This window comes from Gardnerella sp. DNF01157 (genome assembly GCF_049244225.1).
GTDB lineage: Bacteria > Actinomycetota > Actinomycetes > Actinomycetales > Bifidobacteriaceae > Bifidobacterium > Bifidobacterium leopoldii.
The window spans coordinates 57,672-288,357 of sequence record NZ_CP058388.1; the positions used below are offsets into that span (position 1 = coordinate 57,672).

A 230,686-nucleotide genomic window follows, 5' to 3' on the forward strand; every position below is an offset into this window, starting at 1 on the left:
TTAGGGCAACGTCGTTAGAAACTTTGCGATATATGGTTATAGGTAGCAAAGATGTGACATTATTGCCGCGTCTTGCAACTGTACCTCCAATTGTGCAACCAATTGGTTTGACGTTGCGTGAGTTTAAGAATCCTAAACCTTATCGATCGTTATATTTGAATTGGCGTGCAGCTTCTCCAGTAGACAAAATTATGGAAGAATTGTGCAAAATAATTAGTTCAGCATGTTCTGATTTGCATAAAAAATAAGTAGGATATTCTGTTTAAAAATGAAAATAGGCACTTCTGTTTGCTAAGTTAGCTACAGAAGTGCCGTATTCTTCTTCTCTTACTTTTCTTTTATTCTCACTTTATTTTGAGAGTTACTGCCTCGTTTTATTTGCCTCGTTTTATTTGTTGCTAAATTAATGATTTATAATTCAATGCCAAGATAGCGTGCTACTTGATTCACATCCTTATCTCCACGGCCGGAAACTGTTACTAAAACAATGTCATCCTTACTCATCTTTGGAACCATCTTCATAGCTTGTGCTATTGCGTGTGAGCTTTCCAAAGCTGGGATGATTCCTTCAACTCTAGAAAGTGCGCGGAAAGCTTGAACTGCTTCATCATCAGTGATCGCGTAGTATTCTGCGCGACCAGAATCCTTTAAATATGAATGTTCTGGGCCGACTCCAGGATAATCTAATCCTGCAGAAATAGAGTAGGCTGGAAGCTCGTTACCGTCATCATCCATAAGAACATAAGTTTTCATGCCGTCCGTAATGCCAATTTTTCCATTCGTCATAGTAGCAGCATTTTGAGGAGTATCAGCACCTTTACCTGCGCCTTCAGCACCAATCAATCGTACAGACGGATCATCAATATATGCTGCAAAAGAACCAATTGCATTAGAACCGCCACCAATGCAAGCAATTACAGCATTCGGTAATCTGCCTTCTTTTTCTAGGATCTGCCTTCTTGACTCTTTGCTAATAACGCTTTGAAAATCGCGAACCATTTGTGGATAAGGGTAAGGTCCCACTGCGGAACCAACGATGTAGAAGGTATCATCCAAGTGCTGTGCATAATCCATAAATGCTGCAGTTACAGCATCTTTTAAAGTTTTTGTGCCCTCTTGAACAGCATGAACTTTTGCACCGAGCAAAGTCATTCTAAAAACGTTAAGTTTTTGGCGTTCGCAATCAAGTGCGCCCATAAAAATTTCGCATTCCATGCCGAATCGTGCTGCTGCAGCAGCAGTGGCAACGCCATGCTGACCGGCTCCGGTTTCAGCGATAATGCGCTTTTTACCCATGCGCTGAGCGAGTAAAATTTGTCCGAGAACATTATTCATTTTGTGAGCGCCGAGATGGTTTAAATCTTCGCGCTTTAAATATACTTTTGCGCCGCCTAAATATTTTGTGAAAGATTCAGCATAGTATAAAGGTGTTTCGCGACCGTCGTAATCTTTTAATAATCCCGCCAATTCATTGCGGAACTCTGGATCGTCTTTGTATTGTAAGTAAGCTGCTGCTACTGCGTCGAGTGCTGGACGAATCATATCTGGTACGTACTGTCCGCCAAATTCACCGTAATACATGTTTTGTTCAACTGCGTTTACCATAATTTTGCCCTTCTTGTGAGTGCCGAGGAAATCGGCATTAGGTTTGTTATTTGTTGTGTTGATTATTTTGTAATTTTGAAGGGCGTGTGCTCAGATAATAAAAAAGCTGGATGGCAGCTTATATGCCATTCAGCTCAAATAATGTTGATGATGAATCCGGCATAGCCCCGTTGATTTGTTTAAAATCAGCAAGCCCACACCGATATGTGAACTCGCTTTTAACTACGCCAGCTGCGCCAGAAACGAGTATTCATGTTCATCAACCTCCAATCTTGTTGCACAAGTTTAGCCGTAGCTGTGACAATGTCAACCTTTTAGTGTTAATTCGGCGTTTCGTGCGGAAAAAATTTAACCCCGGCGTCTATGCGCCGGGGAAATAAAGGAGAGAAGAAAAGAATAATTTTTTAGGTGCTTTGCACCTGTCTTTTTGTCGACAATATTATATAACCACACTATTCTGAGCAGAACAGTAACGCTAACTGATAATTACCTGAGAATTATCTACTTTTCTTCTAAATCTTGCTATTTTAGGAATTAATTTTCTAAAAACGGAATCATTTTTCTAAAAATACTATTCGCTTAAATCAGCACGATAGAAATGTTCATACGAACGTGACGGAGTTGGACCGCGCTGACCTTGATAGTGTGATCCGTTAACAGCTGAACCGTATGGGTTTTCACATGGTGAGCTTAACTGGAAGAAGCACATTTGACCAATCTTCATGCCAGGCCAAAGTTTAACTGGCAAAGTGCTAACGTTTGAAAGCTCCAAAGTAATATGACCTTCGAAACCTGGATCAATGAAGCCAGCTGTGGAATGTGTCAAAATGCCAAGACGACCAAGCGAGCTTTTGCCTTCCAAACGTGCAGCAATAGTAGCGTCAAGTTTTACATACTCCCACGTAGCGCCGAGTGCGAACTCTCCAGGATGAAGAATCCATGGCTCGTCAGGAGCTACCTCGAACTGTTCTGTAAGTTCTCCCTGATTTTCTGCAGGATCAACATACGTGTAAGCATGATTGTTAAATAATCGGAAGAAACGGTCGAGGCGCACGTCAATTGACGCTGGCTGTACCATTTCCGGGGTCCACGGGGTCAAATCAATGTGACCCTCATCATGAGCTTTGAGAATGTCGCGATCAGACAACAGCATGACGTCAAATCTCCTTGCAATAAAGCTTATACATCAGCAACTTCATTGTTCGCACGAAATATTTATTGCTATTTTGCGCGAAAAATACAATACGCACAATTGTAGCGCGTGCCGCGGTCTGTGAGTATGATGCAAGCTATTTCCTGAAAACAAATAAATATTCATGAGCAATCAGCAAAAAATTTTATAGAAAATAAAAACACAAAACGCGGCACAGAGACGTAGGTTATGTAAGAAAACTACGTACTGTACCGCGTATTTATAAATCAGCTGGTATTTTTTAGCTAATTGCTTGCTTTTTAAGCAACTGCAGTTAAGGATTTAGCCGCTTTACGCTTAGCAAGAAAACGCAAGAAGCACTTTCTAAGTTCGGAAGCAATTAACACGACCATTGAAAGACCGAGGCACTCGAACCATTCCGTTACGCTCAAAGGAACAGTGCCAAATGGCTCGTTCAAGAACGGTATGTAAATTACAGCCAACTGAAGCACAACAGAAATTGCTATAGCACCCCAAAGCCAACGATTCGCAAATAAGCCTACAAATACGCTTTGTGAGTCTGAACGAGATGCTAACGCATTCAGCATTTGCGCAAACACAAGAATCGTGAAGCCCATTGTACGAGCGTGAGTAAGCTGAGCAGCGTGATCCATAATTCCAACAGAACGGTCCGTAAAGAATCCGCCTGCCAAATGCATATCCATGCCAATTAACGTAATAGCAGCCATGATTATGCCGATAAATACAATATCTCCCCACATTCGTCGGTCAATAACACTATCGGTAAGCTTTCGAGGCTTTCGATCCATTACGTCGTCAGTTTGCGGATCAACGCCCATCGCGAGTGCAGGAGCTGCATCCGTAAGCAAGTTAATCCACAAAAGCTGAGTTGCAAGCAAAGGCAAAGTAACTCCAACAGAGTTTGGCTGCGTAATTCCAAGCGCGCCAGCAAAAACTACGCCGCCGAAAACCGTACAAACTTCGCCAACGTTAGAACTGAGCAAGTATCGCAAGAATTTACGAATATTGTCGAAAATTCCGCGACCTTCGCGCACTGCTGCAACAATTGTAGAGAAGTTATCGTCAGCCAAAATCATCTTGGCAGACTCTTTAGTTACTTCTGTACCCGTAATGCCCATTGCTACGCCAATATCGGCAGATTTTACTGCAGGAGCATCGTTCACGCCATCGCCTGTCATCGCAACAATATTCCCTTGACGTTGAAGCGAAGAAACGATAGCTAACTTGTGCTCAGGAGCTACTCGCGCATACACGCTAGTTTTACTGATTGCTTCATCAAAAGCAATGTTGTCGTCGTCGCGTGAGAGCAACTCGTCAAGTTCGTCGCCTGTAAGCGCATGCTCATCTTTTCCAATAATTCCAAGATCTCGAGCAATACGCGTAGCCGTAAGAGGATGATCGCCTGTAATCATAACAGTGCGGATTCCAGCGCGATGAGCTTGAGCTACACTATCTCGAACTTCAATTCGCGGAGGATCAATAATTCCAACCATGCCGTTCCAAATCAAATCAGATTCTAGTACGTCACTTTGTTCTGCGACGTCCGCGATTTGACCTGCAGCGTTAGAAACCATGCCATCAACTTTTGAAAGACTATCGACTCCAAGCGGCCTATAAGCCATTCCAAGCGTGCGGTAGGCTTCTCCGGAAAGACGCTCAACAGTTGCTAAAATATCTTCGCGATCGCCGTCAGTAAGCGGACGCACGGCACCAGCTACTGCAATACGCGTGCAATAAGAAAGCAGCACGTCCGGAGCGCCCTTAGCACAAACAATCAGATTTCCAGAATCCGAACCATCTTTAACGACAACAGACATACGTTTGCGTTCAGAAGTAAAAGGTACTTCCGCAACTCGAGTCAAATGAGCGTAACGTTTGTCTGCCTTTGTTTTACGCGCTGCTACTACTAGCGAAACTTCTGTAGGGTCTCCCACAGGCTGCCAACTTTTAGTAGTTTCGTCATAGTGTAAATCGCCGTCGTTAGCTAAACATCCGGAGCCTAACGCGCCTAATACTTCTGTAGCAAGATTTTGCGGCACTGCTAAGTCAGCATCTACAGAACCAATTAATATCATACGACCTTCAGGCTTGTAACCGCTTCCTGTAAGCTGAACTTCGCCGCTAGGTGTTATTACGCGCTCAACAGTCATCTCGTTTCGAGTTAAAGTACCTGTTTTATCGGAGCAAATAACAGAAGCAGAACCAAGTGTTTCCACGGATGAAAGCTTTTTTACAACAGCATGATGCTTCACCATTCGTTGCACGCCAAGCGCAAGAACTACTGTCAAAATCGCAGCTAAACCTTCTGGAACAGCAGCAACAGCTAGGGAAACAGAAAGCAGCAGAGAATCAATAATATCTTGAATACTGTGGAAGCCTTCAATCAGCCACATGGAAGCAAGAACAACAGCCGCAATAATGCACACCGCAATTCCAAGAACTTTAGAAACGTGTACCATTTCTTTCTCGAGAGGTGTTGCTTCGTCATCTGATTTTGAAAGCATATCCGCGATTTTGCCAACTTGTGTGCGCATGCCTGTAGAGGTGACTACAGCGCGACCGGTTCCTTGCGTAACAGCAGTTCCGTTGAAAACCATATTTGTACGATCGCCTAAAGCTTTTGCAGACGAAAGTGTGTTTGGGCGTTTGCTTACTGCTACAGATTCGCCTGTAAGGCTTGCTTCTGCTACGCGTAAGGAGGCTGCTGCTATAAGTCGACCGTCTGCAGACACGGCATCGCCTTCGCCAAGCACTAAAATATCGCCTGGCACAACTTCTGCAGTATTAATGCGCACCACGCTACCATCGCGCAAAACTGAAGTTTGCGGAGCGCTCATTCTAGCTAAAGCTTCGACTGCTTCTTCTGCCCGCGACTCTTGAATGTAGCCAAGAACTGCATTTGCAATCAAAATAATGATAATTACGATTGAATCAAACGGCAGAATCTCTCCACCGCTGTTTCCTTTATGTTGTGCGCGCTCAACAAACCACGCGATTGCAGAAATAATAGTTGCTGCAATAAGCAAGTAAACGAGCGGATCTTTAAATTGATCAAGGAATCGTTTCCATGCTGGAATTTTAGGAGCAGCAGCAAGCGCATTCGGACCGAATTGATCAAGTCTTTTTGCGGCTTCCTCAGAGCTTAAACCGCATGAAATATCTACGTTAAGCGATTTAGCTACTTGTTGAACATCACACAATGATGGATCTTTGCTATTAGCTGAAGCGTCAGCCGTTTTATTGGATTGATCAAGAGCGTGATCAACCATATCTTCCCCCTTGGGAGTGCCGCGGAGTAGTCAATAATCGCAATGCTAACGCTATTTTTAGCGCTTCGTATTGTAACTATTGCGCGGTTGTGGAATATTGCAATAGTTTGCAACAATTAAGTACCGTTCTATTATGCCATACAACGCGCCGAGCTTAGAATCAGCAAATTTTGCCGACTCCAGAAAGCCATTAATAGCAATGCCTCGGGGGCATGTGAGAATAGGAGTATGACTACGAAAAAAGGACCGACCAAGGGATCGGGTGGAAAACATCGCAATGCTTTACGCGGAAAAGGGCCTACTCCGAAGGCTGAAGATCGCGTGTATCACAAAGCTTATTTTGCTAAGAAGGCTGCTATTAAGCGCACGTTTGCGGATCCTCGTTTGGCTGCGCGTCGTCGCGTGGATAAGCTTGGTAGCGATTCAGACGAGTTGGTAATTGGTCGCAATGCTGCTTTAGAGGCTTTAAGAGTTGGAGTTCCAAGCACGCAATTGTATGTAGCTAATCGCATTGAGCACGACGATCGCACGCGCGAGATCGTGAAGTTAGCAGGCATGCAAGGTTTGCGTTTGCTTGAAGCAGATCGCCTTGAGATGGATCGTATTGCACATAGCACGAATCATCAGGGCATTATTTTGAAAGTTCAGCCTTACCAGTATCACTCTTTGCAAGAGTTAGTTGAACGCGCTGAAAAGAAGGCGCGCGCAATGGAAGCTGCTGATTCAGATTCTGCTCGCATTAATGCTCGACCATTGTTTATTGCTTTGGACGGCGTTACAGATCCTCAAAATTTGGGTGCTGTTATTCGTTCTGCAGCGGCTTTTGGTGCTAATGGCGTAATTTTGCCTGAGCGCAGAAGTGCTTCCGTAACTGCTGCCGCTTGGAAGGTTTCTGCCGGTGCTGCAGCTCATCTGCCGGTTGCTCGAGTTGTGAATTTAAATAAGGCAATTCAAAGTTTGCGTGAGCGCGGATGGTATGCAATTGGTCTTGATGGCGGAGGCGATAAGCTTGTTGGAGAAACTGGTTTTGAAACTGACCCGTTAGTTGTTGTGCTCGGTTCTGAAGGCAAGGGTATGAGTCGCCTTACACGAGAAGCGTGCGATGCTATTGCTGGAATCCCAATTTCTAGCGCGGTTGAATCTCTTAACGCTTCTGTTGCAGCAGGCATTAGTTTGTACGCTGTTGCTAATGCTCGTCGTTTGGCTGCGAAAACAGAACAACTATGAGCGAAAATACTACTGTGAATACAAATGCAGTTATTACAGATGCAACTGCAACTACGGATACGACTAAAACTTTAAATATTCCAAATAAACTATGGTTCGTAAAACATGCGCGCGCGATTATTTTTATTGCGTACATGGCTGTTGTTGTAGTAGTGATGTGCTTCCATGAGCCTTGGTTCGATGAAGCTCAAAGTTGGCTTATTGCACGCGATTCTTCGTTTGCTGATTTGTTAACTCTTCGCCCACATTATGAAGGCCATCCACCGCTTTGGACTTTGCTTCTTTCAATCCCTGCAAAAACAGGAGTGCCATACGAGATAGGTCTTAAAGGAGTGCAGCTTTTATGTACTGCGCTTTTGGGTGGCTGGCTTATTTTCCGCGCGCCTTTTAGTAAATTGGCTGTATTTTTGCTTCCATTTACGTATTTTTTGTGCTTCCAATATGGCGTTACCTCGCGTCCATATGCTCTTCTTTGCGCGGCTTTGTTTATGGTTGCACATTATTGGAAACAATCTGATTCTAAACCTTCTGATACTTGGAAACTCGCTTTAAGTCTTGTACTTTTATGTGCAATCAGCGCGTACGGTATTGCTTTATCGGCAGGTTTTGCTTTAGCTTGGATTTGGCGAGCTGCAAAATCTGCAGGAATTAAAAAAGCTTTTGCTGAAATATTCTCTAACATTAACAGATTAGTAAGCTGGATAATTCTTGCTTTAGTTGGAATTGCAAGCATTATTTGCATTTGGCCTGCTGCTAATGCTTTTGCATCACGTGAAACATTCGACGGAAATTCTCCTCTTACGCAATTCTTGTCGTTTATTTTCGTTATGCCATCAGAAAGTATGTTTACCCAATTTGCTGGCGATGTCTCTTTACGCAGACTTACACTAAGCGTACCGTCCGCGATTATTTGCGTTATTATTTCGATTTTAATATGGGCTTTCGCCGTAAGAATTACTTATCGAAGGGGCATGCTTGTTTCTTTGATACTCCCTTACTTGACTTTTGCAGTAGTTGCTACGCAGTATTTCACTTTGCATCACGCAGGAATCGTTTTTGCATTCTTCGTAGCTCAACTTTGGATGTGCATTGCGCGTAAGTCACTGGAATCTAAAGATATGCCGACGATTATTTTTAGATTATTCAAAGTTGTAAATAAAAATACAAATAAAGCTGAAAATAGCAACAGTAGATCTGCAAGTAAATCTGTTGGAAACAAAGTTATTGCTGGCATTATTACTGTTGTTTTATTGTCCCCAAGCTTGATTTGGAACGCGTATTCTTGCGTTAACGATATTCGATTCGACTATTCAGGTTCGCGCGCACTTGCGCAATTTATTAAGCAAAATCATGCTGAAAACATGCGATTCGTAACGTCTTGGCTGCATCAAGACGAAAAAACCGATAAACAAGGTAATGTTATTGTTCCTGAATTTGAAGATATTCATCAATATTCGTGGCAGCTTATTACAGCAAATCCTTATTTCTCAAAGAATCTTATTGATTGCAGTTATAAGAATAGCTCGTTTATTACAAATGAGCAGCCATCTCAAGAACAGGCATCAAATGAAGTGGATGCTTGCAAAGCAAAGAAAGAACCTAAATTCTTTGTCACAGAATCAGATAAGCCTTGGTATTATTTTGTGTATTTAAACTACAATATTGACCATTATACTGAGCGTACTATTGCTAAAACAAAATCATCTTGGAAAGCAGGGGCCTCAGAAGGAAGAATTATTGTATACGAGCGTAAAAAATAATTAGCGCATTTATATAAATACATTTAAATATATTTAATTACATTATGAAAATGCCCCTGCGTAAGTTAAGTAACTTATTTAGGGGCATTTTTATTACAATGCTTTACTTTTTAATAGTAAAACATGCGGTTTTATTTACCAGAAACCGAATGGATCAAATATTCCACCATCGTCACCATCGTCATCTCCACGTTGTTGTAAATCGTCATCGTCGTCATCGTCCGACTTACTGCCGCGTTTTTTACTAGGCTTCTTTTGGTTTTTCTTTAATTTCTTTTCTTGCTTATTTGTGCCATTAACAGCAGCTTCTTCTTGGTTGAATGTAACTTGCAACTTAAGTGTGTTGCCGTTACGAACTATTGTGAGCGTAGCTTTTTGATTGAACGCTGTTGCTCTCACATACCCGAGGAGTGCGTAATTATTGGATACAGGCTTATCGTCAAAGGCAACAATAGTGTCATTGGCTTTGAGTCCGGCTTTTTCAGCAGGGCTTCCTTGATTGACAGAAACAATTTGAGCTCCTCCGCGAGTAATTCCTTCGGACTCAACTGCTGTGCTTTTAATCATGATTCCCAGTGCTACGTGTTTTACAGAACCGTTTTTAATAATTTCTGTAACTACTCGCTTCACCAAATTTGCTGGAATTGCAAAGCCGATGCCGATTGATCCTGTAGTTTCCCCTTGAGCTGATGTTGCTGCAATAGAAGAATTAATACCTATGACTTTTCCGGCAGCGTTAAAAGTTGGGCCGCCCGAATTTCCTGGATTAATAGCTGCATCAATTTGTACTGCATTAGTTACAATTTCAGAGCGGCTTTGGTCGTCCATAACTGATACTGGACGATTCAAAGCCGAAACAATGCCTGTGGTAGCTGTATCGTCATATCCAAGCGGATTTCCGATTGCCATAACTGGTTCACCAACGGAAAGTAGATTAGAATCTGCAAATTGGACTGTCTTTAAATTATTTGGTGAATTGTCTAATTTAAGTACTGCCAAATCAGTAGTTTTATCTGCTCCGACTAATGTAGCTGAATAAATTTGACCATTAGAAAGGGTTACTTGAATTTCTTTTGCATCAGAAATTACGTGATTGTTTGTTACAACATAACCTTTTGAATCAATGATTACTCCAGAACCCTTCCCCATGCCTTTCTCTAAACGAGTTTGTATAGAAACAACGGCTCCGGAAACATTTTTTGCAACTCCTTGCCAATCTGGAGATTGACCACCTTTAACTACTGCGGTCCCAGGGCCAGAAGAATGAGAGCCGATGTTTGCGAAAGAGCCGCTTTGTGGAATTGAAATAAGACCTTGCGAGACTACAAATAGGACTACAACTACGCAAACTATTGCAGAAATTGCGGAGGATAAAATGGCGACAAAAGCAGTTGACGAAGAGCTTTTTGTTTTTCTTTTGTTACCTTTTTTGTTTGTGTCGTTTGTATTTGCTGCATTTGTGCTAATAATGCTTGTTTTTGCTATATTTTCATTTTCTTCGTTACTTGCATTATTGTTAAAATTCTGCTGCGCTGGTGTTTGATTGCCAACTTCATTATTTGGGTAAGAATTATTGTCTGTGCCGTAATTATACGGATTTCCGAAGCCGTTAAAATTATTATTTCCGTAGTAATTTTGTGATCCAATGTATTGCGTAGGAGCATTGTTGATATTTGTATTATCCGCATCGTTATTTTGGTTTACGGCGTAATTGTTAGCTGGATACTGTGTAGTGTTTGTACCAACTTCATTTTCGTTATTTGTTGGGCCGTAAGCTCCGAATTCAGGAGCTGGGCTATATGTTTGTGCTGGTTGCGTTGTTTGCGTTGGTTGTGCTGGTTGCGTCGGCTGTTCCTGCTGCTCGTAATATCCATTATTTGCAGTTTCATTGGATTCCTGCTGATTTGCACCATACATATCGTCAGCCATTCATCCTCCTTACAAAAGACTCTTAACACACCATAATAAACCATGCCATTATCTATGTAAGAGATAGTATGTTTTTTTATAATTTTTTAAATAATTTGCCTTGTAAATTTCATAAATTTTGCAAATTAATTTGGATATTGCCACATAAAAATATAAATTGTGCGTGTTTTTTATTTATACTCGTCATGCCTTCTAATAAAGTAAATGCTATGACAAGTCTTCTTGAACATCCACGCGGAGCTGAGCCGGGGAAACCTGGTGACCGCAAAGAATTTTCGTTTACAACTAAAACGCGACTTTCCAATACTGCTGAAGGTAAAGGTCGTGACGGCGCTCGCTATGGGCGCACCGGCGTAATTCACACGCCTCATGGGGATATCCAGACCCCAGCATTTGTACCTGTTGCAACGCAAGCTGCAATGAAGGCAGTGTTGCCAGAAAGCATTAAGGATTTGGGTGCTCAGTGCATGCTTTCAAATGCTTTTCATTTGTACGAACGTCCTGGCGCGGATGTTCTTGACGAAGCTGGCGGATTGGGAAAGTTTATGAACTGGGATAAGCCAACCTTTACGGATTCTGGCGGTTTTCAGGTTCTTTCTTTAGGTGCTGGTTTTAAGAAGACTCTTGCAATGGACGTTACCGGCATGAAGTCGGATGATGTTATTGCAGCTGGTAAGGAGCGCATGGCTTTTGTTGACGAGGATGGCGTAACTTTTAAGTCTCCTCTTAACGGAGCCAAGCACCGTTTTAGTGCTGAAATTTCTATGGGAATCCAGCATAAGCTGGGTGCGGATATTATGTTTGCTTTCGATGAGCTTACTACTTTGATGAATACGCGTCGCTACCAGGAGGAATCGGTGGAGCGTACGTTCCGCTGGGCTAAGCGTTGTGTTGCTGAACATCAGCGTTTAACGCAGGAGCGCGTTGGCAAGCCTTATCAAGCGTTATACGGCGTTGTGCAGGGCGCGAATTATGAGGATTTGCGTAGGCATGCAGCTGAAGAAATTGCTTCTTTAGATTTTGATGGAGTTGGAATCGGCGGCGCTATTGAGAAGCGGATTATTGGTGATACTTGCGCATGGATTTGCGATGCTATGCCGGAAAATCGACCTCGTCACGTGCTTGGTATTGCCGCAGTTGACGATATTTTTGCGTGTGTTGAAAATGGTGGAGATACTTTCGACTGTGTTGCTCCTGCTCGCTGCGGAAGGAACGGCGCAATTTTTACTCGACATGGTCGCTACAACGTAAAACGTGCTGAGTTTAAGCATGATCAGCGTCCGCTTGAAGAAGGCTGCGATTGCTACACTTGTACGCATTATTCCAGAATGTATGTGGATCATTTGCTGCGCGCTAGTGAAATGAACGGATTTACGCTTGCAACTATTCACAACGAGCGTTTCTTTGTGAAGCTGCTCGACGATATTCGAGCTTCTATTGACGGCGGATATTTTGAAGAGTTTCGCGATGAAACTCTTGCTCATTATTACGAAAAAGGTGCAAAAGGCTGAGAGTAGTTTTGAGCGCAAAATGCTAGGCTAAATATTGCGAATTTATGTTAAATATGATAGCCTTGCACTTTGTATGCGAACGTGGCGGAATGGTAGACGCGCTGTCTTCAGGTGGCAGTGAGCGTATGCTCGTGCGGGTTCAAGTCCCGCCGTTCGCACTCGTCAAAAAGGCTGGAATTGCAAGGGTTTTGCCTCTTACGATTCTGGCCTTTTGTGCAAGTATAGTGCAAATATAAAGCAACTATATTGCAACTGCAGTGCAAAAAGTGCGAATGTTGTACAAACTTCTCGAGTATTGTACAAACTTCTATTTATTACAAGCGACGGTGATGTAATGAACGCTAACGATGAACTAAATACCAATAATGCAAATAACAATTCTTACGAATCTCATATCGGTCGTGAATCGCATGTTGTGCCTGGTTATTTTGGTGAGCCTTTAAAAGTTACAAATGCACAGTATTCGCAAGGGGATGCTTCAGCTCATCCAACGCATCCGCTGCTTCTGCTTCTTCACGGTTGGGGCTCTAATGAGGAAGATTTATTGGATTTGTTGCGAGTAGTGGCACCATATAATGATGCAATTGCTTTACGCGCTCCGCTTAAGCTGGCAGAAGGTGCTTACAGTTGGTTCCACGATGCTGTGCCGCAGCGAGAAGATTTAGATTACGACATGTATGCTGCTGCTGTCTCAATCGACGAGTGGGTGCGTGAAAATATTCCAGCAAATCGCGACATTGTGCCATTTGGTTTTTCGCAAGGAGCTGCGCTCGCAGTGCATGTTTTGCGTTTGAATCCTGCGCGTTACCGTGCAGCCGTTTCGCTTTCCGGATTCATAGCTCCTAATGTTCCTGCTTCTGCATCTGAAATTGCTTTAAAAGATGACGATTTAGCTGAGCGTAATACTCCTGTATTTTTCGGCTATGGATTAGAGGATGGCGTGATTCCTCCTTACGAATTCTCGGCTGCTGCAGCGTGGCTTGAGGAGCACACTTGGCTTGAAGAACGTCGTTATCGCGGGTTGGATCACGCTGTTGATATGAACGAAATTGGCGATATTCGCAAGTGGTTCGTAACTCACGATATTTCTTCTGGGCTTATGTAAATTTACTTAGATTTATGTAAATTTATTCGATTTTGTTTTTTCTTAATCTGTAAATTAATCTGTAAAGTGATTTCACGAATATGCGCGATGAGATAGTATTTGCAATGAATCAAGCCTTGAATTTGGCTCGAGAGTCTGCTTCTGCAGGCGAAGTTCCAGTTGGAGCAGTTGTGCTTGATGGTGGCGGTAATATTATTGGCAAAGGCGCAAATATGCGGGAACAGAGTGCTGATCCTTTGGCTCATGCTGAAGTGCTTGCTATGAAAGATGCTGCTATCTCGCGTAAATCTTGGAATCTATCTGACTGTACTCTGGTAGTAACTCTTGAACCTTGCCCTATGTGTGCTGGGGCTGTGCTGCAAACGCGTCTTAAACGCGTGATTTTCGGGGCGTGGGATGCCAAACTTGGTGCGTGTGGGTCTGTGTGGGATATTTTACGAGATCCTCATGTTGGCTCACGCCCGGAAGTCATTGGTTCAGTATGCGAATCTGAGTGTGCTAGGCTCTTGCGAAACTTTTTTGCGCATCAACGTTAGATAAGTGTTGCATTATTTTTTAATGTTGCATTTAATTCAAGATAGCGCAGTGCATGAAAAGTAATTTTTAGCGTGTTCCCCTTGTGTTCATTCTAACAAAATGTTATAGTTGCGGTAACGTTACCGCATGAGGTAAGTTGAAGAAACCGACAATTGTGGGAACGTTATCTCAATTTGCGGATTCTATTCAGCGCTGATGAAGCTGCTCGTTGAGAATAAGATTGCACAGAGGCTCTTATGCATGGTTGCATAGTGCTGTTTTTCTCCGACGAGAGGAGTATATGGAAAAACGTAGTATAAAACATGGAGTACAAGCTAAAATCAAAACATATCGATAACAGTGCAAAATTGTTAACACTGGTTGAGCATAAGAGATGAGCTGGAGGTGTCATGTCGTACATTACGATTCGCGATGTTGCGCAACGTGCTGGTATATCAGTATCAACTGTTTCTCGCGCATTGAATAATACGGGTCGTATATCGGCAAACACTAAGGCGAAAGTTGAGCGTGCAGTTGCGGAACTAGGTTATATACCAGATTCTCGCGCTCAGGCGATGCGGTCATCTCGTACTAAGACAGTGGGGTTACTTGTGCCAGATATACGCAATGCGTATTTTGCTGAGCTTGCGTATACTGTGCAAGACTCGTTGTTTGATGCCGGCTATTGTGCGTTTATTGGAACATCTTCTGAGAGTGCGGCTCGTCAAGATTCATTTATTACAAGTATTCTTTCTCAACGCATTGATGGTGCGATTATTGTGCCTCAAGGTGAGGAAACTGATGCTATGAGAATGTTGATGGAGCAGCATCTTCCACTTATGTTTATGGATCGACATGTGGAACCTCGGACTGGCGATTTGACGCATGTGCCAGTTGTGGATTCGGATCCAGAGCAAGGTATTCGTGACGCATTATTGGATGTTAAACAACATGGTTTTTGCTCAGTTGGCTACGTGTCGGGTCCAATTATCGCTTCACCGTCACTGCAAGAACGTGAACAAGTATTTCGTACAGTGGCTTCGGAGATATTTGGCGAAGAACATGTATTTGTAGAATCTACGGGATTTGAACAATCCTCATGTGCTAGCGTGTTGCATCGCATGATTAGCGTTGGTGTAAAAGCGCTTATTATCGGCTATTCGCCAGATGCGCTGCGAGTGATGGATGTAATGGCTCGTGAAGGATTAGTGATAGGCAGTGATATTTCACTTATCTCGTTTGATGATGTTGAAATATTCCGCTTAGCAACGCCGCGTATTTCTACTATTTCGCAACAAGTTCAGCGCATTGGTCGTACTAGTGCTGCACTTTTTTTGGATATGTTAGAACATAATGTTGATGTTCAATCGCAGCGAGTAGAAACTATGTATATTCCGCGTGAATCGTTAGGAAATGCGTAGCTGTAAGGCTGTTATTCTATAGCTTGACACTATTGTTATTGATTTTTGTACCGTGACTTTGTAAGCGTGTGCAGCAATCGCCTGAGCGTACCGTTGTTGTTACGTTTTTGCATGCACATTGCGGCATAATTCTCATCCAAAGTACAAGCGTAATGTAGCGTAATTTATTGCATTTTCGTGGCAGCAGTGGTGCTGTAGCGAAGAAAGAGGTAGGACATGACGGAACTATCGCTAGTAGGAGTATCGAAAATATTCGGTAATTCTACGGTAGTTGACAATGTGTCTGTAACAGTAAAACCAGGTGAAGTGCATGTTCTCCTTGGTGAAAATGGTGCGGGCAAGTCAACAGTTATTAAGATGATGAGTGGCATTTATCAGCCAGATAAAGGTCATATTGAGATCAATGGTGAAACAGTGCGAATTCCTAATGTGGATACTGCTCGCAAATTGGGCATTGCTGTGATTCACCAAGAGTTAAATTTGGTGCCAGAACTTTCTATTATGGAAAATTTGTTCCTTGGTATGCTTCCTACGAAAGCTGGTTTTGTTAGTCGGGCGACGATGCGTGCTCGTGCGGAATCTGCATTGCAAGTTATCGGTTTAGATGAAGATGTCAATAAGCCAATGGGACAACTTGGTGTAGCTCGTCAACAAATGGTAGAAATAGCCAAAGCACTTATGCAACATGCATCTATCCTTATTCTTGATGAACCAACAGCTGCTCTAACAAAACCAGAATGTGAACAGTTATTTAACATTATGGAAGATTTAAAATCCAAAAATGTTGGAATGGTGTTTATTTCTCATCATTTAGATGAAATTGCGCGTATTGGTGATGTTGTAACTGTACTTCGCGATGGCAAATACGTCGATACTGTTGATGCGCAAGTTCCTGAGAAGGAACTTGTAAAACTCATGGTAGGTCGTGATATTACAAATCAATTCCCTCATGGCAAACGTAGTCAAGGCAAAGAGCTGCTAAAAGTAGAAGGCTTAACGCGAAAAGGTACGTTAGAAAATGTATCCTTCAGCGTTCATGCTGGCGAAGTTGTGGGTCTTGCAGGTTTGGTAGGTGCTGGTCGTACCGAAGTTCTTCGTGCAATATTTGGTGCAGATAGTTATGATTCAGGTTCAATAACTGTTGATGGTAAATCTATTGCGAAAGCGAATATTGCAGGAAGCATCGCAGCTGGTCTTGGTTTAGTCCCAGAAGATCGTCGAGTACAAGGGTTGATTCTTGAAGCATCTGTTGCAGAAAATTTGGGAATTTCTACATTAGTTCCTACAGCACATGCAGGATTTGCGGATTTGAAAGGGCAGCGTACTCGCGAAGAAGAAACTGCAAAAAAATTGCGTATTCGTATGGCAAACATTGATCAACCCGCTGGTTCGCTATCTGGCGGTAATCAACAAAAAATCGTGTTCGGCAAATGGTCTATGGCGAACGTGAAAGTGCTATTGCTGGATGAGCCTACTCGTGGTGTTGATGTTGGTGCTCGTGTAGAAATTTACGAGTTGATTAACAGTATCGTAGAAAATGGAGGTGCTGTGCTGATGGCATCCTCAGATTTGCCTGAAGTGCTTGGCATGTCAGATCGCGTATTGGTGATGTCGAACGGCAGAATCAGCGGTGAATTAGCTGCAAGCGAGGCTACGCAGGAAAGTGTGATGGAGCTTGCAGTGACTCACCTTAATACATCTGGTATTTGAGCATACAGGAATGAGTAAAACCTTACTGCTTTCAATATGAAACTGATACATGAGCCATATTGAAATCTTAAAAATTAAAGTTACCAATCAAACGTAAAACTTGCATACAACAATTTATTGCACACAGTAGTGCAGTGAGTTATAGCAAAATTTGTTAAAGGAGTATAAATTATGGCTGCTACGAGTAGTGCAAAATCTGAGCATTTGGGATACGGTGCAGTTGATAAAGGATTTTTGCCTGCAGCGAAAAAGTTTGCGTCACGTAATGGCGCTCTTATCGGCTTGATTATCTTGTGTGCTGCGCTTTCGTGCGCCACGCCAGCATTTTTGACAAGTGTGAATATTCTCAATGTGGGTATTCAAGCTGCGACAGTTGCTATTTTGGCATTCGGTCAAACCTTTGTCATCGTGTCCGCTGGTATTGATTTGTCAGTAGGTGCGGTGGCTGCAATTTCTAGCATGTTGGTTGCGTATACAGGCGTTTCTATGGGGTTGCCGCCAGTGTTAACTGTTGTTGTAGGTATAGTAACCGGTGCGCTTTTTGGTCTTATTTCAGGTGTTGCGAACGCTTTTCTTAAGTTACCATCGTTTATTGCTACATTGGCAATGATGTCTGTTGCGCGTGGACTTACCCTTGTTGTTTCAGACGGTCGTCCTATTTCTACCTCTGGCATGGTGAATTTCTTTGGTGCCAACATATTAGGTATTCCAATGCCAATCGTGATGATGATTATCATGGGTGTTATTGCTGCAGTAATACTGAACTTCACCACTACTGGTCGTTCTATGTATGCTGTTGGTGGAAATATGGAGGCCTCTCGCCTTTCTGGTATCAATATTCATAAAACACAAATTATGGTGTTTATTTTTTCCGGTATTTTCGCTGCCATCGCTGGTTTAGTTATTGCCGGTCGTTTACATTCCGCTCAGCCTCAGGCCGCCACTGGCTATGAAATGGATGCTATTGCTTCTGTTGTTATCGGTGGTGCTTCGCTTTCAGGCGGTAAAGGTAAGATTTCTGGCACTTTCGTAGGAGCAATTTTGCTGGCTGTAATTCGTAATGGCTTGAATATTTTGAATGTTTCCTCCTTCTGGCAGCAAGTAGTTATTGGTTTGGTTATTGCCTTTGCTGTGAGCCTTGACACTTTGCGCCGCAAGGAAGATACGCACTGACAGCAAATTAATACTTTTATAAACTTGATCTTCTCGTAGGAAGGAGGTGAATCTTGCAAATGTTGATTCGTAAGTGGCGAGTAATCAATATTTTCAGCAAGAATTGAAACGATTTGGAATATTATAACTGAACTTTATAACTCAAAACTACGTAACAATAAGGTAAAGAGATGGTGAAACATCAGCCTTATGTCACTGCAACATTGTGGATTTATCGAACTAAAAACTTGCGGTAGCACAGGGCAATAATCAAAGGAGATATGATGAATTATCCAATTATGCGTCGAGGCGTAAAGATTGCTTGCGCGGTTGCAGCAGCATCTGCACTTATTGTCAGCATGAGTGCATGTGGTAGTACTAATGGTGGCGATAAAGTCGCATTGCTAGTTTCTACTTTGAATAATCCGTTCTTTGTGGATTTACGTGATGGTGCCCAAGCTGAAGCAAAGAAACTTGGTGTTGATTTGCAAGTTTCCGACGCTCAGAATGATTCTGCAAAGCAGCAGGATCAAGCGCAGAATGCTCAATCACAAGGTGCAAAAGCTGTTATTATTAACCCTGTAGATTCTGATGCTGCTGGTCCTGCAGTTGCCCCGTTGCTAAGCGCGAACTTGCCTGTGATTTCTGTTGACCGTTCTGTAACTGGTGAAAAAGTTACTTCGCATATTGCTTCCGATAACGTTGCTGGTGGTGCTCAGGCTGCTGACACGCTAGCTAATAGTATGGGCGAAAAGGGTGAAGTTTTGGTTTTGCAAGGTATTCCTGGAGCGGCTTCTACTCGCGACCGTGGCAAAGGATTCAAAGATCGTATTAAAAAATATTCAAATATTAAAGTTGTAGCAGAACAAACTGCTAACTTTGACCGTGCTGAAGCATTAAATGTGGCTACTAATTTGTTGCAATCGCACCCGAATGCAACCGGCATTTACGCCGAAAATGACGAGATGGCATTAGGTGCCATTCAAGCATTAGGAGCTAAAGCTGGTAAAGAAATTAAAGTAGTAGGTTTCGATGGCACTGCTGACGGTATGAAAGCTATTAAAGCCGGCACAATGGCTGGAACAATTGCTCAGCAGCCAAAGGAACTTGGTCGTTCTGCCGTTGCTGCTGCTGTAAAAGCTATTAAAGGGCAAAGTGTTCCAAAGACTGAGCCAATTACTGTGAAAACAGTGACAGTAAAGAATGTGGGTGATTTTGAGTAATACATATTTGCATAAAACTATGTAATTCTGTGTATAAACATTAAAGTTTATGTTGAGTAGTTTTATGGATTAATATAGCTAATGCAAAATTTATATGGCGCTGAGAGCATTCATGATGTTTTCGTGAAAATAATTGTAACAGTAAAATTTATTAATACCGTATGATTTAGCGTTCTCAACGCCATTGTTTTCTTAATAAGATTTTTATCATATATGTTCGTGGTGGCGCATTTGTTATAAAGGTGATGATCATTGTTGATGTCGCTTTCATGAGCCACGATATGGGGTGAATTATGTTAACTCATGGTATTTTGAACGCACAATTAGCAGCTGCTATTGCAAAATTGAGGCATAAGGATCAATTTGTTGTTTCTGACTGTGGCTTGCCTGTCCCAGCGGGCGTAGAAGTTATTGATTTAGCCTTGGTTTTTGGAATACCGCGATTTCCTGATGTGCTTGCATCAATAAAGGACGATCTTGTTCTTGAGTCTGGTATTATGGCGGAAGAAGCTTGTGATGATGTTCCAGAAACATGGGTCAAGGATTTGCTTGGTGTGCCATTGACTTATGTGCCTCATGATGGCGAACAAGGATTTAAGTCTCTTGTTTCGCAAGCTAAATTCGTGATTCGAACGGGTGAGACTACTCCGTATTCTAACGTGTTGCTGCGTTGTGGTGTTCCATTCTAAGCTTTGTTTTGCGCAATATTTAGGGAGAATTATGTGTAGTTATCATATGCTTGACTCGTTGGAGAGTTTAGAAAAGATTAAAGTCATTCAGCCTGTTAACGTGGCTTTGCAACGTGAGACATTGCCTGCGTTACGAAATATGAAGATGCCTACTGTAGCGATAGTTGGTTCTATGAATGCGGATTATACTATTGTTGCTAATCGTCTTCCTATGCCTGGTGAGACCATTAAAGGTGACGAAATACGAATACTGCCTGGAGGTAAGTCAGGTAATCAGGCAGTATCTGCTGCAAAGCTTGGTGCGCACGTATGTATGTTCGGTGCTGTAGGTAATGATGCTAATGCTGATTTTCTTACTGGTGCTTTGCGAGAATCTGGTGTTGATACGACGTATGTACGTCATGTACCCAATTGCAACAGTGGCGCAACAGTGATTACAGTGGATGCGCAAAGTGGCGAAAATACTATTGTTTATGCGCCTGGATCTAACTCGCAAGTTGATATTGATTATATTCAGTCGTCATCTGTGCAAGCTGCTATTACTAATGCAAAAGTATTAGGGCTTTGCTTGGAAAGTCCATTAGAATCGGTTACGATGTGCGCTCGCTTAGCACATGAGCATGGCGTAAAAGTTTTGCTTAATAATTCGCCTTTTTTGGATACATTACCGCGAGATCTTATACGATCTGCAGATATCTTACTGGTCAATGAGCATGAAATGGCACAGCTATTGCATATTTCAGAACCAGATAGTGGTGATTGGGATTCATTTGATTGGAAGCATACGCTTCATGCAATGCATGAGTTTGGCTTTAATGAGGCAATAGTAACACTTGGCTCACGTGGGTCTATGGTTTTGGATTATGCTGATAATTCGGTGCATCGAATTATGGCTCAGCATGTCAATGCCGTTGATACTACGGGTTGTGGCGATGCTTTTATGGGTACTGTGCTTGCGTGTTTGTCTGTGGATATGCGGTTGGTTGATGCGGCGTCACTCGCTTCTTATGTAGCTGCATATGCTGCTACTGGATTTGGCGCACAAGCTTCCTACGGTACAGTTGCTCAAATTCGTCAATTTTTTCACTTGTAAGTAGGTGATGCATGCATAAATTGTAAGTATATTCAGTTGACGTTCGCGCCTTGCCGATGTACAGAATTTTGACATTCTTCTAAAACTGTGTAATATGCTATAAAAACCAAAAAGCAGTTGGCTGATTTTAGTCACTACAATCAGCCTTACTGCTTTTTATTATATTCACAGCCGCTTCGACGAATTTCCATGTATGCACGAATTTCGCCTAAGCACATTTTTATCTAAAAGGAGGTGTCACTATGAGTGGCATGAAATATGCAATGATCGGTTCGGGAGCTATGGGATATCGCTATGGCGTTTTGTTGCAGGAAACGGCTGGCATTCATGTTGATTTCATTGATGCCTGGGATGAAAATGTGAATAAAGTTCGCGAGCAAGGCGGCGTAATGGTGAGCCGTGACCACGAAAACCGTCATTTAGTGCCGATTAATATGTATACGCCTGAAGATTATGACGGCGATCCAGACGTGTGGATCGTGTTTATGAAGCAAATGCAGCTTGCGGAAATGTTGGAGCGTTGTAAGCATTTGTTTAAAGAGCATCAGGTTGTGTTTGCTGCTATGAATGGTTGGGGTCATTTCGAAAAGTTGCAGCAATATTTCCCGGATGACCATATTTATGGTGGAACTGCAATGATTGCAACCGTTTTGAACGGTCCGGGCGACGTTGATTTTATTGGTAAAGTTGGCGTTGGTACCATGAACATGTGTGCGTTAAACGAGCAGGTGAGCGATGTTGAGCTTGCTATGCGAGACGACTTTAAAGCTGCAGGCTTGAATCCTACTATTACGGAAGATTTCAATGGTACGTGCATGGCGAAGGTAGTTTTCAATTCCGTAGTTAACACTTTGTGCACAATGTATCAGATTCAAATGGGCCAGTTTATTTCGTACCCTGGGGCTATGGATATGGCTCGACAGCTTATTAACGAAGCGTACGACGTGTGCGATCGTGCAGGAATTCGTATGGTTAATACGCGTCAGCAGGAGTTGGAGGCTATCGATTACGTAAGTCGTGTTGCAAATCCTTTGCACTATCCTTCTATGTACCAAGATATGAGTCGCGGACGAAAGACTGAAGTCGATTACATTAATGGTTACATAGCAAAGCTCGGTCGCGAAAATGATTACGTTTGCCGTACTCACGAATTCTTAACGCACGGAGTTCATTTGGCAGAACTCGCGTTCAAGCTTCATAATCAGCAATAATTTAGAGAGTATCCCTATAGCTCTTGCAATGAATGAGAAGGAGGAGCGGCTCGCGGTTTTTACTGCGGGCCGCTTTTTATGATCCGCGCGTAATATCTAATATGCTGATAAAATTTAGAGTCTAAAATCATAAATATTATTAAATAAATAAAATTATTTGTAATAAATAAAACTGTAATAAAAATACTTATTGACGTAAATTAATGGGGTTTATATGACTACTTTTGACAGAGCAAACTTGCCAGAATCCGTGCGCACAAACGGCGCTACGCCAAACCCTTGGTGGGCGAATGCAGTAGTGTATCAGATTTATCCGCGAAGCTTCCAGGATACGAACGGTGACGGCATTGGTGATTTGAAGGGAATCACTTCACGTCTCGACTATTTGGCTGATTTAGGTGTTGACGTGCTCTGGCTCAGCCCTGTTTACAAGTCTCCGCAAGACGATAACGGTTACGATATTTCCGATTATCAAGATATCGACCCGCTTTTTGGCACTTTGGAAGATATGGACGAACTTTTGGCTGGCGCGCACAAGCGTGGGCTTAAAGTTGTGATGGATTTAGTAGTAAATCACACTTCTGACGAGCATGCTTGGTTCCAGGCTTCAAGAGATGCTTCTAGTGATTACGCTGATTGGTATTGGTGGAGGCCTGCGCGTGAAGGTTGTGTGCCTGGTGAGCCGGGTGCGGAGCCGAATAAGTGGGGTTCGTATTTCGGCGGTTCCGCGTGGACTTACGATCCGAAGCGCGGAGAATACTTCCTTCACCAGTATTCTCCAAAGCAACCAGATTTGAATTGGGAAAATCCCGCGGTTCGCGCTGCCGTGTACAAGATGATGAATTGGTGGATGGATCGCGGAATTGACGGCTTCCGCATGGATGTGATTACGCAAATTTCCAAGCATGTTGATTCTGAAGGTCGTTTGCCTGGGGAAGTTGGCTGCCAGATTGAAGATTTTCCAGCTGGTGCTGACGGCTATTCTTCGCCGTTCCCGTTCTGCTCGGATGGTCCTCGTTTAGACGAATTCTTACGTGAGATGCGTGCAGAAGTTTTCGAAGGGCGCGAAGGTTTCTTAACTGTTGGTGAAGCTCCGGGAATTTCTCCGCACCGTAATACTTATATTACTGATCCTACTCACAGTGAACTCGACATGTTATTTCTGTTCAATCACGTGGATATCGATTGCGAAAACGGAACTAAGTGGAATCCTGTGCCGCTAAAGCTTACGGAATTAAAGCGCGTGATGGCAGAGCAACAGCAAGCGGTAGCGGATGCTGGTTGGGCGAGCTTGTTCTTTAATAATCACGATCAGCCGCGTGCGCTTTCTCGCTGGGGTAGTGAGGCTAGTGAGGAGATGCGTGTGCGCTCTGCTAAGGCGATTGCCATGCTTCTTCACATGCACCGCGGCACGCCTTACGTGTACCAAGGCGAGGAAATTGGCATGACTAACGCGCACTTTACGCGTCTCGAGCAGTATCGTGATTTGGAAGCCTTGAATATGTTTAAGCAGCGCGTAGAAGAAGCGCATATTCAGTCGGCTGAGTCGATGATGGATGCGCTCGCAAAGCGCGGTCGCGATAATTCTAGAACTCCAATGCAGTGGAATGCTTCTAAATACGCGGGTTTTATGCCTTTTAATGTTACGTCGCAAAATAACGCAGAGCCGTGGATTAGTGTGAATCCTAACTACGTAGACATTAATGCAGCTGAGCAGATGGAAGATTCAGATTCCGTTTACGCTTTCTATAAGTATTTAATTGCTTTGCGCCATTCGGAGCCGATTGTTTCTGCTGGCTCTTGGAATTTGGTCGATGCGGATGACGAGTGCGTGTACGCTTTCGTGCGCGAGCTTAAATCTGATTGCGAAAAGCAGGATGACTCTGCAGAGACTGCTGCGGAATCTGCTGCAAATTCTGCGAAATCTAATGCGGAATCTACAGAACGCATGCTCGTAATGATTAATATGACTGATTCAACCGTGCCTATACCTACGCAGAGCGCGCAATTATTGCAAAATCGCGCCTCTAACGCTTTTGTGGGGCGTGACGTAATGGTTACAACTTACGACGTGAATCACGCGCTTACATCGCTTAAAAACGGTACGCTTGCGCCTTGGGAAGGTATAGCTGTTACTTTGCAATAGTTTTAATAGCGTTACTTTGCAATAATCACTTTGCAATAGTTTCGTCTACTAATTTTGGCAGAGCTTTCGCAATATCTTCGCGAATAATACGCTCTGCCAAATAGTCGTATTGTGTAGAGCCCAAGTTCATTATCGTAATAGGCACTCCTGCACGCGCGGCTAGCGGTACGAGAGAAGCAGCTGGAAATACTTCTAGCGTGGAACCAATAACCCACAGCTCGTCCGCTTTAACTATTGCTTGCGCGCTTCGTTCCATTGCTCCTTCAGGAAGTGCCTCGCCAAAATATACAACGTCTGTTTTGATTAAACCGTTGCAAGGCATATTGCTACGGTATGGAAGAGCGCGTCTGCAATGCGGATCTGGATGCTCGTCTAAGTCGCGCATAATATCGGCTGTTTTATAGCTCGCGTGGCAGCTCATGCAGTGTGAGGTTCCAATGCTTCCGTGCAAATTCACTATAATATCTGGGCTATTGCCAGCTTTTTCGTGAAGTGCGTCAAAGTTTTGGGTGGCTATTAAATCTAGCATTCCAGCTTTCTCAAGTTTTACAAGTGCCTTGTGTGCTGTTCCTGGCTGAGCGTTCCAAACAGGTGACTCTTTTTGCCAGCGCCAAGAGTAAATGCGTTCTTCTTCGCTGCTTAAAAACGCGTCTATATCGTAAACACTCATTTGCTCTGGGTGCTTAGTCCATACGCCATCTGGTCCGCGAAAATCAGGAATGCCAGCACTTGTGGAGATTCCTGCTCCGGTTAGTACAACAATATGGCGTTTGCTGTTCGATTGCTTGTTGCTCATTCTTCTGATCCTTCTTTTTATTAATGTCTGTTAATATCCTATTCTTTTCTTCTTTTCTTTATGCGCTTTATGCTTTTTGTGTTTTTATGTGCTTTGTATTCTTTATAAAAGTTTATTTAATAAGTATCTATTTATATAGGTATTTCTTATTTCGTATGTATTCCATATATCGCACTCATATATTTTTTGTGTTATCTAATCGTATATCTCATCTTTTTCTGCTTTTATTGTGTATTTTTCGCGTTGATTCCGTATTAATTGCGTCTTTGTTGCTGTTTTTCTTAATGCGTGGGTGCGCGACACTCCCGATTTTGAGGTTTTTGGGGCTATTTTTGATTATTTTTTGTTGGTTTTGATTATTGTTCCTGGTTTTGTGTTGGTTTTTGGGTGCTTTTTTGCGTGGTTTTCGACACGCCGGTGTTTTGGCTTGTTTTCAATGGTTTTGGGGTGTTTGTTTTTGGTGGGTTTGCGTTTTAGCGTGGGTTGGTGTAAGTTTATCTCTTGCTGCTCAGCGCGGCTGGTTCTCCTCGGTTGAGGTTGATGGGCCGGCTGGTGTGGTGGTGGTTTGAGAACTCAAGAGCGTGTCTGTACTACTTATTAGTTAATTATTGCCAGTTCATTGCCTGCCTTGCAGATTGCAGGGTGCCTGAGAGATGGTTAAATGGTGGTGAGGTTTTTTGTTGGGATGTTCTTTCCTTAAAGAATGTCTCGTCTTTTTCTTTTTAATATTGGAGCCTTTTGTTGGCTCTTCATTGAAGTTTTTCGTGGAGGGTTCGATTCTGGCTCAGGATGAACGCTGGCGGCGTGCTTAACACATGCAAGTCGAACGGGATCTAGTCAGCTTGCTGACTGGTGAGAGTGGCGAACGGGTGAGTAATGCGTGACCAACCTGCCCCATGCTCCAGAATAGCTCTTGGAAACGGGTGGTAATGCTGGATGCTCCAACTTGACGCATGTCTTGTTGGGAAAGTGTTTAGTGGCATGGGATGGGGTCGCGTCCTATCAGCTTGTAGGCGGGGTAATGGCCCACCTAGGCTTCGACGGGTAGCCGGCCTGAGAGGGCGGACGGCCACATTGGGACTGAGATACGGCCCAGACTCCTACGGGAGGCAGCAGTGGGGAATATTGCGCAATGGGGGAAACCCTGACGCAGCGACGCCGCGTGCGGGATGAAGGCCTTCGGGTTGTAAACCGCTTTTGATTGGGAGCAAGCCTTTTGGGTGAGTGTACCTTTCGAATAAGCGCCGGCTAACTACGTGCCAGCAGCCGCGGTAATACGTAGGGCGCAAGCGTTATCCGGAATTATTGGGCGTAAAGAGCTTGTAGGCGGTTCGTCGCGTCTGGTGTGAAAGCCCATCGCTTAACGGTGGGTCTGCGCCGGGTACGGGCGGGCTAGAGTGCAGTAGGGGAGACTGGAATTCCCGGTGTAACGGTGGAATGTGTAGATATCGGGAAGAACACCAATGGCGAAGGCAGGTCTCTGGGCTGTTACTGACGCTGAGAAGCGAAAGCGTGGGGAGCGAACAGGATTAGATACCCTGGTAGTCCACGCCGTAAACGGTGGACGCTGGATGTGGGGCCCATTCCACGGGTTCCGTGTCGGAGCTAACGCGTTAAGCGTCCCGCCTGGGGAGTACGGCCGCAAGGCTAAAACTCAAAGAAATTGACGGGGGCCCGCACAAGCGGCGGAGCATGCGGATTAATTCGATGCAACGCGAAGAACCTTACCTGGGCTTGACATGTGCCTGTCGACTGCAGAGATGTGGTTTCCCTTCGGGGCAGGTTCACAGGTGGTGCATGGTCGTCGTCAGCTCGTGTCGTGAGATGTTGGGTTAAGTCCCGCAACGAGCGCAACCCTCGCCCTGTGTTGCCAGCGGGTTATGCCGGGAACTCACGGGGGACCGCCGGGGTTAACTCGGAGGAAGGTGGGGATGACGTCAGATCATCATGCCCCTTACGTCCAGGGCTTCACGCATGCTACAATGGCCGGTACAACGGGATGCGACATGGTGACATGGAGCGGATCCCTTAAAACCGGTCTCAGTTCGGATCGTAGTCTGCAACTCGACTACGTGAAGGCGGAGTCGCTAGTAATCGCGAATCAGCAACGTCGCGGTGAATGCGTTCCCGGGCCTTGTACACACCGCCCGTCAAGTCATGAAAGTGGGCAGCACCCGAAGCCGGTGGCCTAACCCTTTTGGGATGGAGCCGTCTAAGGTGAGGCTCGTGATTGGGACTAAGTCGTAACAAGGTAGCCGTACCGGAAGGTGCGGCTGGATCACCTCCTTTCTACGGAGTTTTTGTGCACGCTCGGTTGAGTGTGGTTACTGGTGTGGAAAACAGTGGTTAACGTTTATATGAGTTTGTTGGGCATGCTTTTGGGTTCCCGGATTGCCACCCCCCTTGTTTTGGGGTTGCGGTCCTTGACTCACAGGATTTCAGGTTGATGCTTTTTGAGTGTTGATGCTGGTTTTGTGGTGTTGTGGTGGTTTGAGAACTGGATAGTGGACGCGAGTAAAATGCGAGACTTTTTTGGTTTCGATTTTTTTGCTTTTATCAATTTCAACCGGCTCCTTTTGTTGGAGTCGCTTGATCGTTTTGTGATCGTTTAGTGTGATGATTTTTTGTCTAGAGAATTTTGCTGATGGGTTCTTACTTTAGTGTTTGTCACTGGTAAGGGCGTATGGTGGATGCCTTGGTAGACAGGACCGATGAAGGACGTGACGGGCTGCGATATGCCTCGGGGAGCTGCCGAGTGGGCTTTGATCCGAGGATTTCCGAATGGGGAGACCCGGCCACTGTTATGAGTGGTCACCACAGTTTTTGTGGGGGGTACGCAGGGAAGTGAAACATCTCAGTACCTGCAGGAAAGGATACTCCGTGAGTAGTGGCGAGCGAAAGCGGATCAGGCTAAACCGGGTGCGTGTGATAGCCGTCAGGTGTTGCGCATTCGGGGTCGTGGGATGGACTGTTCAGCCTCTGACGGGGTTGAGGAGAGTGATAAAATGTCGTGCTAGGTGAATGGGATTGAATTCCCAGCCGTAGAGGGTGATGGCCCCGTAGCTTGTCGTGCGATGTCTCTTTATGTTTATTCCCAAGTAGCGCGGGACTCGTGGAATCCCGCGTGAATCTGCCCAGACCGTTGGGTAAGCCTAAGTATTCCTGTCTGACCGATAGTGTACTAGTACCGTGAGGGAAAGGTGAAAAGCACCCCGGGAGGGGAGTGAAATAGTTCCTGAAACCGTGCGCTTACAATCCGTCGGAGCCTTCTTTGTGGGGTGACGGCGTGCCTATCGAAAAATGAGTCTGCGAGTCAGTGGTATGTGGCGAGGCTAACCCGGGTGGGGGAGCCGTAGCGAAAGCGAGTTTTAAAAGGCGTTTGAGTCGCATGTCCTGGACCCGAAGCGGGATGATCTAGCCCTGAGCAGGTTGAAGCGCGGGTAAGACCGTGTGGAGGACCGAACCCACCTAGGTTGAAAACTGGGGGGATGACTTGGGGTTAGGGGTGAAAGGCCAATCAAATTCCGTGATAGCTGGTTCTCTCCGAAATGCATTTAGGTGCAGCGTCGTGTTATTGCTTACAGGGGGTAGAGCTACTGGATGCTTGCGGGCCCATACCGGGTACCAATAGCAGCCAAACTCCGAATACCTGTTAGGTTTATCACGGCAGTGAGTCGGCGGGGGATAAGCTCCGTCGTCAAAAGGGAAACAGCCCTGATCGTCGTCTAAGGTCCCGAAGCGCGTGCTAAGTGGGAAAGGATGTGGAGTCGCATAGACAGCCAGGAGGTTGGCTCAGAAGCAGCCATCCTTGAAAGAGTGCGTAACAGCTCACTGGTCTAGTGGTTCCGCGCCGACAATGTAGCGGGGCTTAAGCACGCCACCGAAGACGCGGCTGCATGAATTTTGTTCATGCGGGGTAGGAGAGCGTCCTGTATGGGGTGAAGCGGCAGTGTGAACTTGTCGTGGACTTTACAGGAGTGAGAATGCAGACATGAGTAGCGAGAGACGGGTGTGAATCCCGTCCGCTGAATGACTAAGGGTTCCGGGGCCACGTTCGTCGTCCCCGGGTGAGTCGAGTCCTAAGGCGAGGCCGACAGGCGTAGTCGAATGGATGAACGGGTTGATATTCCCGTACCGGTGTTACACCGTTCGAACTGAATCTGAGAGTACTAACCTTCATTTTCTTGTTGATTGCCTTTCGGGGTTGTTGATGGGTTTGTGTTGGGACTGTATCGGTAGTAGGTTAGCGTGGGAGTGACGCGGGTAGGTAGCCGGCTGCGGAGGTGGTTTTCCGTGGCTAAGCGTGTGGGCTGTCTCCTAGGTAAATCCGGGGGATGTTAAGCTGAGGCGTGATGGGTAGGCTGTAAGGCTGATTCCGGTGATCCTGCTTGCCAAGAAAAGCTTCAACGTGAGGTGTGATTCCGCTCGTACCCTAAACCGACACTGGTGGTCTGGTAGAGTATACCGAAGCGATCGGGCGAATCCTGGCCAAGGAACTCGGCAAATTACTCCCGTGCCTTCGGCATAAGGGAGACCCCTGATGGTGATATGGTTTTACATTGTTGAGCTGTTGGGGGTGGCACAAGCTAGGGGGTAGCGACTGTTTACCAAAAACACAGGAGCGTGCGAAGGCGTAAGCCGCTGTATACGCTCTGACGCCTGCCCGGTGCCGGAAGGTTAAGAGGATCCGTTAGCTTCGGTGAAGCGGTGAATTTAAGCCCCGGTAAACGGCGGTGGTAACTATAACCATCCTAAGGTAGCGAAATTCCTTGTCGGGTAAGTTCCGACCTGCACGAATGGCGTAACGACTTCCCCACTGTCTCGGCCAGGAGCCCGGCGAAATTGCAGTACGAGTAAAGATGCTCGTTAAGCGCAGAAGGACGAAAAGACCCCGGGACCTTTACTATACCTTGGTATTGTCGTTAGGTGTGGATCGTGTAGCATAGGCGGGAGGCTGTGAAGCGTGGGCGCTAGCTTGCGTGGAGTCGACAGGTGAAATACCGCTCTTTCCATATCTGGCGTCTAACCTCGACGCGTTATCCGTGTCAGGGACAGTGCCTGGCGGGTAGTTTAACTGGGGCGGTTGCCTCCTAAAGAGTAACGGAGGCGCTCAATGGTCCGCTCAGCCCGGTTGGCAATCGGGTGTTGAGTGTAATCGCACAAGCGGGCTTGACTGTGAGACTGACGGGTCGAGCAGGGACGAAAGTCGGAGATAGTGATCCGGTGCCGGCGTACGGACGTGGCATCGCTCAACGGATAAAAGGTACCCCGGGGATAACAGGCTGATCATTCCCAAGAGTCCATATCGACGGGATGGTTTGGCACCTCGATGTCGGCTCGTCGCATCCTGGGGCTGGAGCAGGTCCCAAGGGTTCGGCTGTTCGCCGATTAAAGCGGCACGCGAGCTGGGTTCAGAACGTCGTGAGACAGTTTGGTCTCTATCCTCTGCGCTCGTTGGAATGTTGAGGAGACCTGCCCATAGTACGAGAGGACCTGGGTGGACGAACCTCTGGTATGCCGGTCGTCACGCCAGTGGCGCTGCCGGTTAGCTACGTTCGGAAGGGATAACCGCTGAAAGCATCTAAGCGGGAAGCCTGCTCCAAGATAAGCATTCCTTGCACTTTAGTGTGTGAGCCCCCATGTAGAACACGTGGTTGATAGGCTAGATGTGGAAGCCCTGTAAGGGGTGGAGCTGACTAGTACTAACGGGCGATGGTGACATTCTTCCTCACTTTTACTAGTGGGGAGGGTGAGTTCCTTATGAGTATTATTCTTCTAGCGTTAATGAGTACTGAATGTTTTGCTTAACGATCAGTTGGTAAAAGAGTTTTTACGCGCGTTCATGTCCGGTTCCCTAACCGCCACGTGTTGCCACTCAATGGTTTTGAGTGTATAATCTAGTTTTGCGGTGGTCATGGCTCAGGTGAGACGCCCGGTCCCATTCCGAACCCGGAAGCTAAGGCCTGACACGGCGAGGGTACTGCACTCGATAGGGTGTGGGAGACTAGCACGCTGCCGCATTATTTTTCTAGCGGGGAGTTTTTTACTCCCCGCTTTTTTCATATTCGCATACTGTTTTTTCGTTTTCGTATACTGTTATCTGTAATTCTTCAAACGTGGGCGCGACGACCTGTCTGAGCGCTGCGATTTAGCGCGCGAAGGCAATTCGGAGCGGAAACTCGCTTAAGTTGGAAGTCCAGTGGACTTCCAACGCGAGTTTCGTAGCGAGCACGTATAGTGCGAGTGTCGTCTCGCAAATGGAGCGTAGAGCGAGGGTTAACCCTCCAAACGTGAGAGAGTGTTCTCACAAATGGAGCGCAACACACACCGACACACTCCAAACACGAGGAAAAACTGCGGGCATTTGTGGTCAAAAATGCCGGAACTCTCGCGCTATAAGCACTCAAGCAGGTCGTCGCGCAAACACGAGAGAGAACACTGCGTGCGTATTCGGTGCGATATACTAAAAGCATGACTACACAAACTTTTGAAGCACTCGCAAAGTCGCGATTTTCTGCACGTGATTTTCTAAATAAACCTGTCGATTCTAAAATACTTGAAACTATTTTGCAAACAGCTGCACAATCACCGAGCTGGTCCAATACGCGTGGCTACATGCTCGCTATTGCTCAAGGAGAACGCAAGCAGCAGCTAATCGACGCATATGTGCAAAAATGCAAAGCAATGTTTCGTACTAAAGACGCTACCCTTAGCGAAGAAGAGCGCCTGATAGCGCAGAAAATGAGCCACCCGGATGGAGATTTTCCTGTAATGGCTCCGTATCCACAATCACTTAAAGAGCGTAGCGCTCGTTTAGGGTTGGCGTTGTATAAACATTTAAATATTGATCGCAAAGATTTTCCTGCTCGAAATGCTCACACTTTGCGCAACTTCCAGGCGTTCGGTGCGCCAGTTATGGGATTTGTGCTTGTTCGCCGCGATTTTCTGCCGTTTGCTGCGCTGGATGCTGGAATTATGCTACAAACGTTACTGTTGGCAGCTAAAGAGCAAGGCGTAGATTCATGCCCCCTTGGCGTTCTTGCTACATGGCGTTCACCGCTTGACGAAGTATTCGACATTCCTCCGGAGTATGCGCTGATTACTGGTTTTGCGTTAGGGTATGCGTCTGAAGCGCACGTAAATGCTTTCCGCGCGGAGCATCCGCCAATCGAGCTTGCGCAGGAAAAGTAACTTCGCACGAACCAACCTATCTTGCAAAATCCAAAGTACTTTGGAAAATATCAGATAGAAGTGCCGGAAATACCAGGATTATTTACTCAAGTGCGTAGGCTTGATCAGGTTGCAGCAATGGTAAAAGATGCTGCTGCAACTTTAAATGTTAAAGTCAATGGCGTGAAAGTAACTCCGAAACTTAGTGAGCAAGATGAGCTTATGCTTCAGCGCATGTTAGATGCAAAATCGGCAGCTATAAAAACTCAGCAAGAGGCATCTATGCTTATGTGTGAAACGGTTCGCATACTAAGGAATCAGGGATTGACGGTTCGTGATGTTGCAGAGCTTACGGGGGTTACTCCGCAGCGAATAAGTTCGCTTAAAGCTTAGTGATTCAAAGCAATGTGGTTGAGGCTATGCGCAAGTAAGTCGCTTAGTAACGCATAAACTCTATGCAAAACAAATAAATAACGGATAAATAAGTAAAGGTCAAGCCGTAGGATGCATGGATGCAACTTGACCTTTGAAAATTGTGATATGTTTTTAAGTTAAAATCGCAGTCTAATGCTTTTATTTATTCTTGGCAATTCCAAGAGCTTTTGAACTTTCATCCTTGTCAAGGCCTATAAATAGAAGCACAATTATGCCAATAATCAGCGGAACATAACCGTATCCAGATCCGTGGATTATGCCGAATATTTCCATAAGCCCATTTGCTATTACAGCTAGTGAAGATACGATAAAATATAGCTGCGCGCACCACGGTTTTTTAATGAGAAACATGGTTGCAAGACCAAATAATCCAGCGATAATTTGAGGCACCCCCCATAGATAATCATTACGCATTACAATCAGCGCAATTCCGCTAGCAAGAAATACACCATTGGCTATTGTCCAAAATACGGACGGAATTTGTGCTTTTGTATCTTCTAAATTACTCATATTCTTCTCCTTCTAATACAAGAAAATAATTGTGTATATAAAACTTTGACAATTTATAAATTAATGGCGTGCTAAAAGGTAAACAATATCTTGTATATGAAAACCTTTACAAATAATTACTAACTAAAACTGCTTAAGATTTATTAATCTTTTAAACTGAATCAGTAAAGCATACTATCTATACAGTTATGTTCATTTTTGAAAGGAATAACTGCATTACATTCCCAATACTTACCAAAGGCTCGAAAATAGAGTGAACCGCCTAAATGCTTTATGGTATCGCGATGAAGCAGAAGTCCTTTTTGAGATACTGAGCGAATTGCATCTTTACTTTTTCCGCCCAAAAATCGAACATTGAACTGTTTTATAACAATTTGTTTTTCGCGTATCGAAATTCTGATGTAATAAACTAAAGAAGCATATTTTCGCATGTTCAAATATAGTTCTTCGATTAATTCAATAACTTCACAGATGATTTCATTGCTAATGTCTTCAGGAATATCGTTACTAGATATATTGCATATGGATCTTCCTTTTAATCCACAAGATGTATTGATTGAGTCGTTCATTTGTAGTGTATCTTCAATGTGCTGGATGAACTCGCTTCGAGCATCTTGCTTAGCAGTATTTCCACGTAGAATGTCGATAATATTATGTCCTTCTTCAAAAGCCTGATCTGCCAAATCATTTATTGCCTCAATAGCACTTCGCTGTTTTTTAGAAATAGACTTGTCAAGTAATGCTATTTTACTTTGTAGTGCAATATCTGCAATCTTATTAGTTAATCTATCGTGCATTCGCACAGCCAGATGAAGATTATTAATTGTTTGCTTATCTTTTTCATAAAGAACCATTTTTTGGTGAGAAATGCGCAAAATAATACCAGTGCAAACGCAAAATATATTTATTAAAAGGTAAGCAATAAGATACTTGAAAGACAAAGTTGATAAGTATCGGTATGCAACGTAGTGTAATGCATCTATTACTAAGAATAAAGGTAGTGTAAATTGAATCGGATATAAATACGAAATAAAAACAAATGATATGATGAGCCCGAAAGTTACTGGTGGAAGATTCAGACTAGGAATAACAAGAATGCTGAGATGTACAAAAATATAGCACATGCTCATAAAATGCGGGAGCAAGCAAAGAAACAGATTTATAGCAGCAAGAATCATGTAAACTATAACAAGTTGTATTGTGCTATTGTCGCTATTCGAGTAAATATATGCATCCATTGCGCTTGACAAACATCCCAATAGTAAAAATGTTTTATTGTCAATAAGCTTTTCTCGTAAACGACGCATTAAGAAAATAATCATTGTGTATCATTTCCTAAATATTCATCATGCAGCCATGTAGTAATAAGTTGTGAACGATTTGTCACATTCAATTTTTTGAACACGCGACGAAGGATAGTTTCCACAGTACAAGTTTCAACAAATAAACGTTTGGCGATTTGCGCATTAGTCATGCCTTTACTGCACAACTTTATAATTTCAGTCTCATGATTCGTTAAAGCAAGGCGTCCATTTTTTGGCTTATTTTGCAAACGCTGAAATGCTGTCGTCGTGTCGTCAAAATGAAGATCTCCTATTATTTGTGGCTTGAACGTGCCATGGGCAATACTGCTAAGCATGGCGCAAATGGTTTCTGGGTGGTTCTTTCCAACAATGCCTTGCGCGCCTGCTGTTGATGCTTTTAAAGCATAATCGTTGATAGGGAATGAAGTTATAGCAATTATTATTGGGAGTGAGTATCTTCTTCGCAATTCGTATAATATTTTAATTCCCGAAACCCCAGACATATACATGTCAATTAGCAGCACGTCTGGGCATTGATTTTGACAAAACTGAATTGCTTGATCGACGCACGTGGACAACCAGCAAATATTGCAGGACGGAACAACCTGTTCAATATATGTTTTTAGGCCGTGTAGACAAAAACAATCATCATCAACAATGCCAACAGTAATATGCTTTGCTATCATATTGCTCCTTTAGAAAAGCATTATTTAAGTAATAATAGTACTTGAATTTGTATGATGAATATCTTGTCTAGGAAAACCTTTACAAAGCAGATTGTATAAAGGTAGTTACTGGAGCTTATGGGGGTTACTCCGCAGCGAATAAGTTCGCTTAAAGCTTAGTGATTTAATCACAATGTGGTTGGGGGCTATGCGCACGGAAGTCGCTCAGTAGTGTATAAACTCTATGCAAAACAAATCATTCTCTGGTATTACGCAAGCTCCAAGAATCATAAATAAAATCATCATTTAGTCTGATGCAAACTCTTTACGGCGATTATAGGCTATTAAGCAAAAGCTTAAATCTTCAATAAAGTGACAATTATAAAAGCGTCAATTGTAACATTATCAAGCACTTTATTTATTTTGGATCAGTTTGAGAGGCTTGTTTCGACGCATACTATGTGTCTACGAGTTTGGTGAGTAAGGAGATTTGTATTATGAGTAAATTTATGAAAGTACTCTTGCTTGCTGCTCTGCCAGTGTGTTTGCTTACTGCATGCTCTGGTAGAGCAGTTGATGATAGTCAACAGCAGGCATCACATGATTCAGTTCCGCTTGTTTCAGTCAAAAAACAGCCTTTAACACAAGTTGTGTCGGGTAAAGCAGCGATAGAACAATCGTCTACCTTTGTTATCACTGCTGTAAGTAGAGGGAATTTTTCTCCATCGGTAAAAGCAGGCAGTACTGTAAAAGCTGGGAGTGTTCTAGGCTACAATGCTGGTAACAAAATTATTGCTCCCGTAGACGCTAAAGTTGTGTCAGTAGCTGAATCATCTGCGGACGTGCCTAAATCTTTCTCACTATTCACTCTTAAATATGAAGGTTTTTCAATAAGCCTTAATGCAAAAGCTTTACTTCGTTCTGCGGATATTACAGATGTTAAAGGTCGTTTCCAAATTGAAGACGGTGTTGGACCAACCAATTGTTTGCAAATAGTACAAAGCGGTGGAACTTCTACCGATATTGCAGCCTCGGGTAGTAGCAAGAATGATAATGCTGATTCGACTCAAACAGATGAGTCGAGCGCGCAAAGTACACCTAGTGTATCGTCAAAAGTTTTAACGTGTTTAATAGATAAAAGCACAGAAGTAGAATCAGGCCAAAATGCGACGCTTGTTTTTAATGGCAAGCATAAACAATCGGTTCTAACGCTGCCCGTTAGTGCGGTTGCTGGAAGAGTTCAAAAAGGTTTAGTCTCATACAAAAAAGGCGATAATTGGGAGCGTAAAGAAGTTGGTCTTGGAATAAGTGACGGCGCTAATATTGAGATTACGTCTGGTTTGCATGAGGGTGATGTTGTAGCAGGTGTTTCTCCTGATCTCATTCCAGGAGTGCAATGATTATGGGAAACAATCCTGTTCCACTGGTTGAACTACAAGACGTGTCAGCGCGTGTAAAACTAGGCAATGGCGAATGGCTTACCACTGTCAACTCTGCGTCTATGCTACTTAATCAAGGTGAAACATACGCGGTAGTTGGCAGGTCTGGATCTGGCAAAACGAGTCTTATTTCTATTATTGGATTTTTGAATAAAAATTTTACTGGAAAATACTATTATTCTGGCAAGTCAATCCAAAAGTGTAGTGATACTACAGTATCGCATATGCGCGCTAGAAATATTGGTTTTGTTTTCCAAAACTATTCTCTCATTAAGCATTTAAGCATTAGAGAAAATGTTGAGTTGCCGCTTTTATACGCAGGGCTACAACAAAGCAAGCAGACAAGAAGAAAAACGATAGAAGAAGCATTATGTGCTGTTGGATTGCAAGATAAACTCAACGAATACCCTGGAAGTTTATCAGGCGGTGAACAGCAGAGAGTTGCGATAGCGCGTGCTCTCGTCACTAATCCCGAATTACTTATTTGTGACGAGCCAACTGGTGCACTCGATAGTAGTACGGGAGAAAAAGTGCTTCAAGTGTTGCATGATCGTGTTAAAGAATCTGGAACAACATTACTATTAGTCACTCATGATATGAAAGTGGCTCGTTCTTGCTCTCACATTTTTACTATGGAAGGCGGTGTTCTTTATGATCATGCTGCTTAAAGATTTGCGCCTGTCTCCTATGAGATCCTTCCTCACAGGTTTTTCAATGTTTATCGGCATCATTGCCGTTATTGCGTCAGTGCTTATCGGCACGGTTGGTAAGGACTATCTTATTGCAACTAATGAACAGCTAAATGGTCGTAGACCAACATACGAGATTACTTTTTCAGCACAAAATTTTGACGAATATTCAGTATTTAACAAATTCTTAAATCGCATTGAATCCGCAAACCGTAACGCTAACGTTATGCTACAACCAAACACTGGACTACTGTTTAGCGCTTCTATGCCAGCCTCGAAGAGTGTAAAAATAAGCAAAGAATATAAGACTGGCAATCTTCAATATGTTGACGCTGTTTACACTACGGCAGGATACAACAAAGTTTATAACTTACCTATTGTAAGTGGAAGATGGTTTAGTAATAGCGCTAAAAGCAACGCATTAGAAATGGTAGTAAACCAATCTGCTAGCAAAAGATACAAGATTGGTGAAGTAGCATTTATTACTTCTCGTAAAACAACACAAATGAGTCCTATAAGGATTGTTGGAGTTGTGAACGATGGCGTAGACTCAGCAAAAGTATACGTGAATATTCTAGGATTATTACGTTACGCTCCAACTCTTTGGGAATATTCTGGAAAAGAAGCTCAAGGCTCAATCTACTGGTTGAATAAAGAAAATCGTTCTCAAAAATCAATTAAATCTTATGTTTCAGACGCTCTTTACGACTGTTGTGGTGGACAAGTAAACGAAATTAGAAGACATGATAATAGTGATGATTACGAGAATGTTATAACAGTACTGCAATTAAGTTTTGCTATCGTAGCAGCATTATTGCTTTTTGTTTCCGCGTTAGGTTTAATCAATATTGGTTTAGCATCGTTGGAGCAGCGCACGCATGAACTGCTTATACGCAGAGCTTTGGGTGCTACTAGATGGTCGATTGCTTCACTCGTATTAGGCAGTGCGATTATTTTAGCGCTGATAGTTTCGATTGCTGCTGTCGCTGTTTCTTTTGGCCTTGTGTCTACAGCATCAAGTTTTTGGGATGTAGCAAGCCCAGTTAGTCCGCCAGTTTACCCATATGAAGCCGCTATTGGAGCTGTTATTGCGGCTTTTATTACAGCGCTTGCTGGAAGTGTGGTGCCGGCAATAAAAGCATCACGTTTACAACCAGCATTAGCATTGCGTTAATTTTCAAAAAATAAGAAAGAAGGAATAATGAATAATCATACTATTGGTAAAGCAACTCTTATTGTTGGTGTGCTTAGTACGCTTCTTATGTTTAATGCGTGTGGAGGAATAGGCAACAATGATGCGAGTGGTGTGGGTGGTGCGCGCTCGCAAAATAGTTCGCCTAGAGAGATTGTTGATTTTGCTCATATAGAGAAGGAATATCAGGAATCTGTGGCAAAGCTTAGTTGGCCTGAAAAATATAAAGCTCCTGCAAACTTGGTTGGAGAAGAAAAAGACGGCCAGTTCCAGAGTGGATATGGTGATACGCAAGCATCTAATTATTATCAGTGTGCTTGGGAACGGCAATGGTTAGATACGTATGCTAGTGATGAACAAGCGGCAAGTAAAGCTTTGCATGAGCTTGAAAAAGTGCCTAGCATGCCGTTTATGGGTCCAGACCGTTGTGATGATGCAACGCGAAACTTTTTCAAAGAGCATATGCGTAAAGCAAAACTGGGAGATCCGTCAGGATTCCAACAGGATGTGCAAGCTAATTGTCCTGTGATGTAATTGCATTTGTATAGCTTTATTGTGCTTTCTCACTAAATAGCTTGTTATATGCTTCTTTTTACCCATGTTGATGGTGTCCAATAATCTTTGGTAAGCATTGATGGGTATGTTTGTTTACGAGTTCGAATAATCCATAAGGCTATACCTGTTGAAACAAGTATTACGCCAGCTGCAATCATTATGAATAATGATGAATTTAGATTTCCCCATGCTAGTACGCTTGCATACCCTACGATAATGCCGCATTGCTCCATAATAGAAGTAAAAGTAGTAGTTGCGCCGAGAATGTGTGTTGGTATGCCGTCGAGAAGAGCTGTTTGCCCATAGACAATAGTGGCGTCAAAAATAATACCTGCAATGAAAGCAGAGCAAAGAAAAAGAGCAATCCAATTATTAAGTGCGAAAATAAGTAAAGGAATAGAAAGGAATCCAGGTAGTAAAATAGAGTATAAAATCTCATAATGCAGCACAATATATTTGCATAATAGCGAACCTACAATCATGCCAATGTTAAATATGCTGACTATTGATCCCCACGTGGATGCCGAATGAAAAAGTGTGAGACAATGGTGTGCTCCCATTAGTCTAAATGCAGCAAGCCATGATCCAGATTGTAATGCTGATACTACTCCTAAGACTATTAACCATGGTGTAGATTTCATATAGTGTAGAGAAGCTGCAAAACCAGCAGTTTTACTGCTTCCTGTCTTCGTATTGTTTGCGCTATTTTGTGCTTGCTGGTTTAGATTAACTAACAGTAGAGGTAGCGCCGCTAGTATCATCACAATAGCAATGCTCGTAAAGAAAATGAGCGGATTGCATATATCAACAAATATGCCAGTGATAGCAGGTGCAGCAAGCCTGCTGAGATTAATCCACATGCGCATGCTTGCTAAAAATTTGGTTTTTTCGCCAGCTGGCGCGCTATATGCCATTAATACTTTTTGATTAGGCGAAGAAAATGCAGTAAAGAACCCGAATATTATGCCGAGTAGTGTAACCGTAATAGCAATAAGATTATGCTGCGCTACTAAAGCGAAACCGTATCCAGTACACAGCAAGGCAAAGCAGAACGTTAGAGCTATAAACAATCTAGTTGGTGGATATTTATCTGCGATAATGCCGCCAAGCGGTGCTGCTATGCAGGTCATAAGCGCTACTGATACCGCGTTAAGCGCTGCATGAGATAAGTCGACATGTATTAAAAGATATAGGCTTACGCCAAATCTACAGCTTGTTATAAGAAAGGCATTAAGCGATAAAACGGCAATAATAAGAGTTGTGCGAATTCGTGCCGCAGCGTTCATTTCCTTCTCTTTTTTCTTTCTTCATGTTATGAATGTCTTTCATATTCTGAATAACATATGCCTCTTGATATACACCTTTTTCTGGACTGTGAGCGAAATGAGTGTTTTGTCGCAGTTTATAGGTGGGGTTTGCTGTTACTGGCGATAGTAGGAGAGGAAGTTGGAGAGTTTGCTCATTGCGTCTCGAAGCGTTTGCAAGCGCGGCAAGTAGACTACGCGGAAGTAGCCTGGAGTCTGCCAATTAAAGCCTTTTCCGTGCACAATCAGCAACTTTTGATCGCGTAGCAAATCAAGCGCAAACTGTTCGTCGTCGTGAATGTTATAGCGGTCTGGATCGAGTTTTACAAACATGTAGAAAGCGGCATCCGGTCGCTCGACGCTTACGCCATCCATCTCCTGAAGCGCGTTATAGCAGTATTCGCGCTGCTCATATACGCGTCCGCCTGGCTCCAAGTACTTTTCAACGCTTTGGTATCCGCCCAAAGCAGTCTGAATAATCGATTGCGCAGGAACGTTCGAGCACAATCGCATATTAGACAGCATGTTAAGTCCCATAATGTAGTCGCGAGCTTTGGATTTATCTCCCGAAAGGCTCATCCAACCAATGCGGAAGCCGGCAATCATATGCGATTTAGAAAGTCCGCTAAAAGTTACGCAGAACACGTCTGGAGCAAGAGAAGCAATCGAAATATGCTTCTTGCCGTCCATAACAAGACGGTCGTAAATCTCGTCCGCAAAAATAATCAAATTAAACTCGCGCGCAATCTTAACAATTTCTTCCAAAACTTCGCGACTATACAGCACTCCCGTAGGATTATTCGGGTTAATAATCACGATTGCTTTAGTGCGCGGCGTGATTTTAGAGCGAATGTCGTCAATATCTGGGTACCAATGCGACTTTTCGTCACACATGTAGTGCACAGGAGTGCCGCCAGCCAAGCTCGCGCACGCGGTCCACAGAGGATAGTCTGGGCTTGGAATAAGAATCTCGTCGCCGCAATCAAGCAACGCTTGCATAGAAAGGTTAATCAGCTCGGAAACGCCGTTGCCAGTGTAAATATCTTCCATTTGCACGCCTGGAATGCCCTTAAGCTGGTCGTATTGCATAATCGCCTTGCGCGCAGAGAAAAGTCCGCGGCTATCCGAGTAGCCTTCGCAGTCAATAAGCTGCTGCTGCATGTCGTAAATTACTTCGTCTGGAGCGCGGAAACCAAAAGGCGCAGGATTTCCAATGTTGAGCTTTAGAATGTGTGTTCCGTTTGCTTCCATGCGGTTTGCTTCTTCAACAACAGGGCCTCGAACGTCGTAAAGCACGTGCTCAAGTTTGGTGGATTTGTTGAATGTGCGATGCTTTAGAGTTTTGGAAAGTTCAGCTTCTGTAAGCTGCGGCTGTTGCTGCTGTTGTAATTGATTTAATTGTGATTCTTCTGCAGACTGGCAGTTTTGCTCGATTTTTGCACAAGAATGACCGCCTTTTACTCCGTCACCGCTGATTCCAAGAATTTCAGCTAGCATGTTACGCACGTCTTTGCGAGGCTCAGTTTTGCCGCTTAAATACTGGCTTAACTGGCTTTTGCCAAGCTTATGACCGTTTTTTGCTGCAAGCTCGATTACGTCAATCTGCTTGTACCCTTTGCGCTTCATAGCTTTCTTAAGCTCATCAGCAAAATTCTGTGCCATAATCTGTCTTTCTTGTAAAATCGGCATTTATAAATTGAACAAGTTTATAGCAAAGTTCAAAATATAAGTATTAAATTGAACTATTTGCTCAATATTAGTCGCAAAAATTATTTTGTATAGTAATTTTTCAAAAAATGACGAGAAATAGTAAAAAATAGTAGAAATATAGTAGAAAAATTGAACTAAATTATAATAAATTGAATTTATTTTGAACTTTTGTGAACGTGTTTTGTGGCTTAAGTTTAGGAATAATGCGTGATTTACGCCATTGCGTGCGTTTTGTATAAGCTCTGTTAAGCGGTTTGCTACCATAAAAGCTATGTATTTCTTTACTCCGAGGCGTTGCGAATCTACCCAAAAAATCATGTACAAGAATAAAGGGCAGGCTCTTATGGCGGCGGAGCAAAGTTTGCGAGAGCGTGGAACACAGTTATGGGTTTATGCTTGTGAATATTGTGGTTGCTGGCATTTGACGCATAAGAATCCGGTAGATCGCATGTATTCCGATATGCGCTCGCCATCCGCAAGCGCAAAGCCGAAATCTAGAAAGCGCGGGTACAAGCCAAGACGGCGTTAAGTTAAAACGGCACTAAATTAAAACGGTGCTAAATCTTACGCAACGTTAAAACCTTGCCTTGCAACCTGCTCAACATCTTCTGCTTCGTGTTTTTTGGCAATATCGTCTGCTGCTATAGCAAGAATTTGTGCGCTGAAAGCATCAACTGGTCTGCTAGCATTTCGCAAATCGTAATATTGATGCACGCGATTGTCGAAATCAGCAAGATTTTCTAATAATTCAGCATCGTCAGCAGGGTAGGTATTCTCAAAAATCTGCATGTCAGCGCTCATTCGCGGCTTTAATTCTGGGCTTTGCACAGGCTTACCAATTGCCAGGCCGAGCACGGGGTACGTGTATTTAGGCAAATTCAAAATATCAATAAGCTGAGTTCTACTGTTCAAAATTGAACCGAGAATTACGCAACCAAGCCCCAAAGATTCCGCGGCAGTTTCCATGGCATGAAGCGCCAAAATAACGTCATTTTGAGCCTGCGTAAAGCGGTAGCGAGTTTTAAGCATAAACTCGTCGCTACTGGTATCTACGCCATTTTTGTGCGCAATTGCAGCGTTTCTATGTTGATCAATAATAAAAACGTACAGTAGTGGAGCTGTAGCAATATATGTTTGGTTGCCAATTTCGGAAAGCTTTTGCTTAATTGAGCTATCCGTAATTTTAATCGCTGACCAGTCGTTCAAAAACTGGCTACAAGCAGCGCGCTGAGCTACAGCTTCAAGAGTGACAACTGTATCGTTGTCAATTGCTTCGTTGCAAAAAGCGCGAATGGAGCGGCGATTCAGTAAAGTATCGATAGTTTCGTTGTGGCGTAAATTTGGCACGTTATTTCTTATTCCTTTCAGCATTCTCGTTTCAAAATAAGGCCATTTAGTTTATGAAATTTAATAAATTAAAATCGTTTTTGTGAGCGCAATTGTCTTTTTCTTTGCCTTCGCGCAATATAAAACAAGGTTCCGTGGCTTGCTAAGCGACCAACAATCGTAGTAAGAATCGCAGAAAATACTGCAAATCCAAGAGACAGTAGCAGCGGCTCTTCTTGCTTAATACGCTGCTTTTGCGCAACTTTTTCTTTAGAAAGATTGTTAGAACGACTATTAGAGTTTAAATTGATTTTTCTAGTATCAACATGTTTTTTCCATATTAAGTGCGCAATCTGCCCTGCAATAAACGTTGCAAAAGAAGGAAGTGCAGATTTTAGTAATGAATCTCCTAAAGTATTTTGATTTCTCAATCGGCGCTCGCGAAGGGCCTCAATCTTACGATTTGCTGCATTAAGTCGTTGTACGGTAGCTTGAGCCGCACGATGGCTTCGTTGAGTTTTAGTATTAGCCGATGATAATTGCGTCATATTTTCTATGTTAGTGGTAACGAAATACCAATTTTGGCGGTACCATGGAACAGTGATCTTGATTTGCGGCAAAGTGGCTGCAAGTTAAGAAATGCTTACGTAAAGCAATCGTGCTGCTAGGCGTCCAGTGCGATGTGTGTACATGGCGCTGGTGAGGAATGTGAAGACTATGCAAAATAACGGCACTAAAGAATCCTCTCAGAAAGAATGCTCGAAGCAGGGTTGCTTGGTGTTACTTCGCCACGGCCAAACTGCTTGGAGTGTGTCCGGTCAACATACCGGACGCACGGATTTGCCTCTTACTGAAGTTGGTGTTGAGCAGGCAAAAGAGGCTGGCGCTAGATTGCAGTGTGTGTTCACAAAAGGTTTTGATAAGGATTGTGTGCTTGTAAGTCCACTTCGTCGTGCGCAGCAAACAGCTCAGTTTGCTGGTTTTGATTCGTATACAATTTGCGATAGTGCGCTGGAGTGGGATTATGGTGCTGCTGAGGGTCGCACGCGCGCTGATATTTCTAAACTAAGTGGAGTTGAGGCTTGGGATGTGTGGAAGCATGGTCCTAAAGTTCTTCCTTCTCACATGGTTAGTGACGCTAAAGAGGTGCTTCCTAGTGGAGAAGCAGTGGATGTGCACAGAACTTCTGGAGAAAGCTTGCAAGAGGTTTCAGATCGTACTCAAAAGATTATTGATATGGCAATGCCTAAATTGAAATTAGGTAAGGATGTGCTTATTGTTGCGCATGCTCATGTGTTGCGTATTCTTACTGCGCGCTGGCTTGGAGTAAGCCCAGATTTTGCACGACTTCTTCGTATGGATACCGCGCATTATTCTGTGTTGGGCGCGTACAAAGGCGATAATGTAATTGTGCATTGGAATTGCTGAAATACGGATTAGAATTTCAGATATTTTATTGTGATTTGCACAATTTTTATTGCAGATACATTTATATATTTGAGTCTTGTATTTGCTGCAGTAGTAGCTCACTACTGTGATGTAAATAGTATTCAATAGCAGTAATTAGTTAGTTTGGACGAGATTAGCAGTATATGGAAGGGACGATGTTGGCTCTGATCTGCTTACATACGCTCAAGCTACAAAAGACGGTATGACTTCTATTGGTGCTAATAAGGCATGGGCTATTCTCAGAACCGCGTTTGTGGACGGATGAGTTAAGGAATATAAGATTGCTCGTGGGCAGGGTTAGCTGCTAATTAAATAATTTGTTTTAAACTATGATCCTCAAGAGATTGCGCAATCGTTTGCTAAATTGTTGCGTAATCCCTTTAATTATTGCCAAAAACACGTGCTAATTTTATCGAATATATTAGAGTGTAGTGTTTTTATGACGACACGCGTTAATTTAGTTATGCTATCGTTTGCAATATTGCAGCAGTTGAGGCATAATAAATATTGTCGATAAGGACACCTAGAGGTGTGGCAGTCCAATGACGGGATTGTCGGCATAGGAGAAAGGTTCGATGATGAATCGTACAATTAAATCAACAATTGCACTGGTAGCTTGCTCGGCAATGGCTTTTGGCGCGCTTGCAGCTTGCGGATCCTCCTCAAGTGACAGCTCTGCTAAAGGTAAGGTTTACTTCTTGAACTTTAAGCCAGAAGCTGCAGATCAGTGGAAGGAAGTAGCTAAGGCATACACCAAGAAAACAGGTGTTGAGGTTAAGGTTCAAACTGCTGCTTCCGGAACTTATGAGCAGTCTTTGAAGAGCGAAATCAGTAAGGGTGATGAAGCTCCTACACTCTTCCAGATCAACGGTCCAGTTGGTTACGCAAGCTGGAAGGATTACACTGCTGATTTGAAGGATACTGAGCTTTATAGCCAACTTCAGAACAAGGATATTGCTTTGAAGGATGGAGATAAGGTTGTTGGTATTCCATATGCAATGGAAACCTACGGCTTGATTTACAACAAGGCTTTGCTCAAGAAGTACACCGAGCTTAAGGATGCTAAGGTAAAGTCTGCTGAAGAAATCAACTCCTTCGATAAGTTGAAGGCTGTTGCAGATGATATTCAAAAGCACAAGTCAGATCTTGGTGTTGAAGGCGCGTTCACTTCTGCTGGTTTTGATTCCAGCTCTGATTGGCGTTTTAAGACCCACCTTGCAAATCTTCCTTTGTACTATGAATTCAAGGAAGATCATGTTACCAAGCAGCCTGCAAAGGTAAAGGGTAGCTTCCTTGACGGTTATAAGAAGATTTTCGATCTTTACATTACTGATTCCACTACACCAGCAACAAAGATTGGTTCCAAGACTGGTGAAGATGCTAATGCTGAGTTCTCCCAGGGTAAAGCTGTGTTCTACCAGAATGGTACTTGGGCTTGGGGTGACCTCTCCAAGGCTGGTATGAAGGCTGAAGACCTTGGTATGCTTCCAATTTATATTGGCGCTAAGGGCGAAGAGAAGCAAGGTTTGGCAACTGGTTCTGAGAACTATTGGTGCATCAATGAGAAGACGTCTGACGCTAACAAGAAGGCAACTAAGGACTTCTTGAAGTGGCTGCTTACTTCCGATGCTGGTAAGGATGCTTTGTCCAAGAAGATGGGCTTCACCACTCCATTCAAGAGCTTCGCAGATATCAAGTCCGACAACCCATTGACTCAGGCAGCTGTTGAAGATGCTAAGTCTGGTAAGACTCCAGTAAGCTGGAACTTCACCGTAATGCCATCTGATAACTGGAAGAACGACCTCGGCTCTGCTTTGCTTGAGTACGCTCAGGGCACCGGCAAGTGGGATAAGGTTAAGACAGCATTCGTGGATGGTTGGGCTAAGGAATATTCTCAGGCTCATGAAGATGACGACTGATCCATTAATAAATAAATAGACGTTGCACCTGCTGACGTAAGCAAGCAAAGGTGACGTAAGCAAATCCGCTAGGATACTGGCACATCATAGTGCTAAGTCCTAGCGGATTTTGTTATTTCGATATTTTGTTATTTCGATATTTTCTAGAAAACTATAAAAGGTCTACTCTTTTAATAATGCAGCTGTGCTTGAACGCACAATAAGTTGCGCTGGAACAATGCGATACTGATCTTCAACTTTCTCTGCGTTTATAAGCGCAAGCGTGATATTTGCCGCAGTAGAAGCAATATCAACTGGATCCTGTCTAATAGTAGTTAAGCCAGTTTCATGCGCATAAAAACTATCGTCAAAACCAATAATTGACACATCTTTTGGAGTAGAATACCCGCTGCGGGCAAGCTGAAACATAAGTGGTATTGCAATCCCATCTTCTTGGCATGCAATTGCTGTTGGCATAATTGAACTTCCAAGAAGCATAGAAACTATGGCACTTATGCGATCAGAATTAGCAGGTGCCACAATTTCTGTAGGTGTGATTCCGCTATTTTGGCATTCATCAATAAAAGAATGGTAACGCTGCAATACGCTGAAATGTAGTGAAACGTCACGAGTTGTGCGCACATATGCAATATTGTGATGCCCTAAACCGATTAAGTGGCGTGCCATAAGTCTTGCACCTTGGTCATCGTCAATATTGATAGTCGCGTCAAAATCGCATTTTTGTGGATATAAGCAGTTTATGCCAACAATTGGCACGCCTGTTGATTTAAGTTGTGCGATTTCGTTGGTATTTACGTCAAAGGAACACACAACAACAGCGTCAGCATTACGTCTAGTTGGGAGCATTGTGAAAAATTCGCTACGCTCTTTGCTGCTGGAAATCTGAAAAATTGACAAATCGTATCCAGCTGTGTGGAATACTTGATTCAATCCTTGAATAATAGATGCAGAAAACCATAGGCGAATTTGATCGCTAATCAATAAAGCGATGCGCAAGGTTTTACCAGATTTTAGTGCTGCTGCAGATTTCGAAATAGAAAAATTCAATTGTTCGGCAATGGCCAATACTTTATTGCGAGTGGATGCAGATACTAAGTTTGGTCGTGTAAATGAGCGCGACACAGTAGAAACTGACACATGAGCTTTATTCGCTACATCTTGAATATTTGCCGACATGTGAACTCCTTTATTCGCGTATAACAAACGTGTAGCACAGCCTTGTGTTTAATTGTTTAGTGCGAACTTTTATAGTTCGAAACAAACAAACGTTTGCAGACATTTCTATTTTAGCAAATTTTGCTGGAATGCCAACGATAATAAGCAATTTTTTTAAAACTAAATTCTGATATTTGTTTGAAGTGACATATCGAAAATGACAACGTTTGACATAGCTAATTCATGTAGTAGAATGAAGTTATTGGTTCGGGACAGCGATGTCTACGTGGATATCGCGCTCAAGGAGGAGAAAGTGACGAGTCATGATTAGTATGAGCGGAAAAGCAATACGTAAATGGTGGTGGTTATTTGCGCTGCCAACGTTTGCTGCGTTTGTTGTTGGCTTCTTAGTGCCATTTATTATGGGTGTGTACTTGAGCTTTAGAAAATTCACTACTGTGACTGATGGTAAGTTTGTGGGTTTTCGTAACTACTATAGAGCTTTAAAAGATCCGCATCTTGTTTATTCGTTTTTGTTCACAACGCTTTTTGCAGTTATTACAACAATAATTATTAATGTTATTGCTTTTGCAATTGCGTACATGCTTACTAAGAAGTTCAAGGGCACGACGATATTCAGAGCCGTGTTCTTTATGCCAAATCTTATTGGCGGTATCGTTTTAAGCTATATTTGGCAGCTCTTGTTAAATGGTATACTCGGCTACTTCAATCGTACGATTACGTTCTCTGAAGTATTCGGTTTCTGGGGCCTTGTGATTGTTGTTTGCTGGCAGCAAATTGGCTATATGATGATTATTTATATCGCAGGAATGCAGGCTCTTCCAGGAGATGTTATGGAAGCAGCTGCTGTCGATGGTGCAAGCCCAAGGCAGACTTTATTCAAGATTACTATTCCATTGATGATGCCTTCTATTACTGTTTGCACATTCTTAACAATTACCAACGGCTTCAAGCTTTTCGATCAGAACTTCGCATTAACTAACGGTGGTCCGTCAAGGAAAACAGAGATGTTAGCTCTCAATATTTATAGAACTTTCACTACTCCAAGATGTGAAGGCGTTGGTCAGGCTCAGGCAGTCATGTTCTTCATTGTCGTGGCTGTTATTGCTATGGTTCAGAATATGCTCACTAGGTCAAAGGAGGTAGCGGCATGAACGAGAAAACAAAGCATCCTGCGTTATGGACTGTGCTGTTCACTCTTATAAGCTTGTTATGGATTTTCCCTATAGCTTTAGTGGTACTGAATTCTTTCAAGTCTAAGGTTGATATTGCAAGCAATCCTTTTACTTTTAGTTCAAAATCGTTTGTTGGAATGTCTAACTACGTATTAGGTTCAAATCGTACTGATTTTCCAATGAGTTTCCTCTGGACTATTGTTGTAACTGTTGGTTCTGTAATCCTCATTCTTCTGTGCACGTCAATGTGTGCATGGTGGATTGTTCGTGTGAACAATTGGGCAGCAAAACTTCTATACGTTTTGTTCCTGTTTAACATGATTGTGCCGTTCCAGATGGTTATGTACACCCTTGCTTACATTACGAACACTTTAAAGTTGAATACTCCATGGGGATTGTGGATTATTTACTTAGGCTTTGGTGCAGGACTTGCAGTGTTTATTTTCACTGGTGTGATTAAGGGTATTCCGCAAGAACTCGAAGAGTCTGCAATGATTGATGGTGCTTCTGTACCACGTATATTCTTCCAGATTATTGTGCCGATTATGCGACCTGCTATTATTTCGGTTTCAATCTTGCAGGCAATGTGGATTTGGAATGACTTCCTGCTTCCATTCTTGACGCTCGATCTCAACAAGTATAAGACGATTTCTATAGCTGTTCAGTATTTGAAGGGTGGTTATGGATCTGTTGAGATGGGTGCCATGATGGGTTGCTTGGTTATGGCAATTGTTCCAATCATAATCTTCTATCTCATCTGCCAGAAGTACATTATCAAAGGTGTTATGTCTGGTGCAGTAAAGGGATAAATTAATTCTCCTCCAAAATTCAAGTGGCAGTAAAAGCGGCGGTGTGCACATACTATTACGTTTGTGCACACCGTCATTATTTTTTTAATAGTTACGCTAGTTTGTAATTAGGTGGTAGAGTTCGTTGTTAAAGGTATCTATAGATAGTAGAGCATAGGAATTGCGTCATAAAACCAGGAGATAGTATAGAATGATTTTCTCGTTTGGAAGCCCAGATTCAAAGTTTGCGCAAAGCATGGAAACATTTGCTGATGCCGTGTGGCTTACAATATTGATGATTTTAACAAGCATTCCTTTAATTACTATCGGTGCTTCTCTTTGTGCCGGTCATGATGCTGCAAGACGTACAGAGCAAGGTGAAGGACATATTACTGCAGTTTATTTTCGCGCGTTTGCTAGCAATTTTTTGGAATCTACTATTATTTGGGCTGTAATGGGGCCAGTTTTGCTTGCTATTATTTGGCTATGGCTTTGCGTGTGGTCTACTCCACTTTTAATTATTAAATTTATTCTGAGCATATTGTGGGTTATTGTTGCCGAATGGGTGTTTGCATTACAAGCGCGTTTTAAAAATTCAATTGATAAAACAGTGGTTAATTCTCTTATTTTTGGTATTTCGTATTGGAAAGAAACTCTTATAATGACACTGCTAGATATAGTGTTTATTGTGTTAATATTTGCATCAATCGTATATTTGCCGCAGGGTTTGCCTTTGTTGGTATTCATTGGTTGGGGATCGCTTATTATGCTGCATACTCCGATTTTAGAGCGGGTATTTGCAAAGTATATTAAGCAAGAGTAGTTGACAGTTATATGAATAATTAAAAAATTGGGGTAATCGGCAAAAAATTAATGAGGCGAGCACTATTATAGATGCTCGCCTCACATAGGACATCATGTAAGAAATATTTTGATTTGCTACTATGCAAATCATATTCCTTACGAGGGGGAATAGAGTCAGTTCATCAGTAAACCAACTATTAGATTATACATGCTTCCGTGTATTTTCGCCGCGCATAACTGCCGTCATAGATAGCACTCGTGGTGACTTAAATACTTCATCGGTGTGAACTACACGACCATCAGCATCAGCAAGTGGAATACGCCAGTTTGGATACTCTGTACTAGTTCCAGGCTGATTCTGTGAACGCTTCTCGCCGACAGCGTCAACCAAAGCAACTTGCAAAAGCAAAGATGGGGAAGTGAGCATAATCGCATGCATAGCTTCCACAATCTCTTGTACATGGCCTTCAACATCCTCAGCAGCATCTTTGCTAATCCAGCCGTTCTCAAGAAGCATCTTCATCATTGCATCGCGTTCAGCTTGAGCAGCCTCCTGGAACGTTTCTACGGAGTCTGTAAGCAGATGAAGCTGCTCGCGAAGCTTGACATGCTCAAAGGCAAGATAACCAGCTGTAGGTGGCATATCGTGCGTAGTAACGGAAGCAAGAGCATACTCTCGATATGTAGACGGATTAGCGAAAATAATTTGCTTCTTTCCAGCCTTCTTAGTAGCAGCTTCAGCTTCGTCGTCGTGAGTGAACCATTCAACAACAGTGCCAAGCACGCCATGAGATGCAAGAACCTTAGAAACATACTTCGGAACAGTGCCCAAATCTTCGCCAATAACAACGCCGCCTGCGCGAGTTGCTTCAACAGTAAGAACTGCGAGCATTGCATCTACGTTGTAGTACACATATGCGCCGTTTCTAGCACCTTGTCCTTGTGGAATCCACCACAAGCGGAACAATCCAAGAACGTGATCAATACGAGCAGCTCCTGCGTGCAAGAACACGTTATGAACCATGTCTCGGTAAGCAATATAGCCAGTTTCATCCAAATAATTTGGATCGAATGGAGGTTGACCCCAATCCTGACCTTGCTGGTTGTAGAAATCAGGAGGAGCACCAACGCTTACGCCATTAGCAAATCGTTCCGGACTCCACCAAACGTCAGCACCGTAGCCGTGTACGCCAACTGCCATGTCTTGCATAAGACCAATTGCCATACCAGCAGCTTTAGCTTCAGCGTGAGCTGCAGCAACTTGCTCATCAGCAATCCACTGAAGCCAACGATGGAACTCAAACAAATCAGCGTGTTCGCGCTTAAGTCGCTCAATTTGCGGAGTGCCTTTGCCTGTAGTGTCAAACCACAAATTCTCGCCCCAAGGAGCACCCCAAACTTCAAACGCAACACACCAAGTTGCAAAAGCGTCAAGATCTTCACCAGAACGATGCTTAAACTCACTAAACTCGCGCTCGCGTTCGGTAGAACGAGGTTGCTTGAAAATAATACGCAACGCAGGAAGCTTGGCATCCCATGCAGCGTTGATATCTATAGGATTTGGATTATTGTTTTGAGGAGCAATAGACTCATGCAATTGCTCCACTTTGGCAAGATCCTCTCCGCTTAATTCAGCATATTCCGGAATATCTTGCGGACGAATATAAGTGACATTCAAGAACCTACGAGACTCAGGCAAGTACGGTGAAGGCTCAAGAGGTGTTACTGGAGCGCACGCATGAATTGGATTAATCAGCATAAAATCAGCCTTACCAATTTCTCCAGCATCCTTAAGTAGGCGACGCAAATCGCCGTAATCGCCAATTCCCCAAGAATCTTTTGAACGCACAGAATACATTTGCGTCATGAATCCCCAACGATGCTTTTGCTTAACGCTTTCAGGCAACGGAATACGCGCAGGTGCAGCAATCAATGTAACATCAGCGTGTTGAGCTGTCTCGCCATTCGTGTTGATTACTTTAGCATGCAAAGTGTGGTAGCCCATTGGCAAATCATCCGGAAGCTCAATGAACAAATCTCCATTGTCTTCGGATTGAATATCGCCTAACGAGCCTTCATAATCTGTTCCATCTTCGAGTGTAAGAGAAATATGAATTTGCTCTTTTTTGGCATCTCCTGCGTGAATTGGTACGCAAGTTTTTGCGCCATTAAACGAAACGACAGTTGGTGGCAATAATTCGCTAGAGCGTTTGCGCTGAACCTTCTCGTATGAAATTGCAATATTGTCTTGAGTGTCGGCAGGCATGCCTAATGCATCAAGTACTCCAACTAATGCTTCATCTGTAATTTCGGTGTAGCTTCCTTGCTGATCAATATAAAAAGTGGCAACGCCGCACGCCTTAGCAAGCTTAATAAGTGGACGTGCAAGACGTTCTGCGCTTTCTTCCATAGGCTTATCAGCATCAGCTTTGCCAGTAGCTGTTGTTGTCATGGTGCTCCTTCTACTTTATGATTTGGCACATTCCTAACATCGTCGTAAGCGTGCCAAATGTGCAACTATGGCGATAGTGCGTAAATCAATACATCTCTGGATTGAAATACACCCTGCCTATCAATTATATAAATACCTGACATCGTTTGCAAATTAGCGTTGCGACATATTTGCTAGTTTTTATAAGTAATTGCAACTAAACACAAGTGTTGTGATTACTCATGTTTAGTTGCAATCGTCTGATAGTTTATTATTTTTTTTACTTACTAAAACGCAATTACTTGTTGCTAAGCACAACAAAAGTTCTGATAGGCAAGTGTAGGGTAGCAGTGCTTTTTTCAGTTGTAATATTTACCTTGGTGTCAGGCTGTTTTCCAGTCCACTTAGCAAAATAATCACTTGAATTAAGTACGCAATGCCACTCTTGAGATTTTGCACTATGAATTGCAGGTAGTTGAATAGTTGCATCTTCATGATACATAGGATTTGCGCAAACAATTAGATTATTGCCAATGCGCGTAGCCAAAACAGTATGGTTAGACGTTTCAAGTTGTTTGCGTTTGCCGTCATACAATGAGCTATATTCAGCGCGAAGCTTTATAAGTGCACGATACCATTGAACAAGCGGATTGAAACGTTCAGTGCGCGCCCAGTCAAGCTGGTTCATTAGTACACCGCGATTATAAGAATTATCGCAACCGTGCTTAGTACGTCCAAACTCTTCTCCGCTTAGCATAAACGGCGTGCCTGCAGAGCACAAAACAATTCCAGCTGCAAACATATTAGCGTTCAAAATATCCGCAACTTGTTGTACATCTTGAGCGTCAAACTCAAAATCGCTAGCATTCTCGCGCATAGAGATACAAAGCTTATCCCACAAAGTCAAATCGTCGTGAGCAGAAGTATATTGAACAATCTGTCCAACTTCTTTACCTGCAGAAGGAGTATCACGCCATGCATTAATAGTTTGGCGAGCCGCATCTGAGCACCAGAACTCATTGCCATTAACATATCCACGGTCGCGATGGTTCATAACATTGCCTTTGAGGGAATCGCGAGACTCGTCGCTAAACCAGCCTATGCGCTCGTTAAGAGTGTCTCTGCCGTCTTTATCTCCCATCGGAACTTTCTCATCAACAGCAGGATCCGAAGCACCCCACGGTTCTCCATACATAACAATATCTTTACCGCCAGGAAGCTTGTCTAATGCAGTTCGTGCCTGATTTAAGGTTTCAGTATCAGTCAATCCCATAAGATCGAAACGGAAGCCATCAATGTGATAGCAGCGTGCCCAATGCAGCAAAGATTCAATAATAAACCTGCGGAACATAGGATGTTCAGAAGCCATTTCATTTCCACAGCCAGAGCCGTTAGCAAAAGATCCGTCAGAGTCTCGCCTGCAGAAATACCCAGGAGCCATGCATTCGAAAGCGTTTTCTGCGGACTTGTACATGTGATTATAAACAACATCCATAATTACGCGTTGACCATTAGCATGTAATGCCGCAATCATTGCCTTGCATTCGCGAATTCGCGCAGTGCCATCGTAAGGATTGCTAGAATAAGCACCTTCAGGAACGTTGTAAGCGTGAGGATCATAGCCCCAGTTGTATAGAGAATCTAATTCTTCTGCTGAAGCACCATTTTTGCGCGCATTGTCGATTGTGGATTCGTCAACTGTTGCAAAATCGTAAATAGGTTCGAGTTGCACATGAGTAATGCCAAGCTGCTTTAAATAATCCAAGCCAGTAGGGAAGTTGCATTCAGAAGAATCTGGATTTTGCAAAGATGTATGTTCATCAGTAAAAGCGAGATATTGGCCTCTATGCTCTGGCTTAAAGCCGCCATTAGGATTGCTGCTGAAATCTGCAACATGCGTTTCCCACACAACCATTGCATGGCGCACAAACTTAGGAGACTTATCTTTATGCCAATTGGCAGGAGACACTCGCTCATCGTCTATGACAAGGCTGCGCTCACCATTTACACCGCTTGCTACACCCCAAGGGTCACTAGTTCGATTTACTGTGCCATCTTGGAAAGTAACAAGATAATCGTAGTATATGCCGTCTAAACGCTTACGGAAATTAATCCGCCAAGCTCCGTCATGCAACGGTTTCAATTCGTGTGTTTGAATTGGCTCACTGTTGTTTCCAGTTTCAAAAAGTCTTAACGTCACATTCTGTGCAGTTGGTGCCCATACGGTAAATGTTGTAGATTTAGCATTTAAAGTAAATCCAAGAGGTCCTTCGTATACAGGCCATGTTGCCGAAGATGGAGTCGTCATATAGGGTATCCTTCTTCTTTCGCTATTTTGCGAATTGTCTAAATTTTCTAAATTATCTAATCGTATTAGTCATTATACAGTTTTTTAAATTTTATTATTTACTTATTGTTCTGTTATCAAGTTTTTTATGTTTTGCGGCACTATTTGGCTAAACACGGTAGGGTTTATGCGATAGCCATTATCGTATTAAGTCAAACGGCGAGTGTGTTAAGTTATTTTTTATTTTTATGTGTTCGTGTTGTCTAGCGAAAGAGAAGGCTGAAACGCTCGAAAGCGTCTCAGCCTTCAGTAAATTTATATCCTGTAAATTATCAGCCTTTAACGGAGCCAGACATGGACTCTTCGTAGAAGCGCTGCATAATAATGAACAGGATTACGATTGGTATGGAAATGCACACAGCACCTGCCGCGAATGCAGCGTACCAATCAGGTAGATACTTTTTGGTAAGCATCTCCATTAATCCGTAAGCAACTGTGTAGTTTTCCTTATTGTCTCTCACTACTGTCTTCACCATAACGAAGTCTAGCCATGGTCCCAAGAATCCAGTAATTGCTTGGAACACAATCATAGGCTTGCAGATTGGAACAATAATCTTCCAGAATACTTGCCACTTTGTGCATCCATCCAAGTATGCAGCTTCATCCAAAGACTTTGGAATAGTATCCATGTAGCCCTTCATAATGTAGAAGCCAGCACCGCTACCTGCAGAATAAACGATAATAAGTGCGATTAATACAATCGAACCTTTTGTTAAACCAAGAGCCTTCAAAATGAAGTAGATAGCAATAACAGCCATGATACCTGGGAACATACCAAGAATCAGAGCAAGATTCATGAATGTCTTACGTCCTTTGAAACGGAGACGAGACATGCAGAAGGACACTGCTAACACAAACACCAAAGAAATAATGCACACGAAAATTGACACGATCAAAGTGTTGAGGAACATTCGTGGGAAATTAATGTCATCGGTATCGGTAAATAACTTTATATAGTTATTTAGTGAGTATTCAGTTGGGAAGAAGGTTTTCTGATAGGAACCAGTGTTCTTGTTGAAGCTTTCTAACAAAACCCACAAGATTGGAATCAACCAAATAACTGACAACACCAGCAAGAACAGATGCGAGAAAGTATCTCCAATTACTCTTCTGACATGTTGATCTTTAAGGAAAGAAACACTACGAGTGCTCTTTACAACAGCTTCTTCGTTCTTAGTTGTAGTTTTATCACTCACCGGAATCCCTCCTCATTCTTGTAAGATCCAGAGTTGCGATACGTAATCAGTGCTACGACGGCAAGTACCATGAATGTCAAAATACCAATTACTGCACCTGCGTTGTAGTTTTGCTGGTCAACAGTCAACTTGTAGAGCCATGTGATAAGCAAGTCGGTGCCGCCTGCACTGTTGACTTTGCTACTTGCTGGGCCACCTTTTGTTAAGAGGTAAATAACGTTGAAGTTATTGATGTTGCCAGTAAAGGTAGTAATCAAATATGGAGTCATAACAAAGATGATGTATGGCATTGTGACGTTCATGAAACGTTGCCACCAACCTGCGCCATCGAGCTCTGCAGCTTCGTAAAGTTCTGCAGGAACGTTCTGCAAGATACCTGTAATCTGCATGATGGTGAATGGGATACCAACCCAAAGATTGATAAGAATTACCGTCACTCGAGCCCAAGTTACATCCGTAAGGAAAGGAAGCTCTTGATGTATCCAACCGTTTTGCTTAAAGACAATGTTAATAACACCGTTCTGGCTAAGCATATTGTTCATAATAAGCAATGAAACAAACTGTGGAACTGCAATTGTAAGTGAGAAGCAAGTTCGCCACAATCCCTTAAGACGAGTGGACTTTCTATTGATTATCATTGCAATGAACATGCCGAGGAAGAAGTTCAGGAAGGTTGCAAGGAATGCCCAAACAAGAGTCCAGATTAATACGTCAAAGAATACGTCAGCTTTAATTAAATCACTTTTTCCGGTTAAGAATTGAGAAAAAACGTCTAACCCAATCCAGCTGAATTTTTGTTGATGATTCTCATCATAGCTTGTGAAAGCCATAGAAATCATGAAGAACAATGGCAAAATTGTGAATAACACAATGCCAGCAGTTGGAAGAGTCATAAAACCGACGTGTGCTTTTTCGTCAAGAAGAGTCTTAGCATCATCAATGAAATTAAGTGGCTTCTTGCCGTCTGCCATTACAGATTGCGCTTTGTACGCGCTGCGAAGAGCGAGAGTTGCCAGATATACAAGCAATACAATCGCTAATATCGACATAACTCCATACAGTAAAATTTCTACAGAATTATCGCCCGCACTGTATCGCCAGAATCCGTTGACTTTAACTCTGCCCTGTTCTACTGTGCCAAGAGTGTTAATTTTTGGAAGATAATCCAATCCAATTGTAAATAAGAATCCGAATAAAGCTGCTTCACACGCTAAGAATATAACGCCTTTGATGTATTGCTTGCGGACAAAATTGCCAAAGCCAAATATAACAACAGAAATCCATGAAAGAATGTCCGCATGTTTTGCAGCCTCTTTCAGTGAATAAGGTGAAGGAGCAAAGCGTTCTGCAGTTGACGTCTTCTTCTGGCGTCTTTCTCGCTTTGTGGATGTCGTGCCAGTCATGACATGCCTTTCATGTAAACAAAATTATTTTGTAGAAGATAAACAATGCGCCCCACCCCTTGCCGGAGCGGGGGCTGGGGCGCATTGTTTTACTCAAAGTGCATAAAACACTGCTTATGCATCTATTTAGATTTGTTGGCTAGAGTAAGTTTTGTTTACTTACTTCTCTAGGCCCTTAGCAAATTCTGCAGTCTGCGCGGCAGCATTATCGCCAGTAATCTTACCGGTGGAGATAGAAGTGCCGAATGCTTGAACTGGATCCCAGAACTTACCCATTTCAGGAATTGCTGGCTGCAAGACAGAAGTCTTAGCAATGGTTTCCATCTGAGCAACAGCAGCTGGCTCTGCCTTTACGCTGTCAGCAAGGGACTTGTCAGAAGGAATTGCACCTTCCTTTTCGAAAGCAATCTGCTGGGACTTCTTGGAGCCCAAGAATGCAGCGAACTTAGCAGCCATCTCTGGAGACTTGGTGTTGGTATTGTAAGCAACAGCCTTAGAACCAGCGAAGGACTTCATCTGGTGCTCGCCAGACTCAGTCTTGAAGGTTGGAAGAGCAGCTGCAGCATAGTTATCCTTCAAGGCGTCCTTAACCTTGGCTGCATCCCAAGAACCGGAGAATATTGCATCAACGGAGCCGTCCTTCAAGCCAGCCAAGCCGCGACCATTTCCATCAAGTACGAAGTGCTTTTCGTTTCCAACGAGCTTTGTTGCAATGTACTTGGTAACTTCAGCAGCCTTATCACTGAGCTTCATGCCAGCTTTAGCATCGTTTCCACTTTCGCCGAAGAGAGTCATATTGCCATCGAGGTAGAAGCCTGGGAGATACCAAGCATTAGCAAGATCGAATGAAACCTTGCCTTTTTCAAGCATCTTGTCGAGGGACTTAACGTCATCAGCGGAGAACTTGGACTTGTTGTAGTACATGAACCAAGTGTTGCCGGTGTAAGGAACGCCGTAAAGCTTACCGTCCTGAGCGGTAACAGACTTGATCAAAGTATCTTCGTTCTGTTCCTTAACTTGCTTTGTGGCGTCATCGCTTAATTCGCCGATTGCTCCAGCCTTTACCAAGTCGCCGAGCTGATCGTTAGGGAAGAGGAACACATCAGCAGCAGCCTTAGCATCCTGCTTAACAGCCTTAGCAGCGTCTGGTGGCTCAACAACAGCGTTCTTGAAAGTAACGTTTGGATTTTCCTTCTTGAATTCTGCTTCAACAGTCTTAATCCAGCCGCCATCTTTCTGATCGTCAGCAGAACCCCAAACGGTGAGCTGAACAGGTGCTGAATCAGCAGCCTTCTTATCGCTATTGTTAGTGCTTGAACCGCAAGCTGCAAATCCAAACAAAGTAGCAACTGCAAGACCTGCACCCAGCATCTTCTTAATATTCGTCATCCTTGACCTCCTATATCATGCCAAAAACCGGCATATCATTTGGTGGCGTAGTAACGGACTCCGTTGTGGCGCAACATCGCGATTGCTGCGTAGAGCAGCGTCACAAGTCTCACAAATCCGTTCGTAAGCACTGTGTAGTATACACGGATATCGTGTCGTTTGCAAATGAGTGGCGGGTTAGTCTGTATATTTTGCCCTATAAATTTTTTCAAGTGGTTGTGTGTAAACTAAGTAGCACAACGCAAGAAGGGTGAAATAATGGCATTATACGATCATGCTCAGTGGCTTAAAGACGCGGTTTTTTACGAAATCTATCCGCAAAGTTTTTGTGATTCCAATGGCGATGGCATAGGCGATATTCAAGGAATTATCGAAAAGTTAGACTATGTAAAATCGCTTGGTTGCAACGCAATTTGGCTTAATCCCTGCTATGACTCGCCTTTTAAAGATGCGGGCTATGACGTGCGCGACTACAAAAAAGTAGCTGCGCGTTACGGAACGAACGAAGATTTAAAGCAGCTTTTTAGTGAAGCTCACAATCGAGGAATCCGCATATTGCTTGACTTAGTGCCGGGTCATACGAGTGAAGAACACGAGTGGTTTAAGGAAAGTTCGAAAGCTGAAGAAAATGAGTTCAGCAAGCGATATATTTGGACAGACAGTGCGTTTAGCGGCTATTCTATGCCGTTTATTGGCGGTGAAACTGAGCGTGACGCCACTTATATTCTAAACTTCTTCAAATGTCAGCCTGCATTAAACTACGGTTTTGCACATAGGGATCGAGCTTGGCAATCCGCTCCAGATTCCAAAGAAGCGGCAGAAACTCGCGCTGCAATGGTTGATATTATGCGATTTTGGCTTTCGCTTGGTGCGGATGGATACCGAGTTGATATGGCTGATTCGCTTGTAAAAAACGATGACAATAATGGCGAAGGAAGCCTTGGCAAAGACAATACAATTCGCGCATGGCAGGAAATGCTTGGCACTGTGAAAGAAGAGTATCCGCAGGCTGCTTTTGTGTCCGAATGGGGCAGACCACGTCAGGCTCTTACTGCAGGATTCGACATGGACTTCTATTTGAATTGGCGCTGGGATGGAAATCCTAACGGCTACGCACGTTTAGCTCGTGATGTTAATAATGCTTTAGACGGCAATCCTGAGCATGATCACAGCTACTTTAATGCGCACGGCGGCGGCAGTATTTGCCCATTTTTAGACGATTATTGCCCACAATATGAGTCAACCTATTCGCAAGGTTACTTTAGTTTCATCACGTGCAATCACGATACGCCGCGTCTTGCTCCGCGTCTTGACGATCGTGAGCGTCGCGTGGCTTTCGGCATGATACTCACTATGCCAGGCGTGCCATTCGTGTATTATGGCGACGAAATTGGCATGAAATATCGCGATATTCCAACAAAAGAAGGCGGCTACGCTCGTACGGGCACTCGTACGCCAATGCAATGGGACGATGCAAAGAATTTTGGCTTCTCGATGGCTGCAAAATCTAAATTATACTTGCCTGTTGAAGCGCGAGCAGACGGAAGAACTTGCGCAAATTCTCGAAAACAAGCAGTGGAAAGTGGTGAAATTCCAACTGTTTCTGCGCAAATTAATTGCGAAGATTCCTTCCTTTCGTGGGTGCGCTCGCTTATTGCGCTTCGCCATAGTCGCAAATCTTTGCAAGCTGACGCGTCTTGGAGAGTTTTGTATGCTCCGGTTGACGGCCGCGGCTTTGCTTACGAGCGTTGCGCAAAAGGTGACGTAGGAGAATCAGCTGTGGAACGAAGCATTGTGGTTATGAACCCAGGTGTAAATAGCGAAACAGTTTCATTAGAAGCATTAGCGAATCTTACGCAAGAATCTGCTTACAATCCATTACTTAAAATTGGAGAAATATCAGTTAATGGTGATTGCTTAACACTCGGCGCTCAAAGTTTTGCAGTGTTTGGAATGTAAATTACAGGTTAGTTAGATACGTAACTACAGATAAAGTTTATATAAACTAGGTATGCGCAAATAAACAAGGACGTGCAATGGGTATTAATAGTGGTAAAGCAATAATGCGTGATACCGGTAACGCGAATAAGGAAATGCTTGACGCAAACGGCAAACCAATTCGTGCTGACCGTAACATAAAAACTGGAATCACGCTCAATAAACTTAAAATGCTCGGCGCTTTTATGCTTATGCTAGGTGCATTTAGTAACACAGTAATTGCACGAATGTTCGGCGGAACAGTAACCAATAATATGTTCGCATTGACAGTCATATTAGTTTGCGAATTTATAAGCTGGACTGCAGTGCCATGGTATGCGTGGATATTAGTACGCGGATATCACAATACTCATAATTTGAATCTTTACATGTTAAGATTGTTGATTTTAGCAGTGGTCTGCGAAGTTCCATACGATTTGGTGAATTCAAAATGTTTGTTCGACATGCGTTCGCAAAATCCTGTATTTGCAATGGTTATCGCACTATTTGTACTTTCGAGTATAGATACAATTAGGGAGCGTTTAAGCGGATTTAGTAAAGGTTTTGCTATTACTGTGCTTATCATTGCGGGTCTTCTTTGGAATTTGATAGGAAAAGTTTTTGTGCAGCATGGAATTTTCTTCGGCGGTGTAACTTTGCTTATTTTCGTACTTCTTTTTGAATTATTAAAAAAGCGCGAAATTACTATGGAGATGACTGCAGGAATGTTCGGTGCTATGTCGATGCTTGCACCTGGTATTGGTGTGGCTGTGTTGCATTATCGTAGCGCTTATGGTGATGGTCCTAAAAACTCGACGACATTCCGTTGTGTTATGTATGTGTGGTATCCGCTGATGTTGATCATTGCGTCAGTGTTTGCAGTATTCTTGCGTTGAAAACATTTCGTAGCAGTTTTTGGATTTGTTTGTAAGGCGAGTTTTACCGCAAATCAGGGTTTATAGCAAATCAGGGTTTGCTATAAAGCGAGTTTGGTACTACGCCTTGCATAGCGTTTAAACCTAGTTTTCTAATCTGATTCGCTAATCAGTTTGCAGATGTAATGTCTGGGGCAGGACCAGTTGAGTTTCGGATTAGAAGCTGAAGCGGAGCTGTAATATGGCGTCTTGTAATTGGCTGCTCGTTAATAAGTGCTAAAGCAATATTTGCGGCTTGCTGAGCCATCAGACATGGATTTTGTCGAATGGTAGTTAAGCCTAATGCTTCTGCAAAAGTACTATTGTCAAAACCAATAATAGACAAATCTTCTGGCACTCGTATGCCTAGTTTTTGTAAACGAAACAGGAACGGTATAGCTGTGGAATCTTGGTGAAAGCACAGTGCAGTAGGAGGGTTGCTGCTTGAAAATAGTTCTGAAATAGTGGCATCTAAGGGATTGTCTCCAAAGTCAATTGGTAAGATTTTCCCTTGAACTCCTGGTGTATCGTTGCATATCGTTTCAAAACTGGTAATTCGTCTCGAAGAACTGAAGCGAAGTGGTGAATTAAAATGTTCGTAAACATACAGTAGTTTTTTGTGGCCTAAAGTAGTGAGATGGCGCACTGCAAGTTTAATTCCTGCAGTATCGTCAATGCTGATTGCTGCAGAAAGAATTTTAGACGCTACACAATTAATGCCCACAATAGGTACCTTTATGCGTTGAAGTTGCTCTGCCTCATTGTTGCTGATATCGAAAGAAGATACGATTACGGCATCAGTATTACCGCGTAAAGGTAGTTCTTTGAAGAAAGTTTTACGCTGTTCGATACCATCTACTGAATAAATTACTAGATCATATCCGGCTGCGTGCAACGTAGCGTTTAATCCTTCAATAATAGAAGCACTAAACCATTCTATGCGACTGCTACCAATAAGTAGTGCTATGCGGTATGATTTGCCTGATTTCAGTACTCCTGCGGTTCTTGATACAGTAAAGTCGAGTTGTTCTGCTGCTTGCGTAACTTTTGCTCGTGTTGCTGGCGCTACTTTGTCTGGGTGAGCGAAAGTTCTAGAGACAGTGGCTATGGAAACCCCTGCTAGCGTAGCTACATCGCTAATACTGTTTTTTGACATTTTATTTCTTCTGTTCTTTGTTTTTGCTCAAATATGAAGAGTGTTATATATACCCTTCAAAAAGAACATATAAGTGTTATGTAAATACAATAAATGTAAAGGTTTACATTTTTAGACACGCGGGTAAAAAAGTATTTATTTTCGCAAAAATGGTGCAGTTTAACGGATTCGAAATGAAAACCTTTACATTCACATTTTTTCTGTTTGACCAGTGAAAACTTTTCGCAATATTATAGATTTTACCCATTAATTTCACGAAGAAGTGGAGTAACAATGAACATTAGAAAAATATGTATTTCATGTGTCGCTGTTTTAGGCATGCTTGCTAGTGTTAGCGCGTGTGGCAGCAATTCTGCCGGTGTAACCGACACAAAAAAAGATAAAGGTTTGCCGGTAATGGGTGAAGCATTGAAATATAACCCTAACCATCTTGTTAATCAAGGCAAGCCAATTGCTTTGGAATATTGGAGCTGGGGAGACAGTAGTACCGACCCAATCTACGATATGATCAAGCAGTATACGAAAATCTACCCTAACGTAACGTTCAAAACGAAGAACGTTGCTTGGGACGATTATTGGACAAAACTACCGTTAGCACTCAAAGGCAAAAGCGGCCCAGCTCTGTTCAATATTCACAATTCCAAGGATGAGCTTATACGCCCATACGCTGCCGACTACAACGTTGACAAGGCAGCAATGGAAGCTGACTACAGCTCTTCTGTCGCACACGAAGATTCCAACGGAAAAGTAAAGTATATTGACTCGGTCATCAATACTGGCAATATTTACTACAATAAAAAGCTTTGGAAAGAAGCCGGTTTAACAGAAGCAGATATTCCTACGACTTGGGACGAGTTGCGCGAGGTGGCAAAGAAACTTACCAAGTGGAACGGTTCCAAAATGGTACAAGCCGGTTTCAATGTTAATGGTGATGCATACGCTGCAATCAACCAAGGCTTGAACTATCAACGTGGCGAACTTGCGTTCGATAAAAGTGGCAAAAAGCCTAATTTTGACAACAAAATTACGCGCGAAAACATGCAATTCCTAAAGAATTTGTACGACAAAGACAAAGTTATTGCAACAGACTTCGGTACTGATTACACGCAAAGTTTTGGCAACGGACAATCCGGAATGGTATACGCTTGGGGTTGGCTTGAAGGCCTACTGAAAGAAAAATATCCGAACGTAGAATACGGTATTTTCCCAACTCCAACATTCACGAAAGAAACGCCATTCGCTTATGATCGCTACAATGGCGAATCTACTCCAGGAATCAACGCTCACCAAAGTAAAGAACAGCAGGCCGTGGCACAAGACTTTATCAAGTTCATTCTCGCTAACGACGCTTTTATTCGCTCTGCAGTGAAACATCTGAACTCGTTCCCAGCGAAGAAATCGCTACAGAACGATCCAGAGATTCTTAAGGCCCCGGTAATGGCGGCTATTCAGCCTCGCGTGAATAGGTTGATTTGGCCAGGCATCACTCCTTCTACGGTGGAAACCAGCAGCAAGGCAGCGTTCCAAAACGTTATGCAAAATGGTCAATCTATTGATTCCGCAGTAAAAGAAGCACAGGCGACCATGGTAAAAGACATGAAGAATTCCAACTTTAAGTCTGCAGAAAGCAAGTATGAATTCTTCAAAGAACACAAGTAAAGATTCATAAACTGAAGTGTGTTCTTTCAAGTAAGGCAAGGGAAATCATGGAACAATTAGATCAGAAATCTCATTCAACTCCTCTAGGGAAAAAATTTGGTGGTATAGCAAAAGTAACCGCTGCGTTGTCTCGAACCTTCTCATTTCGCAATGTGGCAGTGACATTTCTGGTTGCTTATTTCGCGATTTTCCTTGCCTATCCTATTTATAAAGCGTTTGCCGGCAGCTTCCACGAGTGGAATCCGTTGGTTGGAACGTACAACTGGGTTGGGCTCGATAATTTCAAACAGATTTTAACCGACGGCCTATTTTGGAAGTCAATCGGTAATACAGCTATTTTCATGACAATATCCGTAATTTTCCGCATTATTCTCGGTTTGGGTTTGGCAATGTTGCTCAGCTCCAAGCTCGTGCATTGCAAAGATTCGCTTCGTGGCCTATTTTATATGCCAACGATTACACCACTTGTCGCAGTAAGCTTCGTGTGGATGTGGATGTTTGATCCGCAGTTTGGCATGATTGATAAAGTTACGGGATTGAATATTAATTGGCTGCACAGTTCTACTTGGGCCATGCCGGCAATTATTATCATGACCATTTGGAAAGATTTTGGCTACGCAACCGTGCTATATTTAGCAGGCTTAATGAACCTTCCCAAAGACGTGTATGAAGCAGCCGATATTGATGGTGCTAACAGTGTGCAAAAATTCTTCCGCATTACTTTGCCTCTACTCAAACCTACAACGTTATTCATTGTGATCACGTCAATGATTGCTTACCTGCAAGCCTACGTGCAGATTTTAGTTATGACTAATGGTGGCCCAGGAACAGCAACTTACACTATTAGCTACTTGATCTTTGATCAAGCTTTCCAAAAGTATAACTTTGGTATTGCGTCAGCCATGAGCGTAGTGCTTTTTATCTTTACTGGCGTACTCACGATAATCATGTTCAAAGCTTCTGAGGACGGTGAGTTGGTGTGAGCAATAAAACGGAAACGACTGGAGTTGTCGTTACGGTGCCTGCTAAGGGGGGTATTGTGAAAAAATTACGTAACTGCGCAAGAAGCAGCACTCGTCATGCTGTGTTGAGTTGGTCGCTTACTATTTTTCTTTTTCTGCTTTCTGCGCTAACAATTATTCCATTTGTGTGGATGTTCATTTCTTCATTTGCACCAAATAGTGATATTGTGCGTGTCGATGGTGGACTATTTCCTATGCCTAGTACGTTTGATAACTACGTTGGTATTCAGGAAAAATTTGATTTCTTGAGATTATTCTGCAACTCGTTGTTTGTTGCTGTAGCAAAAACGGTAATTGCCATTTATACCAGCGCAGTGTTGGGATATGTATTTGCAAAAATGCGTTTCCGTTGCCGTAATTTGCTTTTTGGTATAGTGATGAGCACCATGATGGTTCCGTGGGCTGTAACTATTATTCCGCAGTACGATATGATGACAAGTTTCGGTTGGCAAGATACGTACCGAGCCTTAATTGTCCCGGGATTAATTAGCGCTTTCGGCATTTTCCTCTTCCGTCAGTCAATAACAGGTATTTCTGACGAACTCATTGAAGCTGCGAAACTGGACGGAGCATCTGATTTTCGTATTTTCCACAGTATTATTCTTCCTATGAGCCATAACACGATTGCGGCGCTCGCCATCTTTACTTTCTTGTGGAACTGGGAGGACTATCTGTGGCCGTTCTTGATGATTTCGGACGAAAAGAAGCAGCTGCTCGCAGTGGGCTTGAAGGTGTTTACTGGGCGATATGGCACTGATTATGGTGGCTTGTTTGCAGCGACCTCTTTGGCGATTGTGCCAGTTATTATAGTGTACGTAATTTTCCAAAAGCAGTTTATTGCAGGTATTTCCACTGGTAGCGGTAAGTAACCCGCATAAGTGAAGAGAAGATACGTAAGTGTTGTGCGCGAAAGCGTGGTGTAACAAGTGTTGTGTGACAAATGTTGCAGTGTGGCATTGCGTACTGAGTAAAGGTGCTGCTATGAGTGTGGTAAATATAAGCAATCAAGATAAATCACAAATTATTGGTGAAGCTGTGACGTATTCGGATTCGCAATCTCAAATTTTTGCTGATCTTGCAAATTCGCAGTATGCAAAGGCGCAGGATAGTCAGGTAATTAAGGGCGAAAAGTGGCGGATTACAGTTATTACAGATTCGCTGTTGCGTCTTGAGTGGAGTGACGATGGAGAGTTTGTTGACAATCCTACGCAAACTGTGATTTGTCGCAATTTTGCTCAGAAGAGCGCGGATGCTCAGCCACAATTTAGTGCGCATAAAAACGAAAATGGATGGCTGGAAGTAGAAACTGAAAAGCTTCACCTTACTTATAACTGCGAAGCTTTTAGCAAAGAAGGCTTAAGTATTGTTGTGCGCGGAGTGCCATGTACGCAGTTTAATACGTGGCATTATGGCGACGATTGCCCGGGAAATCTTCTTGGAACTTTTAGAACTTTGGATCAGGCGAACGGCCCAGTAAAGCTCGATAAAGGCATACTTTCGCGCGATGGATGGTCTATTTTAGATGATTCTGCAACTTGCGAAATTGCTCCGGCTGAGGAAATAAATGGCAAATCAAACCCGTATGGGGCTTGGGTTAAGTCGCGTGCGCACAAGGTTAGTGAGCAAGCTGGAAGATATAAAGACTTGTATTTCTTCGGTTATGGACACCACTACATTCAAGCAATTCAAGACTTTTATAAGCTCACAGGTGATCAGCCGCTGCTTCCACGTTTTGCGCTAAGCAATTGGTGGAGCAGATACTATCGCTACCATCAAGACGAATATTTGCAATTGCATAATCGTTTTAAGCGCGAAGGCATACCTTTCAGTGCAGCTGTTATTGACATGGATTGGCATGTTACGGATGTTGATGCAAAATATGGTTCCGGTTGGACTGGTTACACGTGGAATGAGGAACTTTTCCCGGATCATCGCGCTTTTTTGCGTAAACTTAACGCTGCTGGCTTGGCTCCAACTTTGAACTTGCATCCGCGCGACGGCGTGCGTGCGTTTGAAAAAGATTATCCGCAAGTTGCGCGAGAGATGGGAATTGATCCTGCAAGCGGTGAAGCTGTGGAATTTGATTTAACAAATCCGCAATTTGTTGAAGCTTACTTCAATATGCATCATCGTATGGAAGATGAAGGCGTGCGATTTTGGTGGATTGACTGGCAGCAGGGAGGCGTGACGCGCGAGCCTGGTTTGGATCCTCTTTGGATGCTAAATCACATGCATTATGAGGATGCTGCGCGCGAAGGTCGCTGGCCGCTTACATTCTCTCGTTATGCTGGGCCTGGTTCGCATCGCTACCCAGTTGGATTCTCGGGAGATACCGTTACTACTTGGGATTCGCTTGCTTTCCAAACTTACTTTACTGCTACAGCTTCCAATATTGGCTACGGATGGTGGAGCCACGATATTGGCGGACACATGCTTGGCGTTAGAAATAACGAGCTGGAAGCGCGATGGTACGCTTTCGGCGCGTTTAGTCCTATTAATCGTTTGCACTCGACTTGTTCGCCGTTTGCTGGAAAAGAGCCGTGGAATTTCCCTCCGGAAACTCGCGAAGCAATGGTGAAAATGCTTCGTTTGCGCGCGGAACTTTTGCCATACGTTTATACGATGAATTATCGCGCAGCTTTTGAAGGCAGACCGATTGTTGAGCCAATGTACTGGCAGTCGCCGGAAGTTGGCATGGCTTACGAAATTCCTAACGAATACCGTTTTGGAAGTGAGCTTATAGTAGCGCCGATTGTTTCTCCTAATGATGCGGCTGCTTTGCGCGGATGTGCTGGAGTTTGGTTGCCGGAAGGTGATTGGTACGATTTATTTGACGGGCGCAGGTATGTGTCTCGCGGCTTGAATGGTCGCAGATTTGAAGCATGGCGCTCGCTTGATCGCGTGCCTGCTTTTGCGTGTGCTGGAGCAATTGTGCCTCTGCAAGTTTTGCCGGAAGTTGCAGATTGCGAGCGTAGTGCTGATGCTGCTGAATCGGTTAATAGCATTGAAAATCCGCGGGCTTTGCGAATTCTTGCATTCCCTGGAGCTGACGGCGAGTTCGTAATGCGAGAAGATAACGGTGACTTTGCTGCAGCGTCTGCTGGGAATACTGCCAACACGTGTATGAATTTTGTGTGGCGAGACGGCAATGGTTCTTCGCAATTCATTATTTCAGGCATTGCCGGGGAAGATACTGCCGTAAAATCTGTGCCGCAAAAACGCAACTGGAATGTTGTATTTAGAGGAGTTGCTTGCACAGATTTTGCTCACGTGCGCGTGTTTGTGGGGAGCCAAGAGCTTAACGCAAGCGAGTTTGCGATTTCTTACGAAGGTGAAGAGTCGACTTTGAGTTTGTCGGTTTCTGTAAAAGGCGTGCCGGCTCGTTCGGAAATTCGCGTAATTGTTGACGGAGGATTGCAAGTTGCTGCCGATCCTAAAGTTGGTGACGCTTACCGATTCCTGCTTCAAGCACAAGTGCCGTACCGTGGTAAGGAAATGGCTTTTGATGCAGTGAGCGAGGCTAACGGAAGTGCAGGCGCTATTGCTGCAATCTCAACTCTTGAATACGAAAACGAATCGGAAGCAGAAAAGTATCGCAACAATGTTGATATGCTTAACGCTTACGCAACTGATCAGCCTTCCGTAGTGAAGTGGGCGCAATGGCGTTGCACTCTGCCTGTTTCTGTGAAGCATGCGCTTGAGGAGATTTTGCTGCGCTCGGTTGAGTGATTTAATCTGCGCCAGTAACGAAAAAACGGAGTTATACATTGCCTGCGCAGCGTGACGACCTGCCTGAGCGATGCGATTTAGCGCGCGAAGGCAACTCGGAGCGGAAACTCGCTTAAGTTGGGAGTCCAGTGGACTTCCAACGCGAGTTTCGTAAGCGAGCGCGTAATCCACGCGAGCGCTGACTGCGTCAGTAACAAAAATTGCTTAGTTTCACAGCTTGACATACCGGATAAATTAACAGATTTTCTGTAGAAGTGTTAAAATGCTGCACGGTAGTGTGATGAAATTCACATAATTTTGTTACATCTACCTGCAGCATTTGCATATTGCTAAGTTAGCAATATTGAAACGTTCTGCATTTGTAATTCTTGAAAGTCAAGGTTACACCGCGGGAGCCTGTTCTACACAGGCTGAGAGGGCGAAAGCCGACCGTAAACCTGATGCGGGTAATGCCGCCGTAGGGAAGGAGTATATATGCGAAATATTCGTATTATTGGTGCAGGTATTATTGGTTTAGCAACAGCGTGGAGACTTACGGAAGCTGGCGTAAAAGTTAGCATAATTGATCCAGATCCAGTCTCCGGTGCTTCTCACCATGCTGCCGGCATGCTAGCTCCTACCGCAGAAATGCAATATCAGCAAGAAGCGTTGTATCCTCTTATGTTTGAGTCTGCAACTATGTATAAGGAATTGGTTGATTCGGTTGCAAAGTACACCGATAAGCCAACCGGCTACTTAGAGTGCGGCTCTTACGTAATCGGTGGTGACGCTGCAGATAACGAGCACGTGAACGAGTTGCTAAACTTGCAGCACCGTTATGGACGTAGAGCTGAGCATATTTCTGTGAGTAAGCTTCGTGAAATTGAGCCTGCGCTTTCGCCGACGATTGCAGGCGCTGTAAGCGTGCCGGACGACCATCAAATCAACCCTCGTCTTTTCACTGCAGCAATGATTGATGCACTTGAAAAGCGCGGTGTTGTTATTGAGCGTCGCGCAAGCACTCCAGACGATTTGGGTCCAGACACAGTTTTGGCATCTGGCTTGGGTGCTAAGGATATGCTTCCTCAGCTTAAGCTTCGCGCTGTGTGGGGCGATATGATTCGTATGACTATTCCAGAGCCTTTGCGCCCAATTTTGAGCTCTGTGGTTCGTGGGTTTGTGCATGACCGCCCAGTTTATTTGGTGCCTCGCGCTAAGGAAACAGGCGAGCTTGTGCTCGGTGCTACTTCCCGCGAAGATGACCGCGATATTCCAAAAGTCGGTGGCGTGCTTGACTTGCTTCGCGATGCCGCAAGCGTGCTTCCTGGCATTCAGGAATGCTCGATTACTGAGGTTACTGCTGGCGGTCGTCCTGGAACTCCAGATGATTTGCCATTCATTGGCATTGATCCTAAGACGCACACCACGATTTCCACCGGTTACTTCCGTCACGGCATTTTGCTCACAGCTTTGGGCTCTTCTTTGACTACAAAGCTTGTGCTTGAGCAAGAGTTAACTGAGAAGGAAAAGGACTTCTTGGAGAGCTGCAATCCTGCTCGCTTCTAATCGCTAATTCCAGTGAATTCGCTAGATTTCGCCGCGAATTGTGTGAAGTGTTCAAATATAGACGTAAGTGTGATGCAGAAAGTACTTTTAGTAATTCAGCTTTTAGTTAGTAAAGGTTAGATTATGCAAATCGTAGTCAATGGTGAAACTGTTGAAGTGCAAGACGGATTAACTGTTGCTCAGCTTATTGCGCAACGTTATGGTTCGGATGCAGGACCTGGTATAGCGGTCGCAATTGGCGACGATGTGCTTTCTCGCGCGCAATGGGAATCAGCAGTCATATGTGATGGGAATCAAGTCGAAATTCTTAGCGCAGTTCAAGGCGGCTGAAACACCACAAAATTAAGCGTGAAATTAGTGCGCTTAATTATTTAATTTTAATTAAGTTTAAATATTAAATATTAAATAAAAGGCTTAAAATGACAGAAAATAATACAGAAGAAAGTGCCGATACTTGGCAGCTTTGCGGTAAGACTTTACACTCAAGGCTTTTGCTTGGTACAGGCGGCATGACGAGCATTGATATTATGGAAAAGTCGCTTGTTGCTTCGGGTGCGGAAGTGGCAACAGTTGCCATGCGTCGTCACGCAAAAACTGGCGTGGATATTTACGGCATGTTGCAGCGCCACAATATTAACGTTTTGCCAAATACTGCTGGTTGCAAAACTGCGCATGATGCTGTTCTTACAGCAAAAATGGCTCGTGAATCGCTTGGAACTGACTGGATTAAGCTCGAAGTAATTGCAGACGACGATACTTTGCTCCCAGATACTCGTGAAGTATTGCTTGCTGCAGAAAAGCTTATTGAAGAAGGATTTAGCGTGCTTTGCTACACGAATGACGATCCGATTGTGGCTCGTCGCTTGGTTTCGCTTGGCGTGAAGGCTGTTATGCCTGGTGGTGCTCCAATTGGAACTGGTCTTGGCATTTTGAATCCTCGAAACATTGAGCTGATTGTTCAAGAATGCAAGACAGCTGGCGTTCCTGTGATTTTGGATGCTGGCGTTGGAACTGCTTCCGATGTTGTTAAAGCTTTCGAAATCGGCTGCTCTGGCGTGCTTCTTGCAAGCGCTGTAACACGCTGCCCAGATCCTGTAAAGATGGGTCGCGCAATGGCTGCTGCTGTAACTGCTGGAAAGCTTGCTCACGATGCTGGCCGTATTCCTAAGCGTGAACATGCGCTCGCATCTTCGCCTGTTGAAGGTCGCGCTTGGGCTGATTCTGTACTGTAAATTTCTGTACTGTAATTTTTCGGCATATTGTTCGACATGACGATTAATAAAATTTACGACAACCTGCAGGAGCTTGAAGCGGAACGCACTAGCCGCCACTTGCTCCTGCCGGGCTTTACTAATGAACATCAGCAGTTACTTCGCGATGCGAAAATCTGCATGGTCGGTGCAGGTGGACTTGGTTCGCCATGCTTGCTTTCGCTTGCTGCGGCAGGAGTTGGCGAAATCACGATTTGTGACGACGACGTTGTTGAGCTTTCTAATTTGCAAAGGCAGACTTTATATACTGTCGATCAGTGCGGTAAATCTAAAGCACAATTTGCAGCTAAGCGTCTGCAAGCGTTATCTCCAGGTTTAAAAATCAACCTTGTAAATAGATTTAATGAAGACAATGCAAAGCAGCTTGTAGAAAATCACGACTTGATAATTGATGGTTGTGATAATTTTGCTACTCGCTTTTTGATTGCGGATGCTGCTTGGAGCGCTAGTACGCCGGAAGTTTATGGCTCGGTACTTTATTATGAAGGTCAAGTAAGCGTTTTCGTGCCAGGAAAAGGTCCTGGTTTGCGTGATTTGTATGCGTGCCCGCCTCCTAAAGAAAAAGTGCCAAAATCGGCTGTGTTGGGTGCGACTGCAGCTATTGTTGGCGCAATGATGGCAACTGAAGCAATTAAACTCATAACCGGTATTGGCACGCCGCTTATTGGCGTTTTAGCGCGCTACAATGCGCTTAATAATTCACTTCGCCACTTTAAGTTCAGCGCGTGAATCCTACTGAATTTTTCAGAATTTCCCATTAATTTTGCTTAAATTGCAAAACTTGAGTCTAGTTGTATAAAGTTTTTTGTAATTTTTGGGAATAAAAGTTGACTTTTATAAGTTGAGTGTAATAGACTCAAGTTTTGGAAAGTAAAAAAGCTGATGCTTTACATAGTTTCCAACAAGGAATCTAAATAAGGTTCAGCTTACGTAACTACAAAACTTGAAGGAAAGCGTAATTGCACAAAAGGTGCAATACCTAGTTAAGGAGAAATTATGGGACGCGCAGTAGGTATTGATTTGGGAACAACCAACTCTTGCATTGCTACTCTTGAAGGTGGCAGCCCAACAGTTATTGTAAACGCTGAAGGCGCACGTACCACGCCATCTGTTGTGGCATTCAGCAAGTCTGGCGAAATCTTGGTTGGTGAAGTTGCTAAGCGTCAGGCTGTAACAAACGTTGATCGCACGATTAGCTCAGTAAAGCGCCACATGGGCACTGATTGGACTGTTGATATCGACGGCAAGAAGTGGACTCCACAAGAGATTTCTGCACAGGTTTTGATGAAGTTGAAGCGCGATGCTGAAGCTTACTTGGGTGAGCCGGTAACCGATGCCGTTATTACATGCCCAGCATACTTCAACGATGCTCAGCGTCAGGCAACTAAGGATGCAGGTAAGATTGCAGGCTTGAACGTGCTTCGTATTATTAACGAACCAACTGCTGCAGCTTTGGCTTACGGCCTTGAAAAAGGCAAGGAAGACGAGCGCATTTTGGTATTCGACTTGGGTGGCGGTACTTTCGATGTGTCCTTGCTTGAAATTGGTAAGGATGACGACGGATTCTCCACAATTCAGGTGCAAGCAACTAACGGCGATAACCATTTGGGTGGCGACGACTGGGATCAGAAGATTATCGACTGGCTCGTTGGCGAAGTTAAGAACAAGTATGGCGTTGATTTGAGCAAGGATAAGATTGCTTTGCAGCGCTTGAAGGAAGCTGCTGAGCAGGCAAAGAAGGAACTTAGCTCTTCTACTTCTACCTCAATTTCTATGCAGTACTTGGCAATGACTCCTGACGGCACTCCAGTGCATTTGGATGAGACTTTGACTCGTGCTCACTTTGAGGAAATGACTTCCGACTTGCTTGGCCGCTGCCGTACTCCATTTAACAACGTTCTTTCTGACGCTGGTATTTCAGTAAGCCAGATCGATCACGTGGTTCTTGTTGGTGGTTCAACTCGTATGCCAGCTGTGAAGGATTTGGTGAAGGAACTTACAGGCGGTAAGGAAGCTAACCAGTCCGTGAACCCAGATGAGGTTGTTGCAGTTGGTGCAGCCGTTCAGTCGGGCGTTATTAAGGGAGATCGCAAAGACGTTCTGCTTATTGATGTAACTCCACTTTCCTTGGGTATTGAAACCAAGGGTGGAATTATGACAAAGCTTATCGATCGCAATACTGCTATTCCTACGAAGCGCTCGGAAGTATTCTCTACTGCTGAAGACAATCAGCCATCCGTGTTGATTCAGGTTTACCAGGGCGAACGTGAGTTTGCTCGCGATAACAAGCCTCTTGGCACTTTTGAGTTGACTGGAATTGCTCCAGCTCCTCGTGGCGTTCCGCAGATTGAAGTCACTTTCGATATTGATGCTAACGGCATTGTGCACGTTTCCGCTAAGGATAAGGGCACTGGTAAGGAACAGTCCATGACTATTACCGGTGGTTCTGGTTTGCCAAAGGACGAAATTGACCGCATGGTGAAGGAAGCTGAAGCTCACGAAGCTGAAGATAAGAAGCGTAAGGAAGAAGCTGAAGTTCGCAACCAAGCAGAAGCCTTTGCTTACCAGACTGAAAAGCTCGTGAACGACAATAAAGACAAGCTTTCCGATGAAATCTCTAAGGAAGTTACCGACAAGGTTAATGCTTTGAAGGAAGCTTTGAAGGGTGACGACGTTGAGAAGATTAAGTCTGCTCAAAGCGAGTTGATGACTTCTGCTCAGAAGATCGGTCAGCAGCTTTACGCTCAGCAGGGTGCTGCTGGTGCCGAAGCTGGTGCTCAGTCTGCTGCTGGTGCTCAGGCTGGCTCTGCAGCTAAGGATGATGATGTAGTTGACGCCGAAGTGGTGGACGACGACAAGGACGATAAGGACAACAAGTAATGTCCGACTTTAACGCCAACGAATATTTGCAAGATATGGAAGATGCTGACTCGCTGGATGTAAAAGCTACAGGTGATTCTGCGAAATCGTCTGCGCAATCTTCATCGAAAGCTGCTGAAGGTGCAAATCCTGCAGAAACGAAAGCTGACGCTAACGTTTCTGCGGATTCCGCAAATTCTGAGAATACAGCGAATTCCACTGAATCTTCAGAATCGAAAGACAGCCAAGACGCAGATAGCGGCAGTTTAACTCCCTTAGGTAAAGCTAAGAAAGAAGCTGCAGAGTACTTGGAAGCGTTACAGCGAGAGCGTGCTGAGTTTATAAACTTCAGAAATCGTTCTGCCAAAGAGCAGGATCGTTTCAGGCAGCATGGAATTATTGACGTTCTGACAGCATTGCTTCCAGCATTGGATGACATTGACCGCATTCGCGAGCATAGCGAAATGGATGATTCGTTCAAGGCTGTTGCAACTAAGATAGATAAGGCTTTTGAAAAGTTTGGTGTGGAAAAGTTTGGTGAAAAGGGCGAAGATTTTGACCCGACCAAGCATGATGCAATTTTGCACAGACCAGATCCAGACGCTACAAAAGAAACTGTTGATGCTGTAGTTGAAGCAGGATATCGAATAGGAGATCGCGTTATTCGCGCCGCTCGTGTGGTCGTTTCTTCACCACAGCAATGACTAACGAAACTCTTTCGTGACTTTATTGCATAACTTGCTCGTGCTGACTCATAAGAGTTGGCACGAGCAGCCTATATTTGGTCAAAAGCGAAATAGCCAATGTGCTTGTGAAGAAAGGAGGCACAAATGGCTGAAAATGAATGGTTAGCTAAGGATTTTTATAAGGTTCTCGGTGTCTCCAAAGACGCAGATGAGGCAACGATTACCAAAGCGTATCGCAAACTTGCTCGTAAATATCACCCTGATTTAAACAAAACAAAAGAAGCTGAAGAAAAATTTAAGGATGTTTCTGAAGCTTATGACGTATTAAAAGATAGTCAAACTCGTCAACGTTACGATGCTATCCGCCAATTTGGTGCTGGTGGTGCTCGTTTCGCTGGAGGAGCAGGTGGTGCTGGCGGTTTCGATGCGTCGAGTTTCTCGGACATTTTCTCCATGTTCAACGGCGGCTCTGGCATGGGTGGTATGGGCGGAAACGGTTCGCGCATTCGCTTTACATCCAACGGTGCTGGACCAAATATGAGCGACATTTTCTCCATGTTTGGTGGAGGTCAGCGCTCTCAAGATTCAGCAGGATTCCAAGGTACGAGTGGCTTTGGCGGTGAGAGGTATTCTCAACCGCAGGAAGCTGACGTGCCTGAAGTTGGCGAAGATATAACAACCGATATAAAGCTCACATTTAAGCAAGCTTTTAAAGGCGCTACAGTATCGTTGCGTGCGGCTGGTGAAACTTTTAAAACGCATATTCCAGCTGGTGTAAAAACCGGACAGAAAATTCGTTTGAAAGGAAAAGGCAAGCCAGGCAAGTTCGGTGGTGCTGCAGGTGACTTGTACTTGCATGTTCAAGTAGAAGCATCAGATAAATTTACTTTGCGAGGCGACGATTTGATTTCTACATTGCCGCTAACGTTAAGTGAAGCAGTGCATGGTGCAAAAGTTAGTATAAACGACCTAGACGGCAATCCTGTTACTTTCAAAGTTCCAGCTTGTGTTTCAAGCGGTGATGAAGTTCGTATAGAAGGTGCTGGAGTGCCCGGAAAGAATGGCGATTTTGTTGGTGTTGTGCAGATTCGTTTGCCAAAGCGTTCGAGCATGTCTCTTAGACGCGTTGCAAAAGAATTTGATAAAACTGCTGGCGAAACTTATGCTGAAGAAATTAAAAAATTAAGACAAAACTAAGTTAACAATAATTTAGTAGGTTAAACACTGTTGAATTGCTTGTAACAGTGCTTTAAACATACTAAAAAGAGCAAAGGAAGGCGTGCTATGACACCAATAACGCGTGAAACTAAAGCACTGTATGAAATGTGTGCAGTTGCTTTAGTGCGTGGTACCGCAACGCTTGACGGGGCAGATGAAGTAGGATTTGTTCTTGATTTGCCAATATTTACCGTAAGCCATGTGGCACGCCTAACCAATACGCACCCGCAAACTTTACGACAGTATGATAGGCTTCATTTAATAATGCCGAATAGAACTGAAGGTGGCGCTCGCCGCTATTCTTTGCGAGATATAGACAGGATTGTGCAAACTCAGCATTTAAGCCAAAATGAAGGTATCAATCTTGCTGGCATCATGCAAATACTTGATTTGCAAGAAGAAAATCGACAGCTTAAAAGACAAGTAAGGCATTTGCTTGATTCTGCAGAGTCTTCAGAACGCAATATTTTTGCTGCAAATGCAGATGGTGACATTGTGGAAATGCAGCGTTCTCGCAATGCGCGTCGCTGGAGGCGGGATATTCTTACAGAGAGGCGAGCGTTACCTTCGTCGTATTCTTCGGAAAGCTATAACAGTAATTATAAAAATCGAAAGTCTTCGGATGAAAAATCTGTGGTGTTGTGGAGAGCGTGGAGCATATAGTAACGTAGGTATGGCTACTTATTGTGCTTAAGTGAGAAATTAGTGAGAATTAACGAGAAGAATTAATAGTGCTAAAAGTAATGCAGAATTAGTGCGAAAATGATGTGCTACAAAAGCTAAAGCAAATATATGCAATATAAAGGATTGTGAATGGCTGAACAGACGACGAATATGTGTGCAAATACTCTTAACTCTAGTGAAGAAAAACATGTGTTGCGTGCAGTTTTCTGGGATATGGATGGTACTCTTATAGATTCCGAGCCGTATTGGCATGAGTCGGAATTTTATTTAGTAAAAAAATACGGTGGATACTGGGATGAAGATTTAGCTTGGGAATGTTCCGGTGGATCCCTTGAAACTGTTGCCAATAAGATGATTCCTTCTGGTACAAAACTTACAGTAGAAGAAATTGGCAAAGGCATGGTTGATTACGTTGCTGCTCGTGAGGCTGAATCCGTGCCGTGGGTTCCAGGAGTTTTAGATGTACTTAAAAGTCTTACGGATGCCGGCATTACTTCGATTTTGGTGAGCAATTCGCCGCGTTGTTTGGTTGAAAATATTGTGAATCATGCTCCAGAAGGTGCTTTCGCTGGGTACGTGTGTGGAGATGATGGATTTAAGCCGAAGCCTAGTGCTGAGCCTTATCTTGCTGCAGGGAAAATGGTTGGCATTGAGGGCGCGGATGAGGAAGTTGCAAAGCAGATGGCTAATTGCATTGCCATAGAAGATTCTCTATCTGGTCTTACTGCTGCAATTAATTCCGGAGCAACTGTAATTGCGCAAACAGGTTTTTCGCGCGCAAACATATCTGAGAGCAAGCATCATGCAGAACTTAACGGTTATGAAAATGTTACTGCTAAAATGCTTGAGAACATTGTTTTGAGCCGAAACTAATTAACAAACTAGCAAAACTAATTAACAAACTATTTAGCTATTTACTTAGCTAGCTATTCGCATATCTGTTCGTAAATTAACTACAGTTTTGTTTATAAATAGCTACAGTTGATTTACTAGTTTCCTCCAGTTGTGTCATAGTTATTGTCATAACCATGACCGCCAGAATTATTATCGTAGCTGCCAACGCCGCCCGATGATGAATCGTCACGACCATACAGCTGACTATCAAGGTCTAAATCGTTGTCGTTGTCCTTGTCTTTATCTTTGTCCTTGTTTTTATCCTTACCCTCATTCTCAGTTTTTATATGCGTGAATGTATGTTGTTCGCCTAATCCCCATTTTCCATCAGGTCCACCAATTTTGCCTGTGTCTTTTGCTTCAGGGAATTTAGTATTCGGGGTTCCTATTACCGCTTGACGCATGTATCTTGTAAACAAGTGCACAGGGTAGTCGCTTCCGCCAAGATATCCGTGGAACGGTTTAATTACTTGTGGGCTACCTTTTGCGTCTGGATTCCATATGGCAAATGCGGTAACAATATTTGGCGTAAATCCTACAAAGCTACCAGCAGTTTCATCGTTTGCTGTTCCAGACTTTCCTGCAATTTCTCTACCTACAGCGCGAGCTTCAGTTGCTGTACCATGTTGCACTACGCCAATCATTGCTTTTGTAGCTAGAGCGGCATCGGCTGGTGAGAATACTTGCTTTCCGGCTGTTGGTGCACGGTAGAACTCCTTACCGTCAGGATTTTTTACGCTGGCAACAATATGCAAATCTGGGCGTCTTCCTTGGTTTGCAAATGTTGCATATGCGCGCGCAATTTCGCTTACATGCACAGAATCGTTTCCGAGCACAGTAAACGGATTCTTACCATTGACTCGTTCAGGGCTTAAACCTGCCATAACTGCAGTATGAGCAACTTTCTTAGCACCAAGTTTACTTTGCAAATCCATATACACTGTGTTCACAGAATTTGCAGTTGCATTGTATAAGTTAATGGTGCCGTAGCTCATGTTTGCAAAGTTTCCAACAGGTTTATCGATCCCATCAAACTTGCGTGGAGAATTGCCATTGAACATCGTATCCAAGCTAGTGCCAGCCTGAATTGCTCCCATAAGCGCAAAAGGCTTCATAGTAGAACCTGGCTCATAAAGCGCTTGTGTGGCGTTATTAAGCTGTTTCTTTAGATAATCGTCTCCTGCGTAAACGGAAATGATTGAACCATCTTTTGCGTTTATTGAAATTCCGCCAACTTGCAGTCCTTCTGGCACAATTCCTCGTCCATCTTGAGAAGGACTTGCAACTTTGAACATTAAATCTTGCTTAGCTTTATCGATAGTAGTAATAATGCGATATCCGCCACTGTCAAGATCTTCCTGCGTAAAAGCACCGTTCCTAGTTAACTCGTCGCGAACCATATGCAATAAGTAACCTTGTTGACCTGCGTAAATGTTTTGAGTCGTCTGAGTAATAGTTTTAGGCATTTTTGCTTGCGCTGCTTGAGAAGCTGTAATGTAGCCATCTTCTTTCATAATGCGTAACACGCGCTTAAAGCGAATGCCTGCTTCTTTTGGACCAATTGCAGGATCCCAGCTACTTGGTGCTGGAATAATACCTGCTAAAAGTGCAGCTTGCGAAAGTGACAAATCTTTTGCTTCTATACCGAAATATGCTTTAGCTGCAGCTTGAATTCCGTATGCTCCTCTACCCAAGTAAATAGTATTCATATAATTGCAAAGTACTGTATCTTTATCTTGGGTTTGCGCAATTTTCAAAGCTAAAATAGCTTCTTTTAGTTTTCCAAAATAAGTTTTTGTTTCACCGAGATAATATCTTTCCGCATATTGTTGCGTAATAGTTGAGCCGCCCCAACGCCCGTGCTTTGTAACGTTATGAAGTAATGCGCGTCCAATTCCTTTAAAATCTATTCCGCCATCGTGGTAGAAGGAACGATTTTCTGAAGCAACTATTGCTTTACCAACATATTTAGGTAGTACTGAACAATTGATAATTTCGCGATTTTGCTCAGCAAAAGAGCCTAATTCAGTTTTGCCATCTGAATAGTACACTTTCGTCTTATCTGCCATAGCAACTTTGTCTGGTGCAGGTATATCTGTAGTTGCGTACAGATAAGCAAAAACAATTGTGCCTAGCAAAATTGGTACAAAAATAACGATAAGTGCCCAAAAAATAATAGGATGTCTGCCTCGCCAAGTTCTACGACGCCTTCTGCGTGTTGCTGCGCGAGAACGTTCGAATCTCGAATTACGGCTGCTTTTGTTTGATTCAAAAGAATACGAATGTGGACGGTATGAGTCTTGTCCGCTTGGTGGGACAGATGAAGGCATATTCGTATTTTTTTGTGATTGTGACGATATGCTTCGAGTAGCTTTCTCATGCGAAGTAGACGCTCGTCTTCCATCTTTACGTGCAACCATACATTCCACCGTAGCGTCCGGTGTTGAATTTTTCTACAAAACAGCATGTTTTTGTTTAGAAAAGATTAAAAATATTGAATATTAGTACATATTTGTTAAAGCAATAGTATTATGAAATGTGTATGGTGCGGCATAATGTAATGTCGCTTATTTTGCAGGGCAAGGAGTCTATATGAGCATCCGCGTTGCCATTGCCGGTGTCGGCAATTGTGCTTCGTCGCTGGTTCAGGGCGTTGAATATTACAAAAACGCTGATGACGGTGAGAAAATTCCAGGGTTGATGCACGCTGTATTTGGTCAGTATCGTGTGCGCGATATTGAGTTTGTTGCGGCGTTTGATGTTGATTCTCTAAAGGTTGGGCATGATTTAAGTGAAGCAATTGGCGCTTCACAAAATAACACAATTCGTTTTGCTGATGTACCAAATTTGGGTGTAGAAGTATTGCGTGGTCCAACTTATGACGGTCTTGGTGATTACTACCGTGAAATGATTGATGAGTCCGAGGCTGAACCTGTTGACGTTGCTCAAGTTTTGCGAGATAAGCATGTGGATGTGCTTGTTTCTTATCTTCCAGTAGGATCTGAGCAAGCCGATAAAGCTTATGCGACTGCTGCGATGGAAGCTGGCTGTGCATTTGTAAACTGCCTGCCAGTCTTCATTGCTTCTGATCCTGAGTGGGCACAAAAATTCCGTGATGCAGGAGTTCCTATTATTGGCGATGACATTAAAAGTCAGGTAGGTGCAACTATTACTCACCGCGTTATGGCTCGACTTTTTGAGGATCGCGGTGTGCGTTTGGATCGCACGTATCAGCTGAATGTTGGCGGAAATATGGACTTTATGAACATGCTTCAGCGTTCAAGACTTGAGTCTAAAAAGATTTCTAAGACTCGTGCAGTAACTTCAATCGTGCCTCATGAAATGGATGAGCATAATGTTCATATTGGGCCTTCAGACTACGTAGCTTGGTTGGATGATCGCAAGTTTGCTTTCGTGCGTTTGGAAGGTACTACTTTTGGTGATGTTCCTTTGAATTTGGAGTACAAGCTTGAGGTTTGGGATTCTCCAAATTCTGCCGGAATTGTTATCGATGCTGTTCGAGCCGCAAAAATTGCTTTGGATCGCAAGCTTTCTGGTCCGGTTTTGGCTCCAAGTTCATACTTTATGAAGTCTCCTGCAGTTCAGCATGAAGATAGTGAAGCTCGCCAATTAGTTGAACGCTATATTGCTGGTGATGTTGAAGCTAACGAGTCTCAGCTTGATGAAGATACTGAATTTGCAAAAGAACATGGCAAGAGTGTGTGGCGCGCATAATTTATTACTACTCGACATGTAGCGAAAATCGTGTAATATAGATAAAGCCTCCGTGTGGCACTAAGTCACCCAATCCCCCCAGGGCAGAAATGCAGCAAGGGTAAGTGGCCTCTGGTGGGTGCGCGGAGGTTTTATTATGCGTAAAACTAGCGCGGTCGTAAATACTGTCGTAAAGTCTAAAGTATGAGTGAAGAATTTGCAGGAATTCAATCCAATAGCATTGACAATCAGCATGATGATTCTGCTGGAGAAAATGATGCGCTGCCGGTAGGTGGAACTTCGCAAGATATTAATCGCAACAGTGAAGGTAGTGACTATTCGCATCCTTTGGATTCGATTAATACGATTACGCCATTTTCCCCAATCTCATCTGAGGATAATGACGAAAAAATATCGCCTTTATTTCCAGAAAATACTGAAGAGAAATCTTCTAAACAGTCTGTAAAACAGTTTGTGAAACAAACTAAACGTCAATCTGATTTGTCTGATTTGTCTGATTTGTCTGATTTGTCGTATTCAACTAATCAGTTATCTTCTGAAGATTCTTCATCGGATGCAGATGATATTGATCAGCTTGATCCGCTCGTAAAGCGTCCTCGAATATCTACCATATTGTGGTGTGTTGCTATTGCAATTGTTTTCCTGGCTTCTGCTGCGTTCATATGGTTTATTAGTGTGCAAACAGTACTTGGTCAAAGCTATGAAGAAATGGTAATTGATGGATTTGGCTCTCATGGTATGCCGTCTTGGCTTGCATTTTGCTTGCGACCTATAAGCGTTTCTATGGTTGTTATAGTTACTGGCATAATAATTGCTCTTGTTTCACTCATAGTAGTTTGTATTCGTAAACGTTGGTGGCTTCTTGGTCAATGTGCTGGAATTATTATTCTTTCGGCTGCTGCTGAACCATTGAAAAAAATTCTTCCGCGCCCAATGCTTATAAGTATTGAATATTTGTCTGCAAATTCAGCACCTTCAGGTCATACCCTACTTATTACTGCATCATGTGCGTTGCTTATTTGCGCAGTTTCGCGCGTTTGGCGCGCATGGGCAGCGGTAGCTGCAGCTTTTATAAGCATTCTTGTGGAACTTTCTTTGGTTGCAGCACATTGGCATAGAGTTTCTGACGTTCTTATGTCATTACTTATCGTTGGTGCTGTAACGCTTATTATGCTCGCATGCACTCGCAGTAGTGGAATGGATATGCCAGCTTATCGACGTTCCTCAATTAGCGTTCAAATTGTAGGAAGCTCTATGATTACGATTGGTGTGTTGGCGTGTTTGTATGCACTTTATTTAATATGGCAAATTCTTCCTGGTGTTGATATTTTTGCTCAATGGGCTGCAAGCGTATCTTATGTAGCAACTTATTGGCTGATTATAGGCGTGTCTTTGCTTGTTTTTGGCGTAATTATGGTAATGCGTCACTCTACAGCTTCGCCGTTGAGTAGGCTTGGATTAGTAGGCGCTCCGCCGACGCCTCCATCTGCTTCTAAGTAATATTGTCTACTCTATCTGCTTTTATCCACCGAGGTGGAATGTAATAGACGTATAACTTAAGTTGCGATACAGTTAGCGTGAAACATATAGTTCGGAATTATATGTTCGATTGTGTTAGGAAAGGAGCGAATATGGCAGCACAGAATAAGCTAGTCATTGTGGAGTCTCCCACGAAAGCGCGAAAAATTGGCGGGTATTTAGGCAATGGATATACCGTCATGGCTTCAGTTGGGCATATTCGCGATCTCGCTCAGCCAAGCCAAGTTCCAGCCTCACGCAAAGCGGCGTTTGGTAAGTTTGGTGTAGATGTCGATCATGGTTTTGCGCCATATTACGTAGTTGGCTCAGATAAAAAGAAAACTGTTTCCGATTTAAAGTCTGCGCTCGCAAAAGCTGACGAATTATATCTGGCAACTGATGAGGATCGCGAAGGTGAAGCTATTGCGTGGCATTTGGTAGAAGCATTGAAGCCAACTGTGCCAGTAAAGCGCATGGTGTTTCATGAGATTACTAAGGATGCAATTCAAGCCTCGCTCAGTAATACTCGAAATGTTGACGACAATATGGTTGACGCGCAAGAAACTCGTCGTGTGTTAGACCGTTTGTATGGATATGAGCTTTCTCCTGTTTTGTGGAGAAAAGTTGGTCCTGGTCTTTCTGCTGGACGCGTGCAGTCTGTTGCTACTAGGTTGATTGTTGAGCGTGAACGCGAGCGTATGGCGTTTACTAAGGCGTCTTACTGGGATATTAGCGCGATTTTAAGTTCTAAAGGCTCAGATGGTGAAAGTGTTGATTTTGAAGCGCGCATGAGCGAGCTTTCTGGTCGCCGTCTGGCTGGTTCTAAAGATTTCAATTCAAAAGGTGAGTTGGTTTCTACAAAAGATGAATCACAAAAAGCTTTGCATGTTGATGCTGATTTTGCATCTAAGCTTTCTAAAGCTCTTGAAAATTCAGATTTTGTAGTTGACTCTATGGAAACGAAGCCGTATCATCGTCGTCCTTTGCCACCTTTTACTACATCAACTTTGCAGCAAACTGCTGGAAACCGACTTTCAATGAGCTCTCGCCAAACTATGCGAGCTGCGCAATCTTTATACGAAAACGGCTATATCACTTACATGCGTACGGATTCCGTAACGCTTTCCAAAGAAGCTATCGAAGCTGCTCGTAGTGCCGCTCGTGCAGCGTTTGGCGACGAGTATGTTTCGCAATCTCCTAAGCAGTATGCAACTACGTCTGCAGGAGCGCAGGAAGCTCATGAATGTATTCGCCCTGCTGGAGCGCGTTTCTTAAGCCCGGACGAGCTTGCAGATAAATTACCTGCGGATCAGCTGAAATTGTATACGCTTATTTGGCAACGAACCCTTGCGTCACAAATGGCTGATGCTACAGGTTTTACAGCAACTGTTAAGTTAAATGCTTCTGCTGGAGAATATGGAGAAGCTTTGTTCCAAGCTTCTGGAACAGTGATTACTTTTGCTGGTTTTATGAAGGTTTTTGGCAATGCACATGCATCTGAAGGTGAAAGCGATAAGGCGCTTCCTCAAATGCAAGCTGGGGATATTCTTGAAGCTAAAAGTGTTAGTGCGGATTCTCACGAAACTCAGCCTCCTGCAAGATATACTGAAGCTTCTTTAGTTAAAACTTTGGAAGCTAAGGAAATAGGCCGCCCTTCTACTTACGCAACGATTATTTCCACAATTATTGATCGTGGATACGTGTATGAGCGTGGACGTGCGTTAATTCCTTCTTGGCTTGCTTTTGCTGTAATTAAGCTTTTGGAAGCGAATTTCCCGAAGTATGTTGATTACGCGTTTACTGCTGATATGGAAAATGGTTTGGACAGAATTGCGCACGGTGAAGAAACCGGTCGCGATTGGTTAACTAGGTTCTATTTCGGTTCTGGTGAAGGTGCCGCTAATTCCGCTGATGAAGCTCATATTGGTTTGCAACAGCAGGTTGCAGAGCTTGGTGAAATTGATGCGCGTGAAATAAATACCATAGACATTGGCGATGGTTTGCATGTGCGTATTGGACGCTATGGTCCTTACTTGGAAGACATTAAGAATCTTGATGCTGAAGGCAACCCTCGTCATGCTTCTTTGCCAGAAACTTTAGCTCCAGATGAGTTAACTGTTGATGCTGCTCGAGAATTGCTTGAGAATAATGCTGAGGGTCCACGTGTGCTTGGAGTAGATCCAGAAACGGGTGGGAATGTAGAAGTGCGCAATGGTCGTTTTGGGCCGTACGTGGCACTGGTAGAAGAGCAGAATAATGCGGAAGATTCTAAATCTTCTAAGGCTTCTAAGTCTTCTAAGGCTCGTCCAAAAATGGCTTCTTTGTTTAAAACCATGGATCCAGCGACTTTGACTTTGCAAGAAGCGTTGCAACTTTTGAATTTGCCACGTTTTGTTGGCGAATATGAAGAAGTTGACGCAGAAGGTGTTGTAAAACTAGCTCGTATCGAAGCAAATAATGGTCGTTACGGTCCATATTTAACTAAAACATATTCTGCTGTAGATACTTCTGCTGGAGAAACTGTGGAATCTAAGCCGGATACGCGATCTCTTTCTAGTGAAGATGCTATTTTTACTGTTACTTTGCAGGAAGCGAAAGATTTATTTGCGCAACCAAAGTACGGTAAGCGTACTCGTGGTGCCGCCAAGCCGCCTCTTCGTGAGCTTGGTGCAGATCCTGAAACTGGGAAGCCAGTAGTGATTAAGGATGGTTTCTACGGAGCTTATATTACTGATGGCGAAACGAATCGCACTTTGCCAAAGCAGTATACGCCTGAATCGATTGATCCGCAGGATGCATTTGCACTTTTGGCGCAAAAGCGTGCCGCAGGTCCCGTAAAACGCAAAAAGCGCGCGACTAAGAGCACTGCAAAATCTTCTGAAAAGAAGTCTACTGCGAAAAAATCTACCGCAAAGAAAACTTCTACAAAGAAGACTACTTCAAAGAAATCTACCGCTAAAAAAGCATAGGAATGAAATCTAAAGATTAAATAGACCTTGCATATGGAGTCAAAATATGGCATCTAAAAATGACGATTTCTCTGGTGGCTGCGCTTGCGGAGGAAACTGCGGCTGCAGAAGTGAGCAATCTTATGCAAATAAAGGCTTATTTATTTCTTTCGAGGGCATTGATGGCGTTGGTAAAACTACGCAAGTTGAGGCCCTTAAGGATCATTTGCAATCTTTGGGGCGAGAAGTTGTAGTGACGCGTGAGCCTGGCGGTACGCAGTTGGGTAAAACTTTGCGCGAAATACTCTTGCATGGCACGAGTGTATCTGCCAGAACAGAAGCTTTGCTTTTTGCTGCGGATCGTGCACAGCATGTTGCGCAAGTAATTCGCCCTGCACTTAGCCGTGGTGCAGTAGTAATAACGGATCGTTATATTGATTCTTCGCTTGCTTACCAAGCAGGCGGTCGCGAATTGACTATGGATGATGTGCGAACTTTAAGTGAGTGGGCAACGGATTCGCTGTGGCCTAATCGCACTTATTTGCTAGATATGCAGCCGGAAGATGCTTTTAAGCGTTTGCATCGTGAGCAAGATCGCATGGAATCAGCTGGAATAGATTTCGCACGTCGCACTAGAGAAGCATTTTTAGATTTAGCGCAGGAATCTGCAGATCGTTATCGCGTATTAGATGCAACGTTCTCAGCGAAATCATTATCTGAACTTATTGTGCAAGACGTACATAACTTAATTGAAGAAATTGAAACTAAATAAAGTGGCGAATTTTATAAAGTGAAGAAGTAAAGAAGCTATGCAGGGGGTGAAGCGATGAGTGTGTGGGATAGCGTTATTGGGCAAGAACAGGTAGTTTCGCGATTGCGAAAAATTGCTTGTGCGGATGCTAGCAAAATAGCGCAATCTTGGCTGATTTGCGGAGCTGCTGGCTTCGGTAGTGCGCAAGTTGCGCGCGCTTTCGCTGCAGCTCTCGAAAGTCCGGATCATGGAGAAGGCAGTGATGGAATTAGCGGCGAAAATGAGCTTAGTAAAACTGCCAAAGAAGTTTTAGCAGGATCGCATCCTGATGTGCATACGCTTGCAACAAAAGGCGTAACTCTTAGTATTGACGATGTACGCGAGGCAATTGGGATTTCTGAGCAGATGCCTAGCACTGCTCCTTGGCGAATCATAATTATTGAAGATGTTGACAGAATGTTGGAACGTAGCACAAACGTTCTTCTTAAAGAGATTGAAGAGCCAAGCGAGCATACGATTTGGCTTTTATGCGCTTCAAGTGTTATGGATGTGCTTCCAACAATTCGTTCGCGTACGCAACTTGTGCAATTAGCTACTCCAAACGAGCAGTCTATAGCAGAATATCTTACTAAAAAAACGGATGCGGATAATAAGCTAGCAAATCGTGCAGCCAGGCTTTCTCAAGGAAATATAGCAACTGCTTTTATCTACGCAAGCGATGAGCGTGCTTTAAGTAGGCGAGATGAGCTTATTGCAGGATTGCTCCGTATGCATGATGCTGCCGACGCAATTATGCTTGCTGCAATGCTTATTGACGATGCAAAATCACAAGCAGAAGATGAGGTTCAGCGAAATGTTGAGGCTCAACAAAAAGAATTTCGTAGAATTAACGGATTAGGCGATGAGGATCGCATTCCGCCCAAATTGCGCGCAAGCTACAATGCAATTGGGAAAAAGGATGATATAAAACGTAAAGTAACTCGTGTAAGTCGTGACGTGTTATGCCGTTCTCTTGACGCAATCGATAGCGTGTATAGAGATGTTTTAGTTGTTATTAACGAAGCGCAAAAGTCTTCGCCGATTATAAATCAGGGATACAAGTCTAGAATTGTCCAGTTGGCACAAAGCATGACAGCAAGTAGTGCATTGGATTGTGTTGACAGCATTGCTACTACTCGTCGTCGGCTTTCGAGAAATGGTAACGCAACTCTTGTTTTTGAAGCACTATTTTGCTCACTTTTGCAAAGTCAATAAAATACAAAAGTATCATATCCTCCACGGAAGTGACATATCGCTTGTGCCTATTCTTGGTGAATTTGTTGATTCGCGTCGCATGATTTCCGGTCTAAACTCCATATGTGCAGGTAACCAATGTTGCTCTGATTTGTTAACAGCGGTTAGGCGGATTGCTTCGCGCGCAATTTGCTGATACGGAGGACGGATTGAAGAAAGCTTTGGTTCAGATATTTCTGCCTGTCTGCTATCTCCGTAACCTATTACGAGAACGTCCTGCGGAACTTGCAAAGAAAGCTCATCTAAAGCTAGAAGTGCTCCAAGTGCGACAGCGTCATTTGCGCAAATAACAGCGTCTGGTTTGCGAGATTGTTTAGCGGTAGAATCAGAAAAAAGCCGCATTGTATCCTTGAATCCACGTTGATAAGTAAGTTCTCCAAAAGTTGTCCAATCTGGCTCAGAAAGTAAACTTAATCGGCTTGCAGCAGTCTGAAAATTGGCAAATAAGTTTGCACTTTGTGTGGAGTCAACATTTCCACTTAAATAAGCAATATTATGGGCATCGTGATGCGAAAGATGTATCAAAGCGGCTTCCATCATTGATTCTTGATCCATGCCAACCCAATTCACGTGGAATGAAGTAGTAGTGCCACCAATTTGCACAATGGGAAGATTGTCAACGTAGTTTTCAAGTGTTTTTGTTAAATCACTATTGTTAGATGGCATGACAATAAGACTGTCAACATTATGACCGATAAGCTCTTCTATGCGTTCTTCTTGAGCTTCTGCGTCTTTTCCAGTTCCAACAAGAAGTATTTTATCTATTTCATGAGCTGCTTCATCCAATGCAGAAAGCATATTTACACTGAATGAATCATCTACGTTGCTTGTGCCTATTACTACGCCGATTGTATTAGTTGTGTCACTTCTTAATGCGCTTGCTGCATAATTTACTGAATAATTAAGCTGCTCTGCAGCTTTTCTTACGCGTTTTGCAATATCGTCATCTTTGGCTCGTCTACCAGAAAGTACACGAGATACTGTTGCAATTGAAACTTTTGCAAGAGCTGCTACATGAGTTATGGAGGCGTTTTGATTAGTTTGATTTGTCATATTTGCCCCCGAATAAGTGCGGTGCTGTAATTATTGGTAAACAGCACCGCAAATTGAATATTATTTATTTGTCAGTTTATGTGCACTTATTTATTTATATTATTCGCCTTTCGTGACTACGTCGACAAGATTGTTAGCTACATTTTCAGCGTCTTCACCGTCAACGGTAATTGTGATTGAATCCCCTTTAGTAATGCCCAATCCCATAATTGAAAGAATGCTATTCGCACTTACAGGGGCACCTTCGCCTTTCGCAATCGTTACAATGCAATTTGAGGACATTGCGGCTTGAGAAAATTCTGATGCTGGGCGAGCATGTATTCCAACTGGGTCTTCAATAGTAACAGTACGAGTTGCAATTGCCATTTTTTCTCCTTTGAATAATAATTAACAAATTCTGCTTTTATTTTTTATTTTTCATATAAAAGCAAACCATATTTTTTCTTAAGGTTTTTTTGTTTGCTATTTTCAACATTAAGTGTAGCATAATTAATTGAAAAATACAGAAAACGTTTTCACTTGTTGTAACAACATTTTTAATGGTGTATAGTTTCATTAGTAAGAAACGTTTACCTACAAGAAATGCTTATGCGGCGTTGCGGCCGTAATAAAGTTTCTAAACCTAAAGGAGGGTTTTAAGTATGGTAATCACTGGTGTTGGCATTGGGCGCTCGATGGCATATGGTGAAGTATTGTGTATGGCACCTGCTTTGCATGAGCCAGAGGATTCTCCTCGTGCTGTTAGTGTGTTGGCTGAGGATGCAAAAAAGGCTGTTAAAAATGCTTTAAATGAAGTAAATAAAGACCTAAACCATCGTGCAAGTGAGGCTCTTGAAGCAAAGGATGAGGGGACTCGAAAGGCAGCACCAATTATGCAAGCTCTTGCACAGATGGCCATCGATCCAGCATTAATAAGTGCAATTGAATCTGGTATTGATAAGGGGAAAACAGCTGAACGTGCCACTTGGGAAGGGTTCGCACAATTTGAAGACATGTTGCGTAATCTTGGTGGTTACATGGCTGAGCGTGCAGGAGATTTGCATGATGTTGGCCAGCGTGTTATTGCATCTTTGATTGGTGTTGAAGCTCCTGGAGTGCCGGAAAGTGATTCGCCTTTTGTGCTGGTTGCTAAGGATCTTTCACCTGCTGATACAGCTTCACTTGATTTAAGCAAGGTTCAGGCAATTGTCACTCTTGATGGTGGTCCTACAAGTCACACTGCTATTCTTGCTCGTGCTCGTGGAATTGTTGCTGTTGTTGGAGCACACGATGCCTCTCAGCTGAAGAATCATCAAATTGTTGTAGTAGATGCCGTTAATGGTCATGTTATAAGCAGTCCTAGTGAAGAAGAAATCGCGCATGTTAAAGAGTCTCGTGAGCGTTTAAGCCGCGCTCGTGAATTGCGTGGATTGCCTGGAAGTACAAAAGATGGTCATTTGATTCCTCTTTTGGCAAATGTAGGAAAGCCCTCAGATGCCGTAACTGCTCATGAGTATGGAGCAGAAGGAGTAGGTCTATTCCGAACGGAATTTCTGTTTATTGGTAACGAGCAACCGCCTAGTATAGAAGAACAAACAGAATCTTATACAGAGTTACTATCTCAGTTTGAAGGCAAGAAAGTTGTTATTCGATTGCTTGATGCTGGAGCAGATAAGCCGTTACCATTCTTGACTCCTGAAGATGAACCAAATCCTGCCCTCGGACTTCGAGGTTTGCGTACTCTAAGACAGCATATGGATGTTCTAGATGGTCAGCTGGAGGCATTATCTCGTGCTGATGCTGTGACGAATGCTGACTTATGGGTGATGGCTCCAATGGTTTCAGACGAACATGAAGCAGCATATTTTGTAAAACTTGGTAAATCTAAAGGTCTTAAAAAGGTTGGCATTATGGCCGAGGTGCCTTCTATCGCTCTTGTTGCCGAGGAGGTTGCTCAAGTCGCTGATTTTGTATCTATCGGAACGAATGATTTGACGCAATACACTCTTGCAGCAGATAGAACCCTTGGGTCTGTTTCTAATTATCAAACTGCTTGGCACCCTGCAGTGTTGCGCGCGATCAAAATGATTGCAGACGCTGGTAACGCACATGGTATGCCAGTCGGAGTGTGTGGAGAAGCTGCAGCAGACCCAGACTTAGCGGTTGTTCTTACAGGTCTCGGTATTAACTCGCTTTCTATGACGCCGGTTGCTTTGGACGATGTTCGAGCAGAACTTGCTCAAACTACATTTGATGAAGCTAAGGCTAAAGCTCATGATGCTTTAGCTGGAAAGTTCTACCACTCAATCATGCAAGAATAAGCCAAGGGAGTAATTCAAAATATGATCGTTACGAAAAACATTAAAAATTCGATTACCAATCAGAAATAATCAAGAATAATTAACATGCTTAGAAAAGAGAAAATATGAGTACTGATATTGATGAGCTTCTCCCGGATTCTGCAGTAAACCTTGATATTGCAGCGAAAGATTGGCGTGATGCTATTTGTCTTGCAGGCAATGCTTTGAAGGAGTCTGGCTTTACTACTGATGAATATACGAATCAGATGATTGAAACAGTTGAGAAAATGGGCCCGTATATTGTTATTGCCCCAGGCTTGGCTTTGGCACATTCGCGCCCGTCGGAAGCAGTGTTAAAAAGTGGTTTGAGCTGGATTCGTTTAAGTACGCCTGTTAAATTTGGTAACACTGCCAACGATCCGGTCTCTTTAGTAATTGGTCTTGCAGGTCACGATGAAAATGAGCATATTGGCGTTATGTCCGCGGTTGCTGCAGCTTTGTCTAATCCTGTGAAGACTAGAGAACTTGCGCAAGCAAAAAACGCTAAAGAAATTCGCGCAATTCTTAAAAGTTAAATACTAAAGAATTAATTAATTTTGCAAAATTAAAAAAATACAACTCAACGAAAGAGGTTATTTATGAATATTCTATGTGTATGCGGAAACGGCATTGGCACGTCTGTACTTTTAAAAATCAATGTTGAGGCTGCGGCAGCAGACTTAGGTCTTGATGTTACAGTTACTACTTCCGATGCGGGAAGTGCAAAAGGTACTGCGAATATGAATGATCTTGTGCTCACTTCTCCTCAGCTTGCTCCAGAGCTTGAGGGCACTACCACTCCTGTAGAAACAATTGAAAATTTCATGGATGTTGAAGAGGTGAAGGGTGTGCTTGAGCGTTACGCATAAATTATGTGTAACAAATAAACGTTTGATTATGCTGATTACGTGCTTACTGCTTTGGCATAGTCGTACTGTTATTTCATGCGCTATTCGCTTTTTCTAAATAAAAGAAGGAAATAAGATGAACATTGTAGTTCAGGTTTTAAATTTCATAAGTCAGCAGATTTTGAATGTGCCGGCTTATTTGATTGGTATTATTGCGGCAATCGGTCTTATCGCACTCAAACGTAGTGCAGGACAAGTGATTGCAGGCGGCTTAAAAGCTGCTATGGGTTACCTCATTTTGGGTGCAGGTGCTGGCGTTGTTGTTGGTGCACTTGCTCCATTTGGTGACTTGGTTTTGAAGTCTACTGGTGCTCATGGTGTTGTACCTACGAATGAGGTTATTACTGCTCAGGCTGCAGGTCAGTACGGTGCTACTTCTGCATACATTATTGTGCTCAGCTTCGTTCTTATGCTTCTTGCTGCACGCTTTACTCCTTTGAAGTACATATTCTTGACTGGTCACCACATGGTGTTTATGTCTATGCTTTTGGCTCTAGTTCTTTCCGTTGGTTTTGGTGCAGGCAACCAGTTGCTTATTGTTATTGTCGGCTCTGTCATTATGGCAACGGTTATGGTTGTTCTGCCAGCTTTTGCGCAGCCTTTTATGAACCGTATTACTGGTAGCGATAAGCTCTCGATTGGTCACTTTAACTCTTTAAGCTACATTGTTTCTGGTGCTGTTGGTGCTGCTGTTGGTAAGAAGTCTAAGTCTACTGAAGATATTAACTTCCCTAAGGGTTTGAGCTTCTTGCGTGATTCAATGGTCTCCACGACTTTGTTGATGGTTGTGCTGTATTTGGTATTCGCAGTGTGGGCTTCGGTTGTGTTGCCAGTAAAGGAACTCTTCAAGATTTTCGCGTCTCACCCTACGGACTATAGTGCCTTCTACATGGCGGCTTTTGCTCAGGCTTTGCAATTTGGAATTGGTGTTAGTGTCATCCTTTATGGTGTTCGTATCATTTTAGGTGAATTGGTTCCTGCATTCCAGGGCATTGCTAACAAGGTCGTTCCAGGCGCTCGTCCAGCATTGGATATTCCAATCGTATTCCCATACGGTGCTAATGCTTCTCTTATTGGCTTCTTGTCTTCCTTCGTTGGAGGTCTTGTAGCTCTCGGACTTATTGCAATTTGGATGGGTCCAGCTTGGGGATTGGCATTGATTCTCCCAGGAATGGTGCCTCACTTCTTCGATGGTGGTGGTGCAGGCGTGTTTGGTAATGCAACCGGTGGTCGCCGTGGTGCTATTCTCGGTGGTTTTATTAACGGTTTAATTATTACATTCCTTCCAGCAGTATTGCTTACTGTTATGGGTTCCTTCGGCTTGGCAAACTCCACCTTCGGCGATGCTGACTTTGGTTGGGTTGGCACTGTTGTTGGTAACTTCGCTCACCTCGGTGCAGGCGTTGGTGCTATAAGCTTGATTATTGTTGCTGTTATTCTGTTTGCCTTGGCTTGGGTATGGCAGGTTAAGGTTGTTAACACTGGCTGGCTTCCTGCAGTAAAGCATGCTGAGTTCATTGAAGGAATTAAGAAGCAAGAGCGTGCTGCTAAGAAAGCAGCTGTGGCAGCTAAGGCTGCTGAAACTCATGAGGAGGCTGCTACAAAATAAATAGAGTACAGTAAAAAATTACATTTTAGTTAATGCGCCCAGTTTAGATTTCTCTGGGCGCACGTTTTATATTGACCGTCAAATTATGCAGTTAGCGTTGTTTCTTAGTGTTGTTTTTGCTTGAGTGCCACGATCTGCTTGAACAATTAGATTGCGCTAACGTTTGCGTTTATTTGTTACTCGCGCAGTTGATTAGTGTTGTGTAATGGTAGATACTTAAATTATGAATATTTCTACAGATTTCACTACCATTCCGGATGATTATTCTAAAGCTGCGCCGGAGCAGAATAAGATCAGCGGAGTTCCAGTAGTTTCTTTCCCATTTTACGTTGATAATATGCCATCTTTCGTGCATTATTTGCATTGGCGTTTTGTTGACGACGATGCAATACCGGTATGCGGTTTTGAATGGATTCACTGGACTGCCGCGAACGTGCCTGTTGAAGCGTTAATGTTTGATTTTAACGATTCTCACGCTTTACAAATACCGGAAGATTTTTCTCGCACAATGACTTCTATGATTCCGGAAGCTCTTCAAGGTCGTAACTCGCAAGCAAGCAGATTTATTGGTTGCAATGATCCAGCAATTACTATGCGATACAACGGTCCTCAACCTCCTGATAAAGATCACGAATACATGTTTGAAGTTTTTGGTACAGAAAAGCCTTTGCCAAATCTTAAGCCGGGATTCTACATGAATGAATTGTTACGCGAAGTAAGAAATGTGACTTCAGGTGTAGATGCTGGTGGCATGTTCCTTACTGGTAAAGCCTAAACGCAAGCACGAGAGCAACCAATTAGGTTAGCAGTTAACGCCTAAGCGCTAGAATCAAACAGTAATGAATCTAAAAATAAAATATAAAATCTAAAAACAGAGGATGCAAATATGGCATGCACAACAATTCTTGTTGGTAGAAAAGCAAGTTACGACGGATCCACGCTTATTGCGCGTAACGAAGACTCAGCAAATGGCGAGTTTAATCCGAAGCGTTTAGTAGTAGTAAAGCCGGAAGATCAGCCTCGCGTTTATAAGTCTGTTCTTAGCCACGTAACAGTCGAGTTGCCGGATAATCCAATGCAATACACAAGCGTGCCAAATGCAGACTTGCGCGAAGGAATTTGGGGAGAAGCTGGCGTTAACGAAGCAAACGTTGCAATGAGCGCAACTGAAACGCTTACGTCCAACGAGCGCGTGTTAGGCGCAGATCCAATGGTTGAACTTCAAAAAGAACAAGGCAAAGTTGGAGATGCTGACTACAAGCCGGAAGCGCCGGGTGGAATTGGCGAAGAAGACTTCTTAACGCTTGTTTTGCCTTATATTCGTAGCGCTCGCGAAGGTGTTGAGCGTTTGGGTGCGTTGCTTGAAAAATACGGCACTTACGAGATGAATGGCGTTGCATTTTCGGATGTGAACGAGATTTGGTGGTTTGAAACTGTCGGTGGTCATCATTGGATTGCTAAGCGTGTGCCGGATGAAGCTTATGTTGTTATGCCAAACCAGCTTGGAATTGACGAGTTCGATTTAGATGATGCTTTTGATGCTCAAGAGGAGCATATGTGCTCGGCTGATTTGCTTGAGTTTATTGAAGAAAATCACTTGGATTTGTCGGTGGAAAACGCTTCTCCGTTTAACCCTCGTGATGCTTTTGGCTCTCATTCGGATGCTGACCACGTGTACAACACTCCTCGCGCATGGTTCATGGAGCGCTTCTTGAATCCGTATGACGAAGTGTGGGATGGTAAAGACGCTGATCATCGTCCGGACAGCAACGATATTCCTTGGGCTCGCCAGCCTGAGCGTAAAGTGACGGTTGAGGATATTAAGTACGTTTTAAGCTCTCACTATCAGGGCACTGAGTATGATCCTTACGGCAATCTTGGAGATGAGCATACTCGTCATATGTTGCGTCCAATCGGAATTAATCGCCAAAGCGAGCTTGCTGTAATGCAAATCCGCCCTTACATGCCGGAAGCAATGCGTGCAATTCAGTGGATTACTTACGGTTCTAATCCTTTCAATTCTTTGATTCCGTTCTATCCAAACGTAAATCGCACTCCAAAGTATTTGGAAGATACGACTACTCGCGTAACAAGCGAAAACTTCTATTGGGAGAATCGCATTATTGCTGCTCTTGCGGATGCCGCATTTAACGACACTGCAAACGCGATTGAGCGCTACCAAGAAGTTGTCGGTTCCCTTGGTCACGCAATGGTCAAGTCTACGGATGCTGCCGTGGCAGATCTTCTTGGCGTTGATTTGGCTGATTACGAGCCAGAACGTGAAGGTGATGAAGGCGAAGATTACGATGATTTAGTTCGCGATCCTGAAGCTATTATTGCCGAGCTTCGCAACGATAAAGTGCGCGAGGCTTTGGCTGAAGCAAATGACGATATGGCAGCAAAGTTGAAGAAAGAAACCGATTCTTTGCTTGACACGGTGCTGTACATCACTAGCATGCGTATGAAGAATGGTTTCAATCGTTCTGATCACTAAATTTAAATTTTATTAAAAATTAAGTGCCTTCCTAAGAAATGAACTTTTTATTTCACACGGAAGGCATTTTTGTTATCTTTTGTTATTTTGCTATAGACGTTGATAATAACGCGTATAGATATTGCGTGTGGTGGCTATGCTACGAACAAACAATCGTATAGTATGAATCATGTAATTAACATTATCCGCATGCATAGTTGTGCCAATATGCCTATGAAAGAGGGGTACATGAGCATTCTTGATTCATACACTACAACATTCGGTTTGGTTAAAAAAATTGATGCCTTTGGGTACTTGGATTATTTAAAGCAACATCCAGAGGAGCCTAGGAAGCGCGGTAAGGTTCTGCTTGTTACTGCTGATACTCCTTTAAAAGCTTCTCGCGGAGAAGGTAAAACAACTACAACTATCGCGTTAGTTGATGCATTGCGTGAGCGCGGTGTGGACGCAGCTGCAGTTCTTCGTCAGCCAAGCATGGGAATTACAGCTGCTGGTTCTAAAGGTGGTGCAAGTGGTGGCGGTAAGTCTTCGCTTTCTCACCCTGAGTTGATTGACTGGGGCCTGTGTGGTGAAATGGCTGCTATTGCTTGCGCGCAGAATTTGCTTGTGTCGTTTGCGGAAAAAGCAGTCGACGAGGGTGTTCTTGATACTATTTTAGTTCCTCGAGTTAGTGAAGTTCCTTCGCGATCTTTGCGAAGCATTGCTGTTGATTTTGGCAAGGGGACTGTTCCTGAGCGCGTTGTTTTGACGCCAACTTGCGAGCTTATGCAAATCGTAGTGTTGTCGCGCAGTATGGACGAGATTTCTCATCGTGTTTCTTCAATGATTGCTGGCACAAAAGACGGTAAGCCTGTTAAGTTTGGTGAGTTTGTGGATTTGTGGCGAATCACCAATATTCTTGCCGACGCTGTAAAGCCTGCTAAAACTGAGACGATTAATGGTTCTCCAATCTACGTCCATTGCGGCCCGTTTGCGAACGTTTCGCTTGGTATTCCAAGCCTTGTAAGCGTTGAAATGGCTTGCGCTGAGCATGATGTTGTAGTGGTGGAAGCAGGTTATGGTACGGATGCTGGTGCTCAAAAGTGGTTAGATATTGCTGCTCGCGAGTTTGGCGCAAAGTGGCCTGCTGCTGCAGTTGTAGTTACTCGCGCAACTACTTGGCGAGATGACGAAACTTTGGCTTGGCGTTACCCATTCCATGTTTCTCGTTTGGAATCTCTTAATATCCCTACGTTCCCGTTGATTAATTTGTGGGAAGGCGAGGATGATCAAGTGCCTGAATTGTTGGAACAAGCCAAGTCTTTAGGATTCAGAAAGCCTATTGTTGGCAATTTATTCCGTGATGGTGGCGATGGTTTGGCAAATCAGCTGGACGATTTTGTGTCTGCAATAACTGATGATGTTGAAACGAAAGTTCCAGAAAGTAGGCGTGGAAAGACGCTTAGGGAGCGAATTAACTTGTTGTGTGCAGAAGCTTACGGTGTTCCTGTTGAGCGTGTAATCGACAAAGCAGGTTTTGCTGATTCATTGAAAGAAGCGCAGGATTTGTGTGCAAATTCTGGAGTTATTTTCGATGACCTTGCGCTTGTTGCTGTAAAGTCGCCAGCAACTATGACTGACGATGATCATGCGCCTGAAGATTCTCGCACTGTGACATTGAAGAAAGTGGAAGTTCACGCTGGAGCTGGAGTTGTGCAGGTAAATCTCACATCTTCACTAACAACTCCAATGCCAAAAATCGTGTGAAATATTAATAGTGTAATTTTCTCTTAAATATTGAGATTACTTAAAATTACTTATTGATAGCAAATAGAAAAACGTCGTCAACATGCCCCTTATGGCGTGTAGACGACGTTTTTGTTTTTGCCTTGTGTTTCGTCTGTTGTTTCCGCTTTTTGTTTCCGCGTTTTGTTTACCAAATGGGTCGAAAAGGGAACAAACGCGGGAGTGTTGAAGTTAAATTACGCAAAAGTGCGATGCAACCAATCGCAAGCAAGCTTAACCCACTGCTGAACTTCTGGCTGCACAAATTCAGGAATCACTGCGCCATTTTCATCGCGTTTTGCTGTTTCTTTAACTGCCAAAGCTAAGCCGTGCGGTCCTTTAGGGAACAGGTGAGCTTCAACACTTACTCCAGCTTCAACGCAAGCGTTCACAAACATTATTGAATTTTCTACTGGAACTGTTTGATCAGTAACAGTTTGCCATACAAATACAGGTGGAGTTTTGCGATCCACGTGATTTTCCAGCGAAAGTTTATTGACGAGTTCAGTTCGCTTTTCGTCGCTAACTTCTCCAAATAGACGATCGAAAGTTGGCTTATGCGCATATTTTCCAGCAGAAATAACAGGATATGCGAGCATAAGTGCATTTGGACGCACGTCATCAGCAGCATACCCGTTTGCTTCCTCAACTTCGTCGCTAACACTAGTTGCAAGGTTTGCAGCCACATGCCCTCCAGCGGAGAATCCAATAATTGCAACTTTTTGCGCATCTACGTGCCATTCTTTTGCGTTTTTGCGAATTAAGCTCATCGCTTCTGCGGCTTCTAAAAGCTGAGTTGGGTATGTGCTTGGAGTAAGCGAGTATCGCAACACAAAAGTGTGGAATCCTTCTGCAGCAAACTTCATGGCAACAGGCTCTGCTTCACGATTCGAGACGCGCAAGAAACCTCCGCCTGGCAAGATTAAAATTGCAGGACGGTTTTGCAAACCTTCGCTATCTAAATTATCGTCTAAAACATATCCAATAAGCTGCGCATTGCTTCCATCTATACTTTTTATTTTCTGATTTATAATCTTCATAGTGTCTCTTTTCGTTTCGTTTATATTGCAATTACACTAAGCATAATTCTAATCAAATACCTCGCTTTGTAAGTGCGTTCTTTTATAAATTCGTGTAGAGTTTTAAGAAGTTTTATAAGGAGATTCAAGATGTGTGACGAAGAAGATAATTTAGGTAAGGTTGTTTTAGCTGCTACGCCTATTGGGAATATGGCAGACGCTTCTGCACGATTAATTAATCTTCTTAAAACTGCTGATATTGTTGCTGCTGAAGACACGCGTAGGCTTTATGATTTAGCGAATCGCCTTGGCGTACATGTTTCTGGTAGCGTAATCGCATATCACGATCATAATGAGCGCAACAAGGCAGATGGTTTGCTAGACAAAGTTGAGCAGGGCAGCACTGTTCTTGTTGTTTCAGACGCAGGTATGCCTACCATTAACGACCCGGGTCTTGCTGTTGTTCGACGTGCAATAGAGCGCGATTTGCCTGTTACTTGCGCGCCTGGTCCTAGTGCAGTTTTAGATGCGCTTGCTCTTTCTGGATTGCCAACTGATCGCTTCTGTTATGAAGGCTTTTTGCCTCGTAAATCTGGTGAGCGTCAACAGCATTTGCGCTCACTTAAAGCCGAGCGACGAACAATAGTATTTTATGAGGCTCCACATCGTATTGCAGAAGCAATGGAAGACATATTGGCAGTACTTGGTTCTAATCGTCCAATGGCGTTATGCCGTGAACTTACAAAAGATTTTGAAGAAATTCGTCGTGGAACTGTGCAAAGTATTTACGATGGTGTTTTAGCGGATCCTCCTCGAGGTGAAATAGTTTTAGTTATCGGTGGTGCAAGTGACGAAGAAGTACAGTCTGAAAGCACAGATTTAAGCATTGATGCTCTTGCAAAGCTTTCGCTTGAATGTGCAGATTCCGAAGGCTTGCGCATAAAAGAAGCCATTACGAAAGTAGTAAAAGAGCATCCGTTTGCTGACGGATCTTTTGCTAATCGTAAGCAAGTTTACGCGTCTTGTCTTGAGCACAAACCTGATCAAAAGTAAGATTTCTGCTTTTGCTACTATTTTTGCTTTCTATTCATTGCTGTCATACGCAGAAAATAGCACTTCAAAACTGTAACGAACGTCAGGACCGCCTTGTTGAGAAATATATTCTAAGATTTGTGCGTCTGCCGAAGGGTTTGCAATAATCCATTTGCGAAGTTCTGGTATTTTTTGCGCGATATACCATAGCACTTCCGTTTTTGTTGCAGGGTCGATAGCAACATATGGCGTGAGTATTATAGGTGGTTTTGGAGGGCTGCTTGTTTTAGTTGCATAAGAGTTCTTTATTTCCATGGTTTGTTTGCTTCTTTCGCAATGTTTCGTATCCAATTTCTTGCATGTATTGAGCCTGGGAAATATGGGTTTCCGTCAATAGTACGTTTGCATTTTCGCAAGTCAATGCTGTATTTAGATATCAATAAGTGAGCAATATCTTTTCTATAAGGTTCGTACTCTTCGTTTTCGCTTGGAGTGTACGCTAAATCGCAAATTGTTCGTTCTGGCGTTGTTATTCTAATTTTTCCAAGTATTACGTATTCTTCATTGTTTAAGTGTCTTCGAAATGCTCGGATTGCATGGCCGTGCGGCTTTTTTCTTCTATGCCCATAATCAATAACATCTATATTTTCAGGAAAATTGCCTCCTATCCAAACCCATGCTGCAGTAAATAAGCAGGCTATGCTTTCTGTAGGTATAAGATTGCTCACAATATTACTTCTTCCTTGAGTGGAAATAGCTGCTTTATTTGAATATCCTGCATTTAAATCAAGCCTATTGAATACGCCAATTTGAGAAAGTTTTTTCATGCACATTGGGCCTGGTAAATGGTTGTCGTCAAGTAATTCCGGGAATTGTGTTTGTGCTTCTTCGCAAATATCCAATAAATCGCGTATGTTTTGTTGTTTTTTCAATTTTCCTCAATCCTTTCTTTTTGCATATTTATTTTTTAGCGCGACTATTTACAATGCGTATCGCACATATTGTTGTTTTTCTAACGCATATTTTGTAATTCATGCTTTGTAGTGAATAAGTTTCGTAATGCATAAGTTGAGATTATGTTTATATTTGCTTCAATTCCAGGCTGGTTTTATAACTTGTGGATATGTGGATGAACTCGTGTGAGGCTTGTTATTTAGCGTGTTTTCTCGTATATTTTGGGATTCTTTTTGCAATGTTCTTATGTACTGTCCGCGTTGAACAAGATAATAATTGTCTATGAGTCATATTTTGGTGAATGTTGCTTGGCCGTATGCTAACGGCCCTCGTCATATTGGTCACGTTGCAGGTTTCGGGGTTCCGTCGGACGTGTATGCGCGTTACGAGCGCATGAAAGGTAATGACGTATTAATGGTGTCTGGCACGGATGAGCACGGCACACCTATTTTGGTTGAAGCAGATAAGGAAGGCGTTTCTGCGCAAGAGCTTGCTAATCGTTATAATCGTGTGATTACTAAGGATTTGTGCGATTTAGGTTTGAGCTACGATTTGTTCACGCGTACTACTACTGCAAATCACGAGCATGTTGTGCAAGAAATGTTCCGTCAGTGCTTAAAGAACGGCTATATTTACAAGGGCACTCAGAAGGTTGCTATTTCTCCTTCCACTGGTCGTACTTTGCCAGATCGTTATATTGAAGGCACATGCCCATTGTGTGGCGCAGATGGTGCTCGTGGCGATCAATGTGATGCTTGTGGAAACGAGCTTGATCCGGATGAGCTTATTAATCCAGTTTCTAAAATTAATGGTGAAACTCCGCGCTTTGAAGAAACTGAACATTATTTCCTAGACCTGCCTGCTTTGGCTGAGGCGAATGTTAATTGGCTTCATTCTCGCGAAGGTTGGCGCACGAATGTTATTAATTTCTCGCTTGGATTATTTAATGAAGTAAAGCCGCGAGCTATTACGCGCGATATTGATTGGGGTATTCCTGTTCCTGTTGAAGGATGGATTGATAATCCGAATAAGCGTCTGTATGTGTGGTTTGACGCTGTTATTGGATACTTGTCTGCATCTATTGAATGGGCTCGTCGACAAGGCAAGCCAGACGCTTGGCGTGATTGGTGGTGTGATCCTAAGTCTCCTGGATACTACTTCATGGGCAAAGATAACATTACTTTCCATTCTCAGATTTGGCCTTCGGAAATGCTTGCCTACAACGGTGCTGGTTCTAAAGGTGGTGAGGCTGGCGTTTATGGTCCATTGAACATGCCTGAACAGGTTGTTGCTTCTGAGTTCATGACTATGGAAGGCAAGAAGTTCAGCTCTTCGCGCGGAATCGTGATTTATGTGAAGGATATTTTGGCGCGTTACCCTGTAGATGCTGTGCGTTACTACATTTCTATTGCTGGTCCAGAAAATTCTGATGCTGATTTTACTTGGGCTGAGTTTGCTCGCCATAATAACGAAGAGCTTGCTGCAAGCTGGGGTAATCTTGTCAATCGTGTGGCAAATCTTATTAATAAGAACTTTGGTGTAATCCCTCCTCTTGACGAAGATTCTATGACTGCAATGGATCGCGCTCTTCTCGATCAAACTTCTGATGCTTTTGCTTTGGTCGGTAGTTTGATTGAGCGTCATCGTCAGAAGAATGCTCTTACTGAAGCAATGCGAGTAGTTGCGGATATTAATAAATATATTTCTGCAACTGAGCCTTGGAAAATTAAAGATGATGAGGCTCGCCTTGGTACTGTGTTGCATGTTGCAGCTCAGGCTGTTTCGGATGCTAATCATCTGCTTGCGCCATTCTTGCCTCATGCAGCTCAAAAAGTTTGGGAAGCACTTGGTGGCACTGGCGTATTCTCGCCTTTGCCTCATATTGAAGAAGTTGAAGATTTGGATAATCCAGACTTCAAGTATCCGATTATTACGGGCGATTATCGCTTGGGGGAAACTGTTCATCCTTGGGAGAGTGAGGAGTTGGTAGCAGGTACGCCTGTGCCTAAGCCAAGTCCTATTTTTGCCAAGATTCCAAAAGAAGCAGTTGAGGAGGAGCTTGAGCGTTTCGCATCTGCTTTGTCCGAGCGTCAGCGTGTCGAGGCAGAAAGACTTGCTGCAGCAAAAAAATCTTTGGAAAATAGTGAGAAATAGGTTGAAATTTTCAATAAATAAATTATAAAATTAGAAAACATAGCAAATGGTTCTCTAAAAGAAAATATTTTAAGGAAATTTTAAGGAAAAACTCTTTTCTTTGGACGAATGTTTAGCTATACTAACATGTGTTAATGGTTCGCCATTAGCGAGGTTCGTTTTCGAACCCCATAATTGAAACCTTCTTCTCTCTTTCTCTCTGCCCCGGCGGGTTTCTCTTCCCGCCGGGCTTCTTTTTAATTTATGAAAAATAAAAAATAAAAAGTAAAACAAAAATAAAAGCGCAGACTGCAAAAGCAATCTGCGCTCACACGGTTACCAAACTTAATTTTTAATGGTAACTATTTAACGGCAACGCTTCGAAAGTGGAGCCCATGGTTCAAGCATTACTGGTTCTTGATCCAATACAGCTAAAGTTTCTTTGTCAAGGTACTTTTTGTTGATGATTATTTCGTTCACATAACGATCGAACCACTCTGCTGAGCCAACATAATAGCCGTCTTCGCCAGCATCCTTGCCCCAGCTGTTCTCGATCTTCCAGCGATCTGGATCGCCATCTTTATTAAGATTTACGCCAGTGAATGTCATTGCGTGATTTCCTGGGCAATCCATATATTCCAAACCGTGAGCTTTATCGAATGTAAACTTCACATCAAACAATTCATCTACGCGCACAACTGCAGGATCGAAGAATCCACTGTCACGCAAGGAGAACTGTGTGCAATCGCATGCAAACCAGATTGGATGACCATCTTTTAATTGGTCTACAGCTGCTTTTTTGAATACATCGAGAGGAACGTTAACAAATTCCATTTCCTTTGTTTCAGCTACGTTGGTGCTGTACTTGAATTGGTAGAGCTTGTTGAATGGTGTGCGTTCCATAGGTGCGTTGCATATTGTTACGAAGTCGTTTACGTCAACTGGGACGTACTTCTTTGCGAACTCAAGTGGAGTAATTCCATATTCACAAATCATTGGACGCTCATCTTTGCCGGTTTTTGGCTTGTCAGCTTTGCTGGTTTTCTCGCCATCTTTCTTGGTTTCGTCTTTTTCGCCGTCCTTCTTATCGTCATCATCATCTTTAGTTCGTGCGAAGAAGTCAAACTGTGCAGGTGGTTCACCCAGGGCAATAGTCGTCATGCGATAAACGGTTTCCAAATCGCGAACTTTCATTTCGCGCAATTCTTCCAAAGAAGTTCCGTTCTTATGAGCTTCACGCAATTCGTATGCAAACTCGCGCAACTTGGTATTGATGTACTGTACGAATGCATCAGAGTCGACTGAGTTCTGTGAATCTGGATATGCACTCTTTGGCACAAGTCCGTACTTGTTTACCAAGTTGACGAACATTTGCCACCAGCCGCCGTCATCGATTGGACCATAGTTAATGCTCTCAAAAAGTCGACTATTAACATCTTCATCAAGTGTTGAAAGCACATTTTCCAAATAAGCGTTTGCTTTTTCAATCTTGTCCCAGAAGAATAGGTAGCTTTCTGAAAACTCAAAGTCGTCTAAATTCCACTTATGCATTACTTCGTATCGCAAAGTATTAAGTGAGGCGAACATCCAGCAGCGTCCGGAGCGCTTCTGATTGGTAATGCTGCCTTGTTTTAATTCTATTGAGAATTCGCGAGGAAGAGCACGCTTGCCTTGGTAGCTTGTTGCGGCTTTAAGCACACCATTTGTTACTGCTGCATTCGCGGCGAGAAGATTTGCGCGCTGTTCGTTAAAATGTTTGGAATAATTTTTTACATGTTCCAGAGTTACGGCTTTGATGTTTTCAGCCATGAGCTTATTCATTCTCCTTTTAGAGTTGAAAGTACGAATAAAAAATATTGTATACTGCTCAATGTCTCGCGTGTGTTTCTTGTCTATGCCTATTTTCGGCATTTGCTTGAATACTATTAATTATTTTAGTAAAACTACAATTTTTTCGGTAAATATTCAGTTTTTGTAATTAAATTTTGAATTTATTATATTTGCTTATAAAACGTATTTTGTATGTATAAAAATACTTTTTTGATTTTAAAATACATATCTTTGTGTAAAAATATAGCTAGAAATCACTGATATTTTGCGCTTTTTTGCATGTTTAGATATGTATAATATAACTTATATATACGAAATTTTTCCCTTGGATATTGAGAAAAGTGCTGTGCAAAAATATTTTCTGTTTGTCTCTTTGTACATAGCTTGGCTAAAAATATACTAATTATGTGTCCGGATTGACAAGGGTCGATTCAAACACGCCTTTTTCAAGGTCGAGTGTTAGATCGGCAATACTGTAAATCACAAGATTTATGGATGCCGAATGGAGGTAAAAAATGGCTAGTCGTAGAAAAGAGTCACAATGATACGATACATCGTTAAACGATGCCTGAATTATGTGGTGATGTTGTTTGTTGCCGTATCCATGACGTATTTCTTGACAAGTGCTTTTATGAGACCGCGTTCGAACTACATGTCTAGGCATCCGCATCCACCTATTGCATCAATCAACCGTTCTTTGGATTTGGCAAATATTAACGACCAGACTCCAGTGTTTACTCGTTATTGCCGTTGGATTTACAACATTTTTACTAAGTGGGATTGGGGATTGAGCCCAGATCAGGCTCCAGTTGGTCCGGCAATTATGTCTCGTATTGGCGCATCTGTTCAGCTGGTTACTGGCGCTACAATTCTTGGCATTGTTCTCGGTGTTAGCGTTGGTGTTTACACTGCTATCCGTCAGTACAAGTGGCAAGATAGAGTTCTTAATTCCACCGCAACCTTCCTGCTGGTTGTTCCTGCAGCAGTTTTGGGTTTGATGGTTGTGCTTGCTGCTATTAGCATTAACCGCGCAACAGGCGTGCGACTTTTCTACGTTACTGGTTTGCACTCTTACCAGGGTTCTGACCCGTTCATGTTCCTTCTTGACTTCCTTCAGCATTTGATTTTGCCGACGATTGTTATGACAATTCCTGGCATGGTTGGGTATCATTTAACGCAGCGCACGTATCTTCTCGATACTATGAATGCTGATTACGTTCGTACGGCTCGCGCTAAGGGCTTACCTTTGAATTTGGCTATTCGCCGCCACGCTTTGCGTACTTCTTTGATTCCAACAGCTGTTGACGTCGCCTTCTCTATTGCAGGCGTGTTTACGGGTGCTGTGATTACTGAAACCGTGTTTGCTATTAACGGTCTTGGTAGCTACTTCGTTCAGACCATTATGCAGAACGATATTAACGGTTCTGTTGCTATTGCAGCGTTTGGTGCTGTATGTACCTTAGTTGGTGCTCTGCTTGCAGATATCTTCTCTGCTTGGCTCGACCCACGTATTCGTTTGAACTAGCAGAACAGTGTAGGTGAATTTGATATGAATAAAAAAGATGTATCTTCAAAACCTCAAGAATCTGCTGCAGATAGAAAAGCTACTGCTGGTGCCTGGGGCAACTTTAAGCGCACTGGTAAGATGACGCTTTATACGCGTCGATTCTTCCGTCGCCCGTCTGCAGTTGTGGGCTTGGTTATGCTCGTAATTTTGATTCTTTTTGCTTTGTTTGGCTCAAAGATTTCAAAGTGGAGCTACGACGAACCAGACTTTTCTTCTCTAGCAACTCCTCCTTCTGCAGAGCATTGGCTGGGAACTACGCCAGGCGGTTCAGACATGTACGCAATGGTTGTGCGCGGACTTGGTCGTTCACTTTCCATTGGTATTGTTAGCTCTATTACCATTACAGTTATTGCTGCTTTGGTTGGTACTGCTATTTCTTACTTCGAAGGATGGTTTGAGCAGGTTGGTATGTGGCTTTTGGACATGCTGCTGATTGTTCCTTCCTTCCTGCTGATTGCTTTAATCATTAGTGCTTCTAGTGGTGGTAGCGATTGGCTGTGGTTGGCATTTGGCTTAACAGCTTTTGGTTGGATTGGTTACGCTCGTACTCTTCGTACGTTGACTTTGAGCTTGCGCGAACGTGAGTATGTTCGTGCAGCTAAGTTCGAGGGCGTTTCTTCGTTCCGCATTATTGTGCGCCACTTGGTTCCAAACTTGGGTTCTGTATTGATTATTAACACGGTTCTTGGTGTTATTGGTGCGATTAACGGCGAAACTGCTTTGAGCTTCTTGGGCCTTGGTATTAAGGCTCCGGATACTTCTCTTGGTACTTTGCTTAATGCTGGCCAAAGCGTTGTGCAGACTTCTCCGTGGGTGCTTTTGGTGCCGTCTGCAGTGCTTGTTTTGCTAACCTTCTCCGTGCAGCTTATTGGTGACGGTTTGCGTGATGCCATTGATCCATATTCTAGGTCTGTTGGTAAGGCCGACTAACGAGCGTTTGGAGTGATAAACATGACTGATATTGCAAATAACGCTATTAAGGAAGAAACCACGATGGAAGATCAAAACAACGAACCGTTGCTTTCAGTACGCGACTTGCAAATTAGCTTCGCTTCTGAAGCTGGTACTGTGCATGCTGTGCGCGGAATGAATTTTGATTTGTACCGCGGAAAGACTATTGGTATCGTTGGCGAATCTGGTTCTGGTAAGTCGGTTACGTCCTTGGCTGTTATGGGCTTGCTGGATAAAAACGCTAGCGTTAAAGGCTCTGTAAAGTATAAGGGCGAGGAGCTTTTAACTAAGTCTGATGCAGAAATGAGTAAGATTCGTGGCAAGAATATTGCCATGGTTTTCCAGGATCCTCTTTCTGCTTTAACTCCAGTTTTCTCTATTGGTGATCAGCTTAAGGAAGCTTTGGTTATTCATAACCCGGGCATGAGCGAAGAGCAGATTCGCGAGCGTTCTATTGAATTGCTTGATTTGGTTGGTATTACTAAGCCGGCTGAGCGTTTGAAGGCTTTCCCTCACGAGTTTTCTGGTGGTATGCGCCAGCGCGTGATGATTGCTATGGCAATTGCTAACGATCCGGATATTATTATTGCAGACGAGCCTACTACCGCTTTGGATGTGACTATTCAGGCTCAGGTTTTGGAAGTTTTGAAGAAAGCTCAGCGCGAAACCGGCGCTGCAATGATTTTTATTACTCACGATTTGGGCGTAATTGCTGGCGTTGCAGACGAAGTTATTGTTATGTACGCGGGCCATTTGGTTGAGCATAATAGCGTTGAGGAGATTTTTGCTCACCCAACTCAGCCGTACACTATTGGATTGTTGGGCGCTGTTCCTCGCGTTGATCAAAAGCGCACTCGTCGTTTGACTCCAATTTCTAAGCCGACTATGGATATGCTTATGGCTGAAGAAAATAGCGGCGACGACAGTACAATGATGGGTCTTGAAGCGGAAAGCGAAACTGTTCGCTCGTTGCTTCATGCGGAAACCGAAAAGCCAATTAAGCCAATGTTTGAAGGCATTCCTCGTGAGCAACGAAAAGTTGTTTTGGATGTTAAGAACTTGGTTAAAACATTCCCAATTACTAGCGGCGGCTTCTTGCGACGTAAGGTTGGCGAAGTTCGCGCGGTTGATGGTGTGAGTATTGAGGTTCGTGAAGGCGAAACTGTGGCTTTGGTTGGCGAGTCTGGTTCTGGTAAGTCCACGACTTTGATGGAGATTATGGGCTTGAAGAAGCCTGAGTCTGGTTCTATTACAGTTTTTGGTACTGAGTTGAACGATAAGTTGACTCGTGAGCAGCGTCGCGAACTTCGTTCTAAGATTCAGTACGTGTTCCAGGATCCAATGAGCTCGCTTGATCCTCGTATGCTTGTTTACGATATTTTGGCAGAGCCTTTGCTTGTGCAAAAGAAGTCTAAGGAAGAAATTCGCCAGCGTATTGCTGAGCTTATGCAATTGGTTGAGTTGAATCCTGATCAAGTTGATCGCTTCCCAACGCAGTTCTCCGGCGGCCAGCGTCAGCGTATCGCTATTGCTCGCGCTTTGGCTGTGAATCCTAAGCTTTTGCTTCTTGATGAGCCAGTTTCGGCTTTGGATGTTTCTATTCAGGCTGGAATTATTAACTTGCTTGAAGATTTGCAAGACAAGTTGGGCGTTGCTTACTTGTTCGTGGCTCATAACATGGCTGTTGTTCGACATATTTCTAGCCGAATTGCTGTTATGTATCACGGTCGAATTGTTGAATCTGGTGAAACGGATGAGGTGTTTGATAATCCAAAGCACCCTTACACTCAGGCTTTGATTAGCGCTGTGCCAATTCCGGATCCTACAATTGAGAAGAACCGTAAGCGTATTATTCTTTCTGAAGAAGATAATTTTGACGATGTTAGGTAATTCATGACTTGTTGATTTTAGTTAATCTTCATCAATCTGAATAAATTACTTAGTCGCGCATGTTTATTACAACATGCGCGATTTTTTATTGTGTAACATAAATTTAAAAAACGTAATATATTTTGTTTTTTAGCCAAAATAAACTAAAAAATTTTCTGTTTTGCTCATTATAGATAATAAATTATTCTTTTTTGCCTAATTTTCATAAAGTTGAAAAGAAAAAAATCAATATTTTGTGAAAACGATTTGTCGAATGTCATAGAGTTGTATATACTCATACAACATACCGGAAGACGGACATCATCCGGGGAATGAGAGGAATCATGAAAAATACAAATGCAGGTAAACTGACTGTATTTGCCGCAGCTGCACTTTCTGTTGCAATGCTGCTCGGCGCTTGCGGCGGTGCTACTAACAATGCTGGTAAAGCAGGTATGACTGAAGAGCCAGCTGCTGGTGTTGACACTTCTTACACTGGCGAACTTCCAATGCCAGATGTCAACAAGCGTTACGATAATCCACAGTCACGTGACAACGTTAAGGACGGCGGCACTTACACCGTTGCTCTTCCTGTTCTCGGTCCAAACTGGAATTACGCTTCTAACGACGGTAACTCTGGTTACATGAATACTTTGTGGGGCTTCTACCAGCCAAATCTTATGGCTTATGACACCGTTAAGGGTGAAAAGCTTAAGTACAACCCTGACTACATCACTTCCGTTAAGAAGGTTAGCGATAAGCCACTTGTTGTTCAGTACAACTTGAACCCAAAGGCCAAGTGGAATGATGGCACTGATTTTGACTACACTGCATTTAAGGCTACTTGGCAGGCTTTGAACGGAAAGAACAAGGATTACTCCGTCCCAAGTACTGAAGGCTATGACTGCATCAAGAGTGTTGAACAAGGTTCCACTCCAAAGCAGGTTGTAGTGACTTATGAGAAGCCATGCGCAACATGGGAAATGCTTTTCGCTCCACTGGTTCATCCAAAGGCCGGTGACGTTAAGACCTTCAACCAGGGTTGGGTAAACAATCCTCACAACGAGTGGGGTGCAGGTCCATTCCAGATTGAATCCGCAACCGAAAATCAGGTTGTTTTCACCCGCAATCCAAAGTGGTGGGGTAAGAAGGCAAAGCTCGATAAGGTTGTTGTAAAGCGTATGGAAGATACTGCAGCTTTGAACGCTTTCCAGAACGGTGAAATCGATGCTGTAACCGATAGCATTTCTGCTAAGGACGCAATCAAGTCTGCTCGTAGCGTTAAGGGTGCTCAGCTGCGTTACGGCTACAGCACCAAGGTTCGCGTGCTTAACTTCAACGCTAAGTCCAAGCCACTTAACGAGCTTGCAGTTCGTAAGGCTGTTGTTCAGGCATTCGACGTTGCTACCTACAACAAGATTCAGTTCCAGGGCATGAACTGGAAGAGCGAGCAGCCAGGTTCTGAGCTTCTCTCCATGTTCCAGGCTGGCTACAAGAACAATCTTCCTGCTGACGGCAAGTACAACACCGAAAACGCTAAGAAGACCCTTGAAGCTGCTGGTTACAAGATGGGCAAGGATGGCTACTACGCCAAGAATGGCAAGACTCTTGAGATTTCCTTCACCTTCTTCGGCGATGATTCTACTCAGGCAGCTCTTGCTAACGCATTCCAGGCCATGATGAAGAAGGCTGGAATTAAGTGCAAGACTGTGAACCATGCTGTTGCTAAGTTCTCCGAGGTTGTTGCTTCGCACGAGTACCAGGTGCTTCCATTGGCATGGCAGTCCACATCTCCATTGAGCTTCTTGTCTGCAGCAAGCCAGGTTTACAAGTCTGATAGCGATTCCAACCTCGGTCTCGTTGGCAATAAGAAGATTGATGCTATGCTCAACAAGATTGGCAAGACCTACGATTACAAGGAACAGACTGATTATGCAAACAAGGCAGAGTCTGCAGCTCTCGCACTCTACGGAACTCTTCCAGTTTCTGCTCCTCCTATTTACCAGGTGTTCAAGAAGGGCTTTGCTAACAACGGCCCTGCTGGTTACGCAAGCACCTACCCAGAGGATATGGGCTGGCAGAAGTAAGTAAATTTGTAGCGATAATTCGCGCAAGTTTACTAAGCTGATTGCTTAACTTATAGCATGTGGCGTGTAGTCTTTTGGCTACACGCCACATCTTTTTGTGTATGCTAATGTGAGAAAATAGTATAAATTTAAAATTAAGTCTCAAAAAGCAAAATCGGAAACAAAGGAGAAGCTGGCGCATGTATGTGAATCCAAATAAATGCAAAGATGCGAGTAACGTGCGCTGGGTATTGCAATACTGTAAGCCGGATATGTGGAAAGTTTGGCTTGCTATTTTTCTATTTATTATCAATGACACGATGGCAATGGCAATGCCGTTGCTTTCGGGCTTTATTGTAGACAAAATCATTATTGGCAAACAGCATAATTTGCTTATAAGCGTATGCGTTTTGATGGTAGCAATGATGATTGTTCGCGTTGGCTCAAGGTATATTTACCAGCTTTTAATGGAAAAGTTTGGTCAAAATGCCGTGTATCGCCTGGTGAGCGACGAGTACGAAAAACTTCATTCTCTCGATTTTACGTACTTTAATCACACTCGCACAGGCGACATTATGAGTCGTATGACATCGGATACTGACGCGATTCGCCATATTTTAAGTTGGGTTTCGTATATGGCGTTAGATTGTGTAGTAATGTTCGTGTTAGCGCTGGTTATAATGTTTTCAATTCAGTGGAAGCTCGCTTTAGCGCTTATGTCAATTACGCCATTTTTGTTTCTGCTCGCAAAAATTATGGGCAAAAAAGCTAGACCGAAATTCCTTGCAATTCGTGAATCCTTTGCGCGCATGAATTCAATGGTGGAAGAAAATATCGAAGGGAATCGCGTAGTAAAAGCTTTTGTGCGTGAGGATTACGAAACTAAGAAATTCGATAAGTGCAACGAAGACTACTTTAATCGCAATATTACGCTTGCAAAAAATACTCAAAAATACATGCCTTGGCTTGATGGCATGGGTTTTGTGCTTGAGCTTATAACAGTTGGTTTCGGCGGATGGCTTGTTTTGAATGGCAACATGACTTTAGGTACATTCGTCACTTTTAACAGCTTCCTTTGGATGCTACACATGCCTGTACGAATGGTGGGCTGGCTTATTAATGATTGGCAGCGTTTTAACGCAGGATGCGTGAATATTCGCAAACTTCTTACGCAAGAATCGCATATTAGACATCCAAAAGAATCGGACGAAACCGTTAAAATTAGAGGTAAAATTACTTTTGAGCATGTTGATTTTTCATTCCCAGACGATCAAGACTCTCCAATCTTAAAAGATATTGATTTAGACATTCCTGCTGGAAGCAAACTGGGTATTCTTGGTGAAACTGGTTCCGGCAAATCAACTCTCGTAAGTCTTATAGCAAGATTCTATGATCCTACGCGTGGTCGTGTTTTAATTGACGGAAAAGACGTGCGCGAATGGCCGTTAGAAACTGTTCGTAACCAAGTTAGCATAGTTGCGCAGGAAACATTCCTATTTTCGGACACTATTGCAGGAAATATTAGTTTTGGATTACCTCAAACTAAAGAAAATTGTAAGGAATTAGATAATACCATTCGCACGATGGCAACAATTGCTGCAGCAGACGATTTTATTATGGATATGCCAGAAGGTTATGAAACAGTAGTAGGCGAGCGCGGGGTAGGTCTTTCTGGTGGGCAAAAGCAGCGTTTGAGCTTAGCTAGAGCGTTGGCAAATAATCCTGCAATCTTGATTATGGACGATACAACTTCTGCTGTAGATATGGAAACGGAAGAGCATATTCAGCAGGAGCTGAAAAAGCTTGATGGCACGCGCACAATAATCACTATTGCGCACAGAATTTCATCCGTTAAAGATGCAGACATGATTGTTGTGCTAGATCACGGGAAAATTGTTGAACGTGGCACGCATGCTCAGCTTGTTGCGGCGCACGGGAGGTATTGGGAGATCTATAGAAAGCAACTTGGCTTTAAAACTGGCAGGTCTGCAGGATTCGAAACGAAGGGGGAGTAGAAATGGCACAACGTAATACTTATCGTGAAGACGAAGCTCAAGAAGAACACATAAATGTGCACGAGCTTATGCGCGTTAGAAAATATATGAAGCCGTATGCTACTAAACTTCTATTCGTAATTATGGTAGTTATTAGCGGCAGCATAATTATGACAGCGATGCCAATGATTACAAAAACGCTAATCGACGTTGTATTGCCTCAGAAAAACGTCAATTATTTATATACAATTATTGCAGTATTTGCAGTGCTCATTATATTGTATGAACTCGGTTTAGCATACAGAACTTTAGCGATTACACGCATCGGCCAGATGATAATCAAAGACATGCGTCGCGATATTTTTACGCATGTGCAATCACTGTCTTTTGATTATTTTGATTCGCGTCCGCATGGGAAAATTCTGATTCGCATTGTAAACTACATCAATACGCTTTCTGACACGCTTTCATCCGGTTTAATTAACGTATTTTCTGACGTTTTTGTGCTTATTATTACATTAATAACAATGTTTGTTATAGATTGGCGAATGGCTTTGTGGAGCTTGGCGCTATTCCCAATATTTATAATTTGGACGCGAACTTTACAAATTTTGCAAAGAAAAGCGTCTAAAAAGTTATCAAATAAACAAAGTAATTTAAATGCGTATTTGCACGAATCAATCGCAGGAGTAAAAACAACGCAAACTTTTGCGCGAGAAGCTATGGCATACACTACTTTTCAAGAGCAACAAGCAGAAGTAAGAAGTGCTTGGATGCGAAACGTTAGAGTGCAAATGTTACTTTGGCCTGGTGCTTCAATTATTGAGACTGCAGCAATAGCGCTTTTGTATTACGCTGGCATAGCAAACTTAGGTGCAATGAACGTGAGCACGGGCACGCTTATAGCATTTGTTTGGTATTCGACTACTTTCTGGGATCCAGTAGTAAATATTGGAAACTTCTACACGCAACTTGTAACGTGCTCAGTTTATTTGGAACGAATTTTTGAAACTTTACGAATTAAGCCAAATATTGTAGATAAGCCAGATGCTATTCAATTGCCTCAGATCGAAGGAAAAGTAGACGTAAATGACGTTGTTTTCCGTTACGAAGAAGATGGAAGGCCAATATTGAACTTGGTTGATTTGCATGTTAATCCTGGTACTACTGTAGCTCTTGTGGGGCCTACTGGCGCAGGAAAAACAACTCTTGTAAGTCTTCTTTCTAGATTCTACGACGTTTCAGAAGGCTCGATTACTATAGACGGGTACGATGTACGTTCAGTAACGCTCGCATCTCTTAGAAAACAAATGGGCGTAATGTTGCAAGATAGCTTTATTTTCAGTGGAACCGTACGCGAGAACATCCGTTATGGGAAGCTCGATGCCACTGATGAAGAAATTGAGAATGCAGCGCGCGCAGTTCATGCTCACGAATTTATTGAAGGATTACCGAACGGATACGATACTGAAATTGAAGAGCGCGGAGCCACTCTTTCTGCAGGTCAGCGTCAGCTTATATCGTTTGCGCGAGTATTGCTTGCGAATCCGCGAATTCTTATTCTAGATGAGGCAACAAGTAATATTGATACTCGTACAGAAGAAGCATTACAGGCAGGATTAGCTCAATTACTTAAAAATCGCACATCTTTTGTAATAGCGCATAGGCTTTCGACGATTGAGAATGCGGATTTGATTTGTGTAATCGATCATGGAGAAATTGTTGAAAAAGGCACTCATAACGAGCTTATGGAGGCAAGAGGAGCGTATTATCGTCTTGTAAAATCGCAATATGATGCAATTCGCAAAGCAGTTTTATAAATACTTATCATTCAATAAAAATTGACAGTTGAGTTTGCGAGTAGACTTAAAAATATGAGTAAACATCATCGCGAACATAATTGGGCGCCGGCTTTAGCAGCGCAATCTGCAGTATGGGAAAATCTGCTACAAGAAGGCATAACAATTGCAGACGATCACACGCACATGCTTAGCGTTGTGGATTTTGCACATAATTTGAATCAAGAATTAGCAGAAAAAGGTCGCGATTTAATAGCGGAACCTACTGCAGACGATTTAGTTGCTCAAGCAAAATCATCAGGCGTTTCACACATGCTAGAAGTCGGATGTGAATATCCAGATTGGGAGCCGACGATTAAGTTTGCTCAAACGCATGAAAATTCAGTTCGTGCAGCAATAGCAATACATCCAAACGAAGCAGTATTACATGGTCACAAAGGCGCTCAAGGACCTGACGGACTACCGATAGTTTACAAGCCGTATCACGATATTCCATTTGACGAAGCTATGCAACATTTGCGCTCGCTAGTAATTGCTCATCCAAAAGAAGTAGTGGCAATAGGTGAAACCGGTTTAGACTACTTTCGTACGGGAGAGCCTGCGCGAGAAGCACAAATAGAGGCTTTCCGCGACCATATTGCGCTCGCAAAAGAGCTGAATTTACCTTTACAAATTCACGATCGTGATGCGCATGAAGACGTAGTGAAAGTCTTACTAAAAGATGGCGCTCCTGAGCGAACAGTATTTCACAGTTATGCTGGTGCTGTGGATTTAGCCGAAATATTGAAAGAGCACGGTTGGTACGCAAGTTTTTCTGGAACTATAAGTTACAAAGGCAATGATGAATTACGCGAATCTGCGCGAATTATTGGCAAAGACCATATAACTGTTGAAACGGATGCGCCTTATTTAACGCCAATGCCGTATCGTGGACGGCCAAACGCGCCTTATATGGTTCCTTATACGCTAGAAACACTTTCTGAAGTTCTAAATATATCGTTATTGCAAGCAGCGAAAGTTACACGCGAAAATACGCGAAAAATTTACGAATTTTAGGAATATAAAATCCTTAATTTTCAAGGATTTTTTAATATTTTTTGCGCGATGCACTATTGTTGTATACAATATCCAAGTACGGAAATAAAACTGTGAGGTGTGAGGTTTATGCGACTTCTTGTTGGCATCAAGAAGAAGCCTCATATATGGAGGAACAATTAAGCATGACTAAGTCACGCACTGCTGTACCGTCAAACGATAGTACAAAGGATCCTCGCAACGGCGCGAAAGATTCCGAGAAAAGCACTAAATCCTTAAAAGGTACTAAGGATGCTATATTGCGAGCTGCCTCGTTTACTAAGGCTCCTCAGGTGTCAAAAAAAACGACAACACGCGAAGAGCGCAAAGTAATAGCTCAGCAGCAAGCGCAAGAGGTAAAAGAAGCGGAAAAGCTTGTTGCTAGTGCCGTACGAGGTCCATTAGGTAGATGGTGGGCAAAATTGCAAACCAGTTCCGATCGTTTTACATTGGGAATGGCAATTGTTGCTCTTGGCGTTGTTTATGGCGATATTGGTACTTCTCCGCTTTATACTGCGCAAACATTTTTAGCAGGTCAAGGCGGCTTACAAAACATAAATCGCGCGACTATCTACGGAATGCTTTCGCTACTGTTCTGGTCAATCACATTAATTACAACCGTAAAATACGTATTTGTTGCAATGAGAACAGACAACAAAGGCGAAGGCGGCATTTTTGCTTTATATTCGCTTCTACGTAAAAAAGGCGCATGGCTTGCGATACCGGCAATGATTGGTGGAGCCGCGTTTTTGGCAGATTCTGTGCTGACTCCTGCAGTTTCCATCTCTTCAGCAGTTGAAGGTTTGCGCACTATTGCAGTGTTTAAGCCAATATTCTTAGAAAATGAGAATTTGTCGATGATGATTACGGTTATTATAATCGTCATACTTTTCTCTGTACAGCAACGCGGAACTGAGCGAATTGGCAAAGTATTTGGCATTGTTGTGATGCTTTGGTTTGCTTTCCTTGCGCTGGTTGGTGTCATGAACATTGGCCAAGATTGGACTATTTTTGAAGCACTTAACCCGATTCATGGCATAAAATTCCTGTTTAGCACGCATAATGTGCAGGGATTAGCGGTTATGGGTGTGATCTTCCTTTCTACTACCGGTGCTGAAGCGTTATATTCTGATATGGGTCATGTTGGTAGAGGCAATGTGTACGCAACCTGGCCGTTTATTAAAGTTGCTTTGCTGCTGAATTACTTTGGGCAAGGCGCTTGGATGTTGAAAAATCAAAACGATAAAGCATTATGGTCGATAGAAGGTTTGAACCCATTCTTCCAAATGCTTGAACCGAATGTGCGATATGTTGCCGTTATTCTTTCGGTTACTGCTGGCATTATTGCTTCTCAAGCGTTGATTACAGGCGCATACACAATGGTTTCTGAGGCAACAAGCCTAAATTGGATGCCACATTTGCAAGTGCGATATCCTGCTAGAACTCGTGGACAGCTGTATATTCCAGTTGTGAATGTTGTGCTGTGTGTTGCCACTATTACGGTTCTTGCAGTATTCCGCGATTCTGAACATATCTCTGGCGCATACGGTTTAGCTTTAACTCTAACTATGCTTGCTACGACTATTTTGCTCACAGTGCACATGTGGTATCAAAAGAAGCGATTTGGTGCCTTCATATTTGCAATCGTATTCCTCATGATTGAGATGATGTTCTTTGTGGCTTCCATGGCGAAATTCATGCACGGTGGCTGGTTTACTATGCTGCTCGGTGTTTCAATTTTGATCATTATGGTCACTTGGAAAGATGGAACTAAAATTGAGCGTTCGCAACGTTTGCACATGAAACCGAAAGATTTCCTACCTGTGCTAGATAAGTTGCACGGAGATTTCCGTATTCCGTATTTCGCTGACAATATTGTGTATTTGACTTCCGATCGTGAAATGAAGCGTCTCGATACTGGAATCTTCTTCTCTATTTTTGCCGACCATCCAAAGCGTGCTAGAGCTTGGTGGGCTGTTTCTGTAGAAACAGATGACGCTCCGTTTACTCGTGAGTATTGTGTAGAGAATTTCGGTACGGACTACTTATTCCGCGTAAAAATTAAACTCGGATTTAAAGTGTCGCCTTCTATACCAGCGTATCTTCACCAAATTATGCATGACTTATCGCACACGGGCGAACTTCCTCAGCAAAAATCCGTGTATCCAAAGGTTGATGCAGATCCAGATATTGGACCAATTCGCTATGTTCTGTTGCACAAAGCGTTGATGCCGGAATCTAATATTTCTGTGCGTGGAGCGTTATCTTTAAAGATGAAATATGCAATTAGACATGTTGCTGGTACGCCTGTTAAATGGTTTGGTTTGGCTCCTTACAATCCGGTTGTTGAAGTGCAGCCGTTGTTTGTTTCTACTCGCAGACCTCCGCGTTTGAAGCGTGAAGACTGTTCTCAGCGAGCAGTTCAATCTTTGCAAGGTGCCTCAGCGCTTGAAACTAATATTCACGTTGTGAAAGATATCAGACCTACTGATGCTGAGCAGACTGCTGTTATGAACGCACGAGATATTGCTGCTGCTAATGTGATGTTTGCTAACGAAAAACTTGCCAATACTGGGAAAATTAGCCCAGTTCCAATTAAAGAGACAAAAAAAGTTAGCGTGGAGAAGCCTAATAAAGATGGGGCAAATATCGATGCAGCGAATGTAACGCATGCTGTTGTGCAGGCTGTGGAGGATGCTGCTCGTGCCAATGATGCGAATAGTGTGAAATCTGAAAAGAGTGCAGCAACTGAAAAGAGTGCAAAAAATAATCTTAAGTAAGAATCTTAAGGAAGAGCCTTAAAATGGAAAATGGTGCAGAAAGCATACTTAATTGCAACTCGATAAAACTCGCTAATCTACCTGATTTTGGTGAAGTAGAGAAATTGCATAGTGCAACTGCACCATCTTCTGCTGCTTATGAGCTTATTCACGGTCATTGTGTTGTAATCTCAACAATTGCTTGGCAAATTGCTCATCATTGCAATATGCTTTTGTCCGCTGAAAATCGTGCTGCTCAAATGAGTGGAACTTTGCGTAAGCGTGCTGAAATAGCAAAAAATTGCCTTCAGGAGCTTGTCGGAGATAGTTATGCAATATTACCTGCGGTTAGTGATGGCTTAGCTCCAAAACAGTATATTGATGAATACGCAGCTTTAATAGGTGGATTGTTGCACGATATTGGCACGTATTTTGTGCTTGAAAGTGATGGCAGTAGTAACGCTGGTGGCATATTACGCTTTGATGGACCGAATTATATTTTGCATGGTTTGCGCGGATATAAATATTTAATTGATAATGGTTTTAGTGAGGATGCTGCGCAATTTGCGCGCAACCATACTGGAGTTGGCTTAACTCGAGAGCAAGTTGTTGCGCAAAATTTGCCTCTTCCTGCTGAAGACTATATTCCGCAAACAGTTGAGCAAGAAATTGTTATGGTTGCGGATAAATATAACAGCAAATCGATACCTCCTCGTTTTTTGACAGTTGATTCTTATCGTCGCAAGGCTGCGCGATTTGGTGAAGACAATGCTAATCGGTGGATGCAATTAGTTACGAAATATGGTGAGCCAGATATTGCAGGCCTGGCAGAAATCTTTAATATGCGTGTTGATGCGTGAGCGCTATTGATTTTTTGCGTATTTTTATCCTATTTTTGTGTATTTTTTAAGAAATCTATTATTTTTTAAAAAGTTTTTTATAGATTCAATATCAGATAGCATGTTTTTTGGTGTTTTTTGCGTGGTTTTCGACACGCCGGTGTTTTGGCTTGTTTTCAATGGTTTTGGGGTGTTTGTTTTTGGTGGGTTTGCGTTTTAGCGTGGGTTGGTGTAAGTTTATCTCTTGCTGCTCAGCGCGGCTGGTTCTCCTCGGTTGAGGTTGATGGGCCGGCTGGTGTGGTGGTGGTTTGAGAACTCAAGAGCGTGTCTGTACTACTTATTAGTTAATTATTGCCAGTTCATTGCCTGCCTTGCAGATTGCAGGGTGCCTGAGAGATGGTTAAATGGTGGTGAGGTTTTTTGTTGGGATGTTCTTTCCTTAAAGAATGTCTCGTCTTTTTCTTTTTAATATTGGAGCCTTTTGTTGGCTCTTCATTGAAGTTTTTCGTGGAGGGTTCGATTCTGGCTCAGGATGAACGCTGGCGGCGTGCTTAACACATGCAAGTCGAACGGGATCTAGTCAGCTTGCTGACTGGTGAGAGTGGCGAACGGGTGAGTAATGCGTGACCAACCTGCCCCATGCTCCAGAATAGCTCTTGGAAACGGGTGGTAATGCTGGATGCTCCAACTTGACGCATGTCTTGTTGGGAAAGTGTTTAGTGGCATGGGATGGGGTCGCGTCCTATCAGCTTGTAGGCGGGGTAATGGCCCACCTAGGCTTCGACGGGTAGCCGGCCTGAGAGGGCGGACGGCCACATTGGGACTGAGATACGGCCCAGACTCCTACGGGAGGCAGCAGTGGGGAATATTGCGCAATGGGGGAAACCCTGACGCAGCGACGCCGCGTGCGGGATGAAGGCCTTCGGGTTGTAAACCGCTTTTGATTGGGAGCAAGCCTTTTGGGTGAGTGTACCTTTCGAATAAGCGCCGGCTAACTACGTGCCAGCAGCCGCGGTAATACGTAGGGCGCAAGCGTTATCCGGAATTATTGGGCGTAAAGAGCTTGTAGGCGGTTCGTCGCGTCTGGTGTGAAAGCCCATCGCTTAACGGTGGGTCTGCGCCGGGTACGGGCGGGCTAGAGTGCAGTAGGGGAGACTGGAATTCCCGGTGTAACGGTGGAATGTGTAGATATCGGGAAGAACACCAATGGCGAAGGCAGGTCTCTGGGCTGTTACTGACGCTGAGAAGCGAAAGCGTGGGGAGCGAACAGGATTAGATACCCTGGTAGTCCACGCCGTAAACGGTGGACGCTGGATGTGGGGCCCATTCCACGGGTTCCGTGTCGGAGCTAACGCGTTAAGCGTCCCGCCTGGGGAGTACGGCCGCAAGGCTAAAACTCAAAGAAATTGACGGGGGCCCGCACAAGCGGCGGAGCATGCGGATTAATTCGATGCAACGCGAAGAACCTTACCTGGGCTTGACATGTGCCTGTCGACTGCAGAGATGTGGTTTCCCTTCGGGGCAGGTTCACAGGTGGTGCATGGTCGTCGTCAGCTCGTGTCGTGAGATGTTGGGTTAAGTCCCGCAACGAGCGCAACCCTCGCCCTGTGTTGCCAGCGGGTTATGCCGGGAACTCACGGGGGACCGCCGGGGTTAACTCGGAGGAAGGTGGGGATGACGTCAGATCATCATGCCCCTTACGTCCAGGGCTTCACGCATGCTACAATGGCCGGTACAACGGGATGCGACATGGTGACATGGAGCGGATCCCTTAAAACCGGTCTCAGTTCGGATCGTAGTCTGCAACTCGACTACGTGAAGGCGGAGTCGCTAGTAATCGCGAATCAGCAACGTCGCGGTGAATGCGTTCCCGGGCCTTGTACACACCGCCCGTCAAGTCATGAAAGTGGGCAGCACCCGAAGCCGGTGGCCTAACCCTTTTGGGATGGAGCCGTCTAAGGTGAGGCTCGTGATTGGGACTAAGTCGTAACAAGGTAGCCGTACCGGAAGGTGCGGCTGGATCACCTCCTTTCTACGGAGTTTTTGTGCACGCTCGGTTGAGTGTGGTTACTGGTGTGGAAAACAGTGGTTAACGTTTATATGAGTTTGTTGGGCATGCTTTTGGGTTCCCGGATTGCCACCCCCCTTGTTTTGGGGTTGCGGTCCTTGACTCACAGGATTTCAGGTTGATGCTTTTTGAGTGTTGATGCTGGTTTTGTGGTGTTGTGGTGGTTTGAGAACTGGATAGTGGACGCGAGTAAAATGCGAGACTTTTTTGGTTTCGATTTTTTTGCTTTTATCAATTTCAACCGGCTCCTTTTGTTGGAGTCGCTTGATCGTTTTGTGATCGTTTAGTGTGATGATTTTTTGTCTAGAGAATTTTGCTGATGGGTTCTTACTTTAGTGTTTGTCACTGGTAAGGGCGTATGGTGGATGCCTTGGTAGACAGGACCGATGAAGGACGTGACGGGCTGCGATATGCCTCGGGGAGCTGCCGAGTGGGCTTTGATCCGAGGATTTCCGAATGGGGAGACCCGGCCACTGTTATGAGTGGTCACCACAGTTTTTGTGGGGGGTACGCAGGGAAGTGAAACATCTCAGTACCTGCAGGAAAGGATACTCCGTGAGTAGTGGCGAGCGAAAGCGGATCAGGCTAAACCGGGTGCGTGTGATAGCCGTCAGGTGTTGCGCATTCGGGGTCGTGGGATGGACTGTTCAGCCTCTGACGGGGTTGAGGAGAGTGATAAAATGTCGTGCTAGGTGAATGGGATTGAATTCCCAGCCGTAGAGGGTGATGGCCCCGTAGCTTGTCGTGCGATGTCTCTTTATGTTTATTCCCAAGTAGCGCGGGACTCGTGGAATCCCGCGTGAATCTGCCCAGACCGTTGGGTAAGCCTAAGTATTCCTGTCTGACCGATAGTGTACTAGTACCGTGAGGGAAAGGTGAAAAGCACCCCGGGAGGGGAGTGAAATAGTTCCTGAAACCGTGCGCTTACAATCCGTCGGAGCCTTCTTTGTGGGGTGACGGCGTGCCTATCGAAAAATGAGTCTGCGAGTCAGTGGTATGTGGCGAGGCTAACCCGGGTGGGGGAGCCGTAGCGAAAGCGAGTTTTAAAAGGCGTTTGAGTCGCATGTCCTGGACCCGAAGCGGGATGATCTAGCCCTGAGCAGGTTGAAGCGCGGGTAAGACCGTGTGGAGGACCGAACCCACCTAGGTTGAAAACTGGGGGGATGACTTGGGGTTAGGGGTGAAAGGCCAATCAAATTCCGTGATAGCTGGTTCTCTCCGAAATGCATTTAGGTGCAGCGTCGTGTTATTGCTTACAGGGGGTAGAGCTACTGGATGCTTGCGGGCCCATACCGGGTACCAATAGCAGCCAAACTCCGAATACCTGTTAGGTTTATCACGGCAGTGAGTCGGCGGGGGATAAGCTCCGTCGTCAAAAGGGAAACAGCCCTGATCGTCGTCTAAGGTCCCGAAGCGCGTGCTAAGTGGGAAAGGATGTGGAGTCGCATAGACAGCCAGGAGGTTGGCTCAGAAGCAGCCATCCTTGAAAGAGTGCGTAACAGCTCACTGGTCTAGTGGTTCCGCGCCGACAATGTAGCGGGGCTTAAGCACGCCACCGAAGACGCGGCTGCATGAATTTTGTTCATGCGGGGTAGGAGAGCGTCCTGTATGGGGTGAAGCGGCAGTGTGAACTTGTCGTGGACTTTACAGGAGTGAGAATGCAGACATGAGTAGCGAGAGACGGGTGTGAATCCCGTCCGCTGAATGACTAAGGGTTCCGGGGCCACGTTCGTCGTCCCCGGGTGAGTCGAGTCCTAAGGCGAGGCCGACAGGCGTAGTCGAATGGATGAACGGGTTGATATTCCCGTACCGGTGTTACACCGTTCGAACTGAATCTGAGAGTACTAACCTTCATTTTCTTGTTGATTGCCTTTCGGGGTTGTTGATGGGTTTGTGTTGGGACTGTATCGGTAGTAGGTTAGCGTGGGAGTGACGCGGGTAGGTAGCCGGCTGCGGAGGTGGTTTTCCGTGGCTAAGCGTGTGGGCTGTCTCCTAGGTAAATCCGGGGGATGTTAAGCTGAGGCGTGATGGGTAGGCTGTAAGGCTGATTCCGGTGATCCTGCTTGCCAAGAAAAGCTTCAACGTGAGGTGTGATTCCGCTCGTACCCTAAACCGACACTGGTGGTCTGGTAGAGTATACCGAAGCGATCGGGCGAATCCTGGCCAAGGAACTCGGCAAATTACTCCCGTGCCTTCGGCATAAGGGAGACCCCTGATGGTGATATGGTTTTACATTGTTGAGCTGTTGGGGGTGGCACAAGCTAGGGGGTAGCGACTGTTTACCAAAAACACAGGAGCGTGCGAAGGCGTAAGCCGCTGTATACGCTCTGACGCCTGCCCGGTGCCGGAAGGTTAAGAGGATCCGTTAGCTTCGGTGAAGCGGTGAATTTAAGCCCCGGTAAACGGCGGTGGTAACTATAACCATCCTAAGGTAGCGAAATTCCTTGTCGGGTAAGTTCCGACCTGCACGAATGGCGTAACGACTTCCCCACTGTCTCGGCCAGGAGCCCGGCGAAATTGCAGTACGAGTAAAGATGCTCGTTAAGCGCAGAAGGACGAAAAGACCCCGGGACCTTTACTATACCTTGGTATTGTCGTTAGGTGTGGATCGTGTAGCATAGGCGGGAGGCTGTGAAGCGTGGGCGCTAGCTTGCGTGGAGTCGACAGGTGAAATACCGCTCTTTCCATATCTGGCGTCTAACCTCGACGCGTTATCCGTGTCAGGGACAGTGCCTGGCGGGTAGTTTAACTGGGGCGGTTGCCTCCTAAAGAGTAACGGAGGCGCTCAATGGTCCGCTCAGCCCGGTTGGCAATCGGGTGTTGAGTGTAATCGCACAAGCGGGCTTGACTGTGAGACTGACGGGTCGAGCAGGGACGAAAGTCGGAGATAGTGATCCGGTGCCGGCGTACGGACGTGGCATCGCTCAACGGATAAAAGGTACCCCGGGGATAACAGGCTGATCATTCCCAAGAGTCCATATCGACGGGATGGTTTGGCACCTCGATGTCGGCTCGTCGCATCCTGGGGCTGGAGCAGGTCCCAAGGGTTCGGCTGTTCGCCGATTAAAGCGGCACGCGAGCTGGGTTCAGAACGTCGTGAGACAGTTTGGTCTCTATCCTCTGCGCTCGTTGGAATGTTGAGGAGACCTGCCCATAGTACGAGAGGACCTGGGTGGACGAACCTCTGGTATGCCGGTCGTCACGCCAGTGGCGCTGCCGGTTAGCTACGTTCGGAAGGGATAACCGCTGAAAGCATCTAAGCGGGAAGCCTGCTCCAAGATAAGCATTCCTTGCACTTTAGTGTGTGAGCCCCCATGTAGAACACGTGGTTGATAGGCTAGATGTGGAAGCCCTGTAAGGGGTGGAGCTGACTAGTACTAACGGGCGATGGTGACATTCTTCCTCACTTTTACTAGTGGGGAGGGTGAGTTCCTTATGAGTATTATTCTTCTAGCGTTAATGAGTACTGAATGTTTTGCTTAACGATCAGTTGGTAAGAGAGTTTTTACGCGCGTTCATGTCCGGTTCCCTAACCGCCACGTGTTGCCACTCAATGGTTTTGAGTGTATAATCTAGTTTTGCGGTGGTCATGGCTCAGGTGAGACGCCCGGTCCCATTCCGAACCCGGAAGCTAAGGCCTGACACGGCGAGGGTACTGCACTCGATAGGGTGTGGGAGACTAGCACGCTGCCGCATTATTTTTCTAGCGGGGAGTTTTTTACTCCCCGCTTTTTTCATATTCGCATACTGTTTTTTCGTTTTCGTATACTGTTATCTGTAATCCTTCAAACGGGGGCGCGACGACCTGTCTGAGCGCTGCGATTTAGCGCGCGAAGGCAATTCGGAGCGGAAACTCGCTTAAGTTGGAAGTCCAGTGGACTTCCAACGCGAGTTTCGTAGCGAGCACGTATAGTGCGAGTGTCGTCTCGCAAATGGAGCAGATGTTGACGTTAAACCCTCAAAAACTCATACAACATTAATACTTAAAAGTCCAACAATTTATTTGATATTATTTATAGCAAAGCATGAGATGCATTTTCATGATATGTTCGTATCAATATTGTTAGGAGATGATGTATGAAATGTACAAGTTGCGGAATGGAGTCTTGGAATGACTTCTGCCCATACTGCGGATCAAAATTAAAGGTCGAACAATCAACAGCAGCTTCGACTTTTGAGCAAAATATTCCTGTTCCGCCGCCGCAACAGAATCTCACTGTTCCAGCAGCTACAGGTTATGGCAGCATGCATGCCAAAAAGAAAAAGCCAATTTATAAAAGATTTTGGTTTTATTTACTCAGCATAATAATAATTGTTGTTGCAATATGCGGATTCTTGAATATTAAAAAATTAGATAACGGCGTTGTTATTAACTGGAATGAGATGGTTTTAGGCTCAGAATTGCCAAATCCTCCATCTAACATGGGTAAAATCATTGAAAACTCTTCTGAAGAAATGAATGTTGATATAAACAATATTTCTGCCAAACAGTTTAATGATTATATTAAAGCTTGCAAGGATAAAGGATTTACTGTAGATTCAAAAACTGATTCTACAGAATATTCTTCTTATAACAGTGAAGGCTATAAATTAAAATTGCTTCGTTATGAAAGCAATAATCAGCTAAGTATCGCGCTGAATGCGCCGATGGAAATGTCTCCAATTACTTGGCCATCGAGTAAAGCGGCTAATCAATTGCCTGTACCAAAATCTATATTCGGAAAGTTCTCATACGAAAATGAGGATAGCTTTAAAGTTTATATTGGTAACACTAGTAGGGAAGATTATGAGAAATATGTGAAAGCTTGCTCTGATAAAGGTTTTACAGTTGACTACAGCAAGAAAGATGATTTGTACAATGCGAAAAATAATTCAGGTTGGGATTTGTCATTAGGATACGAAGGCAATAATATTATGAGCATTAGTATCAGTGCTCCAGATAACGAGTCTAAAGACAGTGATGATTCCAATAAGTCTGATGCGAAGAAAGATGCCGCAAAGGCTGCTCCAAAGCAAGCTACTCCAAAAGCTGAACCAAAACCTAAAACTAACACGAAGCTTGTTAATGGATTGCGTAGTGATTTCAAAGCGGCAATGGATAGCTATGAAACAGTTATGGACGAATATGTTGCGTTCATGAAAAAGTATAAGAAAAATCCAACTGATAAGACTATTCTTAATGAGTACTCTGCGTATTTAGATAAATATAATGATGCAGTAAAAAAGTTCAACAATTGGCATAGCAAAGATTTGAACTCTGATGAGCTTAATTATTATGTTGATGTTCAAGCGAGAGTTTCTAAGAAACTTATAGCTGTGTCTAAATAGTATTAACTATATTTGCTTGCAAATGTAGCGATAATAGTAGGGGTCAATATTCTAAAATACTGACCCCTACTATTATTTTGTAAACTGCTTATAATTCATAATTTTGTTTACTTTTATTTTGCATGTGCAAAATTTAAAGTCTTGCAGCTTTCTTTTCTTTCTTTTTTATGACAATTCCAACTATTGAGCAAACTATTATAACCACTGCTAACGGCGTATAAAGGTAATATGTAAAGCCAAAAGTATAATTATCTGAAGGAAGTGCATGACGGCTTACTGCGTCATAATTCATAAGAAGTGATGCAGCTGCCAAGATGAGTGCAAATACAATATTTGCAACAGGCTTATTTAAAAGCGTAAACAATAGTATAAGAAGTATAGATGCGATTAGTGCAATTATGAGAACAACATTTATTATTGCTTCATTCTTGAGCCAGTCATTTCCATGAGAATTATTAGCAAGGCAGAAATATAACCTAAGATTTTCTAACATCGATAAATCGACAGCGTCAATATTTTTAAAACCTATTTCTTTTGCAAACAAGATGTCTGGATTTGATGTCAAAAAATTCCTGTATTCTCCGTACGATGAAGAATATGGCAGAAGCAATCCAATTAAAGCAATGCCGCTAAAAATAAGATTAATAATCTGGTGAATTTTTATTTTTTTCATATTCCCTACCTATAAAACTACTTAGTACTGTTAATTTGTTTTTTTGTTTCAATATTTTATCAGTAAGATTTAAAATTTGCCGCAAGGTAGTGATTAAATGATGATAGTCGGTGCAGAAGCAAGTGAGCTTTGAGTATTCTTTGAATATTAAGGTATTGCGCCGATTGCAATTGGGCCAGCAATTGAGTTGATAATTGGGCTATCAATTGAAATAAAATCAAGCAATTAAGAATGCGGAATATTGTAACTAAAGCGATTATGCTATTGCAGTAGAGCTATTTGCGATTATTCTGTAAATTTCATACAAGGAGTAGGTATGAATAAAGCTCTTATTAACATTGATTATACGAATGATTTTGTGGCAAGCGATGGCTCTCTTACTGTGGGCGAGCCTGCGCAAAAGCTCGAAAAGCGTATTACTGAGATTTCGCAGGAATTTCTTGACGCTGGTGAGTTCGTGGTTTTTGCGATTGATACGCACCATTTGAATGATCCGTATCATCCTGAAACTAAACTTTTCCCACCTCACAATATCGCCGGAACTCACGGTCAGAAGCTGTACGGCGCGCTTGGTGATTTTTACGAAGCAAATAAAGATAAAAGCAACGTGTATTACATTCATAAAACTCGCTACTCTTCGTTTAATGGCACGGATTTGCTGATTAAGCTTCGCGAACGCCATATTGAGGAGCTGCATTTGGTGGGAGTTTGCACGGATATTTGCGTGCTTCACACTGCTGTCGATGCGTATAATCTTGGATTCAAGATTGTGGTTCACAAGGATGCCGTTGCAAGCTTTGATCCTGCAGGTCACGAATGGGCTTTGCGCCACTTTAAGACTTGCCTTAATGCGGATATTGTAGAAGGCTGAGAATTTTAGCTAAAAATATTTAAATAATTATTCAATAGTTATTGAGAATAATAGACGCTGGTTGCTTTAAGCTGCCAGCGTTTTTGTTTATTCGGAGTGTCGACTTGCTATTAATGAGAATCATTATTATTATTAATAGACGTTGTTAAAAAATCTTCCATAATTATTTGCGAAAAGAAGAGCGCATATAACGATAAGAAGATGAAGTGTAGAGAGCGAAATAGTAATTATGACTCAGGTCATTAGGAATATTGTGAAACGTGCTTTTGCAATGGCAAGTGTTGCAATACTTGCCATTGCCGTGCTCGCATCAGGATTTAGTGCAGCTTTACCGGCAGTTGCATTAGAAAATGGTAATCCTGCTGAAAAATACGATCCTACAAAAAAGGAAGTGCTAAGTCACGGCCATACAGACGTGTTTTACCCAATTCAATACAATGGTAAATTCATTATGGCCGTCGAAAAAGACGCTGCTACTTTCTTAAAGCCTGAAAACACTACTTTGCGCGTAGCTAAAAGCACGTACACTACAAAATCGCAACTTCCTGCTCTCGCTACTGAATACTACTATCTCGATAGTTCCGGAAATCAAAAAGGGAACCCTCTTTTCCCGGGTTGGGACACAGGTTATGCTGCATCTTTAGTTGGCGCATCTCACGCAGATGATGCAACAGCAGATATTGCAATTCAGCAAGTTACTGGACCAATGAACGGGCGCATTCTGCTTTGGACTACCGATGGCATTGGAAAAAATTCGAAGAAATTATCATTTGAAGAGAATGATTTAGACGACGAACCTGATACTGATGGCAGTCGATTTATGCTACCTGGCGTAATTCACCAACATACTGCTGGCCACGTGCATGCAAACTGGGGATTTACGCAGCCTGGCGTTTACAAGCTAAAAGTAGCAGCAACTATTACAAATAAGAACACTAAGAAGCAGATCACAACCGAACCTGCAGAATACACTTTTGAAGTAGAAGATACATATTCAGGCGAAGTACCTGCTTCTGGCATTACGGAAACGCTTGATTTGCACCGTCGCGGTGATTTTATTAATCCTGACGATGATGAAGAAGCGCACGAAGCTTCCAAAGATCATAAAGACACAGATAAAGACGATGGCGGCGATATGCGCATCGGCAATATTCGTGATTCCGGGCCTCATCCGCATTATCATTCATACGAAGGTTATGGTGGTTTAGACTTAAAAGTAGTTAACAAACCAAAGGGTGCTCGTATTGAGTGGAGATATGTGCGTGCTGACGAAGGTCCTGACGCGTATGGAACCACTCTTTTTGCTGAGAGATTGCAGCTTCCGGCTGAGCCTGCAATGAACAAGATGAAAGTGTATGCTCACGCAACTGAAGGTGAAACGCAAGTTGGCAAAGATACTGCGTCTGCAACCATCGCCGTTGAAGATCACGGTGCCGACGGACATCCTGTAGTAAAAGCAATTGCTCCTTATAAGCGTTTCAAACCAGGGGATACTTTACACGCGAAAACAGTATTGCTTAACCCTCATGTTGCAACCGACGGTGTTACCGGTGCGCCAATTGACGATCCGACAAGTCCAGTAACTTCCATTGTCAAAGATTATGTTTGGTTGATGAAAAAGGAAGGAGAAAGCGAATTTAAGCGCATTCCGGGTGCTGCAAGCAGCAAGTTGGAGCTAAAACTTGATGCGTCAATGCAAGGTGCAACGATTCGTCCTTCCTTAGTTTTAAAGAACGGTGAACTTTACCGTAATAAAATGTTTGATGAGTTTTGCGATTATGTTATTGAGATGAAAGGTGTTCCTCACTCTCATAACCATGATGGCGATGATGATCAAAGTGGTTCTGATTCTGAAGATGATGAGAACCCTCACGGGAAAAAGCACCATGAGAAGCGTCATAATAAGCGCAAAAATAAGACTAAGCATTTCGCTGGTGGAAAGAACTTTTTGAAAGGCGTATTCGGCGGTGCTGCAAATTCTGGACTATTCGGATCTAGCTCTAATGGTGGATTCCAATTCGAATCTAATTTCTTTAAGAAATCCAACAGAAAATTCAAGCGCACAAAGAAGAATCGCAATAAGACTAACCGCACTAATCGTAAGAATAATTCTAAAAATAATACGCAAAGTGGTGCTAGTTCTGGTTCTAGTTCTTTTACAAGAACAGAAAATTCAAGCGGAACATCGTTACATAATTCATCGCGACGAACTTCTGGCGGAACTCATACTAAGAACAAGAGCTCTAAGAAAAGTGGACAGACTATTCGTAATTTCGTGAGAACAGATAATAATTCTGGCAATAAGTCCAAAAATAGTTCTGTCAATAACCCTGATTTTGTTAAGAATACTGAACACCATGCTTTGCAAGGTGCAAGGCAATACAACGAAGAATCTGATGAAGCGTATGAAGATGATTCAGATGATACAAAAGGTGATAGTTCCTCGACTAAGTGGGTTGCGGTTGCAGCTTCAGGTGCGAGCGTCGGCTTATGCACAATAACTGGTGCATGCGGTGCTTTGGTACGTCCTAGATTGAAATTGTTGTAAATAGTATTCGTATTATTACTAGAAAGTTTAAATGATGAATTACAAACAAAATGAAACATTGCAAGTAAAACGAAAGCATGCATATTCTACTGCGTTGCTTGCGCTCATATTTTCTTTAGTAACTTTGGTTGCATCTTTATGTGCACCAAATCCAATGCAAGAAACTGCTTATGCCACTGAAGGCAATCAGCCAGTTATGATTCAAGCAGGTCATGCTGATTTTGGACCAACGCTAATCGACGGCAAATGGAAATTGAAGATTCGCGATGATACTGGTGATGAACCAGTGTGGCGAGACCCAGAAAATGTGGTATTTAAATTAGGTGGCAATTCAATAATTCCTATGCCTGATGACGCTGCCTACAGTTTTATTGGCGAAAAGCCTGGAACGAAGCTGTATGTTATTCCACAAACTCAGAATCCTGATGTGCCGTGGCTTGGTTGGAATACGCAGGAAGGTGGCGTGCTTAACGAGCTCGATCGTGGTGCAAACCTTTCGCTTGAAGGAGTAAGTGGTCCAGGCAAATTGCATGTTTACTTAGAAAATGGCAATAACAATCCACAGCAGCTTTGGGATAGTACTAAAGGTTATCCGCAAAACAGCTGGATTGAAACTAACGCTCATACTCACGTGAATTGGGTGTTTTCTAAGCCTGGAATTTATCATGTGAAGCTTACTTTTTCAGGAAAGCTTAAAAACGGACGCGCTGTAAGCGATACGCGTGTTCTTAATTTTGCAGTTGGAGATAATACCGATCCTAATGCTGCTTTAGGTGCGGGCGCTGCTGCTGGAGCAAGTGGCAGCGAAGGCGACGAAGAGGATCAAGATGAAGAAGACAACGATGAAGCCACAAAAGATGAAACTAACAATCATCACAAACTCCTTCGCAACCAGCATAAGCATTCTCACAAAGTATCTGAGAAAAGTGACGATACAGCTCTAGTTCTTCAAATCGTAGGTATTTTTGTTGCTATTATTGCCGTAATTATTGTGATTTTTGTGCTAATAGCTGTAGTTAAAAGTAAGAAAGCACGAAATCTTGCGCTTGCTAAGCAAGTTTCTGCACAAGCTAATCAACAGTATGCAAATAATGCAAATTTTGTGAATAATGCAAATGGCGACAGTACTTTGTCAAATCTAGTGCGTGATCAAGAAACGACAGTGATGTCACCAATTAATAATTCTCAATATTCTCAATCAGACAATATGCAATCTGATGGTACTCAGTGGAAATAATGGTGTGACGAAAATGGTTCGTAATAGTATAAAGAAACTATCTCGCGCTTTGTTGGTGGGCGTGTGCTTGTGTGGCATGATGATGGGAACTCCCGCAGCTTTTGCTGACAATGGCAGTGACGCAACTGTTGTAAGCGGAAAGAAATCTTCTAAAGATTTTGACGCAATAAAGCAAGCTAATTTTAAAGCGTGTACGGCTGCTCGCTTAGATAAAACTGCTTCACAACCTGCGGCTGATAGTAAAGCTGTAATGTGCCATGCATATAAAGGTCATACTGACGTTTTTGCAACTTTCTTTGATGCTACAAGCAGGCGCATAGTATTAGGCACCTTGGGAGATGCGTTTGAAAGTGAAGATCATGATGGCACTCGTTACGATACGAATCGACTTATTTTTGAAGTCGGTTCTAAAAACATCATGCAGCTTTCCAAAGATGAGAACAATTCGGTAATAAAAGAAATCTACGCAACAACTCGCGAAGGTGTAGTCTGGTTCTTTGATCAATCTGGAGCTGGAAATACTGGTGCATTATGGCCTGGTTTAGATACTAGACCGTTATATGAGGGAGCTGGTTCTACAAAAGTTAACCCAACAGTCAAACTGTCATTAACTGGTATCGAAGCACCCCACAACGGCGAAGTTTTTATGTATACTCGCAGCGGTGACGATTATGAGAAAATGCTTGGTTCTGTTGACGGATGGCCGAAAGATGTTGACATCACTGAGACTGGTGGCAAGCATTCTCACATGTATTGGTCTTTTAACCGTCCTGGTGTGTACAAGTTAAAAATGAAGGCTACTACTACCGTTGGTGACGAGGAGCAAAGTTCTGAGCAAGTCTATACATTCCACGTCACTAATCATGATGTAACAGCTGGGGATTTTGCTGATTATGATGGCGCATCTTTTGATGGTGATGAAGATGGTGAAGATGACGAAGAAGATTCAGATGATAATGACGATTCTCAAAGTGAGGATCACAGTATTAATGTGCAACAAAGTAACGGATCTTTCTTCATTAACGGTAACAACAACACTGTGTATGTGACTCCATGGCCTGGAGCAAAAATGCAACAACAAGGACTTCTTGGAAGTAATAGAGGACTTTTTGGAAGTAATAACGGTGGTCTTATTCATGGGGAACATAACGCGAAAAGCGGAAAGCAAGATTCTCAAAGTCAGCAATCTACTTCGACAAAGTTCAAAGACATCAAGGGTGACAAACTCGTTATAGACCACGGTCATGTTGATATTGCTGTATATACTGGCGATTCAAATAAAGTTGATATGGCTGTGCAAGAAGATGTGACAGGAAGCCACGTCTTTAGAGACCCGGATACAGTTGTATTCGCAGTTGGTGATGCTGGTAAAACTAACGGCGTGTATCGTATACCGCAAACACAAATTGATGGTGTGCCATGGATGGGTTGGAATAATCAGTCTATGAATCCTCATAAGCCAACTCAATTGAGCCTAACAGGAGTTGAAGGTCCTGGAAACGTACGCGTTTGGATGTTTGGAGGTTTGGGCGGCGGAGATCAAGAGATTTTCTCCACTCAAGGAGCAGCAGATTATACAATACCTGCAAATACGCATGCTCATGCGAATTGGGATTTCGACAAACCTGGATATTACACATTGCAATTCCAAGCTTCTGACGGAAATTCTACAGTAACTCGCAATATTCACGTTGCTGTTGGTGTAGATCCACAAGAAACACCAATGGGCTCTGCTGGCGGTGTTGAAAACAATGAAGAAAAGGACACCAAAAGCAAAAAAGGTGGACCTTCTGCACCTCATAATCCAGCAAAACCTGCTAATTTGCCTCATTCTGGCGGCAATCATGGCAGCCGTGGAATCGGTTTTGTCGGTGGCGGAAATTCTTTTGTTGGTGGTCGTGGTTTTGGATCAAATAATTCACACTCTGGAAAACAATTGCCAAGAAAAGCTAAAAAGCATAAAGGTCTTGTTTCAAAAATTAGTAACAAGAGGCTTGCTAAAAGTTTGTACCGACAGAAGTTGAACGATAATGACGATGTTGTGAAGTCTGAAGCAAAAGGTGTAACAGGATTATTTAAGCGAAATCCTTTACTTGCTTATTCGCTTCTTGCTGGTGGAATTATTGCTGTGCTTGGCGTTTTGGGTGCAGGAATTTGGTATCTCTACAATCGCGGACTTATTAACTTCAACTGGCTGTTGCGCTATTAGTAGTAGGAGTGTGTAAGGGTGATTCATAGGCCCAGAAGAGTAAAGCAAACTTTGTTTTCTTCGATTGGTGCAATTGCAGTCGTCGCGCTTATTTTGCCGCTTTCTGCTTGTGGTAGTGCTAATGGGAATCGTGCAGGACATCGCGATGGTCGCATTAATGTAGTTACAACTACAGGCGTTTTGCGTGATATGGTGGCGAATGTAGCAGGGGATGCTGCAAATGTGAGTTCAATCGTACCTGATAATGCAGATCCGCACTCTTACGAGCCGCGATTGCGTTCAATCAGAGATGTTGTGTATGCGGACGTGGCTTTTAGTAATTACATGATGCTTGAGGAGCATGGTGTTATTACTGCTTTAGATGCGAATTTGCGAAAAGGCGTGCCGAATGTGCAACTTGCTGAAGAAAGCGTGAAACATGCGGCGGATATTATTCCAATGGTCGAAGATGTGTCGTTGGACACTATTTGGCTTGGTCTTGCTACAGAACGCCAAACTTCGCAGACGGTTGAGGAAGCTGAAGATACTAAAGAGCAACAAAAATCTCAAGAGAAATCTGATAAGTCGCAGTCTTCTCAGGTTTCTCAATCTTCGCAATCAAACGCGCCTTCCACTGTAACGAAAGAAGGACGCGCTACTGTAATAAAGCCAAAAGCATACAACATGAAGCGTTCGGACAGGATCCGCTTAACTGCAACTAAAGTAACTGGTCCTGGTTCGCTTTTCGCTTACCTTACTGGCACTTTTGGAAGTGTAGAAACTTACGTTAATTCAGCAAACGGAATTAACGATGAAGATCATGTGGATTTGCCTGCGGACGCGCACACGCATTTAAGTTGGGCTTTTAGTAAGCCAGGAGAATATACTCTCGGTTTTCACGCAGATATGCTCAATGCTCAAAACGAGAGGGTTGCAAGTTTAGGAAACGCAACTATGCGTTTTGCTGTTGGCATTAACGCGCAGAAATTAGCGAAAAAGCGTGGAGCTAGTGTAGTTTTGAATCAAGGCCATGCAGATTTGGCTTACGATTTAGCTAAACGCGGATTTTTGTACAGAGTTGACACTTTGCAAGAAAAGCGGTCGGTTGCACCAAAGCGCGTGTATTATGAGCCGCGAGATGTAGTAGTAGAAGTGCCGACTAATGCTTTAAAAGAAATTCCAGCTGAACAAGGCTATAGATTCCTTGGATTTGCACGGCAGAAAATCTATCAACTTCCACAAGCTGTTCTTGGAAAACATGTTCACGGAGATATTGATCCGCATTTATGGCAGTCAGTGAAAAACGGAATTGCTTATGTGCGCACAATAGCTGACCGCTTGTGTGAAGTCGATCCTAAAAATGCTCGCAAATATCGCGCAAATGCGGACCGATACATTAACAAGCTATTAGATGTAGACGCGTATATGAGGCAAAAAGTGGCGTCAATTCCAAAAGAGCGTCGCAACTTGGTTACAACGCATGACGCTTTTGCATACTTAGGTAAAGCTTATGGCGTAAATATTGCGGGATTTGTAACAATCAACCCTTCAAGCGAGCCAAGCGTGCAAGATAGGCGCAGACTTTCGCAAATTTTGCGCGACTTGGAAATCCCTGCAGTGTTTTTAGAGCCGAATTTAATTTCTCGCTCGTCTGTGCTTAAAGAGCTTGCGTCTGAAGCGCATGTGAAAGTTTGCCCAATTTATGGTGACGCTTTCGACGCAAATGTGCGAACTTACGCGGATATGATGCGAGCTAACGCGGATTCTTTAGCGAAATGTTTGAAGTGAAAGTGTTAAAGGTAGTAAATATGGAAGAAAATGCAGTAATTTGCGCACACAATTTGAATATTTCGTACGGGAATCGCGCTGTGGTAAAAGACGTTTCTTTTACCATTAATAGTGGCGAATTTGTGGGATTGCTTGGTGCAAACGGTGCCGGTAAAACAACGCTATTTCGTGCAATTATGGGTTTGATTCCACATACTGGAAAACTCGAAGTGCGTGCTCCTCATATGGAAGGTGCAAAACTTAATTCTCGCGTATCTTACGTTGGGTATGTGCCACAACGTCACGATATTGCGTGGGATTTCCCACTTTCTGTTTTAGATGTAGTGATGATGGGTAGGATTCGTCATATTGGTTACGTTCGCCGCGCTAAAAAAGAAGATTACGAGATCGCATTAAACTCGCTTGAACGCACAGGAATGACTGATTTCCAAGATCGCACGATTGGAGAACTTTCTGGAGGCCAGCGGCAACGCGTGCTTGTTGCTAGAGCATTAGCTGGAGAGCCGCGTTTACTTTTGCTCGACGAACCGTTTACTGGACTCGATATGCCTACTCAGGAGCTGCTTACCGATTTGTTCTTGAAATTGTCTGCTTCTGGTGAAGCAATTCTCATGAGCTCACACGATATTATTGGCTCAATTAACTCATGCTCGAGAATAATGCTATTTGATGGCACTATTGTGGGCGACGACGATCCGCAAAATTTGCAAACAGAACAGTGGGTACAAACCTTCCACGTAGCTCCGCAAAATCCGCTTATTAAAGCAGTTGAGCGCGTAATTGGTAAGGAAAGTGTGGTAAAAGAGTAATGTTATCTCCAATAGAATTTATACAAGATTTAACAAATCCGGACCTTTGGTTTTTGCTAAAAGCACTTATTGTAGCGTGCCTTTCTAGCGTAATTTGTGGTGTAGTTGGATGCTATGTAGTGCTTAGAGGAATGGCGTTTATTGGAGATGCTGTAGCTCACTCAGTATTCCCAGGACTTGCTATAGCCTTCGTATTGCAAGGAAATCTGCTATTTGGAGGAGCACTCGCAGGAGTTGCAACCGCGCTAATCGTATCTATTTTTAGCCAAAACCGTAGGCTTCGCGAAGACTCATTTATTGGCGTATTTTTCGTATCTGCTTTTGCTCTTGGAATTGTGATTATTTCTAAAGCATCTGGCTACGCTGGATCCTTAGAATCCTTCTTGTTTGGCTCGATTACAGGTATTCCTGATTCAGATATTGCTGTTGTTGCTATTACTGGTTTGATTATTTTGGCTATATTATGCATGTTCCACAAAGAGCTTGTTTGCGTATCGATGGATCGAGAAACTTCGCGCGCAATGGGATTGCCGGTTGCATGGCTAGATGGAATGTTGTACGTGTTAGTGGCTATCGCTGTAGTTGTTTCCGTGCAAATTATTGGAAACGTGCTTGTGCTTGCTCTGCTTGTGACTCCTGCTGCAACTGCGCGACTGCTTACTGATCGGCTATCTAGGATGATGGTTTTAGCTCCTGTTATTGGTTGCGTTTCTTCGATTGTTGGAATGTATATTTCGTGGAGCTTTGATACAGCAACGGGCGGAACAATTGTGCTCGTAGCAACCGCTCTCTTTGTGCTCGCTTGGGCGTGCTCTCCTAAACATGGGTTGATTGCAAAAGTAGGTCGTAGCGTAGGTTTATAGCATGCTGCACAATAGAAAGCATGGTATCAAAAGGAAAACCTTCGCCAAGAAGTGCAGTAAAACCACTCAGTGATGAGCAAGTAAAGCTTTTAGCAAGTAAACACAATTTAGTTGACCCAACGTATTACTATCCGACAGGAAAACGCAAGCCAAATCAGGTAGAAATTGACGCGCAAAATCCTAAAGCCGCCGAAAGACTGCTCGAAGGAACGTCGCGCGTATTGCGTTCGCGCTGCAAAGTAAAGGCGTGGGGATTGGAAAACGTGCCAGAAGAAGGCGTGTTTATTACAGCTTGCACACACGTGACGATGTTTGACGTTTTCATACCTATGACTGCACTATTCCACCAAGGTCGTCGTCCGCGCTACATGGCAAAAGCGGAACTCGCTCACTGGCCAATCTTAGGCAAATGGTTCCAACTTGTAGGCATGCAGCCGGTTCCTCGCAGAAGCGGAAAAGCGCGAGAAATAGAAGAAGAATCTATTAAAATCCTCACCAATGGCAGACCTTTAAGTGTATGGCCTGAAGGAACAGTTACGCGCGATCCTAAAAAATGGCCTATGAGCATGAAGCCCGGAATTGGTATAATTGCTCTCGAAGCATCGCGCAGACTCGGACATCAGATTCCGCTATTTTGCGCGGTTACATGGGGCGCAGCAAGCATTAACCACTGGTGGCCATGGCCAAAGAAAAATGTTGTAATGTGCTACGATACCCAACTCGATTATGCTGACTTGCTAAAGGGGAGTGAAAATTGGGGAGAGCTACCTCCTCTTGAATCTGCTGAAGAGTTGGCTCGTCGCGTGCGTGTGCGTATGACGCAGATTATGGAAGAAATTCGTGGAGAAAAATCTCCTGCAGGATACTTCGATTACAGGCAGATGAAACGCGTTACGGAAGAATAAAAAATATACAGAAGAATAAAATAAAGTATCTTTTAAAAATCCCGTAAAGCGGCATGTGTAGAATTATGTAATAGTGTGATTACAAATAAATAGCTATACAGTAGCTTATAAAACTCACAACCGAAAGGCAGGACGTAAAACATGAACGTTACGGTGTTGGGTGCTGGTGCTTGGGGAACTGCGTTTGGACAAGTACTTGCGGATGCAGGAAATCAAGTGACAATGTGGGCAATAGAGCCGGAAATTGTTGAAGGAATTCGCGATCATCATCATAATGGCGTGCGTCTGCCTAGCGTAGAAAAACTTCCAGAAAACATGACTGCAACTGGGGATCGAGCAGAGGCTGTTGCGAATGCGGATATTGTAGTCGTGGCGATTGCGGCACAGTTTGCTCGCGTTGCGTTGGAAGGTTTTGTGGGTTTGATTCCACAAAATGCGATCGTTGTTTCGCTTATGAAAGGCATTGAGCGCACAACCGGCAAACGTATGGATGAAGTTGTGTGCGAAGCTTTGAACTTACCGCGTAACCGTTTTGCTGCACTTTCCGGACCAAACTTGAGCAAGGAAGTTGCATCTCGCCACCCGGCTGCAGCAGTAGTTGCTTGCGCAGAAAAATCTCAGGCAGAAGTAGTTGCAAAAGCATGCTCAAACAGCTACTTTAAAGCATTTGTGTCAACAGACGTAATCGGCGTAGAAATGTGTGGCTCGCTTAAAAACGTGGTTGCGCTCGCAGTTGGTATGGCTCGAGGCGCAGGATATGGCGAAAATACGGCGGCTATGATTGAAACGCGCGGTTTGGCAGAATTGACGGCATTGGGCGTAGCAGAAGGCGCAGATTCGCGCACTTTTGCAGGTCTTGCTGGCTTTGGTGATTTAGTTGCAACTTGTGGATCTCCTCTAAGCCGCAACTATACTTTCGGTGCAAATCTTGGAAAAGGCATGAGCGTTGAAGAAGCAACTGCCGTGAGCAATGGTGTTGCAGAAGGCGTGCCAACCACAAGTGCAGTAGTTGCAATGGGCAAGCGTTTGGGTGTTGCAACTCCGCTTGCAAGTGCAATGGCTCGCGTGCTTGAAGAAGGAATTTCCTGCCAAGAAATGCTCGCAATGCTTTTCGACGACGACGTTTGCGAAGAGTAAGTAGCGTTTGCGAAAATAATCAAAACTAATCCAAAATAATTAGAATAATTCAAAAATATATAAAGGAAAAAAATGACGAAAAAGCGTGTAGTGTTCTTGTATGGCGGTAAGGCAGACGAACATTCGATTTCTTGCATATCTGCTGCTGGAGTGCTCAGTGCTGTAGACGAAAATCGTTTTGACATTGTGCGGATCGCAATCACAAAACAAGGCGAATGGATTGTTGGTGGTGAAGATCCTCGTAACTTCCGCATGGAAGAAGGCGAGTTGCCAGTAATCACAAAAACCGCTGGAACGCGCGATGTTGTGCTTGACCCTGCAAAGGGTGCAGACGGATTCTTGGTGCGAAAAGCGGACGACACGCTTGAAAGTTTAGGTCATATCGACGCTGTTTTCCCAGTTCTTCATGGTCCAAACGGTGAAGATGGCACTTTGCAAGGTTTGCTAGAAATGATGCAAGTGCCGTACGTCGGTTGCGGAGTGTTGGCTTCGGCTGCATGCATGGATAAATACTACGCAAAGCAACTGTTTAAGGCTGCCGGAATTGATGTCGCTCCAGGAATTGCGTTGGATGCTAGAAAATTTGCAAGTGACTCGACGAATCGCTTTGCTGCGTACGCAAACGAAATGCTTGCGCAAGTTGAGGCAGCAAAACTCGAGTATCCGCTTTTTGTAAAACCAAGCCGTGCAGGATCTAGTTTTGGCGTAACAAAAGTGGAATCGCATGATGCTAAGGCTTTAGCACAAGCCGTTTTTGAAGCTTCGAAGCACGATTGGCGAGTGCTAGTAGAGCAAGGAATTAACGCGCGCGAGATCGAGTGTGCGGTTCTTGCAGCTCGCGATGGCGAGGAGCCGAAAGTAAGTTTGCCAGGTGAAATTGTGTTAGACAAGCGTCAGGCTGGCGAAGATCAGTTCTACGATTTTGATAGCAAATACATGGATTCCGCGGCTTCGCACGTGGAAGTTCCAGCAGATCTTCCTGCGGAAACTTTGGAGCTCGTGCGTAAAACAGCGCTCGCAGCATTCAAAGCAGCAGACGGTAGAGGATTAAGCCGTGTTGATTCGTTCGTGACTCCTGAAGGTCATGTGATGATCAACGAAATCAATACAATGCCTGGGTTTACGCCAATCTCCATGTATCCAAAAGCTTGGGAAGCAACCGGAATAAGCTATGGCGATTTAATTACGAAGCTTATTGAGGGTGTGCTTAAGTAAGTGTGAATAGTGCGAGTAGCGCAAGCAGCGCAAACGTAGCACACGTCAAATAAAAAGCGAAAAATCACAATAAAGCGTAAAGAATAACAAAAGGAATGAGTATGCAAGAGATACAACATGACGACACATATTTGTTGGCGCGAAAGCGGCAGGGAACTATTGGAATGTCATTATGCATGTTCATGGTTGTGTGGATTGCTGCTGCATATGCATTAGGTATGTGTTTTCCGTATTTTTTGCCTAAAGAATTTTTAGAAAAATCTATTGCAACAATATTAGTGTCTGACATTGCGCAATATTTAATAGCGCTTCCTATTGCAATGCTGATTATGCGAGCAGTACCAACTCTTGCGTCGCGTGAATTTTCTATGTCTTTGCGTCAATTTTTGGGATTCTACGCAGTTAGTGTGCCAGTTATGTATGGAGGAAACTTAATTGGTACAACATTAGCTTCAATTATTACAGACGGTAAAGCAGAAAATCGCATTTCAGAGACTATTGTGTCTGGAAATATGTGGGAAACGTTTGTGTTCGTAGTGATTCTTGCTCCTATTATGGAAGAATGGTTTTTTAGAAAGCAAATACTTTCTCGATTGCGTGTGTATGGCGAAAAGAAAGCAATTGTGTTCTCTGCTTTAGCTTTTGCATTATTCCACATGAATATATTCCAATTTTTCTACGCTTTCGGGCTTGGGCTTATTCTCGGGTACATGTACGTACGCACTTCTAAATTGCGTTACAGCATATTTCTTCACATGATTGTGAACTTCCAAGGAAGCGTTGTTGCTTTATGGTTACTAAAACAGATGACAGATGCAAACGGGAATGTTATAGAAATTGACAAATTATCGAATAAAGAGTTAATGGATTTGCCTTCTGGATTTGTGCTAGCTGGATTATATAGCATATTTGTGTTTGCAGTGCTTGTAGTTGGAATAGTGTTACTTGCTCGTAGTCGCCGATATTTAGTTTTCTTTGATGCGCCTTTGGAATTGCCTAAGGAAAATAATTTGAAATCACTTTATGGAACCGTAGGTGTAATTGCATTTTTGATTATTTCTGTGATTCTTAATGTGATGATGCTTTTTTCGTAACTGCTATTTTTCGTAACGAAAAACAAAAATTCAAAATTTATGACTTAAGGAGGCGAGTTATATGTTAAGCAAAAAATTAGCCAATAAAACTATTCGCGTTGGATTGCTTGGTGCCGGAACAGTCGGTTCGCAAACAGCGCGACTTATAGTTGAGCAAGGTGAAGAGCTTGCGGCTAGAATTGGTGCAAATATTGAGCTTGCAGGAGTTGCGTGCTTGCATCCGGAAGAAGTTGACGCTTCTTGGATTAAGCGTGATTTGCTAACTACAGACACTGCCTCTTTGTGCACCCGCGAAGATGTTGATATTGTAATCGAGCTTATTGGCGGACTTGAGCCGGCTCATACTTTTGTAAAAAGTGCGCTATGCCACGGAAAATCTGTTGTTACTGCAAATAAAGCGTTGCTTGCGAAGTTTGGTCCGGAATTATACGAGTGTGCAGAAAGTCACGGAGTTGATTTGTACTTTGAGGCGGCTGTAGCAGGAGCGATTCCTATTGTTCGACCGCTTCGAGAGTCACTTATTGGCGACGAAATTACGCAAATTTTTGGAATCGTAAACGGAACTACCAACTATATTCTTGACGAAATGACTGTGCGCGGACTTGATTTTGACTCGGCTTTACGCGCAGCTCAAGAAAAGGGTTATGCTGAGGCAGATCCGACTGGAGATGTTGAAGGTTTCGATGCGGCAAATAAAGCTGCGATTCTTGCAACTCTCGCATTCCAAATGCCGGTAAGTATTGACGATGTTTCTGTTGAAGGAATTAGCGCGATTGACTCTGAAGATATTGCTGCAGCGAGCGCGGAAAAACGTGTAATTAAGCTACTTGCAGCAGTTGAAAGGCATTGCGACAGCGAATCAAACTCAGATGGCGGCGTAAGCGTTAGTGTGTATCCGGCGCTTGTTGGCGCGGAGCATCCTTTGGCATCGGTTCATGGCAGTTTTAATGCTGTATTTGTGAAGGCGCAGGCTGCAGATGATTTGATGTTCTACGGACGCGGTGCCGGCGGCGCTCCAACTGCAAGTGCTGTTGTTGGAGATGTTGTTAGTGCTGCTCGAAATCTTGTGCGTGGATGCGCAGGTTTTGGCGTGCCAATGTACAACAAGTATGTGCCGGCTTCTAGCGAGCAGACCAGAGCAGATTTTGTGATTCGTTGCAATATGGAAGATACTTCTTTGGCTTTGTGCAGCGAAGTTATGGATGTTTTTGCAGATCATGGCGTTGCAGCTGAGCGTTTGGCTTCGGCTTGTGAAGCGCAGTATGCGCAGACTGAAGGTGATTCGGATTGTCCACAGTGCGGTCTTGGTGGACCTGGCAGTGTGCGCGTGCTTGTGAGCGAATGTTCGGAAGCTGAGGTTCAAGCTATTTGCGAGGATTTGCAGAAGTTGGACGTTGTGTGCGAAAAGCCGCTAGTTTTGCGTGTTATAAAGTGAAAAGCTGCAGGTGATCGTATGAAGCCAGTATGTAACAGTGTTTCCGTGCGCGTGCCAGCAACTAGCGCAAATCTTGGTTCTGGGTTTGATGCAGCCGGTATTGCGCTTGATTATGCGGATTCTTTAGTTTTTACTCTGGATGATAATCGTTCTAAAAATTCGCTTGATTCGCTCGATTATGCTGGAAACGTGCGCGTAATTATTCACGGCGAAGGCGAGGATACGCTTCCAAAAGATGAAACGCATCTAGTTGTAGCGACTTTTCGCAAAGCTTGCAAAATATTTGGTCTGCCAAACTTGCGATTTACGTTAGAAGCGCATAATCGGATTCCGCAAGCGCGCGGTATGGGCTCTTCTGCAGAAGCGATTGTTGCTGCTGTTGCTGCTGCTTGGGCTTTTGCGCACGAAGGTGAGCTTAATCGTGAAGCAATTTTCGAAATCGCGGCCGCAATTGAAGGTCATCCAGACAATGTTGCTCCTGCAGTTTTTGGCGGTTTGACGATGAGCTGGAAGCTTGATGCTGGGGAAGGTAAAGGTTCTGTGCGCGTGGCTGGAGATTGCGAAGCTCCGCTTTCTACCGGTTTTCATACTGTGCGATACAAAGTTTCGCAAGATATTTCTGTGTCGGTATTCGTTCCTGATTTCGAGCTTTCTACAGAGCTTGCTAGGCGCGCGCTTCCGGCAAAAGTGCCGTATGGTGACGCAATATTTAACGTGTCGCGAGCTGCAATGCTTCCGGTTGCTTTTGGTGAGTTAAATAGCGATTCTGAAAATAAATTATGCACAGTAAAATCTGATATTTCGCGAAATGCGCTACTTTTTGCAGCAACTCAAGATGCTCTTCATCAAACGTATCGTGCAAATCTTATGAAAGATTCGTGGAAGCTAGTGGAAACGTTGCGCGAGCATGGTTTTGCTGCAGCGATTTCGGGAGCAGGATCGTGCGTTGCTGTATTTTATGCAGGAGATGCCGAGTATAACAAGAGTGCAGCTCAAAAAATCGACGCAATTGCCGAGCCGTGGCTTTCGCGTACGGGCTGGCGCGTTTTGCACGTGCCTGTTGATTCTACTGGCGTTGCAATAACTCGCGAATAAGTTGTGTGAAGTTGTAAAAGGGAAGGGTAAGGTATGACAGTTTCGTTGATTTTAGCCTCGCAGTCTCCTTCGCGTAGAGCGGTTTTGGCGGCGGCTGGCGTGATTTCGGTAATTCACGTAAGCGAAGTGGATGAGCCGGCGGCTTTGCGTGATGCCGTTAGTGAGCGAGGTGCAAGCGTTGAGCAGTTGAGTGTTGAGCAGCGAGTTTCTATTTTGGCTCGCGCAAAAGCTCAAGCTGTGTACCATGCGTGGAAACGTGTGGCGGATACGGCTGCTTCGGCTAGTGGCGATTTAGTTGTGGGGTATCCGCTGGAAGCTGAAACTGAATCTTCTGAACTTGCAGAAACTGCGAAATCTGCTGGTAATGCTTTAGCAAGCGATTCGCAATCAGACGTAACGCATAACGTAGATACGGCGCAAACTCGCGATTTTTCAGGCGTTACTGTTCCTACAAAAACTTTCGATATTCACGATTTTGCATATACAAATAAATCTTCTCATGATTGTAGCGGTGTGCTGATTGTTGGCTGCGATTCCATGTTCTTACTCGATGGTGAGTGCTACGGAAAGCCGCATACTCCCGAAGTGGCATTTGAGAGAATCAAGCAGATGAGCGGAAAAACAGGACAATTGTGGACTGGCCACTGCTTAATCGACGCAAAAACCGGCAAAACTATTTGCAAAACAAGCCATGCAAGCGTAACTTTTGCGCAAATGAGTGACGCGGAAATTCGCGCGTATGTAGCAACTGGTGAACCTCTAGAAGTTGCAGGATCCTTTACACTAGAAGGTTTTGGCGGAGCTTTTATTGAAAGCATTAATGGAGATCCTCACGGTGTTCTTGGAATCAGCTTGCCGCTGCTGAGACAAATGGTTTCAGAGTTTGGATACGCTTGGCCGGATTTGTGGAATAAGGAAAGCTTGGAAGAAACTGGCGAAAAGAATGATCCGACTTCCACGGAAGTGCCTAAAGAAAATGTGCATCAGCCGGGAGATGGCTGGGTGCATTGCGATTGTGGTCGCAGGCATTGGGGTCATAACGGTGCTGCTGGAGTTCTGCTTGCTAGGCGAGATGCCGAAACTGGTCGCGTGACGCACGTTGTGATGCAACATCGCGCGCTTTGGAGCGCTGAAGGTGGCACTTGGGGCATCCCTGGTGGCGCAATTTCCGATGGAGAAAGCGCGATTGAGGGCGCATTGCGTGAGTCTTTCGAGGAAGCAAATATTACTTCGGGAGATATTGAAGTTGTTGGAGCTTACCGCGAGGATCACGGAAACTGGTGTTATACAACGGTTTTTGCGTTTGAAAAGCCGGGGCATAGTGTGGATCCTTGCGCGCACGACGACGAGAGTATGGAAATTAAGTGGGTGCCGATTGACGACGTGCCTAAGCTGAAGCTGCTTACGGCAATGCGCACGGATTGGCCGTCTTTCCGTGCGCGCCTTGATGAGTTAGCGCTCCGACATGCTTGAGCGCAGCACAGCGCGAGCTAAAGCAACTCGGAGCGCCGAGCTTGCTTAGGGTTGAAAGCACGGTGTGCTTTCAACGCAAGCGAGGTCTGCCTTCGTCTCGATTGACGAAGGTAGGGCAGGTTTGTGTGGTTGGGTTTTAGAAACTGGGTTGTGTTTTGTGTGCGCTCCGACCTGCCTGAGCGCAGCATTGCGCGCGTAGGCGGCATAAACTGCGCACGAAATCATCCCAAAATTGCGGCAATTACGGCTATGCAAATTGGGCTAGTGACAGTAGAAAACAGTATGCCGTCGCGCGCAAAACTTAAGCCGACGTTGTAGCGCGCAGCATAATTGTAAACGTTTTGACCAGTTGGAAGAGCAGCTAACACAACGCACGCATACAAAGTCGCCCCGCGGAAACCCATCACAAAATAAGCTAGCAAAAACGCAATTGCAGGCATAATAAGATTTTTTAACACAGCAACCGTGGCAATAGCAGCGCGATTAGAATCTTTTTGCAAAGGCTTGCTGCCGTAAAGCGACATTCCAAAAGCCATTAAAATCATTGGAACTGCAGAATCGCCAATCATCTTAATTGGATCGTAAAGAAAATTAGGAACAGGGAAGTAGCCAACTTTTGCGGAAATTGCAGAAATAATAATTCCCCCAAGCGAACCAATTAAAAGTGGTTGTTTTAAAGGCTGCTGAGCGATGCGCTTAAGCGAACATTTCCCAGTAGTTGTAATGTCGAAAACAGTCAAACCAACAGGAGTAAATACAGCCTGTTGCATAACTAAAATCGGAGCAACAAGCGCAGGATTTCCCAAAATATAAGTCGCAACCGGCAAGCCAATATTGTTTGAATTTAAATAAAGAGAATTGAGAGCACCTATAGTGCAGTCAGCTGCAGGAAGATGGAAGCAAAAGCGATTAAGCAGAACGAACGCAACTCCAACAATCATCGCAGAAAAGAATGCAACAAAAATCGAAGAGTGAAAAATCTCAAAAATAGGCTCTTTAGAAAGTATTGCAAACATTAAGCAAGGGCTGGAAACGAAAAAACTTACGCGATTTAGGACCATTTGAGCCTGTGAACCGCCAACGCGCATGCGAGCAGTAACGTAGCCTGCAGCAATAACAATGCCAATTACGCAAAAGCCTTGCATTGCGCTGATTAAGCCCATTTCTTGCCTCCAAAATTCGTTAATCGCACGCAAATTGCATGCGTGCGAACCTATGCTGTAACTATAGGAGAGATACGCAACTTTTATGTGCGCTATGGATAAGTTTGAAATTATTGGAATTTTTAGTAACTGCTAATTGGCTTAAAAACAGCGATGCAAATTTTAATATTCAACGAGTCATATATTTGACTCGGCAATATGGCATACTAGAGAGCGGTGGCACTGCAAGCCGCCAGGCAATCGATGGCGTCGATCCCCTCGTGAGCGTTTTCCGAGGCTGGCGTCCGCTGTCGCGCAGCTAGACTTTGTAGAGAGCTTTGGGGTGGCTCGCGCACGTGCGTGCTTAACTTAAAGCCAGGGATGCGAGGCGATGCAGCGTCTCGTGAGGAGCATAGTGCCCAGAATAATAAGAGAACGCTTCAATGAATCTGAAGCTGAAAATAGTAGAACTGTGTCTAAAACCGCTACTTCTGCGGAAATGTCCGGAATAATGCAATCTACAGATTTTGCGGAAAGTAATATGGCTGCCGGTGATACTTTGCAGCAAAGCTCTGGCGTTACGCGTCGCCGTCGCGGTCGACGAGTTACTCGTGGTGCCGGTGCGGCTGGAGAAGCAATGGAACTAAAAGTTGAGGATTCTAGTGCGAAGAATTCTGAGCCGCATGTTGTTAAATCGCGCCCAATAACTTCGCTCCTATTCCAGGAGCCAGTTCTTCCTAAGGTAGTGAACGATCGTAGCGAGGAAAGCAGCAGTTCGCGTAATGACTTGCGTGACAACTCGCGTGATGGCTTGAATGATGATTTGCGCGATGATTTACGTGATATTTCTCGCGGAAGGCGCGGTGGACGCAATAGCCGTGATTCTCGTGATAGTCGTGATAGTAGCGAACGCAAGTCTCGTTCTGAAAGACGCGAGAATTCAAGCGAAATAAAGCGTGATAGTGGCAGAGGGAATAGTCGTGAAACATCGCGTGAAACAAGTCATTCTATGTATTCTCAAGATTCTGAGTACGCTAAGAATTTTCAGGATTCGCAAGATGATCGCGATGAAAAAACTCGCAAAAGCCAGCGTTCTCGCCGTTCTCGCAGATTGAATGCTGTTGAGCGACGTGCTGCAGCTGAAGTTGAGCAAATTGAAGAGGATCTTGCATACGACAATATTGTTTATGCTCCCATTGATACGCGCATCGATGAAACTCTTGATGTTAGCGATATTTTATCTGCAGAAAATACTTCGAATAGGCGTTCTAATCGTCGCAATATGTCGAATAACATCTCTAATGATGATGACGCTCGAAATGAAAACGGTGCAGTAGACAGCAGAGGCGGTAGCAATAGCAGAGATAACAGAGATAGCCGTAATAGCAGTGACGAAGGCGATAACAGAGGTACAAACGACGATTATAATGCGAATAATGGCAACGATGACGATGAAATAATGATTACGCGTCGCCGTCGTCGCCGTCGTAGCTCTCGCACTGATCGAAATGAAAGCCGCAATGGAAGTCGCGATTTAGACATTGATATTTCAAATGATCTTGACGATGACGTGAATTCTCGCACAAAACGCACAAGTCTGGATGAAGTCTCTCAAGAAGATCGCGATTTAATTCCAGATCCAGAAGAACTTCGTGAGCAAGATGAGGAAGAAACTCTTTATACGCGTCGCCGTCGTCGCCGCCGTTCTAAATCCTCTGATGACGCAAATTCTGCGTCTTCTCAGGAAGAGTCATCCGACTACACTAATGCGAACGAAGACGACTTGACTTCTCGCCGCTCGCGCAAGCAGCAGTATATAGACGAAATTACGGATATTGAAGGCTCTACGCGACTTGAAGCAAAGCGCCAACGCCGTAGAGATAATAGGCGTGAGCGTAGCCGTCAAAACCTTCTTATGGAGCAAGATTTCCTTGCTCGTCGCGAAAATGTTGAACGATTAATGGTTGTTCGTGAGCGCGATCGCCACACGCAAATTTCCGTTATTGAAGACAATATTCTTGTAGAACATTACGTTTCTGATATTCAAGAAGTTGCTACTGTTGGAAATATTTATCTTGGGCGCATTCAAAACGTACTTCCAAGCATGGAAGCTGCATTCGTAGATATTGGTCAGGCCAGGAATGGCGTGCTTTATGCAGGCGAAGTTAATTGGGATATGGCTCGTCTTGAAGGTCAACCTCGTAGAATTGAGCTTGCGTTTAAGTCTGGCGATCCTGTGCTTGTGCAGGTTACTAAGGATCCAATTGGACATAAGGGTGCTCGATTGACTTCGCAAGTAACTCTTGCAGGGCGTTTCTTAGTGCTTGTGCCATCTGGCGGTATGACAGGTGTAAGCCGCAAGCTTTCAGATCGAGAGCGCTCGCGTTTGCGCGCTATTGTGTCGAAGATTGCACCAAAAGATATGGGCGTTATTATTCGTACTGCTGCTGACGGTGCAAGCGAGGAGTCGATTGAAAAAGACTTAGATTCGCTTGTTAAGCAGTGGGAGCGCATTGAAGCTAAGCGCGAAGAATACTTGCATGGAAAGCGTCCTAAGCTGTTACAGGGTGAGCCTGATGTGGCAATTCGTGTTGTGCGCGATATTTTCAACGATGACTTCCAAAAGCTTATTGTTGAAGGCGAGGGAGTGCGTCAGCGAATTGATGAATATCTTGAGATGATGGCTCCAGATTTGCGCAGCAAGGTTGAATATTGGGATCCTGCTGAGCATGAAGGCAAAGACGTTTTCGATAAGTGGCAGATTGATAGTCAGCTTCGTAAGGGCATGGAGCGTCAGGTTTATTTGCCAGCTGGCGGCTCTATTGTGATTGACCGTACGGAAGCAATGACTACGATCGATGTAAATACTGGACGATTTATTGGGCGTGGTAAGTCTTTGGAAGAAACGGTTACTCGTTGTAATTTGGAGGCTTCTGAAGAGATTGCGCGCCAGCTTCGTTTGCGCGATATTGGTGGCATGGTCATGATCGATTATGTCGATATGGTTATGCCAGCGAACCGCGATTTGGTTTTGCGTAGGCTTTTGGAATGCTTGGCTAGGGATCGCACGAAGCATCAGGTTGCTGAAGTTACGTCTCTTGGTCTTGTGCAAATGACACGTAAACGCGTTGGCCAAGGCTTAGTTGAAGCGTTCTCTGAAGAGTGTCCAACGTGCAAGGGACGTGGATTTATTTTGCACGATGAGCCTACTGTTTCTTCGGAATATGCGGATCCTTACGCGCTTAAGGGCGGAGATCCTTTTGTTAAAACAAACAAGTATGGTCATGGAAGTGCAACGGAACAGCCTGCTCCTGTTAAGCAGCAGGGTTCTAGTGCGGAAGTGAGAGCTAAGTTAGCGCGTATAGCTGCCGCATCTGTAATTACTGACGCAGCTCATAAATCTGAAGAAGAAACGCAGTATAGCAATTTTTTGAATTCTGACAAAGAGTCTGTATCTTCTAAGGCGGATGAAACTGGCGAAACTGCGGATGCTGGCGAAACTGCTGAAACTAGTGAAGTTGCGGAAACTAGTGAAGCGAATAAAACTTCTGAAGAATTAATTGAAAATAATTTAGAGGATACTACGCAAGAGATTGCTGGGTATACTTCGGAGCAACCTGTGCAAGAACCTGCGCAAGAACCTGCGCAAGATACTACGCAAGAACCTATGCAAGATGCTACGCAGGAAACTACGCAAGAAACTACAGAAAATGATGATTGCGCCTCTGAATAGTGACTAAGTATATGCCTTGAGTACAATATTGAATATTGTCTGCATTGACTCATGAATCTAGCGACTTGACGTTAGTACATGGGTAGGTGTATTTTTGATAGTCGGTGTCTTGCCGCGCGCGTTTTGCTGTGCGCAAGGCAAAAGTAAGCTTTCAATTGAGCTAAGGAACGAATTATGTACGCGATTGTGAAGGCCGGTGGCCATCAAGAGAAGGTCGAGGTTGGCGACGCCATTCTCGTGAACCGTCTCGATGCAAAGAAGGGCGATACCGTGGAATTCCCGGTCGCGCTCGTTGTTGACGGTGCTAAGGTGACCTTAAGCGCCAAGGATCTTGCTAAGATCACGGTGAAGGCAGAAGTCTTGAATGACGAAGCCAAAGGTCCAAAGATTAGCATTATGAAGTATAAGAACAAGACTGGTGTGGCTCGTCGCAAGGGTCATCGTCAGAAGTTGACTCTCGTCAAGATCACGGCCATCGCCTGATTGACGGTGTTATAAACCTGAAAGGACAGTGAGATGGCACATAAGAAGGGTGCGTCTAGCTCGCGCAACGGTCGCGACTCACAAGCGCAATATCTTGGTGTTAAGAAGTTTGGCGGTGAAGCTGTAGTGGCTGGCAACATTATCGTTCGTCAGCGCGGCACTAAGTTCCACGCAGGTCAGAATGTTGCTTTGGGCAAGGATCACACGCTGTACGCTTTGGTGGACGGCAATGTGAAGTTCGGTATCCGTCGCGACCGCAAGGTTGTTGACGTTGTTACCGCCTGAATTTTAGCTAAGCCAAAGTGCTTCAACAATAAGTCGACGATAATAACTCGGCGATAAAACGTTTAAGCCGCACCCAGTTCGGTGCGGCTTTTTTGTTCTCGCATGTTCCCGAGAATTTAGGTGTTTAGCTTCGAGTAAGGTAGCAGTATGAGTGATTTTGTAGACCGCGTAACAGTGCATGTAAAAGGCGGAGATGGTGGAAACGGATCTGCCGGAGTTCGTCGCGAAAAGTACAAACCATTAGCAGGCCCAAATGGCGGTAATGGCGGTGACGGCGGTTCCGTTATTTTTGTAGCTGATCGCAACGCAAACAGCTTACTTGACTACCGCTTCATGCCTCACCGCACTGCAGAAAACGGTACGATGGGCTTAGGTGACACTAAAGATGGTTCAAAAGGTGCAGACTTAGTGCTTCCAGTGCCTGTTGGAACTGTTGTTTTTACAGCACGCGGTGCCGCAGGCTCTCAAAAGCGACCTGGCGAAGTTTTGGCGGATTTGCAACATGTTGGAGACAAATTCGTTGTGGCGCAGGGGGGTGCCGGCGGTCTTGGCAACGCAGCACTCGCAAACAAAACTCGTCGTGCCCCAGGATTCGCGCTTTTAGGCGAGCCTGGCGAAGAACGCGACGTAATTTTGGAACTCAAGTCTATCGCAGACGTAGCTTTAGTTGGATTCCCTTCTGCAGGAAAATCAAGCTTAGTTGCCTCAATTAGTGCAGCTAAGCCGAAAATTGCTGATTACCCGTTTACTACTTTGGTGCCAAACCTAGGCGTTGTAAGCTTCGGCAACTATCGCTACACAATTGCAGACGTTCCAGGCTTGATTCCAGGAGCTTCCGAAGGAAAAGGCTTAGGTCTTGAGTTTTTGCGTCATATTGAGCGCACAGAGATTATTGCGCATGTAATTGATTGCGCAACGCTGGAGCCAAATCGCGATCCAATTAGCGATTACCACGCTCTTGAGCATGAGCTTGCGCAATACGCTGATAAACTTGAGCTTCCGTTGGGTGCGATTCCAATTCCTGAGCGTCCGCGCATTATTGTGCTAAATAAAGTAGATGTGCCTGAAGCTAAAGAATTGGCTGATTTTGTACGCGGTGAATTTGAGAAAATGGGATTGACTGTATTTGAGATTTCTACCGCGTCTCACGAAGGCTTGAAAGAGCTTGGTTTTGCGCTTGGACGATTGGTTGAAAAGATGCGCGAGAAGCTCGCTGCCGAGGAAGCAGCACGAGAAGAAGAGCGTGTTGTCATCCAGCCGCTTGAGCAGCAGACTTCAGCTTTGCGTCGTCGCCGCGATGATGGACGTGGAAATAGCGCAGACTTTGAAATTAAGCGCGAAGAAGATAGGAATGGTGATTTTTGGTTCACTGTTACTGGCGCAAAACCTGAGCGCTGGGTTGTACAAACGAATTTTGACAACGACGAAGCCGTTGGTTATTTGGCAGATCGCTTAGCAAAGCTTGGTGTTGAGGATGAATTGCGCAAGAAGGGCGCGCGTCCAGGAGACGAAATTCGTATTGGCACTGGGAATCATATGGTTTGTTTCGATTGGGATCCAAGTATTGCTGCCGGTGCAGAAGGATTGGACGGCGCTAACTTGGGTGCGCGTGGTAAGGATTTGCGAATCGAAGCGAACGATCCTCGCGGAGCAAGGCGTACGAATGCTGAGCGTAGACGAGATTATCACAGCATGATGGATGCAAAGAGCGCAGTTCGAGACGCGATGATGGCTGAGCGAAAGTCGGGTCACTGGGCAGATCCTTCTGTGGATGACGATCGCCATGATGAAAATAGCTTGTTTGGTCGTGGAGAAGAGCAGAAAAACTAGAAAAATTAAGGTCAAGGGGAATCTTATGAATAATCCAGAAATTGAGCTTACCGAAGATGGGGTTCGGTGTTCAATTCGTGAGGCGCGCACAATCGTCGTAAAAGTTGGCTCAAGCTCACTTACGAGCGCGTCCGGTCAGCTGGATGTGCAAAAGTTGCGCGCTCTTGTGACTGCAATAAGTCACGCGCAAATGCAAGGCGCTCGCATTGTGCTTGTGTCTTCTGGCGCAATTGCAGCTGGATTTGGTTTGCTCGGCTTTAATGAGCGTCCTAAAGATGTGCCAACTCAGCAGGCAACGGCTTCAGTTGGCCAAGGATTGCTTATGGCTCAATACGAAGCTGCATTTTCGCAATTTGGTTTCAGAGTCGGGCAAATGCTTCTTACGGCGGACGTTACTATTTCGCCGTCGCGCTACCGAAATGCGCAACGCACAATGCTACGTTTGCTTGAGCTTGGCGTAATCCCAATAGTAAACGAAAATGATGCACTTTCTAGCAACGAAATTCGATTTGGTGACAACGACCGTTTGGCGGCTCTTGTAGCAAATATTGTGCGAGCGGAAGCTCTTGTGTTGCTTACGGATGTGGATTCTCTTTATACTGCTCCACCTAGTGAGCCGGGTGCTAAGCGTGTGAGTTTTGTTCCAGATGTGACGCGCGCGATTGAAGAAGTGAAAGTTGGCGCAAGCGTTTCGGGCGTAGGTACCGGTGGTATGGTAACGAAGATGGAAGCTGCGCATGTTGCTGCAGTTTCGGGAATTCCAACTGTGCTAACTTGCGCTGGAAATGCCGGTCCGGCACTGGCTGGAGATGCTGTTGGTACTGTGTTTGCGCCGGTGCATACGCGCGATTCTTCAAGGCGACTTTGGATTGGTTTTGCTTCGCATCCGCACGGAGTTTTGGTGGTTGATAATGGTGCTGCGAAGGCGGTTCGCGGAGGTCGCGCGAGCTTGCTTGCGGCTGGTATTGTTGGCGTGCGTGGCGAGTTTTCGGCGACGGATCCTGTGTGGATTGACGATGAGCAGGGTAACCATTTGGCTAAGGGTTTGGTTGCTTTTGACGCGGAGGAAATTCCGGAGATTATGGGGCGTACGAGCGATGAGCTTGAAGAATCACTCGGCCGTCAGTATGCGCATCCGGTTGTGCACCGCGACAATCTCGTGCTTGTGTGATTACTAGTGGTTCGTGTTTTGTCGATTTCACCAAATGGTTTTGTGTTTTCGACAGTTTCGCTTGTTTCGCTCGTTTCGCGGCTTAAGGTTACACTGTAAATCATGGCAGAGAATATTGCAGAAACTTCATCCTCAGAAAATTGGCGCGTATTAAGCGAGCGTATTAACCGAGTCGCTCCGAGTGCAACTTTGGCGGTAGACGGCAAGGCAAAAGCTATGAAAGCTGACGGCATTGACGTTGTAAGCTTTGGCGCAGGCGAGCCAGATTTTCCTACTCCCTCTTATATTGTTGATGCTGCAACACAAGCGTGTAAAGACCCGCGCAACTATCGTTATACTGCTACGGCAGGTTTACCGGAGCTTAGGGAGGCGATTGCGAGCAAAGTGCAGCGAGATTCCGGCTACGAAGTTTCCCCAAAACAAGTCGTAGTTACAAACGGCGGAAAGCAAGCTGTGTATGAGGCTTGCCAAATTCTCTTAAATGATGGCGACGAAGTTATTATTCCAGCTCCGTATTGGACGAGTTATCCGGAGGCTGTGAAGCTTGCAGGCGGTGTACCTGTGCCAGTTTTGGCAGGTGCAGATCGCGGTTTTGAACCAGATATTGAGGCGATTGAGGCAGCTCGTACTTCACGCACGCGCGCAATTATCGTAACTTCGCCTTCGAATCCTACAGGCGCTATTTGGAGCGCGCAAACTATTCGCGCAATCGGCGAGTGGGCTGTAAAACACCATATTTGGGTTATTTCTGACGAGATTTACGAGCACCTGCATTACGACGGCATTTCGACTTCGTATATTGGCGTTGAGGTGCCGGAAATTCGCGAGCAGCTGCTGATTTTGAATGGTGTTGCGAAAACTTACGCCATGCCTGGCTGGCGTGTTGGCTGGATGGTGGCACCAGAAGATGTTGCTAAAGCTGCAATTAAGCTTCAAAGCCATATGACTTCTAATGTTTCTAATATTTCGCAGCGTGCAGCAATTGCTGCAGTCGGCGGTTCGCTTGACGTGGTTGCCACTATGCGCGAGGCTTTTGATGCTCGACGCAAAGCGATTGTGGAAGCGTTGAACAATATTGACGGCGTTACTTGCCCTCTTCCTCATGGCGCTTTTTACGCGTTTGCTAACGTTGAGGAGCTGCTTGAGCGTCCGCTCGGGGAGCATAGCGAAGTGCCGCATACTTCTTCTCGATTTGCTGAAATGTTGCTTGACGAAGCGCATGTTGCTGCGGTTCCAGGAGAGGCTTTTGGTGCTCCTGGATATTTGCGATTCTCTTGCGCTCTTGCTGACGACCAGCTTGCTGAGGGCATGCGTCGCATGAAGAAGTGGGTTGAAGCTTAAGCAAGTATTTATTGCAAAATAAGAACTTGCTTACCATTGCAAAATGCGACACTCGCTTTTGTGTGATGATATAACGAAATCATGCCCATGAGATAGTATGTCTATCTGGCGGTTTGCTATTTCGTTCCTTTTGGGGTATGATGAGCAAGTTCACCTTAGGGATGTGGCGCAATTGGTAGCGCAACGGTCTCCAAAACCGTAGGTTGTGGGTTCGAGTCCCGCCGTCCCTGCCAGTTTTTTGTTCAAGTTTTTACACGAAGGATTCAAGCATGGCGCAGGCACGCAGTACTAAGAAAGCAGTAAAGCATAACTTGTTCGTGCGTATTGGCATGTTCGTTAAGCAAACTATTGACGAGACACGCAAGGTTATTGCACCTCATGGCAAAGAGTTGTTTGCTTGGTCGTCTGCAGTTTTCATATTTGTTGTATTTTTGATGGCTTTCGTCACCTGCATGGACTTCGGTTTGGGTAAGTCCGTAATGTGGCTGTTCGGCTGAGTTGAAATTGGCTGAGTTGAAATTTTGAAGGTGTATGCAAGATGACTGATGAATTCAATCTCGAAGAAGCAAGTGAAGCTGATGAGGCTTTTGCTTCTCATGATGCTGACGAAGCAAACGAATCAGCTGTGAATAATGAAGCTGTTGCTTCTAGCGAGTCTGTTGAAGCTGATGTGGATGAGGAATCTGCTGATGTTGAAGCTGATGTAGCTGATGGCGCTGCTGCTGACAGTGTTGTAGCTGACAGTGTTGCTGATGCTTCTAACGAAACTGGCGAAACTGGCGATGCTGGCGATACTGGCGAAACTACTGATGCTGATGATGTGAACGAAGCCGACCCAACTGATGCCGGCGCAATCGCTGTAGCAGAATTTTCTAAGAAACTTCGCACTTTGGAAGGCAAGTGGTACGTTCTTCACACGTATTCTGGTTACGAAAAGCGCGTGAAAACTAACGTTGAATCCCGCGTGCAGAACTTTGGTTTGGAAGATAAGATTTTCCAGATTGAAGTTCCTATGGAAGAAGTCGAGAAGCATACAGAAAAGGGTAAGAAGGTTATTACCCGTGTGCGTGTGCCAGGATATGTGTTGATTCGCATGTGGCCGGATGAGAACGCTCGTCGCATTGTGCGCGAGACTGAGGGTGTGACTGGTTTTGTTGGTCCTTCTAGAGAGCCTGCACCATTGAGCCGCAAGGAAGTTGTGTCAATGATGGCTCCGATGATTGCTTCCGAAGCTTTGAAGAATGCTGGCGATAAGCCGGCTGCAGCGCGCAAGCGTAAGGTTGAGGTTGCTTACAAGGTTGGCGATCAGGTGACTGTGACTGACGGTCCATTCTCAACGATGGCAGCTGTGGTTTCGGATGTGGAGCCTACAACTCAGAAGCTTACAGTGTTGGTTTCCATCTTTGGGCGTGAAACTCCTGTGGAGCTTGGATTCAACCAAGTGGAGCCGATTGTTTGAGATGAAAGACTGATCCAAAAGCTTGAGTGAAAAGCTTTAAGTTTTTGTAACTTTTACAAACCGGGGTGTGTTAATTCGCGCCCCGGTTTTTATTATTTACTGCAACACGCCGTAAAATGGGGAAATAATCCTAAATTTTCTTGCAATTACAGTGCTTTTATCAATGTAAATAATAAATATTTCCAAATATTTATTTTGGCTTGCAAATAGGCGTGGGGGGGGGGTATAGTGCTGAGTGTTTAAGCAGAGTAATTGAGTTGTTTTTTTTTAAGTGTCATCGTAATGATGGCATTATGATTCGTAAGCTTTGCAGATTAGAAGGTAGGTGTATATGTTTAATTCGCATATATTTAGCCGTTTCCTTCGACTAGTGCGCTCAATTCGTCGTTCGTTATTTGCTTTTTTCGTGGCGATTGCAATGTTGCTTGCTACTTTTGTGATTGCTCCAACTTATGCGTTGAGCGCTGGTGAGAATACTACTGTTACTGAGAAGGTTGAAGGTGCTAAGTCTGGTTCTGCTAAAAATGATGATGAGAATAAGCAGCAGACTAAGCAGAGTGAATCTATTAATACTGAGCCTAATAAGAAAAATACTGATACTTCAAGTACTTTAAATAAAGATAATAAGGAATCGAAGCCTGTTGAAAAGCAGCAGAATGCAGATGTGTCTGTCGATAAAGCTAAGTCTGAGACTGCTGTAAATAAAAAAGCTAAAGATGCTAAAAATAAAGCTGCTGATTCTACGAAAGCTGTTAAAGGCACTGACAGAGGTGCGAATGAAGATCCTCAGCTTCCGAAAGAGTGCAAGGGGAAGAAGAGTTTAAGTTCATGCTACAAGATTAGCTACAATATTGGTAGTCCTACTGTAGATAATGATGGTAAGACTATTTTAATAAAGCGTGGTGAAACTAGAACTATTACCCCAGAGTTCAAATTAAGAAAGACTAGAAAACAAACCGGTGTACCAGGCGGCTTGTGGTTTACGTTAGAAAAAGATGGTGAAGATCCTGTACCAAGTTGGGCGAATTTTGAAAAAGATAATGGTGCCACTAAAGTTAAGGATACTAGTAAAGATAAAACAGGCTTTGATGGTTCTGTTACGTTGCGCCCAGGCAAATGGGATCGCGGTAGTTATACATTCAAAATTGGCATATACCACCCTACTGATACAAAAGGTAAAAAAATTGATGTAAGTGTAAAAATTGACGAATCTGATATATCAAAAAATGATTTATCGCTGAGCTTATACGATTTTAGGAAAGAGAATGATAAAGTTCCTGTAAGCGATGACAAAATTATTATAAAACAGAAGTCTAAAGCTATTACTAATAAGCTTTTTATTGATTCTCAATCCAAAGAAGAGCCTGGTTATATTCATCACCATATGATTTGCCATAAAGAGACTAGTACTAATGGTAGTGCAGAAACTAGTGATAGTGCCGATAGTTATACGTTAGACAGTGTTAATGGTTTGAGTTTAGGTACGCAGACTCAGTTCAAGCACATGGATGGTAAGGATCGACCTTCTACTGGTGCAGAGGATTCTGCTGTATATGAGAATGATGATTATACTGAGGAATCTCAAAGCTGGATTAGTGGCACGCCTACAAAGGCTGGGACTTTTGAGTGCAAAGTGTTTGCTATTAAGGATACTAAGTTAGTAAGTAGCGGTGGAGGTAAACATTTCGAAAGTTCTACAGTATCAGACGAGTTTAATAAAAAAGTCAAAGATGATGCAGGTAAGAAGTCTCTGTTTGAGGGAAACATTGTTGAAGATAAGTGGGACAATAAGGCGGATATTCAACAAGGTATTGACTGGGATTATAAGACTGTAAAAATCCAAGTTGGAGATGATGATAAGCTTGCGCTTAATGTTTATCCTTTTAAGGGCTCTAATGCGTTGACTAGCAAGAATAACAAGATTTCTGCAATGATCGGTATGGAGCTTAAGCCGTTTATTGATGCTACTTCTGCGGCGGATAGCAAGAATAAGATTACATTGCGCGTGCTGTGCTCTAAGGGCGAAAAGAAGAAGGATAATGCTGGTGGTGGCGCTTCGACTGGCGGTACTGGCTCAAGTGGCGTTAATACCAGCGCTGGTTCGCATAGCAGTGCGCAATCTGGCTCGCAACCTGTGCAGCCTTCTGGTTCGACGCAACCTGCGGAGAATCTTGAATACAATACTTGGAGTAGCAATCTTGCCGAGCTTGGGTTGAGTGTGCCTGAGGATACGGAGCAAACTAGATGCAATGAAGCAGGGGATGGTAAATGTACTGCGGATAAAGTTGCATCTCAAGCTTCTATGGAAGTGACCTTGAAGCCTACTGCTGTTGGCAATTACCAGTGCGTTGTGTACGCGCTAAAGCCTAAAGCGTTCAATGCTCAATCTGGCAAGCAAACGCCTACGGACATTGATAAGGCATTAGCTGGTGATAAGTCTCTTAAAGAAAATAAGGATTTTGCTGCTTTTACGCTCAATATTGATTCGGTGAGCAAGTTTACTTTGCCGCACACGGGCGGTCAGAGTTGGAATTTGCAGCTGGGTATTCTTGCAGCGCTACTGGTGAATCTGCTGGCTGCTGGCTTTGTGGTAAGTCAAAATGAGCGCGGTCGCAAATTAATTTTGGGAAGGTGGCGAGGCTTATGCAATCACGTATAAAGCAGTTGTATATGCATTTACTCGTCGTGCTTCGCATAAGGCGATTACGTACGCATTTGCGCATAAAGCCTTCCTGTTTCGCGCATTGTTTTATTGCGTATTGTTTTATTGCGTATTGTTTTATTGCGTATTGTTCTATCGCGCAGTCTTTCGGGATTCGGGAGCGTGATAACACAAGGTAAATGCCAAAAATTTTAAAACTTTACTCGTATGAGCATTATCAATGCAAATTAATTTTCTAGTTGCCGTAAAACGGCAAATGAAAGGAGTGAACATGAAAAAGTTCACTAATAAATTCGTGGCGGCGGTTGCGTCGCTTGCGATGGCTGGCACGCTGTGCGTCGCCGGCGCTGTAACCGTGGCTGGCGTTGCGTGGGGTGCGAAACCGGATCCTAACCATCCTGTGCATAATGAAACCCATGCTACTGAGAATCCTAAGGCTCCGTGGGAGAAGGATGCTCCGACAAAAGGTACTATAACCATTCTTAAGTGCGTGAAGAAGACGAAGGATGATAAAGATACTTCTTCTCAGACACAAACAGAGCCTCAATGCAAAACTGGTTTTAAGCCGCTTAAAGACGCTACTTTCAAATTGACTAAAGTCACTTCTGTTAAGGAAGGTGACAAGTATGTTAACTTAGATCTTGGCAAATTTGAGTCTTGGCAGAAGATTGCAAAGCTTGTTACTAAGCTGAACGATCACACTATTAAAGACAGTGGCACTGATGCAGAAGTCAAGCTTGATACTGATAACGCTAAGACGCAGACCACTGGTGAAAATGGTATAGCCAAGTTTGGTGATGGCAAGAATAATCTTGATCTTGGTTTGTATAAGGTTGAGGAAACTAACGCGCCTAAGGGCTATGGTGTTTCGGATTTGCAATCCTTCTATATGACGCTTCCTTTGCCGGAGTACACTACTAGCGAGGGCAAGGATGCAAAGACGACTGTTTCGTATAACTATAATCCTGTTGTGAAGCCGAAGAACAAGGATCTATCGGCTACTATTCAGAAGGTTTACGATAAGACTAAGTTCGCTAGCGTTAAGGATAAAGTGCCTTTCACGATTACTGCGGAAGTGAACAAAGCTAAGCCTAAAAATGGTAAGTTGACGGCTGCTAATCTTCAGAGTTATAAGGTCTTCGATGATGCTCCAACCGCTGCCTTCAAGACTATTGATGCAAGTGTTGTGAAGCATGTAAAGATTGGCGAAACTAGTCTTGATAAAAAAGACAATCAAAATAAAGATATGTACACCGTTAGTGTTGTAGACAATGCTACTGCAGCTGGTGGTAAGGATCTTGCTGCTGGTCATAAGCGTATTCTTGTAACGTTTAATAATGATGGCTTAGGTAAGATTGCTACTGCCTTGAATAACGTTACTGAAGGTCAAGAAGCACCTAAGGTTACGGTTGATCTTGAGTTTGAGCTTAGTGATGCTTACAAGAACACTAAAGCTCCGACTGGCACTGATAGTGTTGCTGAGAAGGATAAATCGCAGGATGAGGTTGTAAACAAGTCTGGCTTCTTCCAGGCTCATGAGAAGAATGAGGGTGACTTGCCGCCAATCATTCCTGATAATGATCATTCTCAAGCGACTATTGACTTCGGTTTCCTTCAGGTGCATAAGTTCTACAAGGAAGGTACTGAAGAGAAGCCGCTTGAAAATGCTGAGTTCAGGATTTTTGCTGATAAGGCTAAGGCTGATGCTTGCGCTCAAGGTCTGAAGGAAAATAAGGAACTTGGCTCGATTGATGCTTGCAAGGCTGCGTCAACTATTAATGATGCTGCTGCAGCTGGTGCTTCCCAACCAGTTGGTGCTGCTACTACTGATGTGCAGACTGCTACAACAGATTCTAAAGGTAACTTCGCGAAGGCATACAAGACTCGCGCTGGTGTTCCTGTTTATCTTGTTGAGGTTAAAGCTCCTAAGGGTTATGCGATTTCTCCTGTAGTTCATGCTGTGACTGTTGAGAAAGATAAGACTACGGCTGAGCCGTTTGAGGACCTCCCACTTAAGGGCGGCGACAACGGCAAGAGCTTCTGGTTCAATCTTCCTGCAACTGGTGCTTACGGCGTGCTGATTTTCGCTGTTGTGGGCATAGTTCTTATTGTTGCGAGCGTGATTATGTACGTGCGCAATCGCAAGGAAGAAGAACAGCAGCAGAACGCTTGATCCGCTTTCTAAAGCTGGTCTTGTAGTCTAATAGCAAAGTGTGAGTCTAGGGTTTACTGAACTAAATCCTAGACTCATATTTGTGTGGTAAAGATTTGAGATTTTTCGCTCGCGCGAACCTTAAGTAAACAAAATCAAGAACCATACCCCGAATTTGTTTACCGATACGCGCTCTAAGTTAAATAATCCAACGAAACGGAGGAAGCATGAAATTAAACGACGTTGTTACAAAAGTATATGCTTTCTTCAATCAGTCTAAAGCAAAACCTGCAACCGAATCAACCCAAGATTCAGCAACCGCATCAAAACCCGCGCCAAAGCCAACAAAAAAAACCAAATCCAAACTCCGCCGCACTCTTGAGCCAATTGCCCTCGCGCTTGCAGCGATTCTGTGCTTCACGTACCCGATTGCGTCAACGTTGTGGAATAACAAGGTCTCGAAGGAGATTTCTACCGCGTATGATCGTTTGAGTCGTAAGCAGACTGCGAGCGCTCGCGAGAAGATTTTGAACGCGGCTCGTCGTTATAATGCGCGCCACAAGTCGATTATTACGGCTGATCCTTATGATGGCACGACGGATTATATGAAGACGCCGGAGTATAAGGAATATGCGAAGCAGCTGGATGAGCCGATGGGGATTATGGGTATCGTAAAAATCCCGAAGATTGGCGTTAAGCTGCCGATTTATCACGGTAGTTCGCAGGAGGTTTTGGCGTATGGCGCCGGGCATTTGTATGGCACGGATTTGCCGGTTGGTGGCAAAACGCGTCACGCTGTTGTGACGGCGCATACGGGTTTGCCGAATGCGACCATGTTTGATGATTTAGTAGAGTTGAAGAAGGGTGATTTCTTCTACTTTGACGTGCAGGGGGAGACGCTGCGTTACAGGGTATTCCGCATTAGTGTGGTCGATCCGCATGATATTAGATTGCTTCAGCGCGAGAAGGGGCGCGATTTGGCGACGCTGCTTACGTGTACGCCGTATGGTGTGAATACGCAGCGGCTGCTGGTGACGGGGTATCGCGTGCTACCGGATCCAGTTTCCGCTCCTGGGGACAAGTTGCAGTGGCCGCTTTGGATGACGATGTTTGTGCTCGCGCTTATTGGATGCGCGGTGATTCTTACGACGATGATTATTGCCGCGGTTCGCAAGCGCCGCCGCCGTGCTGCTTCACTTGCTCATGCCAAACATATAACTGCTTAGAATTGCTGTAATGCAGCGTGTTGCGAAGATTTAGAGAAATAACACCTTGATTTTCGTGAAAATTCGGCATATATTTACCCCTGATTTCGTGAAAATTTAGCATAAATTGACATTGATTTTCGTGAAATATATACTATAAAACAATAGTATTTTCAACGGTTTTGTGGTAATTAAGAGTGGTGTTATATGTTAAGGCGAAAATTCTATCAAAAAATGCTCGATTGGAAGAATGCTGATCGCGGTTCAACAGCGCTTTTAGTAACAGGTGCTCGAAGAGTTGGGAAAAGTACTATAGTTGAAGAGTTTGCAAGAAACGAATACAAGTCTTATATTCTTATTGATTTTTCGCAAGCATCAAAAGATGCGCTTCGGCTATTTGAAGATTATCGTTCAGATTTAAGCACTTTCTTTACGTACCTATCTGCATTGTATGGTGTGAAACTTTATAACCGTGAATCGGTAATGGTTTTTGACGAAGTGCAATTTTTCCCACAGGCTAGAGAATTTGTAAAACAACTAGTTGCAGATGGCAGATACGACTATATAGAGACTGGCTCGTTATTGTCTATTAAACACAATGTTGAAACAATATTGATTCCATCTGAAGAACAAGAAGAACGCATGTATCCTCTTGATTTTGAAGAATTTTTGTGGGCTTTTGGAGAAGAAAATCTATCGAAAGTTATTAAAAATTCATTTGATGAGTTAAATCCTTTGCCGGATGCTTTACATAAAAAAGCGATGCGACTTTTTAGAGAATATATGCTAGTTGGTGGCATGCCGCAATCTGTAAATGAATATGTTGATTCGAGAGATTTTACTCGAGTAGATAGGGTTAAGCGTCGTATTCTTTCGCTCTATAGGCAGGATGCTGCAAAGTTTGCAAAAGGTTATGAAATGAAAGTTATGGCTGTGTTTGATGGAATACCAGCACAGCTTTCTAGGCATGAAAAAAGGTATAGGATTACTTCCTTGGGTAAGAATGCTCGTATGCGTGATTACAAGGATGCGTTTTTTTGGCTTTCGGATGCGAGTATTACAAATAATTGCTACAAATCTACAGATCCAAATGTTGGCTTGAATCTTAATGCAGATGATGCGTTAGTAAAATGTTATATGGCTGATACTGGGTTGTTGACTTCTATGATACTTTCAGATAGTAGTATTGCGTCTAATGATCTGCATAAAGAAATTTTATTTGGAAAAATTTCAATTAATGAAGGAATGCTAGTTGAAAACGTTGTTGCGCAACAGCTAATAGCATCTGGACATCGCCTATTTTTCTATTCAAATAGAGACAAAGAAAATTCGGAAAATACAATGGAAATAGATTTTTTGATTTCTAAAGCTTTTCAGGATTCTGCTGGCAAAATGCGTATATCTCCTATTGAAGTTAAATCTGGGAATGTGTTTAAAACAGTTTCTCTTGATAAATTTAAGGCGAAGTTTTCAAAAAGAATTGGAACTAGTTATGTATTTGCTCCTAAACAGCTTAGCGTTAGAAAAGATTTGAATCTCGTAATATTACCACTTTATATGTGTGGATTGGTGTAGCGCGCGAAGGTAGGTGCGAAGGTATGTGAAACTTTGTTTCTTTGTGGCTGTGTATTTAATAACACTAGCTCTCGTGGCTTCTTGCTGACTTACTGCTAACCTAAGTTCATGAATATGAAAATTAATAACGAAGTTTCCAATAATAAATATAATCAACTATGACAAGATTAATCGCATTGGTATTGCAGTGCGTATATATTGCACTTACTAAAAGTGAGTTTGGAATGCTTGATTTAAAAGATAAATTATATTCCTTTTTTAGCAGTCGTAGGAATTGTATACTAGTGGCACGCGTGCTTTTAATGATATTATCTGCGCTTTTACTGTATCTTACAATAGGCGTAATTTTTTACGGTAATATTGAATACTCAAAGCGAATATATTCTATTGTTAATGCTTGTGTAGTGTACTTAATACTATTTTTATTGTTTCTTATTTATTTAAAGTTTAAGAACAATGAAATTCTATTTTTAATACCTTTTATTCAGTTGTATTTATCCTTTTGCATTTTTGCATATATTTATTATGATTCCATTAAGGGGTTGCCAGAATGTTATAAATCGCTAGCAATGTTCATTCTATGGTTTATACCGTTCTGCTTTTTAGTACGCAGAAGCGTTAGAGCTTTCTTGAAAAGTTCAAAGTTCTTGATTTCTGTTTTGTCAGTATTGTTTACACTTTTAGGGTTTTTAAATGAGTCTAATTGGACGATAGTTGCTTTGATAATAACGTGCATTGTATTTTTGCTTAAATTGGAAAATTTACAGATTCTATGTAAAGGGATATTTGATATAAAAATAGAAGATTCAGATAGTAATAAATATAAATTAATTATTATCAATATTATGACAGTAGTTTTTGAGGCAATGTTGTATTTATCTATAAAACTTTCTGAGTATTTATCAGAATTATTAAATTGGATTTATGATTGCGTTAGTGCTAGTGGTGGTACGAAATCGTTAAATAATGAAATTATTACAGAACATATGTGGTTAGGATTTTACAGGTTTATTATTTTAGCTGTTATTTTCATTATTGTATGTAATTTTTTTGAAAGTAAGCAGAATGCCATCTCAACATGCATAAAAAATATATTTGACTGCGAAGATAACGCCCAGATGAAGAAGAATTTATGATTATTATCCCAATTTTCATTAATTAATAAGTTCTTCTACTTTTTCAATAAATTTTTCTATGTTATATGAGTAATTAGGATAAGTATCTCCTAGTTGATCCTCGTTTTTCGCATAAATAAGTACCCTGTTAATACTAGTTATATATGAGGTTTGCGCATCTGGTTTCTCAACTGTCAGGTCTTTATTTACGCTACCGCTATCAATTTCTGTATCATATTGAATTTTGTTAGCTTCATTGCTTATGCTGCTATTTTCCTTGCTATTATAATTCGTTATAGCTTTTTCTACGCAATCCATAGTGTATGAATGTATGGTTAATTCTTGTGTTTCTCGAGAAAGTTCAAGTAAGTAAAGTCCTTCGCCACTTTTTGCGATATTTTTTTGCATATTAATAGTTACACTGTTGCGCGCAGCTTTAAGATCTTCAATAATTTCTTTAAAATTATCGTTTGTTCGCACTGAATTTGCTAGTTCTTCTTTAAACTCGTCATCGTTATTTTCACAGCAAGCAAATAACTTAGAGATTACTTTGAAGAATTGTAAGCAAGATTGTATTCGAGTATTACCTTCACTTACCAAAGTAGGATCTTTGTACTCTACGTTATCTATCTCACTCATAGCTTCTACTGCTGTTGACCAATAGTGTTGAAGCTTAGTACGTATTTGCAGTTCAATCCTATATTGTCTGTCTATGTTTTCTTGTTTTAATGTCTGTTTTATTATTATGTGTAGTGACCTATATCCGGATTTTTCTGGATTTTCTATATAGTCTTTCGTTTTCTTAATATCGATTTCCCCAGCTTCTTTGAGATTAAGAATTTCATTATAAACTTCGTAAACTTCACTCACAGAATTTACAATCGCCCTACACCCTGCGATGTCATCCATTGCGCCAAGCTCAAAATTTCCATTGCTGCGGTATAACTTTTTAAGTATTGATTCTTTGCGTTTAAGACGATACGTAGCCATCGCGTCTGGATACTTATTTATGATTCCAACAAGTTTCTTGAAAAAGATTTGTGCCGGTTCTTCATGCTGATGACGCCATGAGTCGAGTATTAATATCTGCTTCCTATACTCTTCTGAGTTTTGCTGGCCGATTAATTCCTTTAGTATTTTGCCAGCTGCAGTGGCCTGCTTTCGGCTAATTATCGTCATACGAATATAATATATAACTTGTCTGTTTTATAAAAGGGAGGTGCGTATGACAACAATATTTAACGTGGCAGCGTACATCCTTAATATTACTGGAACTATTACCACTATGAAGCTTCAGAAGTTAGCTTACTATTCGCAAGCTTATTCTTTGGCTACTACTGGATATCCGTTATTTAACGAGGATTTTCAGGCATGGAGGAATGGTCCTGTTTGCCCGGAATTATTCGCAATGCATCGTGGGAAGTTTTTGATTCGTAAGGGAGAAATCATGCTTCCTGATACCGAGAAACTGAACGAGGATTCTTTAACGGATAATCAAAAGCTCATTGTGGAAAAGGTATGCGAAAAGTTTGCTGAATATTCTGGTAGCGATTTGAGCGCGCTTACACATCGTGAGGATCCATGGAAGAATGCTTATGATGTTACTGATGGCTCTGCAATATGCGTTCATAAAATTACTAAGGCTTCTTTGAAAGAGTACTATTCAATTCATAATTTACTTCAGTAAATGTTATATTCTTTTGTGTTTTTATTTGCTTTGAGTTAGTTGTAGCGTTGCTTGAGATTCGTTGAGTTTGTGTTAAGAGCATAAAAATAAAGAATGATATGGTATCCTTTTCTGACTGAGCTTGAAAACAACGCAATACTTATAATTCATGCGAATCGTCTTACAAAGGGATTTTTACAAGAGATAAGGGATGCGAGATGAGTAAGAATACGTATACTGCGGAAAATGGGTTCGTTATTACTGACGATATTGTTGATAAGTGGGCTGAGGAGGCAGAAGATAATTTTCCTGGTGCCACTATTACAGAGTTTGCTGGAAGAGCTTGGGAAGATGAAACTCAGCCGTTGAAACCGCGTACTGTTAGGTTAAGTGATACCGTTTGGCATTTAATCGAAGCTGATGCGAAGCGCAGAAAAATGACTGTGAGTGCGTGGACTAGAAACGCTATACTTAACGAATTGTCTAGTGAGATAGCTGCGCAAAGATAGTTGCGCAAAGATAGTTGTACGAAGGTATGCAACTTGGAAGTATGCTTCCAACTTTTGCTGTTGTGCAAAGATAGTTGCGCAAAAATAGCTATGCAAAGATAGTTGCAGCTTTCGTAATGATGCGTGTCGCGAAGATGTGGCATAATAGGAAGGCTTGTGACTGGAGGAGGAATCCGCTAGCACAGCACAGCAATACAAGATGCGGGAGGAAGCTGCAAAACGGCTTTATAGCAACGTTTCGTAAGTGCTTTACTTCTGTAAGAAGCGACTATATTAGCGTTTGCAACAACCGTTTGAACCGCTTGTACAAGAAAGAAGAACCATATTATGGCTCCGAAAAAGAAAGTCTCCGCGCTTATTAAGCTCGAGATTCAGGCTGGTAAGGCAAATCCAGCTCCACCACTGGGTCCAGCATTAGGCTCCCACGGCGTGAACATCATGGACTTCTGCAAGGCGTATAACGACCAGACGAAGGACAAGATGGGTCAGATCGTCCCAGTTGAGATCACCGTTTACGAAGATCGTTCCTTCACCTTCATTTTGAAGACCCCACCAGCCGCTGCTTTGTTGCTTAAGGCTGCTGGAATCCAGAAGGGCACCGAGAATCCATTGACTCACAAGGTTGGTTCTGTGACCAAGGCTCAGGTGCGCGAAATCGCCGAAATTAAGATGCCTGACCTCTCCGCACGTGACGTCGAGGCCGGTATGAAGATCATCGCGGGTACTGCTCGCTCGATGGGTATTACCGTTACCGACTGAAAGGGAGTGTAGAAATGGCTAAGCGTTCTAAGAAGTATCGTGAAGCGGCTGAGAAGATCGACCGCAATAACCTGTACACCCCAGCTGAAGCTATCGCTTTGTTGCAGAGCATGCCAAAGCACGCTTTCGACGAGTCCGTTGAGGCTGTTATGCGCCTTAACGTGGATCCTCGCAAGGCTGATCAGTTGGTTCGTGGCGTTGTGAACTTGCCAAACGGCACCGGTAAAACCGCTAAGGTTTTGGTGTTCGCTCGTGGCCCAAAGGCTACTGAGGCTCAGGAAGCTGGCGCTGACATTGTTGGTGATGACGAGCTTATCGAAAAGGTTGCCGGTGGCTTCCTTGACTTCGATGCAGTCGTTGCAACCCCAGACATGATGGGTAAGGTTGGCCGCTTGGGTCGTGTTCTCGGTCCTCGTAGCTTGATGCCAAACCCAAAGACTGGCACCGTGACTATGGATGTAGCCAAGGCTGTTGCCGACATTAAGGGCGGTAAGATTGAGTTCCGCGTGGATCGCCAGGGCAACCTGTCCTTCCTCTTCGGCAAGCTCTCCTTCGATGCTAAGGCTCTTGAAGAGAACTTCAAGGCTGTCGCAGACGAAATCCGTCGCTTGAAGCCAAGCACCATCAAGGGTCGTTACATTACTAAGGTAACTGTGACCTCCACGATGGCTCCTGGTGTTCCAGTTGATATCGCCAGCATTGCTGCCTGATTTATTGCTTGCGTAGCTTATGCGAAAGCATGGCTGGTAAGTAGTAGATTAAGTTTAAAACTTATAAACGCTGAAAATGTGCTCTTTTGAGTCATGTTTTCAGCGTTTTTTGTTACTTGCGTTACTGCGTTTCTGCGTTAGCAACGAGTAATTGCGATTTAGCGTTGCTGGTGCAGTATGCAAACTGCGTCAGTAATGAATAGGTGACTGGAGAAGTTGAGGGCGCGTAGTCGTGCGCGGCGTGTCGCGGGGGAATGGCGATTTTGCAACGGTTTTGCGGCTGGTTGGGGGAGTATTCAAGAGTTTCCTGAGAGTTTTCTGGGAAAAATCTTTAAAAACCTTGAAATTGACATTTTTACGAAAAATAATGCATAATACTGTATTTTTTACTTTTAAAAATAGTTTGACTGAAATATTTTCATAAAAATATGAATGTTTTTTATTAATGAGTTGTGTGTCTACTCTTGACTTTTTCGAACGGGGGGGGGGTATGTTAATAACAGCTTCCAGCCGGATGCTCTGCGCTGGTAGTTATTCACAAAACTTAAGTTGTGAATGTTAATTTTTTCTTCGCGCGTTTGGCGTGAAGGAGAAGAAGAAAGGAAAATATTATGTTGAATAAGAAGGCTATTGCCGCATTCGCTGCCGGCGCCACCCTCCTCTCCGGTTTCGCTTTTTCTGCTCCAGCAATGGCAGCAGGCTTGGATGACTGGATTAAGGTTCCAGGTGTGAGCAACCACACCACTGATCCAACTGGTCAGCAGTCTGATAATGGTGTTCCTGGTACTCCTGCAGCTGATCCAGAAAGCCATGATCCAATCAACTCTGATTTGCTTCAGCATAACTACAAGGGTCAGTTCGTAGAGGTTTTGAAGCGTTTGCAGACCAACGTTAACCTTTATGATGCTCTTCTCGCAAAGCTCGAAGCTACCCAGGCTCATGGCTGGGATGACCTCATCAAGGGCATGGGCGACACCTGCGCTTACTTGAAGGACGTTCGTCGTAAGCTCGAGAAGGCTGTTTTGCACTACGGCAATGTTGAAGCTACCATTAAGGGTCTCCAGGGTGAGCTTGCTGAGGATATGAAGGATGCTCTTGCCAAGGGTGATTACGTTGAGGCTCACGAAGTCCAGCAGCTTCAGGCTCAGGTAGCATCTTTGCTCAAGGTTGCTCATCAGAACCTCACCCGTGCTAAGGCTCTCTTGGATTCCGCACGCGATCACGCTAAGGATCAGAGCTGCGACACTGGTGCCAAGGATATCTTGAATGCTATGAAGAAGGAACCAAACTTCCCAGGTAAGAAGGCTCCAGCTAAGAAGGCTGCTGCTAAGGCTGAGGCTAAGACTGCTGCAGCTAAGACCCCAGCTGCCGCTGCTCCATTGGCTAAGACCGGTGCTGCTGTAGCTTTGGCTGCTGTTGCTGCTTCTGTGCTTGCTGGTATGGGTGCTGCTCTTCGCAAGATTCGTCACTAAATTTAGTGAATAATTTTTCACTCAACTTGTGGCATGAAGCTGTTTAAGTTTTATGCCACAGGCGACTTACAGATTTTATTATGCGTTTTCACTGTTTTGCCAAATCTCTTTCTTCACAGTGCGAGCGTGGATAGTGTTTGTAAGCTAGCTGTTGAGTGTTGAGTCAGTGTTGCTTGTTAGGGAAGCGATGCTGATTAGTGTAAGAGGCTTGGGTAATTGTGCTACTAGGGGCATTTGTTTCCCAAGCCTTTTGCCGTACGTGTGCGTATTTTGGGTTTGATTAAAGTTTTGGCCTATAACCCAAAGTTTTGAAGGTTATTGCTTAAAATATTGAATTAATTCCCAAAATATTGAAACTCATTTTGAATATTTACTAAATTTTGTTTATTGATTTTACATTTGCGTGAACAAATGATGTCGCGCAATGTATGTGAGAAAAATTGAGGTTTATTATGTTGAATAAGAAAGTGATTGCTGCATTTGCTGCAGGTGCTACGCTGGTTTCTGGTTTGGTGTTTGCTGCGCCAGCCATGGCAAAGTCGCCTGTTAATGGTGGTTCTAATCCTTCTGCTGTGCAGGGCGATCAAGTTACTACGCTTGATAATGTTGTTTTCAGCTTCAAGGTAGATAACAAGGATCATAAGACTACTGCTATTACTCTTTACAAGAAGGGTGATAAGTACGGTGCTACTAAGGATGATATTACCCATACTGTTGCTCAGATTGGTGCTGGCTTGTTAGCTCAGGTGCAGAATAATCTTACTCCTGCTCAGGGTGATTCTGTAGTTGATACTGGTACTGTTGGTACTATTACATATCCTACGGAAATTAAAGCTGGTGAGAATACTGTTCCAGTCACTCTTACTTATAAGAGCGATGTAACTGATGATGTTGTTAAGACTATGGCTGGTCTTGGTGATTTCGATGCATTTAAAGCACTGTTAAATAAGAATAAGAAGGTCATTAGCCCTAAGCAGAAACAACTGTTTGATACAGAAAGAACTACGATAACTTCTGTTAATAAGCAGCCTAAAGGTTGGGCTACTAAGCTTGAGACTCGTGTGAAGAATGCTGGTCTTCTTAAAAGTGAGACTGACGAGTTGGTTGGTTTCGTAAGGCTTAATGCGTACTCAGAATTCAAATCACCTGCTCAGGTCAAGACTGTTGATTACGTGAATTCTAAGATTATTGAGTATCGTGCTAAGCATCTTGATGTTATTGGATTGCATGAACTTGCTGCTACTGTGCGTCAAAATTACAAACTCATGGGTTTTGATGCTGCGAAGAATGCTTTCTTTGATTCAACAATGATGCCAAAGCGTGATGAAGCCGAGAAGACTTACCGTGATGGTAAGGCTGCTTTAGTTAAGAAAGCTAATGATGAGGGCTTTACTTTCATTGCGGCACAGATTGAAAAGTCTCAGTATAGTACTCTAGAAGCTCTTACTAATTTATTGAAAAATGCTGAAAGAGCAAAGAGACAGATTAACAATGGCGTAGCTCCTGCAGTTAATAATGTGCCTGAGTATAATGGTGCTGATTTGTTCAAGGGCTTGACTTATGACCAGGCTAAGGCTTTGTACGAGGAAATGAACGCTAATGCAGAAGCTGCTAAGAAGGCTGCTAAGGATGGCAAGCTTGATGCTGATACTGTAAAGCTTCTTGCTCAAGCTAAGGCTGCTTTCCAGAAGATTGTTAAGGCTGAGATTGAGAAGATTGCTCAGCAGGCTGAGAAGGAAGGTTTCACTTTCACTGCTAAGCTGATTCGTAAGGCTAAGACTGTTGAGGGTGCTCGTGCTTTGCTTGCTGAAGCTGAAAAGAGCAAGAAGCTTACTCCAAAGCCTATTAATCCTTTGACTCCTGTTCCAAGTCAGCCTAGCGGTAATGGCGCTGGTACTGGCAACGGCGCTGGAAATGTTGCTGGTAATACTAATGACAATAAGACAACGAAGAATGCAACGAAGAATGCTGCAAATGTTGCTGCTCCATTGGCTAAGACTGGTGCTGCTGTAGCTTTGGTTGCTGTTGTTGCTTCTGTGCTTGCTGGTGTGGGTGCTGCTCTTCGCAAGATTCGCCACTAAGCTTTTAATGCACAAAAGTGCATGATTGCTTAACTATTTGTGAGCGTGCTGTATGCGAATACGGCGCGCTCACTTTTTAATATTGAGTTTAGTATTATGTCTGTTTGCTGATTATCCATAGTTTGTTCTGTATTGAGTTCTAAACATTCTCTTATACTGCTAATAGTTTGTTTATTACAACAAAACGCCTTTATTTAGTGTTTTTTCTTTAAAATACTTTCTATTTGTGAAAAATTGGTGTACCCTGTGTTATTGTAATTTAGATTGGTATATTCCGAGTTGGTGTATTCCGGGTTGGTTTATTCCAGTTTTAATATTGGTATCTGGCTTCTGCGTGTTAGCCCTAACTTTTGCGCGGGGATCAGATAAAAGAGATTGAAGGTCTAATATGTTAAAGAAGAAGACCATTGCAGCTTTCGCTGCAGCTGCTACTTTGCTTGCAGGTTGTGCTTTTGCTGCTCCAGCAATGGCTGATGATGAAATCGATACTCATGTTCTTGAGTACGGTACTCCAGATCCATTGAACGGTGAGAATTTGTATCCAGAGACTCATCAGGCTCCTGCTAATCCTGAGGGTTACAATGACCCTACCCAGGTTCCTGATATGAATCACTGCTACAAGAACGCTTTGGGCACTGTAGTTTGCGAGCCTGCTACAAAGACTTTGTACAACAGAGCTCTTACCAGCAATTTCCATGAGAATGATAAGAAGCCAGCCCCAGCTGCTCCAGCTCCAGCTGCTCCAGCTAAGGCTAAGCTTCCTAAGACCGGTGCCGCGGTAGCTGTGATTGCTGTCGTTGCTTCTGCTCTTGCCGGCATGGGTACTGCTCTTCGCAAGATTCGTCACTAAATTAGTGCTGTAAGTATAAATAATATATTATTATTGTTTGTGCTTGCTTTATTCTTGCATTTAGCGTGTGATGTAAAACCTTTGGTTTTGCGTCGCACGTTTTTTGTTTGTGAAGTTAGACTTAATGTGAATCGCGAATTCTACCAATTGTTATAGCTGTTTGCAGCACATAAGCGGCGCGCGGATCCGTAGCATCCCATCCTGTAGTTTGCGCAACTTTACGTAAACGGTAACGAACAGTATTTGGATGCACATTAAGTTCGTGTGCTGTTTGGTCAAGAGCTCCACCAAAGCGCAAGAACATGTCAATAGTTTCCAAAGTCGGATCGTCATGACTGTAAGGAGCCAAACTTTGATACACCTTGTTGTAAAGAGTATCAAAAGCTGTGGCATCGCCAATGAGCGCTCGCTCTGGAAGCAAATCATCCGTGTGAATGATTTGCGGCAAATGCTTTACTGCTGGAGCAACAGCAATCGCGGCAAGAGTAGCAGTAAGAGCGGAAGAAATCTGCTCAACGCCTTCAACCATGCTACTAACACAAATCGTCTTATGAGAATTCTCAAAAACTTTGCACAGCTTCTCTAAAGCCTGATCGCTAGGATTTTCGCGTACAGCAAGCAGAATAATATGAGAAGGTGCTGCAAAAGTAGAAGAATTTTTCGTAGATGCTGATATCAGTGCTTGCGTTTTTTGCCAAGCTCCCGTAATGCGCTGCAAAGCACTACTTTGTGTGCGCTCAACTATTGCATCATACGCATTGCAACTACCAAGCTGTGGCCAAATATTTCGGCGCAAAGTGTCAGTGTTATCAGGTGGAATATCTGGTGCTGGCTTGCGATTTGGTCCGTCATCTGGCTTAATTGCAGTGCCGAAAGTTCCTGCAATAACAATAACTTTTGGCGAATCTGACCATTGAAGCAAATGCATGAAGGCGTCAATACGAGCATCTGCAATACCATTCATTAAGCACGTGGCAATAATCGAGTGTAATTGCAAGCGCATCGCCGCGTCAAAAACTTGACCATCACGATTGTCGAAAATTCTAAGTGGTTCCGAGCTAGTTGATTTTTGTGCGCTGGGTAATGGAGTAAAACTCGGTGAATTATTACCTTTAGTATTTTCAGGAGATTGACTTGAATGACTCGAACGACTTTGATTTGATGAAAGACGATGCCACAAGTGGTGTTTGTGCTTTTCTTCGTTTTCTTGCTCTGCTTTAGAAGAGTTCTCTTGATCATTTGATACAGCGTTTACTTGCGTTTTGTTTAACTGTTGATTTTCAAGAGAATTGGCAATATTAGAATCCTCCGCGTGCTTTTCTGCTGCTTGTACGCTTGCTAGTATCGAAAGAAAATCGCTACTAAGTAAGCTGTTTCCTGCAAGTTTATCTTCATAATTTTCTTCGGACATGATAGAAGAAGCAGCGCTGCTATCTTGCGCAAACTGAGGTGTATTCTTCTCGTCCATCTTATGCCTTTGATCCTAACATTCTCTACTATTATAGCGCGATTGAGTAAAAGTATCTCGCCAAAAAGTAAGTGCTACAAAGCAGAAAACAAAAGCTAACGGTAGCATGTGTCGCTCAAAATTATTAGCTGGAGCAAGAATCATAACTCCAACCAGCAAGGCAAGTGGAATATGCCATAACAATGTGCGCCAACGGCGAAGAATAATTTCTGCAACTCCAATAAGTAGTGTAAAAATAACGAAAGTATTTCCGTGAATTGGCCAACTTAAAACAGGAATATCACTAAACGTGCTAATGTCTTCTGCAAATTTAGTTCGCCACTTAGGATTCCAATATTTAATCCAATCAGATTTGTGTATGCTGTCAGTGTCTATGTAATATTCTGGTCCAACATACGGGCGGTCAAAAATATCAAAGTATCCGTAAGTCTTTGCAAGAAAAGCGTCAGTTGCCACAAATGGACTATGCGTAATCATTTGCCACCAAGCGAAATCTAATTTACGGATATTATCTTTAGTAACGTATCGCCAACGATAACTCACTTTTTTAGACTGCAATCCGGAAGATTTCACAGGGTCTGCGTCATAAGGTTTGTATGCTTCTGCAGTTTGATCCAGATTAAAAATTGGTGCAATAATGCGCTTTGCACTACGCGGTATGCTATGCGGATCGAGCTTAGCTATACGTGCAATTTGTTGTAACTGAATGCCGCGACTCTCAATAGGATCGCCGCTAATAATAGCACCGCTCGAAATAAGCATAATTAACGAGCCGTGAATCACAACGATTGGAAGCAAAATTCCGCAAACCCACAAACGCCAGCGTTTGCGCTCAAAAATAATTAAAAGCATGAATTGAACAACCAGAATATACCAAGCGTATTTTGCAGCAATAAGCATTACACACACTGAAACAATTAATTCCAAAACAGTGTGAAGTCTAGGCTTTTGCGCATTCGGTTTTGTGCTAGGTGTATTTTTAGTGTCCTTCGCATGATAGCAATTAGTTAACTCGTAATTTATGCCAAACCACCAAACAAAAGCGAACGCAAAAAGCGGAGATTTTGTAAGCGCAATAGTTGAGCACAACACGAGCGGATTAAGTAAAAACATAAGCAGAATAACGAATCTTGCAAAAGTTGTTGTGCTGCAATTTGTTGAGCTAGATTCTGCGTTAAGCCAAGGTTTGTTTAAGAAGCGGTGTGCTGTTGCAGAAACGCACCATGCTGCAAATGCAAATTGTGCAAAGGCAAGAAGTGCAATTCCAGCGTCGTTTGAGTCGGTAAAGTATCTGGAGACTGCTGTTGTTGCGCCATAAATAACAGTTAGAACAATGTTGTGCTGATCTGTTAAATAAGTTGGATGAGTTGGCCACAAGTAGTGCGCAGTTGGGTAAATATCCATTGGGACAAAGCTAAAGAAGCCGATATAAGGCTGGTCTAAGCCTGTAATTTTATTCCAAGTCCAACTGTACTCACGAATTTGCGAACATATATCTGCACCGTATGCGGCAAGTAACGTAGCTGGAACCCAAATCCAGCCCACGAAAAAAGTAAGAAGTAGGTTTCTTCTGTTGCGAGTGGAGTGGTTAATGAACCATTTAGCGCAATTAAAAAATAGTTTTGCAGATTTTAAAAGAAAATGCGAAATATTGCGGAAAATAGTGTGTTTAGTAATAAATTTTTGTAATTTTGACTGTTTTTTATTTTCACTATTTTTTCTTAACGCAATTGAGTTTATTAATTTCATAAAACGTTGATATTTAGGCAAAAACTTTTTATTTTTACCGTAGTAAATAAGTGCAGTCAGTATTAATGCGTATATTATGAAGGCAGCAACGAAAATAAAAGCATTAACCAACGAAAAATCAGCGATTGATCCTAAATGAACTTTAATATCTTGACTGCGGAAAATTGGCCCCAGGCTAGTGCAAAAAGCAAGTATAAAGCATAACAAAGCAGCAAGAGTGTAATCTAAAAAACGTGCTACAACAGCACGCAATGTGCGCGGCTTCTTGTACTGCTTTTTGCGACGTATGCGCTCCATGTGTTAACACCTGCTTAATTGATGCCTAGCTATTTTGGTTGCTATTGCGCGCAAAACATGCAATTACGCGCGCAAAAATATAATCTGATGTAAATTATACATATGACTATTTTTTCTTCGCAAAGTGTGGCATTGATGCCGCAGACATCAGAAGTAGCAGATTTGGTAAAATATTTCGCAATTACAGATTCTACGCAAAATATTGCGCGAGAAATGATACAAAAAGGCGAAATAATCGCGCGAGATGACGGAAAGCCAGCAATAGTTGCGATTGTGGCAGACGAGCAAACAGCAGGAAGAGGACGATTAGGGCGCGCGTGGGTAAGCCGACCGGGAGGAAGCTTTTTAGTTTCATTCGTAACTTTGCTGCCGAAGTCAATTGTTATGGACGCAAGTCACAATGGCTGGCTGCCTATTATTGCAGGGCTTGCAGCGCGTGACGCACTTCTAGAAACGTTTAAAGAGTGCGGAAGTTCGCCGATACACGGTGATGCTTGCGCGATAAAACTTAAATGGCCTAACGACGTGTTTTTGCACGATTGTAAAGAAGGCGGAATCTTAACAGAAATTGTAGCCGATCCAAGCAAAGACAATGTTGTTGGAGTAATTTTTGGAATCGGATTGAATTTGTGCGTGCCGCAAGAAGTGCTGCCAATTAAGATGGCAACTTCGTTGCAAATGCATATGACTGATTTGCCGGAATCTAAAGAATTGCGTGATGCGATTGCTGCGAAAATAGTTACTGGATTGAGGACGAGATTGTGCGATTTTATGCGTGATTATCCAAGTAACACTGCCGATTTGCTTAAAGAGGTAAATGGTGTGTGTTGGACTCTTGGACGCGAAGTTAACGTGCATCCAGTTGACGGAAGCGTAGTGACAGGAACTGCTGTGCGGCTTGGAGAAGATGCGTCGCTTACGATTCGTGAGGAATCTGGCGAGGAAATTGTGGTAAAAAGCGGCGATGTGCACGCAGTTGCGTATGAAGCGCGACGACCTGCTTGAGCGCTGCGATTTAGCGCGCGAAAGCAATTCGGAGCGCCGAGCTTGCTCAGGGTTGAAAGCACGGTGTGCTTTCAACGCAAGCGAGGTCTGCCTGCGTCAATAAAGACGCAGGCAGGGCAGGTTAGTGTAGTTGTGCTTTAGAAACTAGGTTGTGGCTAGTGTGCGCTGACGACCTGCTTGAGCGCTGCGATTTAGCGCGCGAAAGCAATTCGGAGCGTGAGCTTGCTCAGACGGAAAGTCCAGTGGACTTTCCGTGCAAGTTCAACAGCGAGCGCTTAAAGCGCAAGCGTCAGCTGTTTGCTAGTTATCTCAGTTAAAGAGCAAGTGCGCGGCAATCTTATACAAAACGGCATTCCTTTTACAGTCGTGTAAAGGAAATGCCGTTTTTCTGCAATATAACGTTTCCGTTACGCGCGCTTTTTGTTAAGTGCGTTGTACAAGCCGGAGCAAGCCGCGCTCGCAACAAAAGCCTTAATCAAATCGCCAATCATGAAGATAATCAAGGTTGCGGCGGCAGTTGAAAGTGGCATGCCAGTTAGGTAGCTTTGGCCGAAAATGCCGAATGCGTAAATCACGATCGTGCCGATTATAGAAGCTACAGAGTAAGTGCAGAAGCGTGCGAAAGTCTTCTTGAAGGAGTTTTCTGGCATCATTGCGTCAAGAGCTACGTCAAATACGCGCTTCAAAGCTGCAGTTGCAGCAACGCCAAATATGAAACCGGCTAAGAATCCTGCAGTAGGGCCAACAAAAACAGCCCAGCCGCCCTTAAAGCCAGCAAACACAGGCAAACCTGCTGCGCCAACAGCAAGGTACATAACTACAGAAGCTACGCCTTCGCGCCAGCTCAAAGTTAAACCAATAATGCACAAAACAAGAGTTTGCAACGTAATAGGCACAGGAGTAATAGGAAGATAAATTGCGCCTGCCATGGTAGAAAGAGCCAAAAGCACAGTGAGAAGCGCTGGCTTTGCAAGCCATGCTGCAGCTACTTTCAACTTATTTGCAACGTTTGAATTTGCTGCTGCTGTTGCTGCATTATTTTGATTTATGTTAGTCATGAAAACCTTCTTTTGGTTATTTCCGGTTTGCCGTTTGCAGCTAATAGGTTGTCAATTAAACGGTTTTGCCGGTTGTTTTCCGTTTCGCTAATCACATTACGTGCCTAAAAAATCATGTGCATTGGAGAAGTGTACAAAATTTTGCTCTAGCTTTTGTGTATGTCGACTCATCCGTAAACGCAACTTTTCTAATATCTTGTAACGTATGGTTACGAATATCAAAAAAATTCTCATCGCAAACCGCGGTGAAATTGCCTTGCGAGTTATTCGCACGGCTCACGAAATGGGCATTTCTACCGTTGCTATTTATGCACCGACTGATCGCAACGCGCAGTTTGTAGAAATGGCAGACGAAGCGTACGCACTTTCCGGAGACACGTATCGTGATACTTATTTAAACGAAGATGCGATTCTTGACATTATTAAAAGAAGCGGCACGGATGCTGTGCACCCGGGTTACGGTTTCCTTTCGGAAGTTGCGTCTTTTGCGAAAAAAGTTAACGATGCTGGGGTTATTTGGATTGGTCCTCGCCCGGAAGCTCTTATTGATTTGGGAGATAAGATTACGGCTCGTCGCGTGGCAGTTCGCGCGAAAGTGCCGCCAGTTCCAGGCATTTCGGAGCCGGTAAAAGATATTCGAGAACTTTTAACTTTTGCGCAAACGCACGGATATCCTGTGATGATGAAGCGCACGGATGGCGGTGGCGGACGCGGCATTACAGTCGTTCGTAACGATGACGAGTTGCGAGGCTTTTACATGAATCACGACGCTCTTCAGGGCGGCGACTTAGATGAATATTTTATTGAGCGTTTTATCGACAAGGCTCGCCACGTTGAAACGCAGTGCGGCCGCGACGCTCACGGAAATTTCACCGTATATTCCACGCGCGATTGCTCGGTGCAGCGCCGAAACCAAAAGCTGGTTGAGGAAGCTCCTGCACCGTTCTTGACTGACGATGAAAAAGATCAGCTTTACCGATATTCTCGTAACCTATTTGAAGCTGTTGACTACGTTGGTCTTGGCACGTGCGAATATATGGTGACTTCTCAGCATAAAGTCTACTTCTTGGAAGTTAATCCGCGATTGCAAGTTGAGCACACGGTTAGTGAGGAAGTTAGTGGACTTGATTTAGTGCGAGAACAGCTCAATATTGCTGACGGCGGCGAGTTGATTAAGGATCCAGAACCTCGCGGACACAGCTTCGAGCTTCGCATTACTTCGGAAGATCCTGCTACGAATTTGACTCCAAGTTCCGGCACTTTAACGAAAATAAAGTGGCCTTCCGGTCCTGGTATTCGCGTCGATTTTGGTGTTGAAGTTGGCGATAATATTTCGCCAAAATTCGATTCGATGATGGGCAAGCTTATTATTACTGCGCAAAGTCGCGAAACTGCTGTCGCTCGCGTGCGTCGCGCTTTGAAGGAACTTTGTATTGAGGGCGTGCCAACTCCAGCAAAACTTTTTGAGCAGATTTTTAACGACCCTGAGTTTACTGCGGAAAATCACAGTTTTGACGTGTCTACTAAGTGGATGGAACGCAAGTATTTGAACCGCGTTCCTGCAGCTTCCTTGGGCGGTCAGCCGGCTTCGCTTGTTTCTGGAAAGTCTGCGGATGAATCCGAAAATAAGCAGCCTGCAATGGAATCCTTCATTATTGAGGTTGATAATAAGCGCGTAAAGCTTACGATTCCGCAAGATATTGTTGATAATTTGACTGGTTCTGCGCGAGTTCGTAGCGTTTCTAGAGCTTCGCAGCCTTTGCGCGGACGTTCGCTTCGCGGAAGTACTCACAAATCTGAAGAACAAAAGCAGATTCCTGGCGTAATCGCAGCGCCTATGCAAGCTGTTATTACGCGCGTGAATGTGGCTGAAGGCCAGCAGGTTGCCAAGGGTGATTTGCTTGTGGTGCTTGAGTCTATGAAAATGGAAAATTATGTTTACGCTCCTGCAGCTGGTACTGTTACTGGAATTTTTGTGGGGCCTGGTGACGGCGTGGAATCGGGCGCAAAGCTTGTGACGATTGATCTTGCTGGAGACAAAAGCGCAGATAAAGGCGCAGAAAAATCTTCCGAAAAAAGCGATGAAAAGCTGGAAGGAGAGCAGAAATGAGCGCTTTAGTAAAAGAAAAGTCTGAAATCTCTGAAACTTCAGCGAAAACAGTTAATAACTCTTCTGTTAATAGCTCTGCTGACGATACAAACTTGCAGCCTCGTCGCGGAAAAGCTGCAGTTCAGCACGCAGCACAACTTGCTCGTGACGCAGAACAAAAAGCTTTAGAACGTCAGCACGCAAAAGGAAAGTCAACTGCAAGAGAGCGTCTTGACTTGCTTTTTGACACTGGATCGTTCGTGGAAATCGGACGTTTTAACGGTGGTGACATTAATAACGACGTTGCAGGATGCGCTGTTATCACCGGATTTGGCGAAGTTTATGGCAGAAAAGTTGCAGTTTATGCGCAAGACTTTTCCGTGCGCGGCGGAACTTTAGGCAAAGCTGAAGGCGAGAAAATCTGCCATCTTTTAGATATGGCTGTTGAACTTCGCGTGCCAGTTGTTGCCGTAATTGATTCCGGCGGCGCTCGCATTCAAGAAGGTGTGAGCGCGCTTATGCAATACGGGCGTATCTTCAAAAAAACTTGTGAAGCAAGCGGCTTAATTCCGCAAATCTCAATTATTCTGGGTCCTTGCGCTGGTGGTGCAGTTTATTGCCCTGCGTTAACAGATTTGATTATTATGACTCGCGAGCACTCAAACATGTTTGTAACCGGTCCGGATGTTGTTAAAGCTGCAACCGGCGAGGCTATTAGCATGGACGATTTGGGCGGCGGTCTTGTGCATAACGCAACTTCCGGTGTCGCTCACTATTTGGGAGAGGATGAAGCTGACGCAATTGACTACGCGCGCACAGTTTTGGCTTATTTGCCATCTAGCTGTGAGGTAGAGCCTCCAACTTTTGCATATTCTGCTACTCGTGCCGATCGCGAAACTGCGCGCGAGTTGGCGAATATTGTGCCGGATAACGACCGTCAGCCTTACGATGTGCTCGACGTGATTCGCAGAATTGTTGATTATGGTGAGTTCGTGCAAGTGCAAGAATTGTATGCTGCTTCTGCAGTGGTTGGTTTTGCTTGCATTGAGGGTCATCCTGTTGGAATCGTAGCAAATCAGCCGAAGGTGAACGCTGGTATTTTGGATGTAAATTCTTCCGAAAAAGTCGCGCGATTCGTGCGATTGTGTGATGCGTTTAATTTGCCTGTGGTAACTCTAGTAGATACTCCTGGTTATAAGCCTGGTTCAGATCAAGAACACGCAGGAATTATTCGCCGAGGTGCGAAAGTGATTTATGCGTACGCGAACGCGCAAGTTCCGCTGGTTACGGTGATTTTGCGCAAAGCTTTCGGTGGAGCTTATATCGTTATGGGTTCCAAGTCGATGGGTGCGGACGTAAATTACGCGTGGCCAACCAGCCAGATTGCGGTTTTGGGTGCGCAAGGTGCTGTGAATATTATTCATCGTAAAGATTTGCAAAAAGCTAAAGAGCGTGGACAAGACGTTGCAGCTCTTAGAAAGCAGCTGGTTGACGAGTATGAGGCGACTACTGTTAACGCAAATCTTTCGTTGGAAACTGGGCAGATTGACGCAATGATTGACCCGGAGCAGACTCGCGATATGATTGCTGGCTCATTGAAGCTTTTGCGCAGTAAAAAGCGGGTTTCCAGAACTGGAAAGCATCACGGAAATCAGCCAATGTAAGCAGATTTATAAAAATTATAGGAATTATCAAACTTATAACTAAAAACTATAGAACTTACAGAACTTATAAACCTTACAAAACTTACAGAATTTATAAAACTTATCCAAATCGACGAGAAGGAAACATCATGACAACATACTTTTTCGACCAACTCGCTAATAATCCGCACGCACTCGTGTTTGCAGGTCAGTCAACTCCGTGGGTTGAAGCTTTGCGCGAGCTTAGTTCAGACGAAGAATTAAACGCAGAACTTCACGAGTATGAAGCAGGCGCAAAAGCTTTGCTATCGCCAATTTATTCTGAGCTTTTAGCAAATGCAGGCGGCGACATAAACGTGTTTGACGCGCTAGAAAATAAGCATATTAACGCTGCAAACGCGCTTCTTAGTGTGCCTGGAATTACGCTTGCACAGTTCGGTGCAGTGCGCGACTTAACAAATCTTGGATACAACTTTGAAGTAAACAAGCCGTGCGCAGTTTTGGGTCATTCTCAAGGCGTAATCGCAGCAGAAATGGTAAAAGCTCGCATAAAAGCAAAGTCTTGGCAGAAGGCTCGTGCTCAAATCGAAGAGTTACTCGCAATTGCCTACTTAATTGGAGCTGCAGGAGATCGTGAATCTCGAATGCTTGAAATTACTGGTGACGGCGAGCATACGCCAATGCTGTCACTTAAAGGAGTTACTAAAAAGCAGGCAGAAGCGTTAATTTCCCGCGTAGAGCGCACGCGCGGTGAAGTGTCAATTGCTGTTAAAAACGCTTACAATCACGTGGTTATTGCAGGATACCCGGAAGATATGGAAGCTGTTGCAAACGAAGCGCAAAAAGAAACAAAGCGTTCGAAAAAATTGCGCGAAATGAAAGTTCGCGGTGGAGCTGTATTTGCGCCAGTTGCTGAATATTTGGATGTTACAGTGCCATTCCATTCGCCAATGCTTCAATCTGCAGTTGAGCAGGTAGTAGAGTGGGCAAATGAGGCTGGTTTGAACACTACAGTTGCTCGCGAATTGGCTGATGCAGTGCTTGTAACTCCTGTTGATTGGGCTACGCAAATTGGCGAAGTTTTGGAGCAAAACGACGCGCGCTCGCTTTGGATTTTAGACATGGGTCCTAGCGAAGTTCTCGGAAAGCTTACTGGAGTACTTGTGCAAGGAACCGGCGCTGGAATAGTAGAGGCTACTACCTTGCGCTCGCGTGCAGAGCTTTCGACAGCTGACTCTGCTTCTGAGCCAGAGCGTACGGGCTGCTGGGCTGATTTTGCGCCTCGAGTAATCAACACGCCTGCAGGACGCAAAGTACTTACCAAATTTAGCAAGCTTACAGGCAAAGCTCCTGTGCTTCTTGCAGGAATGACACCAACGACAGTAGAGCCGGAAATCGTTGCTGCAGCAGCAAATGCAGGCTACTGGGCTGAGCTTGCTGGCGGCGGTCAAGTAACTGCAGAAGTTTTCGATCGTCATATGAAGTCGCTTGAAAATCAGCTTCGTGAAGGCGCAACTATTGAATTTAACGCCATGTTTATGGATCGCTACCTGTGGAATTTGCAATTTGGTTCGAAGCGAATCGTGCCAAAAAAGAGGCAGTCGGGAGCTCCTATTGATGGTGTAGTTATTTCTGCAGGCATTCCAGAACTTGACGAAGCCAAGGAATTAGTAGCATCCTTGCAAGCTGATGGATTCCCTTACGTAACATTTAAGCCTGGAACAGTTGACCAAATTCGTCAAGTTGTGCGAATTGCTAAGGCTGTTGCTCCAGCAACGATTATTGTGCAGGTTGAGGGCGGTGCTGCAGGAGGTCACCATTCGTGGGAATCTCTTGACGATTTGCTTATGACAACTTACGCGCAAGTGCGCGAGTGCGAAAATTTGGTGCTTGTTGCAGGTGGCGGTATTGGCACTCCTGAGCGTGCTGCAGACTACATTTCTGGTGAATGGGCGAATGAATACGGTTTGCCAAATATGCCAGTTGATGCTGTAATGATTGGCACAGCTGCAATGACAGCAAAAGAAGCGCATACAAGCCCTGAAGTAAAGCGTATGCTTGTGGAAACTCCGGGTATTGCGATGCCAAAATCTTCTAGCATTGAAGGTTTTGATGAGGATCCGTTCGCGCCAATGGGTGAGCGTTGGGTGCCTTCTGGCAAAGTGATTGGCGGTGTGACGAGTGGTTTAAGCCATTTGCACGCAGATATTTACGAGTTAGAAAACGCTTCTGCTCGCTGCGGTAGATTGCTCGTTCATATGATGAAACATCCTGAAGAGCTTGAATCACGTCGCGATGAAGTAATCGAAGCGCTTAACTCTACTGCAAAGCCATATTTTGGTGACGTAGAAAGCATGACTTACTTGCAATTTGCTCAACGTTTCCTAGATTTGGCATACCCTTGGGTGGATCCGACTTACGCAGATCGCTACATGCATTTGTTACAGCGTATTGAAGCGCGTTTAATTAATCAAGATTCAGGCGAATTTACTTCTATTCTGCCTTCTATTGAAGAAGTTTCTAAGCACCCTCAAGCTGCTTTATATACGCTGATTGATGCGTTGCCTCAAGCTCGCGAGATGAACGTTGTGCCAATGGATGCCGCTTGGTTCCCAACTTTGGTGCGCGAATACCCTAAGCCAATGCCATTCGTGCCAGTTATTGACAACGATTTGTTGCGTTGGTGGGGTCAAGATCAGCTTTGGCAGTCGGAAGATTCGCGTTACTCGGCAGATGCTGTGCGCGTAATTCCAGGACCGATTTCCGTGGCTGGAATTACGACTATGGATGAGCCGATTGCCGATATTCTGGGACGTTTTGAAGCAGCTGTGCTCAATCGTGCAGAATCTGGAGCTGAAACTGGAGTAGAAGCAGAAAATAAGGAAAATGCGGCGAGCAAGTCTTCAAAATCTGCTTTTAGTCAGATTGCTGATGCTAAAAACGTTGAAGCTTACGTGCGCGCATGCCCGAATATTTCTTGGGTTGGTCATGTAACTGCAAACCCTGCTTACGGAACGTCTTTAGGAGACGAAAATTACGTAATTACAGTAACTTCTAGTAATAATGACGTAATTTCGCTTGATTTAGATATTAAGCTAGATACATTCTGGGATAATCAAGAAAATCAGGAAGCAAAACACTCTACAAAAAATGCTGCAAACTCGCCAAAACGCAAGCATGCAGTACGAGATATTGTAATTCCGCTAACTGTTGACGCAAGTCAAGCTGGAAGCATACCAGTAGTTGACCGCGAGCGCTTGCCAAAGCACGTGTACGAAATGCTTGCAGCAACCGCAGGTATTGGAAATACAGCGATTACTGGCGATGTGCTTGACGCTATGCCTAAGGTTGAAACAGTAAAAGAAGATGGCAGTTTGGCAAAATTGCCGGAAGATTTGCTCGCAGAAGGTTATAGAGATTTCCCGTTTGGATTGGTTCATTCTTCCTATACTTTCTCAAGAAATCTTGGAATTGATCACGAGTCTGCTACTGCTGGAAGACTTCCAGATGGATTGCTTGCTTCTCGCATTGTGCCAGACGCGTTAGTAGGTCCTGCTTGGCCGACTATTTACTCGGCTTTGGGTTCCGTAATGGTTGATGGATACCCGATTATTGAGGGTCTGCTTAACGCTGTTCACCTAGATCATTTAGTAGAACTTGACGTCGATGCTGAAGATTTTAAAAAGTATGTCGACAAGCGAATTAATTTGCTCGGCTGGGCTGAGCCGTATGCAGAATCTGCTTCCGGACGCGTGGTAACTATTCACGTAGTGCATACTGCTGCAGATGGAACTCGTTTGGCTCACGAAACTGAGCGTTTTGCTATTCGTGGACGAAGCTTCAGCAACGCGCTTCCTGCTCCAGCTGCGCAATATGGCGAAGCTGCAGGATTGCACGGATATGAAATTGAAGACACGCCTCGCAGAGCTTTACGCAGAGTAGTCGTTCGCGCTCCTCACGATATGACCGCTTTTGCGCGTACTTCTGGAGATTTCAACCCAATTCACACTTCTAAGCGAGGTGCTGCAATTTCCGGGCTTTCTGCTCCTTTGGTACACGGTATGTGGCTTTCTGCAACAGCTCAGCATGTGGCTCAAGCAGTTGATGAAAAAGGTGCTCGCTACGAGCTCATTGGCTGGTCCTACAACATGTACGGCATGGTCCAACTTGATGACGAAGTAGAAATCACAGTTGAACGCGTTGGAAAAGTTCGTCGCGGCGGTCTCGCTTTGGAAGTTACATGCAGAGTTGATGGGCAAATCGTGTCTAAAGCAAGCGCACTTACTCGCGCTCCACGTGCAGCATTCGTATACCCAGGTCAGGGTATCCAAAAGCAAGGAATGTCGCTGGATGAGCGCGCAAAGTCACCTGCAGTGCGCGATACTTGGGAGCGAGCAGACAAGCTTACTCGCGAAAAGCTTGGATTCTCAATCCTCGCAGTCGTGCGCGATAATCCAAAGGAGCTTACTGCTCACGGCGTAACTTATCACCATCCTGAAGGATTGCTTAATTTAACGCAATTTACGCAAGTTGCGCTCGCAACAGTTGCCTTTGCGCAAACCGCGCGTTTGCGTGAAGCAGGATGCGATATTTGGCCTGCTTACTTTGCAGGACATTCGCTTGGCGAATACAATGCTTTGAGCTCCTTCGCGCAAATTATTCCACTCGAAACTGTGCTTGAATTGGTGTTCCACCGCGGATCTACAATGCATCACTTGATTGAGCGCGATGCGCAAGGTCGCTCGAACTACCGCATGGGTGCGCTTCGACCAAACCAGTTTGGAGTGTCAGACGAAGGCGTGAACGCTTACGTTGATGGCATTTCCAAGGCTACTGGCGAATTCTTGCAAATTGTAAACTACAACTTGGCAGGTCAGCAGTACGCAATTGCTGGAACTATTAAAGGCTTGAAGGCATTGGCGGCAGACGCTTCTAAGCGCGCTAAGGAGTATGGCGGCAAACCTCCATTCATGTTTGTTCCAGGAATTGACGTGCCGTTCCACTCTCGAATTCTTCGAAAGGGTGTGCCGGAATTCCGCGACAAGCTCGATTCGCTGCTACCGAAGCATATTGATTACTCTGTGCTTGTAGACCGTTACATTCCAAACCTCGTGGCTTGCCCGTTTGAGCTTACGCGAGAATTTGCGCAAAAGATCTTGGATGTTGTGCCATCTGAGCGCATTGAAGCAGCTTTGGAAGATGAAACTACGTGGAAATCTTATGCAGAGGATGAGCAGAAGCTCGGTAGATTGCTTCTTACGGAGCTTCTTTCATGGCAGTTCGCTTCTCCAGTTCGCTGGATTGAAACGCAGGCTCTTATGTTTGCCGATCGCGCTCGCGGTGGTCTTGGTGTTGAAGAGTACGTTGAAGTTGGTTTAGGAAATGCGCCAACTTTGGCAAATCTTGGTGCTAAAACTCTTGCTTTGCCGGAGTTTAGTGGCGAAAAAGTGACTGTTTACAACGTTGGTCGTGATGAAGGCCGCGTTTATATGACTGACACTGATTCGCTTGTGCCTGAAGTGTTTACTGAGGAAGATAGTCAAGAAGCAAGTAGCATTGCTGATGCGACTGCTGCTCCTGCAGCTCCTGCAGCAAATGTTGTCTCTGCTGCTCCTGCGGCTTCTGCTTCTGCAGCTAATGCAGCAGCAAGCGGACCTGTAGCAGACTTGCCATTCAAAGCATCCGACGCAATCTCAATGCTTATTGCGTATAGTGCAAAAATCCGTCTTGACCAAATCGGCGACACTGATACAACTGATACGCTTACAAACGGCGTATCTTCGCGCAGAAACCAGCTTCTTATGGATATTAGTTCCGAGCTTGGCGTGGCAAGCGTGGATGGTGCTGCAGAAGCTCCAATGAGTGCGCTTAAAAAGTTAGTTGATTCGGTTGCTCCGCGCTATAAGGCTTTTGGTGCTGTGCTTTCCGATATTGTGCGCGAACGTTTGCGTGCGCTTTTCGGTGCAGCCGGTGTGAAACCAGCGCAAATTGACAAGCGAATCTCTGAAGTTTGGCAGCTTGGCGAAGGCTGGCGTGCGCACGTTCTTGCGGCTTTGGTTTTGCAAACGCGTGAAGGTGCTAGCGTGCGCGGTGAAAATCTTGCGCAACTTTCAACTGATCCTGCAAAGAATACTGCTGCAGCTGACGCTTTAATCGACGCAGCAATTGCGCAAGTTGCTCAAGCTCACGGCGTTAGCGTTTCTCAGCCTGGTGCTGCTGGCGGCGCAGGCGGTGCTGTTGTTGATTCTGCAGCTCTTGACGCTTTCGCTCAGCAGGTTGTTGGCGCAGATGGCGTACTTGCTGCAACTGCTAAGTTTGTGCTAGCAAAGCTTGGTGTTGAGGCTCCTAAAGCAGAAACTGAAAGTGACGAAAATGCTGCTGTTGTGTCTGCTGTTGAAGCTGAGCTTGGTGCGGATTGGCCAAAGCAGGTGGCTCCTCGATTTGATGAGCGTAAGGCAATTCTTTTCGACGACCGCTGGGCTTCGGCTCGCGAAGACGTTGCTCGCTTGTACTACAAGTATGCTGGAAAGAATGTTGATATTCAGGTAAATGAAGTTTCTGAAATCTTAAATGATTTTGGTAGTTTCCTTGGTGCAGGGGAAGCAGTAGCTTCGGAAGCTGAGTGGTTTGCAAGTCTTTCTAAATCTCGCGAATTAAACAATCTTGCAACAATATTTAATGATATTGCTCACGATTCTCGCACTAAACTTGCGCAAAACAACGCTGATACTGCTCAAGCGACTCGTTTTGCAGGAGAAGTTGCAGTAGTTACAGGTGTTGCTCCTAATTCGATTGCTGCTCGCGTAGTAACGGGCTTGCTTAAGGGTGGAGCTACGGTTATCGCAACTTCGCACAGTTTCAAGCCGAGCGTTAAGTCTTGGGCGAAGAAAGCGTATCGCGAAAACGCTCAAATGGGCGCAAAGTTGTGGCTTGTTCCAGCAAACTTGTCTAGCTACCGCGATGTTGACGCGCTTGTAAAGTGGGTTGGCACAGTTTCGAAGAAAGTTAGCGGCGCAACTACTACTATTTTGAAGCCTGCTTACGAGCCGAGCATGTTCTTCCCGTTTGCAGCGCCTCCAGTTCACGGCACTTTGGCTGATTCTGGTTCGCTTTTTGAATCGCAATCGCGCTTAATGCTGTGGGGAGTGGAGCGTGCAATCGCCGGATTTGCGCAAATTGGAGCAGATACGGATGTGCAACATCGTATGCACGTTGTGTTACCTGGCTCTCCAAACCGCGGTATGTTTGGCGGCGATGGTGCTTATGGCGAAGTCAAGAGTGCTTTCGATGCGATTGTGAACCGTGCGCATGCAGAAAGTGTGTGGTCGGATCGCGTGACTTTTGCGCATCCTAAGATTGGATGGGTGCGTGGAACCGGCTTGATGGGTGGAAATGATCCGCTTGTGGCTGTAGTTGAACGTCATGGCTTAACTACCTACTCAACGCAAGAAATGGCAGATCGTTTGCTCGATTTGTGCACGAAGGAAGCGCGCGAACAGGCTGCAATTGCGCCTTTGGACGTTGATCTTACGGGTGGATTAGGCAAGGAGCCTCTTGATTTGAATGCTCTTCGTGCAGAAGCGTTGGAAGATCAGAAGCGTGCGGAAGCTGAGGAAGAAGCGGTGGAAGCTGTAGAAGAAGCTGCAGAATCTTCTGCTAAATCAACTGCTAAATCAACCAACAAAGCACTTCCTACCCCTTACGTGCCAACTCAGCCGCGAGTCAACTTGGCTGATTGGAAGAACGTAACAGCGCGTCCAGAAGACGAAATTGTAATCGTCTCAGTCGGCGAGCTTGGACCGTGGGGTTCCGGACGTACTCGTTTCGAAGCAGAACTTGGAATTCGCGAAGATGGATCCGTGGAGCTTTCTGCAGGAGCAGTGCTGGAATTGGCTTGGAATATGGGCTTGCTTACTTGGCAGGATTCACCAAAGCCAGGCTGGTACGATGCGGACGGCACGCTTGTTCCAGAAGAAGATATTGCAGAGAAATATCGCGATGAAGTAGTTGCGCGCTCCGGTATTCGACCATTCGAAACCGGCATGGGTGGCGACTACAAGGATGGAGCGAACGAAGAAGAAGCAGAAATCTTCCTCGATCACGACGTGAGCTTCAGCGTTCCAACAGAAACAATTGCGCGCGAATATGTGGCACTTGACGAATCGCACACTGAAATTGCTCGCGATGCAGAATCTGGCGAATGGACTGTTACGCGCAAGGCAGGTTCTATGATTCGCGTACCGCGTAGGGCTGCAATGACCAGAACCGTCGGTGGACAATTCCCTAAGGGCTTCGATCCGCTGAAGTGGGGTATTCCAGCTTCGATGGTTGGAAGTGTTGACACGATTGCGTTGTGGAATATTGTCACAACTGTAGACGCTTACATTTCTGCTGGTTTCACACCTTCGGAGATTTTGCAATCTGTGCATCCGTCAATGGTTGCTTCCACGCAAGGAACCGGTTTCGGTGGCATGAGCTCAATGCGAAAACTGTACTTGGATCGCTTCCTTAACCACGAAATTCCTACGGACGTACTGCAAGAGGCGCTTCCAAACGTTGTTGCAGCTCACGTAATGCAAACCTATATCGGCGGCTACGGAAATATGGTTCAGCCGGTGTCTGCATGCGCAACTGCAGCGGTTTCGCTCGAAGAAGGCGTCGACAAGATTGCTCTCGGCAAAGCTGACTTCGTAGTAACTGGCGCAATTGACGATATCGGCGTGGAATCCGTAGTTGGCTTCGGCAATATGAACGCAACTGCCAATAGCGAAGAAATGTATGCGAAGGGCATCGATCCACGATTCTTCTCTCGCGCAAACGATCGCAGACGCGGCGGCTTCCTGGAAGCTCAAGGTGGCGGTACGATTTTGGTTACGCGTGGCGATATTGCTTTGAAGCTTGGCTTGCCTGTTGCTGGTGTGGTTGGTTTCATTCACTCCTACGCTGACGGCATTCACACTTCTATTCCTGCTCCGGGCTTGGGTGCTTTGGCTGCGGGCATGGGTGGAGCTAAGTCTAAGCTCGTGCGTGATTTGGCAGCTCTCGGCGTTACTCCGGACGATATTGCTGTGGTTTCTAAGCACGATACGTCTACGAATGCAAACGATCCGAACGAATCCGAGCTGCACAATACTCTTGCGCACGCAATCGGACGTACGGACGGAAATCCGCTGTTCGTAATCAGCCAAAAGACGCTGACCGGGCACGCAAAGGGTGGCGCGTGCATCTTCCAAATCAACGGTTTGACGCAACTGTTTAGAAGTGGCGTAATTCCTGGAAACGCATCACTTGACTGCGTGGATCCTAAGCTTGCGCGCGACGACCACATGGTTTGGTTGCGTGAGCCGATGCGGATTGGCGATGGTGCAGGTTCTTGTGCAGTGAAGGCTGCTCTCGCAACTTCGCTCGGCTTCGGTCATGTTAGCGGATTTGTGGCATTAGTTCACCCTGGTGCTTTTGAGGCTGCTGTGGCTGCTAGCGCAGGTGTTGATGCGCTTAAGAATTGGCGTACCAAGGCAAATGCGCGTTTGGCTGCAGGTCAGAGGCGATTTGAGGAAGGCATGATGGGCCGATCTGCTTTATTCGAGCCTGTTGAGAATCGTCACTTGCTGAAGGATGGCACGCGCCTTCCGGATGGCACTCGCTACGACGGTCACGAAGCAGAAAAGGCGATGTTGCTTAATCCTGAAGCTCGCCTTAACGCTAATGGATACTACTGCTGAGCCTAAGTAGTTGCAAATGTAAAGAAAAGGTCGGATTTTAGCTTAAATCCGACCTAAATTTTACAGGCGTGTAAAATAAAGGTCGTTTTTTAGGCGAAATCCGGCAGAAACTTTACGTCCGTTGTGCACTTCGCGCGCTGCGCTTTGAGCACTACAGTATGTCAACGCGAAATAGTGGGCAAAAACCTGTATATTAAAATGCTCTGTGGTTGAGTAGTTATCGCAATTTGCGAATTTTCTCTTCCACAGAGCATTTAGTTATTTAGTTATTTGGTTTATTTAGTTTTGTGGTTTATGCTGACTATTTCCCAGCATGTACGCCTTACTTGCGCTTCCTTTTGCGAGCAATAACAGCAATCGCTCCACCTATTGCTACTGCAAATGCTGCAACAGCTCCTGCAGCAGCAATAGCGGCTCCAGTGTTACTCAGATTTGAAGTAGTAACCTTACCGGATGAGTGCCGTGCCGGAGCGTTATTTGCTACGTTCTTCGCGTTGCTTGCATTTTGCTTTACAGAGTCTGAATCAGACTTATTCTCATTAGATTCTTGAGTTTTAGCAGTTTGGGTTTGCTGCTTATTGTCCTTAGAATCTTGCTCTTGTTCCTTCTTGTCGCTTTGATTTTGCTCAGTAGGTTCTTCTGGAAGTTGCTCAGGAAGAACGTCAGGAAGCTTATCAGGAAGCGGTGAAGGAGACGGCAAAGGAGACGGCGTTGGGTTTCCTGTTGGGTTCGCTCCAGCTATGCCTGTTACTTCTGGAGAAGTAGTTTCACCCTTCTTCGATTTCGCAGTGATTTGGGTATTGTCTTTTATCTTATTCGCTGGAATCGTTACTTTACCAGTAGTTGGATCAACTGTTACGCCTTCTGGAGCTTTTCCGTCAAACGTCCACTTGCCGTCCGTTCCTTTCTTCACTCTGATTGTTACGAGTGTAGAAGGAGTGGTATCAGGCGCTGGAGTTGGGGTAGGTGTTGGGGTAGGTGTTGGTGTTGGTGTTGGAACCAACGGGGAACCAGGAATAGAGATTCCAGGTATTTCACCAGCCGCTCCAGTTCCTTCAGGAGTGTATGTAATCTCCATAGAATCAGCGTCAGATGGTGGTGTAACAGTTGCAGAGCCCTGCTCGGCACCATCTTGTGGTGTTACCACAAGTGGCCTGTCTGTTGGGATAGGCGTTGGAGTTGGTGCAGGCTTCTCCTTTTCGCCAACTTTAGCAGTTACCACTTCTGACTTGCTCTTGCCAGTCTTATCGCTACTGTCTTCTGATTGCGCAGTAATAGTGCTACCGTGCTTAATCTTGTTTGCTGGAATCGTAACAACGCCAGTTTGCGGATCAACAGTCACGCCGTTAGGTGCAGAGCCGTCAATCTTCCACTCATGCTTATCGCCTTCAGCAACAACGGTAATCGTTGCGGTTGTTTCACTGCCTTCTGGCGTGTAGGTAATTACAACCTTGTTGACACGAGTATCCGTGAGATCCGGCGTTACGCTAGCGCCACCATTGGTTGGAGTGTCAATCTTTGGCTTAGTAATATTTCCGCCGATAGTAATATTTACACTATTGCCCGTCTTTGCATCATCACCCTTACCATTGGTTGGCGTGAGGGTGACGATAGCACCAGGCTTTTGCTTCGGGATAGTAATAGTGAAGTTGCCATCTTTATCTGCAACGCCACTTCCTATTTCCTTGCCCTTTTCGTCGGTAACAATTACCTTCGCGCCTGGAAGCGTCTTTCCAGTGATGATTTGTTTAGTAGAATCATATGGATTGTCTTTTAGCGTTTGCTTGGTAATCTGCGGAGTCTTAAAGCCGGTTACAGCAGTAGCAGGATCAGATGGTTTATCCGTCTTGTTCTTAGCTACTGCAGTAATAGTGCTACCGTCTTCCAAGTCTTTTGCCGGAATCGTAACAACGCCAGTTTGCGGATCAACAGTTACACCTTCTGGAGTGTCTCCGTCAATCTTCCACGTGCCGTCATCACCCTTCTTGACAATAATTGTCTGTTCTGGCTTTTCTGGACCGTTAAGCGGATTTGGCTTGTCGTTAATCACAATCTTGACAACGTTTTCATCGCCGTGTGGCGGTGTTACAGTTACGTTTCCGCTGTTCTTGTGATCGTCGGTTGGTACCGTAATCTTTGGCTTTTGTGGCTTAGCAGTAACTTTTACTTCTACTGGAGTGCCTTCGTTATTACCCTTGCTTGGAACAAGCTCGAGTTTTGTACCAGGATCCTTCTTATCGATTTCGATAGTGAAGTTTCCGTCTTTGTTGGCATCTCCAGTACCAACAGTATTACCGTCATTGTCTTTGACAGTTACTGTGTTTCCTGGCTGAGTTTTACCAGTAATAGTGGTCTTATCAGGCTTATCTGGTGTGTTCTCGGCTTTGTCATCGTTGATAAATGGCTTGTCTTTATCCACAACGTTTACTTTTACTGTTACATTCACAGGAGTTGTAATATCCGGAATATTTACAACAACAGTTCCAGTTTGCTCACCAGTACTAGACGTTGATGGCTTACCGCTAGTTGCCCAAGTAAATGTGGTTTTCTCAGGGAAGTCACCATTATTGGCAATCATGTCTTTTGGATCCGGCAAAGCGGAGTCTTTTTGCACGTTTACCGTCTTGCCTTTTGGATTTGGCACAACGAGCACGTTGACTGGAATGTCAACATCTGGCTCGCCATCCACCTTAACAGTCACAATTCCTGGCTGGTTGCCAGTCTTTGACGTATCAGGCTTCTTCTTCCAAGAAATATTAGCATCCTTAGGTAGATTATTAATAACATCCTTTGGCTGAGGAGTGGTATCCTTGCCGTCAGTCTTTTGCAGCACGGTTACGTCTTTTCCTTCAGGAGATGCTGTAACAGTAATTGTTACAGGCACTTCTTGAGGCTTTTGTCCTGGAACAGTTACCACAACGTTTACTGTTTTTTCGCCAGTTGTAGATGTGTCTGGCTTGCCAGACTTTCCGTCTTTGCCTGTACCCCAAGTAAAGGTAGTTCCGTCTGGGAACTTATCCTTGTTCTCAATGCTGTTCTTAGGATCAGGATCGCTGTTCTGAATAACGGAGGTGTCCTTTGCCTTAGGCTCAGGAGTTACGTTCACAGTAACTTCTACATCAGCAGAAGTTCCAGGCTTTCCATTTACACCTGGAACAGTGACGGTTATTGTGCCTTTCTTGTTGTTGCCAGACTGTTTAGTATCTGGCTTAGTTTTCCACTCGAACTTAGTGCCCTTAGGGAACTTATTCTTATCGGTAGAATCCTTGATAACATCACTTGCGATTGGGAAATCTGTTCCATTTTGTGGAATGTTCACAATATTCGCTTCTGGCGTTGGCAAAACATTAACCGTTACAGGCACCTCTACAGGGGATTGACCTGGGAGGGTAACAATAATCTTGCTGTTCTTTTTGCCAGTATTGTTAGTGTCCGGTGTATCTTCCTTACTCCACTCGAACTGAGTGCCATCAGGGAATTTACTATTATTGCTAGAATCCTTAATAACATCTTCAGCTTCTGGCAACTTGCCTTTTTGTAGCACGTTGACTTCAGATGCAGTTGGGTCAACAACGTTTACAGTCACTGGCACTTCTTGAGAAGGCTGATCTGGAACTGTTACAACAACAGTGCCTTGCTTGTTTCCAGCTGTCTTGGTGTCTGGCTTGCTGTCTTTATTCCACTCGAAGGTGGTTCCATCAGGGAACTTATCCTTATTGGAAATCATGTCTTCTGGCTTAGGTTCCGCATCCTTTGGCACAGTCACAACTTGCGGTGTAGCAGTTGGAGCCTTAATAATTACAGGCACGTTGATCACGGTTTTTGATCCATCCGGATACGTAATTGTTACAGGCACTTCAAACTTGCCAGCCTTATCTCCAGCAGGAATCTTATCCTTATCGCCATCAGCAATAGAGTAAGTTAGCTTATTTTTTTCGCCTGCTGGCCAAGTAGGAACGCTTACTTTGTCGATAATTTCTTTATCCGAAGGCTTTTGACCATTCTCTTTTTCAAGATTATCTGCCTTAGGTGGGTAAAGCTCAGACTGCTTATTGCTAATAGTTACTGGAACATCAACAGTGTCAGTCGTGCCATCTGGGTATGTGACTTTAACTTCAACAGGGTAGTTTCCAGGAGTCTTACCATCTGGAAGCTTTTTGTTAGAATCGTTCAACTCAATCGTTAACTTATCCTTGTCTGCTTCTGGCCAATGAGGAACAGTTACATTCTTAGTTACATCATCAGATGTAACCTGCTTGCCAAACGGCTTAACAACAGGCTTTGCTGTTGGCTCGAAAGTATCCGACTGCTTATTCTTAATAGTCACATCAACAGTAACTTCATCAGTTGTTTTATCTGGGTACGTGACCTTAACCTTAACGTGATAAGTGCCAGGCTTTGTGCCGCTTGGGATTGTCTCGCCTGTAACAATTTCATATTTTGGCTTATTATCGGATTTTTCTGGCCAATCTGTAACGTTTACTGCATTAGTAATCGCTTTCTTAATTGTCTCTTCGTTACTGCCATACGGCTCTTCCACAGGGTCAACGTTCGGAGTATATTCGTCTGCGTTTGTATTTGTTACAATAACAGGAACCTGTACGGTTGTGGTAGTGCCGTCTTCATACTTAATAGTTACAGGAACATTAGTTGTACCAGTCTTGTCTGTGTTTGGAATCTTATCCTTAGCTACAGTAATAGTTGGCTGCTTCTTAGTTTTATCGACACCAGTACTGACGTGGTTCTTGATTTCATCTTCACTTGGCTTATTTGTATTGTCTTTATTGCGCTTCAACTCTATAGGAGTTGCAGAAGCCTTATGAGTCACGTTATCTGGTTGTTCAACTGTTACAGGAACTTCCACATGATCCTCAGAACCGTCAGGATACTTAACAGTAACCTTAATGTTTACGGTTCCAGGAGTCTTAGTGTTGATAGGTGTTTGACCTTTATCAACTGTAATTGTTGTACCAGTTGGTTGGTTTGGAACAGTGACTTTAGCAATGATGTCAGTGTCAGAAGGACCACTTTCTCCATACTTTTTAGTGATTCCGCTGTCAACCTTTGGCGTGTGAGTTTCGCTCTGAGGCTTTCCTACAGTAACCTTTACCGTTGCATGATCCTTAGAACCATCTTTATACGTAATTGTTACAGGAATATCAAACGTGCCAGACTGAGTGCCATCTGGAACAGTCTTAGCCTTGTCGTCAATAGCAATACTTGCACCTTCTGGAAGCCTTGTAAGGTCGGTTGTTTCGCCGTTCTTCTTTAATTTAATACCCTTACCAGTGCCAATACCAGTAATCTTGCTGAATATACCTGTATTCGGCGTCTTATTGTAGTCAATGTTAATTGTTTGACCTTCTGGCGTATAAGTTTCGCTTTGTGGATTCAGCACCTTAACAGTTACTGTTGCAACGTCACTAGATCCATCCGAATACGTAACCTTAACTTGTACTTGGCTCTCGCCAGGTTTATCGGTGCTTGGAACGGAACTGTTGTTTACGATAGTTACCGTTGGCTTATTTTTATCGTCGGGTTTTGTTGTACTTTTCCACTTAAGACCGTTGTTGTCACCAAAGGATGTAACCTTTTTCTTCAATTCTTCCGCACTAGAGTGCCAAGACACTTCAATTGTTTTGCCTTCAGGCTCAAAATCGTTTGAATCTTTCTGAATTTTTACAGGAACTTCCACTTTTTCTGTTGACTTATCTGGGTAATGAATTGTTACAGGAATAGTGTAATTTCCATTCTTAGTAGGAATATTGCCAACATCAAATGTTATGCCGTCTTTTTTGATTGGCGTATTTGGATTGTCATATTTTGTTATGGTAATCGCGTTGGTAATTGCGTTGTTATCCTTAGGATTATCGACTTGCTTGGCAGTGGCATTGTGCTCTTCAGCATCCGTGTATACGGAAATCTGAACCTTTATCTTGGACGTATTGCCAGCTTCGTCTTTAACAACAAGATCACGAGACCACTTGTTTGCATCAGGATTCGTATTATTAGCGCGATTAGCAGTACCTGTAATAGTAATTTTTGCAGGCTTTTCCGCAGAATTCTTATCTTTATCAGTGATACTAATCTTGCTGCCAGTTATTTCCTTAGGCAAAGCCGAACCAAATTCCGCACTCTTAATCTTTCCGCTGTTGTCATAAGCGTTGATATCAATGCTGAACTGCTTGCCCTTATGCACCTTGAACTGGTAGTATTCAGGTGTTTTATCGGTATCTGCTCTCTTTGCCTTATTGGTGCTAGGTGTGTTAATAACAGGCGCAATATTGTCCTTAACGGTAACAGTTGTAGTAACGTCTTTAGTTGAGCCGTCTGCAAAAGTTATGCGAACTTTAGCTTCTGTTTGTTCGCCAGGCTTATTCCAATCAGGCTCCTTAATCCAAGAGTAGGTAGCGTCGCTAGGTAGTTTTTCTAGTGACTTTGGATCGACTCCGCTCTTAGGATCCGGATGCTTTGTGCCGTCGCTCATGTTGTACGTTACAGGATTGTTTTTAACGTCACCATATTTCTCGGACTGTGTTTTAACAATAAACTTCACCGTAACTTCAGTAGTATTGCCCGAAGGATCCACCGCCATTAAGGTACTCGTATACGTGTCAGGCTTAGTGTTAATTGGCGTTATATTGTTAAGAGTCAAAGTCTTAGGTTTTGCAGTTGTGCCATCTCCGGTAGTTGTGCCAGTTGTTTCGCCTGGAACAGATGGCTTCAACGTCAAAGTTGTAACGTTGCCGCTGTTGTCTGTTGAAGTAATCTTAATATCGTTCTTATCGCCGCGGTACGTAGTGATAGTGAATACTTGTGCGTGTTTTGGCCCATCAGGGTATGTGCCGTTAATGGTGTTATATGTGCCACCTTTGCCCTTTTGCTGAATCGCAACTTTAGGACTTTCGCTATCCTTAACAGTTACTTTAACGTCAACAGTTTCAACGCGCGGATTCTTTGGGTCGTTAGTAGGAATAGTTACAATAACTGTTCCAGACTTTTCTTTGCCAACAGTGGAAGTGTCCGGTTTGCCATTCTTTGCCCAAGCAAACGTAGTCCCTTTTGGAAGCTTGCGACTATTGGCAATAGCTTTCTTTGCATCTTTGTCGTCTAGCTGGTGACCTAAGTCAACAGTAATATTCTTTGACTTAATGTCTTCTTTTTTCTCCACTTTTACAGCCACAGTTTTTTCTACTTTGTTACCAGCAGCATCAGTTGCGGAGAACGTAAGAGTATAAGTGCCAACTTCTTCAGGCTTAAAGCCGGAGAAGCTGTACGTAAACTCTTTTTCTGTATTAGTATTCTTCGTGTAGGCAGTTTTTGCACGAGACATGTTAGCAATAATTTTATTGAAATCAGTTCCAGAAAATGCTGTAGTTGCTGTTGCTGTGTCAATAGACTCAATCTTTACATCATCTTTTGCAATAAGATTAATCTTAAGATCTTCGCCAACTTTTACTGTAACGCTATTAGGACCAGTAAGTGTTGGAGCAGTATTGTCTTTACTAGCGTTTTTAGCGTCGCTTTCTTCAGAGCTTACGGAATCTGCAGTAGTAGTTACTGCAGTAACATTTCCTTCAGGAATGCCGTTAGCAACTGTAATCGTAACTTTGCCATCGTTGCCAACTTTTCCAGTTCCAATTTGATTGCCCTTGCTATCTTTAAGCGTTACAGTGCTTCCAGCTGTGCCAGGACCAGCATCAACTACAACTTCCTTGCCCTTTACGCCTGCAACACCAGTCAAATCAGTCTCAATTGTAGGTTTCTTAGGCTTAACTGTAAAAGTAACCTTTTCTTCCGCAGTACTGTCGTCATTAAACGTGACTTTAGCAGTGTAAGTTCTCTTTCCGGCAACATCTGTGGAAGGTTCGCCATTAACCCACTCTGCGCTCTTGATTTTCTTATTTTTAACTTCGTTATCTGTTAAGCCAAGATATTTCTTAGCGTCAACCTTGTTTCCTGTTTTAGTAAGAGTGTCGCCAACATTTACTTTAACTTCGTGATCTTTCAGCTCGCTCTTATGTTGCAAAGCGAGTGGTTTCCTAATGTTTACAGGAATTGTAACAACATGATACGAATTATCAGAGTATACAACTTTTGCAGATGCATTGTTTTGGAGAGTATCTTTTCCATTAAAGTATTCTTTTGGAATGTTGGTTTGTGGGAAGTCGTTAAAAACAAGCTTACCGCCGCCCTTAATGCCAGTAACGTGAGGTTTTAAATCATCTTCGGTAAGCGTATGCCCCCAATCAACAGTAATTGGGGTAGCGGTTGGCGAAGGATACTTCTGGTTCAGATTTTTAAGATGTACTGTAACTTTCTTTTCTACTTTGTTTCCAGAAGCGTCGGTTGCAGAGACAGTAACCGTGTAGTCAGTATTTGCTGGCGTGTTGCCGTTCTTATATTCAAACTTAACTCTATTAACAACATGGTTGTGATGCTTAGCTTCAGTTGCTTCCATGCCATTACTGTTTTCAGTGACATCGCCCTTACCGTTAGGAAGACCGTTAACTGAGAAGCTATTAACCTTTCCGCTGTCATCTGATGTGCCGAAAGTGATTGTAGGAATATCTCCCTGATATACGGTTATGCTGTTGTTTGAATCGCTAATCTCTTTGCCATTAAAATACAGCTTTGGAGGGATTTTATCGCTTTTTGTGCGCTTAAGATTTGGTTCACTCCAGCGCTCGCGACCAGAAATAAATGTATATGCGGAGTTAGTAGTAGTTCCATAACTACTCGTATTTGCTAATGTATAAGCATCTTGAATGTCCTCAAGAGTGACTCCTTGACGTAATTTTACTTTGCAATGCATGTGTACTGCGTAGTTGACGTTTGTGGTTCTTAAACCAATGCCATAACTGTACTTACTGTAAACACCTTTCAGTGTTGTAGCATTGCTAATGACTCCGTCGCCTGCATTGTTGTGGAAAGTAGCATTCAAATCTTGTCTGTTGCTGGCTCCCATACGTATACCTAAGGTATACAAATAGATAGAACCATTGTGATCATTATCTCTTCCTAAGAAACCAGTAACAAATGATTTACTATTATCTTTTTCGAACAAGCTAATGTCGCGTGAAAGAACAGCATTTGTCATTTGTGGATTAGCTTGATTGCGTTTATAGAAATCAAAGGAAACATTGCTTAATGTGTCACCTTTGTAAGAACCGTTACTATTTAAATCTGCAATTGCATAAGGAATCTGCCACATATATTGGTGTTGTGTAGAATGGGTGACCATAGATTTACCATCGTTGTTAAAGAACACATCGAAGACTAGGTATTGGTCGTTTCCGTTCTTTTCAAGATGTGCGTACATATCCGATTTCTTGGTGGTGTTATCGTATTCACCTAAATCGGCTGTTGAACCAGTGTTTCCATTGCTGTTAGCAAAGCGATACCTCTGGAACTCAAGAATATTTGGCGCGTGCAACCAAGGAGTAGTAGTGTCTGCGCTACGCACTTCTTGCGCAAAAGCTGCCGTAGTTGGAGGAAGAAGAATATTAGAGGATGCGAGGATTGGCTGACCGCCTAAGCAAGTGGCGGCAGTAAGAACTGTGGCAAGTGTGCTCAATGACACCTTGCGCATGGTAGCAGACGCGGAAGTTGCGTTCGTTTTTGCTGCGTAATATGCGCATGTGTTTGCAAATGCGCTCGTAGCTTTTTTGCTAGAGAGCTTTTTGCGAGTGTTATTTGCCATAGTATTCCCCTTGTTTTGGTTTTAACTTTTACTTCTATGAGTGCGTTTTATTCTAAACTTATGTCCATTTTTTCTATACTTATTCGTTATTTTTTCATAACGAATACTGGCATAAATATTTATGCGCATACACATAATTCATAATATTATACAGTATTTTATTAAAGTTTATATAATTTTTTTATTGTTAGATATATAACAACTTTAAAATTTTCTGCCGGGGGGGGGGGTGCTCTATGTATAAAATATTGTCATAACGACGGATTATTTAAAATTATCTAAAATTTTGTCGTTTTATAGTAATTTATTCGCATATGAATTAATCGCACTCGTAGCGTTTCTCACGCACATGCTTAAGCAGGTCGTAGCGTGCGTAATTTTCTGGCGTTTGCTGTCGTTTTTGTAGTTTTGGAAAACATTTGCCGGTGATTTTTTCGGCGTTTGCTACTGCAGTAAAGAATCACGTAAGTGATTGTTGATTTAAATATATTTTATACAAGATTTTATATAGTATTTTTGCGTAGAGCATAAAAATGTCAAAATATGTTATGTGTTGACGCTTAATTAATTAATTAATGTTGTATGTGTTGCATGGCTTACATATGTTGTATAATCGCATTGTTTGTCTTATCGTTTGACAATCGAAATTATTTGGAAAGCTTTATGAGCTACATGGAATTGTATTACTTGTATTGCTTTTGCAGATGGAGGGAAAATGGACGAAAATAACCAGCAGGTTCCGCAAGCTCAGCCGGTTCCTCAAGCTCAGCCAGTCCAACAGACTTACACTCAGCCAGTCCAACAGCAGCCATACGCTCAGCAGCCTCAGCAGTCTTATGCTCAGCAACCTCAGCAACCGTATGCTCAGCCTGCTCAACAGCAGCCATACGCTCAGCAGCCTTATGCTCAGCAGCCTCAGCAGCCTCAGCAGCCATATGGTCAGCAACCAATGTATATTCAGCAGGCTCCTGTTTCAGGCTTGGCTGTTGCATCATTAGTTCTTGGAATTATTGGTACCATATTTGCTTGGGTACCTGTATTCACTATTATTTGGTGGGTTTTGGGTATTCTGTCTGTTATTTTTGCTGTTCTTGCAATGCGTAACACCAAGGCTGGTGTTCCAGGTGCCAAGCGTGGTCACGGTATGGCTGTTGCAGGATTGGTTCTTGGAATTATAACTATTATTATTGCTGCTTATATTCAAATTACTGTGGTCAGCAAGATTGATGCCTTTGTTAACGGTGTGAATGATTTGCAGAGCAGCTATTCTCGTTCTTATAATTATTAAATTCGCATAAAGTAATTTTGTAATAATAAGTTCTTTAGTAATAATTAAAAATTTACTTGTAAAGGCGGGTGTTGTGCATCCGCCTTTACTTTTTACCTAACGAAATATGCTTATATAGTAATAATAGTATGCAATTTAAAAGTAGGTGCGCATAAAAGTAGGTGCGTGTAAAACATGTGCCATTCTAAAAGTATGTATATGTACTAAAAGTAGGTGTGTATGATTGCAGGAATAGGGCACGACTTGGTAAACGTTGCGCAGTTTGCTCAGCAGATGCAGGATGGCAATGGTTGGCGTGCGCTGTTTTCTGTGCGAGAGCTTCGACAATGTGATCTTCGTGCGCAAGTGAAGAATGATGAGAAAGCTTTACATATTGCAGCACGTTGGGCTGGCAAAGAAGCTGTGGTTAAAGCGTGGTCCGAGGCGTTATGCACAATAAATAACCCTTATCCATATACTCTGGATAACATGCCATGGGCGAGTATTGAGATTCTTAACGATTCCCATGGTTGCCCGCGCGTTATTCTCAGCGCAGATGTGCATTCGCAACTTGTAAAATCGCTTTTCAGTGCGCACAACGAGTGCGTAGATAGTAGCGAGCATATAGATAATATTCGTTGGCATATTTCGCTTAGTCATGACGGATTATTAGACGATAATTCAGCTTTCGCATCAGCTGTTGTAATGCTTGAAGTCTTATAAGAAAAGATACAATATAAGAAAAATATGTTTTGTGCACTTGTGTCGATGTCACAAGCATCTGTATACTTGAACGAGTCGATATTTGTGCGTGAATATTTCGTGCAAGTATGGTGCGTAATTGCGGACGTAGCTCAATGGTAGAGTCTCAGTCTTCCAAACTGATTACGCGGGTCCGATTCCCGTCGTCCGCTCCATTTTTATTTTTACTTTACGTTTTGCAATTTTCTTTTTAATGGTTTATTTATTTCAGTTTTTGTAAAAATCGCACATTTTTGCATATTATTTTCACATTTCTATTGAATTTATGCTTGTTATTAGGGTGCTATTGCTATGGTAGTAGCGGAGAAACACGTAAAAAACATGTCTGGAGGACTCGTGGGACAGATTATCGTACGTGTATTAGCTGGATTAGTGTCGGCTGCTACTGCTTTCACTATGAATGTCGTTGCGCCGCAAAAATCTTCATCGATTGAACATGTGAATACTAATGTGCGTGCTAATGTGCATATCAAAGGTGTTGTTAAGCCTATTATTCAATCACATTCTGGCACTGTGTATCAAAGCTCGTTTATTGATAATGAGTATGGTGCGCATTGGAGCGATGCTGATGGCACTACGGCTTTTATCGATGGAAATGATGATGTGTTTGTCAATAACGCTAAGGCGGTTATTGACGTTTCTGAGCATCAAAAAGAAATTGATTGGGATGCTGTAAAAGCTTCTGGAGTAGATGGTGCGATTATTCGTATTAGCTATGGCTGGGATAATGGCTATGACAAGCAAGCTTTGCGCAATATTAGCGAATGCAAGCGTCTTGGTATTCCATTCGGCATTTATATGTATTCTTATGCTGAAAAAGCTGAAGATGGTGCTGCTGAAGGTGCCGACATTGTAAATCTTTTACAGGGTGCTGGAGTAAGTCCTCAAGATTTAACGTATCCTGTTTATTACGATTTGGAAAAGTGGAACTGGAGTGGTCATAAACCACCAACATCCCCATATGTTTACCAGGATATTGTTGCTTCCTGGTGGAATCAGTTAGTTTCTGCAGGTTACCATAAGCTCGGCGTTTACTCTTATACAAATTATTTGAGAGGACCATTAAATTCTCAGTATATTCACGAGCGTACAAGCTGGGTTGCTAGCTACGGTTCTCGTGTAGGCTTCCCTATTTCTACAGCATTGCGCGGATGGCAGTACACTTCCGACGGCAGCGTTGACGGAATTGATGGTCGCGTTGATTTGAACGCATTTGGCATGGCTGATGGCAGCGAAATCAATGGTGTTTCTGAGTTTGGTAACACGATTACTAACACCAGCACGAATTCTTCGCAAGAAGTTGGAGACGGCTGGAAAGTAAGTAAGAAAGCAAATCGCCGCGATCTTTGGACCAACGGAGATAAAAGCTTTATTCTTCAGTACGAATTGCGCGACTCTTACTACAAGCACGGCGGCTATGGTCGTCTTGGTGCTCCTGTTGCAGACGAAGAAAACTTGGGAGGCGGCTGGTGGCGTCAGCGTTGCCAGCATGGCGACGTGTTTACACAGGGTCGAGATAAGAAGTACGTGATTCAGTACGAATTGCGCGACTCTTACTACAAGCACGGCGGCTATGGTCGTCTTGGTGCTCCTGTTGCAGACGAAGAAAACTTGGGAGGCGGCTGGTGGCGTCAGCGTTGCCAGCATGGCGACGTGTTTACACAGGGTCGAGATAAGAAGTACGTGATTCAGTACGAATTGCGCGACTCTTACTACAAGCACGGCGGCTATGGTCGTCTTGGTGCTCCTGTTGCCGATGAGGAGAATATGGGTGCTGGCTGGTGGCGTCAGCAATGCAAGAACGGTGACGTTTGGACGCACGGCAAAGACATTAAGTACGTGATTCAGTTCGAGTTACGCGACTCTTACCAAGGGCATCGTGGTGCTGCTTGGCTTGGCGCTCCTGTTGCCGAAGAGGAAAACATGGGCGGCGGCTGGTGGCGTCAGCGTTGCCAGAATGGTGACGTTTGGACGCATGGTAAGGATAAGAAGTTTGTTCTTATGTTCAATCTTCGTAAAGATTACTACGCTCGCGGCGGCTTCGAAAAGCTCGGTGCTCCTGTTGAAGATGAGCATTATGACGGTAATGGTATTTGGCGTCAAACTTGCCAAAAGGCTACATTGCAAGCTAAGTAATTAAGTTTACTAATCTAATAAAGTGGCCGGTGTGCTCAACAGCATGCTGGCCATTTTTATATAGTTTATTTTACATTTTGTTTCATGTTGCGCGAGTTTTATTTTCGATATTCTTTAGTATCGTCTATGAGTTTTGACTGACGTTCTTGTTCTTTTGTTTTGACGAGGCTGGAAAATTTGTGTTTGCTCTTATAGCGCTCGTACACTTTGCGTGTACTCGCTGCTGAGCTTGCGTTGAAAGCACACCGTGCTTTCAACTTGAGCAAGCTCACGCTCCGAGTTGCCTTCGCGCGCTACGCTTTAAGCGCTACGGCAGGTCGTCGCGCAAATCAGCGACCAATCGTAAATAAATCACTCCACTTAAGGAATAAATCAGGGTTTACGTTTTGTATATCTGCAGACGGTTCAGTATGATTACTGAATACTAATAAACCAACTATTACAATAGTTGCTGCTGCACAAAGCACAGCTGGAATATACAAACGCAAAGACGATTGCTCAGCAATTGCACAATCTTTTTCACAAGTAATATCAATATCTTTGCTATAAGGCTTAACTCTGTGAAGCATACTCATTATTGCAATCAAAATGAATATAATAATCGAATCGCAATAGTAGCGGTACAAATTGCCGCCTAAACAGTAGTTAAGATACAGCAGCAAGAAGGATGCTACTAATCCAACAACTGTCATAATATACTCAATTTTTTGCATAAACTTACGTCTTAATGTAAACATCCACCAGAAGAGTGGAATCATCATAAGACCGAAAATCATATGCGTGTAGAAAGAATTTCCATAACCTTGATTATTTGCCCAAGGTATAGAGATATATGGGAAATTTTCCGAAATATTAAAAGGTTTTAAGAAATAATTAAGGAAAATATCGCGAATCTTAGTAGGGTCAAAAGATTTACTATTAAATCGCAAATCGAAATTAGTAAGTTGCTCTTCATTGCCAAAATTAAAGAAAGACTTAAAACGCAAGTAGTTATAAGCTAATATTCCAGCTACACCTACGATTGCAGGAACAAGGAAGCTTGAAGCCGCAGCAACGCGATTTGCAATACTTCGTTTCGCGTCAAATAATAGCGCAATAAACAGCGGTGCTATAAAAGCAACAACTGGAATGCACGCGTTTGGCCTTGATCCACACTGTAAAGCAAGACTTATGCCAGCGAGCGCAAAAAGCGTGTATCCAGCGCGCGGATGAGTTGCGTGAAGTCGCACAGCTTTAAGAGAAGCGTATACGAATAAGATCCCGAACAGTATTGCGCTAAGCAGAGGCATATAGTAAAGGGATGCTGAAGATTGCAAGTAGAAGATTAAGCATCCAAATGGGAAGGCTGCTGCAGAAAGCAAAAACAGGCAGTAATTGGTACGTATTGCAAAGAATTCAACAACTTCTCTAAGAAGCGCGAACATAGACGGAATAATCGCAACTGCAAATATTGTAACAACTAATATTGCGGAAGGAACTGCATGTGGGAAGAGCAGATTAAAAGGCAAGTAAGTGAGCAGGAATGGTACTATGCCAAAGTAGCAGTAGTAATGATTGTTGTGGAATACCACATCCCAAGGTATGGATACTCCTTTAGAACCCAAGTCCATGCGTTGACCCCAACTAAACGGGTTTGCGGATTCTACTAATTCTTTAGGTGGCTGCTGCAGCAGAGCCAAAGAGTTTGATTTCCAAGCTTTAAGCTGCTCAGTGTACGGATTTCCGTTGACGCGATCGTATAAGTCAGACGGGAATGGCACTCGTATGCCGTGGCCGTGATATACAACAAAGCACAGGTAGAGCGAGAATCCCATAAGCATTGCGCATACTGCCCAAAAAACTATATTTTGTGCAAGATTGTGGCGGTCGTAGTTAAGCAAATACCACTTTTTCTTGTATACCAAGAATATAAGTGAGCTTGCAACGAAAAGTATTGCCCACATTCCAAAGTTTATGTGCAGCGCAAAAGGCGGATTTACTGTTACAGCTTTGAGTGTAAAAGGAGCTCCTGTTTGGTTGAAGTGTAAGCGAACTTTATAAGCGTCTCCGTGGCTTTCAAATCGAAGTGTTCTAGTGTTGTGTTTTCCTGTAGACATTTGGAAAGAGTCTGCTAGAGTGTACGCGTTTGGAGCTATGCCGAAGTCTTCGATCTCAACAGTTCCTGTAACTAGTGTTACTGGTTTTGTTTGCTCTAACTCAATTTTTATAGCTTTAGTAGCGGAGTTGATGTCGCTTAATATTACATCTGATCCAGAAGTTGGAATATTTATTGTATTTCCAACTATATGAGCTTGATCTTTAGTTTCTTTTTTGCCTGTTTGCGCATTATAGCTGCTGGAGTCTGGTATTGATGCGTTAACTAGAGCAAGTTGTTTTTCTGCATAATTTTTAGAACTATAGGAAAGATATAGATTACTGAAGAAGAAAATAGTAACAAGTCCAGTAATTACAAATATTGTTATAAAGGGTAATATTTTGCGCAATAATGCGTGGGTTTTTAAAAAGTTTTGCATATTTTGTATAGATGTCATTATTTTTAGTAGAAAACTCTGCATTATGCGCGTACTTTTTTCGTTTGTGCTGTTTTCATGCATTTCGCTTTTTGTCGCTATTGCTGCCACTATTTACCCCACATTATTGTGCGTATCGGTTCTCAAATCTGTTACTTTTAAAGCAAGTATATTGCAAACGCATGGCAAGTAGCGCGAATACTTACCGCTTTATGTATTTTACGATCAATGACAATGAATGTAATGTATATACTTATTAAATTTCAGAGCTTAAGCATGATCAGTGCATATAAGGGTTAGTTTCAATATCTTGCTCAATTGCTTCAATAGTATGTTTGTTATTAAGCAACTCACGGCTTACATGCTGCAAGTGCGAAACCATATCTGAAGGAAGCTGATAAATATTCCCATAATAATTGAAGAGAATTTTTTCTGCTTTATTAGGTACTAAAATTGCGAATTTTTCAAATTCTTCTTGCCTAAGCGGGAATATATCCTCATATTGCGATGTGTATATTAATTCAGAATCGACGTTATCAAGCCCGTAAATAATATTGCACTCGTTGCTAGTAACGTCATCTGCAATAATATTTTCACTTTTTGCAATATTTTGATATTTGGTGAAAGTATTTTCTATTTCGCCACTAAACTCTTCGCCATCTTCCAAGTATCCGTTTGCGTGCCATTTATTATAAAAAGGTTTAGATTTCAAATCTTTTTTTAATTCTTCACGAATTTCAATAAACCTTTTCTTAGTATGCTCATCGTATTTAGGCATGTAATCGTAGAAGAAAATATCAATGAAGCTGGGGTCTTCAGAATTTTTGTATCGCAATCTAAGCTGCCTGCAGAAAACGTAAGGGTCAAATATAAGCACTGCGCGATAGCGTTTAGACAACTTTTCATCTTTTTTAAGCAATTCAAGAAGCCTATCTACATCGCTTCGCATCATTCCTAAATCTGTATCGTCATCCCAAGGAATAAATCCGCGATGGCGAATAGTGCCAAGCAAAGTACCAAAATCAGCCCAATATTGCAAATTATATTCTTTAGCAAACGTTGCAAATTCATTTAAAAGCGAAGCGCAACCGCGTTGAATAAGTCGCACTGAACCAGTTGCCTGAGGAAGACTATAGTAAAAACGCTTGCGAGCATCAAAATCGCTTTCGTTGTCATTGCGATAGTTTGCCCAAGCTAAGAGAGAAGCGTGCTCTCGATTCGTAAGTATGTCAACGTGCATATTGCGTTGGTTTTCAAGAATGCGTGGCAATTGCTCGTCTAACACGCATTGCATGCGATCTATGCTGTTCTGTAAATCGCTAACTTGCGCTCTAAGATCTTTTATTGAACGTTTTGATGAAGGACAATGCTCAATAAATTTGCGCATTAGCTTACGAAATACAGACGCCATACTTACACCTTCTGTTGCTTTCTCTCACTTTTACTAGCAAAAGTCATATGGTTACTCATTATATACGTTTTGTTGCTTGCAAGCGACCTATTCTTTACGCGTCTGTAAAGTTTTGGTCGGATTTTCGCTAAAAAGCGACATAAACTTTACATGCTTGCGCAGTTTCGGTCGGATTTTGGTTGTAAAACGGCTTTTTCTTTACATGCTTGTGCAGTTTTGGTCGCTTTAACTGTGCGTTGTTCAAAATAAAAATTTAATAGCTATTTTTGAACGCTTGTTGTATAATGAACAAAATACCAACACAAGCGAGGCTCGCATGGCTATCAATCACAACGAATTTAAGCTTCTTACAACGCTATTAAATAACAAAAACAGAAGTGCGCAATTAAGCCAGCGAGACATAGCCTCGCAATCAGGAATTTCACTCGGAACTGTTAATTCAGCAATAAAAAGCGCAGAAAATAAAAATCTTATTGAAACAACAAATGAATTGCGCATCACTGAAGAAGGCATGAAATCTCTTGAACCATATAAAGTACGCAACGCTATTATTATGGCAGCAGGCTTTTCTTCAAGATTTTCTCCTATTTCATACGAGATACCTAAAGGACTAATCAAAGTTCGAGGAGAGGTTCTTATTGAACGCCAAATCAAGCAACTTAACGAAGCTGGGATTAACGATATAACAATTGTTGTTGGCTACAAGCAAGAGCAATTTTTCTACTTAGAAGACGCTTTTAACGTAAAAATCGTGCCCAATAGCGAGTACAGCACGCGCAATAACAACAGTTCAATTATGGCAGTAGCAAACCAGTTATCGAACACTTATATTTGCTCATCCGACAATTATTTCGACGAAAATCCATTTGAAAAATACGTTTGGAAAGCTTATTATTCCGCGCAATTCCAGCAAGGATACACTAAAGAATGGTGCATGACTTGCGGAGCGCATGATCGCATTACAAAAGTCACGATTGGCGGAAGTAACGCTTGGTACATGATTGGTCACGTATATTTTGACGAAGCATTTTCTAAACGATTTATGCAAATTCTTCGTGAAGAATACGATTTGCCACAAACTGCAGGAAAACTTTGGGAAGATATTTTTATTGAACACATTGACGAACTCGACATGCAAATACGCAAGTACGATACGCCAATTATTCACGAATTTGATTCTATTGATGAGCTACGCGAATTTGATCCACTTTTCCTAGAAAATATTGATAGCGCAATTTTTGACCATATCACTCAAACACTTAACTGCAAAAAATCCGATATTCATAACGTTTATCCGCTTAAAAAAGGTCTTACTAATTTATCTTGCCATTTTTCGGTTGACAATAGCGAATACGTTTATAGGCATCCTGGCATTGGAACAGACGTGCTTATTAACAGACAAGCTGAAGCTGAAGCTTTGCAATTGGCTCAAAAACTTGGTTTAGATGGCACTTTTATTACAGCAGACGCTAAAGAAGGTTGGAAGATTTCACGATTTTTGCCAGATTGCCATATTGCAAATATGCACGATCCTAACCAATTACAGGAAAGCTTGAAATTAGTTCGTTCTTTGCATGAAAGTAACGAAAGCGTGCATCGCAACTTTGATTTTTACGCAGAATCTCAGCGCTATATGAAAGAACTTAATGATAGAAATGTAGAAATACCGCCAAAAATCATCGACCTAAGTGTTTTAGCTGACGAGCTTCATAACTTTGTAATTACTCAAGACGGCTCGCATACTTGCCTTTGCCATAATGACATACTAGGCGCAAATATTCTAATAGATCAAAACAATCGCTATCATCTTATCGATTGGGAATATGCTGGAATGTCTGATTACGCTCAAGATTTTGGTACTTTATGTGTTTCAGACGAATTCAATAACACCGAAATAAGCGAAGCAATGCCTATTTATTTAGCGCATACTCCATCTACGCAAGAAAAGCGTCATTTATTGGCTTATATAGGATTTGCAGGATGGTGCTGGCATTTGTGGTCACTTGTTAAACAAGCAGAAGGCGAAAATATAGGAACTTGCATGTACACGTATTACAGCTATGCGAAACGATATATTAACGAAGCTTTAAAAGCTTATGAAAATAATAAATAAATCGACAAACTAATAACAAACAAGTGAAAGCTAAATAAGCAGCATATAAACAAGCAGAAACAAATCACAAACATCTTCTAACAAGCAAGTAGGTATTTATGAAATATTCGTTTCTAAGTGGACTTTTATGGGGAGTTGATACAGCTCTTCTAGCTCTTTTAACTGCATCATTCGTATTTACAAATAACGCATCATACGAAAGTAACACTGCTCTAGTAATCTTCACAGGAATTATTGGCGCATTACTTCACGATATTGTATGCGCAATACTCATATGGACTTATATAAGTGTTAGAAAAAAGTGGAATAAAACTTTTGAAATACTAAAAAAGCCAAAAATTCTCACGCCTATTATCATCGGATCCTTACTTGGCGGGCCTATTGGCATGAGCGGATATGTTTTAGCAGCAAGCAATATAGGAGCTGGATATGCTGCAGCGATTTCCTCACTATACCCTGCTTTTGGAGCAGTTCTTTCCGCAATCGTGCTAAAAGAACGTTTAAGTGTAAAAAAATACGCAGCTTTTACTTTAGCTCTTATAGCAGTAGGAGTACTTGGATATTATTCATGCTCTGATGCGCAAAATACACTAAGCTCTGCAAACATTACAAACACACTATTAGGGTTAGCTGGAGCATTTTTAAGCGTAATCGGCTGGGGAAGCGAAGCTGTAGTATGCGCTTGGGCCGCTAGAAAGCAAAGCGTAGACGACGAAATAATCTTACACATTCGAGAAACAGTATCTGCTATTTCTTACACGATAATCGCGTTAATGCTATGCTTCACAGCCAATATTTCAGCGAGTAGCATATTTGCGTCCTCTAAGCTTTTAGCAACTATATCAATGATAATTGCAATAGGTTTACTAGGCACAAGCTCGTATTTAAGCTATTATCGCGGAATTGCACAAGTAGGAGCCTCTCGCGCAATGGCAGCAAACGTCACATACGCTGCATGGGGAATGATTGCATCTTCCATAATTTACCAAACAATGCCATCAATTATTGCTTGGGTTTGCTGCATTACTATTATTTGCAGCACGATTTTCGTAGCGCGAAAGTAGCATATCAAAACCTCGAGCAGCAAATGGAATCATAAGCAAGTATGCTGGCAAAATATATTGCGACTGTGCTTCCCAAACAAGATACAAAACAGCCATTCCTAAGACAATAACAAGCGGAGTAAAATATTCGCAAGAAATCAGCTTCTTCTTTCGTAGAGCTACGCATAAGAATAGTGCGGTAAAAGCAACAAGCATAAATTGAAGAGCGTCTAAGAAAGTAAATGTAATAATATTAAGCTTTCCAGAATAAAGCGATCTTAAAACAGGATTCATTTTGCGATCAAGCAAAACTGGTCTATTTGGACCATTCCACTTCCAGCTACTTGCAAGCAAAGATTCATAAGTTGGCTCAAGCCATTCTCCAGCAAATTTTTTAGTGACAAAACTAAAAGCATCGCCAGGATTATTTGCGAAATGCTTAAGATTATCACGTAATAATGCTGTAGATTCCTTTTTAATGTTATCTTTGTTATACGTTTTAACGTCAAAGCTCGTAGGATATCCGTTATACCATCCAGGATTATTTGGACCTATGTTACGAGACGGATCTGTTGCCATTGCAAGCCAAACAGTAGAAGGTAAACCATCTTTTGCATTATGCCCGAAAGAATTAGCTGAACTTGCCACAGCAACATTACTTAAAGCAAAGAACACAATGGCAAGCAATACGCAAACAGCGTGTTCCCACTTTTTAGAGCGCAAAGCCGACACAATCCACACGACAATCATGCCAATCAAGCAATAAGCCATAGTTGACTTAAGCAATATAGCAAAGAACATGCAAATCAGCGACTGAACCGCATTAAGCCAACTTCCACTTTTAATATTTTTAGCATGAAAAATGAGCGCGCCAAAAACAAACGGTAAGCAAACAGTATTGCCATACGCAAAAGTCGCGTAAAAAATCATAGGCAAAAAAGCTGCATACAAAAGCAAAGAAAGAATAGTTACATTCTTATTACGGAACAACAAATTTACGTAGTATGCAATAAGAATTCCAGTAACAGCAGCGCATAACACGTTCAATACTTCAAAAGCAAGGTACGCGTTAGAGCCAAAGACGATTACCAAAAATCGCATAAGAGAAAGAAGAGGGAATTGGAATGGGAATCTAGTGAAGTAACCGCCCGGGCAAATAATCCACGATAATTCTGACGTATCAGTAGCACAATTTATAGGTTTTCGATTAGGATCCGCATAATATTGCGCCGCGCTAAACATATAAGCAGGATCCCATTCAGGCCAAGCACGAGTAACTTTTATCCACAAAAATCCCAATACAAGTACATAAGCAAAAACTGCTGCAGCAAAATATCGAATACGGATTTTATCAAAAACATGCCGTTTCTTTAAAAACACGAAAATAAAGAATAATAAAGCACTTAAAATGAGTACAAATGGCGACTGAAACCATAAAAACTCAAGTCTGTATTCTCCGGGGAAAAGATGAGCAGAAAGAATTAAACTCAGTAATGCTAACGCGCTGAAAAATACAGCTGAACACCATACAATAGCATTGCTAAAAAAGCGCCCGAGCATTACGCTTACATGCTGAAAACGCTCAATCATACTTTTTGAACCTCTCTTTAAAAATTGCTTTTATAAAGTGCCTTCACGAAATTGTATTTATAAAAATATATTTACAAAGACTGTATTTACAAAGATTTCTCAATATAGTAGCGTGGACGATGCTTAGATTCCAAATAAATTTTGCCAATATAGCTTCCCAGTATGCCCATAGAAATCATAAGGAATCCGCCAATAAACCATATTGAGCACATAAGCGATGACCAACCAACAGCAGTGTGATTGGTAAATAAAGACACAATTACGTATATGAACATTGCAAAACCAATAACAATAGAAAGCAATCCCATATACGTGACTAATTTAAGCGGCTTAACGGAGAATGAAGTAATACCCTCTAAAGCGAAAGAAATCATTTTCCGCAAAGGGTATTTTGAAACTCCAGCAGTTCTTACTCCACGCTCGTAATAAACTTTGCCAGTTTTAAATCCAAGCATTGGCACAATTCCGCGCAAGAATAAGTTGACTTCACTGTATTCGGAAAGAGCATCCAAAGCAATTGCGCTCATTAGGCGATAATCCGCATGATTTGGCACAACTTCCGCACCCATTGAAGCAAAAACCTTGTAAAAAGCCAAAGCTGTATTGCGCTTAAACCAAGTGTCTTTTTTGCGTGAAGAACGAACTCCGTAAACAACCTCACAATGTTCTTCAACAAACTTCTTAAGCATTTCGTCTACTGCATTTACGTCATCTTGTAAATCAGAATCCATAGAAATAGCAGCGTCGCAACCTTGCTTGCGAGCGTACATAAGCCCTGCGTAGAGCGCATTTTGGTGACCGCGGTTATGCGCAAGCTTTACTCCGCCAAAAAGTGAAGGGTTCTTGCGATTAAAAGAAGCAATTAAATTCCATGTTGAATCTTTAGAACCGTCATCTACAAAAATCACCTTGCTGTAAGAGTGAATGAGTTTTTGATTCATAAGATAATTCATCTTCGCTTGGAGGACTTCGGCGGTTTTAGAAATGCCTTCTTCCTCGTTAAAACAAGGTACAACAATGTATAAAATTGGAACACTTTTACGCTCATTGTTTAACGAAGTATTCATAATCTAACGATCTCCAACAGATTTACCTACAACAAACAGTATAGTATATTACGAGAATCTAAATTATTTATTATCTCTTCTCATGAGGCGTATCTTTTTCTGCAATTTTGCAATAATAGACGGGAAGGCTATTTTCTTCGCTGTTTTTACGATTTTTTCGCCAATAACATAGCGTGCAGAAGTGCGAATATTACTAATTTCCTGCTCGCATAATTCGCTTTTGCGCTCAAAATCAAGCATGCGCTCTTTTAGCCACAAAGTGCGAGAAGTGGCGTTAAGCTGCAACTTTTGGAATTCGTTATAAGCTTTTTCATCGTAAAAATACGTTGGTAAGTTGTGTGAACTTCTTTCGTAATTTAGAGCCTCTAATACTTCTTTTAACTTATCTTGAACGATGCTTGCTAACGATTCAGCAGTTACTCGCGTATGGCAATCGTGAACGAAGCTTTCCACAAGAGCATTTGCGTATCCCTGATTGTATGTTTCCAGAAGCCCTTTGCTTTCAAGCCATTTTCCAACCTCTAACACCGAATCAACTTCAAGTGGTGCTTCGTTGAATGAAGTATGATGCTCTATTGAAAGCCAGAAGTTTTCTGGAATTGTTTTAGTATTAAGATTTTCGAATCCTTCTCCAGCTCCAATGCTGAACCTGCCATAAGCATTTTCGTATGATTTAGCCAAATCGCAATATATAATATTTTGAGCTGCTAATGCTGCGCGAGTGCTAAAAGTCATAAGAGTTGCAGGAGTATCGTTAACTCCAGCTTCAATGTGAGCAGATTTCAGAAATTCAGTTCTCCATACTTTCTGCCAGCCATAGTTGTAGCAACTGTTTATTAGAAGCTCTGCAATATCTTTAGGAGCGTAAGATCCGTAATAAGTATCTTGCAGTGTGTCATCATTATTTACAGGTCTAATAAAGCTTTCTTCAGAAAGATCAATATTATGTTTAATATCATTTTTAATGGAACAATCAATTAGATAATCGCTATGCAAACTCTTATTGTTAAAGAACTCAAGATCAATGATCTTATTTTTATTGTTAGAGCATTTAAGCATATTATCTAAAGCGGCTCTAAGCACGTTTTCGTTGATTATATAGCTTGAAGGCATAAAAATAGTGTATTCTCCATGAGCGTAATCAACCGCTTTAGAGAGCATATCTTTTACAGTATATAAATTGTCATTTTGCAGAATTGTAAAGCGTTTATCTTTATCTGTAAATCTGTTAGCAATATTAAGAGTGCTGTCCAAAGAATGAGAGTCTACAATAATAAATTCGCAAGAAATATTGCTTATAGAAGTGCAAGCTTTAAGAGAATCAACAATCCAAGAATGAGCATTATGCGTAAAAATAACAAGAGAAAGCTCAGGATTAGATTCTGCTTTGTGTGCTTTAACTTCGTACGAGGATCCTAAGAAATCCATGTAGTAATCCATAAACTCTGGCCTTAAACGTGAAGCTATAAGGAAAACTTCTTTTGAATCCATAGAACTAAAAACTTCGCGAATAAGCTTGCGTATTTCCGGATTCTTATCGTCAAAACCAAACTCAGTAATTAACGAATTAACGTAATCAAATTCGCGTGAATAAAAAGCTTGTAAAACTTCGCGTGAAATATTCTGCTTACTGAGAAACTCGCGCATATCACGCAAACGGTCAAACGGAAGATGAAAATCCTTCAATAAACTAGAAGCGCCAGGATTAGTTTGACGATAATAGTAGTACTTTCCAGGATTCCAGCAGATTTTATTTGCTAAAACCATAGTTTGCGCAAAGAAAGGATTATCAGTCCAACCTGCTCCAGGAATCGGCTTAAAACGTATGGTTTCATTATTTTTGTTATCTCCGTTAAGAAAATCTTTGCGGTAAATAGCGGACCAAATAGAAGGATGATGGTAGAAAGGCTCAGCAAATTCATTCAAGCTAAAAATAGACCTGTGTTTAGGCATAAAATAGCACAAGTTTGGCGTGTCTACTGCATCCTTATATCCATCTTTTCCATCGTAAAAAAGCCAGTATCCGCCTTTAATAATATCGATCTTTTCATTCGTAAGATCTGTATTGCTTAAAAGACGCTCATACATGTGCGGATCGATGAAATCATCCGGCTCAACAATGCTAATCCACTCGCCTTTAGCACGCTCCAAACCGCGATTGCAAGTGGCTCCATAGCCCTCGTTTTCTTTTTCAATAACAACAAAGCGACTATCTTTTTCAGCAAAAGATTTCATAATATCGATGGAACCGTCTTTGCTCCCATCTGAAAACATTAAACATTCCCAATCAGTAAAAGTTTGATTTTGGATAGACTCTAAACATTCTGGTAAAAAGGCTTCAACATTATAAATTGGAACGATAATCGATACTTTCGGCATACGTACGATGTTAGCATAAATGTCTTATGTGTAGCACTTGCGTGTATTCGTATCATATTTGATTAAGCACATTCAATTACAATATAACTGATATTATAGGGAACGTGAAAAATCTCATAACTCGTTGTCGAAACAAGTACGCTTATGCAAATATCGTACTTCGTGGTTTAGTAAAAACCGATTTTAAGCTGCGCTATCAAGGCTCCTTCTTAGGCGTAGCATGGTCGGCGTTGAAGCCGTTGATGATGTTTTGTGTGATGTATCTTATTTTTGGCAAGTTTTTGCGAATGACAGATGGCACACCGACTTATCCTGTGGTGTTATTACTAGGTATTAGTGCATGGCAGTTTGTGCAAGAATCAACCTCGATCGGTTTGCGCTCGCTTGTAGATCGTGGCGATTTGTTGCGCAAAATTCATTTTCCAAACTACATTGTGGTGGTTTCAGCAACAGTTGGTTCTTTAATAAGCTTCTTAATCAACTTAGTAGTTGTGCTTATTTTTGCAATTATTGGAGGAGTGCATTTTACTTGGAGAGTGGTTCTGTTGCCAATAAGTTTGGTGCAGATTTACGCGATTGCAATTGGTATGGCGTTAATAATGTCTACTATGTACGTGTTTTTCCGCGATATTTTGCATATTTGGGAAGTGGTTCAACAGCTACTGTTTTACGGCATGCCAATTATTTATCCGCTTAGCTATGTGATTAATAAAGGCGGTATTTTTGCGGCACTGGCAAAGCTTGAGCTGCTTAATCCTATAGCACAATGCATTCAAGATATGCGTCACAATATGTTGGCTCCAGACACGCAACCAACTGTGTGGAGTGAGTTTGGATTCTCTTGGATGTCTTGTGTGCCACTTTTACTTACTGTGCTCATAGTGTGGCTGGGAGTTTATCTATTTAGAAGAAACAGTCGTCTTTTCGTAGAAGTTATGTGACGATGTTGAAAATTGCGAAAATTTTACGACAGTTATGACGGGGAAGTGGAATTTATGAATACATTACAGGAAGAAGCGGAAGTGACGGCAACGCGAGAAGCTGAAGCGGATGTAGCGCGAGAAGCGGAAGCAAGCGACGACGATATTGTTCTATCAGTCAATCATGTAGGCAAGTATTTTAAACTACCAACAGAGCAAGCAACTGGTCTAAAGCAAGCGTTTATAAATCTTACAAAAGGTATTAAAGGCTATAAAATTCAGAACGTTCTTAAAGACATAAGCTTTCAAGTGCATCGCGGTGAATTCTTCGGAATCGTCGGTCGAAACGGTGGCGGAAAATCAACGCTACTAAAAATCATTTCGCAAATCTATTACCCGAATACTGGAAGTGTAAAAGTAAAAGGCAAGCTTGTGCCGTTTATTGAGCTTGGTGTTGGATTTAATCCGGAACTTACCGGCCGCGAAAACGTGTATCTTAACGGAGCTTTACTTGGCTTCACTCGCGCAGAAATCGACGCAATGTACGACGATATTGTGGAATTTGCTGAACTTGAAGATTTTATGGATCAAAAGTTAAAGAATTATTCTTCTGGTATGCAAGTTCGCTTGGCTTTTTCTGTGGCAATTAAAGCGCAAGGAGATATTTTAGTTCTTGATGAAGTTTTGGCTGTTGGTGACGAAGCTTTCCAGCGCAAGTGCGATTCTTTCTTTACTGAAATTCGAAAAGATCCTACTAAAACAGTTATTCTTGTTACGCATGATATGAATGCTGTTAAACGCTATTGCACACGTGCGATGATGATCAGTGATGGTGAAGTTGCTGCGATTGGCAATACTGAGTCCGTGGCAGATCAATATACTTTGGCAAATATCGAAGCTGAACGCGAAAAGCAAAATAAGCTTGGCGAAAAGCTGGGCAAGGGTCAGTATGCTCAAGGTTTGAATGCAAAGTGCCCGTTGCTTAGGACGTATGCTTTGGAAGACAAGATTTACAAAAGTAGCGATACTTTCCGTTTTGCTGTTGAGTATCAGTATGACGAGCCGGGTGACTTCTATTTGGCGATCGCTTTGCATGACGTTCGACGTGGTGGAATCACTTACGATACTGGTTCTAAAGTGCTGAAAATGCAAAAGCGTGGGCATCAAACAGTGTATTTTGAAATGCCGCTAAATTTGTTTAACAATGGCGAGTTTACGCTGTTTACTTCTTTACGCACACCTAGCCCAACTGAGGATGATTATACAGATTTGCTAGCTGTGGCTGTTGACGAGAACGCTTGCACGTTTGTGATTAGAGATAGTCGCAATCGCGACTATGCTTTGCTAAGCGATCGTGCTATGACGATTAAGCAAGTTTCGTGAAACATTTGCCGGTAATTTCTCCGGCGTTTTGTAGCTGTTTCTTCCGTTACTTACTTGTTGTTGGTTGAGTTGAAAATCTTATCCCAACTTTCAACGTTCGCCATATCGTAGCTGCGATACTCTCTAGACAGCTTCTTCCACTTACGCAACATTTTTAACGACAAAAGTGCGTCCGCACGCAACATTTTACGGAATAACTTGCTATCTCGTTGGAAAAGATTCAGAGTAGTGCCATCTGGAGCCGTAACAATTGCGGTATTAACTCCCACAAACGAAGGCCAAGAAACGTCTTGAGCTGGGATTGCAACTTCTGGGCGAGGATTCTTTGCGTGCTTTTCGTGCGCAAACAAAGCCTTAATCGTTGCGTGCTTTTGTGTTTTACGCAAAGCCTTAGCGTCATGTGCAGTAAACGGGCTTACGTGTTCGCGCAAAACCTCACTAATGAGTGCCTTATCGTTTACCGGCTGCGTGTCGCTAAACGCTTGGCGCGCTTTACGAACCTCGCCAAGCTTTTGTGGCATTGAATCAACAATATATTGCGGTCCGCGCAAGATATCCTGTAATCCCATATGATGCAAATGCATTGCAGAATACGCAAGTTTTAAGCCGGAAGCCAAGTCGCTTCGAAGCATTTCAATCGCGAAACGTAAGCTTGGATGAGTGCAATGAAGTAATCCACAAATCCAACGATTGCGCTGGAAGAAGTACTCTTCCCAAGTGCGTGAAGGATCCTTATCGTGCCAAGCTTGATGCCAAACTGCCACTCCTGGCAGGCAAATCGTGTGGTATCCGTGCTCAAGTGCTCTAATCGAATATTCAGTATCGTCAAACTTAATAAACACAGGTAGCGAAAGACCGATTTCTTTCATAATCGCAGTTGGAATAAGGCTCATCCACCAACCGTTGTAATCAGTGTCTATTCGCTGGTGACGTTCTGGGCAATCTTGCAAAGTAATCGCTGCAAAATCATGATTGTAATCAAGATTCTGTGAAGGCTTCATCCACACATTGTTGCGCGTGAAACGCTCACCTTGAGTGTAAAGGACGGTACGATTGTCCAAGTGAAGCATTCCGCCGCCAATAATGGCTGGCTTAATTGTGTAATCAGCAAACTGAAGCGCGCGAAGAATACACTCTGTTTCACTAATTGCGTCGTCGTCGAGAAGCATTGTGTAACTGCTTTTTCCTGCTTTAAGCGTTTCAAACATGCCGCGCGAGAATCCGCCGGAACCGCCTAAATTAGCCTGCTGAATATAGGTGAGCTGGTTGCCAAGATTTGCGCTTGTTTCATTAAATCCAGGCTGATTTTTAACTAAATCGGTGCCTTGATCTGTGCAATAAATTGTGTCAAGTCGCGCACGAAGTGCTTTGTTCTCTGCTATTGCCTTCAACTGATTGTGGCAGTATGAAGGGCGATTAAACGTAGTAATAGCAATAGAAAAAGTGCTATTTGATTGCTTAGCTGAATCTTCCTGATGCTTTGTGTTGCTAAATTGCACTTTATTTACAAAAGGAACACTCCATTCGGCATTGCTAACAGTTAGACTACTAGAATCGCTTGCTTTAGCTTCAAACCAAAAATATCCACCGTCTGCAAGACCGGTCATCGGTATTTCGTAGCTAATAATTTGTGTATCTTGCGTAACTTGTGCTGGCTGGTTTGGTTGCTGTTTATTAGAATCAAACTCAAACTTTTGCACAGGATACGTAAGCCCGCGGCCAGTCGATCGCATAAGTTGCAAGTAGCCAGTGCCTTCAACACTGGCAGTGAACTTAACAGTTTTTACGCTCGTCCAATGCTGCCAATAGCTTGCAGGAAAAGCGTTAAAGAAAGTGCAAAGAGACACATGTTTTCCAGATGCAATGCAAAGTGAGTTGCGCGAAAGAACAGTGCAAACCCCTTGAGTTTCAACATTTGGCAAATGACTGCTAGTGTCTGCAAGAAGCTTTTTAAAATCAGTAAGATTGAGATTATTTATATCGATTGCGCGCATATTCATACGAGGATCGAGCACAGTGCGCTGCAAATACGAGCGATGCCAAGGAATTACGTAAAGTGGCATAGTAATTTCAGCGTCTTTTACAGGGTAAACAACACGATTTACAACTTCCCAACTTCTATTGTTGCTATTTGCGCTGCTAGTATTTTGCGCTTCTTGTATTTCTTGGGTTTTTGCACTCTTTGCCTTAGTCATATTAGATATTATATATACGCTTAAGCCTATTCTTAGAATGTATTGTGCATGAATGAATTGAGTTGGAGCATAGTTTGAATAATAAGCCCAACTAAAAGTACGAAAGGTAAATGATATGACGCAAGCAGCAATCTCCCAAAATGCAACTTACCCAGATTTAGTAGTTGTTGGAGCAGGATTGTTCGGCTTAACTGTAGCTCAACAAGCAGTGGAGCATACTGGCGCTCGCGTTGAAATTATTGACGTTCGTAATCATATTGGCGGCAATGCTTACTCGTATTTTGACGAGCGAACGGGAATCGAAATTCATAAGTATGGTGCGCATCTTTTCCACACAAGCAATAAGCGCGTGTGGGATTATGTGAACCGTTTTACGTCGTTTACTAACTACGTGCATCGCGTGTACGCGACTCACGACGGCGAAGTTTACCCGTTGCCAATCAACTTGGGTACGATTAACCAATTCTTCCATGCGCACTACACGCCAGAAGAAGCGAAGGCTTTGATTGCAAGCCAAGCAGGGGAGTTTGCTGGCAAAGATCCGCAAAATTTGAACGATAAGGGCATTAGCTTAATTGGGCGTCCGCTTTATGAAGCGTTTATTAAAAACTACACAGCAAAGCAGTGGCAAACGGATCCTTCTGAGCTTCCTGCTGGAATTATTAAACGCTTGCCTGTGCGATTTAACTACAATAATCGCTATTTTAAAGACACTTGGGAGGGCTTGCCAACGGACGGCTACACAGCTTGGATGCAGCGCATGATTGACGATCCGCGTATTCACGTTTCGCTTGGCGTAGACTTTTTCGACGAGTCGCAGCCATTTAACAAGCGCGCGTTGGCGGAGGCTGGAGTGCCGGTTGTTTATACCGGTCCGGTTGATAGGTATTTTGACTATGCGCTCGGCGAGTTGAAGTGGCGCACTGTGGACTTTAAGGAAGTGCGTTACGAGGAGAGCGACCATTTTGGCTGCCCAGTTATGAACTATTCGGATGCTGATGTGCCATTTACGCGCGCGATTGAGTTTAAGAACTTTAATCCAGAGCGTGAAGAAGTTGGCGGAGAGGCTAGTGGCGAGGCTGATTTTGTGCCTGGAAAGAGCGTGAAAGCTGGGGAAACTGTAGTGTGGCAGGAGTATTCTCGCGCTGCAACTCGCGACGATGAGCCTTACTATCCTGTGAATACTGATGCAGATAAAGCATTGTATGCGCGCTATGCGGAGCTTGCTGCGGCTGAGCCTCGCACAGTTTTCGGCGGTCGCTTGGGCACTTACAGCTATTACGACATGCATAACGTAATCGACATGGCTTTGCGCGCTTATGAATCTCAAGTAGCGCCGCTGCTTAAGTAGGTTGCTGCTTAAGTAGGTTGCTGCTTACTTGCTACTTACTGCGCTGCTTAAGTGTGCTCCTGTTTACTGCGCTGCTTAAGTGTGCTCCTGTTTACTGCGCTGCTTAATCGTTCTGCTTTAGTAGATAGTGCGTGATTACTTCGCAAGCGACCTTTTCTTTACTCTCGTGTAAAGTTTCTGCCGTTTTTTGGCGCGCAAGTGACCTTTTCTTTACTCTCGTGTAAAGTTTCTGCCGTTTCGGCGTGTCAACGCGCGTATTAATTTGCAATATCTCAAATTCGTGGTATTCTATTTAAGTTGTTTGCTTATCAAGCGATTTGGTTGTTAAGTTAACATTTGGAGAATTCGCCTAGTGGTCTATGGCGCACGCTTGGAAAGCGTGTTGGTGTAACAGCCTCACGAGTTCGAATCTCGTATTCTCCGCGAGTAGGGTTTCTAGCCAATCGCTAGAAGCCCTTTTTTCGTGCCGAAAAACCCGATTGATGCTTAACCTAATTTCGCCACCCAAATTCAGTGCCCTAATTCAGCATAATGCTGCTCGACTTGCGCTTTAATAGGCTTCCATAAATCAGCGTGAGAGTCGTACCACGATATTGTTTCTTGCAAGCCTTGCTTCAGATTGTTGTACTTAGGCTCCCATTTTAATTGCGTTCGAATTTTCGTAGTATCTAGTGCGTAACGCCTATCCTCGCCTATTCTGGGATTTACATACGCTATATTTGTTTCCGGCATGCCCATTAACTGCATCAAAATCCGCAAAATATTTATGTTGTTAACTTCACAGTTGGCACCGATATTATATGTTTCACCGATTGTTCCACGCGTTAGAACATGCCATATTGCGTCGCAATTATCTTCAACGTGGATCCAATCGCGTATCGAATCTCCTACGCCGTACAATTTTGCTGGCATATTGCACATAATATTTGTGATTTGGCGAGGAATAAACTTTTCAATATGCTGTCGTGGACCGTAATTATTGCTGCTATTCGAAATAGTTGCGCGCAAACCGTAAGTCCTACACCATGCTTTTACCAACAGATCGCCTGCAGCTTTGCTTGCAGAATATGGACTAGACGGACAATATGGACTTGACTCGTCAAATTTAAGCACGCTGTCAATAGGAAAATCCCCGTAAACTTCATCGGTACTTACTTGATGGAAACGAATATTATATTTGTGTGCAAATTTAATGAGCGTATGCGTTCCTAAAATATTTGTGCTTATAAATGGGTCAGAAAACTCGATTGCATTATCGTTGTGTGATTCTGCAGCAAAATTTACAATTGCGTCGATAGCAGGAAGTGTTGTTCCCTCTGCCGTTTTAATTGGATTATGCGGATCTAATAGCTGATCAACTATATTTTCGTCTCGAATATCTCCGCGAATAAAAGCGTATCGGTTGTTTGCAAAATCTTGAGGTAAATCGTAAAGATTTGCCATATTCCCAGCGTAGGTAAGCAAATCAAGTACCGTAACAGCAACCGTTGTATGATGTTTAGCTATGTAATGCACAAAATTAGATCCAATAAAGCCTGCGCCGCCAGTAACTAAAATGTGGTGTGGTTGAAAAGCATTACTGCTTGATGCGTAGTTGTGCATGTTACCGCCTTCATATGGCTAGTGCGTTGATTTTATTGTTTAATATGCGCATTTTGAATTGTAATTTTTTAATACTATACATTTCTTTCGTGTGTGCAAGTAGAGTATGTTTCTCTAAAGTGTTGTTTACCAGCAAATTAGTTGAGTAGATGTGCAATAATTACTGCATGTTTGCTTGTTTGGGGATGCGAGGTGAATCTAATAATGGTTAAGTTTTCTTGGCGTAGCAGTGCGCATGATTTGGATTCATCAAATATTGATTCCTCTTCAACAAAAAAGCAACAATCTTCGAAATTGCAATCAACAGGTTCAAAGACTTTTGACACATCAAAAGCTGCAGCAAAAGCAATCGAAGGTACTCCAAATAAACCTAATCCAGCGTTAAATCATTCTACAAACGCTATTCTTGTAGGAATATTTTTAACTCTTTTGGGTGGCGCATTTTGGGGTGCAAACGCAACAGTTTCGAAAATCCTTATGTCGACGTATCACGTATCTCCTTTGCAAATCGCTTGCGTTCGTCAAATTGCTGCTGGCATGTTATTTGTCATTACTGCTGCAGTGTGCACCCCTAAGCAGTTAAGTGGTGCTGTGAAAACTGGTCGCACATGGATTTCGATGGCTATTACGGGAATTGTGTGTGTTCTTCTTACGCAAGTTTCGTATTTATGGACTATTGATTGGACTAATTCTGGCACTGCTACTGTGCTTCAAAGCCTTAACTTACTGTTTGTTTTGGTTTATGTGTGTTTTCGCTCTCGCCGCGTGCCAACTATGCGCGAAACTATTGGAGTTGTGCTAGCTTTTGCAGGAACCGCTTTAATGGCTACAGGCGGTAATCTTTCTTCACTATCTTTGCCTGTTATGGGTTTGCTTTGGGGTCTTGCAGATGCTGCGTCTACAGCGGCGCTTGCTATTATGCCTGTGAAATTGATTGCAAAATGGGGAAATCTGACTGTTAATGGCATTACGTTTATTATTGCTGGTTTTATTATGCTTCCGTTTGTGCGACCGTGGGAAACAATGCCTGCATTAGATTTGCGCGCTATGCTGCTTTTTACTTTTACTGTTATTGCTGGAACTTTTGGAGCATATTGGCTCTTCTTAGAGGGCATTATGCGAGTAGGTTCTGTTCGTGGCACCTTGCTTGGAGCTAGCGAGCCTGTTACTGCTGCAATTACTGCTGTTATGTTTACTGGAGCCGTTTTTTCATGGGCAGATTTTGTGGGATTCGGGCTTATTTTCGTAATGATGATTTTGCTTTGCAAACGTAGCGCTCAGTAATTTTTAAAGTAACGCATTAAAATAAAACGCTTGTTGTGTCGTACGAGGCGTACAGGCTGCTAAAATGGGAGGTGACTATGTCGCGTACACCAGTTTGCAAACGGGAAGGCAATTATGTCAATAATTCTTGAAGGCAATCCAAAAAAGCAGATGATGTTAGTTACGGGTCGTGCATACCCAGAGCTTGCTAATGAGACTGCACAGTATC

Annotated in this window: 156 protein-coding genes, 4 tRNA genes, 6 rRNA genes, 1 other RNA gene and 1 riboswitch (2 of these 168 only partly in view); of the genes, 126 read left to right on the forward strand and 41 right to left on the reverse strand. The window is 43.5% G+C overall.

Features of this window, described 5'->3' with window-relative positions; genetic code table 11:
- Window positions 1–248: the final stretch of a LysR substrate-binding domain-containing protein gene (locus HXT38_RS00225; RefSeq protein WP_004106155.1), read on the forward strand. Its footprint begins 655 nt before the window's first position; the window shows 248 of its 903 coding nt (coding positions 656–903); the start codon falls outside the window, past its left edge; the stop codon is at window positions 246–248.
- A gap of 163 nt (window positions 249–411) precedes the next feature.
- Here HXT38_RS00225 and trpB read toward each other — a convergent pair whose 3' ends face one another.
- The 3 genes from trpB to HXT38_RS00240 all read right to left on the reverse strand — a co-directional run bounded on the left by trpB (window position 412) and on the right by HXT38_RS00240 (window position 6,048).
- Window positions 412–1,605 (reverse strand): tryptophan synthase subunit beta, encoded by a 1,194-nt coding sequence (gene trpB, locus HXT38_RS00230; protein ID WP_004106157.1) that lies wholly within the window; start codon window positions 1,603–1,605, stop codon window positions 412–414.
- A gap of 571 nt (window positions 1,606–2,176) precedes the next feature.
- Entirely contained in the window at window positions 2,177–2,758 is a 582-nt protein-coding gene (dcd, locus tag HXT38_RS00235; RefSeq protein WP_004119774.1) for a dCTP deaminase, read from the reverse strand.
- A gap of 299 nt (window positions 2,759–3,057) precedes the next feature.
- A complete protein-coding gene (locus tag HXT38_RS00240; protein ID WP_101885806.1) occupies window positions 3,058–6,048 on the reverse strand; it encodes a cation-translocating P-type ATPase in 2,991 nt (996 codons plus the stop codon).
- Window positions 6,049–6,276: 228 nt separating this feature from the next.
- Here HXT38_RS00240 and rlmB point away from each other — a divergent pair, with 228 nt between their 5' ends.
- On the forward strand, window positions 6,277–7,275 hold the full coding sequence (gene rlmB, locus HXT38_RS00245) for a 23S rRNA (guanosine(2251)-2'-O)-methyltransferase RlmB (RefSeq protein WP_004106172.1): 999 nt from the start codon (window positions 6,277–6,279) through the stop codon (window positions 7,273–7,275).
- Window positions 7,272–9,035 carry an ABC transporter ATP-binding protein gene (locus HXT38_RS00250; protein WP_421791832.1) on the forward strand — a complete coding sequence of 588 codons (1,764 nt, stop codon included), beginning with the start codon at window positions 7,272–7,274 and terminating at the stop codon, window positions 9,033–9,035. Before rlmB ends, HXT38_RS00250 begins: the two co-directional genes overlap by 4 nt.
- A gap of 135 nt (window positions 9,036–9,170) precedes the next feature.
- Here HXT38_RS00250 and HXT38_RS00255 read toward each other — a convergent pair whose 3' ends face one another.
- A complete protein-coding gene (locus HXT38_RS00255) occupies window positions 9,171–10,964 on the reverse strand; it encodes a S1C family serine protease (RefSeq protein WP_112928824.1) in 1,794 nt (597 codons plus the stop codon).
- Between the two features lie 185 nt (window positions 10,965–11,149).
- Here HXT38_RS00255 and tgt point away from each other — a divergent pair, with 185 nt between their 5' ends.
- From tgt to HXT38_RS00315, 12 genes are all read left to right on the forward strand, one after another.
- Window positions 11,150–12,475 carry a tRNA guanosine(34) transglycosylase Tgt gene (gene tgt, locus HXT38_RS00260; RefSeq protein WP_004106178.1) on the forward strand — a complete coding sequence of 442 codons (1,326 nt, stop codon included), beginning with the start codon at window positions 11,150–11,152 and terminating at the stop codon, window positions 12,473–12,475.
- 75 nt (window positions 12,476–12,550) lie between these two features.
- Window positions 12,551–12,633 (forward strand) — tRNA-Leu (locus tag HXT38_RS00265).
- Window positions 12,634–12,809: 176 nt separating this feature from the next.
- Window positions 12,810–13,580, forward strand: a complete 771-nt coding sequence (locus HXT38_RS00270) for an alpha/beta hydrolase (protein WP_421789061.1) — start codon at window positions 12,810–12,812, stop codon at window positions 13,578–13,580.
- Between the two features lie 80 nt (window positions 13,581–13,660).
- The gene (locus HXT38_RS00275; RefSeq protein ID WP_112928821.1) at window positions 13,661–14,116 is read left to right on the forward strand and encodes a nucleoside deaminase; all 456 of its coding nucleotides are present in this window, start codon (window positions 13,661–13,663) and stop codon (window positions 14,114–14,116) included.
- 390 nt (window positions 14,117–14,506) lie between these two features.
- Complete coding sequence (locus HXT38_RS00280; protein ID WP_004106183.1) at window positions 14,507–15,517, forward strand: LacI family DNA-binding transcriptional regulator; 1,011 nt, start codon at window positions 14,507–14,509, stop codon at window positions 15,515–15,517.
- Window positions 15,518–15,733: 216 nt separating this feature from the next.
- Complete coding sequence (locus HXT38_RS00285) at window positions 15,734–17,227, forward strand: sugar ABC transporter ATP-binding protein (RefSeq protein ID WP_032842457.1); 1,494 nt, start codon at window positions 15,734–15,736, stop codon at window positions 17,225–17,227.
- Window positions 17,228–17,398: 171 nt separating this feature from the next.
- On the forward strand, window positions 17,399–18,400 hold the full coding sequence (locus HXT38_RS00290; protein ID WP_004106187.1) for an ABC transporter permease: 1,002 nt from the start codon (window positions 17,399–17,401) through the stop codon (window positions 18,398–18,400).
- A 263-nt stretch (window positions 18,401–18,663) separates the two neighbouring features.
- Complete coding sequence (locus HXT38_RS00295; RefSeq protein WP_004119817.1) at window positions 18,664–19,602, forward strand: D-ribose ABC transporter substrate-binding protein; 939 nt, start codon at window positions 18,664–18,666, stop codon at window positions 19,600–19,602.
- Window positions 19,603–19,895: 293 nt separating this feature from the next.
- Entirely contained in the window at window positions 19,896–20,291 is a 396-nt protein-coding gene (gene rbsD / locus HXT38_RS00300) for a D-ribose pyranase (RefSeq protein ID WP_004106191.1), read from the forward strand.
- Between the two features lie 46 nt (window positions 20,292–20,337).
- Window positions 20,338–21,384: a ribokinase gene (locus HXT38_RS00305; protein WP_004119819.1), complete on the forward strand. Its 1,047-nt coding sequence runs from the start codon at window positions 20,338–20,340 to the stop codon at window positions 21,382–21,384.
- Between the two features lie 242 nt (window positions 21,385–21,626).
- On the forward strand, window positions 21,627–22,595 hold the full coding sequence (locus HXT38_RS00310) for a ketopantoate reductase family protein (RefSeq protein ID WP_421791834.1): 969 nt from the start codon (window positions 21,627–21,629) through the stop codon (window positions 22,593–22,595).
- A gap of 214 nt (window positions 22,596–22,809) precedes the next feature.
- Window positions 22,810–24,741: an alpha-glucosidase gene (locus tag HXT38_RS00315; RefSeq protein ID WP_004119823.1), complete on the forward strand. Its 1,932-nt coding sequence runs from the start codon at window positions 22,810–22,812 to the stop codon at window positions 24,739–24,741.
- Window positions 24,742–24,766: 25 nt separating this feature from the next.
- On the opposite strand, the gene HXT38_RS00320 is transcribed toward HXT38_RS00315, so the two are convergent.
- A complete protein-coding gene (locus tag HXT38_RS00320; protein ID WP_064340713.1) occupies window positions 24,767–25,537 on the reverse strand; it encodes an SIR2 family NAD-dependent protein deacylase in 771 nt (256 codons plus the stop codon).
- A 422-nt stretch (window positions 25,538–25,959) separates the two neighbouring features.
- On the opposite strand from HXT38_RS00320, the gene HXT38_RS00325 reads away from it, so the two are divergent.
- The 6 genes from HXT38_RS00325 to HXT38_RS00350 all read left to right on the forward strand — a co-directional run bounded on the left by HXT38_RS00325 (window position 25,960) and on the right by HXT38_RS00350 (window position 33,100).
- Window positions 25,960–26,106, forward strand: a complete 147-nt coding sequence (locus HXT38_RS00325) for a hypothetical protein (RefSeq protein WP_162720529.1) — start codon at window positions 25,960–25,962, stop codon at window positions 26,104–26,106.
- 192 nt (window positions 26,107–26,298) lie between these two features.
- A 16S ribosomal RNA gene (locus HXT38_RS00330) occupies window positions 26,299–27,826 on the forward strand.
- 374 nt (window positions 27,827–28,200) lie between these two features.
- A 23S ribosomal RNA gene (locus HXT38_RS00335) occupies window positions 28,201–31,262 on the forward strand.
- A 179-nt stretch (window positions 31,263–31,441) separates the two neighbouring features.
- A 5S ribosomal RNA gene (rrf, locus tag HXT38_RS00340) occupies window positions 31,442–31,558 on the forward strand.
- Together the 16S, 23S and 5S rRNA genes form the textbook arrangement of a ribosomal RNA operon.
- Before the next feature lie 450 nt (window positions 31,559–32,008).
- On the forward strand, window positions 32,009–32,728 hold the full coding sequence (locus tag HXT38_RS00345; protein WP_064340399.1) for a nitroreductase family protein: 720 nt from the start codon (window positions 32,009–32,011) through the stop codon (window positions 32,726–32,728).
- Between the two features lie 21 nt (window positions 32,729–32,749).
- A complete protein-coding gene (locus tag HXT38_RS00350) occupies window positions 32,750–33,100 on the forward strand; it encodes an XRE family transcriptional regulator (protein ID WP_231880178.1) in 351 nt (116 codons plus the stop codon).
- A 180-nt stretch (window positions 33,101–33,280) separates the two neighbouring features.
- Here HXT38_RS00350 and HXT38_RS00355 read toward each other — a convergent pair whose 3' ends face one another.
- From HXT38_RS00355 to HXT38_RS00365, 3 genes are all read right to left on the reverse strand, one after another.
- The gene (locus HXT38_RS00355; protein WP_004112863.1) at window positions 33,281–33,652 is read right to left on the reverse strand and encodes a hypothetical protein; all 372 of its coding nucleotides are present in this window, start codon (window positions 33,650–33,652) and stop codon (window positions 33,281–33,283) included.
- A 161-nt stretch (window positions 33,653–33,813) separates the two neighbouring features.
- Window positions 33,814–34,974 (reverse strand): hypothetical protein, encoded by a 1,161-nt coding sequence (locus HXT38_RS00360; RefSeq protein ID WP_064340327.1) that lies wholly within the window; start codon window positions 34,972–34,974, stop codon window positions 33,814–33,816.
- Window positions 34,971–35,642 carry a response regulator transcription factor gene (locus HXT38_RS00365; RefSeq protein WP_064340328.1) on the reverse strand — a complete coding sequence of 224 codons (672 nt, stop codon included), beginning with the start codon at window positions 35,640–35,642 and terminating at the stop codon, window positions 34,971–34,973. The genes HXT38_RS00360 and HXT38_RS00365 overlap by 4 nt, the downstream gene beginning before the upstream one ends.
- A 476-nt stretch (window positions 35,643–36,118) precedes the next feature.
- Between HXT38_RS00365 and HXT38_RS00370 the strand changes: the two genes are divergently transcribed.
- Genes HXT38_RS00370 through HXT38_RS00385 form a run of 4 tightly spaced genes read left to right on the forward strand, consistent with a single transcriptional unit; the run spans window position 36,119 to window position 39,475 of the window.
- Window positions 36,119–37,021, forward strand: a complete 903-nt coding sequence (locus tag HXT38_RS00370; RefSeq protein WP_032842258.1) for an efflux RND transporter periplasmic adaptor subunit — start codon at window positions 36,119–36,121, stop codon at window positions 37,019–37,021.
- On the forward strand, window positions 37,018–37,728 hold the full coding sequence (locus tag HXT38_RS00375; protein ID WP_421791837.1) for an ABC transporter ATP-binding protein: 711 nt from the start codon (window positions 37,018–37,020) through the stop codon (window positions 37,726–37,728). The genes HXT38_RS00370 and HXT38_RS00375 overlap by 4 nt, the downstream gene beginning before the upstream one ends.
- Window positions 37,712–38,923 (forward strand): ABC transporter permease, encoded by a 1,212-nt coding sequence (locus HXT38_RS00380; protein ID WP_421791839.1) that lies wholly within the window; start codon window positions 37,712–37,714, stop codon window positions 38,921–38,923. Before HXT38_RS00375 ends, HXT38_RS00380 begins: the two co-directional genes overlap by 17 nt.
- Before the next feature lie 27 nt (window positions 38,924–38,950).
- Window positions 38,951–39,475: a hypothetical protein gene (locus tag HXT38_RS00385; protein WP_004104843.1), complete on the forward strand. Its 525-nt coding sequence runs from the start codon at window positions 38,951–38,953 to the stop codon at window positions 39,473–39,475.
- A gap of 44 nt (window positions 39,476–39,519) precedes the next feature.
- Here HXT38_RS00385 and HXT38_RS00390 read toward each other — a convergent pair whose 3' ends face one another.
- Window positions 39,520–40,782, reverse strand: a complete 1,263-nt coding sequence (locus HXT38_RS00390; protein ID WP_174143537.1) for an MFS transporter — start codon at window positions 40,780–40,782, stop codon at window positions 39,520–39,522.
- A gap of 135 nt (window positions 40,783–40,917) precedes the next feature.
- On the reverse strand, window positions 40,918–42,462 hold the full coding sequence (locus HXT38_RS00395; protein WP_421791841.1) for an aminotransferase class I/II-fold pyridoxal phosphate-dependent enzyme: 1,545 nt from the start codon (window positions 42,460–42,462) through the stop codon (window positions 40,918–40,920).
- A gap of 319 nt (window positions 42,463–42,781) precedes the next feature.
- Here HXT38_RS00395 and HXT38_RS00400 point away from each other — a divergent pair, with 319 nt between their 5' ends.
- On the forward strand, window positions 42,782–43,039 hold the full coding sequence (locus HXT38_RS00400; protein WP_032841754.1) for a hypothetical protein: 258 nt from the start codon (window positions 42,782–42,784) through the stop codon (window positions 43,037–43,039).
- Between the two features lie 35 nt (window positions 43,040–43,074).
- Here the strand turns inward: HXT38_RS00400 and HXT38_RS00405 are convergent, their stop codons facing one another.
- Complete coding sequence (locus HXT38_RS00405; RefSeq protein ID WP_421791843.1) at window positions 43,075–43,881, reverse strand: nitroreductase family protein; 807 nt, start codon at window positions 43,879–43,881, stop codon at window positions 43,075–43,077.
- Window positions 43,882–43,925: 44 nt separating this feature from the next.
- Window positions 43,926–44,384, reverse strand: coding sequence for a hypothetical protein (locus HXT38_RS00410; RefSeq protein WP_004104836.1), 459 nt, complete (start codon window positions 44,382–44,384; stop codon window positions 43,926–43,928).
- A 169-nt stretch (window positions 44,385–44,553) separates the two neighbouring features.
- Here HXT38_RS00410 and HXT38_RS00415 point away from each other — a divergent pair, with 169 nt between their 5' ends.
- A complete protein-coding gene (locus tag HXT38_RS00415; protein ID WP_064340164.1) occupies window positions 44,554–45,264 on the forward strand; it encodes a histidine phosphatase family protein in 711 nt (236 codons plus the stop codon).
- 596 nt (window positions 45,265–45,860) lie between these two features.
- A complete protein-coding gene (locus tag HXT38_RS00420; protein ID WP_004104821.1) occupies window positions 45,861–47,204 on the forward strand; it encodes an ABC transporter substrate-binding protein in 1,344 nt (447 codons plus the stop codon).
- Window positions 47,205–47,366: 162 nt separating this feature from the next.
- Here HXT38_RS00420 and HXT38_RS00425 read toward each other — a convergent pair whose 3' ends face one another.
- Window positions 47,367–48,380, reverse strand: coding sequence for a LacI family DNA-binding transcriptional regulator (locus tag HXT38_RS00425; protein ID WP_004118390.1), 1,014 nt, complete (start codon window positions 48,378–48,380; stop codon window positions 47,367–47,369).
- A 302-nt stretch (window positions 48,381–48,682) separates the two neighbouring features.
- Between HXT38_RS00425 and HXT38_RS00430 the strand changes: the two genes are divergently transcribed.
- The 3 genes from HXT38_RS00430 (at window position 48,683) to HXT38_RS00440 (ending at window position 51,166) form a co-directional block, all read left to right on the forward strand.
- Complete coding sequence (locus HXT38_RS00430; protein WP_004118392.1) at window positions 48,683–49,534, forward strand: carbohydrate ABC transporter permease; 852 nt, start codon at window positions 48,683–48,685, stop codon at window positions 49,532–49,534.
- Window positions 49,531–50,364: a carbohydrate ABC transporter permease gene (locus HXT38_RS00435; RefSeq protein ID WP_004104804.1), complete on the forward strand. Its 834-nt coding sequence runs from the start codon at window positions 49,531–49,533 to the stop codon at window positions 50,362–50,364. Before HXT38_RS00430 ends, HXT38_RS00435 begins: the two co-directional genes overlap by 4 nt.
- 190 nt (window positions 50,365–50,554) lie before the next feature.
- Window positions 50,555–51,166 (forward strand): DUF624 domain-containing protein, encoded by a 612-nt coding sequence (locus HXT38_RS00440; RefSeq protein ID WP_421791845.1) that lies wholly within the window; start codon window positions 50,555–50,557, stop codon window positions 51,164–51,166.
- Window positions 51,167–51,349: 183 nt separating this feature from the next.
- On the opposite strand, the gene malQ is transcribed toward HXT38_RS00440, so the two are convergent.
- The 5 genes from malQ to HXT38_RS00465 form a co-directional block, all read right to left on the reverse strand.
- Window positions 51,350–53,599, reverse strand: coding sequence for a 4-alpha-glucanotransferase (gene malQ, locus HXT38_RS00445; RefSeq protein WP_064340166.1), 2,250 nt, complete (start codon window positions 53,597–53,599; stop codon window positions 51,350–51,352).
- A 277-nt stretch (window positions 53,600–53,876) separates the two neighbouring features.
- A complete protein-coding gene (pulA, locus tag HXT38_RS00450) occupies window positions 53,877–55,886 on the reverse strand; it encodes a type I pullulanase (protein WP_421791847.1) in 2,010 nt (669 codons plus the stop codon).
- A gap of 311 nt (window positions 55,887–56,197) precedes the next feature.
- A complete protein-coding gene (locus HXT38_RS00455; RefSeq protein ID WP_004104797.1) occupies window positions 56,198–57,121 on the reverse strand; it encodes a sugar ABC transporter permease in 924 nt (307 codons plus the stop codon).
- Window positions 57,118–58,524, reverse strand: a complete 1,407-nt coding sequence (locus tag HXT38_RS00460; protein WP_004104794.1) for a carbohydrate ABC transporter permease — start codon at window positions 58,522–58,524, stop codon at window positions 57,118–57,120. The genes HXT38_RS00455 and HXT38_RS00460 overlap by 4 nt, the downstream gene beginning before the upstream one ends.
- A 159-nt stretch (window positions 58,525–58,683) precedes the next feature.
- Window positions 58,684–59,913: an extracellular solute-binding protein gene (locus HXT38_RS00465; protein ID WP_064340169.1), complete on the reverse strand. Its 1,230-nt coding sequence runs from the start codon at window positions 59,911–59,913 to the stop codon at window positions 58,684–58,686.
- 258 nt (window positions 59,914–60,171) lie between these two features.
- Here HXT38_RS00465 and HXT38_RS00470 point away from each other — a divergent pair, with 258 nt between their 5' ends.
- Both HXT38_RS00470 and HXT38_RS00475 read left to right on the forward strand, forming a co-directional pair.
- The gene (locus HXT38_RS00470) at window positions 60,172–61,872 is read left to right on the forward strand and encodes an alpha-amylase family glycosyl hydrolase (protein ID WP_421791849.1); all 1,701 of its coding nucleotides are present in this window, start codon (window positions 60,172–60,174) and stop codon (window positions 61,870–61,872) included.
- A 134-nt stretch (window positions 61,873–62,006) separates the two neighbouring features.
- Complete coding sequence (locus tag HXT38_RS00475; RefSeq protein ID WP_032835183.1) at window positions 62,007–62,786, forward strand: TraX family protein; 780 nt, start codon at window positions 62,007–62,009, stop codon at window positions 62,784–62,786.
- 148 nt (window positions 62,787–62,934) lie between these two features.
- On the opposite strand, the gene HXT38_RS00480 is transcribed toward HXT38_RS00475, so the two are convergent.
- A complete protein-coding gene (locus tag HXT38_RS00480) occupies window positions 62,935–63,960 on the reverse strand; it encodes a LacI family DNA-binding transcriptional regulator (RefSeq protein ID WP_004118431.1) in 1,026 nt (341 codons plus the stop codon).
- Window positions 63,961–64,233: 273 nt separating this feature from the next.
- Between HXT38_RS00480 and HXT38_RS00485 the strand changes: the two genes are divergently transcribed.
- From HXT38_RS00485 to HXT38_RS00545, 13 genes are all read left to right on the forward strand, one after another.
- On the forward strand, window positions 64,234–65,619 hold the full coding sequence (locus HXT38_RS00485; RefSeq protein WP_004118447.1) for an extracellular solute-binding protein: 1,386 nt from the start codon (window positions 64,234–64,236) through the stop codon (window positions 65,617–65,619).
- 47 nt (window positions 65,620–65,666) lie between these two features.
- Complete coding sequence (locus tag HXT38_RS00490; protein ID WP_004118448.1) at window positions 65,667–66,602, forward strand: carbohydrate ABC transporter permease; 936 nt, start codon at window positions 65,667–65,669, stop codon at window positions 66,600–66,602.
- A 101-nt stretch (window positions 66,603–66,703) separates the two neighbouring features.
- Window positions 66,704–67,510: a carbohydrate ABC transporter permease gene (locus HXT38_RS00495; RefSeq protein ID WP_032835185.1), complete on the forward strand. Its 807-nt coding sequence runs from the start codon at window positions 66,704–66,706 to the stop codon at window positions 67,508–67,510.
- Between the two features lie 112 nt (window positions 67,511–67,622).
- Window positions 67,623–70,370, forward strand: coding sequence for a TIM-barrel domain-containing protein (locus HXT38_RS00500; RefSeq protein ID WP_410299528.1), 2,748 nt, complete (start codon window positions 67,623–67,625; stop codon window positions 70,368–70,370).
- A gap of 378 nt (window positions 70,371–70,748) precedes the next feature.
- Window positions 70,749–70,852, forward strand: a riboswitch (TPP riboswitch).
- Window positions 70,845–71,915 carry a glycine oxidase ThiO gene (gene thiO / locus HXT38_RS00505; protein WP_116971488.1) on the forward strand — a complete coding sequence of 357 codons (1,071 nt, stop codon included), beginning with the start codon at window positions 70,845–70,847 and terminating at the stop codon, window positions 71,913–71,915. It overlaps the preceding riboswitch by 8 nt.
- A gap of 123 nt (window positions 71,916–72,038) precedes the next feature.
- Window positions 72,039–72,245: a sulfur carrier protein ThiS gene (gene thiS / locus HXT38_RS00510; protein WP_004104778.1), complete on the forward strand. Its 207-nt coding sequence runs from the start codon at window positions 72,039–72,041 to the stop codon at window positions 72,243–72,245.
- Between the two features lie 89 nt (window positions 72,246–72,334).
- On the forward strand, window positions 72,335–73,147 hold the full coding sequence (locus HXT38_RS00515) for a thiazole synthase (protein ID WP_410295737.1): 813 nt from the start codon (window positions 72,335–72,337) through the stop codon (window positions 73,145–73,147).
- Window positions 73,148–73,183: 36 nt separating this feature from the next.
- Window positions 73,184–73,915: a HesA/MoeB/ThiF family protein gene (locus HXT38_RS00520; protein ID WP_410295738.1), complete on the forward strand. Its 732-nt coding sequence runs from the start codon at window positions 73,184–73,186 to the stop codon at window positions 73,913–73,915.
- A gap of 267 nt (window positions 73,916–74,182) precedes the next feature.
- Window positions 74,183–76,066 (forward strand): molecular chaperone DnaK, encoded by a 1,884-nt coding sequence (dnaK, locus tag HXT38_RS00525; RefSeq protein ID WP_004104772.1) that lies wholly within the window; start codon window positions 74,183–74,185, stop codon window positions 76,064–76,066.
- The gene (gene grpE / locus HXT38_RS00530) at window positions 76,066–76,749 is read left to right on the forward strand and encodes a nucleotide exchange factor GrpE (RefSeq protein ID WP_410295739.1); all 684 of its coding nucleotides are present in this window, start codon (window positions 76,066–76,068) and stop codon (window positions 76,747–76,749) included. Before dnaK ends, grpE begins: the two co-directional genes overlap by 1 nt.
- 126 nt (window positions 76,750–76,875) lie before the next feature.
- Window positions 76,876–77,928 (forward strand): DnaJ C-terminal domain-containing protein, encoded by a 1,053-nt coding sequence (locus tag HXT38_RS00535; protein ID WP_004118453.1) that lies wholly within the window; start codon window positions 76,876–76,878, stop codon window positions 77,926–77,928.
- 87 nt (window positions 77,929–78,015) lie between these two features.
- Window positions 78,016–78,612, forward strand: a complete 597-nt coding sequence (locus tag HXT38_RS00540) for a heat shock protein transcriptional repressor HspR (RefSeq protein WP_004104765.1) — start codon at window positions 78,016–78,018, stop codon at window positions 78,610–78,612.
- A gap of 150 nt (window positions 78,613–78,762) precedes the next feature.
- A complete protein-coding gene (locus HXT38_RS00545; RefSeq protein WP_410299531.1) occupies window positions 78,763–79,506 on the forward strand; it encodes an HAD family hydrolase in 744 nt (247 codons plus the stop codon).
- A 116-nt stretch (window positions 79,507–79,622) separates the two neighbouring features.
- On the opposite strand, the gene HXT38_RS00550 is transcribed toward HXT38_RS00545, so the two are convergent.
- Entirely contained in the window at window positions 79,623–81,947 is a 2,325-nt protein-coding gene (locus HXT38_RS00550) for a transglycosylase domain-containing protein (protein ID WP_101886204.1), read from the reverse strand.
- Between the two features lie 172 nt (window positions 81,948–82,119).
- Between HXT38_RS00550 and HXT38_RS00555 the strand changes: the two genes are divergently transcribed.
- From HXT38_RS00555 to HXT38_RS00580, 6 genes are all read left to right on the forward strand, one after another.
- Window positions 82,120–83,262: an inositol-3-phosphate synthase gene (locus HXT38_RS00555; RefSeq protein ID WP_004118456.1), complete on the forward strand. Its 1,143-nt coding sequence runs from the start codon at window positions 82,120–82,122 to the stop codon at window positions 83,260–83,262.
- Window positions 83,263–83,303: 41 nt separating this feature from the next.
- An RNA gene (gene ffs / locus HXT38_RS00560) (signal recognition particle sRNA small type) lies at window positions 83,304–83,400 on the forward strand.
- 45 nt (window positions 83,401–83,445) lie between these two features.
- Window positions 83,446–84,762, forward strand: coding sequence for a phosphatase PAP2 family protein (locus tag HXT38_RS00565; RefSeq protein ID WP_004104756.1), 1,317 nt, complete (start codon window positions 83,446–83,448; stop codon window positions 84,760–84,762).
- Between the two features lie 131 nt (window positions 84,763–84,893).
- Complete coding sequence (topA, locus tag HXT38_RS00570; RefSeq protein ID WP_101886202.1) at window positions 84,894–87,749, forward strand: type I DNA topoisomerase; 2,856 nt, start codon at window positions 84,894–84,896, stop codon at window positions 87,747–87,749.
- 46 nt (window positions 87,750–87,795) lie between these two features.
- Entirely contained in the window at window positions 87,796–88,500 is a 705-nt protein-coding gene (tmk, locus tag HXT38_RS00575; RefSeq protein WP_180946759.1) for a dTMP kinase, read from the forward strand.
- 54 nt (window positions 88,501–88,554) lie between these two features.
- Window positions 88,555–89,733 (forward strand): DNA polymerase III subunit delta', encoded by a 1,179-nt coding sequence (locus HXT38_RS00580; RefSeq protein ID WP_421791854.1) that lies wholly within the window; start codon window positions 88,555–88,557, stop codon window positions 89,731–89,733.
- Between the two features lie 12 nt (window positions 89,734–89,745).
- Here the strand turns inward: HXT38_RS00580 and HXT38_RS00585 are convergent, their stop codons facing one another.
- Together HXT38_RS00585 and HXT38_RS00590 are read right to left on the reverse strand one after the other, a co-directional pair.
- Window positions 89,746–90,825, reverse strand: a complete 1,080-nt coding sequence (locus tag HXT38_RS00585) for a LacI family DNA-binding transcriptional regulator (protein ID WP_101886200.1) — start codon at window positions 90,823–90,825, stop codon at window positions 89,746–89,748.
- Between the two features lie 99 nt (window positions 90,826–90,924).
- Window positions 90,925–91,191, reverse strand: a complete 267-nt coding sequence (locus tag HXT38_RS00590; RefSeq protein WP_004104751.1) for an HPr family phosphocarrier protein — start codon at window positions 91,189–91,191, stop codon at window positions 90,925–90,927.
- Between the two features lie 275 nt (window positions 91,192–91,466).
- On the opposite strand from HXT38_RS00590, the gene ptsP reads away from it, so the two are divergent.
- The 7 genes from ptsP to HXT38_RS00625 all read left to right on the forward strand — a co-directional run bounded on the left by ptsP (window position 91,467) and on the right by HXT38_RS00625 (window position 99,900).
- Window positions 91,467–93,125, forward strand: coding sequence for a phosphoenolpyruvate--protein phosphotransferase (gene ptsP / locus HXT38_RS00595; RefSeq protein ID WP_004104749.1), 1,659 nt, complete (start codon window positions 91,467–91,469; stop codon window positions 93,123–93,125).
- 104 nt (window positions 93,126–93,229) lie between these two features.
- Entirely contained in the window at window positions 93,230–93,679 is a 450-nt protein-coding gene (locus HXT38_RS00600; protein WP_004104748.1) for a PTS sugar transporter subunit IIA, read from the forward strand.
- Window positions 93,680–93,742: 63 nt separating this feature from the next.
- Window positions 93,743–94,012, forward strand: a complete 270-nt coding sequence (locus HXT38_RS00605; protein ID WP_004104746.1) for a PTS sugar transporter subunit IIB — start codon at window positions 93,743–93,745, stop codon at window positions 94,010–94,012.
- A gap of 115 nt (window positions 94,013–94,127) precedes the next feature.
- On the forward strand, window positions 94,128–95,660 hold the full coding sequence (locus tag HXT38_RS00610; protein WP_004104741.1) for a PTS ascorbate transporter subunit IIC: 1,533 nt from the start codon (window positions 94,128–94,130) through the stop codon (window positions 95,658–95,660).
- A 223-nt stretch (window positions 95,661–95,883) separates the two neighbouring features.
- Window positions 95,884–96,435, forward strand: a complete 552-nt coding sequence (locus HXT38_RS00615; protein WP_101886199.1) for a YbhB/YbcL family Raf kinase inhibitor-like protein — start codon at window positions 95,884–95,886, stop codon at window positions 96,433–96,435.
- 111 nt (window positions 96,436–96,546) lie between these two features.
- Window positions 96,547–98,154, forward strand: coding sequence for a C69 family dipeptidase (locus tag HXT38_RS00620; RefSeq protein ID WP_101886198.1), 1,608 nt, complete (start codon window positions 96,547–96,549; stop codon window positions 98,152–98,154).
- 228 nt (window positions 98,155–98,382) lie between these two features.
- Window positions 98,383–99,900 (forward strand): formate--tetrahydrofolate ligase, encoded by a 1,518-nt coding sequence (locus HXT38_RS00625; RefSeq protein ID WP_174143538.1) that lies wholly within the window; start codon window positions 98,383–98,385, stop codon window positions 99,898–99,900.
- 215 nt (window positions 99,901–100,115) lie between these two features.
- On the opposite strand, the gene HXT38_RS00630 is transcribed toward HXT38_RS00625, so the two are convergent.
- Entirely contained in the window at window positions 100,116–100,958 is an 843-nt protein-coding gene (locus HXT38_RS00630) for an alpha/beta hydrolase (protein ID WP_421791856.1), read from the reverse strand.
- 129 nt (window positions 100,959–101,087) lie between these two features.
- Here HXT38_RS00630 and rsmI point away from each other — a divergent pair, with 129 nt between their 5' ends.
- A complete protein-coding gene (gene rsmI, locus HXT38_RS00635) occupies window positions 101,088–101,990 on the forward strand; it encodes a 16S rRNA (cytidine(1402)-2'-O)-methyltransferase (RefSeq protein ID WP_421791858.1) in 903 nt (300 codons plus the stop codon).
- 30 nt (window positions 101,991–102,020) lie between these two features.
- Here rsmI and HXT38_RS00640 read toward each other — a convergent pair whose 3' ends face one another.
- Together HXT38_RS00640 and HXT38_RS00645 are read right to left on the reverse strand one after the other, a co-directional pair.
- Entirely contained in the window at window positions 102,021–102,284 is a 264-nt protein-coding gene (locus HXT38_RS00640) for a hypothetical protein (protein ID WP_004118480.1), read from the reverse strand.
- Entirely contained in the window at window positions 102,275–102,901 is a 627-nt protein-coding gene (locus HXT38_RS00645) for a hypothetical protein (protein ID WP_050397209.1), read from the reverse strand. Before HXT38_RS00645 ends, HXT38_RS00640 begins: the two co-directional genes overlap by 10 nt.
- 304 nt (window positions 102,902–103,205) lie before the next feature.
- On the opposite strand from HXT38_RS00645, the gene metG reads away from it, so the two are divergent.
- The gene (gene metG / locus HXT38_RS00650) at window positions 103,206–105,077 is read left to right on the forward strand and encodes a methionine--tRNA ligase (protein WP_004118486.1); all 1,872 of its coding nucleotides are present in this window, start codon (window positions 103,206–103,208) and stop codon (window positions 105,075–105,077) included.
- Window positions 105,078–105,422: 345 nt separating this feature from the next.
- Here metG and HXT38_RS00655 read toward each other — a convergent pair whose 3' ends face one another.
- Window positions 105,423–106,865, reverse strand: a complete 1,443-nt coding sequence (locus HXT38_RS00655) for an aminopeptidase C (RefSeq protein ID WP_032842247.1) — start codon at window positions 106,863–106,865, stop codon at window positions 105,423–105,425.
- Window positions 106,866–107,427: 562 nt separating this feature from the next.
- Here HXT38_RS00655 and HXT38_RS00660 point away from each other — a divergent pair.
- The 14 genes from HXT38_RS00660 to HXT38_RS00725 all read left to right on the forward strand — a co-directional run bounded on the left by HXT38_RS00660 (window position 107,428) and on the right by HXT38_RS00725 (window position 129,200).
- Window positions 107,428–108,411 carry an ABC transporter permease gene (locus HXT38_RS00660; RefSeq protein WP_012914500.1) on the forward strand — a complete coding sequence of 328 codons (984 nt, stop codon included), beginning with the start codon at window positions 107,428–107,430 and terminating at the stop codon, window positions 108,409–108,411.
- A gap of 24 nt (window positions 108,412–108,435) precedes the next feature.
- Window positions 108,436–109,383 (forward strand): ABC transporter permease, encoded by a 948-nt coding sequence (locus tag HXT38_RS00665; protein ID WP_004104713.1) that lies wholly within the window; start codon window positions 108,436–108,438, stop codon window positions 109,381–109,383.
- A gap of 21 nt (window positions 109,384–109,404) precedes the next feature.
- On the forward strand, window positions 109,405–111,294 hold the full coding sequence (locus tag HXT38_RS00670; RefSeq protein ID WP_421777048.1) for an ABC transporter ATP-binding protein: 1,890 nt from the start codon (window positions 109,405–109,407) through the stop codon (window positions 111,292–111,294).
- 323 nt (window positions 111,295–111,617) lie between these two features.
- Entirely contained in the window at window positions 111,618–113,360 is a 1,743-nt protein-coding gene (locus HXT38_RS00675; RefSeq protein WP_004104709.1) for an ABC transporter family substrate-binding protein, read from the forward strand.
- A gap of 179 nt (window positions 113,361–113,539) precedes the next feature.
- On the forward strand, window positions 113,540–115,354 hold the full coding sequence (locus tag HXT38_RS00680) for an ABC transporter ATP-binding protein (protein ID WP_064340402.1): 1,815 nt from the start codon (window positions 113,540–113,542) through the stop codon (window positions 115,352–115,354).
- A gap of 2 nt (window positions 115,355–115,356) precedes the next feature.
- Window positions 115,357–117,153 (forward strand): ABC transporter ATP-binding protein, encoded by a 1,797-nt coding sequence (locus HXT38_RS00685; RefSeq protein WP_012914497.1) that lies wholly within the window; start codon window positions 115,357–115,359, stop codon window positions 117,151–117,153.
- A 54-nt stretch (window positions 117,154–117,207) separates the two neighbouring features.
- Window positions 117,208–118,188 carry a TatD family hydrolase gene (locus HXT38_RS00690; RefSeq protein WP_004104703.1) on the forward strand — a complete coding sequence of 327 codons (981 nt, stop codon included), beginning with the start codon at window positions 117,208–117,210 and terminating at the stop codon, window positions 118,186–118,188.
- A 164-nt stretch (window positions 118,189–118,352) separates the two neighbouring features.
- Complete coding sequence (locus HXT38_RS00695; protein WP_012914496.1) at window positions 118,353–120,986, forward strand: KUP/HAK/KT family potassium transporter; 2,634 nt, start codon at window positions 118,353–118,355, stop codon at window positions 120,984–120,986.
- A 23-nt stretch (window positions 120,987–121,009) separates the two neighbouring features.
- A complete protein-coding gene (locus HXT38_RS00700; protein ID WP_004104700.1) occupies window positions 121,010–121,825 on the forward strand; it encodes an HD domain-containing protein in 816 nt (271 codons plus the stop codon).
- A gap of 144 nt (window positions 121,826–121,969) precedes the next feature.
- Window positions 121,970–122,116 carry a hypothetical protein gene (locus tag HXT38_RS00705; RefSeq protein WP_162720529.1) on the forward strand — a complete coding sequence of 49 codons (147 nt, stop codon included), beginning with the start codon at window positions 121,970–121,972 and terminating at the stop codon, window positions 122,114–122,116.
- Window positions 122,117–122,308: 192 nt separating this feature from the next.
- Window positions 122,309–123,836: ribosomal RNA gene (locus HXT38_RS00710) — 16S ribosomal RNA — on the forward strand.
- Window positions 123,837–124,210: 374 nt separating this feature from the next.
- A 23S ribosomal RNA gene (locus HXT38_RS00715) occupies window positions 124,211–127,272 on the forward strand.
- 179 nt (window positions 127,273–127,451) lie between these two features.
- A 5S ribosomal RNA gene (gene rrf / locus HXT38_RS00720) occupies window positions 127,452–127,568 on the forward strand.
- 381 nt (window positions 127,569–127,949) lie between these two features.
- Complete coding sequence (locus tag HXT38_RS00725) at window positions 127,950–129,200, forward strand: DUF6591 domain-containing protein (protein WP_410299535.1); 1,251 nt, start codon at window positions 127,950–127,952, stop codon at window positions 129,198–129,200.
- 133 nt (window positions 129,201–129,333) lie between these two features.
- Here the strand turns inward: HXT38_RS00725 and HXT38_RS00730 are convergent, their stop codons facing one another.
- Window positions 129,334–129,873 carry a hypothetical protein gene (locus HXT38_RS00730; RefSeq protein ID WP_410299536.1) on the reverse strand — a complete coding sequence of 180 codons (540 nt, stop codon included), beginning with the start codon at window positions 129,871–129,873 and terminating at the stop codon, window positions 129,334–129,336.
- Window positions 129,874–130,189: 316 nt separating this feature from the next.
- Between HXT38_RS00730 and HXT38_RS00735 the strand changes: the two genes are divergently transcribed.
- The 14 genes from HXT38_RS00735 (at window position 130,190) to HXT38_RS00800 (ending at window position 148,531) form a co-directional block, all read left to right on the forward strand.
- Entirely contained in the window at window positions 130,190–130,744 is a 555-nt protein-coding gene (locus tag HXT38_RS00735) for a cysteine hydrolase family protein (protein WP_004106205.1), read from the forward strand.
- 229 nt (window positions 130,745–130,973) lie between these two features.
- Window positions 130,974–133,292 carry a choice-of-anchor M domain-containing protein gene (locus tag HXT38_RS00740; RefSeq protein WP_117009050.1) on the forward strand — a complete coding sequence of 773 codons (2,319 nt, stop codon included), beginning with the start codon at window positions 130,974–130,976 and terminating at the stop codon, window positions 133,290–133,292.
- Between the two features lie 34 nt (window positions 133,293–133,326).
- Window positions 133,327–134,529: a choice-of-anchor M domain-containing protein gene (locus HXT38_RS00745; RefSeq protein ID WP_117009056.1), complete on the forward strand. Its 1,203-nt coding sequence runs from the start codon at window positions 133,327–133,329 to the stop codon at window positions 134,527–134,529.
- A gap of 13 nt (window positions 134,530–134,542) precedes the next feature.
- Window positions 134,543–136,738, forward strand: coding sequence for a choice-of-anchor M domain-containing protein (locus HXT38_RS00750; RefSeq protein WP_410299598.1), 2,196 nt, complete (start codon window positions 134,543–134,545; stop codon window positions 136,736–136,738).
- A 51-nt stretch (window positions 136,739–136,789) separates the two neighbouring features.
- Entirely contained in the window at window positions 136,790–138,505 is a 1,716-nt protein-coding gene (locus HXT38_RS00755) for an anchored repeat ABC transporter, substrate-binding protein (protein WP_004118551.1), read from the forward strand.
- Between the two features lie 20 nt (window positions 138,506–138,525).
- On the forward strand, window positions 138,526–139,314 hold the full coding sequence (locus tag HXT38_RS00760; protein WP_421791862.1) for an anchored repeat-type ABC transporter ATP-binding subunit: 789 nt from the start codon (window positions 138,526–138,528) through the stop codon (window positions 139,312–139,314).
- Window positions 139,314–140,177 (forward strand): anchored repeat-type ABC transporter permease subunit, encoded by an 864-nt coding sequence (locus tag HXT38_RS00765; RefSeq protein ID WP_064340515.1) that lies wholly within the window; start codon window positions 139,314–139,316, stop codon window positions 140,175–140,177. Before HXT38_RS00760 ends, HXT38_RS00765 begins: the two co-directional genes overlap by 1 nt.
- Before the next feature lie 20 nt (window positions 140,178–140,197).
- Window positions 140,198–141,082, forward strand: a complete 885-nt coding sequence (locus HXT38_RS00770) for a lysophospholipid acyltransferase family protein (protein ID WP_064340516.1) — start codon at window positions 140,198–140,200, stop codon at window positions 141,080–141,082.
- 141 nt (window positions 141,083–141,223) lie between these two features.
- On the forward strand, window positions 141,224–142,219 hold the full coding sequence (locus tag HXT38_RS00775) for an NAD(P)H-dependent glycerol-3-phosphate dehydrogenase (protein WP_004106227.1): 996 nt from the start codon (window positions 141,224–141,226) through the stop codon (window positions 142,217–142,219).
- Between the two features lie 72 nt (window positions 142,220–142,291).
- Window positions 142,292–143,434, forward strand: coding sequence for a D-alanine--D-alanine ligase family protein (locus HXT38_RS00780; RefSeq protein ID WP_004106228.1), 1,143 nt, complete (start codon window positions 142,292–142,294; stop codon window positions 143,432–143,434).
- 101 nt (window positions 143,435–143,535) lie between these two features.
- Entirely contained in the window at window positions 143,536–144,528 is a 993-nt protein-coding gene (locus HXT38_RS00785; protein WP_004118563.1) for a CPBP family intramembrane glutamic endopeptidase, read from the forward strand.
- 61 nt (window positions 144,529–144,589) lie between these two features.
- Window positions 144,590–145,963, forward strand: coding sequence for a homoserine dehydrogenase (locus HXT38_RS00790; protein ID WP_421791864.1), 1,374 nt, complete (start codon window positions 144,590–144,592; stop codon window positions 145,961–145,963).
- 18 nt (window positions 145,964–145,981) lie between these two features.
- Complete coding sequence (gene thrB, locus HXT38_RS00795) at window positions 145,982–147,058, forward strand: homoserine kinase (RefSeq protein ID WP_116442848.1); 1,077 nt, start codon at window positions 145,982–145,984, stop codon at window positions 147,056–147,058.
- Between the two features lie 33 nt (window positions 147,059–147,091).
- The gene (locus HXT38_RS00800) at window positions 147,092–148,531 is read left to right on the forward strand and encodes a Maf family nucleotide pyrophosphatase (RefSeq protein ID WP_421791866.1); all 1,440 of its coding nucleotides are present in this window, start codon (window positions 147,092–147,094) and stop codon (window positions 148,529–148,531) included.
- A 221-nt stretch (window positions 148,532–148,752) separates the two neighbouring features.
- Here the strand turns inward: HXT38_RS00800 and HXT38_RS00805 are convergent, their stop codons facing one another.
- Window positions 148,753–149,694, reverse strand: coding sequence for an AEC family transporter (locus HXT38_RS00805; protein WP_421791868.1), 942 nt, complete (start codon window positions 149,692–149,694; stop codon window positions 148,753–148,755).
- A 394-nt stretch (window positions 149,695–150,088) separates the two neighbouring features.
- On the opposite strand from HXT38_RS00805, the gene HXT38_RS00810 reads away from it, so the two are divergent.
- From HXT38_RS00810 to HXT38_RS00875, 14 genes are all read left to right on the forward strand, one after another.
- Window positions 150,089–153,406, forward strand: a complete 3,318-nt coding sequence (locus tag HXT38_RS00810) for an Rne/Rng family ribonuclease (RefSeq protein ID WP_410295763.1) — start codon at window positions 150,089–150,091, stop codon at window positions 153,404–153,406.
- Between the two features lie 174 nt (window positions 153,407–153,580).
- Window positions 153,581–153,889 carry a 50S ribosomal protein L21 gene (rplU, locus tag HXT38_RS00815; RefSeq protein WP_004111933.1) on the forward strand — a complete coding sequence of 103 codons (309 nt, stop codon included), beginning with the start codon at window positions 153,581–153,583 and terminating at the stop codon, window positions 153,887–153,889.
- Window positions 153,890–153,922: 33 nt separating this feature from the next.
- Entirely contained in the window at window positions 153,923–154,174 is a 252-nt protein-coding gene (gene rpmA, locus HXT38_RS00820) for a 50S ribosomal protein L27 (protein WP_004106248.1), read from the forward strand.
- A gap of 147 nt (window positions 154,175–154,321) precedes the next feature.
- The gene (gene obgE / locus HXT38_RS00825) at window positions 154,322–156,004 is read left to right on the forward strand and encodes a GTPase ObgE (protein WP_004118573.1); all 1,683 of its coding nucleotides are present in this window, start codon (window positions 154,322–154,324) and stop codon (window positions 156,002–156,004) included.
- A gap of 25 nt (window positions 156,005–156,029) precedes the next feature.
- Window positions 156,030–157,175, forward strand: coding sequence for a glutamate 5-kinase (gene proB / locus HXT38_RS00830; protein WP_004106251.1), 1,146 nt, complete (start codon window positions 156,030–156,032; stop codon window positions 157,173–157,175).
- Between the two features lie 102 nt (window positions 157,176–157,277).
- Window positions 157,278–158,516 (forward strand): pyridoxal phosphate-dependent aminotransferase, encoded by a 1,239-nt coding sequence (locus HXT38_RS00835; RefSeq protein ID WP_410295764.1) that lies wholly within the window; start codon window positions 157,278–157,280, stop codon window positions 158,514–158,516.
- Between the two features lie 157 nt (window positions 158,517–158,673).
- A tRNA-Trp gene (locus HXT38_RS00840) sits at window positions 158,674–158,749 on the forward strand.
- A gap of 36 nt (window positions 158,750–158,785) precedes the next feature.
- Entirely contained in the window at window positions 158,786–159,013 is a 228-nt protein-coding gene (gene secE / locus HXT38_RS00845) for a preprotein translocase subunit SecE (RefSeq protein ID WP_004106254.1), read from the forward strand.
- Between the two features lie 41 nt (window positions 159,014–159,054).
- Complete coding sequence (gene nusG / locus HXT38_RS00850; protein ID WP_421791870.1) at window positions 159,055–159,975, forward strand: transcription termination/antitermination protein NusG; 921 nt, start codon at window positions 159,055–159,057, stop codon at window positions 159,973–159,975.
- Window positions 159,976–160,306: 331 nt separating this feature from the next.
- Complete coding sequence (locus HXT38_RS00855; RefSeq protein WP_421791872.1) at window positions 160,307–162,634, forward strand: hypothetical protein; 2,328 nt, start codon at window positions 160,307–160,309, stop codon at window positions 162,632–162,634.
- Between the two features lie 274 nt (window positions 162,635–162,908).
- Window positions 162,909–164,810 carry a SpaH/EbpB family LPXTG-anchored major pilin gene (locus HXT38_RS00860; RefSeq protein WP_421791874.1) on the forward strand — a complete coding sequence of 634 codons (1,902 nt, stop codon included), beginning with the start codon at window positions 162,909–162,911 and terminating at the stop codon, window positions 164,808–164,810.
- Window positions 164,811–165,016: 206 nt separating this feature from the next.
- Window positions 165,017–166,015 carry a class C sortase gene (locus tag HXT38_RS00865; RefSeq protein ID WP_410297202.1) on the forward strand — a complete coding sequence of 333 codons (999 nt, stop codon included), beginning with the start codon at window positions 165,017–165,019 and terminating at the stop codon, window positions 166,013–166,015.
- A 186-nt stretch (window positions 166,016–166,201) separates the two neighbouring features.
- Window positions 166,202–167,569, forward strand: a complete 1,368-nt coding sequence (locus tag HXT38_RS00870) for an ATP-binding protein (RefSeq protein ID WP_116971528.1) — start codon at window positions 166,202–166,204, stop codon at window positions 167,567–167,569.
- 647 nt (window positions 167,570–168,216) lie between these two features.
- The gene (locus HXT38_RS00875) at window positions 168,217–168,705 is read left to right on the forward strand and encodes a hypothetical protein (RefSeq protein WP_421791876.1); all 489 of its coding nucleotides are present in this window, start codon (window positions 168,217–168,219) and stop codon (window positions 168,703–168,705) included.
- An 18-nt stretch (window positions 168,706–168,723) separates the two neighbouring features.
- Here HXT38_RS00875 and HXT38_RS00880 read toward each other — a convergent pair whose 3' ends face one another.
- Window positions 168,724–169,863 (reverse strand): RelA/SpoT domain-containing protein, encoded by a 1,140-nt coding sequence (locus HXT38_RS00880; RefSeq protein ID WP_421777033.1) that lies wholly within the window; start codon window positions 169,861–169,863, stop codon window positions 168,724–168,726.
- A gap of 46 nt (window positions 169,864–169,909) precedes the next feature.
- Between HXT38_RS00880 and HXT38_RS00885 the strand changes: the two genes are divergently transcribed.
- From HXT38_RS00885 to HXT38_RS00915, 7 genes are all read left to right on the forward strand, one after another.
- Window positions 169,910–170,371, forward strand: a complete 462-nt coding sequence (locus HXT38_RS00885; protein WP_421777032.1) for a Panacea domain-containing protein — start codon at window positions 169,910–169,912, stop codon at window positions 170,369–170,371.
- A 197-nt stretch (window positions 170,372–170,568) separates the two neighbouring features.
- Window positions 170,569–170,859 (forward strand): hypothetical protein, encoded by a 291-nt coding sequence (locus HXT38_RS00890; RefSeq protein ID WP_410297523.1) that lies wholly within the window; start codon window positions 170,569–170,571, stop codon window positions 170,857–170,859.
- A gap of 327 nt (window positions 170,860–171,186) precedes the next feature.
- Complete coding sequence (rplK, locus tag HXT38_RS00895; RefSeq protein WP_004118588.1) at window positions 171,187–171,618, forward strand: 50S ribosomal protein L11; 432 nt, start codon at window positions 171,187–171,189, stop codon at window positions 171,616–171,618.
- A 14-nt stretch (window positions 171,619–171,632) separates the two neighbouring features.
- Window positions 171,633–172,328 (forward strand): 50S ribosomal protein L1, encoded by a 696-nt coding sequence (rplA, locus tag HXT38_RS00900; RefSeq protein WP_004106273.1) that lies wholly within the window; start codon window positions 171,633–171,635, stop codon window positions 172,326–172,328.
- 611 nt (window positions 172,329–172,939) lie between these two features.
- Window positions 172,940–173,800, forward strand: coding sequence for a hypothetical protein (locus HXT38_RS00905; protein ID WP_410296999.1), 861 nt, complete (start codon window positions 172,940–172,942; stop codon window positions 173,798–173,800).
- Between the two features lie 452 nt (window positions 173,801–174,252).
- Complete coding sequence (locus tag HXT38_RS00910; protein WP_421791878.1) at window positions 174,253–175,881, forward strand: hypothetical protein; 1,629 nt, start codon at window positions 174,253–174,255, stop codon at window positions 175,879–175,881.
- A 388-nt stretch (window positions 175,882–176,269) separates the two neighbouring features.
- Entirely contained in the window at window positions 176,270–176,731 is a 462-nt protein-coding gene (locus tag HXT38_RS00915) for a hypothetical protein (RefSeq protein ID WP_064340610.1), read from the forward strand.
- 121 nt (window positions 176,732–176,852) lie between these two features.
- Here HXT38_RS00915 and HXT38_RS00920 read toward each other — a convergent pair whose 3' ends face one another.
- A complete protein-coding gene (locus HXT38_RS00920; protein WP_101886144.1) occupies window positions 176,853–178,199 on the reverse strand; it encodes a helix-turn-helix domain-containing protein in 1,347 nt (448 codons plus the stop codon).
- A 15-nt stretch (window positions 178,200–178,214) separates the two neighbouring features.
- Complete coding sequence (locus HXT38_RS00925; RefSeq protein ID WP_421791880.1) at window positions 178,215–180,245, reverse strand: DUF6020 family protein; 2,031 nt, start codon at window positions 180,243–180,245, stop codon at window positions 178,215–178,217.
- 102 nt (window positions 180,246–180,347) lie between these two features.
- On the opposite strand from HXT38_RS00925, the gene HXT38_RS00930 reads away from it, so the two are divergent.
- Complete coding sequence (locus tag HXT38_RS00930) at window positions 180,348–181,250, forward strand: biotin--[acetyl-CoA-carboxylase] ligase (protein WP_421791882.1); 903 nt, start codon at window positions 180,348–180,350, stop codon at window positions 181,248–181,250.
- Window positions 181,251–181,657: 407 nt separating this feature from the next.
- Here the strand turns inward: HXT38_RS00930 and HXT38_RS00935 are convergent, their stop codons facing one another.
- Window positions 181,658–182,308, reverse strand: a complete 651-nt coding sequence (locus HXT38_RS00935) for a biotin transporter BioY (protein ID WP_004106293.1) — start codon at window positions 182,306–182,308, stop codon at window positions 181,658–181,660.
- A gap of 205 nt (window positions 182,309–182,513) precedes the next feature.
- Here HXT38_RS00935 and HXT38_RS00940 point away from each other — a divergent pair, with 205 nt between their 5' ends.
- From HXT38_RS00940 to HXT38_RS00950, 3 genes are all read left to right on the forward strand, one after another.
- Complete coding sequence (locus HXT38_RS00940) at window positions 182,514–184,418, forward strand: biotin carboxylase N-terminal domain-containing protein (protein WP_112928805.1); 1,905 nt, start codon at window positions 182,514–182,516, stop codon at window positions 184,416–184,418.
- Window positions 184,415–186,061, forward strand: a complete 1,647-nt coding sequence (locus tag HXT38_RS00945) for an acyl-CoA carboxylase subunit beta (protein ID WP_004106297.1) — start codon at window positions 184,415–184,417, stop codon at window positions 186,059–186,061. Before HXT38_RS00940 ends, HXT38_RS00945 begins: the two co-directional genes overlap by 4 nt.
- A gap of 128 nt (window positions 186,062–186,189) precedes the next feature.
- The gene (locus HXT38_RS00950) at window positions 186,190–195,762 is read left to right on the forward strand and encodes a fatty acid synthase subunit beta domain-containing protein (RefSeq protein ID WP_421791884.1); all 9,573 of its coding nucleotides are present in this window, start codon (window positions 186,190–186,192) and stop codon (window positions 195,760–195,762) included.
- 322 nt (window positions 195,763–196,084) lie between these two features.
- On the opposite strand, the gene HXT38_RS00955 is transcribed toward HXT38_RS00950, so the two are convergent.
- Together HXT38_RS00955 and HXT38_RS00960 are read right to left on the reverse strand one after the other, a co-directional pair.
- Complete coding sequence (locus HXT38_RS00955; RefSeq protein WP_421791886.1) at window positions 196,085–205,465, reverse strand: Rib/alpha-like domain-containing protein; 9,381 nt, start codon at window positions 205,463–205,465, stop codon at window positions 196,085–196,087.
- A gap of 683 nt (window positions 205,466–206,148) precedes the next feature.
- The gene (locus HXT38_RS00960; RefSeq protein ID WP_421791888.1) at window positions 206,149–206,415 is read right to left on the reverse strand and encodes a hypothetical protein; all 267 of its coding nucleotides are present in this window, start codon (window positions 206,413–206,415) and stop codon (window positions 206,149–206,151) included.
- Between HXT38_RS00960 and HXT38_RS00965 the strand changes: the two genes are divergently transcribed.
- The 4 genes from HXT38_RS00965 to HXT38_RS00980 all read left to right on the forward strand — a co-directional run bounded on the left by HXT38_RS00965 (window position 206,415) and on the right by HXT38_RS00980 (window position 209,630).
- The gene (locus HXT38_RS00965) at window positions 206,415–206,753 is read left to right on the forward strand and encodes a DUF4190 domain-containing protein (protein WP_004106304.1); all 339 of its coding nucleotides are present in this window, start codon (window positions 206,415–206,417) and stop codon (window positions 206,751–206,753) included. The genes HXT38_RS00960 and HXT38_RS00965 overlap by 1 nt on opposite strands.
- 219 nt (window positions 206,754–206,972) lie before the next feature.
- Window positions 206,973–207,455 carry a 4'-phosphopantetheinyl transferase superfamily protein gene (locus tag HXT38_RS00970; protein WP_174191618.1) on the forward strand — a complete coding sequence of 161 codons (483 nt, stop codon included), beginning with the start codon at window positions 206,973–206,975 and terminating at the stop codon, window positions 207,453–207,455.
- A gap of 120 nt (window positions 207,456–207,575) precedes the next feature.
- Window positions 207,576–207,649, forward strand: a tRNA-Gly gene (locus tag HXT38_RS00975).
- Between the two features lie 136 nt (window positions 207,650–207,785).
- Entirely contained in the window at window positions 207,786–209,630 is a 1,845-nt protein-coding gene (locus tag HXT38_RS00980; protein WP_421781010.1) for a GH25 family lysozyme, read from the forward strand.
- 329 nt (window positions 209,631–209,959) lie between these two features.
- Here HXT38_RS00980 and HXT38_RS00985 read toward each other — a convergent pair whose 3' ends face one another.
- A complete protein-coding gene (locus tag HXT38_RS00985) occupies window positions 209,960–212,143 on the reverse strand; it encodes a hypothetical protein (RefSeq protein ID WP_217428663.1) in 2,184 nt (727 codons plus the stop codon).
- A 277-nt stretch (window positions 212,144–212,420) separates the two neighbouring features.
- On the reverse strand, window positions 212,421–213,551 hold the full coding sequence (locus HXT38_RS00990; protein ID WP_004107500.1) for a LicD family protein: 1,131 nt from the start codon (window positions 213,549–213,551) through the stop codon (window positions 212,421–212,423).
- A gap of 316 nt (window positions 213,552–213,867) precedes the next feature.
- Between HXT38_RS00990 and HXT38_RS00995 the strand changes: the two genes are divergently transcribed.
- Both HXT38_RS00995 and HXT38_RS01000 read left to right on the forward strand, forming a co-directional pair.
- Window positions 213,868–215,664, forward strand: coding sequence for a phosphotransferase (locus tag HXT38_RS00995; protein ID WP_004107503.1), 1,797 nt, complete (start codon window positions 213,868–213,870; stop codon window positions 215,662–215,664).
- Between the two features lie 98 nt (window positions 215,665–215,762).
- Entirely contained in the window at window positions 215,763–216,728 is a 966-nt protein-coding gene (locus tag HXT38_RS01000) for a DMT family transporter (protein ID WP_032842562.1), read from the forward strand.
- Here the strand turns inward: HXT38_RS01000 and HXT38_RS01005 are convergent.
- From HXT38_RS01005 to HXT38_RS01015, 3 genes are all read right to left on the reverse strand, one after another.
- Window positions 216,663–218,087, reverse strand: coding sequence for a glycosyltransferase family 39 protein (locus tag HXT38_RS01005; RefSeq protein WP_410295790.1), 1,425 nt, complete (start codon window positions 218,085–218,087; stop codon window positions 216,663–216,665). The genes HXT38_RS01000 and HXT38_RS01005 overlap by 66 nt on opposite strands.
- A 296-nt stretch (window positions 218,088–218,383) precedes the next feature.
- Window positions 218,384–219,364, reverse strand: coding sequence for a glycosyltransferase (locus HXT38_RS01010; protein WP_032842561.1), 981 nt, complete (start codon window positions 219,362–219,364; stop codon window positions 218,384–218,386).
- Window positions 219,365–219,427: 63 nt separating this feature from the next.
- A complete protein-coding gene (locus tag HXT38_RS01015) occupies window positions 219,428–221,743 on the reverse strand; it encodes a glycosyltransferase family 2 protein (protein WP_421791891.1) in 2,316 nt (771 codons plus the stop codon).
- 104 nt (window positions 221,744–221,847) lie between these two features.
- On the opposite strand from HXT38_RS01015, the gene HXT38_RS01020 reads away from it, so the two are divergent.
- Both HXT38_RS01020 and HXT38_RS01025 read left to right on the forward strand, forming a co-directional pair.
- The gene (locus tag HXT38_RS01020; RefSeq protein ID WP_004107518.1) at window positions 221,848–222,684 is read left to right on the forward strand and encodes an ABC transporter permease; all 837 of its coding nucleotides are present in this window, start codon (window positions 221,848–221,850) and stop codon (window positions 222,682–222,684) included.
- A gap of 54 nt (window positions 222,685–222,738) precedes the next feature.
- Window positions 222,739–224,046, forward strand: a complete 1,308-nt coding sequence (locus tag HXT38_RS01025; RefSeq protein ID WP_410299554.1) for an ABC transporter ATP-binding protein — start codon at window positions 222,739–222,741, stop codon at window positions 224,044–224,046.
- 50 nt (window positions 224,047–224,096) lie between these two features.
- On the opposite strand, the gene HXT38_RS01030 is transcribed toward HXT38_RS01025, so the two are convergent.
- Window positions 224,097–226,241 (reverse strand): glycosyltransferase, encoded by a 2,145-nt coding sequence (locus HXT38_RS01030; RefSeq protein ID WP_410299555.1) that lies wholly within the window; start codon window positions 226,239–226,241, stop codon window positions 224,097–224,099.
- A 115-nt stretch (window positions 226,242–226,356) separates the two neighbouring features.
- On the opposite strand from HXT38_RS01030, the gene glf reads away from it, so the two are divergent.
- Window positions 226,357–227,592, forward strand: a complete 1,236-nt coding sequence (gene glf, locus HXT38_RS01035) for a UDP-galactopyranose mutase (protein WP_101886131.1) — start codon at window positions 226,357–226,359, stop codon at window positions 227,590–227,592.
- Between the two features lie 338 nt (window positions 227,593–227,930).
- A tRNA-Ser gene (locus tag HXT38_RS01040) sits at window positions 227,931–228,015 on the forward strand.
- Window positions 228,016–228,102: 87 nt separating this feature from the next.
- Here HXT38_RS01040 and rfbB read toward each other — a convergent pair.
- On the reverse strand, window positions 228,103–229,194 hold the full coding sequence (rfbB, locus tag HXT38_RS01045; RefSeq protein ID WP_415706273.1) for a dTDP-glucose 4,6-dehydratase: 1,092 nt from the start codon (window positions 229,192–229,194) through the stop codon (window positions 228,103–228,105).
- Between the two features lie 204 nt (window positions 229,195–229,398).
- Here rfbB and HXT38_RS01050 point away from each other — a divergent pair, with 204 nt between their 5' ends.
- Together HXT38_RS01050 and HXT38_RS01055 are read left to right on the forward strand one after the other, a co-directional pair.
- Window positions 229,399–230,478: a DMT family transporter gene (locus HXT38_RS01050; protein ID WP_410299557.1), complete on the forward strand. Its 1,080-nt coding sequence runs from the start codon at window positions 229,399–229,401 to the stop codon at window positions 230,476–230,478.
- 114 nt (window positions 230,479–230,592) lie between these two features.
- Window positions 230,593–230,686, forward strand: the 5' end (the start) of a protein-coding gene (locus HXT38_RS01055; RefSeq protein WP_004107531.1) for a ribose-phosphate diphosphokinase. The gene runs 920 nt beyond the window's last position; the window shows 94 of its 1,014 coding nt (coding positions 1–94); it begins with the start codon at window positions 230,593–230,595; the stop codon falls past the right edge of the window.

Excerpts from the sequence above, each read along its gene's own strand:
- trpB (WP_004106157.1), bottom strand. The coding sequence starts at position 1,605 with ATGGTAAACGCAGTTGAACAAAACATGTATTACGGTGAATTTGGCGGA.
- dcd (WP_004119774.1), bottom strand. The coding sequence starts at position 2,758 with ATGCTGTTGTCTGATCGCGACATTCTCAAAGCTCATGATGAGGGTCAC.
- HXT38_RS00240 (WP_101885806.1), bottom strand. The coding sequence starts at position 6,048 with ATGGTTGATCACGCTCTTGATCAATCCAATAAAACGGCTGACGCTTCA.
- rlmB (WP_004106172.1), top strand. The coding sequence starts at position 6,277 with ATGACTACGAAAAAAGGACCGACCAAGGGATCGGGTGGAAAACATCGC.
- HXT38_RS00250 (WP_421791832.1), top strand. The coding sequence starts at position 7,272 with ATGAGCGAAAATACTACTGTGAATACAAATGCAGTTATTACAGATGCA.
- HXT38_RS00255 (WP_112928824.1), bottom strand. The coding sequence starts at position 10,964 with ATGGCTGACGATATGTATGGTGCAAATCAGCAGGAATCCAATGAAACT.
- tgt (WP_004106178.1), top strand. The coding sequence starts at position 11,150 with ATGCCTTCTAATAAAGTAAATGCTATGACAAGTCTTCTTGAACATCCA.
- HXT38_RS00270 (WP_421789061.1), top strand. The coding sequence starts at position 12,810 with ATGAACGCTAACGATGAACTAAATACCAATAATGCAAATAACAATTCT.
- HXT38_RS00275 (WP_112928821.1), top strand. The coding sequence starts at position 13,661 with ATGCGCGATGAGATAGTATTTGCAATGAATCAAGCCTTGAATTTGGCT.
- HXT38_RS00280 (WP_004106183.1), top strand. The coding sequence starts at position 14,507 with ATGTCGTACATTACGATTCGCGATGTTGCGCAACGTGCTGGTATATCA.
- HXT38_RS00285 (WP_032842457.1), top strand. The coding sequence starts at position 15,734 with ATGACGGAACTATCGCTAGTAGGAGTATCGAAAATATTCGGTAATTCT.
- HXT38_RS00290 (WP_004106187.1), top strand. The coding sequence starts at position 17,399 with ATGGCTGCTACGAGTAGTGCAAAATCTGAGCATTTGGGATACGGTGCA.
- HXT38_RS00295 (WP_004119817.1), top strand. The coding sequence starts at position 18,664 with ATGAATTATCCAATTATGCGTCGAGGCGTAAAGATTGCTTGCGCGGTT.
- rbsD (WP_004106191.1), top strand. The coding sequence starts at position 19,896 with ATGTTAACTCATGGTATTTTGAACGCACAATTAGCAGCTGCTATTGCA.
- HXT38_RS00305 (WP_004119819.1), top strand. The coding sequence starts at position 20,338 with ATGCTTGACTCGTTGGAGAGTTTAGAAAAGATTAAAGTCATTCAGCCT.
- HXT38_RS00310 (WP_421791834.1), top strand. The coding sequence starts at position 21,627 with ATGAGTGGCATGAAATATGCAATGATCGGTTCGGGAGCTATGGGATAT.
- HXT38_RS00315 (WP_004119823.1), top strand. The coding sequence starts at position 22,810 with ATGACTACTTTTGACAGAGCAAACTTGCCAGAATCCGTGCGCACAAAC.
- HXT38_RS00320 (WP_064340713.1), bottom strand. The coding sequence starts at position 25,537 with ATGAGCAACAAGCAATCGAACAGCAAACGCCATATTGTTGTACTAACC.
- HXT38_RS00345 (WP_064340399.1), top strand. The coding sequence starts at position 32,009 with ATGACTACACAAACTTTTGAAGCACTCGCAAAGTCGCGATTTTCTGCA.
- HXT38_RS00355 (WP_004112863.1), bottom strand. The coding sequence starts at position 33,652 with ATGAGTAATTTAGAAGATACAAAAGCACAAATTCCGTCCGTATTTTGG.
- HXT38_RS00360 (WP_064340327.1), bottom strand. The coding sequence starts at position 34,974 with ATGATTATTTTCTTAATGCGTCGTTTACGAGAAAAGCTTATTGACAAT.
- HXT38_RS00365 (WP_064340328.1), bottom strand. The coding sequence starts at position 35,642 with ATGATAGCAAAGCATATTACTGTTGGCATTGTTGATGATGATTGTTTT.
- HXT38_RS00370 (WP_032842258.1), top strand. The coding sequence starts at position 36,119 with ATGAGTAAATTTATGAAAGTACTCTTGCTTGCTGCTCTGCCAGTGTGT.
- HXT38_RS00375 (WP_421791837.1), top strand. The coding sequence starts at position 37,018 with ATGATTATGGGAAACAATCCTGTTCCACTGGTTGAACTACAAGACGTG.
- HXT38_RS00380 (WP_421791839.1), top strand. The coding sequence starts at position 37,712 with ATGATCATGCTGCTTAAAGATTTGCGCCTGTCTCCTATGAGATCCTTC.
- HXT38_RS00385 (WP_004104843.1), top strand. The coding sequence starts at position 38,951 with ATGAATAATCATACTATTGGTAAAGCAACTCTTATTGTTGGTGTGCTT.
- HXT38_RS00390 (WP_174143537.1), bottom strand. The coding sequence starts at position 40,782 with ATGAACGCTGCGGCACGAATTCGCACAACTCTTATTATTGCCGTTTTA.
- HXT38_RS00395 (WP_421791841.1), bottom strand. The coding sequence starts at position 42,462 with ATGGCACAGAATTTTGCTGATGAGCTTAAGAAAGCTATGAAGCGCAAA.
- HXT38_RS00400 (WP_032841754.1), top strand. The coding sequence starts at position 42,782 with ATGTATTTCTTTACTCCGAGGCGTTGCGAATCTACCCAAAAAATCATG.
- HXT38_RS00405 (WP_421791843.1), bottom strand. The coding sequence starts at position 43,881 with ATGCTGAAAGGAATAAGAAATAACGTGCCAAATTTACGCCACAACGAA.
- HXT38_RS00410 (WP_004104836.1), bottom strand. The coding sequence starts at position 44,384 with ATGACGCAATTATCATCGGCTAATACTAAAACTCAACGAAGCCATCGT.
- HXT38_RS00415 (WP_064340164.1), top strand. The coding sequence starts at position 44,554 with ATGCAAAATAACGGCACTAAAGAATCCTCTCAGAAAGAATGCTCGAAG.
- HXT38_RS00420 (WP_004104821.1), top strand. The coding sequence starts at position 45,861 with ATGATGAATCGTACAATTAAATCAACAATTGCACTGGTAGCTTGCTCG.
- HXT38_RS00425 (WP_004118390.1), bottom strand. The coding sequence starts at position 48,380 with ATGTCGGCAAATATTCAAGATGTAGCGAATAAAGCTCATGTGTCAGTT.
- HXT38_RS00430 (WP_004118392.1), top strand. The coding sequence starts at position 48,683 with ATGATTAGTATGAGCGGAAAAGCAATACGTAAATGGTGGTGGTTATTT.
- HXT38_RS00435 (WP_004104804.1), top strand. The coding sequence starts at position 49,531 with ATGAACGAGAAAACAAAGCATCCTGCGTTATGGACTGTGCTGTTCACT.
- HXT38_RS00440 (WP_421791845.1), top strand. The coding sequence starts at position 50,555 with ATGATTTTCTCGTTTGGAAGCCCAGATTCAAAGTTTGCGCAAAGCATG.
- malQ (WP_064340166.1), bottom strand. The coding sequence starts at position 53,599 with ATGACAACAACAGCTACTGGCAAAGCTGATGCTGATAAGCCTATGGAA.
- pulA (WP_421791847.1), bottom strand. The coding sequence starts at position 55,886 with ATGACGACTCCATCTTCGGCAACATGGCCTGTATACGAAGGACCTCTT.
- HXT38_RS00460 (WP_004104794.1), bottom strand. The coding sequence starts at position 58,524 with ATGACTGGCACGACATCCACAAAGCGAGAAAGACGCCAGAAGAAGACG.
- HXT38_RS00465 (WP_064340169.1), bottom strand. The coding sequence starts at position 59,913 with ATGACGAATATTAAGAAGATGCTGGGTGCAGGTCTTGCAGTTGCTACT.
- HXT38_RS00470 (WP_421791849.1), top strand. The coding sequence starts at position 60,172 with ATGGCATTATACGATCATGCTCAGTGGCTTAAAGACGCGGTTTTTTAC.
- HXT38_RS00475 (WP_032835183.1), top strand. The coding sequence starts at position 62,007 with ATGCTTGACGCAAACGGCAAACCAATTCGTGCTGACCGTAACATAAAA.
- HXT38_RS00480 (WP_004118431.1), bottom strand. The coding sequence starts at position 63,960 with ATGTCAAAAAACAGTATTAGCGATGTAGCTACGCTAGCAGGGGTTTCC.
- HXT38_RS00485 (WP_004118447.1), top strand. The coding sequence starts at position 64,234 with ATGAACATTAGAAAAATATGTATTTCATGTGTCGCTGTTTTAGGCATG.
- HXT38_RS00490 (WP_004118448.1), top strand. The coding sequence starts at position 65,667 with ATGGAACAATTAGATCAGAAATCTCATTCAACTCCTCTAGGGAAAAAA.
- HXT38_RS00500 (WP_410299528.1), top strand. The coding sequence starts at position 67,623 with ATGAGTGTGGTAAATATAAGCAATCAAGATAAATCACAAATTATTGGT.
- thiO (WP_116971488.1), top strand. The coding sequence starts at position 70,845 with ATGCGAAATATTCGTATTATTGGTGCAGGTATTATTGGTTTAGCAACA.
- thiS (WP_004104778.1), top strand. The coding sequence starts at position 72,039 with ATGCAAATCGTAGTCAATGGTGAAACTGTTGAAGTGCAAGACGGATTA.
- HXT38_RS00515 (WP_410295737.1), top strand. The coding sequence starts at position 72,335 with ATGACAGAAAATAATACAGAAGAAAGTGCCGATACTTGGCAGCTTTGC.
- HXT38_RS00520 (WP_410295738.1), top strand. The coding sequence starts at position 73,184 with ATGACGATTAATAAAATTTACGACAACCTGCAGGAGCTTGAAGCGGAA.
- dnaK (WP_004104772.1), top strand. The coding sequence starts at position 74,183 with ATGGGACGCGCAGTAGGTATTGATTTGGGAACAACCAACTCTTGCATT.
- grpE (WP_410295739.1), top strand. The coding sequence starts at position 76,066 with ATGTCCGACTTTAACGCCAACGAATATTTGCAAGATATGGAAGATGCT.
- HXT38_RS00535 (WP_004118453.1), top strand. The coding sequence starts at position 76,876 with ATGGCTGAAAATGAATGGTTAGCTAAGGATTTTTATAAGGTTCTCGGT.
- HXT38_RS00540 (WP_004104765.1), top strand. The coding sequence starts at position 78,016 with ATGACACCAATAACGCGTGAAACTAAAGCACTGTATGAAATGTGTGCA.
- HXT38_RS00545 (WP_410299531.1), top strand. The coding sequence starts at position 78,763 with ATGGCTGAACAGACGACGAATATGTGTGCAAATACTCTTAACTCTAGT.
- HXT38_RS00550 (WP_101886204.1), bottom strand. The coding sequence starts at position 81,947 with ATGGTTGCACGTAAAGATGGAAGACGAGCGTCTACTTCGCATGAGAAA.
- HXT38_RS00555 (WP_004118456.1), top strand. The coding sequence starts at position 82,120 with ATGAGCATCCGCGTTGCCATTGCCGGTGTCGGCAATTGTGCTTCGTCG.
- HXT38_RS00565 (WP_004104756.1), top strand. The coding sequence starts at position 83,446 with ATGAGTGAAGAATTTGCAGGAATTCAATCCAATAGCATTGACAATCAG.
- topA (WP_101886202.1), top strand. The coding sequence starts at position 84,894 with ATGGCAGCACAGAATAAGCTAGTCATTGTGGAGTCTCCCACGAAAGCG.
- tmk (WP_180946759.1), top strand. The coding sequence starts at position 87,796 with ATGGCATCTAAAAATGACGATTTCTCTGGTGGCTGCGCTTGCGGAGGA.
- HXT38_RS00580 (WP_421791854.1), top strand. The coding sequence starts at position 88,555 with ATGAGTGTGTGGGATAGCGTTATTGGGCAAGAACAGGTAGTTTCGCGA.
- HXT38_RS00585 (WP_101886200.1), bottom strand. The coding sequence starts at position 90,825 with ATGACAAATCAAACTAATCAAAACGCCTCCATAACTCATGTAGCAGCT.
- HXT38_RS00590 (WP_004104751.1), bottom strand. The coding sequence starts at position 91,191 with ATGGCAATTGCAACTCGTACTGTTACTATTGAAGACCCAGTTGGAATA.
- ptsP (WP_004104749.1), top strand. The coding sequence starts at position 91,467 with ATGGTAATCACTGGTGTTGGCATTGGGCGCTCGATGGCATATGGTGAA.
- HXT38_RS00600 (WP_004104748.1), top strand. The coding sequence starts at position 93,230 with ATGAGTACTGATATTGATGAGCTTCTCCCGGATTCTGCAGTAAACCTT.
- HXT38_RS00605 (WP_004104746.1), top strand. The coding sequence starts at position 93,743 with ATGAATATTCTATGTGTATGCGGAAACGGCATTGGCACGTCTGTACTT.
- HXT38_RS00610 (WP_004104741.1), top strand. The coding sequence starts at position 94,128 with ATGAACATTGTAGTTCAGGTTTTAAATTTCATAAGTCAGCAGATTTTG.
- HXT38_RS00615 (WP_101886199.1), top strand. The coding sequence starts at position 95,884 with ATGAATATTTCTACAGATTTCACTACCATTCCGGATGATTATTCTAAA.
- HXT38_RS00620 (WP_101886198.1), top strand. The coding sequence starts at position 96,547 with ATGGCATGCACAACAATTCTTGTTGGTAGAAAAGCAAGTTACGACGGA.
- HXT38_RS00625 (WP_174143538.1), top strand. The coding sequence starts at position 98,383 with ATGAGCATTCTTGATTCATACACTACAACATTCGGTTTGGTTAAAAAA.
- HXT38_RS00630 (WP_421791856.1), bottom strand. The coding sequence starts at position 100,958 with ATGAAGATTATAAATCAGAAAATAAAAAGTATAGATGGAAGCAATGCG.
- rsmI (WP_421791858.1), top strand. The coding sequence starts at position 101,088 with ATGTGTGACGAAGAAGATAATTTAGGTAAGGTTGTTTTAGCTGCTACG.
- HXT38_RS00640 (WP_004118480.1), bottom strand. The coding sequence starts at position 102,284 with ATGGAAATAAAGAACTCTTATGCAACTAAAACAAGCAGCCCTCCAAAA.
- metG (WP_004118486.1), top strand. The coding sequence starts at position 103,206 with ATGAGTCATATTTTGGTGAATGTTGCTTGGCCGTATGCTAACGGCCCT.
- HXT38_RS00655 (WP_032842247.1), bottom strand. The coding sequence starts at position 106,865 with ATGGCTGAAAACATCAAAGCCGTAACTCTGGAACATGTAAAAAATTAT.
- HXT38_RS00660 (WP_012914500.1), top strand. The coding sequence starts at position 107,428 with ATGATACGATACATCGTTAAACGATGCCTGAATTATGTGGTGATGTTG.
- HXT38_RS00665 (WP_004104713.1), top strand. The coding sequence starts at position 108,436 with ATGAATAAAAAAGATGTATCTTCAAAACCTCAAGAATCTGCTGCAGAT.
- HXT38_RS00670 (WP_421777048.1), top strand. The coding sequence starts at position 109,405 with ATGACTGATATTGCAAATAACGCTATTAAGGAAGAAACCACGATGGAA.
- HXT38_RS00675 (WP_004104709.1), top strand. The coding sequence starts at position 111,618 with ATGAAAAATACAAATGCAGGTAAACTGACTGTATTTGCCGCAGCTGCA.
- HXT38_RS00680 (WP_064340402.1), top strand. The coding sequence starts at position 113,540 with ATGTATGTGAATCCAAATAAATGCAAAGATGCGAGTAACGTGCGCTGG.
- HXT38_RS00685 (WP_012914497.1), top strand. The coding sequence starts at position 115,357 with ATGGCACAACGTAATACTTATCGTGAAGACGAAGCTCAAGAAGAACAC.
- HXT38_RS00690 (WP_004104703.1), top strand. The coding sequence starts at position 117,208 with ATGAGTAAACATCATCGCGAACATAATTGGGCGCCGGCTTTAGCAGCG.
- HXT38_RS00695 (WP_012914496.1), top strand. The coding sequence starts at position 118,353 with ATGACTAAGTCACGCACTGCTGTACCGTCAAACGATAGTACAAAGGAT.
- HXT38_RS00700 (WP_004104700.1), top strand. The coding sequence starts at position 121,010 with ATGGAAAATGGTGCAGAAAGCATACTTAATTGCAACTCGATAAAACTC.
- HXT38_RS00725 (WP_410299535.1), top strand. The coding sequence starts at position 127,950 with ATGAAATGTACAAGTTGCGGAATGGAGTCTTGGAATGACTTCTGCCCA.
- HXT38_RS00730 (WP_410299536.1), bottom strand. The coding sequence starts at position 129,873 with ATGAAAAAAATAAAAATTCACCAGATTATTAATCTTATTTTTAGCGGC.
- HXT38_RS00735 (WP_004106205.1), top strand. The coding sequence starts at position 130,190 with ATGAATAAAGCTCTTATTAACATTGATTATACGAATGATTTTGTGGCA.
- HXT38_RS00740 (WP_117009050.1), top strand. The coding sequence starts at position 130,974 with ATGACTCAGGTCATTAGGAATATTGTGAAACGTGCTTTTGCAATGGCA.
- HXT38_RS00745 (WP_117009056.1), top strand. The coding sequence starts at position 133,327 with ATGAATTACAAACAAAATGAAACATTGCAAGTAAAACGAAAGCATGCA.
- HXT38_RS00750 (WP_410299598.1), top strand. The coding sequence starts at position 134,543 with ATGGTTCGTAATAGTATAAAGAAACTATCTCGCGCTTTGTTGGTGGGC.
- HXT38_RS00760 (WP_421791862.1), top strand. The coding sequence starts at position 138,526 with ATGGAAGAAAATGCAGTAATTTGCGCACACAATTTGAATATTTCGTAC.
- HXT38_RS00765 (WP_064340515.1), top strand. The coding sequence starts at position 139,314 with ATGTTATCTCCAATAGAATTTATACAAGATTTAACAAATCCGGACCTT.
- HXT38_RS00770 (WP_064340516.1), top strand. The coding sequence starts at position 140,198 with ATGGTATCAAAAGGAAAACCTTCGCCAAGAAGTGCAGTAAAACCACTC.
- HXT38_RS00775 (WP_004106227.1), top strand. The coding sequence starts at position 141,224 with ATGAACGTTACGGTGTTGGGTGCTGGTGCTTGGGGAACTGCGTTTGGA.
- HXT38_RS00780 (WP_004106228.1), top strand. The coding sequence starts at position 142,292 with ATGACGAAAAAGCGTGTAGTGTTCTTGTATGGCGGTAAGGCAGACGAA.
- HXT38_RS00785 (WP_004118563.1), top strand. The coding sequence starts at position 143,536 with ATGCAAGAGATACAACATGACGACACATATTTGTTGGCGCGAAAGCGG.
- HXT38_RS00790 (WP_421791864.1), top strand. The coding sequence starts at position 144,590 with ATGTTAAGCAAAAAATTAGCCAATAAAACTATTCGCGTTGGATTGCTT.
- thrB (WP_116442848.1), top strand. The coding sequence starts at position 145,982 with ATGAAGCCAGTATGTAACAGTGTTTCCGTGCGCGTGCCAGCAACTAGC.
- HXT38_RS00800 (WP_421791866.1), top strand. The coding sequence starts at position 147,092 with ATGACAGTTTCGTTGATTTTAGCCTCGCAGTCTCCTTCGCGTAGAGCG.
- HXT38_RS00805 (WP_421791868.1), bottom strand. The coding sequence starts at position 149,694 with ATGGGCTTAATCAGCGCAATGCAAGGCTTTTGCGTAATTGGCATTGTT.
- rplU (WP_004111933.1), top strand. The coding sequence starts at position 153,581 with ATGTACGCGATTGTGAAGGCCGGTGGCCATCAAGAGAAGGTCGAGGTT.
- rpmA (WP_004106248.1), top strand. The coding sequence starts at position 153,923 with ATGGCACATAAGAAGGGTGCGTCTAGCTCGCGCAACGGTCGCGACTCA.
- obgE (WP_004118573.1), top strand. The coding sequence starts at position 154,322 with ATGAGTGATTTTGTAGACCGCGTAACAGTGCATGTAAAAGGCGGAGAT.
- proB (WP_004106251.1), top strand. The coding sequence starts at position 156,030 with ATGAATAATCCAGAAATTGAGCTTACCGAAGATGGGGTTCGGTGTTCA.
- HXT38_RS00835 (WP_410295764.1), top strand. The coding sequence starts at position 157,278 with ATGGCAGAGAATATTGCAGAAACTTCATCCTCAGAAAATTGGCGCGTA.
- secE (WP_004106254.1), top strand. The coding sequence starts at position 158,786 with ATGGCGCAGGCACGCAGTACTAAGAAAGCAGTAAAGCATAACTTGTTC.
- nusG (WP_421791870.1), top strand. The coding sequence starts at position 159,055 with ATGACTGATGAATTCAATCTCGAAGAAGCAAGTGAAGCTGATGAGGCT.
- HXT38_RS00855 (WP_421791872.1), top strand. The coding sequence starts at position 160,307 with ATGTTTAATTCGCATATATTTAGCCGTTTCCTTCGACTAGTGCGCTCA.
- HXT38_RS00860 (WP_421791874.1), top strand. The coding sequence starts at position 162,909 with ATGAAAAAGTTCACTAATAAATTCGTGGCGGCGGTTGCGTCGCTTGCG.
- HXT38_RS00865 (WP_410297202.1), top strand. The coding sequence starts at position 165,017 with ATGAAATTAAACGACGTTGTTACAAAAGTATATGCTTTCTTCAATCAG.
- HXT38_RS00870 (WP_116971528.1), top strand. The coding sequence starts at position 166,202 with ATGTTAAGGCGAAAATTCTATCAAAAAATGCTCGATTGGAAGAATGCT.
- HXT38_RS00880 (WP_421777033.1), bottom strand. The coding sequence starts at position 169,863 with ATGACGATAATTAGCCGAAAGCAGGCCACTGCAGCTGGCAAAATACTA.
- HXT38_RS00885 (WP_421777032.1), top strand. The coding sequence starts at position 169,910 with ATGACAACAATATTTAACGTGGCAGCGTACATCCTTAATATTACTGGA.
- HXT38_RS00890 (WP_410297523.1), top strand. The coding sequence starts at position 170,569 with ATGAGTAAGAATACGTATACTGCGGAAAATGGGTTCGTTATTACTGAC.
- rplK (WP_004118588.1), top strand. The coding sequence starts at position 171,187 with ATGGCTCCGAAAAAGAAAGTCTCCGCGCTTATTAAGCTCGAGATTCAG.
- rplA (WP_004106273.1), top strand. The coding sequence starts at position 171,633 with ATGGCTAAGCGTTCTAAGAAGTATCGTGAAGCGGCTGAGAAGATCGAC.
- HXT38_RS00905 (WP_410296999.1), top strand. The coding sequence starts at position 172,940 with ATGTTGAATAAGAAGGCTATTGCCGCATTCGCTGCCGGCGCCACCCTC.
- HXT38_RS00910 (WP_421791878.1), top strand. The coding sequence starts at position 174,253 with ATGTTGAATAAGAAAGTGATTGCTGCATTTGCTGCAGGTGCTACGCTG.
- HXT38_RS00915 (WP_064340610.1), top strand. The coding sequence starts at position 176,270 with ATGTTAAAGAAGAAGACCATTGCAGCTTTCGCTGCAGCTGCTACTTTG.
- HXT38_RS00920 (WP_101886144.1), bottom strand. The coding sequence starts at position 178,199 with ATGGACGAGAAGAATACACCTCAGTTTGCGCAAGATAGCAGCGCTGCT.
- HXT38_RS00925 (WP_421791880.1), bottom strand. The coding sequence starts at position 180,245 with ATGGAGCGCATACGTCGCAAAAAGCAGTACAAGAAGCCGCGCACATTG.
- HXT38_RS00930 (WP_421791882.1), top strand. The coding sequence starts at position 180,348 with ATGACTATTTTTTCTTCGCAAAGTGTGGCATTGATGCCGCAGACATCA.
- HXT38_RS00935 (WP_004106293.1), bottom strand. The coding sequence starts at position 182,308 with ATGACTAACATAAATCAAAATAATGCAGCAACAGCAGCAGCAAATTCA.
- HXT38_RS00940 (WP_112928805.1), top strand. The coding sequence starts at position 182,514 with ATGGTTACGAATATCAAAAAAATTCTCATCGCAAACCGCGGTGAAATT.
- HXT38_RS00945 (WP_004106297.1), top strand. The coding sequence starts at position 184,415 with ATGAGCGCTTTAGTAAAAGAAAAGTCTGAAATCTCTGAAACTTCAGCG.
- HXT38_RS00950 (WP_421791884.1), top strand. The coding sequence starts at position 186,190 with ATGACAACATACTTTTTCGACCAACTCGCTAATAATCCGCACGCACTC.
- HXT38_RS00955 (WP_421791886.1), bottom strand. The coding sequence starts at position 205,465 with ATGGCAAATAACACTCGCAAAAAGCTCTCTAGCAAAAAAGCTACGAGC.
- HXT38_RS00965 (WP_004106304.1), top strand. The coding sequence starts at position 206,415 with ATGTATATTCAGCAGGCTCCTGTTTCAGGCTTGGCTGTTGCATCATTA.
- HXT38_RS00970 (WP_174191618.1), top strand. The coding sequence starts at position 206,973 with ATGATTGCAGGAATAGGGCACGACTTGGTAAACGTTGCGCAGTTTGCT.
- HXT38_RS00980 (WP_421781010.1), top strand. The coding sequence starts at position 207,786 with ATGGTAGTAGCGGAGAAACACGTAAAAAACATGTCTGGAGGACTCGTG.
- HXT38_RS00985 (WP_217428663.1), bottom strand. The coding sequence starts at position 212,143 with ATGCAAAACTTTTTAAAAACCCACGCATTATTGCGCAAAATATTACCC.
- HXT38_RS00990 (WP_004107500.1), bottom strand. The coding sequence starts at position 213,551 with ATGGCGTCTGTATTTCGTAAGCTAATGCGCAAATTTATTGAGCATTGT.
- HXT38_RS00995 (WP_004107503.1), top strand. The coding sequence starts at position 213,868 with ATGGCTATCAATCACAACGAATTTAAGCTTCTTACAACGCTATTAAAT.
- HXT38_RS01000 (WP_032842562.1), top strand. The coding sequence starts at position 215,763 with ATGAAATATTCGTTTCTAAGTGGACTTTTATGGGGAGTTGATACAGCT.
- HXT38_RS01010 (WP_032842561.1), bottom strand. The coding sequence starts at position 219,364 with ATGAATACTTCGTTAAACAATGAGCGTAAAAGTGTTCCAATTTTATAC.
- HXT38_RS01015 (WP_421791891.1), bottom strand. The coding sequence starts at position 221,743 with ATGCCGAAAGTATCGATTATCGTTCCAATTTATAATGTTGAAGCCTTT.
- HXT38_RS01025 (WP_410299554.1), top strand. The coding sequence starts at position 222,739 with ATGAATACATTACAGGAAGAAGCGGAAGTGACGGCAACGCGAGAAGCT.
- HXT38_RS01030 (WP_410299555.1), bottom strand. The coding sequence starts at position 226,241 with ATGACTAAGGCAAAGAGTGCAAAAACCCAAGAAATACAAGAAGCGCAA.
- glf (WP_101886131.1), top strand. The coding sequence starts at position 226,357 with ATGACGCAAGCAGCAATCTCCCAAAATGCAACTTACCCAGATTTAGTA.
- rfbB (WP_415706273.1), bottom strand. The coding sequence starts at position 229,194 with ATGCACAACTACGCATCAAGCAGTAATGCTTTTCAACCACACCACATT.
- HXT38_RS01050 (WP_410299557.1), top strand. The coding sequence starts at position 229,399 with ATGGTTAAGTTTTCTTGGCGTAGCAGTGCGCATGATTTGGATTCATCA.